This is a genomic window from Modestobacter marinus, from assembly GCF_011758655.1.
GTDB lineage: Bacteria > Actinomycetota > Actinomycetes > Mycobacteriales > Geodermatophilaceae > Modestobacter > Modestobacter marinus.
Genome location: NZ_JAAMPA010000001.1, coordinates 1,257,467 through 1,487,439, shown reverse-complemented (window position 1 = coordinate 1,487,439; position 229,973 = coordinate 1,257,467). Strand labels below are relative to the sequence as shown.

The following is a 229,973-nucleotide window of genomic DNA, read 5'->3' as shown; positions in this document are numbered from 1 at the left end:
CGCCCGCACCATCCCCGGCGTCGACCCCGAGCTCACCGACGACCCCCGCCAGCTGGCGATGGCCGCCCGCACCCACCTGCGCGAGCGGTTCCTCCGCGCCCGGGTGGCGGTCAGCGGCGCGAACTTCGCCGTCGCCGAGACCGGCACGCTCACCGTGGTGGAGAGCGAGGGCAACGGGCGGATGTGCCTGACCCTGCCGGAGACGCTGATCACCGTGATGGGCATCGAGAAGGTGGTGCCCACCTGGCGCGACCTCGAGGTGTTCCTGCAGCTGCTGCCGCGCTCCTCCACCGGCGAGCGGATGAACCCCTACACCTCGACCTGGGCCGGCGTGACCCCCGGCGACGGGCCGCAGGAGTTCCACCTGGTGCTGCTGGACAACGGCCGCACCGGGGTGCTGGCCGACGAGGTGGGCCGCGAGGCGCTGCACTGCATCCGCTGCTCGGCCTGCCTGAACGTCTGCCCGGTCTACGAGCGGGCCGGCGGGCACTCCTACGGCTCGGTCTACCCCGGGCCGATCGGCGCAGTGCTCTCCCCGATGCTGACCGGCGTCGAGGACAACGCCTCGCTGCCCTACGCCTCGTCGCTGTGCGGCGCCTGCTACGACGTCTGCCCGGTGGCCATCGACATCCCCTCGATCCTGGTGCACCTGCGCGCCGAGCACGTCGAGGCGCAGGAGCGGCCCACGGCCGAGGCGGTCGCCTTCCGGGGCCTGGCCAGGGTCATGTCGCACCCGCGGCTGTGGCACCTGGCCCAGCGGGCATCCCGGCTCGGCCGGCTGATCGCCCGCGGGAGGCCCACGCTGCCCAACGCGCTGCCCCCGCCGATCTCCGGCTGGACCCGCAGCCGCGACCTGCCCACCCCACCGAAGGAGACCTTCGTGGAGTCCTGGGTGCGGGAGCACGGGTCGTGACCGGGCGGGGCTCGTCCCGACGTTCCACGTGCAACACGACAGGAGGACGACGGTGAGCGCGCGCGAGGAGGTGCTGTCCCGGGTCCGCCAGGCGCTCGGGGAGGACCGGACGACGCCCGACGAGGTGGTCCGCGACTACCGGCTTGCCGACGGCCGCCCGGCCGGGGACCCGGCGCTGCTGGAGCTGCTGGTCGACCGGGTCGAGGACTACCGGGCCACGGTGCTGCGCTGCTCCCCGGCCGAGGTAGGCGCCACCGTGCGGGCCGCCCTCGACCAGGGGCTGGGCGACGGGTGGGCGGCCGGCGACGTCGTCGTCGCCCCCGGGCTGGCCGAGGACTGGCGGCCGGCCGGCTGCGACGTCGACGACGACCGGCCGGCGGTGCAGCTGGCCGACCGCGCCGCCTCGGTCACCGCGGTGGCGGTGGCGGTCGCCGAGACCGGCACCCTCGTCCTCGACGGGTCACCGGCCTGCGGACGACGGGCGCTCTCGCTGCTGCCGGACTGCCTGGTCTGCGTGGTGACCGCCGACCAGGTGGTCGGCAGCGTGCCCGAGGGGCTGGCCCGGCTGGACCCGCTGCGCCCGCTCACGATGGTCAGCGGCCCCTCGGCCACCAGCGACATCGAGCTGCAGCGGGTCGAGGGCGTACACGGCCCGCGGACCCTGCTGGTCGTGCTGGCCGGCTGACGGTGCCGGCCGGCTGAGGCCCGTCAGCCGTTGCGGGTCGGGGGCTCGCCCTCGGCCCGGGCGGCTGCCGCCTGCGCCGGGTCGTAGGCGCAGGCGTCGGTGACCTCGGCGACCGGGTCCACCGCCGCCGGGGTGGCACTGCCGGACGGCTCCGCGCTGCCGGACGGCTCGTCACCGGTGGACGGCGCGGCATCGGTGGACGGCGCGGCGCTGGTCGAGGGCGCGGCGGACGAGGGAGCCGCCGGGGAGTTGCCCAGCGCCTGCTGCACCAGCGCCCGGATCCGGTCGTAGTCCGGGTAGGCCGGGTCGATCACCGTGTCGTCGAAGACGACGCTGCGGATCTCGGCGTCCTTCACCTCGAACGCCAGGTCGACCAGGTCGTCCAGCCGGGACTGCGGCACGTCGGTGGACACGATGTCCTGGGTCGTCGCGGCCAGCTGCTGGAACCGGCTCAGCAGGGTCATCGGGTCGGCGGCCTCGACGATCTCGCTGATCACGCACCGCTGGCGGTCCATCCGCTGGTAGTCGGTGAGACCGAACCGGCCACGGGCGAAGTCGAGGGCACGGGCGCCGTCCATGTGCTGCTCCGGGCCGGGTTCGATGTAGTCGTCGGGCAGGATCCCGAGTGAGGGCTCACCACCGATGGGCACGTAGTAGTTGACGTTGACGTCGATGCCGCCGAGCGCGTCGACCAGCCGGCTGAACCCGTCCAGGTTGACCAGCACGAAGTAGTCGATCTCCAGGCCGAGGGCCTCGCCGACACCGAGCTTGAGGAAGTCGGCGCCGGGGTCGTCGGTCGGGCCGAGGACGTCGGGGTACCAGGCCGGCCCGTTGCGGTAGACGGCGTTGAGCAGGCTCTCGGACTCCGACCCGGCGTCGAAGCCGTCGGGGTAGACCTCGGCCAGCGGGCTGTCCTCGGGGAAGGGCAGCTCCTGCAGGTTGCGGGGCAGGCTGAAGAGCGTGGTCTCGCCGGTGTCGGTCTGCACGTTGGCCACGATCACCGTGTCGGTGCGCACCCCGTCGCGGCCCTCGCCGCCGTCCCCGCCCAGGAGCAGGAAGTTCACCTCGTCCTGGTCACCGAACGGGTGGGCGTCGTCGCCGGAGTCGGTGACCGTGGCGCTGTCCCGGTCGGCGAACACGTTGTCCAGCAGCTCGGCCTGGGCGTTGGCGATGCGCACCGCCCACGCGGCGGGCACGACGACCCCCGCGCAGAGGGCCAGGACGACGACCGCGCCGACCACGTGCTGCCAGCCCCGCGTCCGGCGTGGCAGCAACAGTGCGTAACCGATCAGGACGACGAGCAGCCAGGCCACCGCGAGGGCGATGATGCCGCCGACCACCCATCGCAGGGCCGAGGAGTCGACGGCCACCTGGATCACGTCGCGCAGGCCCGTGGTGGCCAGGTAGGCCACGGCGCCGAGCAGCACCATGAAGACGACGACGACGACCGCACCGAGCCGGCGCCGTCCGGTGGCCAGGAAGGCCGACCCGGGCACCAGGGCACCGAGCACGGTGAGCAGCAGGGCCGGCCCGAAGCCGCGGACGGTGCGCTGGATGCCGTGCCGCCGGCCCGGCTGGGTGGCTGGGTCGTCGCTCACGCAGCAGCCGCACGCGTCCGGGATCCGGTCATCGGGCCATGATCGCACCGTTTCGGCCGCATATCACGGGGTCGCGGGACGGTCTCACCCCTGGAAGCGCAGGTCGTGACGCCGGTCACGCCACCATGTCTGGGGCGGCACTCCCCGGGTACGGAAGGCTGAGGCGGAACCGCCGTGGCCGCCCGCCCGTCGTCACGGTCCCGCAGCTCACCAGCCGTTGGTACGGCCCGAGGAGGTCGATCGTGTCCCACACGTCGCGCGAGGCAGTTCTGCTCACCGAGCTCGAGCCGGTGGTCGAGGAGAACCTGAACCGCCACATCGGGCTCGCCCAGGAATGGCACCCGCACGACTACGTCCCGTGGTCGGAGGGGCGGGACTTCGCCTTCCTCGGCGGTGAGGACTGGTCGCCGGAGCAGTCCCGGCTGGACGAGACCGCAAAGGCGGCCATGTTCACCAACCTGCTCACCGAGGACAACCTGCCCAGCTACCACCGGGAGATCGCCACCCGCTTCGGCCGTGACGGCGCCTGGGGCACCTGGGTCGGCCGCTGGACGGCGGAGGAGAACCGGCACGGCATCGCGCTGCGTGACTACCTCGTCGTCACCCGCGGGGTCGACCCCGTCGAGCTCGAGCGGGCCCGGATGGACTACATGACCTCCGGCTACGACTCCGGCGACAAGACGCCGCTCGAGGCCGTCGCCTACGTCTCCTTCCAGGAGCTCGCCACCCGGGTGAGCCACCGCAACACCGGCAAGGCCACCGGCGACCCGATCGCCGACAAGCTGCTCGCCCGGATCGCCAAGGACGAGAACCTGCACATGGTCTTCTACCGGAACATCGTCTCCGCGGCGTTCGAGATCGAGCCGGACAAGACCATGCGGGCGGTCGCCGACGAGGTCATGCGCTTCGAGATGCCCGGCGCGACCATGGCCGGCTTCCGGAAGAACTCCGTGCTCATCGCCAAGGCCGGCATCTACGACCTGCGGCTGCACCACGACGAGGTCATCCAGCCCGTGCTGCGCGCATGGAAGGTGTTCGAGCGCACCAACCTCGGCCCCGAGGGCGAGCAGGCCCGCGAGGAGCTGGCCCAGTTCCTGGTCGGGCTCGACGCGCAGGCCACCAAGTTCGTGGAGAGCCGGGACCGGATGCGCACCCGCATGCAGGCGCGCCAGGACACCGAGCTCACCCCTCTCCCGCAAGCCTGAGCCGAGGAGCGGCCTAGGCTCGGGACCCGTGCGCCTGGCCACCTGGAACGTCAACTCCATCCGCAGCCGAGTCGACCGGGTGGAGGCCTGGCTGCAGCGCAGTGACGTCGACGTCCTGGCGCTGCAGGAGACCAAGTGCAAGGACGAGCAGTTCCCGGAGGACCGGTTCCGGGCGCTGGGCTACGACGTCGCGCACGTCGGCCACTCGCAGTGGAACGGCGTCGCGCTGCTGTCGCGGGTCGGGCTCAGCGACGTCCAGGTCGGCTTCCCGGGGATGCCGTCGTGGTCGTCGAAGGAGGGCGTCGAGCCCGCCCAGGAGGCCCGGGCGCTGGGCGCCACCTGCGGCGGCGTGCAGGTGTGGAGCCTGTACGTGCCGAACGGTCGGACGCTGACCGACCCGCACCTGCAGTACAAGCTCGAGTGGCTGGAGGCGCTGCGGGTGCACGCCGGCGGGTGGCTCAGCGAGGACACCGAGGCGCAGGTCGCGCTGGTCGGCGACTGGAACATCGCCCCGCAGGACGACGACGTCTGGGACATCTCGGTGTTCAGCTCCTCCACGCACGTCTCCGAGCCGGAGCGGGCGGCGTTCCGGGGCGTGGTCGAGGCCGGGTTCACCGACGTCGTCCGGCCGTACACGCCCGGACCCGGCGTCTACACGTACTGGGACTACACCCAGCTGCGCTTCCCCCGCCGCGAGGGCATGCGGATCGACTTCGTGCTCGGCTCGCCGGCGCTGACCCAGCGGGTCACCGGCGCCCGTATCGACCGCGAGGAGCGCAAGGGCAAGGGCGCGAGCGACCACGCGCCCGTCGTCGTCGACCTGGCCGACTGACCCACCCCACTCGCGATCCGGCGCCCGCACCGGCACGGGGCACCGGCTCTCCCACGAGGTGGCCAGGAGACACCGCAGCGACGAGCACGGGTGCAGAGTGCTGGCGCGACTGGGTGTGCAGCAGGCCGCCGTGCTGCCAGAGGCTCGGTCCCGCTACGGGGGGGGACACGGTTCTGACGCTGTCGTGAGTTCCGCGATGTTCCCGCCGGCACCACGCGCCTCGGGTGGACCGGTGCTGTCGTCCTGGCCGCCGGCGCCGCACTGAGCACTCGGCGCACGTCTCCGTCGGGCGGTGTCGGGACGGTTCCGCGGAACCGTCCGCCTCACTGACCTGCAGTTCTGTCAGTGGCTCCCGCTACGTTCGAACACATGATCGATGCGCTGATCGCTCCCCCGCCACTGTCCGTCGTCGCCCCGGCGGCCACCGAGCCGGCCGAGCCCCATGAGCCACTCGAGGTGGGGCAGCCACTCGAGCCGCTCGACGCGCTCGGTGATCGGATCTGCGCCGGTGCGGTGCAGCTGGCGGCGGCGACGGCGTCCTGGTTGCGACTGGTCGCCGAGTTCGACGAGCGGGAGGGCTGGGGAGGCGTCGGCATCACCTCGTGTGCGCACTGGCTGGCCTGGAAGTGCGCGCTGACGCCGGGGACGGCCCGTCAGCACGTCCGGGTGGCGCGGGCGCTACGCAACCTGCCCCTCACCAGCGCCGCCTTCTCCGCCGGAGAGCTCTCCTACTCGAAGGTGCGCGCGCTGACCCGGGTCGCCGAGCCGGGTACCGAGGCAGAGCTCGTCGAGTTCGCCCGGCACGCCACCGCATCCCAGGTGGAGCGCACCGTGCGGGCCTGGCGCCGGGCCGACGACGTCGACTCAGGCCGGGTCGCCGAGCGGCGGCGGTTCTCCTGGTGGATCGAGGACGACGGGATGGTCTCGGTGCAGATCCGGATGGAAGCCGAGCAGGGCGCCGAGTTCCTCGCCGCCATCGAGTCGCTCGCCGAACGGGACGCCCGCCGGGAACGGGCCGCCCGCCGCCGCGCCCAGGCCGCCCTGGCCGACGGCCCGGAACTGGCCGGCGTCCAGGAACCGGAGGGGAGCGTGGCCGGCGGCGGTTCACGACCGGCCGGGGACGGGGACGCAGCCCCAGCCGGCGGAGACTCGTCCAACGGCGGAGCCGCGGCCGGAGGGACCTTGTCTCCCCGCGTCCCCCGCCAGCACAGGGGTGTCGCCGGCGATCCGCCGGCCGAGGACCCGCCCGCCGAGGACGCGGTGGAGCCGCTGGCGGTGACGACCGAGCGCCGCTGCCGGGCGATGACCCAGCTGGCCGCGGCGGCGGCCGACGCTGATCGTCGCGCCGGGGACCCGCCCCGTCGCGAGGTGGTCGTCGTCGTGGACGCCGCGGTACTGGCCGACGACGAGGCCGCCGGGAGGGCTGCGCTGGAAGGCGGCCCGGCCCTCACACCGGCGCAGGCCCGGCGACTGGCCTGCGACGCGGCCGTCACCGCGATCGTCACCGACGGCCCCGAGGTGCTCGCCCAGGGCCGGTCGCGGCGGTACGCCACCCGCGCCCAGCGCCGCGCACTGCTGCTCCGCGACGGCGGCTGCGCGCGACCCGGCTGCGAGGAGACGCGGCCGGAACGCCTGCACGCCCACCACCTGCGGCACTGGCTGCACGGCGGCCGCACCGACGTCTCCAACCTCGTCCTGCTCTGCGACGTCGACCACGGGCTGGTCCACGACCACGACCTGGTGCTCAGCCGGCGCGAGGGCCGGCTGGTCGCCGTGGCCCCCGACGGCGGGCGGCCGTGGTCCGAGACCGCTGAGCGGTTCCGCGGAACCGCCGGCGACGGGCTGACGTCACTGCTCCCGCACCCAGACCTGCTGCCCGCAGCCCTCCCCTCCGACGGCGAGCGGATGGACCTGCAGCACGCCGTCTGGGCCCTCATGGCCCACCGCGACCTCGTCCGGCGACGCGCCGCCTGAACGGAAGGACGGCCGTCGGGTGGCCGTTGCACCAGGTGATGCCCACCGCGCGCACCGCTCCCGCCAGCACCCCGTTCCTCGCCGCCCCGAACACCGCCGCCCCGGACACCGCCGCCGCATCGGATGCCGCCCCGGTCGCCGCCCTCCGCTCCGTGTCGGATGCCTCCCCCGTCAACGGCGTTCGACCCGTCACGGCGCCCACGCCGTCCCGGCGCTGGACGCCGTCCCGGGTCCTCGTCACCCGTTCCGCGGCCGAGCGCCCGTACGGGCAGCGGGTGCTGGCCCGGCTGGAGGCAGCCGGGGTGAGTGACATCGAGCTGCTGCGCGGTGACCGGCTTCCGTCCTTGCGCGGCAACGGCGACCGGGCGGCGTTCATGGCCGCCAAGCAGACGCTGGCGCTGGTCGTCCCGCCGGCCTCGCTGCGCCGGCTCCAGCCGATCGCCCCCTCGGCCGACTGGCGGTTCGACCTCGCGCAGGGCTGCCCGGCGCACTGCCAGTACTGCTACCTGGCCGGCTCGCTGTCCGGGCCGCCGATCACCCGGGTGTACGCCGACCTCGACGAGGCGCTGACAGGCCTGGACGGCTACGTCGGGCACGGCACCGTCACCTCCGGGTCCGCCGCGCGCGCCGGCGAGGGGACGACGTTCGAGGCCTCCTGCTACACCGACCCGCTCGCCCTGGAGCACCTGACCGGCGGGCTGGCCACGGCGATCACCCACTTCGGCACCCACGACTGGGCCGGGCCGGTGCAGCTGCGAGCCACCACCAAGTTCGACGACGTCGCCGGCCTGCTCGACCTGCCGCACGGCGGCCGGACCCGGCTGCGCTTCTCGCTGAACGCCGCCTCGGTGGCCCGCCGCTTCGAGGGGGCCACCTCGCCCGTCGCCGGCCGCATCGCCGCCCTGGGCGCGGTGGCCGCCGCCGGCTATCCCGTCGGGCTGACCATCGCCCCGATCATGCCCGGGGAGGGCTGGCGGGAGGGGTACGGCCAGCTGCTGGACGACGTCGCCGCGGCGCTCCCCCGAGGCACCGACCTCACCGTCGAGTGCATCACCCACCGCTTCACGCCGGGCAGCAAGGCCACGCTGACCGACTGGTACCCGCGCACGAAGCTGGAGATGGACGAGACGACCAGGACCACCAAGCGCGGCAAGTTCGGGGCCGTGAAGCACGTCTACCCGCGCGACACCATGGCGGAGCTGCGGAGCTGGTTCCAGGGCGCGATCGCCGACCGGCTGCCCGACGCCCGGCTGCTCTACTGGACCTGAGCCGCGGCTCAGATCAGGGCTCAGAGCTCAGCGGGGGCGGTGCTGGACCAGGCCGACCGGCACCGGGCCGGGCCAGACGGCCTCCAGCGCCTCGGCGGTCTCCTCGCGGAGCTCGGTGGCCGCGCCGAACGTGCACACCCGCACCGGGCCGCCGTCCGGCACCTCCTCCAGCACGTCGGCGACGACGACGGTGATGTTGTCGGTGGGCGGCCCGGCCAGCGCGGCGTCCCGCAGGCGCGCAGCGGCCTCGAGGGGCGTGCCCTCGGCAGCCAGCAGGTCGCACAGCACCGCCGGCGGGACGACGTCGGACAGCCCGTCGGAGCAGACCATCACCCGGTCACCGGCGCGCGCCTCCAGCCGCAGCACGTCGACCGCGGCGACGTCGTCGTCCGCGCCGTGCAGGGCCGCGTAGACCGCCGACCGCTGGGGGTGCACCTTCGCCTCGGCCGGCGTGAGCGAGCCGGCGTCGATCAGCGCCTGGACCAGGGTGTGGTCGGTGCTGACCTGCTGCAGCTCGCCGTCCTGGAGCAGGTAGCCGCGGGAGTCGCCGATGTGCAGCAGCGCCAGCCCGTCGGCGTCGACGTACAGCACGGTCATCGTGGTCGCCATCGTCCGCAGCCGCGGGCGCTCGGTGTAGGCGGCCCGGATCCGTTCGTTCGCGCTGGCCACGATCCGCACCGGGTCGTCCGCACCCTCGCCGGTGCTGCCGGTGGCCAGCGGGGCCAGCCAGTTGACCACCAGCGAGGAGGCGACCGCGCCGCCGACGTTGCCGCCGACCCCGTCGGCGATGCCGATCAGCCGCGGGCCGGCGACCGCGGAGTCCTGGTTGTCCGGGCGGGGACCGCGGGTGGAGACGGCTGCACTGTCCAGCACGAGCACCTGCCGTCACCTCCTGTCCTCACCGGCCGACCACCCTGCACTGCGAACGCAGCGGTCGCCGAACGGTAGATCACGCGACCCGGGGGCGCGCACGAACACGGCGCGCGCGGTCACCTACCGTTCGTCCTCGTGCTCGTCCTGCTGCCGCCGTCGGAGACCAAGCACCCCGGTGGGGACGGCGCCCCACTGGACCTGGGTGCCCTCGGCACCCCGGAGCTGAACCCCCTCCGGGAGCAGTTGGTGGAGGCGGTGGTGACCCTCGCCGCCGACGTCCCGGCCGCCCGCGCGGCCCTCGGCCTCTCCCCCGCCCAGGACGGCGAGATCGCCCGCAACGCCGCGCTGCGCACCAGCCCGACCATGCCGGCGATCGAGCGCTACACCGGCGTGCTCTACGACGCGCTGGACGTCCGGTCCCTCACCCGCGCGCAGCGACGCCGGGCCGCCGGGCGGCTCGCGGTGGGGTCGGCGCTGTTCGGGCTGCTGCGGGCCGACGACCCCGTCCCCGCCTACCGGCTCTCCGCGGGCAGCTCCCTGCCCGGGCTGCCGACCCTGCGCTCGCTGTGGAAGCCGGTGCTCACCGACGTGCTGGCCGGCGTCGACGACCTGGTGGTCGACCTGCGGTCGGGCGCCTACGCCGAGCTGGCCCCGGTGCCGGGCGCGATCACCGTGCAGGTGCTCAGCGAGCGCCCCGACGGCACCCGGGCGGTCGTCTCCCACTTCAACAAGGCGCACAAGGGCCGGCTGGCACGGCTGCTGGCGACCACCACGGCCGAGCCGGACTCCGTCGTCCGGCTGCGGGCGCTGCTGCGCCGGGGCGGGTTGCACGTGGAACACGACGGCGGGACGGAGCTGACCCTCGTCGTCCCGGCCGCAGCGGTGACCCGCTGACGGCTGGCAGGGTTGAGACAGGGGTGACTCAACGAGGGACAGTCCGGTAAGGCGAGTCGCGTCTGTCCACCTGACGCACTAAATAGCATCGCTGCAATGGACATCGCAGATGTACTAGCCGCCGCCCAGACGCCCGTCTACCTGGAAGGCAGGAGCAACGGCGACCTCGAGGCGCGTGTTCACACGGCCTTGACGACTGCCGGCCACTCCACCGTCTTGGAGGCACACCCTGCACTCGACGCAGGACTCGAGACGAGCATCCTGGATGCATTGCTGAACCTGGCCAAGGCAACCAAGCCGAACCACCAGCAGGATTTCCTGGACCAGTACCGCTACTGGGCTCTGTTTCGCTACCTAGGCGCCCTAACTGCCGAGCCAGCGCTCCGCCTTTCCACCGCCGGCCGCCGCATCAGAGGAAATCAGCGACGCGTTCTGAGCGAGGAACTGGGCGTGGGCTTCTCCGTGCTCGTAGCCGAACACTGGATCAATCACCTGCTCGGAACTGCTGCAAGACACCACGTTGTCGACATCGACGTGGCGATCGGGAAGCGCACCCTGCAAAAGTGGGGTGCCAACAAGCGGGTCTCCCAATCCGGGGGGAAGCGAGCTGACTACGTCATGATCAGTCAGGACCCGCGAGACCTACAGCGACTCCGCATCTTGATGCTTGAGAGCAAAGGGACCCGGTCCGACAGCCACAGCGTCAGGCAACTCGCCACCGCTGGCCAGCAACTGCTAGGAGTGGAGTTGGACGAACGGATTCCTCGCGGCTTGGCAGTCAGCACCGTGATGGATGGCGAATACCTATACTACAACGCTCTGAAGCTGAAACGAGACGCTCGCAACCCAAGCAGGAACGCGGCTAGGTCCACACTCACCTACACCCCTCCCGAAGCTTTGCACGAAGGGGAGGCGGGACTAGAGATCACCATCGACGCCGAGAGGCTGGACAACCGAGCGGACGTGGAACTCGGCGCCGAAGATGGAGTGGCGGAAGACGCGGCTGCAAACGCAATACGGGCATCCTGGGCAAACCTTGCTGATTTTGGCAACAGTGCCGCAGCCTTTCGCCGCTGGGCCCCGGACGACCTACTAGCCAGGAAGACTCGTAGGGCCGACGACCTGCCCAGCCGTGAGACCCGCGAGATCGCCGGGGGCGTAGGACTCATCGGAGTAAGCACTGATATCTCCCTCCCGGGCGGACGAATAGAGATCTTCCTGGGTGTGACTGAGGAGTTGGACGAAGCCTTGCTTCACGGCAACGCGGCAGCGGTGTTGCATGCACAGGGTGAGTCACTCCGGATTGATCGAACTCAACGACCGCAAGACTCGCACCGGGCTTGGTCTGTATCGAGTGATGGAGCCGCCCTGCTGATCGCAGCTCGTTAGCTCCTGGTCTGCTGCCTGCGACACCTGATGCCTACCCTCACACACGCACGAGGTTCCTCAACGCTGAGATACCCAGTACGGTCGCCGGGGTGAGCGACCTCGACGAGCTGTGCACCCGTCCGGCGACCGAGCTGGCCGCGCTGGTCCGCGACCGGGAGGTCTCCGCCCGGGAGCTGATGGACGCCCACCTCGACCGGATCGAGCGGCTGAACCCGGAGCTCAACGCGATCGTCACCCTGGACGCCGAGGGTGCCCGGGCCGCGGCCGACGCCGCCGACGCCCGGCAGGCCGCGGGGGAGCCGATCGGCCCGCTGCACGGGCTGCCGGTCGCCCACAAGGACACCCACGTCACCGGCGGCATGCGGACCACCTGGGGCTCGCCGCTGCACGCCGAGAACGTGCCGGCCGAGGACGAGCTCGTGGTCGCCCGGCTCCGCGCCGCCGGGGCGATCCGGGTCGGCAAGACGAACGTGCCGGAGTTCGCGGCCGGGTCGCACACCTTCAACACCCTCTTCGGCGCCACCCACAACCCCTACCGGCACGGGCTGTCCGCCGGGGGCTCCTCCGGCGGTGCGGCCGCGGCCCTGGCCGCCGGGCTGGTGCCGCTCGCCGAGGGCAGCGACATGGGCGGCTCGCTGCGCAACCCGGCCGCGTTCTGCAACGTCGTCGGGCTGCGCCCCACGCCCGGCCGGGTGCCCAGCCACCCGACGGCGATCGGCTGGTCGCAGCTGTCGGTGCAGGGACCGATGGGCCGCACCGTCGCCGACGTCGCGCTGGCCATGTCCGCCCTGGCCGGCCCCGACCCGCGGGTGCCGATCTCGCTGAGCGAGCCCGGCGCGCCGCTGGCCGCACCGCTGCCGACCGAGCTGACCGGCCTGCGGGTGGCCTGGGCGCCCGACCTGGGCGGCCGGGTCCCGGTCGACCCGGCGATCACCGCGGTGCTGATGGCGCAGCTCGGGGTGTTCCGCGACCTCGGCGCGACCGTCGAGGAGGACTGCCCGGACCTCACCGGCGCCGACGAGGCGTTCGGCGTGCTGCGGGCCTGGCTGTTCGAGGCCAGCTACGGCGACCTGGTGCGCCGGCACCCGGACCAGGTCAAGGAGACGATCCGCTGGAACGCCGCCCGCGGCGCCGAGCTGACCGGCGCCGACGTCGGCCGCGCGGAGGTGGCGCACACGGCGCTGTACCAGCGGGTCGTCGAGTTCTTCGAGCGCTACGACGTGCTGCTGGCCCCGACCACCCAGGTGCTGCCGTTCCCGGTGGAGCAGGAGTACCCGACCGAGGTCGCCGGCGTCCCGCAGGAGGACTACCTGGGCTGGATGCGGTCGTGCACGCTCATCTCGGCGACCGGGTGCCCGGCGCTGTCGGTGCCCGGCGGGTTCACCCCCGACGGGCTGCCGGTGGGCCTGCAGGTCATCGGGGCGCCGCGGGCCGACCGGACGGTGCTGGAGGTCGGGCACGCGTTCGAGCAGGCCACCGGCCACGGGCTGCGGCGACCACCGCTGGGCTGAGAGGGTGGGGCGGTGACCGACACCCCGTGGTGGACCAGTGCCGTCGTCTACCAGGTCTACCCGCGGTCGTTCATGGACTCCGACGGCGACGGCATCGGTGACCTCGCCGGCATCCGGCACCGGCTGGACCACCTGGCCGACCTGGGCGTCGACGTCCTGTGGCTGTCACCGGTGTACGCCTCGCCCCAGGCGGACAACGGCTACGACATCAGCGACTACCAGGCCATCGACCCGACGTTCGGCACGCTGGAGCAGTTCGACGAGCTGCTCGCGGAGGTGCACGAGCGCGGGATGAAGCTGGTCATGGACCTGGTGGTCAACCACACCAGCGACCAGCACCCGTGGTTCCAGGAGAGCCGGGCGTCGCGCACCTCGCCCAAGCGCGACTGGTACTGGTGGCGGCCGGCGCGGGCAGGCCTGACCGCGGGTGCGCCCGGCGCCGAGCCGACCAACTGGCACTCCTTCTTCTCCGGCCCGACCTGGGAGCTGGACGAGGCCAGCGGGGAGTACTACCTGCACCTGTTCGACCGCACCCAGCCCGACCTGAACTGGGAGAACCCGCAGGTCCGCGAGGCGATCTACGCGATGATGCGGTGGTGGCTGGACCGCGGGGTCGACGGCTTCCGGATGGACGTCATCAACATGATCTCCAAGGACGTCGCCCCCGACGGCAGCCTGCACGACGGCCCACCCCTGCCGGGCGCGCCGTACGGCGACGGGTCGGCGTCCTACCTCTGCGGGCCGCGCATCCACGAGTTCCTGCAGGAGATGCACCGCGAGGTGTTCGCCGGGCGGCCCGAGCGGCTGCTGACCGTCGGCGAGATGCCCGGCGTGACCGTGGAGCAGGCGCGGCTGTTCACCGACCCGGCCCGGGCCGAGGTCGACATGGTGTTCCAGTTCGAGCACGTGGGGCTGGACTTCGACGGGGACAAGTGGCACGCCCGGCCGCTGCGACTGACCGACCTCAAGGCCTCCTTCGGGCGCTGGCAGGCCGGGCTGGCCGAGGTGGGGTGGAACTCCCTCTACTGGGACAACCACGACCAGCCGCGGGCGGTCTCCCGGTTCGGTGACGACAGCCCCGAGCACCGGCGGGACTCCGCCACCTGCCTGGCGACCCTGCTGCACCTGCACCGCGGGACGCCCTACGTCTACCAGGGCGAGGAGCTGGGCATGGCCAACGCCCCGTTCGCGACGCTGGCCGACTTCCGGGACGTCGAATCGCTCAACCACTTCGCCCAGGCGGTCGCCGCCGGGCACGACCCCGAGGCGGTGCTGGCCGCGATCCGGCCGGTCAGCCGGGACAACGCCCGCACCCCGGTGCAGTGGGACGCCACCGAACACGCCGGCTTCACCACCGGGACGCCGTGGATCGCGGTCAACCCCGACCACCGCGAGTGGAACGCCGCGGCGCAGCGCACGGACCCGCGGTCCGTCCTGGCCCACCACCGGGCACTGATCGCGCTGCGGCACGCCTCCCGGACGGTCCAGCTGGGCGACTTCACCATGCTGCTCCCCGGGCACGAGGAGGTCTACGCGTTCACCCGCTCACTGGACGGGGAGACGCTGCTCGTGGTGTGCAACGTCAGTGCGACGGCACACTCCCTGGCCGACCTGCTGCCGGCCGCGGTGGACGCCGAGCTGGTGCTGGGCAACCTCCCCGACCCGGACCCGTTGCGGCTGGCGGCCTGGGAAGCCCGGGTCGTGCGGCTGCCCTGAGGACTCACTCGGTGGTGGGCGCCACCCGGTAGGCGCCGTCCGTGCCGGCGACCCCGGCCGGGCGGTGGGCCCGGGCGACCATGACCTTCTCGTGCTTGCGGGCGAAGACCACCGTGCCCACCAGGAACAGGCCGGAGAGCACCAGGACGACGGCGCTCAGCGCGTTGACGAAGGGCAGTTCCACCCCGGAGAGCGCGAGCACGCCGACGGCGACCAGCGCGAGGGCGGCGACGACGGCCCCGGCCGCGCGCCACGGGCTTCGGCCGACCTCCTCGACGCCCGCCACCGCCTTGTCCTGGGCGTAGTCGAGTGGCTTGCGCGCCCAGGTGAAGCGGGTGGCCAGCACCGCCAGCCCGGCGGCGACGAGGACGAAGCCGGGGCCGGGCAGCACCAGCAGGCCGATCCCGGCGAGGGTCAGCAGGCCACCCAGGGTGGCGATCACGACGGTCTTCACGATTTCCGGTCGTGCCCCACCGGGTGGCTCCCTACTCCACCCACGTCGGCGTGTCGCGGACGTTGCCCTCAGCGGCGGCGGCGCAGCCCCCGGAGCGTGCGGACGGCGACCAGCAGCTCGGCCAGCTCGTGCCGGTCACCGGCGGCGAGGTCGGCGAGCTGGGCCGCGGCCCGTTGCTGGGCGACGTCCCAGGCGTCGACCCACCGCTCGACGAGCTCCGCCGCGGCCTCGCCGTCGGAGTTCCGCAGGCCCAGCACGTCAGCGGTGAGCGTCGCCTGCTCGCTCGCCAGGTCGTCGCGCAGGCTCGCCCGGGCCATCGACGGCCAGCGCCGGTCCCGGGGCAGCCCGATGACCAGCTCACGGAGTGGCACCAGGCCCAGCCGCTCGGCCAGGCACTGCGACACCTGGGCCGCCAGCGCGATGGGCGCGCCGGTGTCCTCGGCGACCACCGCCAGGTCCAGCGCGGTCGGCAGCAGCGGCGCCGCCGCGACCACGGCGGCCAGCTCCGGCGGGACGCCGGCGGCCCGCAGCTCCGCGGCCCGCTCGGCGTAGGCCTCGGCGTCGGCGCCCAGCAGCCAGCCGGGCAGGCCGGCGCGCACCTCGGCGACCGGCCCGGCGAACCGCTCGATCACCGGGGCCAGCGTCGCCGCCGGCTCCGCAGTCAGCTCGGGGATCCGCAGCAGCCAGCGGGTGCTCCGCTCGGCCAGCCGGGTCGCCTCGGTGCGCAGGTGCACCTGGGTGGCGGCCGGGACCCGGTTGTCCAGGTCCCGGGGGGCGTCCCACAGCCGGTCGACGTCGAACACCGCCCGGGCCACGGTGTGCGCCCGCACGACCGCGGCGACCGGGGCGCCGGTCTCCTCACCCAGCCGGAACAGCCCGGTGACGCCGGCGGTGTTCACCGCCCGGTTGCTCAGCACCGTGGCCACGATCTCGCGGTCCAGCGGGTGACCGGCCAGCGCGGTGGGGAAGCGGGCGCGCAGTGCGGTCGGGAAGTACTCCTGGAGCAGCTCGGCCAGCGCCGGGTCGTCGGGCAGGCCCGAGTCCAGCACCGCGTCGCCGGCCTCGATCTTGGCGTAGGCCAGCAGCACGGAGAGCTCGGGGCCGGTCAGGGCCTGGCCGTCGCGGCGGCGCTCGGTGATCGCGCGGTCGTCGGGCAGGTCCTCCACCACGCGGTCCAGCCGGCCGGAGCGCTCCAGCGCCCGCAGGTACCGCTGGTGTGCGTCGAGCAGACCGCGGGACGCGGCGCACTCGGTGGCCAGGGTGGCGTTCTGCGCGTAGTTGTCCCCGAGCACGGCCGCGGCGACCTCGTCGGTCATCTCCTCCAGCAGCCGCGCCCGGCCGGCCGGGTCCAACCGCCCGTCGTCCACCACCCGGTTCAGCGCGATCTTGATGTTGACCTCGTGGTCGGAGGTGTCGACGCCCGCGGAGTTGTCGATCGCGTCCGTGTTCACCCGGCCGCCGGCCAGGGCGTACTCGATCCGCCCCCGCTGGGTCAGGCCCAGGTTGCCGCCCTCGCCGACCACCCGGACCCGCAGCTGGCCGCCGTCGACCCGCACCGCGTCGTTGGCCTTGTCCCCCACGTCCAGCGCGCTCTCCCCGGCGGCCTTCACGTAGGTGCCGATCCCGCCGTTGAACAGCAGGTCGACCGGGGCGAGCAGCACCGCGCGCACCAGCTCCGGCGGGCTCAGCGCCTCCACGTCGTCGGCCAGCCCCAGCGCCTCGCGCATCGGCGCGGAGACCGGCACCGACTTCGCCGTCCGCGGCCACACCCCGCCGCCGGGGCTGATCAGCGAGCGGTCGTAGTCGGCCCACGAGGACCGCGGCAGCGCGAACAGCCGCCGGCGCTCGGCGAAGGAGGCGGCGGCGTCCGGGGTCGGGTCGACGAAGACGTGCCGGTGGTCGAAGGCCGCCACCAGCCGCAGGTGCTCCGACAGCAGCATCCCGTTGCCGAACACGTCACCGGACATGTCGCCGATGCCGACGACGGTGACCTCCTGGCTCTGCACGTCCACGCCCAGCTCACGGAAGTGCCGGGTGACCGACTCCCAGGCGCCGCGGGCGGTGATGCCCATCGCCTTGTGGTCGTAGCCCACCGAGCCGCCGGAGGCGAAGGCGTCACCCAGCCAGAACCCGCGCTCGAGGGCCACCGAGTTGGCCAGGTCGGAGAAGGTCGCCGTCCCCTTGTCGGCCGCGACCACCAGGTAGGTGTCGTCCCCGTCGTGCCGGACCACCCGCTCCGGCGGGACGACGGCGCCGTCCACCAGGTTGTCGGTGAGGGCCAGCAGGGCGCCGATGAACTGGGTGTAGCAGGCCTTGCCCTCGGCGACCACGTCGTCCCGGGACGCGCCTTCGCCCGGCCCGCGCAGCACGACGAAGCCGCCCTTGGCCCCGGTCGGCACGATCACGGTGTTCTTCACCGTCTGCGCCTTGACCAGGCCGAGCACCTCGGTGCGCAGGTCCTCCCGCCGGTCGCTCCAGCGCAGCCCGCCGCGGGCCACCGCACCGAAGCGCAGGTGGACGCCGAGCACCCTCGGCGAGCTGACCCACACCTCCCGCGCCGGGCGGGGCTCGGGCAGGTCGGGGACGGCGGAGGGGTCGAGCTTGAGCGCCAGCGGGGCTCCCTCGGTGAACACGCCGGCCGTGTACGCCGTCGTCCGCAGGGTCGCCCGGACGGCGGCCAGCAGCGAGGACAGCACCCGGTCGGCGTCCAGCGAGGCGACCTCGCCGATCGCGTCGGTGAGCGAGTCGACGAGGGCGGTGGTGCGCGCCTCCCGGCCCGCCGACCGGTCGGGGTGGAACCGCGTCTCGAACAGCGCCACCAGCCGGGCCACGATCCCCGGGTGCGCGGCGAGCGTCTCCTGCACGTAGCCCTCGCCGAAGGGCAGCCCGCCCTGCCGCAGCCACTGCGCGTAGGCGCGCAGCACGGCCACCTGGCGCCAGGTCAGCCCGGCCAGCAGCACCAGGGAGTTGAGGGCGTCGTCCTCCGCGCGGCCGGCCCACACGGCGGTGATCGTGTCGGTGAAGCGCTCGGGCAGCGTGCCGGCGAAGGGCACCTCGACGGTCGGCGACGCCAGGCCGAAGTCGTACACCCAGGCCAGCGGGGCGCCGATCCGGTCGATCTCGTAGGGCCGCTCGTCCAGCACCTCGACGCCCATGTGCTGCAGCACCGGCAGCACGTCGGACAGCAGCAGCCGCTCCCCCACCCGGTAGACGGTCAGCCGGCGCTCGCCCTCGGGGCCGGCCGGCGTCCGCAGCCGCAGGTCCAGCCCGCCGGGGGCCAGCCGGTCCAGCCGGGCGAGGTCCTCCACGGCCGCCTGCGCCGGGAACTCCTCCTGGTAGGCCGCGGGGAAGGCGTCGGCGACCCGGGCCAGCAGCCGGGGGCCGTCGTCGCCGTGCCGTGCCGCGAGGGCCTCGGCCAGGTCGTCGGTCCAGCTGCGGGCGGCCGCGGCCAGCGCCACCTCCAGCGCCGGGACGTCGACGTCGGGCAGCGACGGGCCGCCCCGCCGGCTCACCGGCACCCGGACGACGAAGTGCAGGCGGGTGAGCACCGACTCGCTGGAGCGGACGGTGAACTCGACGTGCGTGCCGCCCAGGTGCTCCAGCAGCAGCCGCTGCATGGTCAGCCGGACCTGCGTCGTGTACCGGTCGCGGGGGAGGTAGACCAGGGCGGAGAAGAACCGGCCGAACGGGTCGCGGCGGAGGAACAACCGGGTCTGCCGGCGTTCCCGCAGGTGCAGCACGGCCAGCGCCACCGGCAGCAGCTCGTCGACGTCGACCTGCAGCAGCTCGTCGCGCGGGTAGGTCTCCAGGACGTCGAGCAGCTGCTTGCCCGAGTGGCTGTCCGCGGGCACCCCCGAGCGCGCCAGGACGGCGTCCGCGGTCCGCCGGATCAGCGGCACGTCCCGGACGCTGCTGGTGTAGGCCTCGTTCGGGAACAGCCCCACCAGCAGGTGCTGGCGGCCCCGGCTGCCCGGCGAGTCGCTGGGCAGGTCGACGACGACCAGGTCCAGCCAGGCCGGGCGCTGGACGGTGGACCGGGCGTCGCCCTTGGTGACCCGGACCCGGCGGGCGGCGACCGCGCCCGGGGCGGCCAGCGCGGCCGGTGCCACCGAGGTGGCCCGCTGGGGGGAGCTGCGCAGCACGCCGAGCTCGGAGCCGGCGACCACGTCGACCGCCGGCTCGGCGGCGTCCCCGACCAGCTCGACGGTGCGGGCGCCGAGGAAGAGGAAGTTGCCGCGGGCCAGCCAGCGGAGCAGGGCCGCGGCCTCGGCCGGGTCGTCGGCGGGGTGCCCGGCGTCCTCGGGGGCCGGCAGGCGGTCCAGTGCGTCGGCGATCTCCTCGGCCCGCCCCGCCAGTGCAGCTGCGTCGGTGTGCGCGCGGCGGACGTCGTCGAGCACCGCCCCGATCCCGGCCAGCAGGTCGGTGGCCGCCTCGTCGTCGACCTGCCCGGAGAGCACGACGGACATCCAGGACTCGGCGATCGCGTCGGCACCGCAGGTGGCCGCGTCGGCGCTGTCGCAGAAGGTGACGAGCTCCCCGTCGGCGTCCCGGCGGACGACCACGACCGGGTGCACGACGTGCTCGGGGGCGATGCCCTGCCGGGTCACCTCGGCGGTCACCGAGTCGACGAGGAAGGGCATGTCGTCGACGACGACCCGGAGCACGGCCCGCCCGCCGTCGGTGCGGTGGACGTCGACGACCGGCGTGCCCGGCCGGCGGGAGGCCGCCAGCCGGAGGTGCCCCAGCGCCAGGGCGGCCAGTTCGGCGGGGTCGTGGCCGACCACCTCGGCGGCCGGCTCACCGGCGTAGAAGCGGTGCAGCAGGACGGGGGCGTCGGCCGCCTCGACGCCGGCCGGGAGAGCACCCTGACCGGTCAGCTGCCCGCGTGCCGCCGTCGCCGCCCGGTCCAGCAGCCGGCGCTTCTCCTCCTGCGCCGCCTCCAGCGAGGCCATGTCGACGAGGCTGTCCACGGAACTCTCGACAGGGCCGTCGACGGGCGCCTCACCGGCCGGGGTGCGGGTGGACGGATCGGACTCCGAACGCAGACGAGCCATGCCCACCGACGCTAGTGGCCGCGCACCTTCAAGGGCAGCACCAGCTCGGCGATCCAGCTGAAGAGGGCGATGAGGAAGCCCCCGAACACGGCGGCCACGAAGCCGTCGACGGTGAACCGGTCGGAGATCGCCGCGGTGAGGGCGAGCATCGCCGCGTTGATCACCAGCAGGAACAGGCCGAGGGTGAGGATGACGAACGGCAGCGCCAGCAACCGGACGATCGGCCCGACGATGGAGTTGACCAGCGCGAACAACAGGGCGACCCAGAGGTAGGTGCCGGTCTCGCCGAAGAAGCCGGTCGGGTTGCCGATCACCTCGATCCCGTCGACGAGCCGGGTCACGGCGTAGATGATCGCCGCGAGCACGACGACGCGGACGGCGAACTTGCCGATCGTTGCCACGGCGGCACCGTAGCGCGCACGGATCACCCGGAGCAGGACTCCGGCCGTCTAACCGGATCTCACGTTACCGCTAGACGCGGGTAGAGGACGCCACAGAGCCGCATGTCACACGACTGGGTGGGGAACAACAGACCCGGCCGCACGTTGACCTGGATGCCGGTCCGGTCTGCGCCCCGGGCTCCACCCCTCGTCGCCGCGAGCGACCACTCGCCGAGAGGCCGCCCGGACCGGTCATCGCGCGCCCCGCCGGGAGTCGGCCTCCTGGCGGGGCGCTGCGCTGGGAGACTGGTCCGGTGAGCAGTGCGCCGCCGCAGGACCCCGCTCCGGCGCGACTCCCCCGCTCCCGCACCGCCGCGCTGCGCCGCCTGCCGGCCCGCACCACGCGCCGCGCCGTCCTGCTGGTCGCCCTGGTCGTCGTGGGCTGCGCCGTCGCGCTCACCTCCGACGTCCCGGACGTCGCCACCCTGCGCGCCTGGCTGGCCGACGTCGGGCCCCTGGGATGGGCGGCCCTCGTCGCCGCCCTGGCCCTGGCCACGCTCGCGCCGGTGCCCCGCACGGCGCTGTCCGTGCTCGCCGGCGTCCTCGCCGGGTTCTGGGGCGGCCTCGCCCTGGCGCTGACCAGTGGCCTTCTCGGCGCCGCAGCCGGGTTCCTGCTGGCCCGCCGGCTCGGCCGGGAGGTGGTCACCCGACTGGCCGGGCCGCGGCTGGCCCGGGCCGACGCCCGGCTGTCCGAGCGCGGGTTCCTCGCCGTGCTGGTCGGCCGGCTGACGCCGATCGCGCCGTTCACCGCGGTGAGCTACGCCGGCGGGCTCTCCGGCATGCGCTGGCGCGACTACCTGGCCGGCACCGCCCTGGGGGTGGTGCCGGGCACCGTGCTGCACGTGGGCATCGGGGCCACCGCCGGGACGGTCGGCGCCGGTGGCGCCCCGCTGGCGCTGAGCCTCGTGCCGTTCACCGTGGCCCTGGTGGTGCTCGGTGCGGTCGCCCTCCGCCGGCGCCGGACCGGCCTCGCCGGTTGATCCATCGAACACACGTTCGAACGGCGTGGTAGCGTCAACGGCGCACCCAGATACCGGGTCTCGTCCGCTCTGACGCTGTATCCGGCTGTCTAGCGCTGGCCCTAGACGGCCACAGACGAACATCGAGACGGCGGTCGATGCTGCCGTCTAACCGTTTCTACCGTTGCGGCAAGACGACCGCATAGGGTGCTCGACATGGACCCCGTGCGGAACCCGTACGCCCCCGGCGCCGGGCAGCGCCCGCCCGAGCTGGCCGGCCGGGACACCGAGCTCTCCGCCTTCGACGTGGTCCTGGAGCGGATCGCGCGGGGGCGGCCGGAGCGCTCCCTGGTGCTCACCGGGCTCCGCGGGGTCGGCAAGACCGTGCTGCTCAACCAGCTGCGGTCGGCGGCGATCACCCGCGGCTGGGGCACCGGCAAGATCGAGGCCCGCCCGGACCAGTCGCTGCGCCGGCCGCTGTCGGCCGCACTCCACATGGCCCTGCGCGAGCTGCGGCACCCCGACCAGGAGTCCACCGACGCCGTCCTGGGCACCCTCAAGGCCTTCGCCCAGCGCCAGGCCCCCGCCGACGCGAAGGTGCGCGACCGCTGGCAGCCCGGGATCGACGTGCCGGCCAGCGCCGGGCGCGCCGACTCCGGGGACATGGAGATCGACCTGGTCGAGCTGCTCAGCGACGTGGCCGGCCTCGCCGCCGACGTCGGCAAGGGCGTCGCGCTGTTCATCGACGAGATGCAGGACGTGCAGACCGACGACGTCTCGGCCATCTGCGCCGCCTGCCACGAGCTGTCCCAGCAGGGCTCGCCGCTGATCGTCGTCGGCGCCGGGCTCCCCCACCTGCCCGCGGTGCTCAGCGCCTCCAAGAGCTACTCCGAACGGCTCTTCCGCTACCTGCGGATCGACCGGCTGGACCGGGACGCCGCCGACCGGGCGCTGCTGGCCCCGGCCGAGCGGGAGGACGTCGAGTTCGACACCGCCGCACTGGACGCCCTCTACGACGCCGCCGACGGCTACCCCTACTTCGTGCAGGCCTACGGCAAGGTCACCTGGGACGTCGCGGCGACCTCCCCCATCACCGCCGACGACGTGGCGATGGCCGCCCCGGCCGCGGAGGCCGAGCTCGCGGTCGGCTTCTTCGGCTCCCGCTACGACCGGGCCACCCCCGCCGAGCGGGAGTACATGCACGCGATGGCCGAGCTCGGTGGCCCGAGCGGCGCCGCGGTCGCCACCTCCGACGTCGCCGTCACGCTCGGGCGCAAGCCGGCCTCCCTCTCCCCCGCGCGGGACTCCCTGATCAAGAAGGGGCTGGTCTACTCCGCCGAGCGCGGTCAGATCGCCTTCACCGTGCCGCACTTCGGCCGCTACCTGCTCCGCCACGCCACCGACTGAGAGAGCACCCGGACGGGGGGGTGTTCCACGTGCAACCTCGTCGCGGGGACGGCAGGGTGGCCGGGGTGAGCACCCCTGCCGACGCCCGCTCCCCCGAGGAGATCACCGTCCCGGTCGAGGGCGGCGAGCTCGCTGCCCTGTACTGGGCGGCCGACGCCCCCGGGGCCCCCCTGGTCGTGCTGGTGCACGGGATCACCGGGAACGCCGCGGTCTGGGGCCCGGTCGCGGCCGCCCTGGCCGGCGAGTGCGAGGTGGTCGCCCCCGACCTGCGGGGACGGGCCGGCAGCGCCGGGCTCCCCGGCCCCTACGGCCTGTCCGCACACGCCGCGGACGTCGCGGCGCTGCTCGACCGCTTCGGCGCCGACGCCCAGGCCGGGGCCGACGCCACCGTGCTCGTCGGCCACTCGATGGGCGGGTTCGTCGCCGCGCTGGCCACCGCCGGGGAGGCCCGGGACATGGTGCACGGGCTGGTGCTGGTCGACGGCGGCCTGCCCTTCGCCGTCCCGCCGGCCGCGGACACCGACTCGATGCTGGCCGCCTTCCTCGGCGGCACCCTGGACCGGCTGGACCGCACGTTCCCCGACCTGCCCGCCGTCCGGGACTTCTGGTCCGGGCACCCGACGGTGGGCCCGTGGGTCGACGACCCGTCGGCCTCCGCGTTCTTCGTCCGCGACCTCACCGGTACGCCCCCCGAGCTGCGCAGCGCGGTGGTGCACGAGGCGGTCCGGGTCGACGGCGCGGACATGCTCCGCAACCAGCTGGTGCTCGAGGCCACCACCGACCTCCCGGTGCCGGCGACGCTGCTCTGGGCCACCCGGGGCATGCAGGGCGAGGTGCCCGGCCTCTACGACGAGGTGCGGCTGGAGCAGATGCAGCTCGCCCGCGCCCACGTCACCGCCCACGAGGTCCCCGGCACCGACCACGACTCGCTGGTGTGGAGCCCGGAGGGCATCCGGGCGATCGCCGACGCGGTGCGCGAGGCGGCTGCGCGCGGTCGTTGAACGCAGACGCCGGCCCCGCCGTTCGGCGGGGCCGGCGTCTGCGGCTGGTCGGTGACCTCGGGTCAGCGCAGGGAGCGCTCGGCGAGGTCGCGCAGGCCGGCGTCGGCGTCCCGCTGCCCGGGGCCGGCGTTGGTCGCCGTGTTCGGCTCGGGGGTGTCGCCGTGGTCGTCGAGCATCGTGGACTCGTCGAAGGGCCGCTCGCCGGCCAGCACGGCCCGCAGCTGGTCGGTGTCCAGCTCCTTGGTCCAGGTGGCGACCAGGATGGTGGCGATCGCGTTGCCGGCGAAGTTGGTCAGCGCCCGGGCCTCGGACATGAACCGGTCGATGCCGACGATGAACCCGACCCCGTCGAGCAGGTCGGGCCGGTGCGCGGCGAGCCCACCGGCCAGCGTGGCCAGCCCGGCGCCGGTGACGCCGGCCGCCCCCTTCGAGGCGATGATCATGAAGGTGAGCAGCCCGATCTGCTCCCCCAACGACAGCGGGTCGCCGAGGGCCTGGGCGATGAAGAGCGAGGCCATCGTCAGGTAGATCGCGGTGCCGTCGAGGTTGAAGGAGTACCCGGTCGGCACCACGATGCCGGCGACCGGCCGGCTCACCCCGGCGTGCTCCATCTTGGCGATCAGCCGGGGCAGCGCCGTCTCCGAGGAGGACGTCGAGACGATCAGCAGGAACTCCCGGCCGAGGTACTTCAGCAGCCGGAAGACGCTGGTCTGGGCGACCAGCCGCAGGAGCAGGCCGAGGACGACGAAGACGAAGAGCAGGCAGGTGGCGTAGAAGCCGAGCATGATCACCGCGAGGCTCTTCAGCGCGTCGATGCCGGTCTCGCCGACGACGGCGGCGATGGCACCGAAGGCACCGATCGGCGCGACCCACATGATCATCGCCAGCACCCGGAAGACCAGCTTCTGGAAGTGGCCGATGCCGCGCAGGATCGGCGCCCCGCTGTCCCCCATGGCCTGGATGGCGAAGCCGACCAGCAGCGCGACCAGCAGCGCCTGCAGCACCGAGCCGTCGGTGAGCGCGGAGACCAGGGTCGTGGGGATGAGCCCGAGCAGGAAGTCGACCGTGCCGCCGCTCTCCTCGGCGTTCGCGGCCAGCTGCGAGCCCTGCCCGCGGAGCTCCTCGGAGAGCTGCAGCCCGTCGCCGGGGTGCAGCAGGTTGCCCACGAGCAGCCCGATCGCCAGGGCGATGGTGGACATGGTCAGGAAGTAGCCCAGCGCCAGGCCGCCGACCCGCCCGACCTTGGCCGCCTGCCGGATCGACCCGATGCCCAGCACGATCGTGGCGAAGATGACCGGCGCGATCAGCATCTTGATCAACGCCACGAACGCGGTGCCCAGCCACTTGAGCTGGACGGCGAAGTCGGGGAAGACGAACCCGACGGCGATGCCGAGGACGACGGCGGCGATGACGGCGAGGTAGAGCCAGTGCGTGCGGTCCCGCCGCCGGGGCGGGGTCGCCTCGGTCGGGGACGCGGCAGCTGAGGCCATGACTGCTCCTGTGGAGTCGGGCGGCCGGGGCTGCTGGCCGCCGGATCAGGTCGCCCGCACTCGGGGCGACGTCAGCACCCTCACCCGCGTCGTGACGCCGGTCACCCATCTGTTCATAGCGTTCACCGGTTCCCGCCGCGGCGGTGGACACTCGGCTGGTGCACCCTCCAGCCGCGCCGGTCCGGCGCCGGGACCGCGGCAGCCTGGCCCGCGACCTGCTGGCCCTGCAGGCCACCGTCGTGGCGATCGTGGTGCTGGTGGCCAGCGTGGTCGCCTACGCCCGGGCCCGGGCCGCGGTCGAGGAGGCCGCCGAGGCGGAGGCGATCGGCATCGTCGAGAGCCTCACCAACTCACCGCTGGTGCTCGCCGCCGTCTCCGGGGCGGAGCCCACCGCGGTGCTCGAGCCCTACGTCGAGCGGATCCGGGCCGACACCGGCACCTCCTTCATCACCGTCCTGGCACCGGACCGCACGCGGTACACCCACCCGGACCCGGCGGAGATCGGGCGGCCGTTCCGCGGCACGATCGCCCCCGCGCTGGCCGGGCAGACGTTCACCGAGACCTACACCGGCACGCTCGGGCCCTCGGTGCGCGCCACCGGTCCCGTGCTGGACGCCGACGGCGACGTGGTCGCCCTCGTCTCGGCCGGCATCACCGTGGCCGCCATCGGCGACGACCTCACCGAGGCACTGCCCGGCATCGTGCTGACCGCCCTGGCCACCCTGGCGGTCGGCGGCCTGGGCAGCTGGGCGATCAGCCGCCGGCTGCGGCGACAGACGCACGGCCTGGGGGCCGCCCCGCTGGCCCGGATGCTGGAGTACCACGACGCCGTCCTGCACGCCGTCCGGGAGGGCCTGCTGCTGGTGGACGGCGGGGGCCGGGTGCAGCTGGCCAACGACGAGGCCCGCCGGCTGCTCGACCTCCCCGACGACCCGGCCGGCCGGCCGGTCACCGAGCTCGGCCTGCCGGCCGAGCTGACCGCCCTGCTCACCGGGCAGCAGCTGACCGTGGACGCCGTCCAGGTGACCGCCTCCCGGGTGCTGGTGGTGAACCAGGCGCCGGCCACGCAGGGCGGCCGGGCGGCGGGCACGGTGGTCACCCTGCGCGACCACACCGAGCTCCAGGCGCTGACCGGGGAGCTGGACAGCGTCCGTGCGTTCGCCCGGTCGCTCCGGGCGCAGTCCCACGAGGCGGCCAACCGGCTGCACACCACGGTGTCGCTGGTGGAGCTGGGGCGCACCCAGGAGGCGATCGACTTCGCCACCGCCGAGCTGGCCCTGGCCCAGCGGCTCACCGACGAGGTGGTCGCCGCCGTCGAGGAGCCGGTGCTGGCCGCCCTGCTGCTGGGCAAGGCGGCGATGGCCCACGAACGGGGCGTCGTCCTGGTCATCGACCCGGAGTCCACCGTCGGCGCGACCGGTCTCCCCGGCGGCGACCTGGTCACCATCGTCGGCAACCTGGTGGACAACGCCGTCGACGCCGCGCTGGAGGGGCCCCCGCCGCACGAGGTGCACCTGCTGCTGCGCGCGGCCGGGGACACGCTGGAGATCCGGGTCGAGGACACCGGGCCCGGCCTGACCGAGGAGCAGACGCACCGCGTCTTCGACCAGGGCTGGAGCACCAAGGCCGCCCCCGACGGTCACCACGACGGCCTCGGGCACGGGTTGGGGCGCGGCCTCGGGCTGGCCCTGGTGGCGCAGACGGTCCGGCGGCACGGCGGCCGGGTCGGCGTCCGGCCCGGCCCGGGGGCGGAGTTCACCGTCACCGTGCCGCTGCGGGCGCCGGCGCACCAGTCATGACGGTGCCGCCGGTCCGGGTGCTCGTGGTCGAGGACGAGCCGATCGCCGCCGAGGCCCACCGCAGCTACGTCGACCGCACCCCCGGGTTCACCACCGTGGCGGTCGCCGCCAGTGGCGCCCGGGCCCGGGAGGCGCTGGCCCGGCACCGGGTCGACCTGGTGCTGCTGGACATGAACCTGCCCGACACCCACGGCACCGACGTCGTCCGCTGGCTGCGGGCCGCCGGCCAGGACGTCGACGTCCTCGCCGTCACCTCGGCCCGGGAGCTGGCCACCGTGCGGGCCGCGGTGTCGGCCGGGGTGGTCGGCTACCTGCTCAAGCCGTTCACCTACCCGGCGCTGCGCGACCGGCTGAGCGCCTACGCCGGCTACCGGGCCCGGCTGGCCGGGACGGGCGACGTCCACGGCCAGGACGACGTGGACCGGGTGCTCGGGGCGGTCCGCCCGCCGGGCCCCGCGCCGCTGCCCAAGGGCATGGCGCCGGAGACTCTCGAGGCGGTGGTCACCGCGCTGCGCTCCCCCGACGGGCTGTCGGCCGCCGAGGGGCTGTCGGCCGCCGAGACCGCCGAGCGGATCGGCGCCTCCCGGATCACCGCGCGCCGGTACCTCGAGTACCTCGCCGACGCCGGGCTGGCGACCCGCAGCCCGCGGTACGGCTCGGCGGGGCGCCCGGAGGTCGGCTACCGCTGGCGCTGAACGCGGGAACGACCAGGGGAGCAGGCCCGGTGCACCGGCACCGGTCCTGCTCCCCTGGTCGCTGGGTCCTGCTGGTCGGACGTGGTGGTCAGTGCGCCATCACGATGGACATGGTGCCCGAGCCGTAGCCGGCCACGTCGACCTTGAGGTCGATCCGGTTGAACGCCGCGGCCAGGCCGGCGATGTCCCCCGGGATCGACTCCCCCGGAGCGTGCAGCTTGTGCAGCTTCGAGTGGTTGACGCCCCCGCCGTTGAACAGCGCGGCGGCGACGTTCACCACCTCGTAGACGACCTCCAGGTGCATCTCGGAGAGCTCGCCCTCGTCGATGGCGTCCTCGAGCCCGCCCTTGGGGAGCAGGGCCAGCGCCCCGGCGAGCCAGGCGGCGAGCCGGATGTCGACCAGGCAGAGGGCGGTGACGGCCATCGTCGGGTCGACGTAGACGGCGACGGCCGGCTTGTCGTTGAGCGACACCGGGTCGCCCGGGGCGACGCTGACGTCCTTGCCGAACAGGCCCTCGAGCAGGTCGCGGACGTCCTTGGGGTTGGGCAGCAGCGCCGGTGCCGGAGCGGTCATCGGGCCACCTCGCTGGCGCTCGGCGTCCCGATGCCCGACGGTGCTGCGCACATGCGTGCCCTCGCGAGCTCGGTCACGAGATCACCCCGTCCAGGGCGTCCTTGAAGGTGTCCTCGTTGAACGGCTTGGCGATGAGGAAGAGGGCGCCGGCGTTGGCCGCCTTCTCCCGCATCTCCGGCGAGCCCTCCGAGGTCACGAAGCCGAAGGGCACCTGCGACCCCGAGGCACGCAGCGCCTCCAGGCACTCGATGCCGGTCATCTCGGGCATGTTCCAGTCCGAGAGGACCAGGTCGGGCTTCTCGGAGCCGACCTTGTCGAACGCATCGCGTCCGTCGACGGCCTCGACGATGTCGTGGTCGTCGTAGCCCGCCTGGCGGAGCGTGCGGATCACGATCTGCCGCATGACACGGCTGTCGTCGGTCACCAGGATCTTCACTGCGGCACCTCAGTTCCGCTCGGGTGCAGCGCCTCGGTGGCGCCCTGCACGGTGATGGTCAGGGACTGTCCGCGCCACTGACCGTTGACGCGGCAGACGTCGTCCAGCCGCCCGGTGGTGGGGGCGGGACCGATCTGGGGAAGGCCGAGGCTGGAGGGCCCCGGCAGGACCGACTTGATGTTGCCGCCGAGCACGTTGGCGAGTTCGCCGAGCGCGTCGGCGACGTCCTCGTCGTCCACGACCGTGGGCGGCCGGGTCATCAGGACGCTCTCGGCGAGCGCCTCGGCGGTCGCCGGTGCGCAGGTGAGGACGACGGCGCCGTCCCACGGGCCGCTGATCGTCACCCACGCGCTGACCACCTCGGCCGGCGGTGCGACGGGGACGGGCACGAACGCCTCGCCGTCACCGACCAGGGCGGGCCAGATCTCGTCGGCGATGCTCTGCACCGTCGCCTGGTCCAGCAGCGCGGTGATCGGCTGGGCTTCCTGCAGGCTCACGCGGACACCTCCTCGGGGAGCAGGCCGAGCAGCGCCAGCTTGTCGCGGAGCGCGTCGGCGGTGAACGGCTTGATCAGGTACTCGTGCGCGCCGGCGGCCAGCGCCTTGACGATCTGGCCGGTCTCGCTCTCCGTGGTGACCATCATCAGCGTCACCTGGCGGAAGTCGGGGTTGGCGCGGGTGGCCATGACGAACTGCAGCCCGTCCATCACCGGCATGTTCCAGTCGATGCAGCACAGGTCGGGGACCCAGCCCTCGGCCTTCCCCTCCTGCAGCGCGTCGAGGGCCTGCCGGCCGTCCCCGGCCTCACGCACCTCGTATCCGAAGTCCTTGAGGATGCTGCCGACGATGCGCCGCATGGCGCGGGAATCGTCGATCACCAGAGCTCGCACGGTCAGGCTCCCTTTCGCGGGCGGTAGGCGGAGCCGCGGCCGAGGACGACCCGCTCCCAGTTCTCGTCGACCCCGAGGGTGGTCTCCGCAGCACCGAGGAACAGCCACCCGTCGGGGCGCATGAGCTGGCGGACTCGGGTCAGGATCGCCTGCTTGGTGGGCAGGTCGAAGTAGATGAGGACGTTCCGCAGGTAGACCACGTCGAAGGGGCCCATCCGCGGCAGCGGGGCGGCGAGGTTGCACTCGCTCGCGGTGATCATCCGGCGCAGCGCCGGGGCGATCTCCCACTCGTTGCCACTGCGGGTGAAGTGCCGCACCAGCATGGTGGCGGGCAGCCCCCGGTTGACCTCCAGCTGGCTGAACCGGCCGGCGCGGGTGCGCTCGACCATCTGCTGGGACAGGTCGGTCGCGGTGATCGACACCCGGGTGGTGGCGTTGGGCAGCGCGTCGGACAGCAGCATGGCGATCGTGTACGCCTCCTGCCCGCTGGAGCAGGCCGCCGACCAGATCTGCAGCCGCTCGTCGGGACGCCGGGCGGCCACCAGCTGCGGCAGCACCGTGCTGGTCAGCGCGGTGAACGGGTCGCCGTCGCGGAACCAGGACGTCTCGTTCGTGGTCAGCGCCTCGACGATCCGCCGGGTGGTCGCCGGGTCCGGGCGGTTGCGGACGGACTCGACGAGCTCGCTGACCCCGGACAGGCCGCGCTGCTGGGCCATCGGCAGCAGCCGGGCCTCGACCAGGTACTCCTTGCCGGGCTGGAGGACGATCGCGCTCTCCCGGTGCACCAGCTGGCGCACCCAGTCGAAGCTCGTGGTGGTGAGGGTCATCGCCGGCCTCCGATCGGGACAGCGGCACGGGCAGCGGCGAAGCCGGCGGCCGGGCGGGGGGTCGGGAGCAGCCGGACGATCGCCTCGGCGACCCGGCCCAGCGGCAACACCTCGTCGGCGAAGCCGGCCTGGGTGACCGCACCGGGCATGCCCCAGACCACGGAGGTGGCCTGGTCCTGGGCGACGACCGTGCCGCCGGCGTCCCGGATCTGCCCGGAGCCGATGCGACCGTCGGAGCCCATGCCGGTGAGCACGACCCCGAGCACGGCGCCGTCGTAGGCGGCCACGGCGGAGCGGAAGAGGACGTCGACGGCCGGCCGGCAGAAGTTCTCCGGCGGTGCCTGGTTCAGCGCGGTGCGCCTGCCGGCGCCGCTCGTGCCGACGGTCAGGTGGAAGTCACCGGGGGCGATGTGCACGGTGCCGGGCGCCAGCGGGGTGCCGTCGACGGCCTCCACCACGGTGAGCGGGCACAGCCGGTCCAGGCGCTGGGCGAACTGGCGGGTGAAGACGGGGGGCATGTGCTGCACCAGCAGCACCGGCACCGGCAGGGAGGCCGGCAGCAGCGGCAGCACCTTGGTCAGCGCCTCGGGGCCACCGGTGGAGGAGCCGATCACCAGCACCGCCGGCTCCTTGGCGGCGCGGGTGCGCGCCACCGGCGGGCGGACGGCGACCGGGGCCGCGACCGGGGCGGCCGCGGGGCCGCTGGTCTGCGGCCGGCCGGTGAGGGCCTTGATCTTGGGGATGAGCTGCTGGCGCACGCTCTCCATCGACTGGGCGACGCTGCCGACGTTGGCCGGCTTGGTCACGTACTCGTTGGCGCCGGCCGACAGCGCGTCCAGGGTCGCGGAGGCACCGCGCTCGGTCAGCGTGCTGAACATGATGATCGGCACGCGGCTGTGCATCTGACCACCGGCGCCGCCGCGGATGGCGCGCACCGCCTCGATGCCGTTCATCTCCGGCATCTCGATGTCCATGGTGACCAGGTCGGGCTTGAGCTGCTCGAGCTTGGCCACGGCCAGCCGGCCGTTCGGCGCCGTGCCGACGACGGTGATCATCGGGTCCTCGGACAGCACGTCCGTCACGATCTTGCGGACGACGACGGAGTCGTCGACGACCATCACCCTGATTTGTTCCACGCGTTCCCCCGCAGCCGATGTGCCGGCCGGTGGGCCGCTCCCGACCTGTATCGGCATCGCGTGCCGGGGCTTGAGCGGATTCAGACGTGTACTGCAGATCGAGCGTTATCTACCCCTCGAGGGGGAGGGACCGCCCGGTCACCATGGCCCACGGGCCGCCGAGCACGGCGAGGGACTCCTCGTCCAGCAGGTCGGCCATCGCCAGGCCCTGCACGCAACCGGCGAGCGCGTTCCAGACGCCCTCCGCGCCGTCCCGCGGGGAGAAGCCGGCCTCGGCGAAGAGCCCGACGGTCATCAGCTGGACGGCGGCCAGGGTGCGGGTGCGGCCGGAGACGTGCGCGGCCCACGCGGCGCCGTGCATCGCCGCGGCCCAGGGCCGGCGCTGCGCGCGCCCGGCGTCGACGGCCATCCGCCACCGCCGGCGGCCGGCCTCGTCCAGCCCGCGGAGCTCCGCGGCGAAGGCGTCGACACCGGCGGCCGCCGGACCCAGGTCGGGCCGCGGGCCGGGCTCCCAGGCGGTCGCGGTCGCGAACGGTCCGGTCAGCTCCTGCCGCGTCGGGGCGTCGAGTGCGTCGGAGGCCCACCAGCCGGTGGCGGCGTCGGCCAGCACGTCGGCGGCCTGGGCCGCCACGGCCGGGTCGAGGTCGGCCACGACCTGGTGCTCGGGGCCGAGGACGTCGTCCCGCACCAGCCGCTCCAGGGCCGGGGTGTTGCCGATCGTGCCCCGCTCGAGCAGGGCGACCAGCCGGGCGGACCGGTCGTCGCCGCCCGGGTCGGTCAGGTCGCGCAGCTGGGGGACGCCACCGGCGGCCAGTTCGTGGGCCCGGCGGGCGCGGACGGCCAGGGCCGCGCGCTCGTCGTCGGGGCGGCCGGCGGCGGGGTGCGCCGCGGCGATCCGGTGCAGGGTGGCGGCGTCGGCACCGAGGCCGGCCACCAGGACGTCGGCGACCTGGCCACCGGCGGGCAGTCGGACGAGGTCGAAGCCGAGCGTCGCAGCGCTGACCAGGGAGTAGGGCACGTCGCCTCCAGGGAAGTGGTCAGGCCATCGTGCGGGGAGCCCGGGCCGCAACGCCACGCGGAGGTCACCCGCTCGCAGGATGGCGAGCGGACGACCTCCGCGCGTTGCTGCCTGACGGTCAGTGCCCCATCACAGACCGTTCAAACACGTCACTCGGTAGGGACAGCGGGCTCAGTAGGTGAAGCGGGCCACGCTCCCCCGCAGGTCGCTGGCCATCCGGGACAGCTCGTCCACGGCCTGCCGGGTCTGCCCCAGCGCCTGCGTGGTCGAGGAGGCGGCGGTGGAGACCCCGGTGATGTTCGTGGCGATCTCCGTCGACCCGCCGGCGGCCTCCTGCACCGACCGCGACATCTCATTCGTCGTGGCCGTCTGCTCCTCCACCGCACTGGCGATGGTCAGCTGGAAGTCGTTGATCGACCCGATCACCTCGCTGATCCCACCGATCGCCTCGATCGCCTTCGCGGTGTCCCCCTGGATGGCCTCCACCCGACGGGCGATGTCCTCCGTCGCCCGCGCCGTCTCCTGCGCCAGCTCCTTCACCTCGTTGGCCACCACCGCGAAGCCCTTCCCCGCCTCACCGGCCCGCGCGGCCTCGATCGTGGCGTTCAGCGCCAGCAGGTTCGTCTGCTCGGCGATGCTCGTGATCGTCTTCACCACCGCGCCGATCTCCTTGGAGGAGATGCCGAGCTCCGTGATCGTCGCCGTCGTCGTCTTCGCCTCCGTCACGGCCGAGGCCGCCACCCGCGCCGCCTCGTTCGCGTTCTGGGAGATCTCCCGGATCGACGCCCCCATCTGCTCGGCACCCGCAGCCACCGTCGCCACGTTCCGGGACACCTCCTCAGCGGCCGCCGACACCACACCCGACTGGGCCGAGGTCTCCTCCGCCGAGGAGGAGATCTGCGCCGAGGACGCCGAGAGCTCCTCCGACGAGGCCGCCACCGCATCAGCGGACGCGACGATCTCGGCGACCGTGTCGGCCATCGTCTGCGCGGCCGTGTTCAGCGCCGCGGACATCTGCCCCATCTCGTCCCGACCGCGGACGGGCAGCCGCACGGTGAGGTCACGCCCGGCCAGCCGCTCCAGTGCGGTCTGGATCTCCCGGACGCCGCGGACGATGCCGCCGGACACCACGAAGGACAGGCCGGCCCCGAGCAGCACCGACGCGAGCGCCACCAGCACCATGTCGCGGACCATCGCCGACTCGGCCGCCTGCGCCTCGGCGCGCGTCTCCGCCACCCGGGCGTCCACGGAGCCGACCAGCTCGGTCATCGCCTGGTCGAGCACGTAGAAGACGTCCCACTTGTCCCCGGTCGAGACCGCGTCCCCCTCGTCGAGGCGCCCCTGCGCCCAGAGCGCGAAGATCTGGTCGTTGAAGGCGCTCATCGCCGTCCAGTTCTCCTGGATCGTGTCCAGGCTGACGCGGGCCTCGTCGTCCAGCAGGTCACGGTCGAGGGCGAAGAGCTCCTCGAACCCGGTGGCGCCGTCCTCGTAGTTGGGCACGTTGTCCCCGTCGGGGGCAGCAGCGACGGCGCCGCCGTCGACCCGGGCGCGCCAGGCGGTGATGTTCTGCCAGTTGGCCGCCCACAGGAGGTCGTACCGGGCGTCCTCGACGGCACGCTGGACGCCCACGGCGGCCGTCGCCCGGTCGTTGAGATCCCCCACCCGGGCCGATCCGGCGATCCCGGTGATCGCGACGGCCGCCAGGCCGATCAGCAGGACGGCGCTCAGGGTGAAGACGCGGGTCCTGATGCCCCGGTTGCGCAGCCAGCTGCGCGTGTTCGCAGGTGTCCTCGAGTGGGCGCTCATCGATCCGTACATCCGTTTCGTCCGGTGGTGCAGGAGGTGCTGGGACAGGTCGGCCGGCACGAGCGGCCCGGTCACGGGTGGGGGCCGTGGGGCGGGTGTGACTCGGTCTCGTCCGGGAGATCGTCGGGCAGCAGACCGGGGCGGCCGTCGAACCAGTGGGCGTGTCGCGACGCTGACCAGCAGAAAGACCGGTGACCGGTGCCGGCGGGCGACGAGTCGACATCCCGCGCGGGTGACCGGTGCCGGGAACGCGGCAGGGCCGCACGGACCCGAGGTCCGTGCGGCCCTGCTGTGCGGTGCCGGTGCCGCTCAGTAGGTGAAGCGGGCCACGCTCCCCCGCAGGTCGCTGGCCATCCGGGACAGCTCGTCCACGGCCTGCCGGGTCTGCCCCAGCGCCTGCGTGGTCGAGGAGGCGGCGGTGGAGACCCCGGTGATGTTCGTGGCGATCTCCGTGGAGCCGCCGGCGGCCTCCTGCACCGACCGCGACATCTCGTTCGTCGTCGCCGTCTGCTCCTCCACCGCAGAGGCGATGGTCAGCTGGAAGTCGTTGATCGACCCGATGATCTCGCTGATCCGACCGATCGCCGACACGGCACCCGAGGTGTCGCCCTGGATCGCCTCCACCCGACGGGCGATGTCCTCCGTCGCCCGGGCGGTCTCCTGCGCCAGCTCCTTCACCTCGTTGGCCACCACCGCGAAGCCCTTGCCCGCCTCACCAGCACGGGCGGCCTCGATCGTGGCGTTGAGCGCCAGCAGGTTCGTCTGCTCCGCGATCGAGGTGATCACCTTGATCACGTTGCCGATCTCCCGCGAGGAGTCACCCAGCTTCAGCACCGTGGCGTTCGTCGTCTCCGCCTCCGTCACCGCCTGCGCCGCCACCCGCGCAGCCTCGTTCGCGTTCTGGGAGATCTCCCGGATCGAGGCCCCCATCTGCTCCGCACCCGCAGCCACCGTCGCCACGTTCCGGCTGACCTCCTCCGCCGCCGCCGAGACCACCCCGGACTGCGCCGAGGTCTCCTCCGCCGACGACGAGATCTGCGCCGAGGACGCCGACAGCTCCTCCGACGCCGCCGCCACCGCGTCCGAGGACGCCACCACCGACGCCATCACCCCGCGCAGCTCGGTCACGGCCGCGTCGAGCGCCTGGCCCATCTGGCCCAGCTCGTCCTGGGTGGTCAGCCCGCTGGTCCGGGTCAGGTCCCCCTCGGCCAGGCCCTGGGCCACGTCCTTCACCCGTCCCGTGGCGCGGGCGATCCCCGAGGCCACGAACCAGCCCAGGGCGAGCGCGAGGCCGACGCCGGCGACGATCAGGACGATCGCGGTGGTCCGCTGGGACAGGTACTCCTCGTGGATCCCCGTCGCGGCGGCCTCCGCCTGCGCAGACTCCAGGTCCCGCAGCGTCGCGATGTCCTCCCGCACCTGCTCGACGACCGGCGCGACCTGGGCCGAGTTTGCCGCTCCCCACGCCGCGTAGTCGCGCTCACGGGCCAGCGGCCCGAGCACCGAGCGCTGGAGGTCGAGGTACTGCGCCATCCCCGCCTCGATCTCGTCGACGACGGCCAGCTTCGCCGGCTGGGCGGTGCCCGTGCGGTAGGCATCGAGGACGGTGCCGAACTCCTCGCCCAGGCCCTCGACGGCGGCGATGGCCTTGGTCGGATCGCTGCTGAGGATGACGTCCCGGGTGTTCACCCGCATGTCCGCCACCAGCGCGTCCAGGTCGGTGGCGGCGACGACGCCGATCAGGTTGTCCCCGTAGAGCGCCTGCGCCGATTCGTCGCTGACGCCCAGCGCGTCCAGCCCCATGACACCGATCCCGGCCGCGACGACGCCGGCCACCCCGACGGTGGCCAGGATCTTCGTCCTGACGGTGCGGTTGCCCCACCACGAACCGGAGCGGGCCAACGGGCTGACGGACATGTTCTCTCCTGGGGTGCTTGCAGGTGGGGTGGGGCCGCACTTCCTCAGCCGGCGGAATTCGTCCGCGATCGGCGAGTCAGGACCATGATGAACGAATCGGTAATGCGGAGTGTCACGAGTGCAGCGTGTCGCATGCCGCTGCGTGGACAAAGCACGATGACCGGCTCGTGGAATGGTCATGTCGACATTCTCGGAATGGTCAGGGAAGAGCAGGCCACGGACGGCGGACGTCCCCGCGTCGACGTCCTCGAGCGGTCATCGAGGTGCTCCCGGCGCCGGGGACGACGACGGCCGGCACCCCCGCTGGCGGGAGGTGCCGGCCGTGGGAGCGGATGACGTCACCAGGTGAAGCGGGCCACGCTCCCCCGCAGGTCGCTGGCCATCCGGGACAGCTCGTCCACGGCCTGCCGGGTCTGCCCCAGCGCCTGCGTGGTCGAGGACGCCGCGGTGGAGACCCCGGTGATGTTCGTGGCGATCTCCGTGGACCCGCCGGCGGCCTCCTGCACCGACCGCGACATCTCGTTCGTCGTGGCCGTCTGCTCCTCCACCGCAGAGGCGATGGTCAGCTGGAAGTCATTGATCGACCCGATGATCTCGCTGATCCGACCGATCGCCGACACCGCACCCGAGGTGTCGCCCTGGATCGCCTCCACCCGACGGGCGATGTCCTCCGTGGCCCGCGCGGTCTCCTGCGCCAGCTCCTTCACCTCGTTGGCCACCACCGCGAAGCCCTTCCCGGCCTCACCGGCCCGCGCGGCCTCGATCGTGGCGTTGAGCGCCAGCAGGTTCGTCTGCTCCGCGATCGAGGTGATCGCCTTCACCACCGCACCGATCTCCTGCGAGGAGGTGCCCAGCTGGGTGATGGTCCGCGTGGTGGCCTCCGCCTCGCTCACCGCCTGCGCGGCCACCCGCGCCGCCTCGTTCGCGTTCTGGCTGATCTCCCGGATCGAGGCACCCATCTGCTCCGCACCGGCCGCCACCGTGGCCACGTTCCGCGACACCTCCTCCGCCGCCGCCGACACCACACCCGACTGCGCCGAGGTCTCCTCCGCCGAGGAGGAGATCTGCGCCGACGACGCCGACAGCTCCTCCGACGCCGCCGCCACCGCGTCCGAGGAGGCCGCCACCGAGGCGATCACCGCGCGCAGGTGCTCCTGGGCGGTCCCCAGCGCGACCGCCATCTCACCGACCTCGTCCCGGGCCACGATCCCCGTCTCGACCGTCAGGTCACCGGTCGCCATCGCCTCCAGCGAGGCCTGCACCCGCCGCAACGGCCGGGTCAGCGCTCGCTGGGTGAGCAGGCAGATGACCAGGATGGCCACCACGCCGGCGGCCGCGACGATGCCGCTGGTCCAGTCCGCCTGGGTGATCGACGCGTCCAGCTCGGCCTCCGCGGCCTCCGACTCCGCCGCCAGCGCGTCCTTGGCCGCCCCGACCGCCCCGTCGGTGAGGTCGTTGGCAGCCTGGATCTCCTCGAACCGCGCCCGCATGCCGACCTGGTCGGCGACGGCTGCCTCCACGAAGGACGCCAGCGCCTGCTGGTAGTCGCCGAACGTGGTCTGCACCGCCTCCGCCGCCGCGGCGCTGTCGCCGGTGAGGGGGACCTCCCGGAGCTGGGCCAGCAGGGCCTCCGACGTCGCGATGTCGTCGGCCACGTCGACCAGCTGGTCGGTCGGGGTGGGGCTCACCAGCGCCTTGAGACCGTCGACCTTCAGCTCACTGGCCCGGGTGTCCAGCTGCAGCACCAGCTCGGCCGCCTCGTCGAGCTGGACCAGCCGGTGGTTGGCGTCCCGGACGGTGGCGTTCGAGGCCATCGTGGCCGTCAGCAGCCCGGCGAAGGCCAGGACGACGACGCCGATCATGATGCCGAACTTCACGGCGAGCCGGCGGTCGGCGAACCAGCCCGACGGGCCGGTGGAGGTGGGGGAGCGCATGGCGGGTCTCCTGGTCGGAACGGGCGGCGGCGCACGGGACTGCCGCAGCGGGGGACGAGTGCACCCGTTCCAGAGAGCGGCTGCGCTCTCCGGGCCGGCGAGGACCACGTCCCGGGAGCCCGGGACGTCGACGTCCTGGCATTTCCCGAGGGTGGTTCGCGGGCCATGGTGGGGGATCCGGTAATGGCTGGTACCGATGTGCCCTGCGTGTCGTGGACGGCGACGAGAATGGTCGGCCAGCACTGTCGGGGAGCACTTTGTCGACTCGCGCAGGAATGGCACACGAAAAGACCGCGGCCGCCGCCTCGCCCGGGGAAGGGGGCGAGACAGCGGCCGCGGGAGCCGTTCGGTTCTCTCAGTAGCTGAAGCGGGCCACCGAGGTGCGCAGGTCGCTGGCCATCCGGGACAGCTCGTCCACGGCCTGCCGGGTCTGCCCCAGCGCCTGCGTGGTCGAGGAGGCGGCGGTGGAGACCCCGGTGATGTTCGTGGCGATCTCCGTGGAGCCGCCGGCGGCCTCCTGCACCGACCGCGACATCTCGTTCGTCGTCGCCGTCTGCTCCTCCACCGCAGAAGCGATGGTCAGCTGGAAGTCGTTGATCGACCCGATGATCTCGCTGATCCGACCGATCGCCGACACCGCACCCGAGGTGTCGCCCTGGATCGCCTCCACCCGACGGGCGATGTCCTCCGTGGCCCGCGCGGTCTCCTGCGCCAGCTCCTTCACCTCGTTGGCCACCACCGCGAAGCCCTTGCCCGCCTCACCAGCACGGGCGGCCTCGATCGTGGCGTTGAGCGCCAGCAGGTTCGTCTGCTCCGCGATCGAGGTGATCACCTTGATCACGTTGCCGATCTCCCGCGAGGAGTCACCCAGCTTCAGCACCGTGGCGTTCGTCGTCTCCGCCTCCGTCACCGCCTGCGCCGCCACCCGCGCCGCCTCGTTCGCGTTCTGGCTGATCTCCCGGATCGAGGCCCCCATCTGCTCCGCACCCGCAGCCACCGTCGCCACGTTCCGGCTGACCTCCTCCGCCGCCGCCGAGACCACCCCGGACTGCGCCGAGGTCTCCTCCGCCGAGGAGGAGATCTGCGCCGAGGACGCCGACAGCTCCTCCGACGCCGCCGCCACCGCGTCGGAGGAGGCGACGACCGCAGCCATCACCGAGCGCAGGTTGTCCTGGGCGGCGGCCAGCGAGTCGGCCATCTGACCGATCTCGTCCCGGTCCCGGACCTCCGGGCGGACGGTCAGGTCACCCTCGGCCATCGCCTGGGCCGAGCGCTGCACGGAGCCGACCGTCGCGAGGATCCGGCGGACCACCAGGAACGCGAGGGCGGCGGCGACGACGATCGAGACGATCGAGACGGTGAGCAGCAGCGTGACCGAGTCGCTCGCCCGGTCGGCGGCGGCGGCGTTGCGCGCCGATGCCTGCTCGGACTGGGCGATGCCCTCCTCTTCCAGGCCGTCGGCGATGTCGTCGAAGTACGGCTGCATGGTCTCCCTGACCAGCTGCGCGTAGCCGGCGACGTCGCCCGAGGCGCCGAGCGGGAAGGCGGTCGTGGTCAGCAGCTGGAGCAGCGCGGCCCGGGCGTCCAGGTACTTGTCCATCGCGGCCTGGTCGACGACGTAGGGCTCGTACTCGGTGAGGCCGGCCTCGACGTCGGCCTGCTTCTCCTCCATCTGCCCGATCAGCTCCTGCTGGCGGGCCGGGTCGGAGAAGGCGTACTCGAGCACGCGGGCGCGGTGCGCCGCGGTGGCCCGCTGGACCGCGGAGAGGGAGTTGAGCGGCTTCAGGTTCTCGGTGTAGATGGCCTGCTGGCCGTCACGCATCTCGTTGATCCGGCCGATCGCCAGGGCGTTCGTGCCGAGGACGACGAGGGCGAGCAGGGCGATGACCGCCCCGATCTTGACGCCGATCGGTCGGTCGGCGAACCACCCGAGCCGCCGAGAGGGGAGAGCTGTGGTGCTCATGGTCTTTCTCCAAGGAAGGGAGTGGATCGGGTGGGAGGGGGTCGGGGTGGATCGGGGTCCCGCTCCTCCCCGCGCGCCTGCGGCGCGGGGGAGCAGCGGGGTCCTGCGTCAGCTGCCGACGGCGCGGTTCACGTCGAGGGCGAGGAGCAGCTGGCCGGAGAGCTTGTAGGCGCCGCGGATCAGCTCGCGGGCCGCGCCGTCGAGCGTGTCCGGCGGGGCCTCGAAGTCGCGGACGTCGACGTCCACGACGTCGGCGATGCTGTCGACCAGCAGGCTGACCGCCTCGCCGTGCAGCCGGACGACGATCACGACGGCCTCGGTGCCCTCGGGCCGGGCCGGGCGGCCGAGCCGCTCCCGCAGCTCGATCGCGGTGACGACCTGGCCGCGGAGGTTGATCAGCCCGGCCACGGCCGGCGGGGCCAGCGGCACCCGGGTGATGCTCTGGCTGCGCAGCACCTCCTGGACGTGCTCGACCTCCACGCCGTAGAGGTCGCCGTCCAGCCAGAAGGTGGCCAGCTGGCTGGTGGCCGGCACGCTGCGGGCCTCGGTGGCGGTGCTCATGTCAGACCTCCATCAGGGGGGCGGGGGAACCGGCGCCGTCGAGGTCGAAGGCGCCGGGGGAGGGGAACCCGGCAGGGGGCGTCGTGTAGAAGGCCGGGTCGGCGGCGAGGATGGCCGCCCGGACGTCGAGCAGCTCGGTCACGCGGTCACCGATGACGGCCGAGCCGAGCAGGCCGAGGTCGTCGATGTCGCTGTGCACCGAGGCCTCGCCGTCGACGATGTCGAGGATCTCCTCGACGACGATCGCCACGCTGCGCCCGTGGTCGGCGTAGACGATGACCTCGAGCGTCTCCCGCTCGGCGTCGCCGAAGGCGCCCAGGTGCCGGTCCAGCCGGACGATCGGCAGGATCGCGCCGCGGTACTGGACCACCTCCCGGGAACCCACCCGCTCGACGGTCTCGCTGCGCACCTGCTCCAGGCGGGTGACGGTGTCCAGCGGGATGGCGACCCGCCGGCCGCCCCCGATGGCGGCGAGCAGCATCCGCTGCCGCTCCTGGACGGCGGTGCTGACGCTGGCGGCCACCCGGGCCTCCTGGCGCTCCGCGGTCTCGGCGCGCAGCGCCCGGCGGGCGAGGGCCTGGACGTCGAGGATGAGCGCGACGGCGCCGTCCCCGAGGACGGTGGCCCCGGAGTACAGCCCGATCGCCTTCATCTGGCCACCGACCGCCTTGACGACGATCTCCTCGGTGTTGATGACCCGGTCGACGACCAGCCCGAACCGGCGGCCCTCCGAGCGGAGCACGGCGATGACGACGTGGCCGTCGTGCCGGTCCGAGGGCAGGCCCAGGACGTCGGCGAGGTGCACCAGGGGGAGCAGCTCGCCGCGGAGCCGGTAGACCGAGGCCCCACCGACCTCCTCGACGGCGGCCGCGGCCTTCTCGGCGTCCAGGGCGACGAGCTCCTGCAGGCTGATCTGCGGGATGGCGTAGCGGTCGCCGGCGCACTCGATGGTCAGCGCCGGGACGATCGCCAGGGTCAGCGGGATGCGGAGCCGGGTGCAGGTGCCCCGCCCGGGCACCGACTCGACCTCGATGGTGCCGCCGATGGACTCGATGTTGGTCTTGACCACGTCCATCCCGACCCCGCGGCCGGAGACGTTCGTGACCGCCGCGGCGGTGGAGAAGCCGGGCAGGAAGATCAGCTGAAGGACGTCGGCCGGGCTCATCCGGGCGAGCGCGTCCGGGGTGAGCAGCCCGCGCTCGACGGCCTTGGCCCCGACCTTGGCCGGGTCGATCCCGGCACCGTCGTCGGCGACCTCGACGACGACCTGGCCGCTCTCGTGCCGGGCCCGCAGGGTCAGCACGCCCTCGGTCGGCTTGCCGGCCGCCGCGCGGGCCGCCACCGGCTCGACGCCGTGGTCGACGGAGTTGCGGACCAGGTGGGTCAGCGGGTCCTTGACCGCCTCCAGCAGGGTCTTGTCCAGCTCGGTCTCCCGGCCCTCCATCTCCAGGCGGACCGACTTGCCGCACTGCAGCCCGAGGTCACGGACGACGCGGGGGAGCTTGCTCCAGATGTGGTCGATCGGCTGCATGCGCGTCTTCATGACGCCCTCCTGCAGCTCGCTGGCGATCAGGTTCAGCCGCTGGGAGGCCCGGACCAGGTCCTGGTCGGTCTGCCGGCCGACGTACTGGACGATCTGGTTGCGGGTGAGCACCAGCTCGCCGACCAGCAGCATCAGGGCGTCGAGCAGGTCGACGTCCACGCGGATGGTGCTGTCGGCGACGGCCCGGCGGCCCGGCTGGGCACCGGCGCGCTCCTCGCCGGGCTCCGGAGCGGGCTCGGCCGCGGGCGGGGGGAGGGTGGGGGACTCGGCCACCGGGACCTCCATGGGGACCTCCTGCGGGACGTCGACGGCCGGAGCCGGTGCGGGCGGGGCGGGCGGGAGCATCTCGGCGGCCGGCACCGGGGCCGGCTTCGGGACGGCCGGCGCCGCGGCCTTCGCGGCGCGGGGGGTCTTCGGAGCGACCTTCTTGGCCGGTGCCCGCTTGGCGGCGGCGCGCTTGACGGGAGCGGGAGCGGGCGCGGCGGGGGCCGCTGCGACCTCGGCCGGGACCTCGACCGGCGCCGCCACCTCGGCGGGGGCCGGCGCGGCGGCCGCCGGGGTGTCCTCCAGGACGGCGCTGAGCGTGGCGACGGTGTCGGCGACCACGACGGAGCCCTCGCCCCCGGAGGCCTCGATGGCGGCCAGCAGGGCGCGGATGGTGTCGACCATCTGCAGCAGGGCGTCGGTGCGGGTGGGGTTCAGCTCCAGCGCGCCGTCCCGCAGCCGGGACAGCAGGTTCTCCCCGACGTGCGCGACCTCCTCCAGCCGGTTGAAGGCGAGGAAGCCGCTGGTGCCCTTGATCGTGTGGATGGTCCGGAAGATGCTCGAGAGCCGGTCCCGTGAACGGGGGTCCTGCTCGAGGGCGACCAGATCCTGGTCCAGCTGGTCGAGGTTCTCGTGGCTCTCCACGAGGAACTCCTCGACGATGTCGTCCAGACCTTCCACGCCTGCCTCTTCCCCTTGGTGCGCCGTGGGGCCTGCCCCGCACAGCGATGGCTTCATCGGCGCCCGCCGGTCCACCTGAAGGTGAATCCCAGGCGGGCGCCCGCCTTTTCTGAATTGCCATTCCATGGGCCTGGAATGGTGTTTCATGCCCATGTCGACAATGGCCGCGGATCAGCGTCCGACCTGGTCAGGACGTGAGACCACGGCGTGATGTGACGAATCGGCAGCGGGGGAGACGACTGTGACCGCCGGCCCGGCGGGCCGACGGTCACAGTGGGGGAGCAGGGAACGGGGAGGGCCTGGTGAGGCCGGTGGGACTCCCCGGTTCAGGCGCGGAGGGCCCCGACCAGCCGCTCGAGGACGGCGCGCACACCGTCCAGGTCGGGCACCCGGTGGGCGGCGGCGGTGTCGCCGTCCCCGACCTTGATCGTCACGCCGTCCGGGGACAGGGCGCGGAAGCCGTCCTCGTCGGTGACGTCGTCGCCGAGGTACAGCGCCGCCCGGGCGCCCAGCTCGTCGCGCAGCCGCACCAGGGCCGACCCCTTGTCGGCGTCGGTGACCGCCAGCTCCAGCACGTCCTTGCCCGGCTTGGCGGTGAGCGCGGGGTCGGCTCCCGGGCCGGCAGCGACGTCGGCGAGCAGCCGGGCGGCCGCGGAACGGTCGGCGGCGGTGCGCACGTGCACCGCGGCACCGGCCGGCTTGTGCTCCAGCCGCGCACCGGGGACGGCCTCGACCATCGGGGCGAGCGCCGCCGCGAGCTCGTCCCGGCGGACGGCGAGGTCACCGGTGAGCGGCCCGTCGAACTCCGCGCCGTGGCTGCCCACCCAGCGGAACGGGCCGGTCAGGCCGCTGGTCGCCTGCAGGTCGGCGACCCCGCGGCCGCTCACGAGGGCGACGGTCACCCCGTCGACGGCCGCCAGCCGGGCCAGCAGGTCGCCGACGCCGGGCTCGGGCACCGCCGCGGCCGGGTCGTCCCGCAGCCGGGCCAGCACGCCGTCGTAGTCGCTGGCCAGCAGCAGCGGGCGGGCGAGGGCCAGCTGGTCCAGCGCCTGCGCCAGGGCGGGGTCCAGCGACGGGCTCACGCCTGCGCCTGCAGCGACTCGAAGAAGGAGCTGGCCCAGTGGTCGAGGTCGTGCTTCTTGATGTGGCGGCGCATCGCCCGCATCCGCTTGGCCGTCTCGGCCGGCTCCATCCGCAGCGCGCGCAGCAGCTGGGCCTTCACCCCGGCGATGTCGTGCGGGTTGACCAGCAGCGCCTGCTTGAGCTCGGCGGCGGCCCCGGCGAACTCGCTGAGGACCAGCACGCCGCCGTCGTCGCCGCGGGCGGCGACGTACTCCTTGGCGACCAGGTTCATGCCGTCCCGGTAGGGCGTGACCAGCATGACGTCGGCCGCCCGGTACATGGCGGCCAGCTCCTCGCGGGGCATCGACTGGTTGAAGTAGTGCACGGCCGGCCCGGCGATCGAGCCGTAGACGCCGTTGATGTGCCCGACCTGCTGCTCGATCGTCTCGCGCATCGTCACGTAGTGCTCGACCCGCTCGCGGCTGGGGGTCGCCACCTGCACCAGGACCGTCGAGGGGGCCTCCAGGGCGCCGTCCTCCAGGAGCTCCTCGAACGCCTCCAGGCGCACGCCGATGCCCTTGGTGTAGTCGAGCCGGTCGACCCCGAGGACGATCTTGTCCGGCTGGCCGAGCTCCTCGCGGATCTCCGCGGCCCGGGCGAGCACCTCGGGGGTGCGGGCGAGCTCGTCGAAGGAGGAGACGTCGATGGAGATCGGGAACGCCTTGGCGGTGACCGTGCGGCCCTCGTAGGCGATGGTGTTGCCCTTGTACGGCAGGTCGTGCAGCCGCCGGGCCAGGTTGATGAAGTTGCTGGCCGCCGACGGCTGCTGGAAGCCGATCAGGTCGGCGCCGAGCAGGCCCTCGATGATCGCCGAGCGCCACGGCAGCTGGGTGAACAGCTCGTAGGGCGGGAAGGGGATGTGCAGGAAGAAGCCGATGGTGAGGTCGGGGCGCTGCTGCCGCAGCATGGCCGGCACCAGCTGCAGCTGGTAGTCGTGCACCCAGACGATCGCGCCCTCGGCGGCCACCTCGGCGGCCCGGTCGGCGAATCGCTTGTTGACCTGGACGTAGGCGTCCCACCAGTTGCGGTGGTACTCCGGCTTCTCCACGACGTCGTGGTACAGCGGCCACAGCGAGGCGTTGGAGAACCCCTCGTAGTAGCGGTCCACCTCCTCCTCCGAGAGCCCCACCGGGACCAGCGACATGCCGCCGGACTCGAAGGGCTCGGGGGCCTCGCCCGCGGCGCCGGACCAGCCGACCCAGGCGCCGCCGCGGCCGGCGACGAAGGGCTCCAGAGCGGTGACCAGGCCGCCCGGGCTGCGCTGGTACCGCGTCGTCCCGTCCGGGTCGGTCACCTGGTCGACGGGCAGGCGGTTCGCGACCACCACCACCGGGCTGTCGGCCTCCACCTGGTCTCCTCCCGTGCGCCTTGATCCACTCATGCCGCCCCGACCCTAGGTGACAGGCGCCACCGGGCGCGCATCGCGGCTCAGCGGGAGAGCAGGAACCCGGCCGCCGCGGCGCCCAGCCCGAGCACCAGGGACGCCGTCACGTAGCCCAGGGCGCGCAGCACGGCGCGCTCCTCCACCAGCCGGACGACGTCCGTGCCGAAGGTGGAGAAGGTGGTCAGCGTGCCGCAGAACCCGGTGCCCACCAGGGCCAGGACGGCGGGGGAGACGTCGGAGCGGCCCAGCAGCACACCGAGGACGGCGCTGCCGACGACGTTGACGGTCAGCGTGCCCAGCACGCTGCCGGCGCCCCGGCGGGCGGTGGCGACCCGGTCGGCCAGCAGCCGCAGCGGGGCGCCGGCGAGCGCGCCGAGCACGACCAGCAGCGCGGTCACGCGAGCTCCTCCTCCCCACGCGTCTGCGCCGCCCGCCGCGCGGGCGCCCGGACCACCGCCACCCCGGCTGCGGCGGCGAGCACGCCGCCGAGGACGGACGCGCCCACGTAGGCCGCCGCCACCGGCCAGCGCCCGGCGTCGGCCAGGTGCACGGCGTCGACGCTGAACGTCGAGAACGTCGTGTAGCCGCCCAGGACGCCGGTGCCCAGGAACGGGCGGAGCCACGGGTGCTGCGGCCGCCGGGCGACGACCACCGCGAGCAGCAGCCCGAGCAGCAGGCAGCCGGTCAGGTTGACCAGCAGGGTCGCCCAGGGCCAGGTGCCGTGGGCGGCCGGCAGCGCCTCGGCCACGCCCCAGCGGGCGAGTGCGCCCAGCGCCCCGCCGAGCGCGGCGGCGAGGTAGCCGATCAGCGGTCCGCCCGGCGGGTCTCGGGGAACAGCAGGTCGACGAAACGGGCCACGGTGGGCTGCGGCTCGTGGTTGGCCAGCCCGGGGCGCTCGTTGGCCTCGATGAACACGTGCTCGGGCCCGGCGACGTCCGGGACCATGAAGTCCAGCCCGGTCACCGGGATGCCGATGGCCCGGCTGGCCCGCACCGCCGCCGCCGCGATGTCGGGGTGCAGCCGGTCGGTCACGTCGTCGATCGTGCCGCCGGTGTGCAGGTTCGCCGTCCGCCGCACCCGCAGCCGCTCGCCCCGGGGCAGGACGTCGTCCATCGTGTGCCCGGCGTCGGCCACGACCTCGGCGGTGGCGTCGTCCAGCGGGATGCTGGACTCCCCGCCGGTGGCCCGCTGCCGGCGCCGGCTGGTCTCCCGCACCAGCGCGGTGACGTCCTGCCGGCCGTCACCGACCACCTCGGCCGGCCGGCGGAGCGCGGCGGCGACCACCCGGTGGTCGATCACCACGACCCGCAGGTCGTCGCCGGCGACCAGCTCCTCGACCAGGACGTCGGGGCAGTACTGCACCGCCAGCGCGACGGCCCGCTCCAGGGCCGGCTCGTCGCGGACGCCGACGGTGATGCCCTTGCCCTGCTCGCCCCGGGCCGGCTTGACCACCACGGCGCCGCACTCGGCCAGCAGCTGCCGGGCACCGGCGTCGGAGCCATCGGCCACCACCGCGCCGCGGGGCACCCGGACCCCGGCGCGCTCCATGATCCGGCGGGTCACCCGCTTGTCGTCGCACCGGCTCATCGCCACCGCGGAGGTGAACTCCGACAGCGACTCGCGGGTCAGCACCGAGCGCCCGCCCAGCGCCAGCCGCAGCTCGCCGAACTCGGCGTCGGTGACCTCCACGCGGATGCCGCGGCGCAGCGCCTCGTCGGCGATGACCCGCGCGTAGGGGTTGAGCTCGTTGAGCCCGGGTGGGGGAGCGGCGAACAGCGGGGTGTTGATCGGGTTCTTCCGCTTGACGCACACCGCGGAGATCCGGGAGAACCCGAGCTTGCGGTACAGCGCGATCGCCGCGCGGTTGTCGTGCATGACCGACAGGTCCAGGTGCGCCCGGCCCCGGGCCGCGTACCGCTCGGCCAGCACCCGCACCAGCGCCTCACCGGCGCCCGCCGGGGCGTCCTGCGCGTCGACGGCCAGGCACCACAGGCTGGCCCCGCCGTCGGGGTCGCCGAACGCCAGCCGGTGGTCGACGCCGGTGACCGTGCCGATCACCTGGCCGGTCCGCCGGTCCTCGGCGACCAGGTAGGTGAACGTGCGGGTGCGGTGGTTGCGCCACATCGTCGCGGCGTCACCGGTGACCATGCCGGCGCGGGCGTAGAGCTCGTTGATCCGGTCCATCTCCGCCGCGGAGGTCACCGTGCGGACGAAGACGCCGCGGATGACCTCCTCCCGGGGCCGGTAGCGGTGCAGCGGCAGCCGGTAGACGAAGGAGGGGTCGATGAACAGCTCGTCGGGGGCCATCCCCACGAGCACCTGCGGGTCCCAGGGGTAGACGCAGATGTCCCGCCGCCCGGACTCCTCGGCCCGCAGGGCGGCCAGCACGCCGGAGAGGTCGGCGAAGGTCTGCCCGAACACCAGCCGGCCCCAGCCCATGTCCAGGACGGCGTCGTGCTCCATGCCCTCCAGCTCATGGGCGGCGGGCTGCTGCCAGGACCGGCTGGTGAGCGGGGCGCTCGGTGCCCGCCGCGTGCGGTGGCCGGCCAACCGTCGGGGTGCGCTGGTCACCGGTCCACCGTAGGCGACCACTGTGACGGCAGCGTTCCACGTGGAACCCGGCGGCGGGGAGTGCGCCCAGGTGCCGGTTGCGCCCCCCGGGCGGCGGGCAGGAGGGGGGCATGCAGACACGCGTGCTCCGCGACCTGACCGTCTCCGCCCAGGGCCTGGGCTGCATGGGCATGAGCGAGTTCTACGGCACCGGCGACCAGGCCGAGGCCGAGCGCACCGTCCAGCGGGCGCTGGACCTCGGCGTCACCTTCCTCGACACCGCCGACATGTACGGCCCCTTCACCAACGAGCGCCTGGTCGGCCAGGCCATCTCCGGCCGCCGGGACGAGGTCGTGCTGGCCACCAAGTTCGGCAACGAGCGCGGCGAGGACGGCTCGTTCATCCGGATCAACGGCCGCGCCGAGTACGTGCACCGCGCCTGCGACGCGTCCCTGCAGCGGCTGGGCGTCGACGTCATCGACCTCTACTACCAGCACCGGGTCGACACGACCGTGCCGATCGAGGAGACCTGGGGCGCGCTCGCCGAGCTGGTGGAGGCCGGGAAGATCCGGTACGCCGGCATCTCCGAGGCCGCACCGGACACCATCCGCCGGGCGCACGCCGTCCTGCCGGTCACGGCGCTGCAGACGGAGTACTCACTCTGGACCCGCGACCCGGAGGAGGACGGGGTGCTGGCGACCTGCGCCGAGCTGGGCATCGGGTTCGTCGCCTACTCGCCGATCGGCCGCGGCTTCCTCTCCGGCCAGATCCGCAGCGTCGACGACCTCGAGCCCGACGACTTCCGCCGTCGCAACCCCCGTTTCCAGGGGGCGGCGTTCGCCCGGAACCTGGAGCTCGTGGACCGGGTCCGCGAGCTGGCCGAGGCCAAGGGCGTCACCGCCACCCAGCTGGCGCTCGCCTGGGTGATGGCGCAGTCCGGGCGGGACGGCGCCCCGGCGGTCGTGCCGATCCCGGGCACGAAGCGGGTGCGGTACCTGGAGGAGAACGCCGCCGCCGCCGACGTCGTCCTCACCGACGAGGACCTGCGGGCGCTCGACGAGGCGGCACCCGCCGGGGCCACGGCCGGTGACCGGTACCCGGACATGTCCACCGTGCACCGCTGATCCGGCCGCCGGGCAGGATGGGGGCGTGCCACCCCTCCTGACCGGTCGCCGCCGGTGAGCACGCCGCTCGTCGTCGCCGGCACCGTCGTCGCCGTCGTGCTGGCCGCCCTCGGCGGCCTGAGCACCGCGCTGCGCCGCCGGATCGGCACCGCGCACCTCGCCGGGGCCGCGGTGCTCGAGCTCGTGCTGCTGGTGCAGCTCGGCCTGGCGGTCGCCGCCCTCGCCGGTGGCGACCGGCCCGATGAGCTCGCCACGTTCCTCGCCTACCTGTTCAGCGTCGTGCTGCTGCCGGTGGCCGGCGTGCTCTGGGCCCGCTCGGAGCCGACCCGCTGGGCGGGCACCGTGCTCGGGGTCGCCGCGCTGGCCGTCGCCGTGATGCTCTGGCGGTTGCTGGACCTGTGGGAGGTCACCGGTGGCTGAGGGCCGGGGAACCGACGGCGGTGCGCTGGGCCGCCCGGCGCGGGAGTCGACGGACGCCGACCCCGGGACGATCCGCGGCCCGGGGCGGGTGCTCGTCGCGCTCTACGGGGTGTTCGCGCTCGCCGCGGGCGCCCGGGCGGCGGTCCAGCTGTCGACGCAGTTCGACGAGGCGCCGCTGGCCTACCTGCTGTCCGCCGCCGCGGCGGTGGTCTACGTGATCGCCACGGTCGGGCTGGCCCGCGGTGGCCGTGGTGGCCGGCGCACCGCCGTCGTCGCCTGCTCGGTCGAGCTCGCCGGGGTCCTGGTGGTGGGCACGCTGTCCCTGCTGGATCCCGCGGCGTTCCCGGACGCCACCGTGTGGTCGGGGTACGGGCAGGGCTACGGGTACGTGCCCCTGCTGCTCCCGGTGCTCGGCCTGCTGTGGCTGCGGCGCCGCTCCCAGGTCGCCGACGGGCCGGCCTGGCGCGACGCGCCCGACCGCAGGGACTGACCCGACCGGGGTGCTCACGCCAGCTCCGTGGTGCACAACCGGAGCTGGTCTCGTAGCATCGCTCGGTGCCGTCAGAGAGACGACCCGGTCAGCTGCCGTCCGCGGGTCAGGTCCCGCCCGAGGCCGCCACCGTGCTCGCCGAGGGTCTGACCGCCACCGCCGAGCCGGGTGAGCGGCGCCAGCAGGCGTCCATCGTCGGGGCCGCCGAGGCGATGGTCTCCAGCTACGACGGCCACGCCCAGTACACGCTGCCCGGCGTCCTCTCCGACGTCCCCGTCGCCGTCCTGGTCATCGACCAGGACGCCGGCACGGTCACCTACGCCAACACCGCGGCGAACGAGCTGGCCGGCAACATCGGCCTGCCCGTCCCCGTCGACACCTGGGGCGCCGCCGCCGGGCTCACCGACCTCGGCGGGTCACCGCTGGCCAGCACCTCCGGCCCGCTGTCCCTGGTGGCGGCCGGCCGGCCGGTCGCCGGGGAGGCGGTGCGGCTGAACCCGCGGCGCAGCTCCGACGACGCGCGCGCCGCCGCCGGCGTCGGCGAGCCCGATCAGGTGCTGTGGGTGACCGGGTTCCCGCTGTCGGCCGACGCCAGCGCCCAGCGGCTGTCGCTGGTGGTCTTCCTCAAGCTCGACGACGCCGACGGCAGCATCGACCCCGAGGCCCAGCTCCAGGCACTGCGCGAGCGCGCCGTCGTCGCCACCGACATCGCGTTCACCATCACCGACCCGCGGCAGGACGACGACCCGCTGGTGTGGGTCAACCCCTCCTTCAGCCGGATCAGCGGGTACAGCTACGAGGAGAGCGTCGGGCGCAACTGCCGTTTCCTGCAGGGCCCGGCCACCGAGCGCAAGGCCGTCGACGACCTCCGGCAGGCCCTGCGCGACGAGCAGCCGGTCACCACCACGCTGCTGAACTACCGCAAGGACGGCACGGCCTTCTGGAACCAGCTGTCCATCACGCCGGTGTTCGACGGCGAGGGCACGCTGGTCAGCTTCGTCGGCGTGCAGACCGACGTGACCGAGCGGGTGCGGGTCGAGGACGACCGCAAGGCCGCGTTCGCCGCCGAGCGGGCCGCCCGGCGGGACGCCGAGGAGGCGCACGCGGCCGCCGACGCGGCCCGGGTCGAGGCCGAGCGGGCGCAGAGCCGGCTGGCACTGATGGCCGAGGCCACCAGCACCCTGAGCGCGACCCTGGACATGGACGACCTGCTGGACCGGCTGGCGTCGCTCTGCGTCCCGCTGCTGGCCGACTGGGTGTTCGTGACCCTGGTCGACGAGCACGGCGCGGTCAGCGGCACCTCCTCCGCCCACCGGCGGGGCATGACCGAGGAGCTGCGCCGGTTCGCCGCGCTGCGCATCGCCGACCTGCCCGAGGCCGCCCCCATCCGGCGGGTGCTGCGTTCCAGCGAGCCGGTCCTGCTCCCGGAGATCACCCCCGAGTTCCTGGCCGCGGCCGCCCCCGACCCCGCGCTGCGGGCGGTGATGGGCGAACTGGGCACCTCCTCCCAGCTCACCGTCCCCCTCGTCGCCCGCCGCCGCACGCTCGGCGCCCTCACCCTGGTCGCCGAGACCCAGGCCCGGCGGTTCGGCGCCGACGACGTCGACCTGGCCCGCGACCTCTCCCGCCGGGCCGCCATGGCGATGGACAACGTGCGGCTGTACCAGCAGGAGCACAGCGTCGCCGAGACGCTGCAGCGCTCGCTGCTGCCGGAGCTGCCGGAGATCCCCGGTGTGGTGGCCGCCGCCCACTACCTCAGCGCGTCGAGCTCCGCCGACGTCGGCGGCGACTTCTACGACCTGCTGCACCTGCCCGACGGCAGCGTGGGGCTGGCCGTCGGCGACGTCGTCGGGCACGACGTCGCCGCGGCCGCCGCGATGGGGCACTTGCGCGGTCTGCTGCGGGCGTGCGCCTGGGACGCCGGCGAGGGCGACCCGGGAGAGATCCTCGGCCGGGTCGACCGGCTGGTGCAGGGCCTGCACGTGGCCCCGATGGCGACGATGGTCTACGGCCGGGTCGAACGGCCCAGCGCGGAAGGCGAGCCCTGGCGGCTGCAACTGGCCAACGCCGGGCACCCGCCGCTGCTGCTGCGGCACGTCGACGGCACGGTCGAGATGCTCGACGGGATCACCGGGATGCTCATCGGCGTCGACGTCACGCACCGGCGGGCGTCCCGCGCGGTGGAGATCCCGCCCGGGGCGACGCTGGTGGCCTACACCGACGGGCTGATCGAACGCCCCGGGGAGGACCTGGACCAGGGGATCGCCGCCCTCGTGCAGCGGCTGCGCGACGCCCCGGTCGGCGACGACCCGGCCGCGCTGTGCGTGCACGCCGTCGGCCCCGACCCCGACCGCCGGGACGACGTCGCCGTGCTCGCCCTGCGCTTCGGCTGAGCGGGGCTCAGCGCTCCTCGGGCTCCAGCCGGGCCTGCTGGAGGCCGTAGGCGCCGCGGTGGAAGAGCAGCGGCGTGCGCGAGGCGTCGGCGCCGAGGTCCAGCACCCGGGCGACGACGATGGTGTGGTCACCGCCGTCGTACTCGGCCCACAGCTCGCTGTCGATCCAGGCGACGACGTCGGCGAGCACGGGGGAGCCGTGCGGGCTGGGCGACCACTGCACCCCGGCGTACTTGTCGGCGCCCGAGCGGGCGAACTGCCGGGACAGGCCGCTCTGGGAGTCGGCGAGCACGTTGACGCAGAACCGGCCGGCCTCCCGCAGCTGCGGCCAGGTGCGCGAGGTGCGGGCCGGGGCGAAGGCGACCAGCGGCGGGTCCAGGGACAGCGAGCTGAACGACTGGCAGGTGAAGCCCACCGGGCCGTCGGCGGCCATCGCCGTCACCACGGTGACGCCGGAGACGAAGTGCCCCAGCACGTCCCGCATCACCGCGGGGTCGACCACTGCCGGGGGGACGTCCGCTGCTGGGTTCACGCCGTCGATCCCATCACGCGCGACCCGATGAGGCACGGTGCGGCCGGTCACCCACCGGCCAGGACCGGGCCGCGGGGCTCGTTGCGACCGCCTGCCCGGTACAGCGAGCTGGGCAGCTCGTGGCCGACGGCGCGCTCGGTGACCGCGGCCGCGGCGAGGACGGCGTCCAGGTCGATGCCGGTCGCCACGTCGGCGTCGGCCAGCCAGTAGACGAGCTCCTCGGTGGCGATGTTGCCGCTGGCGCCGGGCGCGAACGGGCAGCCGCCCAGGCCGCCGACGGAGGCGTCGAGCTGGGTGACCCCGGCCTGCAGGGCGGCCAGGGCGTTGGCCTGGCCGGTGCCGCGGGTGTCGTGGAAGTGCACGCCCAGCGGCACCCCCGGGCAGGCCCGGCGCACCTCGTCGAGCAGCCGCACGACGCGGGCCGGGGTGGTGGTGCCGATCGTGTCGCCCAGGCAGAGCTGGTCGGCGCCGGCGGTGACCGCCGCCCGGGTGACGTCGACGGTGCGGGCCACCGGCGTCCGCCCGTCGAACGGGCAGTCCCAGGCGGTGGCGACGATGACCTCCAGGGAGCCGCCGGCGCCGTGGGCGAGCTCGGCGATCTCCCCGACCGCGGCGACGGCCTCGGCGGTGGAACGGCCGGCGTTCGCCCGGCTGTGCGAGTCGTCGGCGGAGACCACGTACTCCAGGTGCGCGATGCCGGCGTCGACCGCACGGACCGCCCCCCGGGGGTTGGCCACCAGGGCGGAGAAGTGCACCCCGTCGAAGCGGTGCAGCTCGGCGGCGACCTGGTCGGCGTCGGCGAGGGCCGGCACCGCCTTCGGCGAGACGAACGAGGTCACCTCGATCCGCCGCACCCCGGTGGCCACCAGGGCCTCGAGCATGGCCAGCTTGCCGGCCAGGGGGACCGGGTCCTCGAGCTGGAGACCGTCCCGCATCCCCACCTCGCGGACGTCGACCGCCGTCGGCAGCACCAGGTCGAACTCGTTCACGTCGGGCCTCCTCGCCGTCGGCCCCATCCTGCCCCCGGGTCCCGGTTCCACGTGGAACCGGGACCCGGCTCAGCCGTGGACGGCGTCGTGGAAGGCGATCTCCGCCTCCAGCACCGCGGCGTACCACCGGTCCAGGGCGGCGTCGTCGGCCAGCTCCGTCGGGAGGGCGTCGACGTCGGCGCGCAGCGCCGCCACCTGCCCCAGGAAGGCGGGCTCGGCGTGCAGGTCGATCCACGCCTGTAGGTCGGGGTCCCGGTCGGCCGGCTGCGCAGCCGCCGCGGTGCACCAGCGGGCGTACATCGTCTCGGCGGCCAGCATCCCGGTGAGCGCGGCCGGCCGGCCGGACTCGGTCACCTGCCGCAGCACCACCTCGGAGAGCACCTGGGCGCGCGCGAGCGTCGCCGGTGCGTCCTCGACCGGCCAGCGGTGGCGCAGTCCCGCGAAGTAGTCACGCTGCTCGGTGACGAGGTTGGTGAGCGACCGGGCCGACGGCAGGAGCTCCGCCCACCCGTCCGACTCCCACACGACCCGGCCGAGGACCCGGCTCGCGGTCAGCACGAACGCCTCCTCGACCAGCAGGTACCGGGCGAAGTCGCCGGCGGCGAGCGTGCCCGCCGTCGCCTCCCGGACGAACCGGACGTCGCAGGCCCGGTCCAGCAGCGCGGCGTGCCGCTCGACCAGCCGTGCCGAGCGGCCGCCGGTCACCCGCGGACCAGCCAGCGCACCAGGCCGTCGAAGAGGGCCGCGTAACCCGGCCACTCCTCGCAGAAGGCCGGCGGCGCCCAGTGCGGCGAGCAGTCGGAGGTGAAGACCCCGGCCCGGCCGGCGCCGAAGGGGGCCAGCGCGACCAGGGGGTCCTCCCCCACCAGGACCGGCACCTCGGCACCGCCCCTCGCGACCACCCGGTTGTAGCCGAGCAGCCCGGGCCACTCGGCGCCGGCTCCGCCCAGCGCGGCGTGGCCGGCGTCGACCACGGTGGGCACGACACCGGCCGGGCTCTCCACCCGGTCGTCCTCGGCCAGCATCGTCACCGGGAGGACGTCGGCGATCGCCGTCTGCCGGAACGCCGCCCGCGCCTGGAACCCGCTGAAGGACAGGTAGCCGCCGATCATCAGCAGCGCCCCGCCGTCGCCCACCCAGTCGCGCAGCGCCGCGAGGCGGTCCTCGCCGGGCTGGAACCGCTCGAAGACCTGGGGCGACAGCTGGATGGAGTTGGCGCCGATGTCGGAGAGCACCACGAGGTCGTAGGCGGCCAGCGCGGCGGCGTCCCCCGGGAACCGCGTCGGCACGAGGTGTGCCGGCAGGTGCTCCACCACGTGGCCACGGCCGGTGAGCGCGTCCCGCAGCGGTCCGACGCCCTCCACGTAGGAGTGCACGGAGAACTCGTCGACCCCCTTGACGTGCGTGGAGGTGGTCATCCAGCTCTCACCGGCGATCAGTATCCGGGCCATCGGTCAGCGTTCCTTCCGTGCGGCGCCGTCGAACAACGTCCGCGGGTTGTCGGTCATGAGTGCGGTCACCACGTCCTCGGCGAGGCCGGCTGCGCGCAGCCGGTCGGCGAAGACGACGGGGACGTAGGCCAGCCCGTTGCCGCCGAAGCGGCTGAGCATCGCCTTGAGGAACAGGTCGTGCGAGAGCAGGACCCGGGAGCCGTGCCCGGCCTGCACCAGGGCCACGACGGCGGCGGTGGTCTCCGCCGGGGACGGCGACCGGCCCTCCCCGGGGAAGTCGAAGGGCATGCCCACCATGTCGAACTCCAGGAACGTGCCCCGGGCGGCCACCGACCGTTGGTGGTCGGGGTCCCCGCCGGAGGGGTCCATGTGGCACAGGACGACGGCGGCCGGGTCGACCCCCTCCTCGTCCAGCACGACGTCGAGCACCTCGTGGGCGCGCCGCAGCCAGCCGGGGAGGTGCACGAACATCGGCACACCGACCTCGCGCTGCGCCCGGCAGGCGGCTCGCAGCGCGGTCCGCTCGTCGTCGGTGAAGGCGGGGGAGACCCCGATCTCGCCGATGACGCCGGGGCGGAGGCCGTGCGAGGGGTCGAACTCGGCCACCAGCTCGTCGGCCAGCTCGTCGGGCGTGGAGGTCGCCAGGTGCGCCGGGTGGCTGGCCTGCAGGTACCAGCCCGAGCCCATGACCACCTGCACACCGGTGCGCTCGGACAGCGCGCGCAGCCGCTGGGGGTCCCGGCCGATCCCCGGTGGGGTCAGGTCGACGACGGTCCGCCCGCCGACGGCGGCGAACGCATGGAGGTCCGCGGCGATCGCGTCGAGGTCGTCCAGCCGGCAGTTGTCGGCGTTCTCGTAGGGGTGGTCGGCCAGCAGCCAGGCCAGGTCCGCCGACACCGGCGCGTCCAGCAGCTGCCGCAGCCGGGGGTCGGCCGCCGGGCGGAAGGCGACGGTGTTGTCGTTGACCAGGTGCTCGTGGGGGAGCACCACGCCCAGGTCGGCCGAGTCGACGTCCCCGAGGACCGTGCGGACCGTGCTCACCGGCCGCCCACCAGGCCGCGCAGCGCGCCGCCGATGTCCTTGCCGCGCAGGTTCACCCAGATCACGGCCAGCAGCACCGTCCCGGTGATGATCGGCGTCAGGAACGGGCTGACCCCCATGAGCGTGAGCCCGTTGGCGATGACGCCGGTCAGGATCGCCCCGATCAGCGTCCCCACCACCGTCCCGCGCCCGCCGAAGAGGCTGGTCCCACCGATGACGACCGCGGCGATGACCGTGAGCTCGAAGCCCTGCGCGGAGTTCGCCGAGCCCGAGCCGAGCCGGGCGGCGATCAGGAGGCCGGCCACCCCGGCGGCGAGACCGCTCAGGCACAGCGCCAGCATCTTGATCCGCCGCACGTTCACCCCGGCCCGGCGGACGGACTCCTCGGCCGAGCCGATGCCGATGACGTACTGACCGAAGCGGGTCCGGTGCAGCACCACGATCCCGAGGACGACGCACGCCAGGGCGATCCAGGCGCTGCTGGAGAAGCCGAGCCAGCGCGCCGTCCCCAGCTGCGCGACGAACGTCGAGCGCTCGATCGGCACCGAGAAGCCCTCGGTGGTCAGCAGCGCGATGCCCCGGATCACCGACAGGGTCGCCAGCGTGACGATGAAGGCCGGGATCCCGGCGTAGGCGGTGAACCAGCCGTTCAGCAGGCCCCATCCGGCGCCCATGAGCACCCCGGCGATCAGCACGAGCGAGGAGTCCCAGCCGGTCGCCAGCAGCTGGGCGGAGACCGCGGACACGAAGGCGACGATCGAGCCGACCGACAGGTCGATCTGGCCGGCGGTGATCACGAACGTCATGGCCACCCCGATGATCACCACCGGCGCCACCTGGGTGGCCACGTTGGAGATGTTCGCGAAGGTCAGGAAGGCGTCCGAGGCGACGGCGAAGAAGACGCAGACGGCCAGGGTGACCCCGGCCATGACCAGCGTCGCCTTGTTCACCCGCTGCCACCAGGACTGCTGTCGGGCCAGGCGGGTGGCCGGGTCCCCGGGCGGTGCGGTGGTGGTCGTGAGGGTGGTCATGCGACTGCCTCCTGCCCGGGGGCGGAACGGGTGATGAGACCGACGAGCTTCTCGATGTCGAGGTCCTTGATGAGCGCGTCGTCGACGCTCTGCCCCTCGTACATGACGGTGATCCGGTCGCAGACGCGGAAGAGGTCCTGCAGGCGGTGGGTGATCAGGATGACCCCGACCCCGCGACGCGCGACGTCGGTGATCAGCCGCAGGACCGACTCGACCTCGGCGACGGCGAGCGCGGCGGTCGGCTCGTCGAGGATGAGCACGTCGGGGGCGAAGGACACCGCGCGGGCGATGGCGACCGTCTGCCGCTGGCCGCCGGAGAGGGTCCCGATCTCCTGGTGGGTGCTGGTCACCTTGACGTGCAGGTCGGCGAGGATCTGCGCGGCCCGCTCGTGCATCGCCTTCCGGTCGATGAACGGGCCCGTGCGGGGCTCCCGGCCGAGGAACAGGTTGCTGGCGACGTCGAGGGTGTCGCAGAGCGCCAGGTCCTGGTAGACGATGCCGATCTTCTCGTCCTGTGCGGCCGAGGGGTTGCTGAAGCGCACCGGCCGGCCGTGCACCCGGATCTCCCCGGCGTCGTGCTGCACGGCGCCGGCCAGCACCTTCATCAGCGTGGACTTGCCGGCACCGTTGTCGCCGACGAGGCCGAGGACCTCCCCGCGACGCAGGGTGAGGTCGACCCCGCGCAGTGACCTCACCGGTCCGTAGGACTTGGTGATGCCCTCGAGTTCGACGAGGAGGTCCCCGGTCTCGTCAGCCACGCGTCAGCCCTCCAGGTAGTACAGGTAGTCGGAGACGTTCTCCGGCGTGACGATCTGGATGTCGACCGGGTTCTCCTGCTCCACCGGGTTGCCGCAGGCCAGGTCGATCGCCGCGGCCATCGCCTGGTAGCCGAACTCGAAGGTGTTCTGCTGGACGACGCCGGCGATCCAGCCCTCCTCCAGACCCTCGACGGCAGGGTCGGAGAGGTCCCAGCCGACGGCGCTCACCCGGTCCTGCGCGCCCTGGCTGCGGACCGCGGCGGCCAGACCGATGAGCGCCGGCTCACCGGTGGCGTACACGTACTGCAGGTCCGGGTTGCCGGTGAGCAGGTTCTCGGCGGCGGCCTGGGCGTTCTCCTGGATGTTGCGGCCGTCGACCACGGTGCCGATGGTCATCCCGCCGGCGGTGACGGCGTCCTCGAAGCCCTGCTGGCGCTCCAGCTGGATGGTGCTGTTCAGCGCGCTGACGATGCCGACCTCACCCTCGCCGCCGGAGATCTCCAGCAGCTCCTCGCCGATCAGCGACCCGCCCTCGGCGTTCGCGGTGCCGACCTGGGCGTCCACCGCCGGGTCGTCGACGATGGCGTCCACCGCCACGACGGGGATGCCCGCCTCGTCCGCGGCCCGGATCGCGGGCTTGATGCCCTCGGTGTCGACCGCGGCCACGATCACCGCGTCCACCCCGTCGGCGACCAGCGTGTTGATGGCGTTCGCCTGGGTCACCGAGTCGTCGTTGCCGCTGATGATCTGCAGGTCGACGTCGTTCTCGTCGGCCATCGCCTGCGCGGCCTCGTTGATCTGGTTGAAGAACAGCGCCTGCAGGTTGATCGTCACCAGCCCGATCTCCAGCGGCTCGTCGGTCTCGCAGCCCACCGGCTGGACGCTGGGCTCCGGCAGCGAGCCGGCCGTCGAGCTGCCGCCGGTCTCCGCACCGGCGTCGGACGACGGCGCGGGTGCGCTGTCGCAGGCGGCGAGGGCGAGCAGGCAGGCGCCTGCGGCCAGGGCGAGGGGTCGCTTCATGGGGTCCTCCTGGGTGCGGTACCGGATGCTGCGGGTCGCGGTGCGGGGGAGCGGCGGTGCGGGAGCGGCGGAGCGGTGGTGCGGGCGGTGCGTCAGGTGGCAGGCGAGCCGGCCGGGGTCCCGGCCAGCGCTGCGTCGACGAGGTCGGGGGCCGGCGCGGCGCGGGCGCCCGGGACGGTGCAGGACAGGCTCGCGGCGACCCCGGCCCGGGTCGCCGCGGTGGACGGGGAGGCACCGGCCGCCAGCGCGGCCAGGTAGGTGCCGGTGAAGCAGTCGCCGGCCCCGGTGTCGTCGACGACCTCGACCTCGAGCGCCGGCCCGGCCACCGCCGGGCCGTCGGGCTGGTGCAGCGACCAGCCGCGCGCCCCGTCGGTGACCACGAGCGTGACCCCGGCGGTGCGGGAGAGTGCGGCCCACTGGTCAGCCGGCACCGCCAGCAGCTCGGTGAGCCGCCGGCGCCCGACGACGACGTGGTCGGCGGCGTGCATCGCAGCGAGCGCGACGCCTGGGTCGTCGCACCCGTCGAGGTCGACGGCCAGGCGGACCCCGGCCCGGGCGGCCCCCTCGAGCTCGGCCGCGCGGTAGCCGTCGAGGTAGAGCAGCCCGCCGTCGGCAGCCAGCCGGTCGGCGACCGCGGTCACGTGGGCAGAGCCCAGGGCGTCGTCCTCGCTCACCACCGACCGCCGGCCGGCGCCGTCCACCAGCACGATCGCGGTGGACAGGAAGCCGGTGCGGTCGGTCCACCCGGTGTCGATGCCCTCCGCGGCGAGCTCGGCGAGGAACCGGGCCGACAGCGGGTCGTCGCCGACCACGCCGGCGAAGGCGACCTGGGCACCGGCGCGGGCCGCGGCGACGGCGGCGTTGGCGGCCATCCCGCCCGGGAGGTGCTCCACGGTGACGGCGTGCACCCGCTCGTCGGGACGCGGCACGTGGGGCACCCGGCCGACCACGTCGAGGTTGGCGTACCCGCAGAAGACGATCACCGGCCGGCGGCCCGGGCGACGGCGCGCACCTTCTCCGGGTCGACCCGGCCCCACCAGCGGCTGTTCTCCTTGGCGGCGGAGGCGACGATCGCGCCGTCGCACTCGGCGAGCAGCGGACCGACGTTGGTCGGGTCGATGCCGCTGCCGATGACCACGGGGAGCTGGGTGTGGTCGCGGATGCCCACGACCTCGGCCACCGACGTCGGGTGCCCGGTGCGCGAGCCGGTGGCGATCAGGACGTCGGCGTCGAAGAACTCGGCGTCCTCGGTCTGCTCGGCCAGCGTGCGGTCGGCGACGATGGCGTGCGCCCCGTGCTTGACGTGCACGTCGGCGAAGACCCTCACCGGGTCGGCCCCGATCGCGTGCCGGTACCGGGTGGTGCTGGCCGCCTGGCCCTCGATGATCCCCTCGTTGGCCACGTAGGCGTTGGCCCACTGGTTGACCCGGACCCAGCCGGCCCCGGCGGCCCAGGCGGCGGCGACCGAGCACTGGCCCGCGTTGGACAGCACGCTGACCCCGACCTTCGCGCCGAGCTCGGCGACGACGGCGGCGGTGATCACGCCCATCGTCGCGGCCACCTCGTACCCGTGCTCCCCCGGCTTGAGGAACGGCAGGTCCCAGTGGTTCTCCACGATCACGGTGTCGAAGCCGTTGCCGACGTAGGCCTGCGCCTCCTCGACGGCGAACCGGCACAGCTCGGCCACCGACTGGCCGCGGTAGGAGGGGCTCCCGGGCAGCGGAGGCAGGTGCACTGCACCCACGAGCGTCTTCTCCGTGCCGAAGAGCTCGGCCATCGCCGAGGGCTTGCGGGGGTACACACCGAGCTGCGCTGCCATGTCCACACCCATCCAGGTAATCGATTGCACAACGAGGGGAACGCTAGTGGCGGACCCCGTGGTGCCGTCAATAGGCAATCGTTTACATTCGTGTTTCCGCTGGTCGGCCGGGCGTCATCCGTTCGACACGGGCGTGCGGCACGCTCCCGCACGCGCGGTCGGCGATGATGACCCGGTCAATCGAGGCGACAGAGGAGGGCGCGTGGCGAGGGTGACCATCCGCGACGTCGCCGAGCTGGCCCAGGTGTCGACCGCCACGGTCTCCCGCGCCCTGTCCGGGGCCAAGCCGGTCTCCCCGGCCGTCGTCGACCAGGTCCGGCGCGCCGCGGACGAACTCGGCTACGCCGGGAACGGCATCGCCAGCGCGCTGCGCCGCAGCCGCACCGACACGGTCGGCATGGTGGTGCCCAGCATCGCCAACCCCTTCTTCACCGGCCTCGTCGAGCACGTCGAGCACGCCCTGCAGGACGCCGGCCGTCAGCTGTTCCTGTGCTCCTCCCGGTCGGACCCGGAGCTGGAGGCGCAGCGACTGCGCAGCCTGGTCGCCCGCCAGGTCGACGGCATCATCATCAGCCCGGTGCACGGCAGCCTGAGCACGACGGCGGTGCGGCGGGCCGCGGACGAGTTGCCCCTGGTCCAGGTCGACCGCTACGTCACCGGGGTGGACAGCGACTGGGTCGGGGTCGACGACGACGCAGCGCTGGAGCTGGTCATGGAGCACCTGGCCGACCGCGGCGTCCGCTCCGCCGCGTTCGTCAGCTCGCAGCTCACCAACTCCTCGACCGAACTGCGGGTCGCGGGTTTCCACCGGCACGCCGAACGCCTGGGCATCGCGGTGCGCGAGGAGGACGTCCTGCTGGGCGAGTACTCGATCGAGTGGGGACGGCAGGCCGCCGTCACCCTGCTCGCCGCCGGACCACGACCGGACGCCGTCGTCTGCGCCGACGACCTGATCGCCCTGGGGATGCTGCAGGCGTGCGCGGCGGCCGGCGTCGACGTCCCCCGCGACCTGCTGGTCACCGGGTTCGACGACATCCCGTTCGCGGCGCTGAGCCATCCGCCGCTGACCACCGTCCGGCAGCCGCAGGCGGAGATCGCGGCGGAGGCGGTGCGCCTGCTGTCGCGGGTGCTGGGTGCGCAGGAGGCGCCGCCCTCACGGGTGGCGCTACGGCCCTCGCTCACCGTCCGGTCGAGCACCAGCCGCTGACCCGACGACCCGCCGCCGCGGGTTCCACGTGGAACCGGTCACCGCGGCCAGCGGGCGAGGACGGCGGCGAACGCGGCGGCGGCCTGCTCCGCCTCCACCACCTCGACGTGCTCGTCGACGGCGTGCATCACCGCGGGGGTGCCCGGCCCCCACACGACGACCGGTGCGCCGCCGGTGACCGCGGTGAGCACGGAGGCGTCGGTGAAGTAGGTGGCCGGTGCCGCCTGCGCCTCGACCGGCAGGCCGGCCACCCAGGGATCGTCGGCCGGCGTGCGCACTGCCGGGAGGTCGACCAGGACGTCGACCTCCGCCACCTCCGCCTGTGCTCGCCACCAGGCGGCGAGGTGCGCGCCGGTGCCCACGGTGCGCTGGTCGATCAGCACCTCCGCCCGGTCGGGGACGACGTTCGGCACCGTGCCGCCGCGCAGGACGCCGGGGTTCCAGGTCTCGGCACCCAGGAAGGGCTCACTGGTCAGCGGCAGCTCCCGGTCCGCCCGGCCGAGCACCGCGACCAGGTCCAGCAGGGCGTTGTGGCCGCGCTCGGGGGTGCTCCCGTGGGCGGCGACGCCCCGGGTCCGGACGGCGAGCCACAGCGCACCGCGGTGCCCCAGGACCACCCGGTTGCCCGTCGCCTCCGGGACGATGACGGCGCCCACCGACAGGTCGGCCACCGCCCCCGCCGCGGCGGCGGCACCCCGGGAGCCGATCTCCTCGTCGCTGGTGAGCAGCAGGGCGAGCGGCGTCTCCAGATCCGCCACGGCCAGCGCTGCGACCGCCGCCGCCACCCCCGCCTTCATGTCCGAGGCGCCCCGGCCCCAGATCCGGCCGCCGTCCAGGTCGGCCCCGAACGGGTCGCGTGACCACCCGCCGGGATCGCTCGCCGGGACCGTGTCGACATGGCAGGCGATGACCAGCCGCGGCCTCGCCGGGTCGGTCGCCGAGGTGAGCAGGGTCCACGGTTGCTCGCGGTCGGGGCCCTCGATGCGTCGCAGGTGCGGGGCCGCCTCCGTCGCCGCGTCGGTGACCAGGCCGAGCAGGCCCCGCTGCGCGGCCGCGTCGCCGGAGACGGTCGGAACCCGCACCAGCTCGCGGGTCAGCTCGGCGACGTCCGGGGCAGGGGCGCTCATGGACCGATCATGGCCCGCGCCCCTGCCCTCCGCTCAGCTGCCCACCGGCTCCGGGGTGCGCTCGGCCTCGACCGTCCGGCTCAGCTTCGCGCCCTCGACGTCCAGGTCGGGCAGCAGCCGGTCCAGCCAGCGCGGCAGCCACCAGGCCGAACGGCCCAGCAGCGCGAGCACGGCCGGCACCAGCGTCATCCGGACGATGAAGGCGTCCACCAGCACGCCGACGGCCAGGCCGAACGCGATCGCCTTGACGGTCACGTCCTCGATGGTCACGAAGCTGCCGAACACCGAGAACATGATCAGCGCGGCCGCGACGACCACCCGGGACGCGTGCCGCATGCCGGCGACCACCGCCGCCCGCGGCTCGGCCCCGTGCACGAACTCCTCGCGCATCCGGGAGACGAGGAAGACCTCGTAGTCCATGGCCAGGCCGAAGAGGACCGCCATCAGCAGGATCGGCATGAAGCTGATGACCGGGCCGGTGGCCGGCACCCCGAAGACGTCCATCAGCCAGCCCCACTGGAAGACCGCGACGACCGCACCGAACGAGGCGCCCACCGAGAGCAGGAAGCCCAGCGCGGCCTTCACCGGCACCAGGACGGACCGGAAGACCAGCAGCAGCAGGACCAGGGCGAGGCCCACGACGACCAGGGTGAACGGCAGCAGGGCGTTGCCGAGCCGGTCGGAGACGTCGATGGCGACGGCGGTCTGCCCGGTCACCGTCACGTCGGCGCCGGTGTCGCCGGCCAGGTCGTCGCCGAGGTCACGCAGGTCGGCCACGAGCGCGGTGGTCGCCTCGTCCTGCGGGCCGCTCTCCGGCACCACCTGCACGATCGCGGCGGTGCCGTCGGCCACCACCTGCGGGACGGCGTAGGCGACGTCGTCCAGCCCGCCGGTGAACTCACCGGGCTGCCCGGTCGGCGTGCCGCCGATCGCGGCGGCCGCCTGGCCGGCCGTCTGCTCGGCGGTCGCCGGCTCCAGGCCGTCGAGGAAGACGATGAGCGGGCCGTTGGCCCCGGGGCCGAAGTACTCGCTGACCGCGTCGTAGGCCTGCCGGGTGGTGCTCTCCTCGGGGGCGGTGCTGGCGTCGGGCAGGGCCAGCCGCAGCTGCAGCGCGGGGATCGCGACCACCAGCAGGCCGACGACGGTGACCAGCACGGTCAGCACCGGCCGGCGGGTGACGAAGGCGGCCCAGCGGGCGCCACCGGTGCGCGCCGGCGTCCCGGCGTGCTCGGCGAGCGCCTGCTCGCGGCGGGCGGCGCGGGAACCGGGCTTGGGCACGAGCCGGGCGCCGGCGAAGCCCAGCAGCGCGGGCAGCAGCGTCAGCGCGACCAGGACGGCGACCAGCACGGTGCCCGCGGCACCCAGGCCCATGACGGTGAGGAAGGGGATGCCGACGACGGCGAGCCCGGAGAGCGCGATGACCACGGTCAGGCCGGCGAAGACGACGGCGGAGCCGGCGGTGCCGGCGGCCCGCCCGGCGGACTCCTCGGGGTCCATGCCGGCGGCCAGCTGGGAGCGGTGCCGGGACAGGATGAACAGCGTGTAGTCGATGCCGACCGCCAGGCCGATCATCAGCGCCAGCGTCGGGGCGGTCGAGGAGAGCGTGATGACGCCGGACGTCGCCAGCAGCCCGGTGAGCCCGATGCCCACCCCGACCAGGGCGGTCAGCAGGTTCATGCCGGCGGCGAGCAGCGACCCGAAGGTGACGACGAGGACCAGCACGGCGACCACCACGCCGATGAGCTCCAGCGGACCGACGGTGACCGCACCGGTGTTGAAGGCGGCGCCGCCGACCTCGACCTGCAGACCCGCGTCCGCGGCCGGGGCCGTGGCCGCCTGCAGGTCCTCCAGCGCGTTCTCCCCGAGCTCGGGCGGCGGCACCGCGTACTGCACCGGGGCCAGGGCCGCCCGCCCGTCCGGGCTGATCGACTGGGTGGCGAAGGGGTCCTGCACGCCGGCGACCTGGTCGACCTGACCGGCTGCGGCCACGGTCTCGGCGATCGCGGCGGCGTACTGGGGATCGGCCACCGTGGCGCCCTCGGGGGCGACGAACACCAGCTGCGCGCCGGCGCCCGCCGCCGCGGGGGAGACCTCGTCGAGCCGGTCGAGCGCGGCCTGGGACTCCGAGCCGGGGATGGTGAACTCGTCGTCGAACTCCCCGCCGATGGTGAGGAAGAGGGTGACGACGAGCCCGAGCACGGCGAGCCAGGCCACGGAGAAGAGCCCGCGACGGCGGTAGGCCGCGCGGCCGATCCGGTAGAGCAGGGTGGACATCGGTTCTCCTGGGTTCAGCCGGTCAGGGGGTGGTCGGCGGGCGCGACACGGCACCACGGACGAGGGAGAGCAGGGCGGTGCGGCGCAGGGGCTCGAGGTCGCCCTGCGCGGTGAGGGACATGACGGTGAGGCCGCTGAGCAGCGCGGTGGCCGCCCCGATGAGGTCGGCGGCCGGGAGGGTGAAGGTCAGCCCCGCCTCCGCGGCCATCCGGTCGACGAGCTCGCCGAGCCGGCTCCCGACCTGCTCGTCGTGCCGGCGCAGCACCTCGGCGGCCTCGGGGTGCCGGGCGGCGTGCAGCGTGTACTCGGTGACCACCAGGGCCCAGGTGCGGTCGCAGCGGAAGGCGCTCAGCACCCGGTCGACCGCGGCGCTGAGCGGGTCCGGCTCGTCGGCGAGGCCGGCGAGCAGCTCGGCGACGCGCGCCAGGTCCCGCTCGACCTCGCGGGTCATCAAGGCCTCGAACAGCTCGTCCTTGGTGCGGAAGCTGGAGTAGAAGGCGCCGCGGGTGAACCCGCCGCGGCTGCAGATGTCCTCGACGCTGGCCGCGGCGAAGCCCTGCTCGGCGAAGGTCTGCAGGGCGGCGTCCAGCAGCCGCTCGACGGTCGCCTCACGGCGGCGCTTGGGCCGCTGCACGTCGACGTCCGTCACGATGCAGGACTGTATTGGATACATCCGTGCATCGACAGGCGAGGTGGGTCACAGTCCGCCCCGGACGCGACGAGGCCGCCGCCTCCCGAGGGGAGACGGCGGCCTCGTCGAGCTGCCCGGGCTCAGCCCAGGGCGCGGCCGACGGCGACGGCGCGGGTGTCCGGGGCGGCGATCCGTGCGGCGTCGGCCTCCTGGTCGCCGGTCGCCTCCTGCGACCGCCGCTCGGCCTCCACCCGGGCCGTGTAGCTCTCGACCTCGCTGGCGATCCGCTCCTCGTCCCAGCCCAGCACCCCGGCGACCGCCCGGGCGACCGGCTCGGCGCAGTCGACCCCGCGGTGCGGGGTCTCGATGGAGATCCGGGTGCGCCGGGCCAGCAGGTCGTCCAGGTGCAGGGCGGCCTCGTGCGCGGCCCCCCACACCATCTCCACCATCAGGTACTCCTCGGCGCCCGGCACCGGCTCGAGCAGCTCGGGGGCGTCGGCCGCGAGGTCGAGCACCTCGGGGGTCTGCGAGCCGAACCGGTTGAGCAGGTGCTCGGCGCGGAACCGCGGGATGCCCCAGCGGTCGGAGAGCCCGTCGAGCGAGTTGACCATCGCCGCGTAGCCCTCGGCGCCGACCAGCGGGATGTTCTCGGTGACGCTCGGCGGCACCCGCCGGGTGACGTCCTCGGCCACGGCGTCCACGGCGTCGGCGGCCATCGGCCGGTACGTCGTGTACTTGCCGCCGGCGACGGCGATGACGCCGGGCGTCGGCCGGGCCACGGCGTGCTCCCGGGAGAGCTGGCTGGTCGACTCCTGCTCCCCGGACAGCAGCGGGCGCAGGCCGGCGTAGACCCCGGTGATGTCGGCGTGCGTCAGCGGCACCGACAGCACCTCGTTGACGTGCTCGAGGATGTAGTCGATGTCGGCCTTGCTGGCGGCCGGGTGGGCCTTGTCCAGCTCCCAGTCGGTGTCGGTCGTCCCGACGATCCAGTGGCTGCCCCACGGGATCACGAAGAGCACCGACTTCTCGGTGCGCAGGATCAGGCCGGCCTCGCCGTTGATCCGGTCCCGCGGGACGACGATGTGCACGCCCTTGCTGGCGCGCACGTGGAACCGGCCGCGGCCACCGACCAGGGTCTGGACGTCGTCGGTCCACACCCCGGTGGCGTTGACGACCACCTCGCTGCAGACGTCGACCTCGTTGCCGGTCTCGACGTCGCGCACCTTCGCCCCGACCACCCGGCCACCGGCGTGCTCGAAGGAGACGACCTCGGCGGAGTTGAGCACGGTGGCCCCGTAGGCGGCGGCGGTGCGGGCCACCGTCAGGGTGTGCCGCGCGTCGTCGGCCTGGGCGTCGTAGTAGCGGACCGCACCGACGAAGGCGTCCGGCTTGAGCGCCGGGAACATCCGGCGGGCACCCGTGCGGGTCAGGTGCTTCTGCGCGGGCATCGGCTCGGACAGTGCGCCCAGGCGGGCCAGCCCGTCGTAGAGCGCGAGCCCGGCGGTGACATAGGGCCGCTCCCAGCCGCGGTGGGTCAGCGGGTAGAGGAACGGCACCGGCTTGACCAGGTGCGGGGCGATCCGGTTCACCGACAGGTCGCGCTCGTGCAGCGCCTCCCGGACCAGCCCGAAGTCGAACTGCTCCAGGTAGCGCAGACCCCCGTGGAAGAGCTTGGAGGAGCGCGAGGAGGTGCCGCTGGCGAAGTCGCGGGCCTCGACCAGCGCCGTCCGGAGCCCGCGGGTGGCCGCGTCCAGCGCGACACCTGCGCCGGTCACCCCGCCACCGATGACCAGGACCTCGAACTCGCCGGCCGCGAGGTCGGCCCAGGCCTGGGCGCGCTGCTCGGGACCGAGTGGGCGGACTGCCGTCATTGCGAACTCCTCGGTACGGGCCGTCGCCGACGACGGCTCACGATGCCCCCACGGTAGGTCGGTCCGCGAGGGGCCGTCGACGGCCGCTGTCTGACATCGTCGGACAACCCAGGTGCGCTGGGTCACCGTCCGGGCCCGCGATGGCCTAGCGTCGGGCGCCGTGCCGGGCACCGTGCAGTCGATCGAGCGGGCAGCGGCGATCCTGCGCGTGGTGGCCGGGTCCGGCGGCACCCTGGGCGTCACCGACATCGCCGCCGCGGTCGGGCTGGCCAAGACGACGGCGCACAGCCTGCTGCGCACCCTGCTGCACGTCGGCTTCGTGGAGCAGGACCCGGCCACCGGCCGGTACGCCCTGGGCCCGGGACTGCTCCGGCTCGGCAGCTCCCTGGACGTCAACGAGCTGCGGGCCCGCTCCTCGAACTGGGCCGACGCCCTGGCCGCCCGCAGCGGCCACGCGGTGCGGCTGGCCATCCTCACCGGCACGGACGCCGTCGTCGTCCACCACGTCTTCCGGCCCGACGACTCCGCGCAGGTGCTGGAGGTCGGCACCGCCCTGCCCGCGCGCAGCACGGCCCTGGGCAGGGTCCTGCTGGCGTACGCGCCCAGGCACCCCGCCGACCTCGCCGAGGTCCGCACGCAGGGCTGGGCGGCCGAGCGCGGCGAGCACGAGCGGGGGCTGGGCGGGATCGCCGCCCCGGTCCGCGACGCGGGCGGCCTGGTGGTGGCCGCGCTGGGCGTCAGCGGGCCGCTGACCTCGCTGTTCGACGGCCGCGGCACGCCGCGCAGCCTGCTGCTGGCCATGGTCGTCGACGCCGCGCACGCGGTGTCCCGGGAGCTGGGCCACGGCGGTGGCTGACCGCTACGTGCTGGCCGTGGACCAGGGGACGACGTCGACCCGGTCGCTGGTGTTCGACCGGGGCGGCCGGATGGTCGCCGTCCGCCAGCGCGAGCACCACCAGTACTTCCCCCGCCCCGGCTGGGTCGAGCACGACCCGATGGAGATCTGGGCGAACACCCAGCGGACCGCCGCGCAGGTGCTCGGCGACGTGCCCGACGCCGGGGACGTCGTGGCCCTGGGCATCGCCAACCAGCGGGAGACGACCGTGGTCTGGGACCGGGCGACCGGCCGGCCGGTCACCCGGGCGCTGGTCTGGCAGGACACCCGCACGGCCGACCTGGTGACCGAGCTGGCCGCCCGGCCCGACGCCGGCCTGGTGGCCGAGCGCAGCGGGATGGCGATCGCCGGCTACTTCTCCGGCCCGCGGCTGCGCTGGATCCTCGACCACGTGCCGCGTGCCCGGGAGCGTGCCGAACGCGGTGAGCTGCTGTTCGGCACGATGGAGACCTGGCTGATCTGGAACCTCACCGGCGGGCCGGACGGCGGCGTCCACGTCACCGACGTGACCAACGCCAGCCGCACCCTGCTGATGGACGTCCGCAGCTGCGAGTGGGACCCCGACCTGCTGGCCTTCTTCGACATCCCGGCGCAGATGCTGCCGGAGATCCGGCCCTCGGTCGGCGTCCTGGGCTCGGCCACCGCGCTGAACCGGGCCCTGCCGATCGCCGGTGCGCTGGGCGACCAGCAGGCGGCGCTGTTCGGCCAGGCCTGCTTCGCCCCCGGTGAGGCCAAGTGCACCTACGGCACGGGCAGCTTCCTGCTGCAGAACACCGGCACCGAGCTGGTGCGCACCCGCTCCGGGTCGATCAGCACGGTGGCCTACCAGCTGGCCGGGGAGCCGGTCCGGTACGCGCTGGAGGGGTCGGTCGCCGTCGCCGGGGCGCTGGTGCAGTGGCTGCGCGACGGACTGGGCCTGATCGGGTCGGCCGCGGAGGTGGAGACCCTGGCGCGCACAGTGGGCGACAACGGCGGCTGCTACGTCGTCCCGGCGTTCTCCGGCCTGCTGGCCCCGCACTGGCGGGGTGAGGCCCGCGGCCTGGTCGCCGGCCTCACCTCCTACGTCACCAAGGGGCACCTGGCCCGGGCGGTGCTGGAGGCCACCGGCTGGCAGACCCGGGACGTGGTGCAGGCGATGGCCGCCGACTCCGGGCTCTCACTGCCGGCCCTGCGGGTGGACGGCGGGATGACCACCAACAACCTGCTGATGCAGTTCGTCGCCGACGCGCTGGACACCCCGGTGGTGCGGCCGATGGTGGGGGAGACGGTGTCGCTGGGGGCGGCCTACGCGGCGGGGCTGGCGGTCGGGGTGTGGTCCGACGTCGAGGCGCTGCGCCGGAACTGGCACCGGTCCGCGCAGTGGACGCCCACTCCGGAGCGTGCCCGGGCGTTGACCGCGGAGTACCCCCGCTGGGAGCGGGCGGTGGAGCTCAGCATCGCTTGGGGAGCCCCCTGATCCGGTCGGTACGACCATGTCGGACTCCGACTGTTGTCCAGCTCACATGCCAACTCCTACGGTCCTGGCACGACGGGACGTGTGGTGATCACCGCCACACGCTCGCCCCCTGAACCGCACGGTCCGCGACGCCGCGGACCCGTCGTGAGGAGCGCCTGGTGGAGGAAACCATCGGTCTGTGGACCGTCTTCGGCAGTGAGGTGCTCGGCACCGGGATCCTGCTGCTGCTCGGCGTCGGTGTGGTGGCCAACGTCGTGCTGCCCAAGACGAACGGCAACGGCAGCGGCTGGATCGTCATCATCTTCGGCTGGGGGCTCGCCGTCTTCGCCGGCGTCTTCGCCGGGGCCAGCTCCGGTGCCCACATCAACCCCGCCGTCACCGTCGGCCTCTGGGTCAGCGGTGCCGACGAGTACGCCCCCGGCGTCGACGTGACCATCGGCAGCACGCTGGTGTACTTCGCCGGGCAGCTGGTCGGCGCCTTCCTCGGCGCGGTGGTGGCCTACTTCGCCTACTACGGGCACTACAACGACCCGGAGGCCGCCGGCACCCAGCTGGGCACCTTCGCGACCGGCCCGGCCATCGGCACGGTCAAGGACAACGTGGTGACCGAGGTCGTCGGCACCTTCGTCCTCGTCTACATCATCCTGCGGTTCGGGGACACCCCCACCGAGATCGGCCCGCTCGCCGTCGCCCTGCTGGTCGTCGGCATCGGCGCCTCGCTGGGTGGCCCGACCGGCTACGCCATCAACCCGGCTCGTGACCTCGGCCCGCGCATCGCCCACGCCATCCTGCCGATCCGTGGCAAGACCGACAGCAACTGGGGCTACGCCTGGGTGCCGATCGTCGGCCCGATCATCGGCGCCGTCCTCGCCGGCCTGCTCTCCCACGTCAGCATCTGATCCCATCCCGCTCAGGAGGAACCCCATGGCCCAGTACGTAGCCGCGATCGACCAGGGCACCACCAGCACCCGCTGCATGCTGTTCGACCACGACGGCGCCGTCGTCTCCGTCGGCCAGAAGGAGCACGAGCAGATCTTCCCGCGCGCCGGGTGGGTCGAGCACGACGCGAACGAGATCTGGACCAACACCCGCGAGGTCGTCGGCCAGGCCCTCGCCCGTGGCAACGCCAGCAACTCCGACATCGTCGCCGTCGGCATCACCAACCAGCGGGAGACCGCGGTGGTGTGGGACAAGAACACCGGCCAGCCGGTCTACAACGCCATCGTCTGGCAGGACACCCGGACGACGAAGATCATCGAGGAGCTCGGCGCGCTGGGCGGCGGCGCCGACCGGTACAAGGACAAGGTCGGCCTCCCGCTGGCCACCTACTTCGCCGGCCCCAAGGTCCGCTGGATCCTGGACAACGTCGACGGCGCCCGGGAGAAGGCCGAGCGCGGCGACCTGCTCATGGGCACCATCGACTCCTGGCTGATCTGGAACATGACCGGCGGAGCCGACGGCGGGCTGCACCTCACCGACGTCTCCAACGCCTCCCGCACGATGCTGATGGACTACCGGACGCTCGCCTGGGACGCCGGCATCGCCGAGGAGATGGGCATCCCGATGTCCATGCTCCCGGAGATCCGGTCCAACTCCGAGGAGTACGGCAAGGGCCGCAAGGCCGGCTTCCTCGCCGGGGTGCCGATCGCCGGCTCGCTCGGTGACCAGCAGGCGGCCACCTTCGGCCAGGTCTGCTTCACCAAGGGCATGGCCAAGAACACCTACGGCACCGGCAACTTCATGCTCCTCAACACCGGCGAGGAAGCCGTCCCGTCGCAGAACGGCCTGCTCACCACGCTGTGCTACCAGCTCGGCGACGCCAAGCCGGTGTACGCGCTGGAGGGGTCGATCGCGGTCACCGGCTCGCTGGTGCAGTGGGTCCGGGACAACCTGGGCATGATCAAGAACGCCCCGGAGATCGAGGACCTGGCCCGCTCGGTCGACGACAACGGCGGCGCCTACTTCGTGCCGGCGTTCTCCGGCCTCTTCGCCCCGCACTGGCGCTCCGACGCCCGCGGCGCCGTCGTCGGGCTCACCCGGTTCGTCAACAAGGGGCACCTGGCCCGCGCCGTCCTGGAGGCCACTGCCTACCAGACCCGCGAGGTGCTGGACGCGATGAACGCCGACTCCGGGGTCGACCTCACCGAGCTCCGGGTGGACGGCGGCATGGTCGGCAACGAGCTGCTCATGCAGTTCCAGGCCGACCTGCTCGGCGTCCCGGTGATCCGGCCGAAGATCGCCGAGACGACGGCGCTGGGCGCCGCCTACGCCGCCGGGCTCGCCGTCGGCTTCTGGTCCGACCTCGACGAGCTCACCGCCAAGTGGGCCGAGGACAAGCGCTGGGAGCCGCAGATGGCCGAGGAGGACCGCGAGCGCTACTACCGCAACTGGCAGAAGGCGGTCACCAAGTCGCTGGACTGGGTCGACGAGGACGTCAGCTGACGCCCGACCGCTGAGCACGACAGGCCCGCCGGGACCACCCGGCGGGCCTGTCCTGCGTCCGGCCCCCGACCCGCCCGGGAGCGCCCCCGGGCAGAAATGGCCATTTCTGCCCGGGGGGTCAGGTCGTGAGGGCGGCGTGGATCCGACGGACGACGCCGTCCAGGTCCCGCAGGTCGGTCGACGAGAGCCGGATGACCCGCCAGCCCGCTGCGATCATCGCGGCGTAGCGCTCGTCGTCCCGCACGATCTGCTCGGCGTCGAAGTGGTGGGCGCCCTCGTACTCGACAGCGAGCCTGACCTCCGGCCACCCGAGGTCGACCCTGCCCAGGAACACCCCGCCCTCGATGACCAGGAGCTGCGGCACGGGCGCCAGACCTGCGAGCACGGCGGCGACCCGCACCTTCGACTCAGGGGCGGACTCCGCGCGTGGATCCACCAGGGGCACTGCTCGCCGCACCCGGCTCACACCCCAGCGGTTGCCCCCGGCATCCACCATCTCGGTGAGTTGTCGCTCGGTCACCGCTCCCGACCGGACCATCGCATCGAGGGCAGCGACCGCCGTACCGAGGGGCTCGAGAGCCGCGACGTCCCACGCCGTCCGTGCAGCCGTGGTGATCGGAACGCCGTCGACGCGTTCGACGTCCATCGGGCCGAGCGGTCCGCGGTGGACGCGCACCTGGCGCGGCCCCTTCCACTCGACGCTCGCCGGTCGCACCACTGTCACCGGGTCGTTGGGTCCGGCGAACGGTGCGCCGTGCCAGGCAGCGGCTGAGTGCCCCCCGATGGCCGCGCCCGGCGGCAGCAGGAGCGCGACGCCTCGACACCGGAGCCGGTGGTCCAGGGGAAGCGCTGGGTCCGCGTAGACGCCCTGCACCAGTCGGCGGTAGCCCAACGAGCGCAGTTCCTTGGCCGTGACAGCACCCTGCGCGACGGCATGGCTGCCGACGAAGACGCCGGTCAGCCGGCTGACACGACTGGACACCAGGGCAGCCTGGCCGATCCGCCGCAGGCACCCTCGCCGCCGTCCACAGGCCCCCGGGCAGAAATGGCCATTTCTGCCCCGGGGGGTGTGGTCAGGGGGTGAGGGCGGCGGAGACGACGGCCTTGGCCTCCTCCTGGACCTGGGCGAGGTGGTCGGCGCCCTTGAAGGACTCGGCGTAGACCTTGTAGACGTCCTCGGTGCCCGAGGGGCGGGCGGCGAACCAGGCGTTCTCGGTGGTGACCTTCAGCCCGCCGATCGCGGCGTCGTTGCCCGGGGCGCGGGTGAGCTTGGCGGTGATCGGCTCGCCCGCCAGTTCGGTGGCGGTGACGGCGTCCGGGGAGAGCTTGCCGAGTGCGGCCTTCTCCTCCCGGGTGGCTGCTGCGTCGACCCGGGCGTAGGCCGACTCGCCGAACCGTTCCGTCAGTGACGCATGCAGCTCCGAGGGCGAGCTTCCGGTCACTGCCTGGATCTCCGAGGCCAGCAGGGCGAGCAGGATGCCGTCCTTGTCCGTCGTCCACACCCCGCCGTCGCGGCGGAGGAACGACGCCCCGGCCGACTCCTCGCCACCGAAGCCGACCGAGCCGTCGAGCAGCCCGGGCACGAACCACTTGAAGCCGACCGGCACCTCGACGAGCTGCCGGCCCAGGTCGGCCACCACCCGGTCGATGAGCGAGGAGGACACCAGGGTCTTGCCGACGGCGGTGCCCGCACCCCACTCCGGCCGGTGGCTGAACAGGTAGGAGATCGCCACGGCGAGGAAGTGGTTGGGGTTCATCAGCCCGCCGTCGGGGGTGACGATGCCGTGCCGGTCGGCGTCGGCGTCGTTGCCGGTGGCGATCTGGAAGGCGTCCTTCTGGGCGATCAGCGAGGCCATCGCGGACGGGGAGGAGCAGTCCATCCGGATCTTGCCGTCCCAGTCCAGCGTCATGAAGCGCCAGGTCGGGTCGACCAGCGGGTTGACCACGGTGAGGTCGAGGCGGTGCCGCTCGGCGATGGCCCCCCAGTAGTCGACGCTCGCGCCCCCGAGCGGATCGGCGCCGATGCGCACGCCGGCGCTGCGGATCGCGTCGAGGTCGAGCACGGTGGGCAGGTCGTCGACGTAGGTGCCGAGGAAGTCGTAGGACTGCGCGGCGGCGCGGGCCCGGGCGAACGGGATGCGCTTCACGCCGTCCAGCCCGGCCGCCAGCAGCTCGTTGGCCCGCTTCGCGATCCAGCCGGTGGCGTCGGTGTCGGCCGGGCCGCCGGACGGCGGGTTGTACTTGAAGCCGCCGTCCCGGGGCGGGTTGTGCGACGGTGTGACGACGATGCCGTCGGCCAGCCCGGAGGTCTTCCCGCGGTTGGCGGTGAGGATGGCGTGGCTGACCGCCGGGGTCGGGGTGTACCGGTCGGCGGCGTCGACCAGGACGGTGACGTCGTTGGCGGCCAGCACCTCCAGCGCGCTGACCCAGGCCGGCTCGGAGAGGCCGTGGGTGTCCCGGCCGACGAACAGCGGGCCGTCGAAGCCCTGCTGGGCGCGGTACTCGCAGATCGCCTGGGTGGTGGCCAGGATGTGCGGCTCGTTGAACGCACCGTCCAGCGAGGAGCCCCGGTGCCCGGAGGTGCCGAAGGTGACCTGCTGCGCGACGTCCTGCGGGTCCGGCTCGACCGTGTAGTACGCGGTGAGCAGGTGCGGGACGTCGACCAGGTCGGAGGGCTGGGCGGGCTGGCCGGCGCGGTCGGAGCTCATGCGCTGATCTTCGCGCCGTCGGCCGGTGCACCGCGACCCGGGCTCACCCGATGGGCCGACCCGATGGGCCGACCCGAGCCGCCGCCCACGCCGCGTCGACCGGATCGTCGGTGCCCGCCCGTAGCCTGGTCGGGTGCTCGGCGACTGGCGGGAGATGGTCACCGACGCCGCGTTGGCCGACGCCGTCGGCGCCGACGTGCTCGACCGGGCCCGCCCGTACCTGGCTCGTGCCGTGCTCGACGTGCGGGTCGCCGAGGACGCCCGCCGGCTGACCGGGCTGGTGCAGGGCAGCGCCGAGGTGCCGTACCGGACGACGGTGGTGCGCACCGACGGCGGCCGGATGGGCTGGGCCGCGGCCTGCACGTGCCCGGTGGGCGACGACTGCAAGCACGCGGTCGCCGTGCTGCTGCACCTGCGGCCGGACATCCAGCGTGCGCCCGGGGGCCCGGGACCGGCCCGCCCGGCACCCCCCACGTGGGAGCAGGAGCTCGCCGAGCTGGTCACCGCCGCCGGGCAGCCCGCACCGGCCACCGTGCCGATCGCGCTGCAGTTCGAGCTGGTCGAGCCCGAGCCCGGGCGGGGCCGGGCGTCGGTCGGCGCGCCCGGCAGTCGCCAGCGGCTGGTCCGGCTCCGACCGGTGGTGCCCGGCAAGCGGGGGCAGTGGGTGCGCACCGGCATCTCCTGGCGGCAGCTGCAGTACGACAACAGCCGCGCCGGCTGGGACCCGGCCCACGTGGCGGCGATGCGCGCGCTGCACGCCACCCACCAGGCGGCGCGCAACCAGTTCTACTCGTACGCCCCCGTCGACGTGTACCTGCACGAGTTCGGCCCCGGCCTCTGGCGGCTGCTGGGGGAGGCGGTGGCCGACGGCGTCCCGCTGGTGACCGCCGACCGGCCGCCCCGCCCGGTGGTGCTGGCCCGGGACGACGCCGACGTCGCCGTCGACCTCCGCGACGACGGCGACCGCACCGAGCTGCAGGCCGTGCTGCGGGTCGACGGCCGCACGGTCGACCCGGGCGCGCTCTCCTTCCTCGGCGTGCCCCCGCACGGGGTCACCGTCGACGGTCCGGCCCGCGACGAGGCACCCGAGGGCGCGCCGGGCCTGGTGCTGGCCCGGCTCGACTCCCCGGTGCCCCCGGTGCTGGCCGGCCTGGTGGCGCGGGGCGGGGTGATCGGCATCCCGGCCGACGACGTCGACCGCTTCCGGCGGGACTGGTACCCGGGGCTGCGCCGGGCGGTGCCGGTCATCTCCGCCGACGGTTCGGTCGAGCTGCCCGACGTGCTCCCGCCGCGGCTGGCCGCCGAGGTCCGCTATCCCGGTGACGCCACGGTCTGCGTCGCCTGGTCGGTGCGGTACGGCCCCGACCGGGAGTTCGCCCTGCACGCGCCGGCCGGTCCGGGCGACGGCCGCGATCCGGCCGCCGAGCAGCTGCTCGTCGAGGCGCTGCCCGGCCCGGTCGGCGGGGTGCCCGAGCTGTGGACGCCGGAGCGCCGGCTGGCCGAGAGCGTCGAGCTGGCCGGGATGGAGGCGCTGGAGTTCACCACCGAGGTGCTGCCCGCCCTGCGCGGCGACCCCGACGTCGACGTGACCGTGGTCGGCACGCCGACGGACTACCGGCAGACCACCTCGGCGCCGCAGATCAGCTTCACCGCCCGGGACAGCCGGGAGTCCGACTGGTTCGACCTCGGCATCACCGTGACCATGGACGGCCAGCACGTCCCGTTCGCCACCCTGTTCCAGGCGCTGGCCGCCGGGCGCACCCGGCTGGCGCTGATCAGCGGCACCTGGTTCTCCCTGCAGCGCCCCGAGTTCGAGCAGCTGCGGCTGCTGATCGAGGAGGCCCGCGAGCTGCGCGACGTGCCCGGCGACGAGGTGCAGGTCAGCCGGTTCGACGCCGGGCTGTGGGAGCAGCTGCTGGGGCTCGGCGTGGTCGAGGAGCAGAGCGAACGCTGGACCCGCGAGGTGCGCGGGCTGATCGACGTCGAGCACACCGAGCCGCCGCCGGTCCCGGCCGGGCTGGCCGCCGAGCTGCGGCCCTACCAGAGGGAGGGCTACGGCTGGCTGGCGTTCCTCTGGGACCACCGGCTGGGCGGGGTGCTCGCCGACGACATGGGGCTGGGCAAGACGCTGCAGACGCTGGCCCTGCTGGTCCGGGCGCACGAGGCCGGCGAGCTGGACGACGCACCGGTGCTGGTGGTGGCGCCGACCAGCGTGGTCTCCACGTGGTCGCGGGAGGCGGCCCGGTTCGCCCCCGGGCTGCGGGTGGTCACCGTCGCCGAGACCGAGGCCAAGCGCGGGGTGCCGCTGGCCGAGCAGCTGACCGGCGCGCACGTCGTCCTCACCTCGTACGCGCTGTTCCGGATCGACGAGGACGCCTGGACGTCGCTGCCGTGGCGCGCGCTGGTGCTGGACGAGGCGCAGTTCGTGAAGAACCACCAGGCCCGCACCTACCAGTGCGCCCGCCGGCTGCCGGCGCCGGTGAAGCTGGCGCTGACCGGGACGCCGCTGGAGAACAGCGTGATGGACCTGTGGGCGCTGATGTCGATCGTCGCCCCGGGGCTCTTCCCCGACCCGGAGCGGTTCACCGAGTTCTACCGGATCCCGATCGAGCGGGACGGCGACGCGGAGAAGCTGGCGACGCTGCGCCGGCGGATCCGCCCCCTGGTGCGGCGGCGGACCAAGGAGATGGTCGCCGCCGACCTGCCGCCCAAGCAGGAGCAGGTGCTCGAGGTGGTGCTCAACCCGCGGCACGAGAAGCTGTACCAGACCCACCTGCAGCGGGAGCGGAGCAAGGTGCTCGGCCTGGTCGAGGACATGTCGAAGAACCGGATGACGATCTTCCGGTCGCTGACCCTGCTCCGGCAGCTGAGCCTGGACCCCGCCCTGATCGACCCGGCCTACGCCGACGTGCGGGCCAGCAAGACCGACGCCTTCCTGGACCAGCTGCGCGAGGTGGTCGCCGAGGGCCACCGAGTGCTGGTGTTCAGCCAGTTCACCCGGTACCTGGGCGCCGTCCGGGAACGGCTGACCGCCGAGGGGGTCGACTGGGTGTACCTGGACGGCCGCACCCGCGACCGGGACGCCCGGATCGAGGAGTTCCGCACCGGGACGGCGCCGGTGTTCCTGATCAGCCTCAAGGCCGGTGGCTTCGGGCTGACGCTCACCGAGGCCGACTACGTGTTCGTGCTCGACCCGTGGTGGAACCCGGCCAGCGAGGCCCAGGCCGTCGACCGGGCACACCGGATCGGCCAGGACAAGACGGTGATCGTCTACCGGCTGGTGGCCGTGGGCACCATCGAGGAGAAGGTGATGGAGCTCAAGGCCCGCAAGCAGGCGCTGTTCTCCCGGGTCGTCGACGACGGCGCGCTCGCCTCCGGCGCGCTCACCGCCGACGACGTCCGGGGGTTGTTCGGGTAGCCCACCCGCTCGGCCCGGGCCGCCTGACGTGGAGCCGGGTCACGGCACGGCTCCACGTCAGGTCGCGCGGCTCAACCCGGTTCAGCGGGCCCGCCGCGGCTCGCCGCGGTAGGTGCCGACGCTCCACCGGTTGCCCTCGGGATCGCGGACGGCGAACTCCTGACCGCCGTAGCCGGTGTCGTGCAGCTGCTGGACGACCTCGGCACCGGCGGCGCGCGCCCGGGCGTGCACCGCCGCGATGTCGTCGGTGACCAGGTAGGCGGCCGCGGTGCCCGGGGTGGCCGGCCAGGGGTCGTCCGGGACGTCGCGCACCGAGCCCAGCATCACCCCGCCGCCGGGCGGCCAGTCCAGCTGGGCGTGTTGGACGACGTCGCCGTCGGCGTACACGGCGGTCTCCTCGAAGCCGAGGGCGTCGACGAGGAAGCGGATCACGGCTCGGGCGTCCCGGGCGCGGAAGGCGGGCCAGACGGTGGGTGGGGGAGCGGTATCGGTCATGGACTCAGGATGTCGACACGGGCGCGGGGCCGTCTTGGACGAATCGGAGCGGGTCGTCGGCGTCGGCGCGGAGCAGCTGGTGCTCGGCAGCCAGCCACCGGCGGGGCGGCAGCCCGGCGAGCTCCCGCCACTCCCGGGTCAGGTGGGCCTGGTCGGCGTACCCGGCGCCGGCGGCCAGTCCGGCCAGGTCGACATCCGATCCGCGGGCGACCGCGGAGCCCAGCCGGCGGCGGGCCACGTCGAAGCGCACCACGCGGGCGGCCTCCTTGGGGCTCAGCCCGAACTCGGCGGTGAACCGCTGACGGAGGTGCCGCTCGGACCAGCCGACGGTCGCGGCGACGGTGGCGACCGGCAGTCGCCCGGCCGACCCGGTGGTCAGCTGCCAGGCGTGGGTCACCTCGGGCGCGGCTCCGGGCGCGTCCCGGAGGGCGAGCCGGCCCAGGACGTCGTCCACCGCGGCGAACCGGGCGGGCCAGCTGCCCGCTCCGCGGACCCGGTCGAGCAGCTCCGCGGCGGGGCCGCCCAGCACGTCGGCGAGGGGCTCGTCCCGCGACCGGAGCGCTCCCGCGGGAACGCCGAGCAGGGCGCGGGCACCCGCCGGCGTCAGCGACACCTGGACGCCGGCCTGCCGGGTGCCGGTGGCGATCAGCGCGGGCCGGGTGTGCAGGCCGCCGACCAGTGCCGCACAGCTCCCGGGCGGCTGCCCCGGGTCGGGATGGGCCACCAACTCCAGCGGTTCGTCCAGGGTGAGGATCAGCGTGAGGTGCGGGGACGGCAGGCCCCGGTGCAGCGCGGGGGTGAGCCCCGTCTGCCGGTAGCCGACCATCATCGCGACCAGCCCGCGCAGGGCCGGGTGCGGCCGGTGGGCGAGGAACTCGCTGGTCACGGTCCGAGGATGGCAGCACCGCCCCGACACCTCCAGAGATCGCGACGCGCGGGTAGGCCGCCCTGCGCTCCGTCACCGCCACGCGGTCGACCACCAGCGGTTCGCGGCCCCGTCGCCCGGCCGCCACCCGTCTCCCGCACCGTGTCGATGAGCGTCGACCCCGGCGCCCCGTCCCCTCGGAGGTCCTCGTGCACCCCTCCCGTCCCGGCGCGACACGCGCCTCCACCGGCGCCCTGGCCCTCGCGGCCGCAGTCGCCGTCCCGCTGCTCACCGCGAGCCCGGCCGCCGCGGGCGGCCACGGGCACGGGCACGCCATCGAGCCGGTCCGCTTCGCCACGTACAACGTCTCGATGTTCCGCACCACCGAGGGAGAGCTGGCCGCCGACCTGGCCGACGCCGACGACGAGCCGCAGGACGCCGAGGTGCGAAACGTCGCCGAGGTCATCCAGCGGCAGCGGCAGCGACCCGACGTGCTGCTGCTCAACGAGTTCGACTTCGACGCCGAGGGGCTGGCCCTGGAACGGTTCCAGGAGAACTTCCTCGGCGTCGCCCAGGGACCCGTGGGGGAGGAGGCCGAGCCCATCGAGTACCCGTACGCGATGGTCTTCGCCTCCAACACCGGCGTGGCCAGCGGCTTCGACCTGAACGACGACGGCACGGTGGGCACGGAGGGGCAGGCCTACGGGGACGACTCGTTCGGCTTCGGCACGTTCCCCGGCCAGTACGCCTTCGCGGTGCTGTCGAAGCACCCGATCGACACCGACGAGGTGCGCACGTTCCAGGAGTTCCGGTGGGCGGACATGCCCGGCGCCCGGCTGCCCGACGACCCGGCCACCCCCGAGCCGGCCGACTTCTACTCCGCCGAGGAGCTGGAGGTCTTCCGGCTGTCCAGCAAGAACCACGTCGACGTCCCGGTGCAGATCGGCCGGCGCACGGTGCACGTGCTGGCCAGCCACCCCACCCCGCCGAGCTTCGACGGGCCGGAGGACCGCAACGGGCTGCGCAATGCGGACGAGATCCGGTTCTGGGCCGACTACGTCACCCCCGGCGCGGGCTCCTACATCTACGACGACGAGGGGACGACCGGTGGCCTGCCGTGGTGGGAGCCGTTCGTGATCATGGGTGACCTCAACGCCGACCCGGCCGACGACGGCAACGGCGTGCCCGGCGCGGCCGACCAGGTCGTCGAGCTGCGCCAGGTCCGGGACCCGCAGCCGGCCAGCGAGGGGGCCGTGGAGGCCACGGCGCTGCAGGGGGGCGCGAACCTCGAGCACGAGGGCGACCCGAGGTACGACACCGCCGACTTCGCGGACGGCGAGTTCGGCCCGGGCAACCTCCGGGTGGACTACGTGCTGCCGTCGCGGTTGCTGAAGGTCCTCGACGCCGGGGTGTTCTGGCCGCCGCTGGACGACCCCCTGTCCCGGCTGACCGGGGTCTACGACCCGCAGTTCACCAACGGCTTCCCCAGCTCCGACCACCGGATGGTGTGGGCCGACGTCGCACTGCGGGGCTGGCACCACCGCTGACCCACCCCGCCGGGAGGCCGCTCAGCGATCGACGCGGGCGGTCTCCCGGCGCATCCGCAGGCCCTGCAGCAGCAGCCCGCCGGCGAGCACCGCGCCGACCCCCTCGCCGGCGCGCAGCCGCAGGTCCAGCAGCGGTTCACAGCCGAGGGCCTGGAGGACGGCGTCGCAGCCGCGTTCCCGGCTGCGCTGCCCGGCCACCAGCGCCGATTGCGCCGCCGGCTCCAGCAGCACGGCGACCAGCGCGGCGACCGCGGTGGCGAACCCGTCCAGGACGACGACCGCCCCAGCCTCCGCCGCCCCCAGCACCACCCCGGCGAGCACCGCCAGCTCCGGGCCACCCAGCTCGGCGAGCGCGGTCACCGGGTCCAGGTCGGTGCCGGCCCGGGCGAGCGCCGCGGCCACGACGGCCCGCTTGCGCTCGACCATCGCCGCGTCCGCCCCGGACCCGAGCCCGGCGAGCTCGGCTGGTTCCACGTGCAACAGTGCGCCGGCCAGCGCGGCGGCGACCGTGGTGTTGCCGACCCCGACCTCGCCAAGGGCGACCAGCCCCGCCCGGCCGTGCTCGGCGCCCAGCGCCCGGCCGGACGCCAGCAGCGCCGCGGTGTCCGCCGCCGTCATCGCCGGCCCGGTCACCAGGTCGCCGCGGGCGTCGGCCGGCCGGGTCGCGACCGCACCGGGCACCGCCGGCCCGGTCACCCCGGCGTCCACCACGACCACGCCCAGCCCCGCCGCGCGGGCAGCCGTGGCACCCATCGCCACCCCGGCGACCGCGGCGATGACGACGTCCCGGGTGGCCGAGGGGGGGTAGGCCGAGACGCCGTGCACGGTGACCGGGTGGTCGGCGGCGGCGAGCAGCAGCACACCACCGGTCAGGTCACCCCGGCCCAACGCCACGGCTCGGGCGACCGCGCCGTCCAGCACCCCCAGCGACCCCGGCGGGGTCAGCAGCCGGTCGGCGCCGTCGCGGGCCGCGACCACCGCGGCCGGCTCGGGGGCGCGCAGGCGGGAGGGAGGAGGTGCGACGTCCTCGGCCGGCCACCGGTCGTGCAGGACGACGTCGGACAGCGGCTGCCGGCGCGACCACGCGGCCCGCTCCAGGCCGGGGGCCGGCGGGCGCTCGTCCGGCCAGCCCAGGCACAGCCAGCCGAGGGTGACGACGCCGTCGGGCAGGCCGAGCAGCGCAGCGAGCTCCTCGGGGCGGAACAGGGTCACCCAGCCGACGCCCAGGCCCTCCGCCCGGGCGGCCAGCCACAGGTTCTGGATCGCGGTGGCGCAGCTCCACAGGTCGGCGTCGGGGAAGGTGGCCCGGCCGAGCACCCCGGCCGCCGGCGCCCGCCGGTCGCAGCAGACGACGACGCCCAGCGGCGCCTCCCGCACGCCGGCCAGCTGCAGGTCCAGCAGCCGGGCCGCAGCGTCCGGGTCGAGCTGCGCGGCCTGGCGCAGCCGCTCCCGGTCGGTGAGGACGGCGGCAGTGTCCCGGGTGCCGGCGTCGCGGACGACGACGAACCGCCAGGGCTGACTGTGCCCCACCGACGGCGCCTGGTGCGCGGCGGTGAGCACCCGGGTGAGCACCTCGTCGGGCACCGGGTCCGGGCGGTAGCGCCGGACGTCGCGGCGGGCCTCGACCGCCCGGTACAGCCCCGCCCGGTCGGCCTCGGGGAGCGCCCAGCCGGTGGGGTCGGCGGCGCGCTCGGTGGCCGCGGTGCCGTCGCCGATCAGCGGCACCGGCCGGGGCCACGTCATCCCTCGACCTGGGCCAGGAACCGGCGCACGGTCTCCAGGAACACCTCGGGCTGCTCGGAGTGCACCCAGTGCCCGGCGTTCTTCACCCGCACCAGCCGGGTCGTCGGGAACAACTCGTCCATCCGCGGCCGGTCGTCGTCCAGCACGTAGGTGGAGTTCGCGCCGGCGATCCAGAGCACCGGCCCCTCGTAGCTGGCTCCCGGCGGGGGGTCGGGGAAGCGGCGCAGCTCGCCCAGGTCGCGGGCCAGGGTCTCCAGGTTCAGCCGCCAGCGCCAGCCGTCGCCCTCCCCGACGCCGTCCCGGACCAGGCTCTGCAGCAGGAACGACCGCACCATCGTGCTCGGGACGGCGGCGCGCAGCGCCTGGTCGGCGTCCTCCCGGGTCTCCAGCTCATCGAGGTCCATGCCCTGCATGGCGGTGATGAACGCGGCGAACGGGGAGGCCTCCTCGTCGGGGTCCTCGGTGCGACCGCCGGACTCGGGGTAGTCGGTCGGGGCGATGTCGACGACGACGAGGGCGCGCAGCAGCTCGGGGCGGCGCAGCGCCAGCTGCATCGCGACCTTGCCGCCCATCGAGTGCCCGACCAGCGTCACCGGCTCGCCCAGCAGGGCCAGCTCGGCGCCGACGTACTCGGCCATGTCGCCGTAGTCCACCCGGTCGGTCCACGGCGAGTGCCCGTGGTTGGGCAGGTCGAGCAGGGTGACCCGGTGGCCGTCGGCGGCCAGCGCCTTGGCGATCGTCGTCCAGTTGCGGCCCTGGCCGAACAGGCCGTGCACGAAGACGACGCGGGGCCCGGTGTCCCCGAGCGTGCGGGCCGACAGGCGGATGTCCTCGGTCATGCCCTGATCGCAGCACATGTCGCTGCGCCCGGCTGTCGGTGGGCGCACGTAGCGTCGGGTCACCGGTCGTCGACCCCCAGGAGTTCACCCGTGCCCGGACGCCGACGGCGCTCCTCCAGCTCGACCCGCAGCACCGCCCGCACGACCACGACGGCGACCCGCAAGGCTCCGGCGAAGGCAGCTCCGAAGAGGGCCACCGCCACGAAGGCCGCTCCGAAGCGGGCCGCGCCGAAGGCCGGCGCCGAGCTGCCGGTCGCCGGTCCGGGGGAACGGGTCTGGGTGCTCGCCGTCCCGTTCCGCGCGCCGGCGCCGGGGGCCAGCTGGCACGCCGGCCTGTCCGCCCACGTGTACGTGGGCGCCACCCTCCCCGCGGCGCTGGCGCCCTACGACCCACCGCCGTACAGCCTGGAGCGGTTCCTCGAGGACGAGCTGAACGCCGAGCCGCGCCCGGTGCCGGCGGGCCGGCCGATGTCACCGCGGCCGGAGCAGGTCACCGGGGCAGCGGTCATCGCGGCGCACGAGGCGGCCGGCGGGCGGATGTTCCTGCTCGGCGACGACCCGGGCGTGGGCAAGACGGGCACCGCCGTCCTGGCGGTCGGCCGGATCGCAGCCCGGCGACCGGTCCGCACCGTGCTCGTGGTCGCCGACCGGCCGGCGGCGATCACCGTGCCGCACTGGGCGAGGTCGATCGCGGCCTTCGGCGACAGCGGGCTGCGCTGGTGCGTGACCACCTGGGACCGGCTGGGCAAGGTCGCCGGGCTCACGAAGGCCACCGGGCAGCGGTTCGACGTCGTCGTCGCCGACGAGGCGCACATGGTCCGGCACACCACCACGCAGCGGTGGAAGCACTGGCGTTCGGTGTCCGGCGCCGGCCGGGTCAAGGACGCGCCCTACGTGCTGCTGGCCACCGCGACCCCGGCGCACACCCCACTGGAGCTGCCCTACCTCGCCCCGCACTTCGCCGCCGTGCACGGCGAGCCGCTCAAGGACTGGACCGACCTCCCCGGCCGGCTCGCGGCGCACGGGTTCCACGTGGAACGTGCCCGCTACGGCTGGAGCTGGACCGAGGACGCCGAGGAGCGCCGGGCCGACCTGGCCCGGCTGCGGAGCTGGCTGGCCGACACCGAGCCGCCGGCCACGCTGCACCGCCCCGCCCCCTGGGGGCCGGTGTCGGTCACCGGCACCCCGGTCGAGCTGACCCCGGCCGAGCGGGCCCAGTACGAGGCGGAGTGGTCGGAGTTCCGCGCGGAGATGCAGCTCGCCCGGCGGAAGCGCGAGACCGCCCGCGGCCGGGCCGCGCTGCTGCGGTTCCGGCAGAAGGCCGGGCTGATCCGGGCGCAGGCCACCGTCGACTGGGTGAAGGCCCAGGTCGAGGCCGACCGGCAAGTGGCGGTGTCGGTCGAGTTCGTCGAGACCGCGGCCGACCCGATCCGGGAGGCCCTGCTGGACGGCGGGGTGGCCGTCGCCTCGATCTACGGCCGGGACCGTTTCGACGTCGAGGCCGAGCGGCTGCGCTTCCAGACCGGGGAGGCGCCGGTGTGCGTCTTCACCGTGACCGCCTCGATCAGCCTGCACGCCGGGGAGGTGCTGCCCGGCGGGCGCACCGCGTCGACCACGCCCCGGGTCGGGCTGTTCCACCAGCCGCGGTTCTCCGGGATCGCCGCCCGGCAGGTCACGGGCCGCACGCACCGCGACCACCAGGTCTCGCCGTGGCGGGTCGCGTTCGCGTTCGCGCAGGAAACCGTGGAGGAGGACGTCGCGCGGGTGATGGTGGAGCGGCTGGCGGTCACCGGCTCGACCGCCGGTGGCGACACCGCCGGGCTGCAGCAGATCGCCGAGCTGCTCGACGCCGACTGGCTGCCCGCGATCTCCCTGACCGGTTCGGACTAGCCGGCGGCCCGTCGCATCGGCAGGTGCGGGATGCCGTCCTCGACGTAGTCCGGCCCCGAGCGCCGGAAGCCGAAGCGCTCGTACCAGGCCTCCAGGTAGGCCTGAGCGCCGATGTCGATCGTGCGCCCCGCGCACAGCTCGATGCCGCGCGCGATGAGCTGGGCCGACAGCCCGCGACCCCGGGCGTGCTCCGCGGTCGCGACCCGGCCGATCGACCGGTCCTCGCCGTTGGTCAGCACCCGGATCGTGGCGAGCACGGTGCCGTCGTCGGACTCGTGCCAGAGGTGCACGGTGGTCGGCTCGGCGTCCCGGCCGTCCAGCTCCGGGTACGGGCAGGCCTGCTCCACCACGAAGACGTCGACCCGCAGGCGCAGGATGCCGTAGAGCTCGGCCGGGGTCAGCTCGGCGAAGGCCGCCTCGCGCAGCGCAGGTGCATCGGTCACCCGTGCATCGTCGCAAGCCCTCAGGACGCCGTCCGCCGCAGGTGATCCCGGTGGGCCAGCAGTGCCCACACGACGTGCCCGAGGTCCATGCGTTCCCCACCGGCCGGCATGGCGTCCGGCAGCGACGCGTCAGGCACGAGGGTCAGGAGCGGCCGCGACGTCTCGCCGGTGGTCAGGCCGGTGGTGAAGGCCGGGTCGGCCGGACCCCAGACCCGCTGCCCGGACCGGTCGTGTGCGACCAGCTCCCGACCTCGATGGGCGAGCTCGATCCCCTCGTCGTGCACCAAGCCGTGGTCGGTGTCGCACAGCAGCACCATGGCCGACACGTCGGTGCGGCCACCCAGCCGCCAGGGGGTCAGGTGGTGGGCGTGCAGCCGCTCGACCCGGGTCTCGGTGCAGCCCGGTCGCACGCAGCCGCCGTCCCGGGCCAGCAACGCCCGCCGCTGCGCTGCGGTCGCCAGCCGCCGGCGCCGCCCCATCGCGAGCGGCCGGCCCTCCCGCTCCACGATGACCGTCAGCGACGCCTCGCACGCCATCCGCCGCACCTGTGCAGGGGAGAGCGCCGGGCCACCCTCCAGGTGTGCCCGCCCGGCGGCAGCGTCAGTGGCCAGGACGTCGGCGTCCACGTGCACCACCACCTCGCGGCGTGGCGGGTCGCCGGCTCGTCGTCCGGTGTCAGCGGCGACCTCGGCCAGCTGGGCCAACACCCGGCAGCGCCGGGCACTCATGCGTTCCCGCGGGGGCGTCCCGGGGTCCGCCGGGCAGTCGGCGGCGGCCGCCCGGGTCGCGGCGGCGCGTTCCCGGCGGGCGTCCCGTTCCGCCAGTGACTCGACCGCCGCCAGCAGCGCGGCGCCGGCCTCGCCGTCCATCCGCACCTGCAGCACGAGCATCCCGTCGGCGTCCCAGTGCCACTGGAAGGACCGCTTCTCCGCGACGAGCTCCTCATCGACGGCGTCCGACCGGCGCCAGGCCCGGACCACCCGCTCGACCTGGGACGCCGTGGCGTGCCTGGCCAGCTCGACCAACTCGACTTCGGTGCCTGCGTCGGCCACCCGGGTGATCGCCCGCACCTTCGAGTACGACAGCCTCCCGGCGGCGAACGCCTCCGCCGTCACCGGCAGCGCGCCCAGCGCCCTGGCGACCCGGACGTGCTCCCGGGCGGCTCCCGGACCCATCCCGCACTTCCAGGCCAGCCAGTGCGCACAGCTCTTGACGCCGACCTCGCCCCAGCCCTCCCGGGCGTCGAACTCCGCGACCAGCCGCAACCAGGCTGCGGTCGCCGCCGCCAGCCGCACCGCACCGGACCGGATCTCCCGGGCCAGCTCCTCGATCGACCGCCCGACCGACCCGCGCTCCGCCACGTCCGGCCCCGACACGTCCCGCACCGCCACGACTGCACCCATGACCCGACGCTAGGCAGGAGGTACGACAGAACCGCAGCTCACCGGCGTGGGGGCGTTCCCGCGGGAACGCTCACGGCTCGGTCAGCCGGCGGCGCGGTACTGCGCGGCGACGTCGGCGTCCGACAGCACGCTGGTGTAGACGCTGACGTGCGCCACCGACCCGGCGAAGAACGCGCTCCGCGGCGCCCCGGGCCACGCGCTGCTGATCGTGTCGTAGCCGACCCGCCAGTAGCCGGTGAACGGCTCGGCCGCGGTCGCGTCCCGGCGGCTCGCCACCAGGGCGCCGTCCACGTAGAGCCGCAGCCCGGTGCCCGGGGAGAACGTGGCCGTCATCTGGTGCCAGGCGCCGTCGTTGTAGCTGCCGGGCGACGTCGTCGTCACCGGCGACCCGTCGTAGACGCCGAAGGTGAGCGTGCCGGAGTCGGTCATGTAGACGTGCCGGTCGTACTGGGTGGAGGCGGCGCCCCGGGTGCCGTTGCCGAAGCCGATGAGCTTGCCGCCGTCCCGGGTGGTGGTGGCGAACCAGACCTGGACGCTGAAGGTCTGCGGGTTCGCCAGTGCGGTCGTCGAGTAGACGTGGCCGGACCCGCCGTCGAGCCGGACCCCCTTGCCGTCGCCCCCGCAGGCCGGGCCGGGGACCCGGTAGGTGATCCCGCTGCTGCTGTAGTACCCGTCGACCGCCCCGGCGTAGAGCCCGCTGTTCACCGCGACCGGCCCGGCGGTCTCCTGCAGTGCCAGGTACCCGGGCGCGCTCGCGCCGGCCGAGGTGCACGTGTAGTAGCGGACCGAGGCCCAGGAGTTGGCGTCGTTCGCGGTGGTCGCGGTGAAGACGGCGCCCACCGCCGAGGTGCCGGGCAGGGGGCCGAGCAGGGCGGCGAGGCCGACGGCCACGGCCGGGACGGCGAGACGCGCGCCCCACCACCCGCTGCCGGTCGCCGGCCCGTCGTCGTCCTCGGCCGTGCGGTGGGCGAGCGCGAGGGCGACGACCAGGGCGAGCAGGGCGGCACCGCCGGCGAGGGGGAGCGCCCGCCCCTCCGCCGCCCACAGCACGGGCAGGCCCAGCGCCGGCAGCCGGAGCGCGCCGACGCCGTGCACGGTGGACGGGTCGACGAGCTGGGGGTCCGGCGTGGGGTTGGCGTCACCCTGCAGCCGGAGTCCGCCGTCCTCGACGGCGACCAGCCGGTGCAGCCGCAGCCGGCCGGGTGCGTCGGGGTCGTCGACGAGGAGCACGTCCCCGACGGCGAGGTCGGCGATGGGGACCGGCCGGACGACGGCGACGTCCCCGGGGGAGACGCCGGGCTCCATCGAGCCGGAGAGGACGACGGTGGTCTCCCAGCCGACGACCGTGGGTGCGACCGAGACGGCGAGCAGCAGCGCCAGGGTGCCGAGCAGCGCCCGGGCGAGGCTGCTGAGCACCAGCGCGGACCTGCCGCGGCGCCAGGCGGCAGCTCGGGACACGGAACGGGTGGCGGTCATCGGGTGCGCGCCTCCCAGACGAAGCTGAGCCTGGCGGTGCCGTTCTGGGTGCTCGCCGGGGCACCGGCCCGCAGCGTCCAGTCGACCTTGTAGACGCGGGTGGTGGGCGCGGCGCCGGTGCTGGACCAGCTGCCGACGCCGGCGGCCCAGCGGTCGGTGGGGAAGCCGGCGAGGGTGCCGGTGTAGGCGGTGGCGGAGGACGTGAAGCCGGCGCAGTCGCCGCTCGAGCCGCCCGTCCCCACGGCGATGGCGAGGTCCAGCTGGGCGGCCAGCCCGTTGGTGCTGCTCCGGCCGGTGCCGTACAGCCGGACGGTGGCCGGTGACCCGGATGCGGTGACGGCGACGCACCGGGTGCCCGAGGCCCCCGGGCGCAGCCCCGTGGCGGTGAACATCCGGACGGCGGAGTCGTCGTCGGTCAGCGCGAGCGTGCCGGTGCTGACGGTGGGCAACGCAAGCGAGCCGGTGGTGGCACTGAACCCGGCGTAGGCCCCGTGCCAGACCAGCGCCGCGGCCAGCACCAGCGCGATGCCCGCGGCGGCGGCGCCGGCCAGGCGCACCGAGCGGGGCCGCGGACGGCGACCGGTGGCCGGGCGATCGGGACGGGACCTCACATCGCTCCATCGGCCGGGCCGGCCGGACGTGGAGCCCCCGTCACCCGCCCGGGTGAGCGGGGCGGTGTTAGCGTCGCGAGCTGACACGGGGTGTCCCACCGGGGACTGAGAGCACACCCGTCGAACCTGCTCCAGTTGGTACTGGCGAAGGGATGTCACCGCGATGGACGCCATCGACCTGCGCGCTGCCGGCACGGCGCTGCGCGACTCCGCACCCCTGGTGCACTGCCTGACCAACACGGTCGTGCAGACGATCACCGCCAACGCGCTGCTGGCGATCGGCGCCGCACCGGCCATGGTCGACGACCCGGCCGAGGCCGGTGAGTTCGCCGCCGTCGCCTCCGCGGTGCTGGTCAACGTGGGCACGGTGCAGCAGCGCACCGCCGAGGCGATGCGGCTCGCCGCCCGAACCGCCAGCGAGGTGGGCACGCCGTGGGTGCTGGACCCGGTGGCCGTCGGCGGGCTCACCTTCCGCACCGAGCTCGCCGCCGACCTGGTCGAGCTGCGCCCCGCCGTCGTCCGCGGCAACGCCTCCGAGGTGCTCGCCCTGGCCGGCGCCGGCAAGGGCGGCCGCGGCGTGGAGAGCACCGACACCCCGGAGGCCGCGCTCGAGGCGGCCGGGGAGCTGGCCCGCCGGACCGGCGGCATCGTCGCGGTCAGCGGTCCGGTCGACGTCGTCACCGACGGGGACCGGGTGGTCCGGGTGGGCGGCGGCTCCCCGCTGCTCACCCGGACCACCGGCGCCGGCTGCGCGCTGGGCGGCGTCGTCGCCGCCTACGTCGCCACCACCGGTGACCGGCTCACCGCCGTCGTCGCCGCGCACGCGCACGTGGCGCTGGCCGCCGAGGCCGCGGCCGGGCTCGCCGCCGGGCCGGGCACGTTCGCCGCGCTCTGGCTGGACGCGCTGGACGCGGTCGACGGCGACGCGCTCGCCTGCGCCGACGTCCGCAGCGCATGAGGGCCGGCTTCGACCCGCGGCTGTACCTGGTCACCGACACGCTGCTCTGCGCGCCCCGGTCGGTGCCCGAGGTGGTCGCCGCCGCCGTCTCCGGCGGGGTGACCGCGGTGCAGGTGCGGGACAAGACCGCCGGCCGCCGCGACCTGCTCGCCCTCACCCGCGCGGTGCAGGAGGTGCTCCGGCCGACCCCGCAGGTCCGGCTGTTCGTCAACGACGCCGTGGACGTCGCCCTGCTCACCGGCGCCGACGGCGTGCACGTGGGCCAGGACGACCTGCCGGCCGTCGACGTCCGCAGGCTGCTGGGCCCCGACGTCCTGGTCGGCGTCTCCGTCGGCAGCACCGCCGAGCTGGACGACGTCCTCGCGCTGCCGGCGGGCACCGCCGACCTGGTCGGTCTCAGCCCGGTCTGGTCCACCCCGACCAAGCCGGACGCCGGCGCCGCCCTGGAACTCGACGGCACCAGCGCGCTGGCAGCCCGGGCCCGCGCCGGGGGGCTGCTGTCGGTGGCCATCGGCGGCATCTCCGCGGCGACGGCCGCCGCCGTGGCCGGCACCGGGGTCGACGGCATCTGCGTGGTCTCCGACATCTGCGCCGCCGCCGACCCGGCGGCCGCCGCGCGGACCCTGCGCGCCGCGATGGCCGGGGAGCTGGTGGCCCGATGACCGCCGCCGTGGCCCTCACCGTGGCCGGCAGCGACCCCAGCGGTGGCGCCGGCATCCAGGCCGACCTCAAGACCTTCAGCGCGCTCGGCGTCTACGGCACCGCGGTGCTCACCGCGCTGACCGCGCAGAACACCCGCGGCGTCACCGGCGTGCACCCCGTGCCGGCCGGCTTCGTCGGTGAGCAGCTGGCCACCCTGCTGGACGACGTGACCGTGCACGCCACCAAGCTCGGGATGCTCGGCACCGCCGACGTGGTGCGGACGGTCGCCGCGGCGCTGGCCGACCGGCCCGGCGGCCCCGTGGTCTGCGACCCGGTGATGGTGGCGACCAGCGGCGACCGGCTGATCTCGGCGGAGGCGGTCGACGCCGTCCGCACCGACCTGCTGCCGGTGACCGACCTGCTCACCCCGAACGTGCCCGAGGCGGCGGCCCTGCTGGACGTGCCGCCGGCGACGACGGTCGAGGAGCTGGCCCCGCAGGCCCGCGCGCTGCTGGCGCTGGGGCCGGCGGCGGTGCTGCTCAAGGGCGGGCACCTGGGCGGGGAGGAGAGCGTCGACGTCCTCGCGACCGCGGGTGGGGTGCGGGAGACCCGGCGCCCCCGGGTGTCGACGTCGTCGACCCACGGCACCGGCTGCACGCTGTCCTCGGCGCTGGCGGCGCTGGCCGCCCGGGAACGGCTGGCCGGGCGGCAGCTGGACTGGGCGCCGCTGGTCGACCAGGCGCGGGACTACCTGCAGGCCGCGCTCGAGGCCGGGGAGTCGCTCGGGGTCGGCTCCGGGCACGGCCCGGTGCACCACTTCGCCGGCCGCTGGTGAGCCTGCGCCGCTGCTGACTCAGCTGTCGCCGAGGACCTCGCGCAGCACCCGGGCGGCCAGCTCGTCCCCGCCGGCGGCGGCGATGGAGAAGTGCTCGACGGCGGTGTCGACGTCGCCGGTCTCCAGCAGCAGCACGGCGAGGTCGTGGTGGGCGTGCAGGTCCCCGCCCTCGACCCCGGCCCGGTACGCGGCCTCGGCGGCGACGGCGTCGTCCAGCTCGTCGCGGTACAGGTTGCCCAGCGGCAGCCAGCTCGCGAGCTCGCCGCGGGCAGCGCCGCGCTCCAGCACCGCCCGGGCCTCCTCGACCCGCCCGGTGCTGCGCAGCAGGTCGGCCAGGCCGGTGCGGGCGTGCTGGTGGTGGTCGGCGCCGACCCGCAGCTCCGGCTCGAGGGCGAGGTCGTGGCTCTCCTGCCAGCGCCAGCAGGCCAGGGTGGCGCGGGCCACCGGGTTGCCGGCGTCCGCGGCGACCTGCGCCCAGTGCCAGGCCGCCAGCTGCCGCCCGGACGACCGCAGCAGGTAGGCCAGCTCCAGCGCGGCCGGGTGCTCGCCGCGTTCGGCGGCCACCCGGAACGTCCGTTCCGCCTCGGCCGCGCGGTCCTGGCCCTGCAGCGCCCCGCTCAGCGCGGCCCAGCCCCCCGGCTCCCCGCGGTCGACAGCGGTCCGGGCGGCGGTCTCCGCCTCCGACCAGCAGCCCAGCCGCAGCAGCGCCCGCGCCAGGTCCAGCCAGGCGGCGTCCTGGCCGGCGTCGGCGGCCCGGCGGTGCGCCACGGCGGCCTCCGCCCAGCGGCCGAGGACGCCCAGGCAGGCGCCCAGGTGCCGGAGGGCGACCGGGTCGCCGTGCGCTGCCGCCGTGCCGAGCAGCTCGACCGCCTGCTCGTGGTCCCCCCGGTCGGCGAGCGCGCAGCCCCGGTCGACGAGGACGTCGACGTCGGGGCTGTTCTCCGGGTCCAGGGGCACGTCGGCAGTCTGTCGTGGTCACCGGGTCCGGCGCATGCCCCGAAGGGGCGGACCCACCCGTTCAGGGGGCCCAGTCCGGCGGGTCGGCCGGCTGCAGGTCGGGGTCGTCGGCGGCCAGCGTGCGCACCGGACCCGGCGTCGTCCGCGGCCCCTCGAACCGGACGGTCACCCGGTTGAGCCCGCTGCCCCACACCCAGCCCGAGCCGAGGTCGGGGTGGACGACGTCCTGCCCGGGGTACCAGGCGACGACGGCGCGCCCCGGCTCCGGGTCGGCCGGCAGCTCCACCGGCTCGGCCGGCTCGACCACCTCCACCGGCTCGACCACCTCCGCCGGCCCGGCGGCCTCGGCGAAGAGGTCGCCCTGCGCGTAGGGCGACAGCCCCGAGACGCCGACGCCGAGCAGGCGCAGGCCGCCGCTGCGGTCGACGGCGCCGAGCAGCCGGTGGGCGACCTCGGCGATCTGCCGGGGGTCGTCGACGGCGTGGGCCAGGGTCTGGGACCGGGTGAGGGTGCTGAAGTCGTAGCGGCGGACCTTGAGCGTCACGGTCCGCCCCGAGGTGCCCGAGCGCTGCAGCCGGCTGCCCACCCGGGTCGCCAGCGCCTCGATCTCGGCGGCCAGCCGGGCCGGGTCGGTCAGGTCACGGGCGAAGGTCTCCTCGGCGCTGACCGACTTCGCCTCCCGGTCGGTCACCACCGGCCGGTCGTCGTCGGCGCGGGCGAGCCGGTAGAGCCCTGCGCCGTGCGCCTGGCCGACCAGGCTGGTCAGGTCGACCAGCGAGAGCCGGTGCAGGTCGCCGATGGTCTTGACGCCGATCTGGGCCAGCCGCTCGGCGGTCGCCGGACCGACCCCGCCCAGCGCGCGCACCGGCAGGGGGTGCAGGACGGCGAGCTCCTCCCCGGGCGGGACGACGGTCAGCCCGTCCGGCTTGTCCAGCTCCGAGCCGATCTTGGCCACCGCCTTGGAGGTGCCGATCCCCACCGAACCGGTGACGCCACCGGTGGCGACGGCGATCCGGGCCTTCAGCTCAGCGGCCAGCGCGGTGACGCCGGGGACCGACAGGTCGTGGTCACCGGCGGCCAGGTCGACGTAGGCCTCGTCGATGGACACCGGCTCGACCAGCGGGGAGAGCTCGCGCAGCAGCGCCATCACCACCTCCGACGTCCGCCGGTAGGCGGCGAAGCGGCCGCCCAGGAAGGCGGTGCCGGGCGGGCAGAGCCGCCGCGCCTCGGCGGTGGGCATCGCGCTGCGCGCGCCGAACGCCCGGGCCTCGTAGGAGGCGGTGGAGACGACGCCGCGGCCCCCGGTGCCCCCGACGACGACCGGCCGGCCGCGCAGCGAGGGCTTGTCCCGCTGCTCGACGGCGGCGAAGAAGGCGTCCAGGTCCAGGTGCAGGATGCTGGGCTCCCGACGCACGCCCCCCATGATGCCGCGCGATGATGGCCGCATGGTCGAGCTCAGCAACTGGAGCCGGATGTCCCAGGAGGACCCGGCGCACTCTCCCGCGTACGTCGAGCGGTTCCGCCGGCTGGCCGCCGAGGGCGTGGACCTGGCGGGGGAGGCCCGGCTCGTCGACGCACTGCTGCCCCGGGGTGCGCGGGTGCTGGACGCCGGCTGCGGTCCCGGCCGGGTCGGCGCCGTCCTGTTCGACGCCGGGCACGAGGTGGTCGGGGTGGACGCCGACCCGGTGCTCGTCGCCGCCGCCGAGGCCGACCACCCGGGGCCCCGCTGGCTCGTCGGCGACCTGGCCGAGCTCGACCTGCCGGAGGAGTTCGACGGGATCGTCTGCGCCGGCAACGTGATGGCCTTCCTGGCGCCGAGCACCCGCGGCGAGGTGCTCCGCCGGTTCCGCACCCACCTGCGCCCGGACGGCCGGGCGGCGGTCGGTTTCGGCGCGGGACGCGGGTACCCCTTCGAGGAGTTCCTGGCCGACGCCGAGGGCGCCGGGCTGACCCCGGACGTGCTGCTGTCCACCTGGGACCTGCGGCCGTACTCCCCGGACGCCGACTTCCTGGTCGCGGTGCTGCGCAGGAGGTGACGCCCGGGGAGCCGGTCAGGGCCGCAGGGCCGGCTGCGGGTAGTTCAGCGACAGGAGCAGGTCCGGGTCGCTGATCGGCACCTCCCACACCGGTCCGGCGCCGTCGGGGTCGATGACCTCCGCACGGCCCAGGAACGCAGCCACCTGCGCCTGCCCCTGCAACGCCGCCGGGAGGGGCAGCTGGAGCAGGAAGGCATGCGGGTTGTTGGCGGCGTTCGCCGTCTTGTCGTTGCGGTACAGGCTGGTCCGTGACCACAGGTCGCCGGCGTCGATGACCGTGTACGACGTGGGGTTCGGCACCGTCTGGTCACCGAAGGCGATCTGGAAGAGGACCCGCTCCGGCTCGATCAACGGGGAGAAGGTCTCCGGGCTGCCCGGGCGGGACAGCCAGGTCGATCGGGCCAGGTACTCCTGGATGGCCACGGCTCCCGGGACGGTGACGGTCACCGGCCCCTCACCGCGCAGGGGCAGCTGCTCCTGGAAGAAGGTCCGGGTCGGGTCGGTGCTGTTGAGCAGCCCGGCGGCCTGCAGTGCCGCGGCGGTCAGTGGCCGGAAGGCCGGGGACAGCCGGGAGATCTCGGTGATCGGGCCCCCGGGGACGTTGAGCACCGAGCGGGTCACCGCCGGGTCCGCGCCGGTCAGCATGGTGCCGTAGATGCCGCCGAAGCTCTGGCCGAAGTAGGTCACGTCCTCGCCGGACAGGTCGGGTGTGCCGTCGCCATCGACGTCCGTGCCGCCCACCGAGCGGATCAGCGTCATGACGTCCGCCGCGGTCTGCCGCAGTGCGTCCCGGGAGGACTGGGCGGCGGCAGCGCCGGTGGCCGAGGACCCCTCCGTGCTGGCGATGGCCCCGTTGCCGTCCTGGTCGACGCCGCGACCGTAGGAGGGCAGCGTGACCGTGGTGCCGCCGCTGGTGACCGTGTAGGAGCTGTCCGGGCCGTACCCGTGCCCGACGACGTTCGTGCCGATGGTGGCGATGCCGTTCCGGCTGTTGGCGACGGCGGCGAGGAACACGTTGGTGTCGTTGGCGGTGAAACCGTGGCCGAAGACGGCCACCGGCCAGCCACCCGGGGGCGGCGGACCGGCGGGCAGCACGGCGACGAAGGGCAGCCGCTGCTGGCCCACCGGCGCCGGGCCGGCGTCCCGGGTCGGCGTCTGGGGGATCGTGACGTCGGGCGTCAGCCAGGTGGGGGCCAGGTAGGACCCGAAGACGACGGTCCCGCCGGTCGCCGCCTGCGGGATCAGCACGGGCGCGGTCACGTCGGTGGCGCCCTGGTCCTGCGTCCAGGTCACCGTGGTGCCGGTCGCCGGGAAGGCGCCCTCCACCCGCAGGTCCGGCTCGGCGATCCCGGCGGACCGGAAGGCGGAGCCGCTGTCGATCTGCCGCCGGAGGTCGAGCAGGCCGTCGGGGGCGCTCATCGTGGTGAACGACTCCTGGGTGCCCTTGTTCGACGGGCCGCCCTGCACCCGCAGCCGGTAGGTGGTGCCCGGGGCGAGCTGCTCGGCCGGGTGCGCGTACAGCGTGTTGGTCGCCGGATCCCAGACGACGCGGTCGACGCCGGTGCGCCAGCCGCCGCGCGCCTCCTGCACGGTGATCCGCGCGGCGGCCTGGGCCGGGTCCACCGCAGCGTCGTACTGAACGGCGATCCGCGGGTCGAGGTCGAACCCGTCGAGCTGGTTCAGCTGCTGCACCAGGCCGCAGCTGATCGGGGCACCGCAGTCGGTGGTCGGCAGCGCGACCCGGCGGCCGGTCAGCTGGCCCCGGTCGGGGACGGTGAGGTCGTCGGTGGGGAAGACCGAGACCGGTGTGGCCTTGACCGGGTTCGCGAGGGCTGGTGAGGCAACGGCTGAGAAGCCGGTGGTGAGGGCGAGCGCGCCGACGAGGGCAGCGGACGTCCGTCGCCAGGACAGTGGGGTCACGAGATCTCCATTGATCGGGGACCTCTTCATAGCCTGCTGTGCAACCGGTCACAACAGTGGGTAAGGGTGGGGCGTGACCCTCCTCCCCGACCCGGCGACCTTCTCCTGGCGGGGCGACCAGCCGTCGGCGGGCCGCACCCGGTTCGTCGCCACCGGAGCGCAGACCCGCGGCGACTTCGGGCTGTTCGAGGTGACGATGGCCCCGGGCGGCAGCGGCCCCGGGCCGCACCTGCACCGCACGTTCAGCGAGTCGTTCCACGTGCTCGAGGGGTCGCTGGCGGTGCTCGCGAATGGGGAGTGGACGACGGCGCACGCCGGTGACCTGGTCTACGTCCCCCGGTCCGGGGTGCACGGGTTCCGCTCGGTCGGCCCGGACGTCGGGGCGCGGTTCCAGATCCTCTTCACACCCGACATCCCGCGGGAGGAGTACTTCACCGGGCTACTGGAGCTGCACGCCGGTGGGCGCACCCCGTCGGTCGAGGAGATCGACGCGTTCGCGCTCCGGCACGACCAGCTCAACCTGCGGGACTGAGCCCGACGGTGCCGCTGCTCACCGTCGGCCACGGCCCCGACGACCGGGCCCGTCTGCTCGCCCGGCTCTCCGGGGCCGGGGTGCAGCAGCTCGTCGACGTCCGGCGGTTCCCGGGCAGCCGGGTCAACCCCGACGTCCGCCGGGAGGCGCTCACCGAGTGGCTCCCCGCCTCGGGCGTCGGCTACCGCTGGGAGGAACGGCTGGGCGGACGGCGCCGGATCCTCGCCGGCGAGCCGGTGGCCGACGGCTGGTGGACGGTGGCGCAGTTCGCCGCGTACGCCGCGCACACCCGCACCGCCGAGTTCGCCGACGCCCTGGGCGACGTGCTCACCGCCGCGGCCGACCGCACCGTGGCGGTGATGTGCAGCGAGAGCGTGTGGTGGCGCTGCCACCGGCGGCTGATCGCCGACGTGGTCGTGTTGGCCCGCGGGCTGACGGTGGACCACGTGATGCCCGACGGCCGGCTGACCCCGCACCGGCCCGCCGAGGGCGCCGTCCTCGGTGCGGACGGAGAGGTGAGCTGGCCCGGGTGAACCGGCCCGGTCACTCGCAGGCGGTGCCGTCCCCGTCGCCGTCCATCCGGTCGGACCAGCCCGGGTCACCGCGGTGCAGCGGCGCGGCGCCGGCCGCGCGGGCCGCCTCGCAGTTCGGGAACGGGTCGGCGGCCGGCGGTTCCGCGGGACCGTCGGCGGGCGGTTCCGCGGAACCGTCCGGAGTGGGTGCGGCCGGTGACGGGACCGGCTCGCCGGGGCAGGTGTCGAGCACGCGGGCGATGGCGTCGTGCTCGGCCTGGGTGACCCACAGGCCGTAGCCGGCCTTCACCGCGACCTGGCGGGCGACGTAGGCGCAGCGGTACCCGCGGTCGTCCGGCAGCCAGGTCGCGGCGTCGCCGTCACCCTTCTGCCGGTTGGCGGCGTAGTCGACGGCCAGCAGGTTCAGCGGGTCGTTGGCGAACGCGGTGCGCCGGTCCTCGTCCCAGCCGAAGGCCCCGGTCTGCCAGCCGTTGCTCAGCGCGACGACGTGGTCGATGTCGACGCTGCTGGCGTCGCCCTTCTGGAACTCGATGGTCTGGCCGGTGTAGGGGTCGACCAGCGTGCCGCTGACCACCACGCAGTCCTGCGTGCCGGGCCGGAACTGCTCTCCGGTGAGGTCGCGGGCCAGCACGTCGTTGCGGGTGTCGCAGCCGTTGCGGTCGACGTCGGCCCAGGTGGCGCCGAACTCGTTCCGGTCGTAGCCGGTCTTCGGCGCGCGGCCCTTGACCGGCAGGGTGGCCAGCACGTCGGTGGCCGGCTGCCCAGCCGTGGGGGCGCCGGACGTCGACTGCTGGGCGGCTTCGGAGACGGCGTCCGCGCCCGGGGTGGCCGGTGGTGCGCCGGCCGGCGCGCAGGCTGCGGTGCCGACCAGGGCCAGCGCAGCGAGCGCGGTCATGCGGTGTTTCACGTGGAGCCCCCGGGAGTCGGTCAGCCCCGACGGTAGGTCCCGTGCCGCGGTGATCCGTGGACCTGCCGGGCGCGCCGGGCGACGTGTCGCCACCCGGCGCGGGAGACCGAGCCCGGAACGGGCTCAGGTCGGGCGGGGGATCAGCCCTGGCCACCCCGACCGTTGCCGCCGCCGTTGCCGTTGCTCTTGCCGTTGCCGGTTGCGTCAGCGGTACCGGTCACCTCGACGACGTCGGCACTGTCCGCCTCGGGGGCGGGCGCGGGGGCAGGGGCAGGCTCGCCCTTGCTCGCCTTGTTGCGCGCTGCGGAGGAGACGGCCTGGCCGTGCTCCCGGCCCGTGGCGAAGCTGGACCTGGCGACCGATGAGACGGCCTGCCCGTGGTTGGCCGGGGCCGACGGCTCGGCCGGCACCTCAGGGGCCGTAGGCTCCTCGGTCGGCGTCGGCTCGGGGGTCGGCTCGGGGGTCGGCTCGGTGGTCGGCTCGGCCGTCGGGTCGGTGGTCGGGTCGGCCGTGGGCTCCGGGGTCTCCGTCTCCTCGGGGACCGCGGTCGGCTCGGGGGCGTCCGAGGGCTCGTCTGCCACGTCCGTGGGCTCGGGAGCGGCGGTCGGCTCCTCGGTGCTGACCTCGGTGACCACCGGCTCGGCGGCCGCGGTGACCACCTGGGTGGTCACCGCAGCGCCGCCACCGGCCACGACGAGCGCCGTCGCGCCGACCGCCACCTTCCCAGCGAGTGAGGCGGAGAGGGCCTTGGCGAACAGGCCGGACAGGAGCGAGAGCACAGGGGACCTCCAGGTCGTGGATGCAGCGTTCCTGGAGCATCGGCAGCAGGGCACCGATGGTTGAGTCGCTGGGGTCTCGTATCCCCGATCGGGTGGACGCCGATCAGTTGGCCATGTCCACGAAGCGTGAGTAGTGGCCCTGGAAGGCGACGGTGACGTTGGCGGTGGGGCCGTTGCGGTGCTTGACCAGCATGATGTCGGCCTCGCCGGCCCGCGGGGACTCCTTCTCGTACATGTCCTCGCGGTGGATCATCATCACCATGTCGGCGTCCTGCTCGATCGAGCCGGACTCACGGAGGTCGGACAGCATCGGCTTCTTGTCCTGACGCTGCTCCGAGCCACGGTTCAGCTGCGACATGGCGATCACCGGCAGCTCGAGCTCCTTGGCCAGCAGCTTCAGTGCACGGGAGAACTCCGAGACCTCCTGCTGGCGGCTCTCCACCTTCTTGCCCGAGGTCATCAGCTGCAGGTAGTCGATGACGATGAGCTTGAGGTCGTTGCGCTGCTTGAGCCGCCGCGCCTTCGCCCGGATCTCCATCATCGTCATGTTCGGTGAGTCGTCGATGTAGAGCGGGGCATCGGCGATCTCGCCCATCCGGCGGGCCAGCTTCGACCAGTCCTCGTCGGACAGCGTGCCGGCGCGCATGTGGTGCAGCGGCACCTTCGCCTCGGCCGACAGCAGACGCATGGTGATCTCGTGCTTGCTCATCTCGAGCGAGAAGATCGCCGCCGGCATGTGGTGCTTGACCGTGGCCGACCGCGCGATGTCCAAGCCCAAGGTCGACTTGCCCACCCCAGGTCGGGCCGCGATGACCACCATCTGGCCGGACTGCAGGCCGTTGGTGAGCTCGTCGAGGTCACGGATCCCGGTGGGGACACCCCGCGCCGTGCCGCCCCGGGAGGCGATCGCGTCGAGCTCGTCCATCGTCGGCTGCAGGACGTCGGCGAGGCGGGAGTAGTCCTCGCTCATCCGCTTCTCGGTGACGTCGTAGATCTCCTGCTGGGCGCGGTCGACGATGTCGTCGACGTCGCCCTTCCCGCCGGCCGCGCCGTAGCCCAGCTGCACGACCCGGGTGCCGGCCTCGACCAGGCGTCGCAGCACCGCCTGCTCGGCGACGATCGCCGCGTAGTAGCCGGCGTTCGCCGCGGTCGGGGTGGAGGCGATGAGCGTGTGCAGGTAGACCGCGCCGCCCATCTTCGACAGCTGGTCGGTGCGGTTCAGCTCCGCGGCGACGGTGATCGCGTCGGCGGGCTCACCGCGGCCGTACAGGTCGAGGATGACGTCGAAGACGACCTGGTGTGCCGGCCGGTAGAAGTCGGGGCCCGCCAGGACCTCCACGACGTCGGCGATCGCGTCCTTGCTCATCAGCATGCCGCCGAGCACCGACTGCTCCGCAGCGACGTCCTGAGGGGGCTGCCGGTCGTACTCCGGAGCCGTGGCCCTCGGCCTGCTGATGTCGTCGACGACCGCCACGCTGATGTCCTCCTCGTCCCGCCGCCCACCGAGACCGGGAGGTCTCCTGCGGCGCGCCCTGCTCCCACTGCCGTTCGAACGTCCGTTCGGACAACAGCTACCACCGGGCGCCGACAGTTCGCGCCCGGCGGTAGCTGGGGTGACGTTAGGAACCGGGGAGGGGGCACGTCCAACACCGCTGTGCACGCCGATCTGCACAACTTGTGGACAAGTCGGTGGACAGGGACGGTCACCGTGTGGAGACCGTGGTGGACCCACGGACGTCGTGTCCCCGCCACCCCCTCGTCACCTGCGCCGGAGCCTGTCCCGGGGTGTGGACAGGAGAAATCCGGCAACTCCCGGCGAATCCGCAGGCCCGGGCGTGTCGCCGGATCCCCGCAGGTCACACGGGTAACGGCGCGGGAGCGGACCAACCGCTCCGGATGCGGGCGGCCTCCGGGTGCGCGCGACGCGCCGGCGGGCGTCGTTCACCCGCCGTCCACCCGGAGGCCCGGCCGTGTCGACACGGGAGGGCGCCCATCGGACCCCGGGAACGCCACGAGGGGCGCCGGACCGGAGTCCGACGCCCCTCGCGTGGGCGGTGCTGTTGTCAGCCGGCGACGACGTCCACGGTCACCGGCACGGAGACCTCGGGGTGGACCCGCACCGTGACGGTGTGGGTGCCGAGGCTCTTGATGCTGCTGGGCAGCTCGATCCGGCGCCGGTCGAGCTCCGGGCCACCGGACGCGGTCACCGCGGCGGCGACGTCGGCGGTGGTGATGCGGCCGAACAGGCGGCCGCCGTCACCGGAGCGGGCCGGCAGCGTGACGTTCAGCCCGGAGAGGCGCCCGGCGACTGCCTGGGCCTCCTCGAGGGAGCGCACGTCCCGGGCCGCCCGGGCCCGGCGCAGGCTGTCGACCTGCTTCTCGGCACCCCGGGTGGCCAGCATGGCCAGCCCGCGGGGCAGGAGGTAGTTGCGGGCGTACCCGCCCTTGACCTCGACGGTGTCGCCGGAGGACCCGAGACCGGTGACCTCCTGCGTGAGGATCAGCTTCATGGTGCTCATGATCAGCGCGCCGTGGAGGTGTAGGGCAGCAGTGCCATCTCGCGGCTGTTCTTCACGGCCACGGCGACGTCACGCTGGTGCTGGCTGCAGTTGCCGCTGACGCGGCGGGCACGGATCTTGCCGCGGTCGGAGATGAACTTCCGCAGCAGGGTCGTGTCCTTGTAGTCGATGTAGGTCGCCTTGTCCTTGCAGAACTGGCAGACCTTCTTCTTGATCTTGCGGGGGGGAGGCTTCGGCACTGGGTTCTCCAGAGTTCAGTACGGGGAGATCAGAAAGGGGGTTCGTCGGACGACGCCGGCGGGGTGGACCAGGGGTCGCTGGCTCCGCCACCGGAGAAGCCACCACCGCCACCGCCACCGCTGTTGCCGCCGCCGCCGAACCCACCGCCGCCGCCACCGTCGCTGCGTGCAGCGCGGGTGACCTTGGCGGTGGCGTACCGCAGGGAGGGGCCGATCTCGTCGACCTCCAGCTCGATGACGGTGCGCTTCTCGCCTTCCTTCGTGTCGAAGGAACGCTGCTTGAGCCGCCCCGACACGATGACCCGCGAACCGCGGGTGAGGGACTCGGCGACGTTCTCCGCGGCCTGACGCCAGACGTTGCAGCGGAGGAACAGCGCCTCGCCGTCCTTCCACTCCTGCGACTGGCGGTCGAAGGTGCGGGGAGTCGAGGCGACGGTGAAGTTGGCGACGGCGGCGCCGGACGGGGTGAACCGCAGCTCCGGGTCGGCCGTCAGGTTCCCGATGACGGTGATGACGGTCTCGCCGGCCATGGTCAGTGGACCTCGGGCCGCATCAGCTTGGTGCGCAGGATGGACTCGTTGAGGTTCAGCTGGCGGTCCAGCTCGGCGACGGCGGCCGGCTCGGCCTGGATGTCGACGATCGCGTAGATGCCCTCGGCGTTCTTGTCGATCTCGTAGGCCAGCCGGCGGCGGCCCCAGATCTCGGTCTTGACGGTGCCACCGGAGTTGGTGACGACGGTCAGGAAACGATCCAGGCTGGGAGCGATGGTGCGCTCCTCGAGCTCAGGGTCGAGGATGATCATCAGTTCGTAGTGACGCACGGAGAACCCCACCTCCTCTGGTCTCAGCGGCCGCAGAGTGTCTGCAGCAGGAGGGTCGTACACGCGTCGCGCGCCCGGACCTGCTGCGGAGCAGGAGAGGACGCGCACCGGACAGGCTACCAGCGGGCTCGGCAGGGCGTGTGCGTCGGACCGTCGCTCTACGCTCCCCGGGTGACCGAACAGCTGATCGGCGTGCACGTCGGACCGGGCCTGGCCGAGGAGAACGAGCTGCTCGACGGCGGCCCGCTGGCCCGCGCCGCCGAGCTGGACGCCGACGCGGTGCAGGTCTTCCTGGCCGACCCGCAGGGCTGGAAGGCCCCGAAGCCGCGCCCGGACGCCGAGGCGCTGCTCGGCTCGGACGTCGCCGTCTTCGTGCACGCCCCCTACGTGCTCAACGTCGCCTCGACCAACAACCGGATCCGCATCCCCAGCCGCAAGCTGCTCGGCCAGCACGCCCAGGCGTCGGCCGCCATCGGTGCCCGGGGCATGGTCGTGCACGGCGGGCACGTGCTGGCCAAGGACGACCCGGCGGCCGGGGTCGACAACTGGCGCAAGACCTTCGCCCGGCAGGCCGAGGAGGGAGGCTTCGGCGTCCCGGTGCTCATCGAGAACACCGCCGGCGGGGACAACGCCATGGCCCGTGAGCTCGGCGCCGTCGCCCGGCTGTGGGAGGCGGTGGGGGAGTTCGGCGCGGGTTTCGTGCTGGACACCTGCCACGCCTGGGCCGCGGGCTGGGACCTGGCCCGGGTGGTGGACGACGTGCGGGCGGTCACCGGCCGGATCGACCTGGTGCACCTGAACAACAGCCGGGACCCCGCCGGCTCCGGTCGTGACCGGCACGCGCCGCTGACCGCGGGGGAGATCCCGCTGGAGCTGCTGGTGGGCGTGGCCCGCGCCGCCGGCGCCCCCGTCGTCCTGGAGACCCCCGGTGACTCCGCGGGTCACGCCGAGGAGGTCGCCCTGCTGCGCGAGGCCCTCGCCGGCTGAGCCCGGCCCACCGGTCGCGGGAGCACCCACCGGTCGGGGGCGCCGTCGAGGACGCCGCCGGCGGGGTCGTCGGTGCCCGGCCAGCTGCGTCGCACCAGGTCCCGGTCCGGTGACCACACCTCCCGCACGACCAGCGCCATCAGGACGAGGACGGCGACGTCGCGGACCACCACGGCGAGGTAGAACCACTCGACGCCCACGCCGTTGGAGTCGGCGCCGAGGTAATAGAGCATGGTCATCATCCAGACCAGCACCTCGGTCGCCTGCCAGAGCAGCAGCGAGCGCCAGCGCGGGCGGGCCAGCACGGCCAGCGGCAGCAGCCACAGCGAGAACTGCGGGCTCCACACCTTGTTGAGCAGCAGGAACGCCGCGACCAGCAGGAACGCCAGCTGCGGCAGCCGCGGGCGCAGCGGGGCCGCCAGGGCCAGCCAGGCCACGGCCGCGGCCGACAGCAGCAGCAGCACCGCGACGGTCGCGTTGAGCACCGACGGCGTCTGCCCCTCGGCGAGCGGGCCGTCGAGGATCCGGTCACCGGTCAGGTCCAGGGCGATCGCCCAGACGCTCTCCGGGTTCGCCGGCCGGACGTCGCTGAAGGTGAAGAACCGGGCCCAGTTCTCCGGCGCGGCGAGGGCGACGGGCAGGTTCACCGCCAGCCAGGCCAGCCCGGCGGCCACGATCGTGGACAGCCACGCCCGCAGCCGGCCCGCGCGCAGGCACAGCACGAAGAGCACGCCGAGGACGATCACCGGGTAGAGCTTCGCCGCGATCCCCAGCCCGATCAGCACGCCGGCCGGCACCGGGTGCCGGCGGGCCCAGGCCCACATGCCGAGGGTGGTCAGGGCGACGGCCAGCAGGTCCCAGTTGGTGAAGGCGTGCACCAGCAGCAGCGGCGACAGCGCGACCATCGCGGCGTCCCAGGGCCGGCGGCCGGCCAGGCCGAGGACGCCGCGGGTGACCAGCAGCGCCAGTGCCGACAGCAGCAGGCAGGTGACGACGTAGAAGCTCTCCACCGGGACGGTGGACAGGCCCGTCGCGAGCCCGTCCCAGCCCCGCGCGACCACCGCGGCGAGCTGCATCAGCCCACCGGTGAGCACCGGGTACTCGACGGCGGAGTCCAGGTAGGGCACCTGCCCGTCGTCGATCCCATGGGTGAAGAACAGCGCGACGGCATCGGTGTAGCAGAAGTGGGTGTACTGCTTGCTGCCCGTCCAGTTGCCGGCGGCGCACGGCGCCTGCTTGGCCCAGGCCAGGCCGAGCACGACCACGGTGAACAGCAGGCACACCCGCAGTGGGGTCCAGAAGCGGGCCCGCCCGGTGACGGCGTGCCGCCCCCAGGGGCCGCCCACCGCCTCGCTGGCCTGCACCGCCACCGGGTCGGTCCAGGACGGCACGATGCGGTCCGGCCCCGGCGGCACGGACACCTCGGGCCCGCCCCCCAGCCGGTCGGCCGGGACGGACGGGCCCGTCGGTGTCGCACTCACGCGGTCAGTCTGCCTGCTGCCCCGGTCAGCCGTTCGTCCCTGTGGGGACCGGCGTCCCGGTGGGTGCCGGCGTCGTCGGGGCCGGGTTGGCCGGCGTCGTCGGGGTGACCGTCGCCGTCGGCTCCTCCGGCGCCGTCGTGGTGACGGGGGCCGGGGCGGGGCTCGACGTCCGGCTGGGGGCCGGGGCCTGGGTGGTGACCGGCGCCGGCTCCTCGCTCGGGGTCGGGGCCGGGGCCTCCGTGGTCGGCTCCGGGATGCTCCGGTCCGGGTCGCCCTGGATCAGCGCCTTCGTCGGGAGCGGCTCCTCGGGGGTGCCGGCGAGCACGGTGTCCATGAACTCCTGCCAGATCTCCCCCGGCAGGCCCGAGCCGTAGATGATGTTGCCCCGGGCGTTGACGATGGCCTCGGTGCCCTTCGACCCCACCCACACCGCGGTGGAGATCGACGGGGTGTACCCCACCATCCAGGCGTCGGAGTTGTCGGTCCGGTTCGCGCCCTGGGTCCCGGTCTTCGCCGCGACCGGCCGGTCGCCGGCCAGCGGCAGCTTGGAGCTCTCGGCCACGTCGGTCAGGGCGAAGGTGACGTCGCTGGCGACCTCGGCCGAGACCGCCTGGGTGGAGGCGGTCGTCCCGGTGCCCAGCACCGTGCCGGCGCTGTCGGCGACCGTGGCCACGAAGTGCGTGGCGTGGTGCACGCCGCCGGCGGCGAAGGTGGCGAAGCCGGCGGCCTGCTGGATCGGCCGGACCGGGTACTCCCCGATGCCGATCGAGCCACCGGTGGTGTCGGTCTTCGGGATGCTGAGCGTCTCGTACCCGGTCAGGTCCTCGGGCACCGTGGGGTCGTCCCGGTTCGGGTCCCACGTCGCCGGCAGGCCGGCGATCTCCCGCGCCGTCTCGGCGACCACCTCGGGGCCGACGTCGTAGGCCAGGCCGTAGAACGTGGTGTTCAGCGACCGGGTCATCGCCTCCTTGAGCGTGCAGTTGCCGCACTGCGCGTTGCTGGAGTTGACCACCGGCAGCCCGGGCCGGTCGGGGAACTCCTGCGGGGAGCTGCCGTCGCGGCGGGTGTTGACGCTGTACCCGTTCTCCAGCGCGGCAGCGAGGGTGTACGGCTTGAACGACGAGCCCGGCTGCTTGAGCGCCTGCGCGTAGTCGGTGGTGTCGGCCTCCGGGTCCTCGCTGCTGCTCGCCGCGTTGCCGTAGTAGGCCAGCACGCCCCCGGTGTCCGGGTCGACCGCGACCAGCGCCTCCCGCAGGTTCTCCGGCTCACCGGCCATCACGCCGTCCACGGCGGCGACCGCGGCGTCCTGCTTGGCCTTGTCGACGGTGGTGGTGATCCGGAGACCGGCGGAGTAGATGTCGTCGCGGGTGTAGCTGAACGGCTGGCGCTCCAGCTCGTCGAGGACCTGGCGCACGATCAGCCCCTCGGGGCCGGTCGGGATGCCGGAGCTGCTGCCGGTGTTGGGCAGCACCGCCGGGTAGACCGCGGCCTCGCGTGCCGCCGCATCCAGCCAGCCCTGCTCGACCATCGCGTCCAGCACCAGGCCCCAGCGCTGCTGGGCACCCTCCGGGTTGGTCTCCGGGTCGTTGGCGCTGGGGTTGCGGATCAGGACGGCGAGCACCGCGCCCTGCTCGGGGGTGAGCTGAGCGGCGGGGACGCCGAAGTAGGTCGTGGCCGCCGCCTCGATGCCGTAGGCGCCGCGGCCGAAGTAGATGGTGTTGAGGTAGTTCTCGAGGATCTGCTCCTTCGAGTACTCGTTGTCCAGCTTGACCGCGAGGAAGAGCTCCTTGAACTTCCGGCTGAAGGTCTGGTCGGAGGTCAGGAAGGCGTTCTTCACGTACTGCTGGGTGATGGTGGAGCCACCCTGGGTGGAACCACCGGTCAGGTTGTTCCACGCCGCCCGGACGATGCCGGTGAAGGAGATGCCCGGGTCGGTGTAGAAGGCCCGGTTCTCCGCGGCGAGCACGGCGTTCTGGGCCGGCTCGGAGACCTGGTCGAGGGTGACGTTCGTCCGGTTCTCGTTGCCCAGCCGGGCCATCTCGGTGACGCCGTCGGCGTAGTAGACGACCGTCGTCTGGTCGTTCTGCACCGACTCGGCCGTGGGCACCTCGGTCGTGGCGTAGACGACACCGACGAAGACGCCCAGCAGAACCAGCATGCTCAGGAAGGCGCCGGCGAGCACCTTCGGCCAGCGCCGGCGCCTCTGCTTCGCGCCCTTCTTCTTCCCGCCACCGGGCGGCCGGCTGCTGCCCCCGGGCCGCCGGCCGCCCGTCGGCGGCTTCACCGGGGGACGTCCACCGCCGCCGCCCCCACCGGACCGGGCCGCCGGGCGCGCACCACCGTCACGGGACGCCGTCGTCCGGGCCCGGGCCGCCGGTGGACGGCGGACACCGGCGCCACCACTGCCCCCGGAGCCGGCGCGGGCCCGGGCCGGCGGTGGACGGCGGACCGATCCGGCACCGGGGGTGACGCGGGCGGTCTCGTCGTGGGGAGGCACGCGGTGGGCCCCTTCCTGCAGGTCGGAGGGTGCTCAGGCGCCGGAGTGCTCGCGGCGCCTGCGCCCCCAGGGTGGCGTCTTCAGCTGTGCGTCGGCTGGGAGCGCGTCAGCCCGGCCGAGGCGGGACGCCGCCGGGCGGCGGTCCTCGCGTGGTGCACGTCCCGGCGACCCAGCGCGTGGTCCAGCACCGGACGACGACGTCCGGGCGCGTCGCCAATGTACGCACCGACCAGCGGTCCACGACCTCCTCCACAGGTCGACACGGGGCGGGTGGGACGCCGGTGACCTCGTCGTCCGACTTGCGTGCGGTGCTGCGGTCGGATGTATCGTGCCGATACATCGATCCGGTGAACGCCGGCAGACCAGGAGGTGGCGCCGTGCTCGAGTTCGCCATCCTGGGGCTGCTGCAGCAGTCGCCGATGCACGGTTACGAGCTGCGCAAGGAGCTGGCCGCCGTCCTCGGGGGGCTCCGGTCGATCTCCTACGGCTCGCTCTACCCGGCCCTCAAGCGCCTGCAGGCCGCCGGCCTGATCGCCAGCGACGACCCGACCCCGCGGTCGCTGCTGCCCGCCGACGCCCCCGCGCTCACCGGCCGGCGCGGCAAGGTCGTCTACGCGATCACCGCCGAGGGCAAGGAGCGCTTCGCCGACCTGGTCAGCCAGACCGGCCCCGAGGCCTACGACGACGAGGGCCGCTTCGGCGTCCACCTCGCCTTCTTCCGGCACACCGCCGCCGACGTGCGGCTGCGCATCCTGGAGGGCCGCCGGCGCACCGTCGAGCGCCAGCGCGACCGGCTCATGGACTCGCTGCGCCGCACCCAGGAGAAGCTCGACCGCTACACCCTCGAGCTGCAGCGGCACGGCCTGGACTCCGTCGACCGCGAGGTCCGCTGGCTCACCGAGCTCATCGACAGCGAGCGCGACGACAACGCGCGAGCCGAGGCCGCCCGGAACCCCCCGGACGACGCCACCAGCTGAGCGTCGCCCCCCTGAACTGCACCACCGGAACCACTGCACCGCACGAACCGCACACAGTCCGGACCCGGGTCGGGTCCGTCGGAGGGAGTCAGTCCATGGCATCGGTCAAGGTCGCCATCGTCGGCGTCGGCAACTGCGCCGCGTCGCTCGTCCAGGGCGTCGAGTACTACCGGGACGCCGACGAGACCGCGTCGGTCCCCGGCCTCATGCACGTCCGGTTCGGCGATTACCACGTCTCCGACGTCCAGTTCGTCGCCGCGTTCGACGTCGACGCCAAGAAGGTCGGCCGCGACCTCTCCGAGGCGATCGTCGCCAGCGAGAACAACACCATCAAGATCGCCGACGTGCCGCCGCTGGGCGTCACCGTGCAGCGCGGCACCACCCTCGACGGGCTGGGCAAGTACTACCGCGAGATCGTCGAGGAGTCCGACGAGCAGCCGGTGGACATGGTCGCGGCGCTCCGCGAGTCCGGCGCCGACGTGCTGGTCTGCTACCTCCCGGTCGGCTCCCAGCAGGCCGCCGAGCACTACGCCCAGGCCGCGATCGACGCCGGCGTCGCCTTCGTCAACGCGCTGCCGGTCTTCATCGCCGGCACCAAGAGGTGGGCCGACAAGTTCAACGCCGCGGGCGTGCCGATCGTCGGTGACGACATCAAGAGCCAGGTCGGCGCCACCATCACCCACCGGGTGCTGGCCAAGCTGTTCGAGGACCGCGGCGTGCAGCTGGACCGCACGATGCAGCTCAACGTCGGCGGCAACATGGACTTCAAGAACATGCTCGAGCGCGAGCGCCTGGAGTCCAAGAAGATCTCCAAGACCCAGTCGGTCACCAGCCAGGTCGACCGGGACATGGGCAAGGGCAACGTGCACATCGGCCCCTCGGACCACGTGCCGTGGCTGTCGGACCGCAAGTGGGCCTACGTCCGCCTGGAGGGCCGCGCGTTCGGCGACGTCCCGCTGAACCTGGAGTACAAGCTCGAGGTCTGGGACTCCCCGAACTCGGCCGGCATCATCATCGACGCCGTCCGGGCCGCGAAGATCGCCAAGGACCGGGGCATCGGCGGACCGATCCTGTCCGCGTCGTCCTACTTCATGAAGAGCCCGCCGGAGCAGTACAGCGACAGCGAGGCCCGGGACGCCGTCGAGGCCTTCATCCGCGGCGACGTCGAGCGCTGAACTCAGCAGCACCGGACGGCCCGCACCCCCCTCGGGGTGCGGGCCGTTCCGCATCCCGGGCCCGCACCGGCTCCTAGTGTTGGGGCATGCCACCGCGTCGCCCGCCACTGCTCGTGCCGTCCCTGCTGGTGGCGCTGACCCTGCTGGCCGGGTGCGGGGACGACGAGACCGCCCCGCGCGTCCCCGGCGACCCGGTGAGCTCGGCGGAGGCCGAGGTCCTCGGCCAGGTCCTCCGGGCCGACCACGAGGAGGGCGGCGCCGACTTCGAGGTGACCGCCCCCTACGCCGAGGGCGCCGTCCTCACCCTCACCGGCGAGATCGACTTCGCCGAGGGGATCGGTCGGGCGCAGGCGGTCACCAGCTACGCCGACGGGCGCCCCGAGGACACCCGCACCCTCTTCTTCACCGCCGAGGACCTGTGGCAGGGCGACGTCCCCGGGCTGACCGAGGCGCTCGAGCAGGCCGGGCTCCCGGACGCCACCTACGTGCGCCGGCCGATCGCCACCACGCAGGCCGGCGGCACCGCCTCGCTGCTGGACGTGCTGGTCCAGATGGTGCCCAAGCTCGCCGCACCGACGGCGGACGACCCGGCGTCCTTCGCCGGCTACACCTGGGCGGGCAGCCGGTCGATCAACGGGGAGCTGTCCTCGGTCTTCCAGAACCCCACCGGGACGACGATCGCCGTGGCCGCGGACAGCCAGCTGCTGGTGCAGTACGCGACCACGCTGCAGGACGTCCCCATCACCATCACCCTGGCCGACCACGGCGAGCGGGACATCACGCTCCCGGCCGACAGCGACACGGTGAGCCTCACGGAGCACCCGGAGATCGCCGCCGCCCTGGGCCTGTGACCGGCGGGCTGGGGACAGGGGCTGGAGACAGAGCAGGAGGGGGCGGCCTCTTCCCCAGGTCGCCCCCTCCTGCGGGGTCATTCCTACCAGGTCGTGACCGCCACCGGGAGTCGACACGCGGGCACGCCGGCCCGGTGCCGCCTCAGTTCGCGGAGGGGTCCGCCGTGGCGGTGGAGAGCACCGCCAGCCGGCCGGACTGGCGGCGCAGCACCGACCGCCACAGCTCCGGCCCGGAGGCGCCGGTCAGCACGTCAGCCGGGATGCCGGCGACGCAGGCCCAGGCGCCCTCGGCGACCTCACCGGCCAGCTGCCCCGCCGACCAGCCGGCGTAGCCGGCGAACACCCGCAGGCCGCCGATCTCGCCCTCCAGCTCGGCCGGGTCGCTGTCCAGGTCGACCAGGTGGACCGCCCCGGCGACCTCGCGGAGGCCGCTGTCCTCCGGCAGGGGCTCGCTGCCCCGACGGGTGGCCAGGCACAGGGCGGTGTCGGCCTCGCACGGCCCGCCCACGTGGAAGACGCCCGGTTCGACGGCCAGCTCCGACCAGCCCGGCAGGACGTCGCCGATCCGGACCTCGCTGGGCCGCCCGAGCACGACGCCGATGGTGCCGGTGTCGGAGTGGTCCAGGACATAGACGACCGCGCCGGCGAAGGTCGGGTCGGTCAGGGACGGCATGGCGACCAGCAGGCAACCCGGCCGGACGTCGTCCAGCGAGCCGACCGACAGCGCCGGGATGCCGGTACGCCTGCCCCGCCCCGCAGCCTGGCCGGCTGTGGGGCGACGCTCGGGATCGGGTGACGACGGCACCGGGTTCATCGCCTCCAGTGTGCATCAGGGACCGGCCGGAGGGGCGGCTCGTCCGCCCGCCTCCTGACCTCCCGCCGTCGGCTGCCTGTGGACCGCGGGCGACGTAGTGTGGCTGGGATGCAGCAGGCGCCCACGACCGTGCGTCACCTCCTGCTGCGCGGTGACTTCCGCCGGTTGCTGGCCACCCGGCTGTCCTCGCAGTTCGGCGACGGCGTCTTCCAGGCCGCCCTGGCCGGCACCGTGCTGTTCAACCCCCAGCAGGCGGCGGACCCGATCGACGTCGCCGCCGGGTTCGCCGTCCTGCTGCTGCCGTACTCGCTGGTCGGCCCGTTCGCCGGCGTCTGGCTGGACCGCTGGAGCCGCCGGCAGGTGCTGCTGGTCGCCAACGTCGTCCGCGCGGTCCTCGTCGTGGTGGTCGCGGCCCTGGTCCTGGCCGGGATCCAGGGGACGGCGTTCTACGTCGCCGGCCTGCTGGTCTTCTCGGTCAACCGCTTCGTCCTGTCCGCGCTCTCCGCAGCGCTGCCGCACACCACGGACGCGCCCTCGCTGGTCTCGGCGAACGCGCTGTCCACGACGTCCGGTGCGGTGGCCGCCGTGCTGGGCGGCGGGGTCGCCATCGGCGCGACGGCGCTGTTCGGCTCCGGGAGCGGCGGGTACGCGGGCCTGGCCCTGGGCTCGGCGGTGCCCTACCTGGTGGCCTCCGCGGTCGTCTCCCGCTTCCCGCGCGGTCACCTCGGCCCCGACCACCTGACCCTGGCCGCCACGGTCAGCGCCCGTGACGTGCTGCACGGGATGGTGGCCGGCGCCCGGCACATGCTGGCGCACCCGCCGGCGACGGCCATCCTGTCGGTGATGGCGGTGCACCGGCTGATGTACGGCCTGCTGACGCTGATGACGCTGCTGCTGTACCGCAACACCTTCACCGACGTGACCGGGCTCTTCCGCGGCGGGCTGGCCGGGCTGGGCGAGGTCCTCGCCGCCGGCGCGGCCGGCACCCTGCTCGCGGCGGCGGTGACGCCGTGGGCGGTGCGCCGGTGGGGCAAGGCGGCCTGGATCGTCGGGCTGCTGGTGCTCGGCGGCACCGGCCAGCTGGTGCTGGGCGGGATGTTCCGGCCGCCGTCGATCGTGGCCGCCGTCCTCACCCTGGGGTTCGTCGCCCAGGGCATCAAGATCTGTGTCGACACCACGCTGCAGGAGGCGGTGGACGACGACTTCCGCGGCCGGGTCTTCTCCGTCTACGACACCCTGTTCAACGTGACCTTCGTGGTGGCGTTGCTGGCCGGGGCGTTCCTGATGCCGGCGTCGGGGGTGAGCTGGCCGCTGCTGGTCGGGGTCGCAGCCGGCTACCTGGTCACCGCCGTGCTGTTCTCCCGCTGGGCCCGCGCCGAGGCCCGGCGCACCGACGACGCCCCGCTCGCCCTGCGGGTGTCGCTGACCTGAGGGGTGCCGGCCGGCCTCAGCCGCGGGCGCGCCACCAGGCGAGCAGCTCGGCCTCGGCCTCGTCCGGCTCCAGCGGCCCCCGCTCCAGCCGCAGGTCCTTGAGGAACCGCCAGGCCTCGCCCACCTCGCGGCCCGGCGGGATCTCCAGCAGCTCCATGATCCGGTTCCCGTCCAGGTCCGGCCGCACCCGGGCGAGGTCCTCCCGCTCCGACAGCTCGCTGATCCGCTGCTCCAGCGAGTCGTATGTCGCCGACAGGGCCGCCGCCCGCTTGCGGTTGCGGGTGGTGCAGTCGGAGCGGACCAGCTTGTGCAGCCGGGGCAGCAGGTCACCGGCGTCGGTGACGTACCGGCGGACGGCGGAGTCGGTCCACTCCCCGCGGCCGTACCCGTGGAAGCGCAGGTGCAGGAAGGTCAGCCGGGAGACCGCCTCGACGACGTCCTTGGGGTACTTCAGCGCCAGCAGCCGCTTGCGCACCAGCTTGGCGCCGACCACCTCGTGGTGGTGGAAGGAGACCCGGCCGCGCGGCTCGTGCCGGCGGGTGGCCGGCTTGCCGACGTCGTGCAGCAGCGCCGCCAGTCGCAGCACCAGGTCCGGCGACGGCGCCTCCGGGTCGGCCTGCTCCAGCGCGATCGCCTGGTCCAGCACGGTCAGCGAGTGGACGTAGACGTCCTTGTGCTGGTGGTGCTCGTCGATCTCCATCCGCAGCGCCGACAGCTCCGGGAGGACGACGTCGGCCAGCCCGGTGGAGACGAACAGGTCCAGCGCCTCGCTGGGGGAGTCGTTGAGCAACGTGCGGGAGAACTCGTGCTGCACCCGCTCCGGGGTGATCCGGCCCAGCTCGGTGGCCAGCGACGTCATCGCCTCGACGACCTCGGGGTCCGGGACGAGCTGCAGCTGGGCGACGAAGCGGACGGCGCGCAGCATCCGCAGCGGGTCGTCGGCGAAGGAGTCCACCGCCCGGCCGGGGGTGCGCAGCCGCCGCGCCAGCAGGTCGCCCAGCCCACCGAAGGGGTCGGTGACCGTGCGGTCGGGGCCCAGCGAGACCGCCATCGCGTTGACGGTGAAGTCGCGCCGGGCCAGGTCCTCGGCCAGCGAGGTGCCCCAGGCGACCTCCGGGTTGCGGGACTCCCGGTCGTAGCGGTCGGCGCGGAACGTGGTGATCTCCACCCGCTCGCCGCGCACCTCGGCGCCGACGGTGCCGAAGGCGATGCCGGTGTTCCACGTGGAACTGGCCCAGCCCCGGAGCACCTCGAGGGTCTGCTCGGGTCGGGCGTCGGTGGTCAGGTCCAGGTCCCCGGTGGGCAGCGGCCGGTCCGTCCCGGCGGCCAGGAGCGCGTCGCGGACGGAGCCACCCACGAGGTGCACCTCGTGGCCGGCGGCGGAGAACCGCTCGCCGAGGGCGACCAGCACGGGGGAGACCTCGACGAGCTCGCGCACCGTCTGCTGCACCGCCGCGGGGACGGGCGGGGAGGGTGGGGTCGGGCCGGAGGGGGCGCGACGCGACGGCTCGGTTGACACGACGGTCGAGGGTAGTGCCGTGTCGCGCGCTACCCTGCTGACATGGCGGGGACGGGCGGGCGGCAGCGCCCCGGCCGCCGGCTGCGCCGGGTCGACGAGACCTCGGCGGGCGGGCTGGTGGTCGCAGACGACGAGGTCACCGGGCCGCGCGCCGCCCTGATCGGCCGCACCGACCGCCGCGGCCGCCTGCTCTGGTCGCTGCCCAAGGGGCACATCGAGCAGGGCGAGACGCCGGAGGACACCGCCGTCCGCGAGGTCGCCGAGGAGACCGGCATCATCGGCCAGGTCGTCGCCCCGCTGGGCATCATCGACTTCTGGTTCGTCGCCGACGGCCGTCGCGTGCACAAGACGGTCCACCACTTCCTGCTCCGGGCCACCGGCGGCGCCCTGTCCGACGCCGACGTCGAGGTGACCGAGGTCGCCTGGGTGCCCCTGACCGAGCTCGGTGGGCGCCTGGCCTACGCCGACGAGCGTGCGCTGGTCGAGCGCGCGCCCGGCCTGCTGGCCGACAGCGCGTGACCCGGCGGGCCGCCGGCCGCGCCGGCGGCCGGCAGGTGCTGCTCGCCGCCCTCGTGGCCGTGGTGAGCGGGCTGGTGGGCGCCCCGGCCGCCGCCGCGGCCCCGGGCGACCCGGCCGCGCCCGGCGACTCGGCCACCCCCGACCGGGCGACCGGCTCCTCGGCCGACCGGCCGCTGGAGCTGACCCTGGACCGGCTGGAGCCGCGCACCGTCACCCCCGGCGCCGCGGTCGAGGTGACCGCCACCCTGCGCAACGACGGCACCGAGACCTACGAGGACCTGGAGGTGCGGCTGCAGCGGGGCGAGGTGCTCACCTCGCGCAGCCGGCTCGCCGCCGACCGCGACCGACCCGGTGACCACACCGCGGCGACCACGCCCTTCCTCGAGGTGTCCCCGGACGAGCTCGAGCCGGGGGAGACGGTGACGTTCACCTACGCGACCCCGGCCGACGCGCTGCAGCTCACCGCCGACGGGGTGTACCCGCTCCTGGTCAACGTCAACGGCACCCGCTCCGACGGGGTCACCGAGCGGGCCGCCGAGCTGTCGACGTACCTCGTGGTGGCGCCGGCGGCCCCGGACACCCGGACCGGGGTGGCCTGGCTCTGGCCGGTCACCGACCGGCCGCACCGGGACGCCACCGGTGCCTTCACCGACGACGCGCTCGCCGCCCAGGTGGCCGACGGTGGCCGCCTGGACCGGGTCGTGGACACCGTCGAGCAGCTGCCGCGCACCCCCGGGGCGACGCCGGAGGAGACCCGACCGGCCGTGCCGGTCACCCTCGCCGTCGACCCAGCACTGCTCGAGGAGCTGGCGGCCATGGCCGCCGGCCCCTACCTGGTGGACGGCGAGGAGGGCCGGGGCACCGCCGACGCCGCGCAGCTGCTCGAGCGGCTGCGCCGGCTGGCCGCCGACCACGACGTGGTGGCCCTCCCGTACGCCGACCTCGACGCCGACGCGCTCGTGGCGGCCGGTGAGTCCGCCGCCCTCCTGCGCGCCCTGCCCGGCGACGGCACCGCCCGCCAGCCCGGCACCGCCGACGGCGCCCTCGTCCCGGCGTCCGCGGCCGGCTCGTCCAATGACACCGGCGCCGGGACGGCGATCGTCGAGCGGGTGCTCGGGGTGGAGCCGCGCACCGACCTGGCCTGGCCGGCCGGGGGCACCGTCGACGAGGCCACCCTGGACACCCTGGTCAGCGGCGGGGTCGGCACCGTGGTGCTGGCCGAGGACGGCCTGACCGACGGCAGCCGGGCGGTGGGGGACGACGGCGACCCGGCCACCGCCCGGGGTGAGCTGGAGACCGCCGGCGGGCCGGTCACCGCGCTCGTGGCCGACGGGGGACTGGCCGAGGCCGTCGCGACCGCCTCCCTGCAGCCGGAGGCCGGTCGGCTGGTCGAGCAGCGCTACCTGGCCGAGCTCGCCGCGCTGCACGCCCAGCAGGGGGCCGGCACGCCGCAGAGCGTCCTGGTCGCCCCGCCCCGCTGGGTCGACCCCGACCCCGGCACCGTGGCCGCGATGATGACCGACACCCTGACCCAGTCGTGGCTGGCGCCGGTGCCGGTCGCCGCGCTCGTCGACGGCCCGACCGCCGACGTCGGCGAGCTGACCGGCACCGACCCGGACGTCCGGCTGCCGTCCGCGACGATGGCCGGGATCGTGGAGACCTCGCGGGTGCGCGACGACTTCGCCGCCGCCGTGGTCGGGGACGCCGACGAGGCGCTCGCCGGGTACGACGCGGCGATCGCCCGGGCGGCGTCCGCGCAGCTGCGGGGCGAGCCGGAGGTGTTCCAGGGCGTGGTCACCGACCTCCGGGACACCGTCGCGGGGCTCCGGGAGCACGTCACCCTGGTCTCCCCGGCGGACGGCACCTACACCCTGGCCTCCAGTGACGCCCCGCTGGTGCTCACCGTGCGCAACGACCTGCCGTTCGCCGTCGACGTCCGGCTGGACCTGCAGAGCCGCCGCAACGTCGGGCTCACCACCGAGGACATCGGCGTGCAGACGCTCGCGCCGGAGTCGCTGACCACGATCGAGGTGCCGGCCGACGTCCAGCAGTCCGGCGGATTCGCCGTCGACGCCCAGCTGACCACCCCCGCCGGTGGCCCCCTGGGCGAGCCGGTGCAGCTGCAGGTGCGGAGCACCGCCTACGGCCCGATCACCCTGGCCATCACCCTCGGTGCCGCCGCGCTGCTGGCCCTGCTGTTCCTCCGCCGGGCGGTGCGCTTCGTGCTGCGCCGCCGGCGGGGTGAGCCGGCGCCGACGGCGGACCAGGCGGCCGGCCTGCCGCCGGCCCGGAGCCCGGTGTGAGCGGCCCGCCGGCCGGCTCGGAGGACCAGCGCGCCGGCTCCTCCGAGGCCAGGCCGCGGACCCCCGCACCGCTGCCCCCACCGCCGTACCGGGGAGCCCAGCCGGGTGCCGGTGCCGGTGCGGGTGCGCAGCCCGGTTCGGCGGCCACGCCACCCGCCCCGGTCCCGGCCCCGGTGGTCGGCAACCGGCCCGATGCCCTGGCACCGCCGGTCCCCCCGCGGTCCCCACGCCCCCTGCCCCCGCCACCGGCGGGCTACCCGGCGGCACGGCCGGTGGGGGACCGCCCGGCCGACGCCGCCCGCCGGCGTGCCGCCCTGCCCCCGGTGCCCCCGCCGGCGCGGCCGCGGCGCTTCGTGCCCGGCCCGGACGACACCCAGCTCATCCCGGTCATCCCGGCGGTGCCCCGCTACCTCGAGGACGAGCCGGAGGACGCCGGGTCCCGCCAGGGGCGCTCCGGTGGCAGCGGCGGCATCCTGCGCGCGGCCGGGACGATGGCCGTGGCCAGCCTGGTCTCCCGGCTCACCGGCTTCCTGCGCACCGTGGTGCTCACCGCGGCGCTGGGCTTCGGCCTGGTCGGCGACGCCTACTCCGTCGCCAACACGCTGCCCAACATCGTCTACGAGCTGCTGCTCGGCGGGGTGCTGACCTCGGTCGTCGTCCCGCTGCTGGTCAGCGCCCAGGAGCGGGACGCCGACGGCGGTGTGCGGTACACCCAGCGGCTGCTCACCCTGGCCACCGTCGGCCTCGCCGCGCTCACCGTCGTGGCCGTGCTCGCCGCCCCGGCGCTGACCTGGCTGATGAACATCCGGGAGGACCCCGCCCAGGTGGAGCTGGCCAACTGGCTGGCCCGGATCCTGCTGGTCGAGATCGTGTTCTACGGGGTCGGGGCGCTGGCCACGGCGGTGCTCAACGCCCGGCAGGTATTCGGGCCGCCGGCCTGGGCGCCGGTGCTGAACAACGTCGTGGTCATCGCCACCGGTGCGTTGTTCCTCCTCGCGGCCGGGCCGGGGGACCTGACCCCGCTCACCATCACCCCCTTCCAGGTGTGGCTGCTGGGCATCGGCACCACCCTGGGCATCGCCGTCCAGGCGCTCGTGCTGCTGCCGCTGCTCGGTCGCAACGGGGTGCCGCTGCGCCCCCGGTGGGAGCTGCGCGGCACGGGTCTGGGCGAGGTCGGGACGCTCGGGCTCTGGGTGATCGGCTACGTGCTGGTCAGCCAGATCGGCGTCGTCGTCGCCATCAACGTGGCCAACGAGGCCGCCGACGCCGGCGGCCTGGGCCCCCTGGCGTTCAGCAACGCCAGCCTGCTCTTCCAGATGCCCTACGGGATCATCGGCGTCGCGCTGCTCACCGCCCTCCTGCCCCGGATGAGCCGGGCGGCCGCCCGGCACGACATGGACGGCGTCGTCGCCGACCTCTCGCTGGGCACCCGCCTGTCGGCGACCGGCCTGCTGCCGGTGACCGCCCTGCTGGTCGTCCTGGGCCCGGCCGTGGGCATCGTGGCCTTCGCCCGCGGCAACGCCGACGTCAGCGACGCCCGCGGGGTGGGGGTCGCACTTGCGCTGGGCGCCTTCGGCCTGCTGCCGATGGCGGTGACCCTGCTCCAGCTGCGGGTGTTCTACGCCATGAAGGACGCCCGCACCCCCACGCTCATCCAGGTGGCGATGGTCGCCGTCCGGGTGCCGTTGCTGCTGCTGGTGCCGGTGCTGGTCGAGCCGGAGCACGTCGTGGCCGGGTTGATGATCGCCACGAGCGCCACCTACGTGGCCGGCTGGGTCGTGGGCGCCATCGCCCTGGACCGCAAGCTCGGGGTGCGGGCCAGCGCCGAGGCGGGCACGACCGTGCTCCGGATGGGGGCGGTCTCGGCGGTCGCCGGGGCCCTCGGCTGGGCCGCCGTGTCGCTCGCGGGCCGGTCGCTGGGCACGTCGGTACCGGGCTCGCTCGGGACGGTGCTCCTCGGTACCGTGGTCATCGGCAGCGCGGTCGTCGCGGGTGCCGTGGTGGCTGGTGTCCCGGAGCTCCGGGGCGCACTGGCCGGGGTCCGGGCTCGTCTCGGGCGCTCACGGTGACCGGCGGCCGAGCGACCGGAACCGGGGGCGCCGTCCCCGGCGGTGAGTGAGCAGGGGGTCGGCAGCGTCCGTGACGTCGACGACAACCGGCCTGCCCGATCGCTACCGCCCGCTGGACCAGGTGGCGCCCGACGAGGAGACGCCCACCGGCGTCATCCGTTCCTGGCGCGCCCGTGACCGGGTGCTCAACCGCGACGTGGCGCTGCGGGTGCACACCCCCGGCGGCCCGGCCGCGCGCGAGTGGATCAACCGCGCACTGACCGCCGGCGGGCTGGCCACCCCCGCGCTGGCGATGGTCTACGACGCCGCCGAGGGCACCGGACGCAGCGAGCCCGGTGGGGCCGCCTACGTCGTCAACGAGTGGATCGAGGGCATCCGGCTCTCCGACCGGCTGGCCGCCGAGGGCCCGCTGTCCGAGCGCGAGGCGCGCGCGGTGGTCCGCCGGCTGGCCGAGGGGGTCGCGGAGGCCCACCGGGTGGGCCTCGCCGTCGGCGGCCTCACGCCCGAGCACGTCGTGCTGCGTCCGGGCGGCCTGGTCGGCCTGCTGTCGGTGCCGGCGGCCAGCGGCACCGAGAAGGGCGACATCACCGCGCTCGGGGCGCTGCTGGAGCTGTGCCTGACCGGCCTGCCCGGCAGCCAGCCCGCCGAGATCTCCTCACCCGACCTCGCCGCCCTGGTGCGGCGGGCACGCTCCAGCGACCCGGCCACCGGGCTGTCGAGCGTGACCACGATGGTCTCGCTGCTCGTCGAGCGTCCGCGTACCGGCCCGCAGGAGAGCGCCCGGCCCGACGGGATCACCGACAGCGGCTGGGTGCGCCGGCTGCGGGACCGGCGCGACCTGACCGACGTCGAGGACGACGGCGACGAGGACCAGCCGGTCCGGCTGGTGCGCAGCACCCTGCCGCCGGTCCCCGGAGCGGCGCCGTCCCGCCCGCTGTCCGCCGGGTCCACGGGGTACCGGGACGACGCCGAGGACGACCTCGTCCTCGGCGAGACCTTCGTGGCCGAGGACGACGACGACGGCGTCGTCGAGCGCGAGCCGGAGCCGTCGGCCCGGCGGCGGCTGGCCGTGATCGGTCTGCCGGTGCTGGCGCTGGCGCTGGTCGTGGTCATCGGCTGGTGGTTCGGCACGAACGTGCTCTCGGTGGCCGGCAGCGTCGAGAGCGGCCCGACCCGGCTGACCCCCGACACGAGCGTCTCCGCCGATCCCGCCCCCGACCCCGCCGCACCGGCCCCGCCGGCCGCCGGTGCACCGCTGCCGATCACCGGCGCCACGGTCTTCGACCCGTTCGGCGACGGCGAACCCGAGAACGACGGCGACGTCCCGCTGACCTTCGACGGCGACCCGGGCACGGCGTGGTCGACGCTGAACTACCGGGGCACGCCCGACTTCGGCAACCTGAAGCCCGGGGTCGGCGTCCTGTACGACCTGGGCAGCGAGCAGGCGGTGAGCGGTGTCTCCCTGCGGACGACCCGGCCCGGGGAGACCGTCGAGGTGCGCACCGGGGGGTCACCGGAGGCCGGTCTGGAGTCCTTCGACGTCGCCGCCTCCGCGGAGCTGACCGGCGAGGACCTGCTGTCCTTCGCCGAGCCGGCGACCAGCCGCTACGTGCTGGTGTGGCTGACCTCCCTGGTCCCCGTCGACGAGGGCTACAGCGGCGACCTGGCCGAGGTGGCCGTCCTCCCTGCCGGCTGAGGACGCCCCCCGGGGGGAGGGACGGCACCGGTCCGCCGGGAATGCGCGTCCTAGGCTGGCCGTTGTGCGCCCCGTGACGACGAACCAGCCGACGCCCGGTCCCGCGGTCTCGACCGACGGCCCGCCCGCCATCCCCCCGGCGGAGCACGACGGGATCCGCGACCTGATCATCATCGGGTCCGGCCCCGCCGGGTACACCGCTGCCACGTACGCCGCCCGCGCGAACCTGCACCCCCTGGTGTTCGAGGGGTCGCAGTTCGGCGGTGCGCTGATGACGACCACCGAGGTCGAGAACTTCCCCGGCTTCCCCGAGGGCATCCAGGGCCCCCAGCTCATGGACGACATGCGCACCCAGGCCGAGCGCTTCGGCGCCGAGCTGGTCGCCCGGGACGTCAGCGAGGTCGACCTCACCGTCGACCCGAAGATCGTCAAGGTCGGCGATGAGGTGCACCGCGCCCACGCGGTGATCGTCGCCACCGGCTCCAAGTACCGCTACCTCGGGCTGGACAACGAGCAGCGGCTCCTCGGCCGCGGCGTCTCCGCCTGCGCCACCTGCGACGGCTTCTTCTTCCGCGACCAGGACATCGTGGTCGTCGGCGGCGGCGACTCGGCGATGGAGGAGGCCACCTTCCTCACCCGCTTCGCCAAGTCGGTGACCGTGGTGCACCGCCGCGAGGAGCTCCGCGCGTCGAAGATCATGCAGAAGCGCGCGCAGGACAACGCCAAGATCCGCTGGGCGCTGGGCAAGCAGGTCACCGACGTGCACGGCGACAGCACGGTGGAGGCCGTCGAGCTGACCGACGTCGCGACCGGGTCGACCGAGAAGATGCCGGTCAGCGGCCTGTTCGTGGCCATCGGCCACGACCCGCGCACCGAGCTCTTCGTCGGGCAGTTGAAGCTGGACGACGAGGGGTACGTGGTCGTCGACCACCCGACCACCCGCACCTCCATCGACGGCGTGTTCGCCTGCGGCGACGTCGTCGACCACATCTACCGGCAGGCGATCACCTCGGCCGGCACCGGCGCCGCCGCGGCCATCGACGCCGAGCGCTGGCTCGCCGAGACCTTCGACGAGCGCTGAACCACAGACTGCACAGTCCCCTCAGAGCAAGGAGCAGCACCATGGCAGGCAAGAACACCGTGACCGTCACCGACGCCAGCTTCGCCAGTGACGTCCTGGGCAGCGACAAGCCCGTGCTGGTCGACTTCTGGGCCGAGTGGTGCGGGCCGTGCAAGATGGTCGCCCCCGTGCTGGAGGAGATCGCGGCCGAGCACGCCGACAAGCTCACGATCGCGAAGCTCAACATCGACGAGAACCCGCAGATCGCCCGCGACTACCAGGTCATGTCGATCCCGACCATGACCGTGTTCCAGGGCGGCAAGCCGGTCAAGAGCATCATCGGCGCCAAGCCCAAGGGCGCCATCCTGTCGGACCTGTCCGACTACCTCTGATCCCGTCGGGCCGGCCACCGGCCGACGGGACGTCGCAGCCGCTGCGCTGAGACGCGGATCGCATGGTGAGGCCCGCCCGTCCCCCCGGACCGGCGGGCCTCGCCCGTTCCCACGACCGTCACCCGGACAGGGGTGCCGGGTCACCCGGTGCACCGTCCGGTCGTGCACACCCGCCACAATCGTCTGCAACGGTCCCCACCGGCCGTCCCGACCCGAGCGAGGAGCGACGACCTGCGCATGGACGTCCTGCGACCCGGCAGCACCGGTCCCGCCGTGGCGGAGGTGCAGGCCGTGCTCCGTTCCCTCGGCCTGCTGACCGACGAGCCGGAGCGACCCGAGGGTCCGGACGACGCCGGCTACGACGCGGCCACCGAGCTCGCCGTCCGGCACTTCCAGCAGGTCCGCGGCCTCTCCGTCGACGGCCGGGTGGGTGACGAGACCTACCGGGCACTGCACGAGGCGCGCTGGTCCCTCGGCGACCGGCTGCTGCGGTTCGACCCCGAACGGCCGACCCGCGGTGACGACGTCCGCCGGCTCCAGGAGCTGCTGCTGGAGCTCGGTTACGACGCCGGCCGGGCCGACGGCATGCTGGGTGCCGACACGGAGCTGGGTCTGCGGGCCTTCCAGCGCGACTACGGGCTCACCGCCGACGGAACGTGCGGTCCGGCCACGCTGCGCGCGCTCAAGCAGCTGGGCCGCCGGGTCACCGGTGGCCGGCCGCAGCTGCTGCGGCAGAGCGCCTCGCTGGTCGACTCCGGGCCCCACCTCATCGGCCGGGTCATCGTCATCGACCCGGGCCACGGGGGAGCGGACAGCGGGTACACCGCCGGGGAGACCACCGAGGCCGACCTGGTCTTCGACCTCGCCTCCCGGATCGAGGGGCGGCTGGCCGCCGCGGGCGCCACGGTCTACCTGACCCGCGGCCGTACGGTGGACGCGACCGCGGCCGACCGCACCGCCTTCGCCAACCAGGCGCGCGCCGACCTCTTCCTCTCCCTGCACATGGAGGCCCACGGGTCGGCGCACGCCCGCGGGGTCGCCAGCTACTACTACGGGACCGGGTCCGGGGCGAGCTCCACGGTCGGCGAGGAGTTCGCCAACCTGGTGCGCCGCGAGGTCATCGCCCGCACCGGCATGCTCGACTGCGGTTCCCACCCCAAGACCTGGGACATCCTGCGGATGACGCGGATGCCCGCCGTCCGGGTCGACTGCGGCTACCTCTCCCACCCGGTCGACCGGCTGCTGCTGCTGGACGCCCGGCTGCGCAGCACCGTCGCCCAGGCGGTCGTCGCCGCCGTCCAGCGGCTGTTCCTGCCCGCCGACGCCGACCCGGCCACCGGCACGTTCCTGCTGCCCGCCCGCAGCAGCTGAGGACGTCGGGTAAGCCCCTTTCGCCCCCACTCCTCGCACGCGCCGGTCGGGCGCGCGCGGGAGAGTCGACACGGCTCGCTCGGACGGACCGGTCCGACTGCGGGGTGGGCCGCCTAGACTCCGACAGGTGACCCCTCCTGTGCCCGACCCCTCGGTCGGAACCGGTCAGGGCGGGGCGCACTCCAGCGGTGCGTCCCCGCACGTCTCCCCGCGGCACCCGCGGCTGGACCCCCTGGCCGACCGGTACGCAGCACGCACCCACGGCATGAAGAGCTCGGAGATCCGGGCACTGTTCTCCGTGGTCAGCCGGCCCGAGGTCGTCTCGCTCGCCGGTGGCATGCCCGCGGTCACCGCGCTGCCGCTGGACGCGGTCGGGTCGATGATCGGCGAGCTGGTGTCGGGCATGGGCGCCCAGACGCTGCAGTACGGCTCCGGCCAGGGCGATCCCCGGCTGCGGGAGCGGATCTGCGACGTCATGGCCCTGGAGGGCATCACCGACGCCTCGCCCAGCGAGGTGGTCGTCACCGTCGGCTCGCAGCAGGGCCTCGACCTCGTCACCCGGGTGTTCGTCGACCCCGGTGACGTCATCCTCGCCGAGGCGCCGTCCTACGTCGGGGCCCTCGGCGTCTTCCAGGCCGCCCAGGCCCGGGTCCGGCACGTCGCGATGGACGACGACGGGCTGATCCCCGAGGCGCTGGAGGAGGCCCTGCTGGAGTGCAGGGCCCGCGGTGACCGGGTGAAGTTCCTCTACACGGTGCCCAACTTCCACAACCCCGCCGGCGTCACGCTGACCGAGGCCCGCCGCGAGGCGATCGTCGCGATCGCCGAGCAGTACGACCTGCTGGTCATCGAGGACAACCCCTACGGCCTGCTCGGCTTCGACAAGGAGCCGATGCGCGCCCTGCGCGCCCGCAACGCCGACCGGGTCGTCTACCTCGGCTCGTTCTCCAAGACCTTCTCCCCGGGCCTGCGCGTGGGCTGGGTGCTCGCCCCGCTGGCCGTGCGGGAGAAGCTGGTGCTGGCCACCGAGGCGCAGGTGCTCTGCCCGCCCTCGCTCACCCAGTACGCGGTCGCCCGGTACCTGGACACCCAGCCCTGGCGCGAGCAGATCAAGGTCTTCACCGAGCTCTACCGCGAGCGCCGCGACGCCACCCTGGAGTCGCTCACCGCACTCATGCCGCCGGGCACCACCTGGACCAAGCCCGAGGGCGGGTTCTACGTCTGGCTGAAGCTCCCGCACGGCCTGGACGCCAAGCTCATGCAGCCACGCGCCGTCGCCGCCCACGTCGCCTACGTGCCCGGGATCGGCTTCTACGCCGACGGTGGCGGCCGGGAGCACATGCGGCTGTCCTACTGCTACCCCGAGCCCCACCAGATCCGGGAGGGGGTGCGCCGGCTCGCCCGGGTCATCGAGGCCGAGCTGGACCTGCACTCCACCTTCGACGCCGTCGACACCGGGACCTTCCGCGCGGTGAGCGCGGCCACGGCCCGGCCGGAGAGCAGCCGGCCGGCCCCGCCGCCGGTCATCGGGCCGGCGAACAGCGACCAGAGCGAGGACCGTCAGCCATGACCGACCAGGCGGCCGCCCCGGTGGCGGCATCCGGCACCTCCACCACGCCGCTGCGGGCCCTGGTGCTCGCCGGTGGGCTCACCTTCGAGCGTGAGGTCAGCATCAACTCCGGCGGGCAGGTGGTCGCGGCGCTGACCCGGGCCGGCGTGGAGGCGGAGATGCACGACGCCGACGCCGAGCTGCTGCCCGGCCTGGCGGCCTCGCCGGCCGACGCGGTGTTCATCGCGCTGCACGGCGCCACCGGCGAGGACGGCGCGCTGCGGGCGGTGCTGGACCTGGCCGGCGTGCCCTACGTCGGCTCCCCGGCCGCGGCCTGCCGGCTCGCATGGGACAAGCCGGCCGCCAAGTCGGTCGTCCGCACCGCCGGGATCTCCACGCCGGACTGGGTCGCGCTGCCGCACAGCACCTTCCGGGAGCTGGGCGCCGGCGCCGTGCTGGACCTGATCGTGGCCCGGCTCGGGCTGCCGCTCATGGTGAAGCCCGCGTCGGGTGGCTCCTCGCTCGGTGTGCAGAAGGTCAGCCGGGTCGAGGACCTGCCGGCCGCGATGGTCAGCTGCTTCGCCTACGGCGACACGGTGATGGTGGAGCGGTTCGTCGACGGGGTGGAGCTGGCCCTGTCGGTGATCGACCTCGGGAACGGCCCGGAGGCACTGCCGGCGGTGGAGATCGCCCCGGAGTCCGGCGTCTTCGACTACACCTCCCGGTACACCCCCGGGATGACCGAGTACCACTCGCCGGCGCGGGTCTCCGACGAGGTCGCCGCCCGTGCGGCGGAGGTGGCGCTGCGGGTGCACGAGGTGCTCGGCCTGGCGGGCCTGTCCCGCACGGACGCGATCGTCACCCCTGACGGCACCGTGCAGTTCCTCGAGGTGAACGTCTCCCCGGGCCTGACGGAGACGTCGATGTTCCCGATGGCGGTCGAGGCCGCCGGGTACGGCCTCGGCGACGTCCTCGGCCGGTTGCTCGCCCGCGCCGCGGCCGAGGGGCCGATCACCAGCTGAGGGGCGTCGCCCGTGCGGACGACGCCCCCACGGTCATTACGTCTGTGACGTATTGACCGTGATCACTCCGACTGGCTGCGCCCGGTGATGTCCGGCGCCATCATGCCGACGATCCGCTGCAGGTCGTCGACCGAGCCGAACTCCACCACGATCCGGCCCTTGGCCCGGCCGATCTGCACCTTCACCTTGGTCTCGAAGACGTCGGACAGCCGACCGGCGAGGTCCTCGACCCCCGGGGCGCTGATCTTCCGTGCCGAGCGGCGCGCCGCGGTGGGGGAGTCGGCGACCGCCATCGCGACGGCCTCCTCGGTCGCCCGGACCGACATGCCCTCGGCGACGATCCGGGTGGCCAGGGCGTCCTGGGCCTCGGCCTCGGGCAGGCCGAGCAGGGCCCGGGCGTGCCCGGCCGAGATGACCCCGGCGGCCACCCGCGTCTGCACCTTCACCGGCAGCTTCATCAGCCGGATGGTGTTGGTGACCTGGGAGCGGCTGCGCCCGATCTTGCTGGCCAGCTCCTCGTGGGTGGCGCCGAACTCCTCCAGCAGCTGCTGGTAGGCGGCCGCCTCCTCCAGCGGGTTGAGCTGGACCCGGTGGATGTTCTCCAGCAGCGCGTCGCGCAGCATCGCGTCGTCGGTGGTGTCCCGGACGATCGCGGGCACGGCCTCCAGGCCGGCCGCCCGGGAGGCGCGCAGCCGGCGCTCGCCCATGATGAGCTCGTAGCGGCCGTCGCCGGCCTCCCGGACGACGATCGGCTGGAGCAGGCCGAACTCGCGCACCGAGTGGGTGAGCTCCTCCAGCGCCTCGTCGTCGAAGACCTGCCGCGGCTGCTTGGGGTTCGGGACGACGTCGCCGACCGGGACCTCGCGCAGCTGCGCGCCGGGAACGCCGGCGACCTCCTCGAGCGCGCGGCTCGGGAGCTCGTGCACCGACGCCGTGCGGGTCGACTCGTCCGGAGGGGTGGCCCCGGCCTGGTCGACCGCGGTGGCGGCGACCTCGGCTGCCTCGGCGGCGCGCGCCGCCGGGGTCGCCGTGGGAGCCGGTGCACTCGTGGGGATCAGAGCCGCCAGGCCCCGCCCCAGACCGCCGCGCTTGGTCACTGGTCCTCCTCGCAGATGCCCGGTGTCCGCAGACGCGGCTCGGGGGTGGGAATGGGGCGCACCGGGCTCACGTCGCGTGCCGTCCGCGCGGGGCCGTCGCCGGCTCACCGAGCACCAATGCCGCCACCGACGGCGGCCCGGCCACTGGCGGTGGCCCGGCGCTCGCCGTGGACGGCGCGTTGACCGGGGGCGGGTAGACCGGTGGGGCGACCGGCGGCGGGGGAGGAGGAGGCTGGCTGACCGGCTGGACGGTCGACGCGGGCAGCGCGACTCCCCGGCGGGCGAACTCCCGGGCGGCCTCCACGTAGCTGGTCGAGCCCCGGGACCCCGGGTCGTAGGTGAGCACCGACTGCCCGTAGCCCGGCGCCTCGCTGACCCGGACGTTCCGCGGGATGACCGCCGTGAGGACGACGTCGCCGAAGTGGTTGCGCACCTCGTCGGCCACCTGGTCGGCGAGCTTGGTGCGCCCGTCGTACATGGTGAGCAGGATCGTGCTCACCGAGATGCCCGGGTTCAGGTGGGCCCGCACCAGGTCGATGTTCGAGAGCAGCTGACCCAGGCCCTCCAGGGCGTAGTACTCGCACTGGATGGGGATGAGCACCTCGTCCCCGGCCACCAGCGCGTTCAGCGTCAGCAGGCCCAGGGACGGCGGGCAGTCGATCAGGACGTAGTGCGGGCGCTCCTCGGCGGGGAGCTCGTGCAGGTAGGTCTCGATCGAGCGACGCAGCCGGTGCTCGCGGGCCACCACGGAGACCAGCTCGATCTCCGCACCGGCGAGGTCGATCGTCGCCGGCACGCAGAAGAGGTTCGGGCTGGCGGTCGTCGGGTGGATGACCTCGGCGAGCGTGCTGTCGCCGACCAGGGCGTCGTAGATCGAGGGCGTGCCCACCGTGTGCTCCACCCCGAGGGCGGTGCTGGCGTTCCCCTGGGGATCGAGGTCGATGACCAGTGTCCGGAGCCCGTACATGGCCAGGGCGACACCCAGGTTCACCGTCGAGGTGGTCTTCCCGACGCCGCCCTTCTGGTTCGCCACGGTGACCACCCGGATCCGCCCCGGGGCCGGGAAGGGGTCCTGGTCGGCGGCGTGCAGGACGCGCGTGGCCCGCATCGCCTCCATGGCGATCGGGCTGTCGAAGTCGGGACCGACCGGCAGATCGGCGGCGAGGCTGTTGCGCAGGCGCTCGCCCGGGTCCGTCATCGGTGCTGCCTCCCCACCACCCTGTTCCACGTGGAACAGGGTGCGATCGCTTCGGCGAGTTCCACGTGAAACGGGCTCACCCTGCCGAGCGCCCGGACCGTGAGGTGTGCGCGCGGGTCATGAGCACCACGGTAGTGGCTGCAGCACCGAGCTCGACACCGACTGCCCGCGTGTGCACATCCCGCATCCCCGCCGCTTCGAGCTCCGGCACGAGATCCGGCACCTCGGCTGCCGCCCGGGCACCGACCAGGGCGATCAGCTGGGCGCCCGGGGCGAGCAGTCCGCGGCACCAGCCCACCAGTCGTGGCAGCGGGGCCACCGCCCGCGCCGTCACCACGTCGACCGGGCCGACCGCCCGCACGACGGACCGCTCCTCGGCGCGCCCCCGGACCACCCGCCAGGGAGCGCCGAGCTCCGTCACGACGTCCTGGAGGAACTCGACCCGGCGGGCCATCGGCTCGACCAGCGTCAGGGTGAGGTCGGGGCGGGCGAGCGCCAGCGGCACCCCGGGGAGGCCGGCACCGCTGCCCACGTCCACCACCCGGGCACCCTGCGGCACCACCTCGGCCAGCGCGGCGCTGTTGAGCACGTGCCGGTCCCACAACCGGGGCACCTCACGCGGCCCGATCAGCCCACGCACCACACCGTCACCAGCGAGCATCGCGACGTAGCGGGCGGCCTGGTCGACGGCCGGCCCGAACACGGCGACGGCGGCCGCCGAGGGCTCCGGAACGGCAACGGACGGATCGACCGGGGCCCCGTCTGACTGCCCCTCCGCGCCGGTCACCGGTCGGGCAGGACCACGACGCGGCGGTTCGGCTCCTCGCCCTCCGACTCGCTGCGCACCCCGGCCGCTGCCGCGATGACGTCGTGGACGACCTTGCGCTCGAACGGGTTCATCGGCGACAGGCGCTCGGGGGCCCCGCTCTGCGCGACCCGCTCGGCCGCCTCGGACGCCAGGCTGGTCAGGTCGGCCCGGCGCTTGGCCCGGAAGCCGCCGATGTCGAGCATCAGCCGGCTGCGGACGCCGGTGGACTGGGCCACCGCGAGCCGGGTCAGCTCCTGCAGGGCCTCCAGGGTCGCCCCGTCGGGCCCGATGAGGGTCTTCAGCTGGCCGCCCACGACCGCGACCGAGGCCCGGTCTCCCTCGACGTCCAGGTCGATGTCGCCGTCGACGTCGAGGATGTCGAGCAGCCGCTCGAGGTAGTCGCCGGCCACGTCGCCCTCGCGGACGAGCAGGCCGTCGCCGCCCTCCTCGGCCTCGTCGTCGTCAGCGTCGTCGTCGGACTCGTCGTCCACGTCGACCGGCTCGACGACGGCGTCGGAGGACGCCGGGTCGGCGTCGGGCAGCGCGGGGTCACCGCTCCCGCCGGCCGGGGTCAGCAGTGCGTCCGAGGTGGCCTCGGACGTCGCCACGGTGTCGTTGTCGGATGCACTCACGGAGTCCTCCAGGGTCGTGCAGGCGGCCGGGCGAGCCCGGTGGTCGGGGGCGGGCACGCCGCGGGCGCAGGCCCGGGTGCCGCAGCCGGTCAGCGGCGCTTGCGTTTGCCTCGGTTGGCGGGCCCGGCCGAGGACCGGTTGCCCGAGGAGCCCGTCCGGGGGCGGGCACCTCCGCCACCGGGGGGCCGCCCGTTCGCCGAGCCGCCGTCCGTGGACCCGTGCCCCTGGGCGGGGGTCGCGCCGGCCGGCGGGGCGTCGGGGGTGGCGGCGTCGCCGTCCACCGTGGAGGCGGGGGCGGCCGTCGCGCCCCGGCTGCCCGACTTGGGGCGCACCGGCTTCGCGCCCGGCTTGGGGGCGAGGGCCTTGGGGTCGATCTGCGGCTTGTCGGCGGCGGCCTTGGCCAGCGCGGCCGGCGACCCGGGCGGGGGCAGCTTCTTGAGGATGTAGAACTGCTGGCCCAGGGTCCACAGGTTGTTGGTGAACCAGTAGAGGAGCACGCCGATCGGGAAGAAGAAGCCGGAGACGAAGAGGCTCAGCGGCATGCCGTAGAGCAGCAGCTTCTGCACCATCGCGGCCTGACCCTCGACCGGGCCGGAGCGCTTCATGATCTGCTTCTGGGTGAAGAAGGTCGTGAAGCACATGATCACGATCAGCAGGAAGGCGACGATCCGGATGTTGGTGTAGTCGACCCCCGGCAGACCGAGGATCAGCCGCTCCTTCTCCCCGACCATGTTGAACGAGGAGGAGATCGGTGCGCCGAACAGCTGCGCCGAGGCAGCCTGGTCGGTGAGGGTGTCGTCCCAGCTGTAGAGGCCGTCCTTGCCGGGCGCGATCCGGCGCAGCACGTGGAAGAGCGCGAGGAAGATCGGGATCTGCGGCAGGATCGGCAGGCAGCCGGCGAGCGGGTTGACCCCGCGCTCCTTGTTCAGCGCCATCATCGCCTGGCTGAAGCCCTGCTTGTCGCTGCCGTACTGCTTGCGGAGCTTCTGGATCTCCGGCTGGATCTCCTGCATCGCCCGCTGGCTCTTCACCTGCTTGACGAACAGCCGGAAGAGCAGCACGCGGATGGTGACGACCAGGAAGACGATCGACAGCGCCCACGCGATGCCGCTCGCCGGGTCCAGGAACGTGGAGAACAGTGCATGCCACTGCTTCATCACCCACGCGATCGCGGTGTACAGCCAGTCAAGCAACGCCAGCCTCCTGCTGCGCAGACCGGCGCGGAGCCGGCGGGGTGGCACGGTCGGGACGACGTGTGCCGTCGGCCGTCGACGCGGTGGCCGCGGACGGTTCCGGCGGCTGCGCCGCTGTGCACGACGAGTGGGTGGGCCCAGCGGTTCCTGGGTCGGGGTCGGGACCTGCGTCGCCGGGCGTCGCGGGGTCCTCGCGCCGGGGCGGGACCAGGTCGACGCCGCCGGGGTGCCAGGGCGCGCACTTCGCCAGCCGGCGCACGGCCAGCCAGCTGCCCCGCCCGGCGCCGTGGACCTCGATCGCCTCGGCCGCGTAGGCACTGCAGCTGGGCTCGAAGCGGCAGCGCGGCGGGAACGCCGGGCTGATCGCGCGCTGGTAGAAGCGGACGGCGGCCAGCAGCCCGCGCGCGGGCGCGTTCATCACGGCCGCCGGGCCCGGGGGTCGCGTACGCCGAGGACCCGGTCGAGGCCGGCGTCCAGGTCGCGGCTCAGCACGGCCGAGCCGGCGTCGGCCGCCTCCGGGCGGGCCCGGATGACCAGGTCCGCGGTCGGCGGGAGCCGGTCCAGCCGGGCACCCACCAGGTGGCGGAGCTGACGGGTGACCCGGTGCCGGCACACGGAGTTGCCGACGGCCTTGCCGACCACGAAACCGGCCCGTGGCCCGGTCGCGGGGCCCGAGGGACCCCCGACCCGGGCGACGGGCCGTTCGGAGAGGTAGTGCACCACCAGGGTCGGCCGCCCGGCACGCCGGCCGGACCGCACGACCGCGGTGAACTCCGGCCGCCGGCGCAGGCGTGCCTGCGCAGGCAGCACCTCAGGCGGAGAGCTTGGTGCGACCCTTGCCACGGCGAGCGGCGAGGATCGCCCGCCCGGCCCGGGTGCGCATCCGCAGCCGGAAGCCGTGGGTCTTGGCCCGACGACGGGTGTTCGGCTGGAACGTGCGCTTGCTCACGAGGGACTCCCACTGCTGACGACGTCGATGCGGCGCGCACCCGGTCGGGCAGCGCACGCGCGGGGCCGGGCTGGTCATCGACCCCGGTGTCCCTGGGCCTGCGACCGTCCCGGACTCCCGAGGCTGGTCTGCTGTGCGACGGACCCGGTGGTCACACCCCACGAGCTCAGGGCGTGCGCCGTCCTCCGTGCACAGACTCCGACCAGCATAGCCGAGACCCGGCGGGTCCCGGTCTGCTGGCCGGACCGGTCATGGTGCACCGTTGATCGGGTCACCCGGAACCGGACACGCCGGGGCCGTCCAGCGTGCCGGGTGGCGTCGTCGTTGCCTGCCTGTGGACGGGGCTGTTAGCGTCGCCGTCGCTCCGGGTCGGACGACCGGGCGCCGGTTCTCCTGCCGACCCCGTCGGCCGATTGCTCGCCGGACCCTCTTCCGATCGCCCCTGCCGGGGCGCTCACCAGCCATGACGTCGTGCCCGGCAGCGCGGACGCCGGTCGCCCGGACCACGTGTCGCCGAGCGTGCACAGACTGTGGACACTCGTGTGGACACAGCACCGCCGGACGTCCACAGCTGGGGACCCGACGGGGGATCCAGCGAGTCTCCGACACCGTCCCACCTGTGGACGACGGCTCCGGGGCCGCACCGACGCTCCGGGGACACACCGGAGGCAGAGCACTGAAGGCACGGGAAGGGACACAGTCGATGGCCGACGATCCGGTCGACCTGGCGACGGTCTGGGACCAGGCCCGCGAGAGGCTCGCCAGCAGTCTCACCCCGCAGCAGAAGGCGGTGCTCAACCTCACCCGCCCGCTCGGACTGTTCGAGGACACCGCGGTGCTCGCCGCGCCCAACGAGTTCACCCAGACGGTGCTCGAGTCCCGCATGCGCATGGTGCTGGCCGAGGCGCTGTCGGCCGAGATCGGCCGGGACATCCGGGTGGCGGTGCAGCTGGAGGACATGCCGGTGCCGCCCCCGGCCCCCGAGGCACCGCGGCTCGGCGCCGAGTCCGAGGCCCGCCGCTGGCCCGGCGCCGAACGGGACCGTCCGGCCGACGGGCCGCTGCCGGACTGGACGTCGGAGGACCGGCTCGGCCAGGACCGGCACGCGCAGGACCGGCACGCGCAGGACCGGCTGGCCCAGGACCGCCTCGCCCAGGACCGGCTCGCCCACGACCGGGCCTCGGAGGAGCTCGCGGCCCGCGAGCGGGCGGCGCACGACCGCGCCGCCGAGGACCGCGCCGACCGGGACCGGGTGGACGACGGGCGGAGCGCCTTCGGGGTGCGCACCGACGCCGTGCGGGCCGAGGCGTGGCTGCCGGAGTCCGGCGACGGGCGCGACTGGTCGCGCGGGTCGGCCTCCGACGACCAGGCCGACGGCGGCCCCCGCCGGCTCGCCCCCTGGGACCGCGACCCGGGCGACGCCGGCCGCGACCAGGCGCCGGGGGAGGAGCGCACCGGTGACCGTCCGGCCGAGCGCGCCGGCCGCGGAGGCGGCGCCGTCCCGCTGTTCGCCGACCGGCGCCCCGCCGGCCTGGACCCGGGGCTGAACGCCAAGTACGTCTTCGACAGCTTCGTCATCGGCAACAGCAACCGGTTCGCGCACGCGGCCGCCGTCGCCGTCGCCGAGGCCCCGGCCCGGGCCTACAACCCGCTGTTCATCTACGGCGACTCGGGGCTGGGCAAGACCCACCTGTTGCACGCGATCGGGCACTACGCGGCGCGGATGTTCCCCAACGTGCGGGTGCGGTACGTCAGCACCGAGGAGTTCACCAACGAGTTCATCAACCTGGTGCACTCCGGCCGGGCCGAGGACTTCCGCCGTCGCTACCGGGACATCGACTTCCTGCTGATCGACGACATCCAGTTCCTGGAGCGCGCCGAGCGCACCCAGGAGGAGTTCTTCCACACCTTCAACACGCTGCACAACGCCAGCAAGCAGATCGTCATCACCTCCGACCGCGCGCCGAAGAAGCTGACGACGCTGGAGGACCGGCTGCGGACGCGGTTCGAGTGGGGCCTCATCACCGACGTCCAGGCGCCGGACCTGGAGACCCGCATCGCGATCCTGCGGAAGAAGGCCTGGGGCGAGCGGCTGCAGGCCCCCGACGCGGTGCTGGAGTTCATCGCCAGCAAGGTGCAGACCAACATCCGCGAGCTCGAGGGCGCGCTGATCCGGGTCACCGCCTTCGCCAGCCTGAACAAGCAGCCGGTCGACCTCGCGCTGGCCGAGCTCGTGCTGAAGGACCTGATCAGCGACGAGCAGGGCCCGCAGATCACCGCGGCGATCATCATGGCCGCCACGGCGGAGTACTTCTCCGTGACGATGGAGGAGCTGCAGGGCGCCAACCGCAGCCGCACGCTGGTCAACGCCCGGCAGATCGCGATGTACCTGTGCCGCGAGCTAACCGAGCTCTCCCTGCCCCGGATCGGTGCCTCGTTCGGCGGCAAGGACCACACCACGGTCATGCACGCGGTCAAGAAGATCACCGGCCTGATGAGCGAGCGCCGGGCCACCTACACCCAGGTCACCGAGCTCACCGCCCGGATCAAGAGCCGCGCCCGCTCCTGACCTGCCCGGCCGAGCCCAGCCCCGAACCGGGCCGGGCTCGGCCGCCGCACGTCCTCCCACCGCCCGGTCACCGGTCCGGTGGTCCTCCCGCACGCCCCGGTGTCGACCGGTGACGGTGCTCTCGCAACGGTCCGGATGCGGCCCGTGTCTCCTTGTCCCCAGATCTGTACACAGCCTGGGGAGAGCGGGTGTGCACTGGCCGTGGCCGGGTGGATCCCGCGGCCGGCCGCATCTGTGCAGGTCCAGCGGGTGTGCCCAGACGCCGACGTCCCCCGGGTGTCCACAAGTCGCCCACCGGCGCCGGTGGACAGCCCCGTGCACCCACATCGGGTGGGGACGGACCTGCGGGTGGTGGGGGGACACGGGGTGGAGAGCGGACGACGACGGTGCACGGCGGTCGAGTTGTCCACGTGTCGACACAGACCGACGCTCACCGGCCCACAGCGGGCCAACAGGCCCATTCCCGGGGTGACCTGCAGGAAGGGGTCCCATCCCCAGGATCCACACCCGTGATGACGAGGATGAGCTATCTCTCCCAGGTCTTCTCGAACAGCACTCTCGGTGGGGACGGGCCGTTCCGGGGGCTGCGCCCACCGGCCGGCGAGCACCTGCGGAGGGAGTCCGGTGACCTCCCAGCGCAGCTGTCACCAGGGGACTGGTCACGCAGGGGGGCGGGCAGGAGAGGATGGGCGCCGCACACCGCGCAGGAGCAGCCGGCGCAGACGAGCTTGGGGTGGGTAACGCATGAAGTTCCGGGTGGCACGTGAGGTGCTCGCCGAGGCCGTGGCGTGGACGGCGCGCAGCCTGCCGCCGCGGCCGTCGGTGCCGGTGCTCGCCGGGATCCTGCTGGAGGTCGAGGGCGGCCAGCTGGCGGTCTCCGGCTTCGACTACGAGGTCTCGGCCCGGGCCGAGGTCGACGTGCAGTCCACCGAGGCCGGCCGCGCGCTGGTCCCCGGCCGGCTGCTCGCCGAGATCACCCGGGCCCTGCCACCGCACCCGGTCGACGTGGTCGCCGAGGGAGCCCGGCTGGCCATCACCTGTGGCAACGCGAAGTTCAGCCTGCCCACGCTCCCGGTCGAGGACTACCCGTCCCTGCCGTCGATGCCCTCCACCGCGGGGGTCGTGGACAGCGACGCGTTCGCCGAGGCCGTCGGCCAGGTCGCCGTCGCCGCCGGCCGCGACGACACCCTGCCGATGCTGACCGGCGTGCGACTGGAGATCGAGGACGACCTGGTCACCCTCGCCGCCACCGACCGCTACCGGCTCGCCGTCCGGGAGTTCGCCTGGCGTCCGGAGACCCCGGGCCTGTCCGCCGCCGTCCTGGTGCCGGCCCGCACGCTGGCCGACGCGGCGAAGACGCTGACCAGCGGCCCCGAGGTGGTGCTCTCGCTGGCGTCCGGCGGCTCCGGGGAGGGCATCCTCGGCATGTCCGGCAAGGACCGCCGGACCACGACCCGGCTGCTGGACGCGGAGTTCGTGAAGTACCGCGCGATCATGCCCAGCGAGTCGTCGTCCTTCGCCACCCTGCCGGTCGGGCTGTTCACCGACGCCGCCAAGCGCGTGGCCCTGGTCGCCGAGCGCGGCACGCCGCTGCGCTGCGAGTTCACCCCCGGCCAGGTGACCCTGCGCGCCGGGGGCACCGACGACGAGGGGCAGGCCGAGGAGCGCTGCGACGTCGAGTTCGACGGTGAGCCGCTGACGATCGGGTTCAACCCGACGTTCCTGCTCGACGGCCTGGCCGCGGTGCACACCGACCGCGCCCGGATGGACTTCACGACGGCGCTCAAGCCGGCCGTGCTGTCCGGGGTCGACGAGCCCTCCGCCGACGACGCGGACAACGGCAGGCCCGCCGAGCGGGCCGGCTCCTACCGGTACCTGATCATGCCGGTGCGGCTGCCCGGCTGACAGCGGGCCCGGGCGCGCGTGCACCCGGGAGGGCGAGCACGATGGACGTCGGCGCGCGCCCGGGCCCGGCTTGGGCGCGACGGGTGCGCCGCGACGACGCGGCTGCCCACCGAGACCTGCCGCGGGAGGACCGCGGACCACGAGCGAGACACCGAGACTGAGGAGCAGACGTGCAGCTGGGGATGGTCGGGCTGGGCAAGATGGGCGGCAACATGGCCGAGCGGCTCCGCCGCGCAGGCCACGAGGTGGTCGGTTACGACCAGTTCTCGGAGAAGCGGGACGTCGAGAACCTCGAGGCGCTGGTCGAGGCCCTTGAGGCGCCCCGCGTGGTCTGGGTGATGGTGCCCAGCGGTGAGCCGACCCGCTCGACGGTGCGCGCGCTGGGTGACCTGCTCAGCCCCGGCGACGTGGTCATCGACGGCGGCAACTCCCGCTTCACCGACGACAAGGAGCACGCCGCGGCGCTGGGCGCCAAGGGCCTGGGCTACCTCGACGCCGGGGTCTCCGGTGGCGTGTGGGGGCTGGAGAACGGCTACGCCCTCATGGTCGGTGGCTCGGTGGAGGACGTCGCCAAGGCCCAGCCGATCTTTGACGCGCTCAAGCCGCCGGCACCCAAGGACGAGGCCGGTCAGCCGATCCACGGTGCCGGCTTCGTGCACGCCGGCCCGTGCGGCGCCGGCCACTTCGCCAAGATGGTCCACAACGGCATCGAGTACGCGATGATGCAGGCCTACGGCGAGGGCTACGAGCTGCTGGAGGCCGTCGACCTCATCGAGGACGTGCCCGGCGTCGTGGCGTCCTGGACCCAGGGCACCGTCATCCGCTCCTGGCTGCTGGACCTGCTGGTCCGCGCGCTGCAGGAGGACCCGGCACTGGAGAAGATCTCCGGCTACGCCGAGGACTCCGGCGAGGGCCGCTGGACCGTGGAGCAGGCGATCGAGCACGCCGTCCCGATGCCGGCGATCTCGGCCTCGCTGTTCGCCCGCTTCGCCTCCCGCCAGGGCGACTCCCCGACGATGAAGGCGGTGGCCGCGCTGCGCAACCAGTTCGGTGGGCACGCCGTCCAGGCCGTCGAGGCGGCCGAGCCGGCGGAGGCCGAGAACCCCGCGTGATCACCGGGTCGACGTCCGTCCTCCACCAAAATGGCCATTTTGGTGGAGGACGGGAGCGGGGCTGAGCCGTGTACCTCCGGCACCTGCAGGTCGGGCAGTTCCGCAGCTGGGAGTCAGCCGACCTGGCGCTGACCCCGGGCCCGACCGTGCTGGTGGGCCGCAACGGCCAGGGCAAGACCAACCTGGTCGAGGCGGTCGGCTACCTGGCCACGCTGGGCAGCCACCGGGTCTCGGCCGACGCCCCTCTGGTCCGGCACGGCGCCACCCAGGCGGTGGTGCGGGCGGCGCTGCGCAAGGACGAGCGCGAGCTGCTGGTCGAGGTGGAGATCAACCCCGGCCGGGCCAACCGGGTGCGGGTCAACCGCGCCCCGTTGCCCCGGCCGAGGGAGCTGCTCGGCCTGGTCCGGACGGTGCTCTTCGCACCCGAGGACCTCGCTCTGGTGCGTGGTGACCCGGCCGAACGCCGGCGCTTCCTCGACGACCTGCTGGTCAGCCGGACACCGCGGCTGGCCGGGGTGCGCAGCGACTACGACCGGGTGCTCAAGCAGCGCAACGCCCTGCTGAAGACGGCGAAGCTCGCCCGGGGCGACGCGCTGGCCACCCTGGACGTCTGGGACGGTCACCTGACCGAGCTCGGCGGGCAGCTGCTGGCCGCCCGGCTGCAGCTCGTCGCCGACCTGGCCCCCTACGTGGCCGAGTCCTACGCCGGGGTGGCCGGCCCGGGCGCCGACCGCGCGGCGCTGGGCTACAGCAGCTCGGTGCCGCTGGCCGGGGACGGGACGCCGGTCGACCCGGCGCGGGTGCTGCCCGGTGCCGAGGAGCTCGCCGCCGCGCTGCGCGAGCGGGTCGGCGAGCGGCGCAAGGAGGAGGTCGACCGTGGGGTGACCCTGGTCGGCCCGCACCGGGACGACCTGGTGCTGCACCTGGGCCCGGCGCCGGCCAAGGGCTACGCCAGCCACGGTGAGTCGTGGTCGTTCGCCCTCGCGGTGAAGCTGGCCTGCTTCGCGCTGCTGCGGGCCGAGGGCGACGACCCGATCCTGGTGCTGGACGACGTCTTCGCCGAGCTGGACTCCGGCCGGCGGGCCGCGCTGGCCGAGGTCGCCCGCAGCGCCGAGCAGACGCTGATCACCGCGGCGGTCGCCGAGGACGTCCCGGCGGTGCTGCTGGGCACCAGGGTGCAGGTCGCCGACGGGCAGGCCCGGGTCCTGCCCGGGGAACCGGCCGACGCGAGCGCGCCGGCGGAGGAGGCAGGGGTGGACCGTGGCTGAGGAACGTCCGGCACGACCCTCCGACATCGCCCGCGCGGCACTCGAGGCCGCCCGCGCGGCCTCGGCCTCCCGCCCGCAGCCGACCCGGCGCCGGGTGGCCGGCCCGCGCCGCCGCTGGACCGGCCCCGGACCCGGCGCCGACGACCCCCAGCCGCTCGGCTCCCTGGTCGACTCGCTGGTCACCCAGCAGGACTGGACCGCCCGGACGAAGGTCGGTGCGGTGTTCGGCCGCTGGGACACCCTGGTCGGTCCGGAGATCGCCGCGCACTGCCGGCCGGAGTCGCTGAACGAGGGCGAGCTGCTGGTGGTGGCGGAGTCCACGGCCTGGGCGACGCAGCTGCGCCTGCTCGCCCCGTCCATCCTGGGCAAGCTGCGCGCCGGGGTCGGCGGGGACGTCGTGACCAAGCTGCGCGTTGTCGGTCCGACGGCGCCGAGCTGGAAGAAGGGCCCGCGCACCGTCCGTGGCCGTGGGCCACGTGACACGTACGGATGACCAGCGAGACGAGGAGTCAGCGATGAGCAGCCCGCGCGACCGCGACCGGGACGGGTTCGACGACGGCGCCGGCGGCCAGTGGCAGGAGCCCGCGCACCTCGGCGGGGACCCGGCCGGCGACGGTGGGCCCGGCCCCGCCGCTCCCCGCCCCGACCACGACGGCCCTGACCAGCCCGGCCCCGACCAGACCGGAGGTGAGCGGTCCGGTTCCCAGGCGTGGCAGCCACCGGGCTGGGACCTGCCCTCGGTGGAGCCGGAGCGCCCGGCCGCGGCGTCCCCGCCCCCGCCGGCCACCCGGGACCAGGCCACCCGGGACCAGGCCGCCTGGCCGCCGCCGGGTGACCAGCGGTACCCCGACGCGCCGCCGACCGAGCAGTCCGACCGTCCCCGGCGGGGCCTGGGCGGCCTGTTCGGCGGTGGGCGCTCCCGCCCCGCGGACGACATCGGCGCCGGGCGCCCCGACGTCCCGCCGGACCCGGCCCTCGCCGCCGACCCGTTCGGCACCCAGGCGTGGGCCCAGCAGTACGGCTGGGTGCTGTCCGACGGCACCGCCCCCGAGGACGAGCCGCTCGGCGCGCTGGTCCGGTCGGCGCCGGTCCGGCCCGGGAAGGAGGACCAGGCGAGCCGGGTGGTGCGCGGCCGGGGCAACGGCCTGGACCTGGTCGCCTTCGACATCGTCTCCCCGGTCGGTCGCGGCTTCGTGAGCACCCACGCGATCACGGCGGCGCCGGTGCTGGGCGGGGTGCCTGCCTTCCGGCTCTCCCCGGCCCGGATGTGGCGGCACGGCACCGGCGGGATGTTGCAGATCCCCAGCACCGACCCCGAGTTCGACCGCCGCTGGGTGCTGCTCGCCGCCGAGGACGGCCCACAGGTCCGCCGGATCGCCGAGGACCCCGTCGTCCGGCAGTCGCTGCTGGGCAGTGACGACGGCGACGAGGTCTGGTCGGCGGCCGGCTTCGTCGCCGCCATCCGCCCCGACGCCAACCGGCCGCAGCTGATCGAGCACCACGCCCGGTTGCTGGCCGCGGTGGTCGGCGCCCTCGCCGCCGCGGCCTGAGCGGCACCCCCGCGATGACGCCGGGCGGGACGGCGGAGGAGTCACCGACGCCGTCCGCCGGCCTCCGCGAGCTGCTGCCGCTGCTGCGCCCGCACCGCCGGGCGCTGGGTGCGGCCGCGGTGCTCTCGCTGTTCTCGGCCGCGGCCGCGCTGGCCCAGCCGGCGCTGGTGGGGCAGGTGATCAGCGCGGTCGGCTCGGGTGGTGCGGTGCTGCCCGGGGTGGTCGCGCTGGTCGTCGTCCTGGTGGCGGCCGCGGTGCTCGGGGCCGGGCAGCAGTACCTGCTGCAGCGCACCGCCGAGGGCGTCGTGCTCAGCACCCGGCGGCTGCTGGTCGACCGGCTGCTCCGGCTGCCGATCGCCGAGTACGACCGGCGGCGGACCGGCGACCTCATGTCGCGGGTCGGCTCGGACACCACGCTGCTACGGGCCGCGGTCACCAGCGGCGTGGTGGAGATCGTCGGGTCGGTGGTCGTCGGCGTCGGCGCGCTGGTGGCGATGGCGCTGGTCGACGTCTGGCTGCTGCTGGTCACCGTGGTCGCGGTGGGCGTCGGGGTGACCACCGCCGTGCTGGCCTCCCGCCGGGTCCGGGAGCTGTCCCGGCAGGCGCAGGAGCAGGTCGGTGCGATGAGCGCCGCGGTCGAGCGGGCGCTGTCGGCGGTGCGCACGATCCGGGCGAGCGGGGCCACCGCCCGCGAGGTGGACACCGTGGGCGCCAGCGCCGAGCGGGCGTTCACCGCCGGGGTGCAGGTCGCCCGGCTCGAGGCGCTGGTCTCGCCGGCCGGTTCGATCGCCGTGCAGGGGGCCTTCCTGGCGGTGCTGGGGCTGGGCGGCTACCGGGTGGCGACCGGTTCGATCGCCGTCGCCGACCTGGTCGCCTTCATCCTCTACCTGTTCCTGCTGGTCATGCCGCTGGGGCAGCTGATCGGCTCCTACACCCAGCTGCAGACCGGCCTCGGGGCGCTCGCCCGGGTCCAGGAGGTGCTCGCGCTGGAGCCCGAGCACGACGAGGTGCCCGAGCGACCGGTCGCCGGCCGGTCGCCGGTGGTGCTCCGCACCCCGACGGGCGCGGACCCGGTGCCACTGCTCCAGCTGGACGGCGTGGGCTTCGGCTACCCGGACGGCACGGCGGTGCTGCACGACGTCTCCTTCGCCGTGCCGGCCGGCAGCCGGGTGGCCCTGGTCGGGCCGTCGGGGGCGGGGAAGTCCACGGTGCTGGCGCTGGTGGAGGGCTTCTACCCGCTGTCGGCCGGGGCGGTCCGGTGGGCCGGCACCGACGTGCGCGAGCTGCCCCGCGCCGCGCTGCGGGCCCGGATGGGCTACGTCGAGCAGGAGGCGCCGGTGCTGGCCGGCACGGTGCGGGAGAACCTGCTGCTCGCCGCGCCGGACGCCGGCGAGGAGCAGCTGTGGCAGGCGCTGTCGGACGTGGGCCTCACCGGCGTCGTGCAGCGCTCCGCCCGCGGGCTGGACGTCGCGGTCGGGGACGACGGGGTGCTGCTGTCCGGCGGGGAGCGGCAGCGGCTGGCGATCGCCCGGTCCCTGCTGGCCCGCCCGGCGCTGCTGCTGCTCGACGAACCCACCGCCAGTCTCGACGCCCGCAACGAGGGCCTGCTGCGGGACACCCTCGCCGCGGCGGCGGCCGACCGGGCGCTGCTCGTCGTGGCGCACCGGTTGTCCACGGTCATCGACAGCGACCAGATCGTCGTCCTGGACGCCGGCCGGGTGGTGGCGGTCGGCACGCACGCCGACCTGGTCGACACCAGCCCGCTCTACCGGGAGCTCGCCACCGCCCAGCTGCTGGTCTGAAGGAGGACCCCCCTCTCCCCGCGCCACTCGTCCCTCGTGGCGGGCCCCGGAGAGCGGGCCGTCAGGCGGCGTTCCACGTGGAACGCCGGCACCGGCGGCGCGCCGACGTGGACTCGACGGGACTGCGTGCGCGGAGCACGATGCCTGCCAACCCAGGAGGCACCAGATGGCCGAGATCGTGCGCACCGAGGACGACGCCAGCGGGGACGGTGCCCCCGGGGGGCAGCCGAGCCTGAAACGGGTGATGGGCCCGGGCCTGTTGCTGCTGTTCATCGTCGGCGACGTCCTCGGCACCGGCATCTACGCCCTGACCGGCCAGGTGGCCGCGCAGGTGGGCGGGGTCGTCTGGCTGCCGTTCCTGGTCGCCTTCCTGGTCGCCCTGGTGACCGCGTTCAGCTACCTGGAGCTGGTGACCAAGTACCCGCAGGCGGCGGGCGCGGCGCTGTACACGCACAAGGCCTTCGGCATCCACTTCGTCACGTTCCTGGTCGCCTTCGCGGTGATGAGCTCCGGCATCACCTCCGCCTCGACCGCGGCCCGGGCGTTCAGCGCGAACGCCGCCAGCGTCTTCGACCTGGGCTTCTCCGACGGCATCGGCATCACCCTGATCGGGCTGGGCTTCATGGCCCTGGTCGCCCTGGTCAACCACCGCGGGGTGGGCGAGAGCGTCAAGGCCAACGTGGTGCTGACCTGCGTCGAGCTGACCGGGCTGCTCATCATCATCGGGATCGGCGTCTGGGCGCTGGGCGGCGGCGAGGGCGACTTCTCCCGGGTCGTCGAGTTCGACACCGGCGAGCGTTCGGTGGTGGGCGGGGTGATCGCCGCGACCGGCCTGGCCTTCTTCGCGATGGTGGGCTTCGAGGACTCGGTGAACATGGCCGAGGAGTGCAAGGAGCCCCGGCGGATCTTCCCGAAGGTGCTGCTCGGCGGCCTGCTGGCGACCGGGCTCATCTACGTGCTGGTGTCGATCTCGGCGATCGCCCTGGTGCCGTCCGACGCGCTCAGCGAGGGGGACACCCCGCTGCTCCAGGTGGTCGCGGCCGGCGCCCCCGCCTTCCCGCTCGGCCTCTTCGGGGTCATCACGATGTTCGCCGTCGCCAACTCGGCCCTGATCAACATGCTGATGGCCAGCCGGCTGGTCTACGGCATGAGCACGCAGGGCGTGCTGCCGCCGCTGCTGGGCCGGGTGCACGTCGTCCGCCGCACGCCGACCACGGCGATCCTGTTCACCACGGCCCTGGCGTTCGGCCTGATCACCTTCGTCGGGGCGGTGCCCGCCCTCGGGGGGACGACGGCCCTGCTGCTGCTCATCGTCTTCACCGTCGTGAACGTCGCCGTCCTGGTGCTGCGCCGCGACCCGGTGGACGCCGACCACTTCCGCACGCCCACGGTGCTGCCGGTCGTCGGGGCCCTGGCCTGCGCGTTCCTCGCCACCCCCTGGGCCGGGCGGCCCACCGAGCAGTACCGGATCGCCGGGGTGCTGCTGGTGATCGGCGTCGTCCTGTGGGCGGTGACGGTGCTGGTGAACCGGCGCAGCGGCCGGCCCGCGGGGCGGCTGGACCCGACGCAGCTGACCGGCGAGGGCCCGGTCAACTGACGAAGGACCCCCTCGCTCCCCGCCACGCGCTCCGCACGCGGCGGGGCCCTGCGAGGGGGCCGTGCCCCCCGCCACGCGCTCCGCACGCGGCGGGGCCCTGCGAGGGGGCCGTGCCTCCCACCACGCGCTCCGCACGCGGCGGGGCCCTGCGAGGGGGCCGCGTCCTCCCCACCCCTCCGCCAACTCGTGGCGGTACCCCGGGCAGGGCCCGGCCCAGCCGTCGTAGGACGGCGTGTCGCCCCGGGGGGCAACACGGGTGGTGGCGCGTGAGTCGGGAGAGGCTCTCGCGCCACGTCAGGCCGTGGACGGGCGGTCTGGGGTGTACGCACCCGGTACTCTGGGGAGGACACACCCCCAGCAGCCCGCTGAGAGCCGTCCTGCGCGCCTCGACACCGTCGTCGACGTGGCGCCGCGGCCGCGAGGTTGCGCAAGAGAAGGGCCCCACGTGGTCGCTCAGCCGCAGACCGAGAACGCCTACTCCGGCAGCTCCATCACCGTCCTGGAGGGGCTGGACGCGGTCCGGAAGCGCCCCGGCATGTACATCGGCTCGACCGGTGAGCGCGGCCTGCACCACATGGTGTGGGAGGTGGTGGACAACGCCGTCGACGAGGCGCTGGCCGGCTACTGCGACACCGTCCGGGTGACCCTGCTCGCCGACGGTGGCGTCCGGGTCGAGGACAACGGCCGTGGCATCCCGGTCGACATGCACCCGGTGGAGAAGCGGCCCACGGTCGAGGTCGTCATGACCATCCTGCACGCCGGCGGCAAGTTCGACGGCAAGAGCTACGGCGTCTCCGGTGGCCTGCACGGCGTCGGCGTGACCGTGGTGAACGCGCTGTCCACCGCGCTCGACGTGCGCATCTGGCGCAACGGCACCGAGTGGACCCAGCACTACGACGTCGCCAAGCCCGGTGCGCTGACGGAGGTCGGCACGACGGACAAGCGGGGCACGGCCATCACCTTCTGGGCCGACCCGTCGATCTTCGAGACGACCGACTACTCCTTCGACACGATCAACCGCCGGCTCCAGGAGATGGCCTTCCTCAACAAGGGCCTGACCATGGTGCTGCGCGACGAGCGCCCCGGGCACAGCAAGGCCGAGACGGGCGTCGCCGACGAGGCCTCGCTGGCCGAGGCCGCGCCGACGGTGGGCGAGGAGGAGGCGGCCTTCGAGCCGACCGAGGTCACCTACCGCTACGACGGCGGCCTGGTCGACTACGTGACCTACATCAACCGTCGCAAGACCGCGATCCACCGCTCGGTCATCGGCTTCTCCGCCGACGGCGTGGGCAAGAACGACACCGCGATGTCCGTGGACGTCGCCATGCAATGGTCCGACGCCTACTCCGAGTCGGTGCACACCTTCGCGAACATCATCAACACCCACGAGGGCGGCACCCACGAGGAGGGCTTCCGGGCGGCGCTGACCTCGATCGTGAACAAGTACGCGATCGAGAAGAAGCTGCTCAAGGAGAAGGACGACAAGCTCACCGGTGACGACATCCGGGAGGGCCTGGCCGCGATCGTCTCGGTGAAGCTCGGCGACCCGCAGTTCGAGGGCCAGACGAAGACCAAGCTCGGCAACACCGAGGTCAAGGGCTTCGTGCAGAAGGTCTGCAACGACCAGATCGGCCACTGGTTCGAGGCCAACCCGACCGAGGCGAAGACGATCATCACCAAGGCCGCCTCGGCCGCCCGGGCCCGCCGCGCCGCCCAGGACGCCCGCAAGCTCGCCCGCAAGAGCCTGCTCACCGTCAGCGGCCTGCCGGGCAAGCTCGCCGACTGCCGCTCGACCGACCCGCGCAACTCCGAGGTCTACATCGTCGAGGGCGACTCGGCCGGTGGTTCGGCCAAGTCCGGCCGCGACTCGATGTACCAGGCGATCCTGCCGATCCGCGGGAAGATCATCAACGTCGAGAAGGCGCGCATCGACCGGGTGCTGAAGAACGCCGAGGTCCAGTCGATGATCACCGCCTTCGGCACCGGCATCCACGACGAGTTCGACCTGGCGAAGCTGCGCTATCACAAGATCATCCTGATGGCCGACGCCGACGTCGACGGCCAGCACATCACCACGCTGCTGCTGACCCTGCTGTTCCGCTTCATGCGGCCGCTGGTCGAGGCCGGCCACGTCTACCTGGCGCAGCCGCCGCTGTACAAGATCAAGTGGGGCAACAAGCACCCCGACGACTACGTCTATACCGATCGGGAGCGGGACGAGCTGCTCAAGGCCCGCGCTGCCGAGGGCCGCAAGCTGCCCAAGGACGACGCGATCCAGCGGTTCAAGGGGCTCGGTGAGATGGACGCCAAGGAGCTGTGGGAGACCACGATGAACCCGGAGAGCCGGATCCTGCGCCAGGTGACCCTCGATGACGCCGCCGCCGCGGACGAGCTGTTCAGCGTGCTCATGGGCGAGGACGTGGTCGCCCGCCGCAGCTTCATCACCCGCAACGCCAAGGACGTCCGCTTCCTCGACGTCTGAGGAAGGACCCCCTCGCCCCCCACGCCTCGCTCCGCTCGGCGTGGGCCCCTGCGAGGGGGCCGGGGGCAGGGCCTGAGGGCACCTGTACTGCGCATTCATCCACCGCTGTGTATCGACTTGTGGAGAACCAGACGTGACAGAGACACCCAGCCGCGACCGCGTCGAGCCGGTCGACCTCCAGCAGGAGATGCAGCGCAGCTACATCGACTACGCGATGTCGGTCATCGTCGGCCGGGCCCTGCCCGACGTGCGGGACGGCCTCAAGCCGGTGCACCGCCGCGTGCTGTACGCGATGTTCGACCAGGGCTTCCGCCCCGACCGGGCCACCGTCAAGTGCGCCCGCGTCGTCGGCGAGGTCATGGGCAACTACCACCCACACGGTGACTCGTCGATCTACGACGCCCTCGTGCGGCTGGCCCAGCCGTGGTCCATGCGCTACCCGCTGATCGACGGCCAGGGCAACTTCGGCTCGCCGGGCAACGACCCGGCCGCGGCCATGCGCTACACCGAGGCCCGGCTCACCCCGCTGGCCATGGAGATGCTCCGGGACATCGACGAGGAGACCGTCGACTTCCAGCCCAACTACGACGGCAAGAACCTCGAACCGCTGGTGCTGCCGGGGCGTATCCCCAACCTGCTGGTCAACGGCTCGGCCGGGATCGCCGTCGGCATGGCGACCAACATGCCGCCGCACAACCTGCGCGAGGTCGCCGCCGCGGTCTTCTGGATGCTGGAGCACCCCGAGGCCGAGGCCGAGGAGGCGCTCACCGCCTGCATGGAGCGGGTCAAGGGCCCGGACTTCCCCACCCACGGGCTGATCGTCGGCCGCGAGGGCATCGAGGACGCCTACCGGACCGGCCGCGGCTCGGTGCGGATGCGCGCCGTCGTCACCGTCGAGGAGGACAGCCGGGGCCGGGTGCAGCTCGTCGTCACCGAGCTGCCCTACCAGGTGAACCCGGACAACCTGGCCGAGTCGATCGCCGAGGGCGTCCGCGACGGCCGGCTGCAGGGCATCTCCGAGATCGCCGACGAGTCCAGCGACCGCGTCGGCCGCCGCCTGGTGATCACGCTGCGCCGGGACGCCGTCGCCAAGGTCGTGCTGAACAACCTCTACAAGCACACCCAGCTGCAGACCACCTTCGGCTGCAACATGCTCTCCATCGTCGACGGCGTGCCCCGCACGCTGCGGCTGGACGAGCTCATCCGCCTCTGGGTCACCCACCAGATCGAGGTCATCGTCCGGCGCACCCGCTACCGGCTGCGCAAGGCCGAGGAGCGGGCGCACATCCTGCGCGGCTACGCCAAGGCCCTGGACCACCTGGACGAGGTCATCGCCCTCATCCGCCGCAGCGAGTCGGCCGAGGCCGCCCGCACCGGGCTGATGGAGCTGCTCGACGTCGACGAGATCCAGGCCGTCGCGATCCTGGACCTGCAGCTGCGCCGGCTCGCCGCCCTGGAGCGCCAGCGCATCCTGGACGAGCTGGCCGAGATCGAGGCCCGGATCGCCGAACTGCAGGCGATCCTGGACTCCCCCGAGCGGCAGCGGCAGATCGTCCACGACGAGCTGGCCGAGATCGTGGAGAAGTACGGCGACGACCGGCGCACCCAGTTCGTGGCCAACGACGGTGACGTCTCGATGGAGGACCTCATCGCCGAGGAGCAGGTGGTCGTCACGATCACCCGCACCGGCTACGCCAAGCGCACCAAGGCCGACCTGTACCGCTCGCAGCGGCGCGGCGGCAAGGGCGTCATGGGCGCGCAGCTCAAGCAGGACGACCTGGTCCAGCAGTTCTTCGTGGGCTCCACCCACGACTGGATCCTGTTCTTCACCAACAAGGGCCGGGTCTACCGGGCCAAGGCCTACGAGCTGCCCGAGGCCGCCCGGACCGCCCGCGGCGCGCACGTGGCCAACATCCTGGCCTTCCAGCCGGACGAGAAGATCGCCCAGGTCATCCAGATCAAGGACTACACAGTCGCCCCGTACCTGGTGCTGGCCACCGCCCGGGGCCAGGTGAAGAAGACCCGGCTCACGGACTTCGACTCCCCCCGCTCCGGCGGCGTCATCGCGATCAACCTGCGCGACAACGACGAGCTGGTGGGCGCGGCGCTGATCAGCCCGGACCAGAACCTGCTGCTGGTCACCCGCAAGGCGATGTCGATCTGCTTCAAGGCCAACGACGACCAGCTGCGCCCGATGGGCCGGGCCACCGAGGGCGTCCGCGGCATCTCCCTGGCACCGGACGACACGCTGCTGTCGATGATCGTCGTGCAGGAGGGCGTCGACGTCCTGGTCGCCACCGAGGGCGGCTACGCCAAGCGGACCGGGATCGAGCACTACCCGGAGCAGGGCCGGGGCGGCAAGGGCGTGCTCACCGCCGACCCCAAGGCCCGCAAGGGAGCGCTCGTGGGCGCCCTGGCCGTGGTGCTCGGCGACGAGCTGTACGCCATCACCTCCGGCGGCGGGGTCATCCGCACCCCGGTCAACGGCGTGCGGCACACCCGCGACCGGGCCACCATGGGTGTCAAGCTCATGAACTTGCCCGAGGACGTGTCGATCGTGGCTATCGCGCGTACGACGGACAACGACGAGCCCGAAGCCTAGGGTGGGGCGGATGCCAGACCGGTGTCGCGGACGACGGCGTCCGCAACCCGGGCTGTGCGACGACCACGGCAGTGACCGGCCCACCTCCCCGCGCACCACGGCGGACCCGGTGGGTGCACCGACGCGGCGAGGGCCGCAGGGCGACAGGAGACTGGGATGAGCGACCGGGCACGCAGTTCGGTGCGTACCGACTCCCGTGAGGGGGACGGCAGCGCCGACGCGGTACCGGAGGGCGCCACCCCGGTCGCCGGCCGGTCCGGGTCGGGCACCGCACCCTCGTCGTCGTCGTCGTCGTCGAAGGACGGGAGCCGGTCCTCGTCCGGCTCGCCGGCAGAGGCCCCCGCCAAGGCGACGCAGGCCGCTCCCGCGAAGGCCGCCCCGGCGAAGGCCGCCGGCGACCCGGCCGAGGGCAACGGTGCCTCGTCGGCCGGCGGTGCAGCCCGGGCTGCAGCGGCCGGCACCTCTGCGGCCGCCACCCCGGCGGCCGGGAGCCCTGCGGCCGGCACGGCAGCAGCGGGCAGGCCCCCGGCGGACGAGCCCTCCCCGGCCGGTGGCCGGGGTCGGGGCGGTGCCCCCGCGGCGGGCACGCCGTCCGCTCCGGGGAACCGGCCGGCGGGCGCGGCCCGTGGCGCCGCGCCGCGCAGCGGGGTGCCCGCGGCTGGCTCGGTCCCGATCGACTCGACCCAGGCGGTCGGCCTGCCCCCGGCGGCTGCCCGGCCGATCGACACCGCAGCCCGGCCCGAGCCCGCACGCGCCACGCCCAGGCCGGCGGCGTCCCGGCCGGCCGGTCAGGGTGCCGGCCGGACGGCCCCCGCGGCCAAGGGCCGCAGCACCGCCAACCGGGGCCCGCGCCGGGCCCGGCTGCAGCTGCGCCACATCGACACCTGGTCGGCGCTGAAGATCTCGCTCGTCCTCTCGATCGCCCTCTTCTTCGTGTGGATGGTCGCGGTCGGCATCCTGTACGGGGTGCTCAGCAGCCTGGGCGTCTTCGACACGGTCAACGACCTGGTCGGGCAGCTGGCCACCACCACCGACGCCACGGACGGCGGCGGAGAGGTGATCACCGCCGGCGTCGTCTTCGGTGGCGCCGCGGTGATCGGGGCGATCAACATCGTGCTGCTCACGGCGCTGTGCACCGTGGGGACGTTCGTCTACAACCTCTGCTCCGACCTGGTCGGCGGCCTCGAGGTCACCCTCGCCGAGCGCGACTGAGGCGACTCGCTCTGCTGAGGCCCCCCGCGTCGGGGGGCCTCAGCGGGGCAGGTAAGCTGTTCACCGGTCCACGGGCCTGTAGCTCAGACGGTTAGAGCGCATCCCTGATAAGGATGAGGCCGGAGGTTCAAGTCCTCCCAGGCCCACCCGTGCACCGACGGCGGGCGGCAGTGATCCCCACGGGGGTCGCGGTCGCCCGCCGCTGGGTCCCGGCAGCGGTCACCGGCACCGCGGTGGCCCACACCGTTCGAGGAGGTCCCGCGTGCTGAAGAAGCTGGCGATGGCAGCGCTCGCGGCCAGTGCCCTGGCGGCCGTGCGCAAGCGCAGCTCCGGCAAGGGCGAGGCCGACCTGTGGGCCGAGGCCACCCGCGGTCCCGGTTCGGTGAGCACGCCCGGGGCCTGATCCCGCCGCTGCGGTCGATCGACCGCAGTCCCCGGGGACGTTGTAGAAATGCCCTTCGGGGACGTAGCTCAATTGGCAGAGCACCGCCTTTGCAAGGCGGGGGTTAGGGGTTCGATTCCCCTCGTCTCCACTCCGGCCCCTCGGGGCCTTCGCCGGACGCCGGCACAGCTCCTGCGCACCGGGCGCTCAGCAGCCACCCGGGCGGCAGTGGGAGAGTGGTCGTCGTGACTGAACAGACCTCCGCCGCACGGCGCGCCGTCCTGCACACCAACCACGGCGACATCACCGTCGACCTGTTCCCCGACCACGCCCCCAAGACGGTCGCGAACTTCGCCGAGCTCGCCGAGGGCAGCCGCGAGTGGACCGACCCGCGCACCCGCGAGAAGACCACCGCGAAGCTCTACGACGGCACGGTGTTCCACCGGGTCATCCAGGGCTTCATGATCCAGGGCGGCGACCCGCTCGGTCAGGGCACCGGCGGCCCCGGCTACCGCTTCGGCGACGAGTTCCACCCCGACCTGTCGTTCAACCGCCCCTACCTGCTGGCCATGGCCAACGCCGGTCCCGGCACGAACGGCTCCCAGTTCTTCATCACCGTCACCAACACCCCGCACCTGAACAACAAGCACACGATCTTCGGTGAGGTGGCCGACGACGCCAGCCGCCAGGTCGTCGACGCGATCGCCACCGCTCCGACCGCCCGCGGCGACCGCCCGGTCGAGGACATCGTGATCACCTCCGTCGAGGTGCAGCGCAGCTGAGCACGCCCGAGGGCAACGGGGGCGCCGGCGCGGAGGACGCGCGGCCGGCGCCCCCAGCCACCTGCTACCGGCACCCGGACCGGCCGACCGGGGTCCGCTGCACCCGCTGCGGCCGGCCCATCTGCCCGGAGTGCATGAACCCGGCCGCGGTCGGCTTCCAGTGCCCGGACGACGTGCGGGCCGGCAACGCCGGCGTCCGCCGTCCCCGGCGCACCACCGGGCTGCGCACCGCGGCCCGGCGCTGGGGTGCGGTCACCCTCTCCCTCATCGCGCTGAACGTGCTGGTCGCACTGGCGACCGCCGGCTCGGCGATCAGCGTGGGCGTCAACCCGCTGCGCAGCTTCCGCTCGCCGCTGCAGGACGACTTCGCGATCGTCCCGTACCTCGTCGACGCCGGTGAGTGGTGGCGGGTGGTCACCAGCGCCTTCACCCACGTCGGGCCGGTGCACCTGGCGCTGAACATGCTCGCCCTGCTGCTGTTCGGCTCCGAGCTCGAACGCCAGCTGGGCCGCGGCCGGTTCCTGACCGTCTACCTGGTGTCCGCCCTGGGTGGGGCCGCGGCCCTGCAGCTCTTCGGCGCCTACCTGGGCGGCGTGGTCGGCGCCTCCGCGGCGATCTACGGCCTGCTGGGCGCCTTCGGCGTCGTCCTCTTGAAGCAGAAGCAGGACCTCCGCGGGCTGCTCACCCTGCTGGTGATCAACCTGGCAATCAGCTTCCTCCCCGGGGTCTCCCTGCTCGGGCACCTCGGTGGCCTCGTCGTCGGTGCGCTGACGGCCGGCATCCTCGTCCTGGGCGGCCGCCGGCGGCCGGTGGTGGTCGGCGGGGTCGCCGTCCTGGTGGCCGTGCTGCTGGTGCTCGTGTTCGGCGGGCTGCGCTAGCTCCCTGCGCCGGCCGCGTGCAGCGCCCGGGCGACCGCGTCCGGGTCCTGGCCCAGCTCCCGGCGGCCCAGCACGACCAGGACCGCGTCGTCCGTGCCGTCCTCGAGCTCCAGGGTCCGGGCGCGCAGCCCCCACCGCCGTGACGTCCGCACCCGGGCGCGCAGGACGGGCCAGGCGATCGTCGTGCCGCCGCGGAGCGCCCGCACGGTCACCCCGGAGGCGTCCGCCCGCAGCCGGGGGCGCAGCAGGAGGTCGCGGGCGGCCAGGCCCAGCAGCAGGGCGGCGCCGCCCCCGACGAGGACCCGGCCCACCGGGTCGACCAGCAGGGTGGCCAGCGCGAGGGCCACCCCGGCGGCGGCCATCGCCACCGCCTCGCCGATCCGGGGCGACCAGTCCACGGGACCAGCTTGTCAGGACCGTTCGCGGAGGAGGCGGCGGCGCCTAGCATCGGGTGATCAGACGTCTGGGACGTCACCGTCTGCGCCGAGGAGTGGTCCATGCGCGATGCCGTCATCTGTGCCGCCGTCCGCACGCCGGTGGGGAAGCGGGGCGGCGGGCTGTCCGGCGTGCACGCCGCCGACCTGTCCGCCACCGTGCTGCGGGCCCTGGTGGACCGCACCGGCCTGGACCCCGCCGTCGTCGACGACGTCCTCTGGGGCTGCGTGAGCCAGGTCGGTGAGCAGACCAGCAACATCGGCCGGGTCGCGGCGCTGGCGGCCGGCTGGCCGGAGACGGTGCCCGGCACGACCATCGACCGGCAGTGCGGCTCCTCCCAGCAGGCGGTCGCCTTCGCCGCCGCCACCGTCGTCAGCGGTCAGGCGGACGTCGTGGTCGCCGGCGGGGTCGAGTCGATGAGCCGGGTGCCGATGGGCTCCTCGGCCGGCGACGGGTCGGCCGGCCGCCCGCTCGGCCCGCGGTACCTGGCCCGCTACGGCGGCGTCGCACCCAACCAGGGGGTCGGCGCGGAGATGATCGCCGCGCGGTGGGGCCTGTCCCGGACCGAGCTGGACGAGTACGCGCTGCGCTCGCACGAGCGGGCCGCCAAGGCGCAGGCCGACGGGGCCTTCGACGCGCAGCTCGTCCCGGTGCACACCCCGGAGGGTGCGGTGGTCACCGCCGACGAGGGCATCCGCACCGGGGGCACGCTCGAGGCGCTCGGGGCGCTCAAGACCCCGTTCCAGGCCGACGGTGTGATCAGCGCCGGCAACGCCAGCCAGATCTCCGACGGGTCCGCCGCGCTCCTGGTCACCACCTCCGAGCGGGCCCGCGAGCTCGGGCTGACCCCCGTGGTCCGGGTGCACACCACCGTCGTCGCCGGGGACGACCCCGTGATCATGCTGACCGCCCCCATCCCGGCCACCCGCAAGGTGCTGGACCGTTCCGGGCTGGCGCTGACCGACATCGGCGTCTTCGAGGTGAACGAGGCGTTCGCCCCGGTGCCGCTCGCCTGGTGCCGGGACATCGGGGTCGGAGCCGACGCGGTCAACCCCCTGGGCGGCGCGATCGCGCTCGGGCACCCACTGGGCGCCTCGGGGGCCCGGATCATGACCACGCTGGTGCACCACATGCAGGCCACCGGCACCCGGTACGGGCTGCAGACGATGTGCGAGGGCGGTGGCATGGCCAACGCCACGATCCTGGAGCTCCTCGACCACTGAGCCGGTGCCGGCCGTCCACAGCCCCCGTCCCCACGGACGGGGGCTGTGGCGTTCCTGCGGTCGTCCCCCGGGGTGGGGATGTCGACAACTCGCCCGGACACGCGCGGGAACGGCCCGTCACGCTGCTGGTTTGCGCTTCCGGGTGGCGGGTAGTAAGCGCTCGGCGAGCCGCTGTGGCGTGCGCTTTTCCCACAGCTGTGTACACAGCTGGGGACGGAGTTCCACGGGTGTAGTTACCCCTGTGCCGTTTCCGTCCCAGTGGTCACATCGCAGGCATTCCTGCAGGTCAGCGTCGGGTGAGGGCGTGCCGGTAACCCACAGAACGTGGACAACCCGGTGGATGGTGGAACGGCCTGCCTGTGGACGACGGAGCCCGCTGTGCACAGTCGATCTTCGCGCGAGCCCCTGACCTGCACGTTGACCGTTTGTCGACCCAGCGGGGCGGTCACGGCTCGCTGTGCACCGGTCACCGAACGGAGTACCGACCGGTCAGGGCCGCCCGAGCCGACCCGGTCCGCACGACCGGGTCCTCGCCCCCGAGGTCGTCGGGACGGCGGTCCCCGCGCCCTGGGTCCACAGGAGGCGCGCCTGCGTACCCGGCGTCCACAGGCCACGGGCGCCGGTGCTGGCGGTCCGCGGGACGAGGACCGCGTCTCGACGTCCGCAGGCGGAGGGCCCCCGCGCAGGACGGAGGCCTCGTCCCGGGGCCCGCACGACGAAGGCCCCCGTCCCGGAGGGACGAGGGCCTGTCGGTCGGACCGGGCGCGGGTGTCAGCGCCAGCGCATCGACATGATCAACCCGGCGACCATGGCGCCGAAGCCGATGGCGAAGTTCCACGGGCCCAGCGTCGTCATGAGCGGGATCCGGTCGCCGGCGACGTAGTAGACGACGATCCACAGCAGGCCGATGAGCATCAGCGCGACCATCACCGGGGCGTACCACCGCGGGCTCGGCTGCGCGGACTGGGCCCGGGCCGCGCTGGTGGGCAGCACGCCCTCCGGCGGCGTGTAGACCGACTTCTTGCGCACCTTCGACTTGGGCACCTGGCGGACTCCCTCCCGGGCCGGTGGCCTGACGCCCCGGCGTGAACGCCCACCAGCCTAAGCTGAGAGGCCAGCCATCCCGCCCCGTGCCGCGGCGGCGTCACCCCTGTTCGCCCCTCCGGGGTGGGCGCCGACACCAGGAGGTGTGCATGACCCGCAGCGGGGCCCCCCGTCGGTTCGACCCGTGGGTCGGGCTCGTGCCCGTCGTCGCCCTGGCCGCCGGTCTGCTGTTCGCCACCTCCGGCAAGACCGCGCAGGGCACCGACCTGCGGGGCGGGGAGGTCACCGAGCTGTCGGCGCTGATCGAGGAGCGTGACTCCACCGTCGCCGGCCAGCAGGCCGAGCTGGCCGCCCTGCAGCTGCAGGTGCAGGCGCTCACCGACCTGGCCGCCTCGCGGAACGGCGAGGTCGCCGCCGTGCAGCAGGGTGCTGCCCCCGGGATCGGGTCCGCCGGCCTCGCCGAGCTCACCGGGCCGGGGCTGTCCATCGAGCTGGACGACGCCCCGCGCCAGTCCTCCGGGACGACCCCGACCGAGGAGAACCCGGACAACCTGGTGATCCACCAGTCCGACGTCCAGGGGGTCGTGAACGCGCTGTGGGCCGCCGGCGCCGACGGGGTGGCCATCATGGGGCAGCGGCTGGTCGCCACCAGCGCCGTCATCTGCGTCGGCCCCACCCTGCTCCTGCACGGCCGGACGTACTCCCCGCCCTACGTGATCACCGCCGTCGGGGAAGGCGACGCGATGCGGGAGGAGCTCGCCGCCTCCCCGGGCGTCCAGGTCTTCCAGGAGGCGGCCGACGCCTACGGGCTGACCTTCGACGTCGAGGACCAGGACCAGCTGACGCTGCCGGCCTACGACGGCGCCCTGGACATGCAGTACGCCAGCGCCGGCTGAGCCGTCCTGAGGCGGCCGTCCCCGGTCAGGGTGACGGCGCACGGCCCTCCGTGTACACCTGAGCCCGCGGGGACCCACCCGGGTCGCCGCCCACCGCCCTCTGGAGATCGAGCCCTCGTGCCCCGCACCGACGTGAGTGTCCAGCGATGAGCCTGCCCGCCGTGCGGCCGGTGCTCGTCGTCGACAACTTCGACAGCTTCGTCTACAACCTCGTCCAGTACCTGGGGCAGCTCGGGGTGCCCAGCGTGGTGCGCCGCAACGACGCGGTCACCGTCGACGAGCTCCCCGACCTGGACGTCGCCGGGGTGCTGCTCTCCCCGGGCCCCGGCACACCGGTCGACGCCGGCGTGACCGTGCCGATGGTGCAGGCCGCCGCGGACGCCGGACTGCCGGCGCTCGGGGTCTGCCTGGGGCACCAGGCCATCGCCGAGGCCTTCGGTGGCGTCGTGAGCCGGGCTCCGGAGCTGCTGCACGGCAAGACCAGCCAGGTGGTGCACGAGGGCGTGGGCGTGCTGGCCGGGCTGGGCAGCCCGTTCAATGCCACGCGGTACCACTCGCTCGCGGTGGAGTCCGACAGCGTCCCGGCCGAGCTGGAGGTCACCGGACGCACGCCGTCGGGCATCGTGATGGCGCTGCGGCACCGCGAGCTGCCGATCGAGGGGGTGCAGTTCCACCCCGAGTCGGTGCTCACCGAGGGCGGGCACCAACTGCTGGCCAACTGGCTGTCCGGCTGTGGGCTGGCCCCGGACCCGGCGCGGGTCGAGGCCGCGGCAGCCACCGCCCGCCGGCTCAGCACCGTCACGGTCTGAGCCGACCCCGGCTCAGCACCATCAGGAGCTGAGCCGACCCCGGCTCAGCACCATCAGGAGCTGAGCCGGCCCCGCGAGCGGCTCAGCTCAGCTGGTGGGCTGCGCCGGCGGGGTGACCTGGCCCGTCGGCGCAGCCGGGGTCGACGAAGTCGCCGTCGGGGTCGCCGCCGCTGTCGGCGTCGGCGTCGGCGTCGGCGTGGGGGTCGGCTCCGCCGGGGTCGGGACGGCGATCAGCAGGGTGACCGTCTCGCCCGCCGACACCGAGGCCCGCGGGCCCGGGTCGGTGTCGACGACGGTGCCCGGCGTGGCGTCGTCCCGCTCGACGTTGTTCGGGACGATGACGCCGTTGTCGATCCCGGCGTCCACGAGGGCCTCCCGGGCGGCCGGCTCGGTGAGCCGGCGCACATCGGGCAGGGTGATCGAGCCCGTGGAGATGCTCAGCCGGAACGACACGTCCGGGGCGGCTTGGCTGCCCGGCGCGGGGTCGAGCGCCACGACCGTGCCGGCGGGCTGCAGGCTGTCGACCTGGTCGGTGCTCGTGCTGCCGGTGAAGCCGGCGCCCTCGAGCCGGTCGATCGCCTCGTCCTGGTCGTCGCCCAGCACGTTCGGCACGGCGATGGTGTTGGGGCCACCCCCCACGACCAGGTCCACCGGCTCCTCCGGGTCGACCTCGGTGCCCGCGCCCGGGTTGGAGCTGAGGACCGTGTCCTCCTCGGCCTGGGTGCTCGGCTCGCGGGTGACCGTGCCGACCGTCAGGCCGGCGGCCAGGATCTCGGCCTCGGCGTCGGCCTGCGGGTCACCGACCAGGTCCGGCACCGGGACCTGCTGCACCACCGGGGCGTCGGGCTCGCCGGACCCGGAGTTCAGGGCCAGCGCCAGGCCCACGCCGGCGGCGACCAGCAGGACGACGGCGACGACGACGGCGATGACCCGGTTGCGCCGGCGGTTGTCCTCGGTCCGTCCGTCGTCCCACTCGTCGTTGCCGTACCCGCCGGGGGTGACGCCGATGATCGTGGTCTTCTCGGCGTCGCTCATCACCGGCGTGGCCTCGACCCGCTGGCCGGCCACGGCCCGCAGCAGGTCCGCGCGCATGTCGGCGGCGGACTGGTAGCGGTTGGCCGGGTTCTTGCTCATCGCCTTGAGCAGGATGGCGTCGAGCTCCGGGGTGATCTCCGGGTTGATCGACGACGGCGTCCGGGGGTCCTCCCGCACGTGCTGGTAGGCGACGGCGACGGGGGAGTCGCCGGTGAAAGGCGGGGTGCCGGTGACCAGCTCGTACAGCAGGCACCCGGCGGAGTAGACGTCGGAGCGGGCGTCGACGCCCTCGCCGCGGGCCTGCTCGGGGGAGAGGTACTGGGCGGTGCCGATCACGGCGGCCGTGGAGGTCATCGTCGCGGCGGAGTCGGAGACCGCCCGGGCGATGCCGAAGTCCATGACCTTGACGGTGCCCTGGGGCGTGATCATGACGTTGCCGGGCTTCACGTCCCGGTGCACGATGCCGTTCCGGTGGCTGAAGTCCAGCGCCGCGCAGATGTCGGCGGTGAGCGACATGGCCCGCTCGGGGGGCAGGCGCCGCTCGCGGCGGAGGACGTCGCGCAGGGTGTCGCCCTCCACGTACTCCATGACGATGTAGGGGGTCGCGCCGGTGGCGGTGCGGTCCTCCCCCGTGTCGTAGACCGCGACGATCGCCGGGTGGTTCAGCGATGCGCTGGCCTGGGCCTCACGCCGGAACCGGACCTGCGACGACGGGTCGCGGGCGAGGTCCTGGCGCAGCACCTTGACCGCGACCTCCCGGCCCAGCCGGAGGTCGCGCCCCCGGTGCACCTCCGCCATGCCGCCGCGGCCGAGCACCCCGCCGATCTCGTAGCGCTCGCCGAGCACCTGGGGGGTGGTCATCGGTGGTCCTCTCGGGTGGTGCGGTGCGGCGGTCGCGGCTCCGGGACGGCTGGACCGGGGAGCGGTACGCCGTCGCGGAGCCTAATCGCTGGCCGGCTCGCGGCAGGCGCGACGCGAGCGCCGGGGGACGCGTGTGTCACTGGGTGCTCGCGATGCTCGCCGACGTCGACACCGGTGCGTCCGCGTTCGGGGAGACGGTGGGCTCCGGAGCCGGCTCGACCGAACTGGTTGCGGGGGTGCTGGTGGGGGCGGTGCTCGTCGGCGGTGCCGACGAACTCGTGTTGCTCGCGCTGGTCGGGCTGCGCGTGACCGTCGCGGTCACCGTGGCGGTCGTCGGGGTGGTGCCGCTGCCGTCCTCGCCCTCGTCCTCGGCCTCCGACGTGGGGGCCGCCGACGTCGGCGGACTGCTCGGCTCGGCGTCCTCCCCGGCCTGGGGGTCGTAGGCCGCGGCCGCGACGGCGAGCGTGACCCGCTCGCCCGGTGCGAGGGTGGCGCGCGCCGGGTCAGCGGTCACGACGGCGTCCTCCGCCAGCGCGACGCCGGCTGTCGCCAGCTCCTCCGCGGTGGCCTCCCGCTGCCGCACCTCGAGGTCCAGCGCCTCGAGCTCCTCCGCGACGTCGTCGGCGTCCTCCCCGACGTAGCCGGCCACGTCGAAGGCGATGGTGCCGGCGGCACTGGTGGTGGCCGGTGCGGAGGTCGCGGGGGAGGTGGTGCCACTCGGCGCGGCCGAGCCACCCGGCTCCTCGGACCGGCTGAGGACCAGGAACACCGCGGCGGCGACCAGCCCGACGAGGGCCAGCGCCGTGGCGGCCCACAGCAGGCGGGTGCGCCGGGCGTCGTGCGGGTCGGCGTCGCCGTCGGTCCAGGTGCCCGTCCCGTCGCCGTCGACCGGGGGCCCGTGCAGCGGTGGCATGGTGCGGGGTGCGGTGGAGGGGCTCACGGTGGTGCCCGGGCCGGTCGCCGGCAACATCGTGGTCGCCGTGCCGTCGTCCCCGACCACCTGGGTCATGGCGGTGGCTGCGGGCACGGGGCCACCGGCCGCCACCTGCCGCACCGCTGAGGCAAAGGCCGCGCCGTCGGGAAAGCGTGCCGCGGGGTCCTTGGCCAGGGCGCGCTCGATCAGGGCCCGCACCTGCCACGGCACGTCCGCGGGCATCGGGGGCGGGGGGCGGTTGATCTGCGCCAGCGCGATCGCCACCTGCGACTCGCCGTCGAACGGACGCACGCCCGCGATGCACTCATACCCGAGCACGCCGAGCGAGTAGACGTCGGAGGCGGCGGTCACCACGTGCCCCTGGGCCTGCTCGGGGGAGAGGTACTGCGCGGTGCCGACGACCATGCCGGTGCGGGTGAGGGGCGCGGCGTCACGGGCGTAGGCGATGCCGAAGTCGGTCAGCTTGACCACGCCGTCGGGTCGCACGAGCAGGTTCCCGGGCTTGATGTCCCGGTGCACCATGCCGGCGGCGTGCGCCGCGGACAGGCCGTCACCGGCCTGGCCGAGGACGTCGAGGGTCTGTTCGGCGGTGAGCCGCCCGCGCTCGGCCAGGATGGTGACCAGCGGCTTGCCCTCGACGAACTCCATGATCAGGTAGGCCAGCCGCTGGCCGTCCTCCGTGGTCTCGCCGTAGTCGTAGACCGAGGCGATGTTCGGGTGGGACAGGGCGGCGGTGTGCCGGGCCTCGTTGCGGAAGCGGATGAGGAAGCTCGAGTCGCCGGTGTACTCGCTGCGCAGCACCTTGACGGCCACGATCCGGCCGAGGGTGCGGTCGCGGGCCTGCCATACCTCGCCCATCCCGCCGGTGGCGATGGGGGCGGTGATCTCGTAGCGGCCGGCCAGCAGGCTGCCGAGGCGCACGGCCATCAGCCGCGGCCCTGCAGGTGGGCCTCGATGACCGAGCGGGCGATCGGGGCGGAGATGTCCCCGCCGGTGCCGCCACCGTTGCGGATGAAGACCGCCACCGCGATGCTCGGGTCCTCGGCGGGGGCGAAGCCGATGAACCAGTTGTGGTCCGGGCCGGCGTTCTCCGCCGTGCCGGTCTTGCCGGCCACCTCGACGCCACTGATCTGCGCGCGCCGGCCGGTGCCCTCGTCGACGACGTTGGTCATCATCGCGGTGAGCTGGTCGGCGACCTCCTCGGAGAACGGCTCCGACAGCGGCTCGGGCTCGGTCTGGTCGAGGACCGACAGGTCCGGGGCCTGGACCGACTCCACCAGGTAGGGGTTCATCAGCACGCCGTCGTTGGCCACCGCGGCGGCGATCATCGCGGCCTGCATCGGGGTCAGGGCCACGTCCAGCTGGCCGATCGAGGTCTGCCCGAGGGCGGCGTCGCCGTCGATCTCGCCGATCGTGCTGCCTGCCACGTCCAGGGGGATCTGGCGCTCCTCGCCGTCGATGCCGAACGCCTCGGCCATCTCCCGGAGGGCGTCCTCGCCGAGCTCGATGCCGAGCTGGGCGAAGGCGGTGTTGCAGGAGATGGTGAGCGCCTCGATCAGCGGTTGCTCGCCGGTCGGGCTGCACGGCTCGTTGCCGAAGTTCTGCAGGTCGGTGTCGGTGCCCGGCAGGACGTAGTCCTGCGGCGCGGGGATCACGGTGTCCGGCGTGTAGTCGCCGGTGGCCAGCGCCGCGGCGGCGACGACCACCTTGAAGATGGACCCGGCCGCGTAGCGCTCGGAGATGGCCTGGTTGACCCGGGGGTCGGTCTCCAGCGCGTCCAGCTGCTCGTCGTAGGCGCGGATCGCGGCGGGGTCGTGGCTGGAGAGCAGGTTCGGGTCGTAGGTCGGCGTGCTGGCCAGGCCGAGCACGGCCCCGGTGGACGGGTCGAGGGCGACGACCGCACCCACCCGCCCCTCGAGGCCGGCCATCGCCGCCTCCTGCACGGCGGGGTCGAGGGTCAGCTCGACGTTGCCGCCGGAGGGGTCGCGGCCGGTGAACAGGTCGGCCAGCCGCCGGCCGAAGAGCCGGTCGTCCGTGCCGCTGAGGACGTCGTCCTCGGCCCGCTCGATGCCCCGGTTGCCGAACAGCACCGAGTAGAACCCGGTGACCGGGGCGTACAGCGGCCCGTTCGCGTAGGTGCGCAGGTACCGCAGCGTGTCGGTGGTCTCGACGGAGGAGGCGATCTCGTTGCCGCCGACGACGATCGCGCCGCGCTCCCGGCCGTACTCGTCGGTGAGCACCCGGGTGTTGCGCGGGTTCTCCCGCAGGCTCTCCGCGCGGATCACCTGGATCACGTTCACGTTGACGATCAGCAGGGTGAACAGCACCAGCACGCTGATCGCGACCTTGCGCAGCGGGGCGTTCACGGCTGCACCACCTCGGTCGGTGCGTCGGTGAGCTTCGGCGGCGTGGCCGCCGCGGTGGCCGCCGGGCGGCGGGCGGCGTCGCTGATCCGCACCAGCAGCGCGACGAGCCCGAAGTTGGCGACCAGGGACGAGCCGCCGTAGGCCAGGAAGGGCGTGGTCAGCCCGGTGAGCGGCAGCAGGCCGGTGACACCGCCCAGGACGACGAAGACCTGCCAGGCGAGGGAGAAGGCCAGCCCGGCGGCCAGCAGCTTGCCGAAGCCGTCCCGGACGACCAGCGAGGTGCGCAGCCCCCGCTCGACCAGCACCAGGTAGATCACGATCATCGCGACCAGGCCGAAGAGACCGAGCTCCTCACCGATCGCGGCGGCGATGAAGTCGCTCTTGGCCACCGGCACCTGGTCCGGCCGCCCGCCGCCCAGCCCGGCGCCGAACAGGCCGCCGGTGCCGAGGCTGAACAGCGACTGGACGACCTGGTAGCCGCCGGTGTCGGCGTAGGCGAACGGGTCCAGCCAGGTGTCCACCCGGACCCGGACGTGGCTGAAGAGCTGGTAGGCCACGAACGCCCCGCCGGCGAACAGCAGCAGGCCGATGACCAGCCAGCTGGCCCGTTCGGTGGCCACGTAGAGCATCACCACGAAGATGCCGAACAGCAGCAGCGAGCTGCCCAGGTCGCGCTCGAAGACCAGCACCAGGATCGAGGCGACCCAGGCCAGCAGCACCGGGCCGAGGTCGCGGCCGCGCGGCAGCTCCAGGCGGAGCACCCGGCGGCTGGCCAGCGCGAGCACGTCGCGCTTGTCGACCAGGTAGGCGGCGAAGAAGACGATCAGGCAGATCTTGGCGAACTCGCCGGGCTGGATGGAGAACCCGGCGACCCGGATCCACAGCTTCGCGCCGTTGATCTCGGAGTTGGGCAGCACCGCGGGGATCGCCAGCAGCACCAGCCCGACAAGGGCCAGGGTGTAGGCGAAGCGGGCCAGGGTCCGGTGGTCGCGCACGATCACCAGCACGGCGATGAACAGCACCAGCCCGACCGTGGCCCACACCAGCTGGACCGGGGCGTCCACGCTCGTGGTGTCCGCGCCGCCGGGCTGGCCGCCGGCGATGTCCAGCCGGTGGATCATCGACAGGCCCAGGCCGGACAGCACCGCGACGCAGGGCAGCAGCAGCGGGTCGGCGTACGGCGCGAACCGCCGGACGACGACGTGCGCGACGACCCACAGCCCGGAGAACCAGAGGCCGAAGGTGGCCAGCTCCGTGCCCGGCGAGCCGGTGACGGTGATGTCGATGATCAGGTGCGCGGCCATCGTGATGAGCACCGCGAAGCCGAGCAGGAGCAGTTCGGTGCCCCGCCGGGTGGGGATGGCCGTGCCGGGGGCGATGGCAGCGCGCGGGTCGGTGCCGGGGCCGTTGACCGGCGAAGCCACTAGTCGGCCTCCCGGCAGTCCACTCCCGGCTCACCGGTGCGGGACAGCCCGGTGGTCGGGGTCGCCAGCTCCGTGGCGTCCGCGCTGGGCGCGGTGGTCGGGGCGGCGGCCTCCGGCTGCCCCTCGACGGGAGCGGGGGCGGGCTCCGCCGGCGGGGTCGGTGCGGCGGACGGGGTGCTGGTGCTCAGCGCCGACGTCGTCCGGCACAGCGGCAACTGCTGGCCGCGGAGGTTGGACAGTATCCGCGCGGCGTCGTCCGGGTCGTCGGCCGGGATGCCGTCGGCGACCCGGTTGCGGGCGGCCTGGGTGAGGTCCGTGGTGTCCAGCGCCGTCGCCTCGTCCAGGCGGTAGAGGTCCAGCCCGACGACGGAGGCGTTGAGCCCGCGGAACACCCCGACCCGGTCGCCCTCGGCGGTCTCGGCGACCCCCACGAACCAGTGGCCCATCACGAACAGGTAGGCGCCGATCGTCGCGGCGCCGAGCACCACGACGGCGGCCAGCGCGAACAGCGCGGTCCGCAACGGCCGGCGGCGGCGCGGTGGTGGGGAGCTCGTGGTCAGCGCGGTGGGCTGCCCGGTGGCCTGCGGGTCGGCGAGTGCGGCCCGGCCGGCGGCCGACCGGGGGTCGACCTCCCGCTGGCCCACGTGGTCGCCGGCCGCGCCGTCGACGACCGGCTCGACGAGCACGCCCCGGCCGTCGTCCTCGACGACGTCGGCCACGATGCAGGTGATGTTGTCCGGGCCACCGCTGCGCAGCGCCAGCTCGATCAGCCGGTCGGCGGTCGCCTGGGCGTCCGGCTCGCGCAGCGCGCCGGCGAGCGTCTCGTGGCTGACCACGCCGGAGAGGCCGTCGGAGCACAGCAGGTAGCGGTCGCCGGCGCGGGCGTCGCGCATCGAGAGGTCCGGCTCGACGTCCTGGCCGTTGAGGGCGCGCAGCAGCAGCGAGCGCTGCGGGTGGCTGTTGGCCTCCTCCTCGGTGATCCGGCCGTCGTCGATCAGCGTCTGGACGAACGTGTCGTCGTGGGTGATCTGGTGCAGCTCGCCGTCGCGCATCAGGTAGGCGCGGGAGTCGCCGACGTGGCACAGCCCCAGCCGGCCGCCGGCGAAGAGGACGGCGGTGAGCGTCGTCCCCATGCCCTCCAGCTGCGGGGACTCCCGGATCACCTCGCGCAGGTGCTCGCTGCCCTCGAAGACCGCGTGCCGCAGCGCCTGGAGCAGGTCGCCGGAGGGGGCGTCCTCGTCGAGGTGCTCCAGGGCGGCGATGACGACCTTGCTGGCGACGTCGCCCGCCGCGTGCCCGCCCATGCCGTCGGCGACGGCCAGCAACCGGGGCCCGGCGTACACCGAGTCCTGGTTGGTGCCGCGGATGAGACCGCGGTCGGAACGAGCCGCATAGCGGAGGACCAAGCTCATGAACGCAGCTCCAGGACGGTCTGCCCGATCCGGATCGGCTGACCGGGGGCGACCAGCAGCGGGCCCTGCACGCGCTGCTGGTCGAGGTAGGTGCCGTTGGTGGAACCGAGGTCCTCCACGTACCACTGGCCGCCGCGGTTGGTCAGCCGGGCGTGCCGGGAGGAGGCGAAGTCGTCGGTGAGCACGAGGGTCGAGTCGTCGGCGCGGCCGATCAGGATGGCCTGTTCCCCCAAGGTGATCCGGGTGCCCGACAGCGGGCCGGCGGTGACGACGAGGTGCCGGGGCCCGCGACCGGCGCGCTTGCGGACGGCGGCTGCGCGGGGCGGCACCGAGGCCACCCGGCCGGCCCGGCCACCGAAGAGGTCGGCGCGGACCACCCGGAAGGCGGCGAAGACGAACAGCCAGAGCAGGATCAGGAAGCCGAAGCGGAAGGCCTGCAGCACGATCTCAGCGGGCACGGCGACCCCCGGGGACCACGCTCACGCGCCGTCCTGCCGGTAGACCAGCACCGAGTGACCGATGCGCAGCACGTCGCCGTCGGCCAGCTCCTGCCGCCCCACCCGGCGGCCGTTGACCAGGGTGCCGTTGGTGGAGCCGAGGTCCTCGACGACGACCGCGCTGCCGACGAGCTGGACGTCGGCGTGCTTGCGGCTCACCCCGGTGTCGGGCAGCCGGACGTCGGCCTCGGTGCCGCGGCCCAGGACGTTGCTGCCCTGCTGGAGCACGTGCTTGGTGCCGGGGCCGTCGACGACCAGGACGTGGCTGACCCGCTGCCCGGGGCGGCCCACGACCGAGGGCTCCTGTGCGCCGGTGTCGGTGGCCCCCATCCCGGCGCCGGGGAGCCGGGGGAGCGGGGGCAGGCCGGGCGGGGGTGGCGGTGGCGGGGCCGGAGAACGCTGCGAGGCCCCGCCGGTGACGTGCGAGGCGACCTCGAAGACCCCGGTGCGCAGCTCCTCGTCGAGCTCCAGCCGGACCTCGATGTCGCCGAAGGTCTGGTAGCCCTCGCGCTCGATGTGCTCGGCGACCATGTCGGCGAGCTCGGCGGCCAGCTGCTCGGACCACTCGACCAGGTTCTCGTGGTCGGTGGGGCCGAGGGTGACGACGTAGACGTTCGGGGCGAGCACCCGGTCACCGCTGAGCACCGAGCGCTGCTCGTCGGCCTCGCGCTGGAGGGCGTGGGCGATCTCGGCGGGGTGGACCTTGCCCTTGAACACCCGGGCGAAGGCCAGCCCGACCATGCCCTCGAGGCGTCGTTCGAAGCGCTGCAGCGCACCCACAGTCGCTCCCTTGCGCTCGGTCGACCTCCCACTGCCTTGAGCGCCGATCGTAACCGGGGGAGGGTCGCCGGACCGGTCGGGAAGCGCGGGACGCCCCGGACGATCTCGTCCGTGCCGCGTCGGCACACCGTTCTACCAGCGCGCCGCCGGGGGCGGTCGGTGCCGCCCCGGTGGGGGGCTGCGGGAGGCCGTGCGGAGGGCTGCTACTGTCCTTCCTCGCCAGGGCAAGTGGCGGAATGGCAGACGCGCACGGTTCAGGTCCGTGTGTCCGAGAGGACGTGGGGGTTCAACTCCCCCCTTGCCCACCAGCTCCCGAGTCCCAGGGGCTCGGGACAGAGACCGGCAGCGCCGCCCCAGGGCGGGGCTGCCGGTCTTCTTCGTCCGTGGCCGGTGCGGCGCGAGTGCGCCTGGCAGCCACCCGGCGGTACGTACCAGGCCTCCCGGACCGGACGCCGCTCACCGCGCTGCCGACTGCCTGCTGCTCCCCCGACGCCGGGGGGCGGGCCTACCCGAGCAGGCCGGCGCCGACCTGGACGAGGATGAGAGCCGCCACGGCGAACACCAGGTAGGCGAACCACCGGCGGAGCCGGCCGGTGTCGACCCGGGTGGCGAGCCGGCCGGCGGCCAGCGCGGTGACGACGGCCGAGGCGGTGAACGCGACGGTGATCGGCACGTCGAGTGGCGCCTCGCCGGCGTGCGCGGCGAAGCCGGCCGCGGAGTTGACCGCGATGACGACCAGGGACGTGCCGATCGCGGTGGTCATCGGCAGGCCGAGCACGATGACCAGCACGGGGATGATCAGGAAGCCGCCGCCGACGCCGAGCAGACCGGTGAGGAACCCGACCACCAGCCCGCCGGCCAGGGTGCGCGGCAGGCAGCGGCGCCAGTCGACCCGGCCGCCGTCGACCGCGCAGGCCGCACCGGTGGTGGGCTTCTCCGCCAGCATCCGCACCCCGGCGCCGATCATGAGGGCGGCGAACAGGCCGAGGACGACGTCGTCGGGCAGCAGCCGGTTGACCGCGGCGCCGGCGAAGGCGGTGGCCGCGCCGGCCGCCCCGAACAGGACAGCGATCCGCCAGGCGACCTGGCCGGCCCGTAGCCGGGGCAGCACCGCGACCAGCGAGGTGATGCCCACGACCAGCAGGGAGGTGGCGACGGCCTGGGGCAGGTCCTGCCCCGCGGCGTAGACCAGCGCCGGGACGGCGAGGATCGAGCCGCCGCCGCCGAGCAGGCCGACGAGCGCGCCGATGACCAGCCCGGCGACGACGGCGACGATCACGACCGGAGCGCTTCCCGGGCGTCGTCGACGGTGACCGGACGGCCACCGCGGTTGTAGGGCAGCTTGGCCAGCGCGGCGCCCATCGCGCACGTGTCGGTGAGCGCGGCGGTGGCCAGGCCGGCGCCGACGCCGCCGGCGAGGAACCGGGCGCGGGGGAACCGCAGGCTGGTCAGGACGCTGCCGGCGACCAGGCTGCCGGCGACCAGCCGGACCTGGCGCTCCAGCGCCCAGCGAGGGCGGCCGCGGCGGACCGGCTGCCCGGCCGCGGTGTGCGCGGCGATGCCGCCGTCGAGGACGGTCAGCTGCTGCGCGCCGGCCGCGGTCAGTGCGGCGTGCGCGGTGCGGGCCCGGCCGCCGGCCTGGCAGACGAGCACGACCGGCCCGTCCAGGTCGCCGGCCAGCTGCTCGGCGTGCGCCTGGACCAGCGGCAGCGGGATGTTGATCGAGCCGGCGATGTGCGCGGTCTCGTACTCGGCCGGCGTGCGCACGTCGATGAGGGTGGGGGCGGTGGCGTCGGTGGACCGGGCGGTCAGCTCGGTGGGGGTGACCAGGTCGGTGGTGCGGGAGTTCACGGGGAGGTCGTCCTCTGGGTCGGTCGTCGAGGTGCTGCGGGCAGCCGGGAGCCGGCAGCCACCGGGCGGGGAGTGCCTGGTGGCCACCGGGGCCGGCGGGGGTCAGACGGTGGCGGGCTGGGCGTGCAGGCCGGCGGCGGCCGCGCCGGTGTCGGGATCGCCGTAGCCGCCGTCGACCAGCACCGGGCGGCGGCCGGCGCGCGCGAGCAGCGAGGCGGCGATCGAGGCGCGGTAGCCCGAGCCGCAGTACACCCACACCTCGCCGCCCGGGACCTCGTCGATCCGGTCGGTCAGCTCGTGGATCGGGATGTGGACCGATCCGCGGACCCCGCCGCCGGCGCGCTCGTCGTCGCGGCGGGCGTCGACGACCACCAGGTCGGGATCGGCGGCCATCGCCGCGGCGAGGCCGGGGAAGTCGCTGACCGGGTAGGAGTCCAGCTGCCGACCGGCGGCGAGCTGCTCGGGACTGCCGATCGCGGCACCGGCGAGCCGGTCGATGCCGATGCGGACCAGTTCGCGGCGGGCGTCGGCGACCTGCTGTCCCGTCTCCCCGATCAGGGTCAGCGGTGCACCCCACGGGACCAGCCAGCCGACGTAGGTGACGAAGTTGGCGATGGCCAGCTCGAAGTTCAGCGCGCCGGGCAGGTGACCTGCGGCGAACGCGGTGCGGCTGCGCAGGTCGATCACCCACTCGCCGGCGGCCAGCCGGTCGGCGAGCTCGGCGGGGTCGACCGGCTTCGGCATCGAGAGGTCCACCGGTGCCGGGCCGGCGGCGTTGCCCGGGCCCATGTGGGCGTACCAGGCGGGGATCGCGGTGAGCCCGGCGATGAGCTCGTCGACGAACGTCTGCTCGTCCTGGGTCAGTGCCGGGTTCACCCGCGCCTGCTCGCCGACGGTGGAGGAGTCACCGCTGGTCGGGGTGGCCGCGCAGAACGAGCCGAAGCCGTGGCTGGGGAACACCGGCGTGCCGGCGGGCAGCTCGTCGACCAGCCGGCGCACCGAGTGGTACTGGGCGTGGGTGAGCTCGTCGGTGTGGTCGGGGCCGACCAGGTCGGTGCGGCCGGTGGAGCCGTAGAGCATGGACCCGCCGGTGAACACCGCCTGCACCGCGCCGTCAGCGTCGGTGAGCACGTAGCTGACGTGGTGGTGGGTGTGCCCGGGGGTGTGCAGCACGCGCAGCCGCATCGGACCGGCGGCGAGCACGTCGCCATCGGTGGCCGGGGTCCGCTCGAAGGCGACCGTGTCCCCGGCGGGGACGGCGTAGTCCGCGCCGACGGTGCGGGCCAGCTCCAGCCCGCCCGTCAGGTAGTCGTTGTGGAGGTGGGTCTCGAGGACGAGGGCGATCTGGACGCCGCGCTTCTCGGTGAGGGCCAGCACCCTGTCGATGTCGCGCTGCGGGTCGACGACCACGCCGACGCCGCCGGCGCTGATCAGGTAGCTGCGGTCGCCGAGGCCGGTGGTCTCGATGATGTCGATCTGCACGGGGAAACTCCCGGATACGGTACGGGGCAGGGGTATCTGCCGGTGAAATGGAAGACGGTTCAGCGGGTGGTGACCGGCCGTCCCGCGGCGGTCCAGGCGGTCATGCCGCCGGCGAGATCGGCCACGTCGTGGCCCTGAGCGGCGAGGAACCGGGCGGCCTGCGAGCTGCGTCCGCCACTGCGGCAGACGGTGATGACCGGCCGGCCGCGGTCGAGCTCGACAGTGCGGGCGGCCAGCTGCCCCAACGGGATGTGCGTGCTCCCGGCGATCCGGCCCTCGGCGACCTCGGACGCCTCGCGGACGTCGAGCAGGACGGCCTCGGTGCGGTCGGCAGCCTGGGCGGGGGTGAGCTGGGGGATCTGCGGGTCCATGACTGCTCCTGTGGTCGGTGGTCAGGCCAGGGACAGGAAGAGGCGCTCGAGCTCCCGGAGGTCGACCTCGCGCTCCTCGCCGTCCTCGTTGGTCGAGCAGTGGCGCATCCCGGTGGAGACCACGGCGAACCCGGCCTTGCTCAGCGCCTTCGAGGCCGCCGCCAGCTGGGTGACCACGGCCGAGCAGTCCCGGCCGTCCTCGATCATCTTCACGATGCCGCCGATCTGACCCTCGATCCGGCGGAGGCGCTTGACGACGTCGGCGAGTTCGCCCTGGGGGATGTCCACGCCGTCCATCATGCATACCCCGGGGGGTATGTGCAAGTGACGGACGGCGATGCTGCGCTGCAGTGGTGCGGAGGTCAGGCGGACCGGGGAGGGAGGCGGCCGGGTCGTGGGACGTCCGGACGCCGCTCAGCTGCTCCTCGTCCGCCCGATCACGGTGACGCCGCGGTCGGTGGACGGCTCCCCGCTGCGCACCCGGGACACGCCCGGCTCAGTTCCCGGCGCCGTGCGGGAGCTGCGGCTGCCGGTCGGTTCCCCGCCGCGCGCCGGCCGTCTGGGCGAGCAGGACGAGCCCCCAGGGCCCGATGACCCAGATCGGCCACGGGTAGAGCCACCCGTCGCTGGCCAGCGAGGTGATCAGCCAGATGCCCACCACGATGACGGCGGTGCTCAGCCAGCTCGCCCAGGCCGCCCGCATGCTCGCGCCGCCGGCCCAGGGGCCGAAGCTGCCGTACCAGCCGTGCGCCGCCCAGGCGCCGCCACCGGCCGGGCCGGCCGGCGGGCCGGCGACGGCGGGGGTCGCGGTGGAGTGGCTCCCGACCGGCTCGGCGGTGGGGAGGTCGCTGGTCAGCTCGGCGAGCTCGCCGTAGGTCCGCGCCGCGTAGGCCCGGGCCAGCCGCTCGTCGTACTCGGCGACGGTGAGCCGGCCGGCGGACATGTGCCGGCCGAGGACCTCGGCCACCGCGGTGCGGTCGGAGTCGGCGGCGCGCAGGTGGGGCTCGGGCATCGGGGGCTCCTCGTCGTCGGTGCCCGTCCAGTCTGTCGCCGCACGACGCCCCAGGGCCACTGACGTCTGTCACGACCCGGCGGTGACCGGGGTCAGGCGACCGGTTCCACGTGGAACCGGTGGACCGCCGCTGTGGTGAGGTGTCCTGCGAACCGTCTCCCCGGGAGGACCACATGCCGCTCGAGCCCTCGTCCACCGACCTCCGCTGGCCGGCCACCGGACCGCGGGACGCCGAGGTGGCCGCCGGCCCCGCCCGGCTGGCCGTCGACCTGCGCGGCGGAGCCCTGCGCGAGCTCGTCGTCGGCGACTGGCACGTGCTGGACGGCTACGTGTCGGGCACCGTCCCGGCCGGCCGGCGAGGCGGCGTCCTGCTGCCCTGGCCCAACCGGCTGCGCGGCGGGCGCTGGTCCTGGCGGGGCCGGGACCTCCAGCTCGACGTGGTCAGCGAGGCCTCCCCGAACGCGGTGCACGGGCTGGTCACCGCCCAGCCGTGGCAGGTGCTGGACCAGCGCCCGGACGCCGTCACGGTCGGGACGGCGATCGAGCCGCGCACCGGCTACCCCTTCCGGCTGGCCGCCGCGGTCGACCACACGCTGACGCCCGACCGGCTCACCGTGACCGTGCGGGTGCGCAACGACGGGGACGAGGACGCGCCGTTCGGGGCGGGCATGCACCCCTACTTCTCGGTCGGCGCGCCGGCCCCGGGTGACGTGGCCGCGGCCGAGCTGACCGTGCCGGCCCGCACCGCCCTCGTGCTCGACGGCGGCCTGCCCACCGGCGAGCGGCGGCCCTACGACGGTGCGGTCGGCCGGGTCGGGGACCAGGCGATCGACACCGCGGTGACCGACCTGGTCCGGGACGACGACGGCTGGGCGCGGACCCGGCTCAGCGGGCCGGCCGGTGCGCTCGAGGTGGCCGTGGACCAGGCCTGGACCTGGCTGCAGGTCTACACCGGCGACACCCTGCCCCCGGACCAGCGGCGGCGGAGCGTCGCGGTGGAGCCGATGACCTGCCCGCCGAACGCGCTGGCCGACGACGTCGACGTGCTGGTCCTCGCGCCGGGGGAGACCTGGTCGGGCACCTGGACCGTGAGCTGGACGCCGGCGTGAGCGGTGGCCTCCGGGTCACCGAGGTCTGGCGGTTCCCGGTGAAGTCGCTGCAGGGCGAGCGGCTGGCCCGGGCCGAGGTCGGCGCGGAGGGCGTCGCCGGTGACCGCGGCTGGGCGCTGTTCGACCTGACCACGGGGCTCGGGCTGACCGCCCGCCGGGTGCCCGAGCTGCTGTTCGCGGCCGGTCGGCTGCGCGCCGACGGCGCGGCCGAGGTCGTGCTGCCCGACGGCACGGTGACCGCCCAGGACGGGGTCCTCTCCGACTGGGCCGGGCGCCGGGTCGGCCTGCGCCCGTCGTCGGCGGTCGCCGGTGCCCGGCGGTACGAGAACCCGGCCGACGCCGACGACGAGGACACCGGCCGGTGGAACCCGTTCTCCGGGGCCGACGGCGCCTTCCACGACAACGCCGACGCCCGGGTGACGTTGGTGTCCCTCGGCACCCTGGACGGCTGGGACCGCCGCCGCTTCCGGACCAACCTGGTGCTGGCCGGCGCCGGCGAGGACGAGCTGGTGGGCCGGCGGGTGCGGGTGGGCGACGTCGAGCTGGACGTCGTCCGCCGGGTGCCCCGGTGCGTGATGACCACCCGGCCGCAGTCCGGGGGCATCGGACGGGACACGGCCGTGCTGAAGACGATCCACCGCGACCGTGGGGGCGCCCTCGCGGTGGGGGCGCTCGTGGCCCGCTCCGGAGAGCTCGCGGTGGGCGATGTGCTGACCCCGGTGTGACGCGGGGAGGATCGGTGCCGTGCGCACCATCGAACTCCGCTCCGGCGAGGACACCATCCGGCTGGGTCAGCTGCTCAAGCTCGTCGACGCCGTTCCCACCGGCGCCCAGGTCAAGGACGTGCTGCTCGCCGGGGACGTGCAGGTGAACGGCGAGCCGGAGGAGCGTCGCGGCCGCCAGCTGCACCGTGGCGACGTCGTCTCGGTGGCCGGTCAGGACGACGTGCGCATCGGCTGACCTGCCGGTCCGGTGCGTGACCGTGCGCGTGGCGTCACCCCGCGCGCGCAGGGTGGGACGAGTTCACACAGAGTTCACACGACTCAGGTGCACGCCGCCGGACTGCGGGCATGAGATGCACAGCCCGGGCGGCGGTGCCGCGAACCCGCCGCCCGGGACACTCCTCTCCCGACCGTCAGCCGACCGCCGGGAGCCGCAGGTCGGCGACGAGGGCCCGGTGGTCGGTCCCGGGCACGTGCACCACCGTCAGGCCGTGCACGGCGATCCGCGGGTCGACCAGGACGTGGTCCAGGGTGAGGCGCGGGTGCGGCATCCGCATCGGCCACCAGGTGGCCCGGCGGGGCGCGCCGACCGCCGTGGCCGCGTCCACCCAGCCCCGGCGCAGCAGCCGGCGGAAGGCGGCGTGGTCGGGGGTGGCGTTGAAGTCCCCGGCCAGCACCCGCAGCACCTCCGGCTCCGGGTCGGGCAGCAGGCGCAGGTCCGCCGTCCAGCTGGCGACCTGGGCGGGGGAGCTGGTCGGCGGGTGCGTGTGCACGGCGGTCAGCTCGACGTCGGGCGCGCCGGGCACGGCCAGCCGGGCCGCGGGCTGCCCGAAGCGCCCCGGCACGACCGTGCGCCCCCGGATCTCCAGCCGGGTCCACAGCGCCCCGCCGGCGCCGGCGGGCTGGCCCTCCCCGGCGGGCACCACGTGCGCCGACGGCAGCAGGTCGGCGACCCCGGCGTCCAGCAGGGCGGACACCGCCTCGGGCGTGACCTCCATCAGGGCCAGCACGTCGGCGTCCTGGTCGGCGGCGAGGGCGACCAGGGCGGCCGCGTCGGCCCGGCCGTGCAGCATGTTCGCCGAGACGACCCGCAGCCGCGGCCCCTCCGGTCGCGCCGCCGGGGGCGGGGGCGTCGTCGGCCGGGAGACCGCCGCCGCCAGTGCCGCGGCGGAGGCGGCCGCCAGCCAGGCCGCGCCGCGGGAACGGGAGACCAGCGCGGTGGCCAGCGGGAGGACGCTGGTGGCCGCGACGTAGGGCGTGAAGGCCAGTGCGGGCACGAGCGGGAAGCCCCGTTCGGTGCCGGTCAGCCGCAGCGCGGCCGCCACGGCCCACGGGACGGCGACGACGGTGGGGGTCCAGCGGCGGCGGGGCAGGGGTCGGCGGGACACGGCGTCCATGGTGCCCAGCGCCGTCCGGTGATCACCGCCGGGTGCGCCGTTCACCTCCGTGCGGTAGGACGGGGGGTTCACAGCGGGGCGCTCAGCAGGGGCGGCCCGGCGGAGGAGGAGCGGTACTGGTGGCTGTCGAGCAGCTGGAGATCGAGCGGAAGTTCGACGTCGACGAGGCGTTCGAACTGCCCGACCTCAGCGGTGCCCCGGGCGTGGTGGAGGTCCGCGAGCCGGTCGAGCACGCGCTGGAGGCCGCCTACCACGACACCGCCGACCTCCGGCTGGCCCGGGCCCGGGTCACGATGCGCCGCCGCACCGGCGGGCCGGACGCCGGCTGGCACGTGAAGCTGCCGGCCGTCGCGGGCGCCCGCCGGGAGCTGCACTCCCCCCTCGGCCGGGCCACCAAGACCCCGCCGAAGGCCGTGCTGGAGCCGGTGCTGGGCATCGTCCGCCGCGCCCCGGCGCCGCAGGTGGCGTCCCTGCGCACCCGCCGGGTGGTCCGCGAGCTCGTCGACGCCGACGGCCGGGTGCTGGCCGAGGTCGCCGACGACCACGTCACGGGCACCGCGCTGCCGGCCGCGCCCGGGGAGGCCGCCGTCGTCACCACCTGGCGGGAGGTGGAGGTGGAGCTGGTCGACGGCGACGAGCAGCTGCTCGCGGACGTCGCCGGGCTGCTCGTCGCCGCCGGCGCCCGGCCGGCGTCGTCCCCGGCCAAGCTGACCCGCGTGCTCGCCCACCGGCTGCCGGACGCCGACGGTGCTCTGCAGCCGCCGGCCGCGGCACCGGAGAAGGGCGGGAAGAAGAAGGGCGGGAAGAAGAAGGGCGGGAAGAAGCACCGGCACGCCCCGGGCACGCCGGCCGGTGACGTCGTCCGTGCCTCGCTGGCCGCACAGGTCCTGGCGCTGCAGGACGCCGACCTGATGGTCCGGACCGGGCAGCCGGACGGCGTCCACCAGGTCCGGGTGGCCTGTCGCCGGCTGCGCAGCACGCTCGCCGCGTTCCGCCCGGTGCTCGACCGCACGCAGACCGACCCGCTGCGCGAGGAGCTCGCCCGGGTCGGGTCGGCCCTGTCGCCCAGCCGGGACGGCGAGGTCGCGGTCGCGCACCTGCGCGACCTCGTCGACGCCCAGCCCGACGAGCTGGTCGTCGGCCCGGTGGTCGCCCGGCTGCAGCAGGAGGCGGTCCGGGACGAGCAGGCCGGCGACGCCCAGGCCCGCAAGGCGCTGAACACGCCCGCCTACCTGCAGCTGCGCGACGACCTCGACGCCCTGGTCGAGGAGCCGCCGCTGACCGAGGCGGCCGGCCGGCCGGCGGAGGAGGTGCTCCGCGAGGTCGTCGCCCGCGCCGGCCGCCGGCTGCGGCGCAGCGTCGAGGCCGCCCAGGACAGCCACGAGGCCGAGGCCCTGCACGACGTGCGCAAGGCCGCCAAGCGGCTGCGGTACACCTCGGAGGCGGCGGTGCCGGTGCTGGGCGCACCGGTGGCCGACCTGGTCTCGGTGCTCAAGGGCGTCCAGGAGGTGCTCGGCGACCGGCAGGACACCTTCGTCACCCGGCCGCTGTGCGTCCAGCTCGGCCGGGCGGCGTTCGCCGCCGGGGAGAACACCTTCACCTGGGGCCGGCTGCACGCGCTGGAGGAGGCCCGCTGCCAGCAGGCGGAGCGGGACTTCTGGCTGCGCTGGCCGGAGCTGCGCTCGGTGCTGAAGACCCAGCCGAAGTAGCCTCGGGGCCCCACCCCGACCTCCAGGAGCGCGCCGGTGTCCCTGATCGGCCTGCTCGGTTTCGGCCTGACCGTGCTGCTCGTCGTGGTCCTGCTGCACGGCTACCTGTGGTGGCGGCTGGTCCGCAGCACCACCCGGCCGGGGCGTGTCCGGCGCCGGCTGACGGTCCTCCTGGTCGTGCTGGCAGTGCTGCCGGTGCTCGTCGTGCTGCTGCGCGGCCGGCTGCCGGTCGGTGCCGGCGTGCTGGACTGGGCCGGCTACACCTGGCTGGGCCTGGCCTTCTACCTGTTCCTCGCGACGCTCGCGACCGAGCCGGTACGGGTGCTGGTCCGGCTGGTGCAGCGCCGGCGCCGGCCCGAGCCGGTCGACGTGCCGCTCCCGGCGAGCGCCGCGGTGGAGCCGGTGAGCGCCCGGAGCGGTCCGGGCCGGCTCGACGAGCCGGCTCCGCCGGGGCCCGGCGCGGCACCCGCCGGCGGTGCGGTCCGGCTGGACCACCAGGTGCCCGACCCCTCCCGCCGGCTGTTCCTGGCGCGCACGCTGGCCGTCGGGGCGGGTGCGATCGCGGTCGGGACGGCGGGCACCGGCGTCGTCCTGGCCAACTCGGCCCCGGTCGTCCGGCGCGTGCCGATCCGGATCCCGCGGCTGGACCCGGCGCTGGCCGGGCTGCGGATCGTCACCTTCTCCGACGGGCACCTGTCCAGCACCTACGGCGGGCGGCGGTTCGAGCGGGTGGTGGAGACGGTCAACGCCCAGCGCCCCGACGTGGTGGCGATCGTCGGTGACCTGGTCGACGGCGAGGTGAGCGAGCTGCGGGAGGACGTCGCCCCGCTGGCCGACCTGGTCAGCGACCAGGGCGTCTACTTCGTGACCGGCAACCACGAGTACTTCGTCGACACCGGGCAGTGGCTGCGGCACCTGTCCACGCTCGGCGTCGACGTGCTCCGCAACGAGCGGGTCCCGATCGGCCGCGGGGGCGCCACGGTGGACCTGGCCGGCATCGACGACCGGACGGCGGCCGCGTCCGGGTTGCCCGGCCACGGCGCCGACCTCGACGCGGCCCTGGACGGCCGGGACGACGCCGTCCCTGTGGTGCTGATGGCGCACCAGCCGGTGCAGGTGGAGCAGGCCCGCGCCGCCGGGGTCGACCTGCAGCTGTCCGGGCACACCCACGGCGGTCAGCTGTGGCCCTTCGACTACGCCGTCCTGCTGGACCAGCCGGTCGTCGAGGGCTGGTCGACCCAGGGCGACACCCAGCTGTACGTGACCGCCGGCGCCGGCTACTGGGGTCCGCCGATGCGGGTGGGCGCCCGCCCGGAGGTGACCGTGATCGAGCTGCAGCCCGGGCCGGTCACCGCTCCGCCGCGGTGACCTGCGGTCCGCACCCCGCGGGGACAGGGCGGTGTGCGGACCCGACCGGTGCCTGCTGACGAGCCGGTCGGCGGCTGCCGTGGGTCCCCCCGCGCCTCGCGGACGCCGCTCCGCGTTGGTACACATCGGACGTGGCCGTGACGTGTCCGCCGCGGACGCCCGGCCCGGCAGGTGGACGGGGGTGGGCGCGGTGGTGGACCCGGCGTGGGGCCTGCGGCTGGCGGCCCGGCGGCTGACCGACCTGCTGGGGGAGCCGCGGTACCGGCGGCGCTGGCAGGTGCACAGCGTGGTGCGGCGTGCCGAGCTGTCCCGGGCGGCGGTGGCCGCCGTCCTGGCCGAGCACCTGTTCGACGCCGGCGAGGTCGACGACGGGCACCGGTCGCGCAGCCTGGAGAACCGGGTCGGCCGGGCGCTGAACGGTGACCGGCTCTCCGACGCGACCCTCGAGCTGTTCATCCGGGCGTTCGAGTTCACCGACGAGGACGCCGACGAGCTGCGCAACCTGCGCAGCGGCCGGAGCACCGCCCGTCAGCTGGTGGTCGCCGACGCGCTCGGGCCGGAGGAGCCCATGCCGCCGCGGCCGTGGCGCACCCTGCAGCTGGCCGAGGAGCACCACGTCGGCCCGGACCGGTCTCCCCGGCTGCACCACACCCGGCAGCTGCTGGAGGCGGTCGAGGCGACCGACCGGTACACCTACGCCTTCGACACCGCGTACGCCGCGGTGTCGGTGCTGCACGGCGGGGACCCGGTCCGGGCGTTCCGGGTGGCCGGCACGCCGATCCACGTGGTGGAGGTGCTGCTGTCCCGGCCGCTGCTGGCCGGGCAGACCACCCACCTGGAGTACCAGACGGTGTTCGCCTACCCCGAGCCCCCGGCACCGGAGTTCCGGCGCGGGGTCACCGCCTCGGTCCGGCACCTGGCGATCACCGTGCACTTCGACCCGGCCGCCCGGCCGCGGCGGTTGCTGCGCGGGTGCTGGGCGTCGGTGGAGTCGGAGACCGCCGAGCGGGTCGAGCCCGTGGAACTGGTCGACGGGCAGGCGTCCTTCGAGCTGGTGCCGCCGGGCCGGTGCGTGCTGGGCTACCGCTGGGAGTGGTGAGGGCCCGGCACGCACCGGCCCGGGCGGACGGCGGGGCGGGAGCCGCTCAGCCGGTGAAGGCCGTCGTCTCGCCCAGGCGCGACGGGGGCACGGTCTTCAGCCGGGCCACGGCGTCCGCCAGCGGGACGAGCGCGATCTCGGTGCCGTGCAGGGCGACCATCTGCCCGACGTGCCCCTCGTGGGCGGCGATCGTGGCGTGCAGCCCGAAGCGGGTGGCCAGCACCCGGTCGAAGGACGTCGGGGTCCCGCCGCGCTGCACGTGGCCGAGCACCGTCGTCCGCACCTCCTTGCCGGTGCGCCGTTCCAGCTCCTCGCCCAGCTGCTGGGCGACGCCGGTGAACCGGCGGTGGCCGAACTCGTCGAGCCCGCCGTCGCGCAGCGGCATCGTGCCCGGCTTCGGCGTCGCCCCCTCGCTGATGACCCCGATGACGTGCCGGTGGCCCCGCTCGAACCGGGCGGTGACCAGCTCGCAGACCTCCTCGATGTCGAAGGGCTCCTCGGGGGTGATCATCAGGTGCGCCCCGGCGGCCATCCCGGAGTTCAGCGCGATCCAGCCGGCGTGCCGGCCCATCACCTCGACCAGCAGCACCCGCTGGTGGGACTCGGCGGTGGTGTGCAGCCGGTCGATCATGTCGGTGGCGATGCTGACCGCGGTGTCGAAGCCGAACGTCAGGTCGGTGCCGTCGATGTCGTTGTCGATCGTCTTCGGGACGCCGACCACCGGCACGCCCTCCGAGGAGAGCCAGGCGGCGGCGGTGAGGGTGCCCTCGCCGCCGATGGGCACCAGCACGTCGACCCCGTGGGCGTCGAGCACCTCGCGCATCCGGCCCAGCCCGTCGCGGATCTTCTCCGGTGCGACCCGGGCCGAGCCGAGGATCGTGCCGCCCCGGGTCAGCAGGTTGTGGACCATGGGGCGGTCCAGCGGCATCGCGTCGTCGTCGAGCAGGCCGCGCCAGCCGTTGCGGAACCCCACGACGTCGCTGCCGTACTGCTTCTCCGCGGTGCGGACCACCGCTCGTAGGACGGCGTTGAGACCGGGGCAGTCTCCGCCGCCGGTCAGGACTCCGATGCGCACGTGCTCTCCTCCGGACGAGGGGGTCGGGCGGGGCAACCGTACGTCATGACGTCTAGACGTCTCATGGTGCAGTACCTTTCTGGGCGTGGCGAGTTCGGAGGCGGGGCCCAAGTACCTCGCCGTGCGCGAGGCGTTGCGGCGACGCGCCTCCGCGCTGCCGGAACACACCCTCCTCCCTCCCGAGCCGGTGTTGTGCGCCGAGTACGGCGTCAGCCGGATCACCCTGCGCCGCGCGGTCGACGGGCTGGTCGCCGACGGGCACCTGGTCCGCGAGCAGGGCCGGGGCACGTTCGTCAGCCGGCCGGGGATCCGGCACGAGTACCGCGAGAGCTTCGTGCACCGGATCGCCGGCTTCCACTCGGTGATGACCGAGCAGGGCGCCCAGGTGGGCACCTCGGTGCTCACCCAGCGCGTCGTGCCGGCCGCCCCGCCGATCGCCGCCGAGCTGGCCGTGGCCACCGCCGACGACGTCGTGGAGCTGGTCCGGCTGCGCAGCGTCGACGGGCTGCCCAACCACGTCGTCCGCAGCTTCCTGCCCGCCGCCCGCTACCCCAAGGCGGCCACCGAGGACTTCAGCCACGGCTCCCTCTACGAGTTCCTCCGCCGGGAGTACTCCGCCGACCTGGCGCACGCCCGGCTCGTCGTCGACGTCGGGACGGCGGCGGCGGACGAGGCCGACGTGCTCCAGGTGACCGCGGGCTCCCCGCTGCTCGTCGTGCGCACCACCGTCCGGGACACCTCGGGGCACCCGCTGGTGCACTCGTTCAGCCGGCTGCGGCCCGACGTGAGCCAGGTCGAGTTCGAGGTCTCCGTCGGCGGTCGCTGAGCCTGGTCCGTCGGGACGGGTCAGCTCCGGGCCGGCCCCGGCGGCAGATCGGCCAGCCGCAGCCGCTGGTCGCGCAGCAGCACCCGGTCCAGGGCGTGGCCGACCGGCCGGGCCAGGTCGGTGACGACGGCCCGCACCGGTGCGTCCAGTCCCCGGGGCTGCCGCCAGCCGACCAGCAGCGCCGCGTCGGAGTGGTGCTGTCCGAGCGGCAGGTGGACGGCGAGGACCGGTCCCGGGCCGGGCAGCGCGACCAGCCCGGGGAAGGCGTCCGCCTCCTCCGGCGTGGCGACCGCCACCAGGTCCCGTTCACGCATCGCCACCGCCAGCGGGTGCGCGTCCGTCACCCGGAGACCCGCGACCGGGTCCGGGCCGGCCGCTGCCCGGACGGCGGACCAGACCCGCAGCTCCGGGCAGCCCGCCTCGGCCACCCCGAGCAGCACGGTGGTGGCACCGAGGGGGGACCGGACCAGCCGGTCGACCGTGTGCAGCAGGTCGGGGAGCGTCTCCGCCGTCAGCAGGGCGGTGCTGAGCCGGGCGACCACCCGGGCCCGGTCGGCGTCGGCCTCGGCCAGCACGAACGCCGCGCGCGCCGCCTCGGCGGCGCTCTGGGCGGCGCTGTCGTCGCGGACGGCGACCGCGTGCGCCTCCTGCTCGGCCAGCTCGATCACCCGGAACCGCAGCTGCCGCGAGGTCTCGTCGGCCATCCGGTGCAGCGTCGAGAGCTCGGCGTCGGTCCAGTCCCGGGGCGCGGTGTCGATGACGCTCAGCACGCCGATGGGCTCCCCGTGCACGCCCCACAGCGGCACCCCGGCGTAGGCGACGGCGTGCAGCTCCTGGACGGAGGGGCCGGTGGCGAACTCCGTGTGCTCCCGGGCGTCGCGCAGCGCCAGGGGGCTGCCGCTGGTGGCCACCGACTTGCTGATCGAGTGGCTCAGCGGCATCGAGCGGCGGCTGGCCCACGGTTCGGGCAACCCGTGGGCGCCCGGGAAGACCTGCCCGCCCTTGGAGACCAGGACCACCAGCGCCCGGGGGGTGCGCAGCGCCTCGGCCGCCGACCGGGCGAGCCGGTCGAAGGCCGCGTCGGCCCGGGCCGGCAGGACGGCCCAGGTCGGCAGTTCGTACGCGGCACTCACCGTTCCCCCTGTTCGCCTGCAGCCTGCCCGGCGACCCCACCGGTGTGCTCGCCCGTCCCGGGCACGACGATGCTGTCAGACTCGGGGGGTCGATGCCCGGCTCCGATGGGGGACGACGTGCAGCAGTTCCAGGAGCAGCGGACGACCGGTGCCCGGGCGGTGATCGCGGACCGTGCCGTGCGCAGCGTGTTCCAGCCGATCGTCGAGCTGGACAGCGGGCGGGTCGTCGCCTACGAGGCGCTCGCCCGCGGCCCGCAGGGGCCGCTGGAGGCGCCGGACGCACTCTTCGCCGCGGCGCGCGCCGAGGGCTGCCTCACCGAGCTGGACCAGGCGTGCCGGGCCGCCGCGCTGCGCGGCGCGGTGGCGCGCGGCCTGCTGGCCCCCTCCACCGTCTTCGTCAACGTCGAGCCCGAGGTGCTGGACGACACCCCCGTGGCGGGGCTGTTCGACCCCGAGGTGCCGGTGCCGGGGGACCTGCGGGTGGTCCTGGAGATCACCGAGCGTGCGCTGGCCGCCCGCCCCGCGGAACTGCTCCGGACCGTCGCGCGGGTGCGGGAGTTCGGCTGGGCGATCGCCCTGGACGACGTCGGCGCCGAGTCGCTCTCGCTGGCCTTCATGCCGTTGCTGCGCCCCGACGTCGTCAAGCTCGACCTGCGCCTGGTGCAGGGACGCCCCGGCCCGGCCATCGCCGAGATCATGAACGCGGTCAACGCCTACGCCGAGTCGACCGGTGCCCTGGTGCTCGCCGAGGGCATCGAGACCGGCCCGCACCTGGCGATGGCGCGGGGCCTGGGCGCCACGCTCGGGCAGGGCTGGCTGTTCGGCCGCCCGGGGCCCGGCGCCGCCCCGGGCGCACGACCCGGAGCGCTCCGGCTGCCCGCCGTCCCGCCCCCTGACCCGCAGGGTCGGCTGCTCTCCCCGTTCGAGTGCCTGCCGGCGCACGTGCCGGTCCGGGAGGCGCCCAAGGCGCTGCTGATCGAGCTCAGCAAGCAGCTGGAACGGCAGGCCATGCGGCTGGGGGAGACCTGCGTGGTCGCGACGACGTTCCAGGAGGCGCGGCACGTCACCCCGGCGACCCGGCTGCGGTACCGGGACCTGGTCGAGCGGGTGGGCTTCGTCGCTGCCCTCGGCGAGGACCTGCCGGCGGAGCCGCTGCCGGGGCTGCGCGGGGCCGACCTGGCACCCGGTGACCCGGTGCGCGGCGAGTGGGACGTCGTGGTGCTCAGCCCGCACTTCAGCGCCGCGCTGCTGGCCCGCGACCTCGGGGACGACGGGTCGGACCTGGCCCGCCGGTTCGCGTTCTCCCTCACCTACGAGCGCGACACGGTGGTCCGGGCCGCCCGGGCGCTGCTCTCCCGGGTCGCGCCGAGCACCACGCGGCGCGGGCCCGCGGCGGACGGTCAGGCGGTGGCGGACGTGCCGGCCGGCGTGGCCTCGCTGCTCACCGGGCGGTCGGCCGGCGACCCGGGCGAGGCGCTCCTGCACCGGGCGCTGGCCGCGGTCGGCACCGGCGTCACCATCGTCGACCTGCGGCTGCCCGACCAGCCGCTGGTCTACGTCAACCCCGCGTTCGAGCGGCTGGCCGGGCAGCCCGCCGCCGAGCTGCTGGGCCGCAACTGCCGCTTCCTGCAGCACCCGGACACCGACCCCGCGGCCGTGGGCCGGATCCGCGCGGCGATCGAGGTGGGCGACGAGTGCCGGGAGGTGCTGCTCAACCGGCGTTCCGACGGCAGCACCTGGTGGAACGAGTGCACGCTCACCCCGGTGACCGACGGGACCGGCGCCGTCGTCCAGTACATCGGCATCCAGGCCGACGTCACCGAGCAGGTGGAGACCGAACGGGCGCTGCGCACCGAGCGGGACCGGGTGCGGCGGTACGCGGCCCGGATCGCCGAGCTGGACGCGCGGGTCGGGGTCCCGTTGTCCCTCGCGACGCCGGGCGAAGGACCTCAGACCTCGACGGACTCCCCGGGGGCCAGGCGCGCGTAGGGCACCGGCTGGCCGGGGCCACGCTCACCGAGCAGCCCGGCCACGAGGCCCAGGCCCGTGTCGTTGAGCAGGCCGTCGTGCACGGCCAGCGCCCGGTCGGCGCGCACCTCGCGCAGGTAGTCGATCAGCTCGCTGGTCTTCGACCACGGGGCGTGCGCCGGCAGCAGCAGGGTGGGGACGGCCACCTCGGGCACGGTCAGCGCGTCGCCGGGGTGGAAGACGCGCTCCTCGACGAGGAACCCGACGTTGCGCACCCGGGGGACGTCCGGGTGGATCACGGCGTGCCACTCCCCGTGCACCGTGACGTCGAAGCCGGCGGCGGTGAACGCGTCACCGGCGCCGACCACGTGCACCCGCGGGCCGGCGCCGGCCAGCTGCTCGGCCACCGCCGCGTTGGTCCACACCTCCAGCGCGGGGTCGCCGTCCAGTGCGGCGCGGACCCGGTCGGGCAGGAAGTGGTCGGGGTGCTGGTGGGTGACGAGCAGGGCCGAGGCGCCGTGCCAGGCGTCGTCGGCGGTGTACGCCCCCGGGTCGACGACCAGCCGTCGGTCGCCGTCGGACAGGACCACACAGGCGTGTCCGTGCTTGGTCAGCTGCACCAGGGTCTCCTCGTGGGACTCGTGATCGGGTGGGACGACGGTGTCACGGCGGGGGCAGACCCGGGTGCGGGGAGAGGTCACCCGATGGGGTGGTCCGGCGGTGGGGTGCTGTGCCGGGGGGCCGGGGCTGCCGACAACCCAGGGGTGACCTCGCCGACGCTGACCTTCGCCGCCGCCCGCAGCCGTGCCCACGGGCCGACCGCCGCGCTCTGGCACGCCGTGGAGGTGCACCGGGCCCCCGCCGACCTGGACGGCGCCTGCGAGCTCACCGTCTGCGGCACCCTGGCCCGGGTGACCACCGAGGAGCACTGGCCGGTGCCCGCGATCGACGTCTGCCCGGCCTGCACCACCCACGCCTGACAGCTCCGCGCAGCGGTTCCACGTGGAACTCCGGCCCGCCGCGGGGCGGGGCCTCGCTCAGCGGCCGGTGAAGACCGGTGGTCGCTTGGCCAGGAAGGCCTCGACGGCCTCGCGGTGGTCGGCGGTCGCCCCCAGGTCGGTCTGCAGGCTCGCCTCCAGCGCCAGGGTGTCCTCGAGGCCGTCGGTCGCCGCCGTCGCGAGCACGGTCTTGATCGCCCGGTAGGCCAGGGTCGGCCCGGCGGCGAGCCGGGTGGCGAGCGCGGTCGCCTCGGCGAGCACGTCCGCGGCCGGGACGACGCGGTGCACCAGGCCCCACTCGGCGGCGGTCTCGGCGAGGAACGGCTCGGGCAGCAGCAGCAGCTCCGCCGCCCGGGACCCGCCGACGCAGTGCACCAGCCGCGAGGCCAGCGCGGAGTCGCTGGACAGCCCGATGCCGGCGAACGCGGTGGTCAGCTTCGCGCCGGCCGCGGCGACCCGCAGGTCGCCGGCGAGCGCGATCCCCAGGCCCGCGCCGGCGCACGCCCCGTTGATCCCCACCACGAGAGGCACCCGCAGGGCGGCCAGCGCCAGCATCAGCGGGTTGTACTCGGCCTCCACCACCGACAGCGACGGTGCGCCGTCCGGTCGCTCGGAGCGCAGCTCGTCGACGTGCTCGGCGAGGTCCTGACCGACGCAGAACGCCCGGCCGCTCCCGGTGAGCAGCACGGCGCGCACCGACTCGTCGGCGGCGACCTCCCGCACGGCGGCGAGCAGCTCGGTGCGCAGCCGGTGGGACAGCGCCGGGCGCTGCAGGGTCAGGGTGGCGACGCCGTCGGCGTCGGTGCGGGTGACGGTGGGCTCGGCGCCGGGTGCGGACATCGTCGTCCTCTCAGTTCTCTGCGTAGTCGTGGAAGCCGCGGCCGGTCTTGCGGCCCAGCTCGCCGGCGGCCACCTTGTCACGCAGCAACTGCGGTGGGGTGAAGCGCTCGCCCAATGTGCCGGCGAGGTACTCGGCGATCGCCAGCCGCACGTCCAGGCCGACGAGGTCGGTCGAGCGCAGCGGGCCCATCGGGTGCCGGTAGCCCAGCTCCATCGCCGCGTCGATCGCCTCGGCGTCGGCGACGCCCTCCTCCAGCATCCGGATCGCCTCCAGCCCGAGCAGCACGCCCAGCCGGGACGACGCGAAGCCGGGGGAGTCCCGCACCACCACGTCGGTCTTGCCCAGGGCGCGCACCCAGTCGCGGGAGGCCGCGACGACGTCGTCGCCGGTCTCCGGGGCGACGACCACCTCGACCAGCTTCGAGGCGGGCACCGGGTTGAAGAAGTGCAGGCCCAGGAAGCGCGCCGGACGCTGCAGTGCGGCGGCCAGCTCGGTGACCGAGAGGGAGGAGGTGTTGGTCGCCAGCACGGCGTCGGGCCCCAGCACGGACTCCGCGACGGTGAGCACGGCGACCTTGAGGTCCGCGCGCTCGGGCACCGCCTCCACCACCAGGCCGGCGTGGGGGGTCAGCTGGGCGGGGGAGTCGACCAGGGTGAGCCGGCCGAGCACCTCGCCGACCGCGTCGCTGAGCTTGCCGCGCCGAGCGGCCTCCTCGAGCCCGGCCGACACCCGGCCGCGGGCGGCCTCGGCGGCCTCGTCCCCGGCTTCGACCACCTCGACCCGCGCGCCGGCGACCAGGAACGCCTGGGCGATACCGGCGCCCATCCGGCCCCCGCCGATCACCCCGACCTGGTCCGGGAGAGGCGCGCCGGTGGGTTCAGGGCCGGTCATGGCAGGTCCTGGGGGTGCGTCTCCTGGGCGTGCATCGACAGCTCCTCTGCTGACGGTGGTCCGGGCGCGGCCCATTCTGCTGGTAGGTGGTCGGCCGGCGCGTGCTGCACCGGAGGGTCACGGCCGTCCGAGGTCGGACTGCCTCGATCCCCGGACGCAGGACCCCGTCGCGTTCGGGGGTCGCCGTGGCACAGGGCTTCGCCGCGAGCCATCTCATCGGACTGCGTGAGGTGCGGACGCGGCCTCCTCGGCTCCGCCTGTCCGTGGGCTGAGCCGGTCCGTGAGCTCCGCCGGTCTGTGAGCTCCGCCGGTCTGTGAGCTCGGTCGGTTCGTGAGCTCCGCCGGTCCGTGAGCCGAGCTGGTTCGTGGGCCGAGCTGGTTCGTGGGCCGAGCTGGTTCGTGGGCCGAGCTGGTTCGTGGGCCGAGCTGGTCCGTGAGCCGAGGCGGTCCGTGAGCGAAGGCGGTCTGTCAGCTCCGCCAATCTGTGGGCCGTGCCGGTTCGTGGGCCCAGCCGGTTCGCGAGCTGCGCACGCCGTAGCGAGGTGGCCGGCGAGCCCGAGGGCATGCCGACGCCGGCAGCATCCAGGGTCTGGCGTGCTAGTGCTCTGGCTGTACTGGTGCACCAGAGCACTAGCACCCGGAGGTCGACCTGGTGGGCAGTGCAGGTGGCGGCGGCTGAGGCGTGGGTCAGCCGGGCAGGGGGTCAGCCGGGCAGGGGGTCAGCCGGGCGTGGGGGTCAGGCGGGCGTGGGGGTCAGGCGGGCGTGGGTCAGGCGGGCGTGGGTCAGGCGGGCGTGGGTCAGGCGGGCGTGGGTCAGGCGGGCGTGGGTCAGGCGGGCGTGGGTCAGGCGGGCGTGGGTCAGGCGGGCGTGGGTCAGGCGGGCGTGGGTCAGGCGGGCTGGGCCAGCGCCTGCAGCGCGTCTCGGCGGGCCAGCACGTCCAGCAGCGCGGTGATGTCCCGGATGGTCGCCGCCGAGCCCGCACCGAGGGGCAGCGCGGCCCACAGCTGTTCGAGGTAGGTGCGCGTGACCGGCCGGCCGGTGGGCAGCCGCCCGGTCAGGCGGTCCCGTGCCACGGCGGAGGCGACCGCGGGGACGAGCTCACGTCCGTCAGCCCGCTCGCCGTCCGCGGTCAGCAGCACGCCGGTCGCCTCGGCGAGCAGCGCGCGGTCCTCGGCGGTGAGGGCAGCGAGTGCATTCCGCCGCCAGCGAGCCGGGGTGGTGGCGCGCACGGAGATGGGTCGCAGGCCCCGGGTCGGGGTGGCGGACGTGGACATGGCACCGATCATCGGACCTGCACTCCTGGTCGTGGGCTTGCGCGAGCGGCCGTCGGGGTCCTCCTCGGCACCTCGCGAGCGGATCGGTACCTGCTGGCGACACATTCCTCACCCGTCCGCCTCACCCGTCCGCCTCGTTCGGCCGTCCTGTCGAGGCCGGCTCGCCCAGCCCCCCTCGTTCTGACCGGTCCGCCCAGCCCGCCTCGTTCTGACCCGCCTGCCAGCCCGCCCCGTTCTGAACGGCTCGCTCATCCCGCCCCGTTCTGACCGGGCCGCTCGGTCCGCCTTGTTCTGATCGGTCCACTCATCCCGTCTCGTTCTGACCGGCCCGCCCGGCCCGCCGTGCCCTGTCCGGCCCACCCGGCTTGCCGTGCGGCCCCGGCACCGGCGAGGCTGCCGGTCATGTGCGGCGACGACGGCGACGGTGACCGAGGGTGACCCGGGTGGCGATCGCGCCCGACTCCTTCAAGGGGACGCTCGGTGCGGCGGCGGCCGCCGAGGCGCTGGCCGCCGGCTGGCGCTCGGTGCGACCGGACGACGAACTGCTCACCGTCCCCCTGGCCGACGGTGGTGAGGGCACCCTCGAGGCGCTCGGGCACGACCTCCCGGCCACCTGCTGGCGCAGTGCACAGGTGACCGGGCCGGACGGGCGTCCGGTGGACGCCGCCTGGCTGCTGCTCCCCGACGGGACGGCGGTGGTGGAGATGGCCCGGGCGGCCGGGCTGCCCCTCATGGAGCGGCCCGATCCGCTCGGGGCGACCACCCGGGGGCTGGGGCAGCTGCTCGCCGCCGTCGTCGCCGACCCGGCCGTGCACCGGGTGATGCTCACCCTGGGCGGCTCGGCCACGACCGACGGCGGCACCGGTGCGCTCGCGGCCCTGGGCGCCCGGTTCCTGGACGCCGACGGCGCGCCACTGCCCCCCGGCGGCGGCGCCCTCTCCCGGCTGGACCGGGTGGACCTCGCCGGGCTGGTGCCGCCGCCGGCCGGTGGCGTGCAGTGCCTGGTCGACGTCACCGCACCCCTGCTGGGGCCGCTGGGCGCCGCCGTCCAGTTCGGGCCCCAGAAGGGTGCGGACCCCGCCCAGGTGGCCGAGCTCGACGCGGCGCTGTCCCGGCTGGCCGACCTGCTCGGCGGCGACCGGGAGGCGCCGGGGGCCGGGGCGGCCGGCGGGACCGCCTACGGCTTCGCGGTCTGCTGGGGGGCAGAGTTCGTCAGCGGCGCGCAGGCGGTGGCCGCCGCGGCGGGTCTGGACGAGGCCCTGCGGGGCGCGGCCCTGGTGGTGACCGGCGAGGGGCAGTTCGACGCCCAGTCACTGCGGGGCAAGGTGGTGGGCGACCTGGTCGAGCGGGCGCACCGTGCGGCGGTTCCGGTGGCGGTGGTCGCCGGCCGGGTCGTGGCGGCGGAGGGGCTGCCGGTGACCCGGGCGCTCTCGCTCACCGACCTCGCTGGTTCGGTCGACGGTGCCATGGGCGACCCAGCTCACTGGTTGGCGGTGGCAGGTGAACACCTCGCGCGGGAATGGTCCGTCACGACCTGACGCTGGCAGAATCGGGCGACGAGCCGGGCGTCGGCATGTGTAGGCACGCTCGGACGGGGCACCCACCCGCTCGGTGCGTCCAGCCCGCCAGCGCCGGCCGGCTGGGGGTCGCACCGCGGACGAGGCAGGACGAGGGGACGGCGCACGGTGGTGGAGCCCACGAGGAAGAGCCTCGGGAACCGCTACGAGTTGGCGACCCTGCTGGCCTCCGGTGGCATGGGCCAGGTCTGGCGCGGGCACGACCGGCTGCTCGACCGGGCTGTCGCGGTCAAGGTGCTGCGCAGCGAGTACACCGGCGACGAGCTCTTCCTCGCCCGCTTCCGCGCTGAGGCCCACCACGCGGCCGCGCTGAGCCACCCGAACATCGCCGCCGTCTACGACTACGGCGAGGAGCCGGCCGTCGACGGGTCGGGCGAGCACCTGGCCTACCTGGTCATGGAGCTGGTCGAGGGCCAGTCGCTGTCGACCGTGCTCGCCCGCGAGGGGAGCCTGACGCCGGACCGGACGCTCGACGTGCTCCGGCAGACCGCGTCCGCGCTGGCCGCCGCCCACGCGGCCGGGGTGGTGCACCGGGACGTCAAGCCGGGCAACGTGCTCGTCCGCTGGGACGGCACCGTCAAGATCACCGACTTCGGCATCGCCTGGTCGGCCGGGAGCGTCCCCCTCACCCAGACCGGCCAGGTGGTCGGCACCGCGTCCTACCTCTCCCCGGAGCAGGCCGCCGGTGCCCACGCCACGGCGGCCAGCGACGTCTACGCCCTCGGCATGGTCGGCTACGAGTGCCTGACCGGCGAGCGCGCCTTCGACGGCGACAACTCCGTGACCATCGCGCTGCGGCACCTGCGCGACCAGCCCGCCCCGCTCCCCGCCGAGCTGCCCGAGGGCGTGCGGCGGCTGGTCGAGCGGGCCATCGTCAAGGACCCCGCCCAGCGGTACGCCGACGGCGAGGCCGTCGTCGCGGCGATCGACGAGGTGCTCGCCGGCCGGGAGCTCCCCGCGGTCCAGCGCACCGACACCCAGAGCTTCTGGCTGCTGCCCGACGCGGCTGCGCTCGCCGGGGCGTCGCCGGCCACCGACCCCGCCTCGCGCCGGCCGGCTCCGCAGGGTGGCCTGGGCCGGTTGCTGGTCCCGCTCGTCGCGCTGCTGGTCGGGGCGGGGATGGCAGCCGTCGTCCTGCAGGCGTTCGGCCCGACCGCGACGACGCCGACCGCAGCCGCCGTGGAGGTCCCGGGGGAGGTGGTGGCCTCCCCGGCCACCGTGACCCTGGACGCCGCTGACTACCTGGGCCGTCCGGTGGACGCCGTCCGTGCCCAGCTGGAGGCCCTCGACCTGGTCGTCGAGGTCCAGCCGACGGAGACCGACTCCGCCGATCCGGGCACGGTCGTCGACGTCGCGCCGCTGGCGACGGAGCTCCGGGCGGGTGAGACGGTCCTGGTCAGCTACGCCGTCGCACCCAGCGACACCCCGGAGCCTGTCGCGCCGAGCAGGGAGCGGACGGTCGACACCGTCGTCCAGCAGCCGGCTCCCGCCCCGGTGACCACCGCCGCCCCGGAACCGACCCGCGTGCCTGCCCCGAGGCCCACCGCGACGACCGGCGGGCGCCCGACCGACGGGGTGGTCGAGGAGCAGCCGGCCGAGACCGGCGAGCCGACCCAGCCGGTCGCGGACGACGAGGGCGCCAGTGCCGAGGCGCCGGACCCGGCCGAGCCCACGGGTACCGAGGAGCAGCCCGACGACGGCGAGACCCCTCCCGCCACGGAGACCCCCGCCCCGTCCACCGGCAACGGCAACGGCAACGGTGCGGGCAACGGGAACGGGAACGGCACGGGGAACGGCAACGGCCCGGGCAACGGGAACGGCAAGCCCAGCCGGGGCTGAGCGCGGCGTCACCCGGCGAGGCATGGCGCCGGTATGTTCCCCGCCACAGGCCCGGTCCGACGAGGCGGTGGCCGTGGGGGGCATCTGGGGTCGTGGGCGCGCGGGCGAACGGGTCGGACGAGCCGACCGGCACCCGGCATCCTGGCGCGGGCCCGCCACCGTCGTCCCCGGCCCACCCGGAGCCGGGCCACGCCCCTCCCGACAACGCCCCTCCTGACCACACCCCTCGGGACCCCACCCGTCCTGACCACGCGGACCTCTTCGCCGCGATGCCCACCCCGTACCTGGTCCTGACGCCTCAGCTGGTCATCGTCGACGCCAACCCGGCCTACCTCGCCAACACCGGCCGGACCCGGGAGGACCTGGTCGGCCGGCCGGTCTTCGAGGCGTTCCCCGGCAACCCCCACTCGACCGCCCCCGACGCCAGCGGCAGCCGGATCCGGGCGTCCCTCGAGCGGGCCCGGGACACCTGCCGCCCGCACACCCTGCCCGTCCAGGAGTTCGACATCCCCGACGGCTCGGGCGGCTTCACCAAGCACTTCTGGAGCCTGATCAGCGTCCCGGTGCTGGACGGCGAGGGGCGCTGCCGGCACCTGATGCAGCGGGTCGAGGACATCACCGACTACGTGCGCCAGCAGGCCATGTCCGACCACCCCAGCGGACGGGGGAGGCGCTGGCACCGCCGGGTGCTGGAGGTGGAGAGCGACCTGTTCGCCCGTGGCGCCGAGCTCCGCGCCGCCCGCCAGGCCGAGGCGGACACCGCACGCCGGCTCGCCGCCCTCTCCGGCGTGGCCCTGGCGCTGGGGCGCGCGGAGACGCTCGACGACCTGGCCCGGGTGGTCAACGAGCGCGGTCTGGTGGCGCTGGGCGCGCACGGCGGCGGGATCGGGGTGTGCGACGGCGCCCACCAGCTGCGGCTGGTGCTCACCGACGGGATCGCCCCGGTCGGCGTCGGGCCGGACACGGTGCTGTCGCTGGACGCTCCCTATCCCAGCTGCGTCGCCGCCCGCACGGGGGCGCGGGTGCTGCTGCCCGACCGGGCGGCCACCGAGGCGTTCTCCCCCCAGCTGGCCCGGCTGGCGGCCGCGACGGGTGTCCACGCCTGGGCGGCGGTGCCGCTGGAGAGCGGCTCCGGGCGGATCGGGTCGCTCAGCGTGGGCTGGATGCACTCCCCGGGACTGGAGGAGAGCGACCTGGAGCTGCTGCAGGCGCTGGCCGGTCAGTCCGCCCTGGCGCTGGAGCGCATCCGCGCCCGGGCCGACGAGCGCGCCCAGCACGCGGTCGTGGAGGGCATGGCCGAGGCGCTGCAGCGCAGCCTGCTCACCGAACCGCCCGAGGCCGAGGACCTGCAGATCGTCGTCCGGTACCTGCCGGCGGCGTCGCTGGCCCAGGTCGGCGGTGACTGGTACGACGCCTTCCTGCTGGGCGACGGCCGGATCGCCCTGGTGATCGGCGACGTCACCGGGCACGACCGGCACGCGGCGGCGGCGATGGCGCAGGTCCGCAACGTGCTCCGGGGGGTCGCGCACAGCGGGCGCGGCTCCCCGGGTGCGGTGCTCGGCGCGCTGGACCGGGCGCTGCTGGACCTGCAGGTGGACACCCTCGCCACCGCCGCGCTGGCCACGGTCGAGGAGGTGGGGGCCGGTGACCGGCTGCTGCGCTGGAGCAACGCGGGGCACCCTCCACCGCTGCTGCTCGACCCCGACGGCACGGTGACCGTGCTCGAGCGCGAGCCGGACCTGCTGCTGGGCGTCGACCCGTCCGTCCCGCGGAGCGACCACACCCAGCTGCTCGCGCCCGGCTCGACGGTCCTGCTCTACACCGACGGGCTGGTGGAGCGCCGGGGTGCGGTGCTGGACGAGGGCACGGCCTGGCTGGCCGGGGCGCTCGCCCGGTGGGCGCACCTCCCGCTGGAGGCGCTGTGCGACCGGCTGCTGGCCGAGCTCGAGGGGTCCGTGGACGACGACGTCGCCCTGCTGGCGGTGCGGGTGCGCGGGTAGCGCCCCCTGCTCAGCTCGCCGCGCCCCGGGCCCGCCGGGCCGGGACCAGGCGGTGCCCCGCAGCCCGGCAGCCGAGGACCAGGCAGGTCGCGGCGGCGGCCAGCGCCACCCGGCCGGGCGACGCGTCCACCCCACCGAGCAGCACCCCGACGCCGGCGGCGGCCAGCGCCGCGGTGAGCCACCGGTCCTGCCGCCGGCGCAGCCCCACCACCGCCAGGGCCAGGGCGGCGAGGACGGCGACCCTCGCCGGGTGCCCGGTGCCGGAGAGCTGACCGGTCCACGGCAGCCCCAGCGAGGCGACGGCGAGCACCCCGGCGCCGAGGAACCAGCCGTGGCCCCGGGTCACTCGGGGCGGCCCGGGGCCAGTGCCACCGCGGCACCCGTGGCGGCCAGGGCGACGGTGAGCCAGAAGCCCCGGTCGCTGGCGACGAGCGGGAGGGCGACCAGCACCCAGAAGGCGGCCAGGGCGACCAGTCCACCGGCCCCGATCCGCCACGCCGTCCGGACCGAGCCCCGCCGCCCGGCCAGTGCCGCGACGGGGGACGCCAGCGCGACCAGGGCGGCGACGGTGGCGAACGCCGACCAGGTCGGGACGACGTCCCACAGCGACTGGTCGATGAAGTCCAGGCTCAACCCCAGCTCCAGCAGGGCGAGCCCGAGCACGCCGAGCAGGAGGGCCACCAGCTCCGTCGCGGGCCGGCCCGACGGCCGGGCGGCGGCGAGGCGGGAGCGGACCGAGGACGACGAGGAGCGGCCGGCAGGCCCGTCCCCGGAGGAGGTGCCGGGCGCGGTGCCGGGGGTGGTGGTCGGCCCCGGGACCGGTGGCGGGGTGGGCGCGAACCCGGGGACGACGTCGACCGGGCCGGTGCCGGGGCCGTCCCGCGGCGGGTCGTAGGACGGCTGGTACGGCTGGTGGCTGCCGTGCCGCCCGGCGTCCGGCTGCTCCGGCTCGACCGTCTGGCGCTGGCTGGGCGGCAGCAGGATCGACTGGGTGCGGGGGTCCTCGGCCGTCCCGGTCACCGCGGGCTCGGTGGCGGGGTGCTCCGTGGCGGGGTGCTCGGTGGCGGGCTGCACGGTGGTGGGGTGGTCGCTGATGGGGTGCTGGTCCCCGGCGCGCTCGTCGGCGGGGTACCGGGTCGCGCCGGCGGGTGCCGAGCCCGGCTGCTGCTGGGGCTCGGGGATCGGCGGGTGCGGCTGGCTCACGTGTCCTCCTCGTGGGGTGCGCCGAGGCGCCGGCGGCCTGGTCGCGGGCGGCCGGACGGCGGGGCAGGGCGCTGGTCACCGTAGCCGCGGGGAGCCGTGCTGATCCCGTCCCCGCGCCGTGCTCCGGTCGCGCACCTAGGGTCGGGGCCGTGGCAGCACGCGCGGGCATCGTCGTCACCGGCACCGAGGTGCTCACCGGCCGGGTGGCCGACCGCAACGGGCCGTGGCTGGCCGAGGCGCTGCGCGCCCGGGGGGTCGACGTCGGGTCGGTGGTCGTCGTCGGCGACCGGCCCGAGGACCTGCGGGCCGCCCTGGCCTTCCTGGCCGGCGGGGGCACCGACCTGGTGATCACCACCGGCGGGCTGGGTCCCACGGCCGACGACCTGACCGCTGCCCTGGTCGCTGACTTCCAGGGCCGGCCCTCGGCGCTCGACCCGGACCTGGAGCAGCGGATCGCCGCGGTGGTGGCCCGGCTCAGCGCGCGCCGTGGCTGGCGGATGGACCCGGCGGCGACCGCGGCCGGCGTCGCCAAGCAGGCGCAGGTCCCGGCGGGGGCCACGGTGCTGGAGCCGGTCGGCACGGCGCCGGGCCTCGTCGTCCCGGTGGCCGAGGGCCGGAGCGGGCCCCCGGTGCTGGTGCTGCCCGGGCCGCCGTCGGAGCTGCAGGGCATGTGGCCGGCCGCGCTGGCGGCCGAGCCGGTGCACCGGGCGCTGGCCGGGGCCACCGAGCTGCGGCAGTCGACGCTGCGGCTGTGGGGCACGCCGGAGTCCGAGCTGGCCGCCAGCCTGCGCCGGGTCGACGACGAGGTGGGCGGCCTGGAGATCACCACCTGCCTGCGGGACGGCGAGCTGGAGATCGTCACCCGCTACGGCCCGGACGCCGAGCCGGCGCACCAGCGGCTGGTGCAGGCGGTCACCGCCGACTTCGGCGACACGCTGTTCAGCGACGGGCCGACGGTCGACGAGCTGGTCGCCGCCGCGCTGGACGAGCGGGGCTGGACGGTCGGCATCGGTGAGTCGTGCACCGGCGGGCTGCTCACCGCCCGGCTCACCGCACCGGCGGGGTCGTCGGCCCGGGTGCTCGGCGGGGTCGCGGCCTACGCCGACAGCGCCAAGACGCAGCTGCTCGACGTGCCGGTGAGCACCCTGGCCGCCGGCGGTGCGGTCAGCGCGGAGGTCGCCGCCGCACTCGCCCAGGGGGCCCGGCAGCGGTTCGCCGCCGACGTCGGGGTGGGCGTCACCGGGATCGCCGGCCCGGGCGGCGGCACGGCGGAGAAGCCGGTCGGCTCCGTCCACCTCGCCGCGGTCGGTCCGGACGGCGCGGTCGCCCGCTCGCTGAGCCTGCTCGGCTCGCGGGAGGCGGTGCGCCAGCGGACGACGACCCTGGCCCTGCACCTGCTGCGCCAGCTGCTGGTCGGCGGCCCGCCGGCCTGACCGTGGGTCGGGCCAGGTCGCGATCCTGACCACCACGTGGCTGCGGATCCGTCGCCCCGGGCTGACGCCGGTCAGGCCGGGCCGCCGTCCCGGCCCGCCGCGCGGCTGCTGGTCGGCGGCCCGCCGGCCTGACGGCGGATCAGGCCGGGTCGCCGTCCCGGCCGACCACCCGGCTGCGTCGCTCGAGGAACAGCACGTCGTGCCAGGTCGCCCGACCGTCGACGACCCGGCGGCCGACCCCGCTCGCGGCGGCCGACCACCCGGAACCCGAGCCGCTCGTGCAGCGCGAGGCTCGCGGTGTTGGCCGGGAGGACGGCCGCCCGGATGGTCCAGATGCCGTCGGCCTCGGTCGAGTCGATGAGCGCCTGCAGCAGCAGCCGCCCGACGCCCCGCCCGGCCGCGTGCGCGGCGACGTAGACCGAGTGGTCCACCACGCCGGCATACGCCGCCCGCGGCGACTCGCGGGTGCACGCCACCCAGCCGAGCACGGTGCCGGTGTCGTCGGTGGCGACGTGCCGGTGACCGGCCAGGCGTGAGGCGTCGAAGGCCGCCCAGCTCGGTGGCTCGGTCTCGAAGGTGGCGAGGCCGGTGGCGATGCCGGCGGCGAGGATCTCGCGGACGGCGGGCCAGTCGGCCGCCGTCATCGGGCGGAGGACGGTCGAGGGGGAGCCGGGCACGGCGTCATCCTCGCGCCCGGGTCGCGGGGCGCGGCCGGGGGTTCCACGTGGAACCGGACCTGCGAGGTCGGCGGGTGGGGCGCATCCTGGTCCGGCGCGGATGGACCGGTCGGGGTCACTCTCGGGGGCGGATCCCGGCCGTCAGCCCGCCCGGGTGTCAGTCGGCAGCTGGGCGGGCAACCGTCCCGGGTGACCACACTGACCCTGCACGCCACCGGCCCGATCGAGCCCGGCGAGGTGTGGGACCGCTTCGTGCACCCCGCCCGCTGGCCGGAGTGGTCCCCGCAGATCAGCCGGGTGCAGGCCAGTGCCCCGCGGATCGCCCAGGGCGTCACCGGGCGGGTGTTCGACCCGCTGCGCACCTCCGTCCCGTTCGTGATCGACGAGGTGTCCGACGCCACGCGGGAGTGGAGCTGGCAGGTCACCGTCGGCCCGACCCGGCTGGGGCTGGCGCACTGGGTGAGCCCCGGCCCGGACGGCGGGACGACCACCGGCCTGCGGATCAGCGGGTTCGCCCCGCTGGTGCTGGGCTACGCGCCGCTGGCCCTGCTGGCGCTCAAGCGGCTGGTGGCCCTCACGACCTGAGCGTCTCGTACGGTGCCGGCGTGAGTTGGTCGAGGCGCCGTCGTCCTGGCGTGGGAGCTGCCCGGTGACCGGTCGGCGTCGGCGTCGGGCGACCGCTCCGGGCGGCGCGCCCACTGCCGTTCCGCGCCCACCGGACCCGCAGCCGGAGCGCGACCGGCAGACTGAGCCGATGACCGAGACCCTCGACGACGCGACCGGAGCGGTGGACGGGCACGACGAGTTCTCGGCCGAGGGGCCGCGTCCGTCGCTGGACCTGCTGGTGTGGGACGCGCCGAACATCGACATGACCCTGGCGAACGTGATCGGCGCCCGCCCCACCGCGGCGTCCCGGCCACGGTTCGACGCGATCGCCGCGTGGTTCGTCGAGGGTGCCGAGGAGTTCGGGGCACCGCAGCAGCCGGAGGTCGAGGCGTGCGTCTTCGCCAACGTGCCGCCGCAGCACGCCACCTCGCTGCAGCGCTGGGTGGAGGCCCTGCGCAGCTTCGGTTACGCCGTCTTCGCCCGGCCCAAGCTGCAGCCCGACGACGACATCGACCAGTCGATGCTGGACCACATCAGCGTCCGGGCGCACAGTCACCAGCTGCGTCGTCTCGTCGTCTTCTCCGGTGACGGCCGGAACTTCGCCGAGCCGCTGGAGGACCTGGCGCGCGCGGGCACCGAGGTGGTCGTCGTCGCGTTCAGCGAGGTCGCCGGGTACGCGATCAGCTCCGAGCTGCTGCAGTTCGTCGACATCGAGGACGTCCCCGGCGCGTTCGTCGAGCCGCTGGACCGCGTGCGGCTGGACGCGCTGCCGGCGGACGGCGCCTGGCTGCGCCCGACCAAGAGCCTGCGCGACGCCGCCGGTCTCTTCGCCGCCCGCCGAGGCTGACGCCCCGGCAGCCCGGAGCCCCGGAAGCCTGGAGCCCCGGCAGCCCTGGAGCCCTGGCAGCCGGGCGGTCGCCACCTGATGGTGGCGGCCTGACGGAGGGCGGCCGTCCGGTCAGGCGGTGGTGGCCCGGTCAGGCCGCGCGCGAGCTGCCGAGGTCGGAGTCCACCGCGCCCGGGGCCGTGCCCGCACCGGCAGCGGCACGGCCGCGACCCCGGCCGGCACGGTCGGGAGCCTGGACGGGCAGCGCGGCGGCGGGCGCGACGGGGACGTCGACGACGGTCATCCGGGAGTTCGCGTAGGTGGTGACGGCGTAGAGGAAGACGACCACGCCGAGCATCTCGAACACCTCCTCCGCCGTGGTGGCCAGGACGTAGGGGGTGGACAGCAGCGTCCCCCGGTCGTCGGCCAGCCAGCTGCCCACCATCTCCATGCCGATGGCGCCGCCGACGTAGAGGGTCCCGGCCACCACCATGAGCAGGCCGATCCGTCCGGGCAGCCCGCGGAGGAAGCGGACGTAGGCGGCGGCGAACAGCAGGACCAGCGGTGCGGCCAGCAGCCACCAGCCGAAGGTGAAGACCCCGGTCGGCTCCACCACCTTGCCGACCTGGTGGTTGGCCCGCTCGTGCAACCGCACGAGCTCGTCGACCGAGAGGTAGCCGAACACCGCGGCGAGGACCGTCCAGTGCCACCGCCAGCGGTCGCGGACCCGATGCGCCCACGCACCGACTCCCGCCACCGCGGCCGCCGCCGACAGCAGCAGCGCCGAGGAGAACCACGTCGGGAGGTTCCCCTCCCGGTTGACGCTGAGCAGGTCGAGCAGCCCTGCCGCCGGCGAGTCGGCCGCCTGCAGCACGAGGAGGTTCAGGGTGAGGCTGACCGCGCCCAGCAGGACGACCGCCCCGGTCAGGACGGCGACCAGCCGGCGCGGTCGGATGACGGTGAGCACGGTGGACCCCTGGGATCGACGCCCCAGGACCAGCTGACCCAGGTGCCCGAGCACCGTAGGTCGGTTGATGAACAGTTGACAACTCGGCGAACTGACGGTGAACGGCAGGTGACCAGCCGTCGCCCGACCCGGCACCGGCTCGACAGCACGACGTGGCGGTCGGTCCGGGCGCCGGCGCCTACGGCGAGGGCCCGCTGGTCACCCTCTCGGTGGAGGGGGACCAGCGGGCCCGCCGGACGCGGCGGCTGCTGCGCCCGGTCGGTACGACTAGCGGCGGGCCAGCCGGCGGACGCCGCCGGTGTAGGGCATCGAGTAGTGCGCGAAGACGTCCGGCTCCTGCTCGACGGTCAGCTCGCCGTCGGTGTCGATGGACGGCGCGCTCTTGGTGAGGTCCTTGGAGACGGTGACCCGGATGTGGTCGGGGGCCACGGTGGCGCCGGTCAGCGGCACGAACGTCAGCTTGTGCCGGCCGATCATGCCGGTGGTGACCGCAGCGAAGAACGGCTGGTCGGTGGTGGTGTCCACGTACACCGACTCCAACGTGCCGATCTTGCTCCCGTCCGGGTCGACGACGTTCAGGGTGCGCCAGTCACGGATGTTCTCGGCCGGGAACACGGGTCCTCCTCGGTCTGGGGGCAGTTGACCCTCCATGCCCGCAGGTGCGGCCCGGCAACCCCCGGGTGATCACCGAGCGGGTCAGCGGGTACCGGGGAGGACGTGACCCCCCAGGACGACGCGGCGCCCCAGGAGCTCGTGGTCATGGTCGGGCTGCAGGGGTCGGGCAAGTCCAGCTGGGTCGCCGCGCACCTGGCCGGCACCCACGTGGTCGTCAGCAAGGACCACTGGCCGAACGCCCGGCACCGCGAGGCCCGGCAGCAGCGGGTGGTGGCCGCCCTGCTCGCCGAGGGCGCCAGCGTCGTCGTCGACAACACCTCGCCCTCGCCGGCCGAGCGGGCACCGCTGATCGCGACGGCGGCAGCGGCCGGCGTCCCGGTCCGCGCGGTGTTCCTCGACGTCCCGCTGGAGACCTGCCGGGCCCGCAACGAGGCGCGCGAGGGCCGGGACCGGGTGCCGCTGGTGGGGTTGTACAGCGCCGCCGGCCAGCTCACCCCGCCGAGCACCGCCGAGGGGTTCGGCGAGGTGCAGGTGGTCCGGGGTTGAGCAGTCGGTCAGGCCCCGGGGCCGGAGGAGCGCGGCCGCGGGACGGCGGCGGTCGCCAGCCCGGAGGGCAGCCGGGCCCACACGTGCTTGCGCTCGGTGTCGCTGCACCAGCCGTAGTCGAGCGACAACTGGGCCACCATCGGCAGCCCCATCCCGCCGTACGCCGGGTCGCGGTCGACCGCGGGGCGCGGTGGGGCGTCGGGCGAGCCGTCGGTGAGCACGATCAGCCAGCCGGCCGGGGCGGCGACGATCAGCGCCACCACCGCACCGCCACCGTGCCGCAGCGCGTTGGAGCTCAGCTCCTCGAACACCAGCAGCAGGCCCTCACGGGCGTCCTCGGTGGACCGGGCGGCCAGGGACGGGTGGGCGAGGCGGGCCCGCAGGTCCATGCGCACCCGGGACGCGTCGTGCACCGTCGGGAGCTCCCACCGCCACACGTCGCCGTCCTCGTGGGGCACGTCGGCCGATGGCCAGACCAGTGCGCTCACTCTTCGGGCCTCCCGCCGGCCGGTGTCTCCGCCGGGACCATGGTGGCGGACGCAGCGCCCGGGTGCAGCACGGGGGGTCACGTGTCGGCTCGGTGCGGTCAGCGCCGCGCCCGCTCCTCGCCCCCGTCGGGGCCGGCGGCGACGCCGGGCATGCCGTGGACGTCCAGCCGCTGGAGCAGCCCGGTCAGCTCCAGCGGCCCGGTGACGATGCGGCTGGTCGCGATGACGCCGACGTGCTTGCCGTCGGCCTCCGGGTGCTGGCTGACCCACACCAGCGCCGTGACCCCGGCGGACCCGAAGAAGGTCACCCCGGACAGGTCGATGGTGAGCAGGCGCTCCGCCTCGCGCAGCGCCGCGAGCAGGGTCTGCTGCAGGAGCGGGTTGCTGGCCGCGTCCAGCTCACCGGACACGGAGGCGACGAGCTGCCCCGGTTCCGGGCCGTCGGCGAGCCGCACCTGGAACGGCGCCTCGCCGGCTGCCGACCTGACCGTCTTGATGGGTCCTCCTCCAGACCGGGACACCTCCGCCGTGTCCGTCACCGATCGTCTCCCGTCGGCCCCTGTCCGCAGATCGGGACAGGGCGGGTCCCTACCCCGATCGGGGCACGCCAGTCGCTGGACCCGGTCAGGAACGTCATCACTTCGTCATCCGGTTCCACTCGCGGTCCGGGTGACGGGTGTGACACGGTGTCACACGGCCGACATGAGGCCGCCGGTGCGGTAGGGCCCGTGCCCGGCGGTGGAGCCCTCGCAGCAGCGCATGGCGCGCCGGGGCCGCTTGCCCGCCGAGGCCGCCCAGTCCCCCTGGACCGAGTGCGGCGCCGTGAGGACGACGAACGCCCGGCCCAGCGTGGTCTGGTGCGGAGAGGGGGTGGGCCGATGTGGGACTACCTGGTCGATCGGCGCGGACTGATCGCCTTCCAGGCCTTCCAGCACGTCAGCCTGGTCGTGCAGTGCGTGCTGCTGGCCACCGTGATCGCCATCGGACTGGCGGTGCTGGCCTACCGCAGCCCGCGGCTCACCGGGCTGGCCAACGGCCTCTCGGCCATCGGGCTGACCATCCCGTCGTTCGCGCTGCTGGGCATCCTGCTCGCGCCCTTCGGGTTCGGGATCACCCCGGCCGTGATCGCGGTGACCTTCTACGCCGCCCTGCCGATCCTGCGCAACGCCGTCGTCGGCCTGGCCGGCGTCGACCGGTCGCTGGTGGAGTCGGCGCGCGGCATCGGGATGAGCCGGCTGAGCACGCTGGTGCGGATCGAGCTCCCGCTCGCCTGGCCGGTGATCCTGGCCGGCATCCGGGTCTCCACCCAGATGGTCATGGGCATCGCCGCGATCGCCGCCTACGTGCTCGGCCCCGGCCTGGGCAGCTTCATCTTCTCCGGACTCTCCCGGCTGGGCGGTGCGAACGCGCTGAACGCCACGCTCGTCGGGACCATCGCGATCGTCCTGCTGGCCCTCGTCCTGGACGTGGTGCTCGTGCTGGTCGGTCGCCTGACCACCTCGAGGGGCATCCGTGTCTGAGACCACCGCCGAGCGCGGCGGCGCCACCGCAGCAGCCGCACCGACCCGCACCGACCGCCAGGTCAGCGGTGTGTCGATCCGGCTCGAGGGCGTCACCAAGAACTATCCCGGCCAGGCGAAGCCGGCGGTCGACGCCGTCGACCTGGACATCCCGGCCGGGCAGATGGTCATGTTCGTCGGTCCTTCCGGCTGCGGGAAGACCACGCTGCTGAAGATGCTCAACCGGCTGGTGGAGCCCACCAGCGGCAAGATCTTCCTGGGCGACGAGGACGTCACCGGGCAGGACGCCGACCAGCTGCGCCGCCGGATCGGGTACGTCATCCAGGCCGGTGGGCTCTTCCCGCACATGACCGTGGGCACCAACGTCGGCCTGGTCCCCGGGATGCTCAAGTGGGACCGCAAGCGGATCGACGCCCGGGTCGACGAGCTGCTGGAGCTCGTGGGCCTCGACCCCGAGGTCTACCGCGACCGCTACCCCCGCGAGCTCTCCGGTGGCCAGCAGCAGCGCGTCGGCGTGGCCCGGGCGCTCGCCGCCGACCCGCCGGTGCTGCTGATGGACGAGCCGTTCGGGGCGGTCGACCCGATCACCCGCCAGCGCCTGCAGGACGAGCTGCTGCGCATCCAGGAGGAGCTGGGCAAGACGATCGTGTTCGTCACCCACGACTTCGACGAGGCGGTCAAGCTCGGTGACCGGATCGTCGTCTTCGACGTCGGCGCGCGGGTCGTGCAGTACGACACCCCGGAGGCGATCCTCGCCGACCCGGCGGAGGAGTACGTGGCCGACTTCGTCGGCGCCGGCGCGACGCTGAAGCAGCTGACCCTCACCCGGGTCGGGGACGTCGAGCTGCTCCACCCCCAGCAGGCCCGGGTCGGTGAGGACGCCGCCGAGGTCGTCCGCCGCGCGTCGGCCGCCGGGGAGAAGTACGTCGTCGTGGTCGACCGGCGTGACCGGCCGATCAGCTGGCCGTCGCTGGCGGAGCTGTCCCGGGCGACCACCGTGCCCGACACCGTGGACGAGAAGCTCCCGGTGGTGGGGCTCCGCTCCACCCTCAACGACGCGCTGGACACCATGCTCGCCGCCAGCCAGGGCGGCGTCGTGGTGACCGGCCGGGACGGCGTCGCCGGCGTCATGGTGGTGGAGACGGTGATGGCCGCGATCCAGCGCACCCGCGACGAGGTGGAGGGATGACGGCCCCCCGCCCCGCGGCGACCGAGGCCTACCCCGACACCGAGGTCGACGACGCGCTGGCCCAGACCCAGACGCCGGCGGCCGGCGGCTCGGAGGAGGCCCGCGGTGCGTGGCGCGGGCTGCTCGTGCAGCCGGTCCTCGTGCTGGCCGGGGTGCTGGCCTTCGTCGTCTGGCGGTCGACTGCCGAGCTGGCCGACACCGAGCAGCGCCAGCTCGGCTGGAGCGTGCTGGGCCGCAGCATCGTCGAGCACCTGCAGCTCACCCTGCTGGCCGCCGTCGTCGTGCTGCTGATCGGCATCCCGCTGGGCGTCCTGCTCACCCGCGGGCCGTTCCGCCGGGCCACGCCGCTGGTGCTCGGCGTGGCCAACACCGGCCAGGCCGCCCCGGCGATCGGGCTGTTCGTGCTGCTGGCCACCTGGCTGGGGTTCGGCTTCCGGTCCGCGGTGGTGGCCCTGGTGCTCTACACGGTGCTGCCGGTGCTGCGGAACACCATGGTGGGGCTGCAGGGCGTCGACCCGCGGCTGGTCGAGGCCGGCCGGGGGATGGGCATGAGCTCCCTCGCCGTCCTGCTGCGGGTGGAGCTGCCGCTGGCCGTGCCGGTCATCCTGGCCGGCGTCCGGACCGCCCTGGTGCTGCTCGTCGGCACCGCCACGCTGGCGACCTTCATCAGCGGCGGCGGCCTGGGCCAGCTGATCACCACCGGGATCAACCTCTCGCTGGACAGCCTGCTGTTCAGCGGTGCTGTCCTCGTCGCCCTGCTCGCGCTGGCCATCGACTGGCTCGGCCGCGTCGTGGAGCACGTCGCCCGACCGAAGGGACTCTGATGCGCACCCGCGCCGCCACCGCGTGCTCGCTCGCGGCCGCCACGCTGCTCACCGGGTGCGGTCTGCAGGCCGCCACGCAGTACACCCCGGCGTCCGAGCCGGCCGACATCCAGCCGATCGAGGGGGTGGCCGGCGAGGAGATCGTGGTGGGGTCGAAGAACTTCACCGAGCAGCTGATCCTCGGCAAGATCGCGGTGATCGCGCTGCAGACCGCCGGGTTCGACGTGGTCGACCGGACCAACATCCCCGGCTCGGTGCCGGCCCGTCAGGGCATGGTCAACGGGGAGATCGACATGGAGTGGGAGTACACCGGCACCGCGTGGCTCTCCTACCTCGGTGAGACCGCGCCGATCGTGGACCCGCTGGAGCAGTACGAGGCCGTCCGGGACGCCGAGCTGGCCAACGGCCTGACCTGGCTGCCGCCGGCGGAGGCCAACAACACCTACGCCTTCGCCGTCCGCAGCGAGGCGGTCGACGACCTCGGTGGGATCAGCAGCCTCTCGGAGGTCGCCGAGCTGCCCGTGGAGGAGCGGACCTTCTGCGTGGAGAGCGAGTTCGCCAGCCGGAACGACGGGTTCGTCCCGATGCTGGAGACCTACGGCCTGGAGCTCGGCGACGCCCAGGGCGTGCCGCGGGACAACGTCAGCACGCTGGACACCGGTGCGGTCTACGAGGCCACCGACCAGGGCGCGTGCAACTTCGGCGAGGTCTTCACCACCGACGGCCGGATCCAGGCGCTGGACCTCACGGTGCTCGAGGACGACCGGGCGTTCTTCCCCAACTACAACATCTCGCCGGTGCTGCTCACCGAGACCTTCACCGAGCACCCCGAGCTGGCCGACCTGTTCGGGCAGATCACCCCGCTGCTGACCAACGACGTGCTGCAGGAGCTCAACGCCCGGGTCGACGTGGCCGGCGAGCAGCCGGGGGACGTGGCGCTGGAGTGGATGGTCTCCGAGGGGCTCGTCGAGCCGGCCTGACCCGGCCCGACCTGCTCAGCTGCGGGCGGCCAGCTCGCACAGCCGGCTGACCAGGAACTCCACGGCCGCCTCGCTGTCGACGTCCTCGGCCACCGCCACCGCGGTGGCCGAGGCCGACGGCGTCCGGCGGTCCACCAGGGTCTGCCCGCGCCCGGCCCCGTGGCCGGTGTCCACGACGACGTCCCGGCGCACCGACGTCAGCGTGCCCGGCACGATCGCCTCGGTCAGCGCGAGGGCGTCGTGCACCACCACGCCGTCGACGCCGTAGCTGCTGCGGGCGTGGTCGACGTACTGCTGCAGGATCGCCGCCGCCCGGTCGCCGACCGGGCCGGCCGCGGCGAACCGGGCGATCCCCTCCGCCGTCAGGACGGTGGGCAGCGTGACGTCCAGGCCCACCAGCACGGTCGGCAGGCCCGCGCCGAACACCGCCGCGGCGGCCTCCGGGTCGGCCCACACGTTGAACTCCGCGGCCGCGGTCACGTTGCCGCCGCGGGTGGCCGAGCCGCCCATGACCACCAGCCGGCCGATCCGTGCCGCCGCCTCGGGGTACACGCCGATCAGCAGGGCGATGTTGGTCAGCGGGCCGATCGCCGCCACGGTCACCGGCTGCTCGCTGGCCAGCAGGAGCTCCGCCAGCGCCACCACCGCGGGCCGGGGGTCGACGGCGGCCGGGGACGGCGGCAGCACGACGCCGCCGAGGCCCGCCGTCCCGTGCACGTGCCCGGCCCGCTCCGGCTGCGGGAACACCAGCGACGTGCGGGCGCCCGCGGCCACCGGGACGTCGGACCGCCCGGCCAGGTGCAGCACCCGCAGCGCGTTCTCGGTGGTCTCGGGGAGGCCGACGTTGCCGTGCACCGTCGTCACCAGCTGCAGGTCGACCTCGAGGCTGGCCAGCGCGAGCAGCACGGCCAGGGCGTCGTCGATGCCCGGGTCGGTGTCGATCACCAGGGGGGTGCGCATCGGCCCATCCCACCAGACCGGCCCGACACGCCGGCGCGCCGGATCGGGGGTCGAGGTCATCGGTCGGCCAGGACGGTGCTGACCTGGCCTTTCGTCCGGTGGTGTCGACTAGTGCCCGGGTCCGGAGGCGGGTCATCGACCGCTGCGGAGGGGTCCGGCAACGGTTGGGTCACGCGGTCGTGCGGGGGTGTCCGGAACAGGGGTCCGCGGGCTCCGTCGTCCGTAACTTCTCCCTTGCCCGCGGCCCCTTCCCCGGCCGCGGCGACTACTTCCCGGGAGGGCAGCACATGGCGATCCAGCTGGCACCGGTCCGGTCGGCCGAGCTGCCCGTCGCCCGGGACACCGGCCGGCTCGGGCTGTTCGGCACCGACACCCCGGCGCCGAACACCACCGACCTGGCGTTCGGGCTGGCGGTCGGCCTGGCGTGCGGCGTGCTGGGCATGTCGCCCACCCCGACCGCGGACGACGACGTCGCGGTGCGCCCGCCGCGCTCCCGGCGCCGTCAGCTCGCCCGTCGTGCCGCCGCCTGGGGCGCCGGCGGGGACGGTGCGCACCTGGCCTGGCGGGCGGCGCCGCTGCGGGTCCACCGGCTGACCGACGGCCCGGACCGGTCCGCGACCCGGCCGGCGCCGCTCCGGCCGGCCGCCCCGGTCGCCCCGGTCGCGGGGCGGGCACCGGCCCCCGCCGTGCCGCCGGCCGTGGACCACGAGCTGGAGGCGGCGATCGAGTTCGCCACCGACCTCTCCGTCGACCTGCTCACCACCCCCGCCCGGCTGGCCGCGCGCCCGTCCCGGCTGACCGCCCCGGTGCGGCTGCTGCTCGGCCGGCTGCGCGGCGTGCACCGGCGGGCGGCGGCCTGGGGCAGCGGCCCGGACGGCGCCTCGCTCAGCTGGGGTCGCCCGGTCCCGCCCCCGGTGCACCGGCTGACGCTGACGGCGCTCCCGGAGCCCGCCCCGCGGCCGTCCCGGGTGGTCGTGCCCGAGCCCCGGCAGCCGGTCGACCTCCGGCCCGCCGGCGTCGGCGGCCGGCCCTCCGGCCCGGACCTCCGGCCCTTCGACCCAGACCTCCGGCATCGAGCGCCGGACCTCCGGCACCGTGCACCGGACGACGACGAGGTCCCGCCGATGCGGGAGCTGCCCAGCACCCCCACCGCACCGCCGGAGCCGCGCAGCGCGGCGACGGCGCAACCGCGAGGCAGCGGGAACCGGCCACACTTCTTTAGGGTGGCTACATGTTCACCACGCGGCCGGAGCTCGCCGGCACCTTCGGGATGGTCGCCTCGACGCACTGGCTCGCCAGCGCCGCGGGCATGGCGACCCTCGAGGCCGGTGGGAACGCGTTCGATGCCGCGGTCGCTGCGGGACTCACCCTGCAGGTGGTCGAGCCGCACCTCAACGGCCCGGGGGGCGAGGTCCCGATCCTCTTCGCCCGGAGCCCGCGGGCAGCCACCGGCGCGGGGGTCCCCGTGGTCCTGTCCGGTCAGGGGGTCGCCCCCGCCGGCGCGACGATCGACGCCTTCGGGGACCTCGGTCTCGACCTGATCCCAGGCACCGGTCTCCTCGCCGCCACCGTGCCCGGCGCCCTCGGCGCCTGGCTGACCCTCCTGCGCGACCACGGCACCCTGCCGCTGGGCGCCGTCCTCCGCTTCGCCATCGAGTACGCCGAGCACGGCCACCCGGTCCACCCCCGGGTCGCCGCGACCGTCGCCTCGGTCTCCGAGCACTTCCGCACCCACTGGCCGACCTCGGCCGCCACCTGGCTCGCCCCCGACGGAGCACCCCCCACCGCCGGCCGCCTGTTCCGCAACCCGGTCCTCGCCTCGACCTACCGCCGACTGCTCGACGCAGCGCGCGGACCCTCCCGAGAGGCGCAGATCGACGCGGCACTGGCGTCCTGGTACACGGGGTTCGTCGCCGAGGCGATCGACGAGTTCTCCCGGTCCCCGGTGATGGACGACTCCGGTCGTCCCCACCGCGGCTTCCTCACCGGTGAGGACCTGGCCAGCTGGGCCCCGAGGTACGAGCCGCCGGTCACCCTCGACTGGCAGGGGTGGACGCTCGCGAAGGCCGGGCCGTGGTCCCAGGGCCCGGCGCTGCTCCAGGCGCTCGCGATGCTGGACGGCCACCCGGCAGCAGGGGCCGGGGCCGGGTACGCATCGGGCACCGCCGATGCCGACCTGGTCCACGCCAGCGTGGAGGCGGTGAAGCTGGCGATGGCCGACCGTGAGGCCTGGTACGGCGACATGGCCGAGGTCCCCGTGGACGACCTGCTGTCCACGAGCTACACCGAGCAACGGCGGGCGCTGATCAGCGACCGGGCCAGCACCGAGCTGCGCCCCGGCTCGCCAGGGGGGCGCCCGCCGCGGCTCCCCCGGTTCGTCACCGAGGGCGGCCGCGCCTCCGCCGGTCCGGTCGCCGGGGTCGGGGAGCCCACCGTCGACACGCGGGGCACGACCCGGGGCGACACCTGCCACGTCGACGTCGTCGACCGCTGGGGCAACCTGGTCTCGGCCACCCCCTCGGGGGGCTGGCTGCAGAGCTCGCCGGTCATCCCCTCGCTCGGCTTCGCGCTGGGCACCCGGGCACAGATGTTCTGGCTGGAGCCCGGGCTCCCCAACTCGCTGCAGCCGGGCAAGCGCCCGCGCACCACGCTCACCCCGTCCCTGGCGCTGCGCGGTGGGGTGCCGACCCTGGCCTTCGGCACCCCCGGCGGTGACCAGCAGGAGCAGTGGCAGCTGTGCTTCTGGCTGGCCCACGTGCTGGGCGGGCTGGACCTCCAGGCGGCCATCGACGCGCCGGCCTGGCACACGACCGCCTTCCCGTCGTCGTTCGTCCCGCGGGAGATGACGCCGGACGAGGTCGTGGTCGAGTCCCGGATCGGGGAGGAGACCATCGCCGAGCTGCGCCGCCGCGGCCACGCGGTCACCGTCTCCGACCCGTGGTCGCTGGGCCGGCTCTCCGCGGTCTCGGTCGACCCGGAGACGGGCCTGCTGCGGGCCGGGGCCAACCCGCGCGGGATGCAGGGCTACGCCGTCGGTCGCTGAGCCGTCAGCAGCCCGGCCGTCGTCGGCCGGGCTGTGGTCGGCCCGGTCGGTCAGTCCGGCGCCTCCTCCTCGGCCAGCTCCACCGGCACCACCGCGGCCAGGCAGCGCCGGATCGCCACCACCACGCTGCTCGCCGCGAACAGGTCGTCGTCGGTGCCGGAGCGGGCGCGCCGCAGCTCCACCTCCAGGCCGTGCAGGTCGCGGTAGGCGGTGCGGGTGGTGTCGGGATCGGCCGTCGCGCCCTCGACGGAGCGCAGCACCTGCGCCAGCCCGGTCAGGGCACCGGCCGCCGCCGGCCGCAGGGCCGGGCCGAGCGCCACCTGCGAGAGGTCCGCGGTCTCGGTCTCGGCGATCAGCTGGGTGAGGTCCTCCACCAGCAGGGTGAGGCGTTCCAGCGCCCGGGCCTGGGCGTACTGCCGCTCGGCGTCCTGCTGGTGCCGCCGGGCCCGGCGGTTCCCCCGCCGGGCCTCGTCGGTCTGCTGCACCGCCGCACGCATCTGAGCCAGCACCGGGTCGATGGTGTGGATGCGCTCCCGCCACTCGTCCTCGGTGGGAGGGTGCTCCTGCTGGAGCCCGTCGGCGAGGTCCTCCAGCTGGTCGGCCAGCAGGTCGCGCAGCCGGGCCAGCTCGGTCTGCGAGGGAGCCAACGGCAGCGGCGGGAAGACGGCGAGCACGGCCGTCCCGATCAGGGCGCCGAAGAAGGTGAGCCCGGCGTAGCCCAGCACGTAGTCCAGGGGGTCGCCGCCGCCGATGATCAGCACGAACAGCGCCGAGGTGGGCACCCAGCTCCCGGAGCCGCCCAGCCGGTGCCAGCCGGCCAGGAGCACCCCCACGGTCACCACGATGCCGACCCGCACCACGACCGGGACGGGCAGCGCGTCGACGGCCAGGGCGACGGCGGCCCCGAGCGCGATGGCGGCCACCGACTGGGCGGCGGACCGGGCCGAGCCGGCCAGCGTGGTCGAGGTGGCGATGACCGCCCCGAACGGCGCGTAGTAGGGGTACTCCTGCGCCGGCCCCGGGAGCACCCGGGCGAGTGCCCAGGCGATCGTCGCCGCGATGGCGGCCCGCACGGCCAGGCCGAGCTGCGGGTGCCGGGCCCAGGTGCGCTCCAGCGCGCTCGACCAGGACCGGGGGTCCCGTCTGCTCGGCCGGTGCTCCGGCGACCGGGAGGCGGCTGTCTCCTGCACCGGTCCATCGTCCCCCGCCGATGGGGGAGCCGCCCGGCACGCCCTGCGACCGGTCCGGGGCGTCACCAGGCATGATCGGTTCCGGTACGCGGCCGTGAGGGCCCCGTCGGCGGCGCACGGGAGCGAGGGCGGGGGCGGATGTCGGGGTACGACCCAGCCCACGGGGCGGCTGCCCGGGCTGCGGCGGTGGCCGCCGGGCCGGTCCTCCAGCGGCTGGCCGACCTGGCCGCCCGGCTGCTGGGGCCCGACGTCGCCCAGCTCTCGCTGATCGGTGAGATGCAGACGGCTGCCGTCCTCAGCGGCCCGGCGGCCGCGCGGCAGGCGCTCGAGCTGCCGCTGGCCGAGTCGCTGTGCGCCGTGACCGTCGAGACCGGGGAGCCCCTCGTCGTCCGGGACGCCGCGAACGACCCCCGGGTCGCGGACCGGGCACTGGTCACCTCCGGTGAGATCGGCGCCTACCTGGGTGTGCCGCTGCAGGGCTGGCACGCCGCCCTGTGCGTCTTCGGGGCCGCGCCCCGGGACTGGACCGACCAGGACGTCGCCGTGCTCCACCTGCTCGCCGAGTGCGTCGCGACGGAGCTCCGGCTGGCCGCGGTCGGTGCGGAGTCGGAGGCCAACCGGTGGCGCTGGGGCCTGGCCATCGACGCGGCCGAGCTCGGCAGCTTCGACTGGGACGCCGTCGCCGACCAGCTGATCTGGGACGACCGGTTGCTCGACCTCTACGGCTGGGACCGCGCGGCCTTCCCCGGCACGCTGAGCGCGCTGATCGAGCGGCTGCACCCGGAGGACGCGGACGGCGTCACCGCCACGATCCGCACGGCGCTGGTGACCGGCGAGGGCTTCGACCAGCAGCACCGGGTCCAGCTGCCCAGCGGGGAGCTCCGCTGGGTGCGCGCCCGGGGCCGCGCCGTCCTGGACGGGACGGGGACGGCGGTCCGGGTCGTCGGGGTGGCCCACGACGCCACCGCGCAGCGGCGGGTCGAGGCGCAGGTCGCCGAGGTCCTGGAGTCGATGCCGGCGGCGTTCTTCTCGCTGGACCGGGACTGGACCTTCCGCTACGTCAACGGTGGCGCCGAGGAGCTGCTCGGCGCGACCCGGGCGCAGCTGCTCGGCGGCGACCTGTGGGAGCTGTTCCCCGATGCGGTCGGCAGCGGGTTCGAGACCAACTACCGGCAGGCGATGACGTCCGGCGAACCGGCCGCCTTCGACGCCTATTACCCGCCGCCCCTGGACGCCTGGTACGAGGTGCGCGCCTGGCCGACCCTCGAGGGGCTGTCGGTCTACTTCAGCGAGGTCACCGAGCGCTACCGGACCGAGCAGGCGGCGCGGCGACGGGCCGAGGGGCTGGCCCTGGTCACCCGGGTCTCCGACACCGTCGCCGCCGCCCTGGTCGACGGCCGGGGGGCGGCGGAGGCCATGCGCGAGCTGGCGCTCGGCGTCGTCCCCGCCCTCGGGGACTGGGTGATCGTCAGCCTGACGGACGAGGGCGGCCGGCTGCAGGACGTCGCCACCTGGCACCGGGACCCCGGTCTCCGGCCGGTCGCGGAGCGCTACGCCGAGCTGCGGCTGGCCGCCCTCACCTCGACCGCCCCCCTCGTCGCCGCGCTGGCCAGCGGCAAGGTGATCGAGGTCCCCGACGTGACCGAGGCGGTCGGGCGGACGCTGCCGCCCGGGCCCGTGCGCGAGGCGTTCGAGACGCTGGCCCCGGCGACGGCGGTCGCCCTCGGCCTGACCGCGCACGGCCGGACGGTGGGCGCCATGAGCGTCTACCGCTCGGCCGACCGCGACCCCATGGACCCCGAGGACGTCGAGGTCGTCCACCAGCTCGCCGGTCGGGTGGCCCTGGCGCTGGACAGCGCGGCGCTGCAGGAGCAGCACCGCCGGATGGCCGAGGACCTGCAGCGCAGCCTGCTCACCGACCCGCCGCAGCCGGACCACGCCGACATCGCCGTCCGGTACTCCCCGGCCGTGCAGGCCGCCCAGGTGGGCGGCGACTGGTACGACGCGTTCCTCCAGTCGGACGGGACGACGGTCCTCGCGATCGGTGACGTCGTCGGGCACGACACGAAGGCGGCTGCGGCGATGGGGCAGCTGCGCGGCCTGCTGCGCGGGATCGCCTGGCGCAACGCGGCCGGCCCGGTGCAGGTGCTCCGCGACCTGGACGGCGCCATCGAGGGGCTCCAGCTGCACACCCTGGCGACCGCGGCCGTGGCCCGGCTGGAACGGACCGGCGGGGAGCCGGGGCGGGGGGAGACGCGGCTGCGCTGGTCCAACGCCGGCCACCCGCCGCTGATGGTGCGGCACGCCGACGGTGGGGTCGTGGTGCTGGACACCCAGCGGGCCGACCTGATGCTCGGCGTGGCCGCCGACGCCCCCCGCCGGGAGCACGAGGTGCTGCTGCAGCCCGGTGCGACGGTCGTCCTCTACACCGACGGCCTCGTCGAGGGACGCGACCTCCCGCTCGACGACGGGGTGGCCCGGCTGGCCGGCCTGCTCGCCGAGCTGGGGGACCTGCCGCTGGGGGAGCTGCTGGACCAGATCGTCGACCGGTTGCGCCCGCAGGGGTCGGAGGACGACGTCGCGCTGGTCGCCGTCCGGCTGCACCCCGACGAGGTGCTGCCCCCGGCGCGCTGAGCCGGGCTCAGCGCCGGGGCAGCAGCGCCCAGACGCTCTTCTGGCCGTCGGTGGAGTGCCAGCCGTGGGCGTCGGCCATCTCCGCGATCAGGTAGAGGCCCAGCCCGCCCTGGCTGGGGTCGCGCCCGACCGCCGGCTGCGGGGGGCGCTGGACCGCGGAGTCGCGCACCTCGACCAGCCAGGCGCGCGGCGTCCGCCGCACCTGGGCGTGCACCCCGCCGCCGCCGTGCCGCAGGGCGTTGGAGGCCATCTCGTCGAAGGCCAGGACGACGGCCTCGTCGAGCTCGGCCGCCTGAGGACTGCCGTCGGACTCCTCGGCCAGCCCGCGGCGCAGCTGCGCCCGGACCCGGGGGAGCTCCGCCACGCCGTTCAGCGCCCACTGCCAGCCGGCCTCGGCCGGCGGAGGAGGGGACGACGGCCACGCAAGGCTGGCCCCCTCGCCCGTCACCCGGTCTCCTCGCTGTCGGGCCGCGGACAGTCACGCGGCAGTTTCGGTCCGCGAACGGTCGCACGCCGAACCCCTGTCTTGTCTCGGCAGGGGCAGGTCCAATCATGAAGTCGATGTGATCTACACCTCACCGGTCCGGGGTGGGTCACGCCAGTCGAGCGGCGCGGCGCCCGCTCAGCCGGTGAGCGCGGCCAGGTGGTCGCGCACGGAGGACGGGTCGCGCATCACGCCGCCCATCACCGCGACCCCCCGGGCACCGGCGGCGAGGCAGCCGGGGACGTCGTCCGGGCCGATGCCGCCGAGCGCGAAGACCGGCGGGCCGTGCGGGACCAGCTCGGCCAGGCCGGCGAGCCCGAGGGCCGGGCCGTGGCCGGGCTTGGACGCGGTCAGGAACACCGGGGACAGGAAGGCCGCGTCGCAGCCCTCCGCGCGTGCCCGGGCCAGTTCGGCGGCGGAGTGGCAGGACCGACCCAGCCAGCCGGGACGCGGCGTCGGCAGGGGGTCGGCCGCGGACAGGTGGACGGCGGCGCGTCCCGTGCTCCCGGCGGCACCCGCCCACACCAGGACGCCGTCCACCGGGTCCAGCAGCGCCTGCAGCCGCGCGGCCAGCCGGGCCCGCTCGGCGAGCGGCAGGTCCTTCTCCCGCAGCACGACCGCCCGGGCACCCGCGTCGACGGCGGCGGCCACGGTGGCGGTCAGCCTGCCCCGGCACTGCGTGCGGTCGGTGAGCACGAGCAGCCGCGGCAGGTTCACAGCTCGGGCAGCCCCTGCATCGACGTGGAGGCCTCGGCCAGCCAGCGGCGCGGGATCCGGCCCGCCCCCCGGGCCAGCCGGCCGCCCTCGACGGCCTGCCGCATGGCGAGCGCCATCCGCACCGGCTCCCGGGCGCGGGTCACCGCCGACGCCAGCAGCACGGCGTCACAGCCGAGCTCCATCGCCAGGGCGGCGTCCGAGGCGGTGCCGATGCCGGCGTCCAGCACCACCGGCACGCTGACCTCCTCCCGGAGCAGCGCGATGTTGTACGGGTTGCGGATGCCCAGCCCGCTGCCGATCGGGGAGCCCAGCGGCATGACCGCGGCGCAGCCCACGTCGGCCAGCCGCCGGCCCAGCACCGGGTCGTCGGTGGTGTAGGCGAACACGGTGAAGCCGTCGGCGACGAGCTGCTCGGCGGCGTCCAGCAGCTCGACGGCGTCGGGCAGCAGGGTGCGGTCGTCGCCGATGACCTCCAGCTTGACCCAGTCGGTCCCGAAGGCCTCGCGGGAGAGCCGGGCGGTCAGCACCGCCTCCCGGGCGGTCTGGCACCCGGCGGTGTTGGGCAGCAGCCGGACCTCGCACCGGTCGAGCACCTCGACCATCGAGCTGCCCGCGGCCGCCTCGACCCGGCGCAGCGCCACGGTCACCAGCTGGGTGCCCGAGGAGCGCACCACCTGCTCCAGCACGTCCAGGCTGGGCAGGCCGCCGGTGCCCAGGATCAGCCGGGAGGTGAACGTCTGCCCGGCGATGGTGAAGGGGTCGCCGGCCTCCTCCTGCTCCAGTGCGGGAGCCAGTTCCTCGGTCAGGTCGCGGTCATCGGGCATGTCAGCCTCCTGCGGTGGGGGCGAGCACCTCGAGGCGGTCGCCGGGGGAGAGCTCGGTCGTCGGCCAGCTGCTGCGCGGGACGACGTCCCCGTTGCGGGCGACCGCCACCCGGTCGTGCCCGCTGGTGCGCTGCGCGACGAGCGCGGCGACGGTCGTGCCGTCGGCCAGCTCGACCGGGCTGCCGTTGACGGTCAGCGAGATGGTCATCGGTGCGGGAACCTCTCGACGGTGAACGGGGCGGCGAGCCCGGGCAGCTCGCCGGTGGCCAGCAGCTCGGCGACGAGGTCACCGGTCACCGGGGTGAGCAGGACGCCGTTGCGGTGGTGACCGGTGGCCAGCACCAGCCCGGGCAGCGTGCTGGGCCCCAGCAGCGGGGCGTTGTCGTCGGTGCCGGGCCGCCAGCGGGCGAGGGTCTCCACCAGCTCCAGCTCGGTCACCCCGGGCACGACCTCGATCGCGTCGTGCAGCAGCTCGTGCACCCCACCGGCGGTGACGGTGGCGTCGAAGCCGCGGTCCTCGGTGGTCGCCCCCACGATCAGGCCGTCCTCGCCGTAGGGCACCAGGTACACGTGCCGGCTGCGGACCAGGGCGCGCACGGTGCCGGTCAGCAGCCCCGCCGCACCGGCCATCCGCAGGATCTGCCCCTTGACCGGCCGCACCGGCAGCGGCGGCACCCCGGGGAGCGTGTTGCTGTGCGCGCCCAGCGCCAGGACGACGGTGCCGGCGGCCAGCTCCCCGCCGCCGGCCAGCGCCAGCCCGGTCGCCCGCCCGCCGGAGACCTGCACCCCGGCCACCCGGTCCCGGACCAGGCGCACGCCCGCGGCCTCGACGGCGCCGGTCAGCGCCCGGTGCAGCGCCCTGCCGTCGACCGAGTGGTCGCCCTCGACGGCCAGCCCGCCGCGCAGCCGCGGGGTCAGCCCGGGCTCCCGGCGGCGGGTCTCCCGCGGGGTCAGCCGCTCGACGGCCAGGCCCAGCTCCTGCTGGTAGTCGTGCAGCGCGTCCAGTGCCCGGACGTCGTCGGCGTCGAAGCCGACCACCAGGGTGCCGGCGGTACGCAGCCCCACCGGCAGGCCGCTGGCCGCCTCCACCTCGGCGGCGAACGCCGGGTAGCGCTGCAGGGAGGCCAGGCACAGCCGCAGCAGCGCCTCCTCCCCGTAGGCGGCCTCGGTGACCGGGGCGAGCATCCCGGCGGCGGCGGCCGAGGCCCCGGTGCCGGGGGCGTCGTCGACGACGGCGACCGACAGGCCGCGCTGCGCCGCCCGCCAGGCCACCGACAGCCCGATCAGCCCACCACCGGCCACCGCGACGTCGATCACCGGGAGTCCTCCAGGGCACGCAGCAGCTCGGCGGTCGCGGCACCCGGGTCGGCGGCGCCGGTGACCGCGCCGACCACGGCCACCCCGGTGGCGCCGGCGGCGATCAGCTCCCCGACCCGTGCGGCGGTGACCCCGCTGATGGCGATCACCGGCACCGGCACCGCGGCCGCCACCGCACCGACCCCGGCGACCCCGATCGGGTCGGGGAGCCCGGTCTTGGTGGTGGTGGCGAAGGCCGGGCCGACCCCCAGGTAGTCCGCGCCCTCGGCCACCAGCTGCCGGGCCTGCTGCGGGTCGCGGGCCGTGCCGCCGAGCAGGTGCCCCGGCCCGGCGACCCGCCGGGCCGCGGCGAGCGGGAGGTCGTCGGCGCCAAGGTGCGTCCCGTCGGCGCCGACGGCCAGCGCCACGTCGACCCGGTCGTTGACCAGGACGGTGGTGCCCGCGGGCCGGCAGAGCTCCACCACCGCGCGGGCGAAGTCGTGCAGCACCCGGTCGCTGCAGCCCTTCGCCCGCACCTGCACCACCGGCGCCCCGGCGGCCACCGCGGCGGCGACGACGGCGAGCGCGCGCGGCCCGCCGTCGGCGTCGGTGAGCACGTGCAGCCGGCCCAGCGCGGAGGTCATGCCGGCTGCCGCCCGCGGCGGGCGTCGAGCAGCGCGATCACCGCGGTGAGCACCGCGGCGACGGCCAGGCTGACCAGGGAGGCCGACCAGCCGTTGGCCGGGTCGATGCCCAGGTCGCTCTGCCGGGCGGTCCACCAGGAGGTCCAGCCGGCGCCGACGCCGGCGAAGAAGGTCGGCAGGGTCAGCTGGTAGGCGACGAAGCCGGCCAGCCACGGCAGCAGGTAGACCAGCCGGGCCGGGGCGGTGTCCGAGGTGTCCCACCGGCCGGGGGTGCGCAGCGCGTAGGCGACCAGGAAGACGCCGATCAGCGGCACGAAGACCGCACCGATCAGGAAGAGGAACGGCTCGTAGGCGACGATGTCGAAGCTCAGCGCGAGCACGGTGGCGGTCGCGCCGACGCCCAGCGCGAGCAGCCGGCGGTCCAGCCGGGCCACCACGTTCTGCGCGGACACCGCCGTGGAGTAGACGTTGGCGAACGCCTCGTCGAGCTCGACCGTGACGAGCACCAGCACGGCCAGCGCCCCCAGCGGCACGGCCAGCAGCGCGTCGATGACGTCCAGCCCGGAGCTCCCGTAGGCCGCCAGCGCCAGCACGCCGAGGGTGAACATCGCGACGGTGGCCAGCCCGTAGCCCAGCGCGGTGCTGGTGCCGGCGACCCGGCCGCTGCGCACGTGCCGGGTGTAGTCGGCGGCGAGCGGGAACCAGGAGATCGGCAGGGCGATCACGATGTCGGTCGCCGTCCAGAACGAGGCGGCGCCGCCGCTGTCCAGCGGGGCGAGCGGCTCGGAGAGCACCTCGACGAACAGGTAGACGATCGCGGCCAGCGCCGCCCACACCGCGTAGCGGGACAGCACCCGGACCACGCCGAGGGGCCGCAGCGCCATCGCGGTGGCGAGCACCCCGGCGATCAGCACGAACGGCCAGCGCGGCGCGTCCAGCACCCGGGACGCCGCCTCGGCGATGATCACGATCTCGAAGGTGGCCCAGCCGATGCACTGCACCAGGTTCAGCGCGGTGGGCAGGTAGGAGGCCCGCCGGCCGAGGAGGCCGCGGAGCAGCACCATCGCCGGCACCCCCTCGCGGGCGCCGGCCGCGGCGGCCAGCCCCAGCAGCGAGGCACCGATCACCGCGCCGACGACGATCGCGCCGAGCGTGACCGACAGCGGCCGCCCCGGCAGGACGACGTACACGGCGGCGACCGGCAGCAGCAGGCTGATGCCGAGGTTGCCCCACAGGCCCGCGGACTCGCGGAAGCCCAGCGTGCGGGCGGCTGGTTCGGTGAGGGTCAGCGGTGCGTCTGCACCGGACGTGGTCGTGCCGACGGTTCCGGACGTGCTCATCACGGGCTCCCTACGCCGGCATTACCCGGTCAGGTTCCAGCGGTCGGCGGCGCGTCAGCCGCCCTCTCAGCCCGGTCCTCCGAGCTCCCGCACATGGCTCGACGCCATGACGTGGCCCACCCTAACGACCTCGTAGAGTCCGCGCCGTGCCGGTCGCCGAGCTGCTCCGACGTCATCCCGAGATCTGGCGCGCGGCCACCGCGCACCCCTTCCTGACCGCGGTGCGTGACGGGTCGCTGCCCGCGGGCGCGTTCGACACCTGGCTGGTCCAGGACGCGCGCTTCGTCGCCGACCTGCTGCGCTTCCAGGCCCGGCTGCTCGCCCGGGCGCCGCGGCCGGCCCAGGCGGTGCTCGCCGGCGGTCTGGTCGCCCTGGTCGAGGAGCTGGCCTGGTTCGAGGAGCAGGCGGCCACCCGCGGTCTGGACCTCACCGCCCCCGCGCTGCCGGCCACCGCGGCCTACGCCGAGCTGCTGGACCGGCTGGACACCGCCGACGTCCCGGTCGCGCTGACCGCGCTGTGGACCATCGAGCGCACCTACCTCGACGCATGGACGACGGCGCTGCCCGGTGCCCCGGCCTACCGGGAGTTCGTCGAGCACTGGACCGTGCCGGGCTTCGCCGGCTACGTCGCCGGCCTGGAGACGGCGGCCGACGCGGTGGGCGGTGGTCAGGACGACGTCTTCGCCGAGGTGGTCGCCGCCGAGGTGGCCTTCTGGGACATGGCCCTGGAGCAGGCGGCATGAGCCTGGCCGCCGACCTCTGGGCCGAGAACGCCGACCTCGCCGCCGTCGCGCGGGCGCACCCGTTCGTGCAGGGCATCGGCGACGGCAGCCTGCCGCCGGAGCTGTTCGCCGGCTACGTCGCCCAGGACGCGTTCTTCCTGGAGTCCTTCGCCCGCGGCTACGCCCTCGGCGCCGCGCACAGCCCCGACCGGGCCGCGCTGGACGTCTTCGCCGACCTGCTCGCCGGCGTCCGCGAGGAGCTGCGGCTGCACGAGGGCTACGCCGCCCGCTGGGGCATCGACCTGGCCGCGGTCGAGCCGCTGCCGGCCACGCTGGCCTACACCGACTTCCTGCTCGCCACGGCGGCCCTGGGCGGCAGCGGGCTGACCTGCGCGGCGATGACGCCGTGCATGCGGCTGTACGCCCACCTCGGGCAGTCGCTGGCCGGCCGAGCGGCGCCCGCCTACGCCGAGTGGGTCACCACCTACACCGACCCGGGCTTCGAGGAGCTGGCGGCCACGCTGGAGCGGCTGCTGGACGGCACGGCCGCCGACACGCCCGCGGTCCGGCGCGCCTACCGGCGGGCCATGGAGCTGGAGGTCGGCTTCTTCGACGCCGCCTGGCGCGGTGGTGCGGAGTCCGGCTGATGGCCCTGCTGGCCGCCGAGGAGCTCTCGGTCGGCTACGGCGACGAGCCGGTGTGCGCCCCCGTGACGGTGTCGGTCGAACCCGGGACGGCGGTCGCGCTGGTCGGCCCGAACGGTGCCGGCAAGTCCACCGTGCTGCAGACGATGGTCGGTCTGCTGCCGCCGCTGGCCGGGACGGTCCGCTTCGCCGGTGGGCCGGTCGACGAGCGGGACGCCGGTTTCCGCCGCGCGGTCGCCGGGGTGCTGGACGACGATGCGTTCTTCCCGTCGCTGACCGGCGCGGAGCACCTGCTGCTCACCGCCCGCGCCCACGGGGTCACCGGCGCCGAGCAGGTGGTCGACGCCGAGCTGGCCGCCTTCGGGCTGACCGACCGGGCCGGCGCGCTGCCCTCGGCGCTCTCCTCCGGCCAGCGCCGGCGGCTGGCGCTGGCCGGGGCGCTGGTGCGCCCGGCCGACCTGCTGGTGCTCGACGAGCCGGAACGCCGGCTGGACACCGCGATGCGCCGGGCGCTGGCCGACCGGCTCGCGGCGCTGGTGGACGCCGGCGGTGCGGTGCTGTTCGCCAGCCACGACCCGACGTTCGTCGGCACCCTCGCCGACCGGGTGCTGGTGGTCGGCGAGGACGAGTGCCCGGTGGTCGCGCCCGAGGACGCCGTCGCGGCGTTGCAGGAGGGCTGAGCCACGACCACGGCGGCTCCGCCACGGGCGCGTCGGCAGGAGGAGTGGAGCGGCACCGCCGTTCGCCGGTACACCCGCCGGGCGACGGCCGCCCGGGCCGACACCAGCTGGCTGACCCGGGTGGGGGACACGCTGTCCGGGCTCACCTCCGCCGGGGTCCTCGTGGCGCTGTGCGGAGGCGCCGTCTCCAGCCTCCGCGAGCAGATCGCCGCCCGGCCGGCCGTCGATGCGGCGGTGCTCCCCGGCGGGCTGACCGCGGCGGCCGTCGCGCTCTCCCTGGCCGCGGGGCTGACCGCACTGTTCGCCCGGCTGGGGCCGGTCAGCGCCACACCGGCGGCCGCGGCGTGGTGGCTGCCCCTGCCCGCGGGGCGGCGCGGGCTGCTGCGCGGGGAGCTGCGCCGGGCGGTCGGCCTGGCGGTGGCGGCGGCGCTGGCCGTCGGCGTCCCGGTGGTGCTGGCCTGGAGCCGGACACCGGCCGGCGTCCTGGCCGGGCTGGCGGCCGGTGCGCTGCTGCCGGGTGCCGCCGTCGGGGTGCTCGTCGTCCGGCAGGCCGGTGGTGGCGGCCGGTGGGTGCCCCCGGTCGCCGGTGCGGTGACCGCGCTGGCCCTGGTGGGCCCGGCCGTCGCCGGGTGCGTGGTCGCCGGGCTGGGCGTGGACCTGCCCGACGTCGCGGGCGGGTGGTTGCCGGCGCCGGTGGCGACGGGGCTGCTGGGTGGGCTGCTGGTGGTCGCCGTCCTCTGCCTGGCCCTGGCCGACCGGCGGCTGGCGGACCTGTCCGCCGGCGCGCTCCGCGCGTCGGGGGAGACCGCGCAGTACGCCACGGCGTCGGTCTTCTCGCTGGACACCCGTGAGCTCGGCCGGGCGCTGGGGACGACGGTGCGCCGGCCGCGGCGCCCGCTGGCCTGGCGCTGGGTGCGGCGGCCGTGGCAGGCGGTCGTCGCCGGCGACCTGGCGGTGCTGGCCCGGTCCCCGTGGCGGTGGGGGCAGCTGGCGGCCGGGGCGGCGCTGCCGGTGCTGGCCGCCCGCACCGAGGGGCTGGCCGAGCTGCCCGCCCTGGTGGCGGTGACCGTCGCCCTCGGCTGGGGGACCGCCGCGACGTCACTGGGGGAGCCGAGCCGGCGGGCGGTCGCGGCGCCGGCCGCCGACCGGGCGTTGCCGCTGGGCGGTGCGGCGGTCGTCTGGGCCCGGGCGGTCGTGCCGGTCGCGGTGCTCGCGGGGGTCTGCGGGGTCTCGGCGCTGCTCGTCGGCCAGGGCGCCGGCGCACCGGCCGCGTGGCTGGCGCTGGGCGCGGCCACCGCCCCGGCGTGGGCGGGAGCCGCCGTGCGCGCCGGCTACCGCCCCGACCTGGACTGGTCCGGCCCCGTGCTCGCCTCGCCGATGGGCGCCGTCCCCGTGGGGGTGAGCAGCACCCTGGTGCGCGGGCCGGACGTCGGCCTGCTGGGGACCGCCCCGGTCGCGCTGGCCCTGCTGCTCGGCGCGGTCCCGTGGTGGCTCGTCGGTGCGGCGCTGCTGTGGTCGCTGGCGCTCGGCGCGCTCGCCGTCGGTACGGCCCGGCCCCCGGACTGACCCGGCCGGGTGCAGGCGCCGCGCGGGCCTGGTGCTATGCACTGGGGCAGGACGGCGGGCCGGACGACCGTGGCCCGCCGACGTACTCGACGAGGAGATGCAGTGGCTCAGCAGCGGACGGCGATCATCACAGGTGCGGCGCGCGGGATCGGCGCGGCCATCGCGCGGCGGTTCGCGCAGGACGGGATGGCGGTCGCCGTCCTCGACCTGGACGAGGCGGCCTGCGCCGACACGGTCGGGGAGATCCAGAAGGCCGGCGGCGAGGCGCTCGCGGTCGGTGCGAACGTCGCCGAGGAGGAGTCGGTCAACGCCGCGGTCGAGCGGATCGCCGCCGAGCTGGGCGCCCCGACGGTGCTGGTGAACAACGCCGGGATCACCCGGGACAACCTGCTGTTCAAGATGAGCGTCGCCGACTGGGACGCCGTCATGGGCGTGCACCTGCGGGGCGCCTTCCTGATGAGCAAGGCGGCGCAGAAGCACATGGTCGAGGCCGAGTACGGCCGGATCGTGAACCTGTCCAGCGTCTCGGCGCTGGGCAACCGCGGCCAGGTCAACTACTCCGCGGCCAAGGCCGGCATGCAGGGCTTCACCAAGACCCTCGCCATCGAGCTGGGCCGGTACAACGTGACCGCCAACGCGATCGCCCCCGGCTTCATCGAGACCGAGATGACCGCGCAGACCGCCGAGCGGGTGGGCGTGCCGTTCGAGCAGTTCAAGGAGATGGCCGCCAAGCAGATCCCGGTCGCCCGGGTCGGCCAGCCCGAGGACATCGCGCACACCGCGTCGTTCCTGTGCAGCGAGGGCGCGGGCTTCGTCTCCGGCCAGGTCATCTACGTCGCCGGCGGCCCCCGCGCCTGACCCGCGCCCCCAGCACTGATCAGGTCCCCTGATCACCCGCTGTCCCCCTGCGCCAGCGTTGGTGCAGGGGGACAGTTTTCGATCAGGGGACCTGATCACCGCTGAGCGGACGGCGGCGGCTCGGCGCTGGGTGCCCTGGTCACGCCGCGGCGGGCCAGCTCGGCGGTGAGCCGGGTCCACAGCCGGACTGGGAGCAGCCTAGCCAGCTTCATCCCGATCATCATCGGCACCGGGAAGACGACCTCGGCCTTGTCCGCGGCGATGCCGTCGGCGATCGTGCGTGCGGCGACGTCCGCGGGGACCTTGAACGGCATGGGGAAGGTGTTCCGGTCGGTCATCCGGGTGGTCACGAACCCCGGGTTCACGATCTGGACGACGACACCGCGCGGGGCCAGCGAGCCGCGCAGGCTCTCCAGCAGGTTGATCAGCGCCGCCTTGCCGGCGTTGTAGGCCTCCGACCCGGGCAGGCCGCGGTACCCGGCGACCGAGGCGACACCGACGATGCGGCCCCGGCCGGCGGCCAGCATCTGCGGGACGACGGCCTCCATGGTGTGCACCGCGCCCATGACGTTGACCTGCAGGTGGTCGGCGAAGAGCTGGGAGTCCCACGGTTCCACGTGGAACGACGACCAGGTGCCGGCGTTGAGCACGGCGACGTCCAGTCCGCCCAGGGCCTGCCGCACCCGCTCACCGGCCGCCACGGTCGCCGCCCGGTCGGTGACGTCCAGCGGGACGACGACCATCCGGCTCCCGGCCACCTCAGCGAGCTGCTCGGCGTTGCGGGCGCTGATCGCCACCTGGGCGCCCCGGTCGGCCAGTTCGGCCGCCAGCGCCGCGCCGATGCCGGTCGAGGCGCCGGTGACCCAGATCCGTGCACCGGAGATCTCCATGCGGGCCAGCCTGGATGATGGCGGGCATGGCAGCACGCAAGAAGTCGTCCGCCGGGCCGGCGCCGCGCCTGGGGCATGGTGAGTTCGTGGCCTACCCGGGTGGTCCGACCGCGATCTACGACCTGCTGGAGCGGCTGAGCGCGGTGGCCGGGGACTCCCCGGACTTCGGCACCCCGGGCATCAGCCTGGACCGCAAGCGGCTCACCGTGCGCTGGTACGGCGATCTCCCGGCGCCGGCGCAGGCCGTGCTCGCCGACCCCGGGTGCGAGGTCACGGTCCAGCAGACCGAGTTCCGTCCCGGTGACCTGCGGACGGAGGCCGAGCGGCTGCTCCGGGAGCACCCGGACGTGCTGGCCGCCGCCACCGCCCGGCCGGAGGGCGACGGCGTCGAGGTGCTCGTGCCGCCGGCGGTCGCCGACCCGGCCGGCGGCGCCCAGCAGGCGGTGGCCGCGATCGACAGCGCCGTCCCGCTCTTCGCCGACGTCGGCGACACCCCACCGGCCTGACGCCGCACCTCCGCTCGCCGCCGGCGTGGCCCTTCTTCCGGTTACGGTCGCGTCGTGGAGGACGCTGTCGAGGAGACGCTGGCCAGCGGGGGCGTCACGCACGTCGTCCGAATCGGGCCGAGTGTCCGACGTCCGGCCCGGCCGTTCACCGCGACCATCCAGGCCTACCTCGCGCACGTGCGCAGCCAGGGCTTCACCGACTGCCCCGAACCGCTCGGCTACGACGCCGAAGGGCGGGAGGTCCTGTCGTTCGTGGCAGGGGAGGTCCCGGTGGACCCGCTGCCCGCCCATGCCACCGCGAGTGAATCGATGGAGACCCTGGCGGTCCTCATCCGTCGTCTGCACGAAGCAGCAGACGGGTGGACACCACCGGCCGACGCCGTATGGGGTGGGGTTCCCGGCGTCCGACCCGCGGGCGTGATCCCGCTGTTCGACCGACCCGAGCTCGTGTCGCACATGGACTACTGCCCCGGCAACATCGTCTTCTCCGACGAACGCCCCACCGCCCTGATCGACTTCGATCTGGCGCGGCCGACCACGCGGGTGGCCGACCTTGCGAACGCCCTCTACTGGTGGGCTCCGCTGCTCGACCCGGTGGACCGAGCTCCTTCGCTGGTCGAGGCGGACGTGCCCGCCCGGGTGCGTGCCTTCGCCGATGCCTACGGCATGACAGCCGAGCAACGCGCCCAGCTGATCCCGGTGGCGAACCGCATGGTGGCCAACTTCGCCCTGACGTCACGAGCGGCCGCTGAGGTCGACCCGGTCTTCCGCCGGTGGTGGGACGAGGGCCTCGACGATCAGATGCCCCGAGCCGTTGCGTGGCTGACCGCCGAGTCCAGCGCGCTCCAGGGCGCCCTCTGATTCGATCCGGCTCGGTGGAGAAGGCGACCGTGTAGTCACCGGGCGGCCCGGAGGGGCCAGCGTCGCGACTTCGGCCCCTCCGGTCGGGTCAGGCGGCGGTCGGCCCGTAAGTCAGGTGGGCGACGCCGTTGGACAGGCTCTCGGCGCCGGCCAGGGACAGCAGCCGGGACGTGCCCTCCGGGAACAGCCGGATGCCCGTCCCGACGGCCAGGGGGTAGACGTAGAGGTGCAGCTCGTCGACCAGGCCGTCGGCGAGCATCGCCCGCACCAGCGTGGCGCTGCCACTGACGTAGAGGTCGCCGTCCTGCTCGTCCTTCAGCGCCCGGATCCGCTCGGCGGAGTACCCGCCGACCACGGTCGAGTTCCGCCAGACCGACTCGGCGTCGGTCAGCGTCGAGCTGACCACGTACTTGGTCGTGTCGTTGAAGAACGGCGCGCCCGGGTCGTCCTCGACGGTCCGGGTCGACCAGGCCGGGGCGAACATCTCGAAGGTGGTCCGGCCGAGCAGGATCCCCGAGGACGAGCCGGTCAGCTGCCCGATCGAGGCGGCCAGGTCGTCGGGGAAGCCGTAGTCCATCGTCCACATCGGGACGTCGACGACCCCGTCGACGGTGGTGAACTCGTGGACCTTGATCGCGCCCATCTGTGGTGCTCCTCGGCTGTGGACCGGCGGTGCCGGTGCTGGTGGTGTCGTACCAGAGACGGCGCCGGACGCCGTTCCTCATCGGCGGTCCGTGCTCAGCCGTAGCTGGGGTCCAGCGGGGTGGAGGGGTCCACGGCCACGGCGTCGAGGTCCGGAGCGGTGAGGACGGCGTCGATCGCCGCCCGGTCCCCGCCGACGTAGGTGAGGTAGCCGTCGATCTCGGTGGCGACCAGCCAGGCCCGGTCGGCCGGCCACCACAGGCTCGCGCAGCGCCACGGCACCCCGGTGGGCAGCACCGGCGCGGCAGCGACCGGGCCGGTGAGCAGGTGGTACGCCCGGTACGGGACCTCCACGCGCATCGGCCGCTCGGCCCAGGCCTCGGTCTCCTCGAGCCCGAAGCCCTCCCAGAGACAGAAGTAGGCCTCCGCCGGCGTCCCCGTGAACGCGCTGAGCACGCGGGCGAGGGCCGCGGTCTCCCGGGCGTCCAGCCCGCCGTCACAGGGCCGGCCCCAGCGGCGGGAGCCGGCCACCAGGTCGTCGAACCGGGTCGCGGCGGTCAGCGGCACCCCGGTGGCAGCGGCGATCTCCGGCCACCGGTGGCGCGGCTCGCCCTCCTCGTCCCCGTAACTGGGCGGCAGGACGCGGGCGTAGGCGTCGAAGACGGGCGGGACGAGCCCGGCGACCGTCCAGGACGAAGGCGCCGGGGTGAGGGCGGCCTCGACCCACGCCGCCGGGCTGGTGTCGGCCAGCACCGACATCCCCGGCGCCCAGTCGACCGGCTCCCTCGGCTGCATCTCCGCATCCTGCCGGGCAGGCCGTGGGCCAGGCCAGCGACCTGGTCCCGCCGTCAGGCCGCAGCGCGACCGTCGGCGCCCGGTCACCGTTCGGTCACGAGATCGTCTGGTCTCTGCGGCGGCGAGCGGTCGACCTGCACGATCCCCGCCATGGACGTTCGGGAGCGGTGGCGGTGCGGCCTCGTGCTGACGGTCCTCCTGGCGTTGACGGCGTGCGCGGACCAGGCACCGCAGCAGCCGGGCGGGCCCGGGACGCCGCCGTCGGGGTACGTCGAGCTGCAGCCGATGCCCGATGTGCCGCCGCTCCCCGAGGAGCTGGAGCACGTGGTGCCGCCCGACGAGCTGCTGGAGGACCTCGCCTTGCCGCTGGTCAGCGCCGAGATGCTGGACGCGATCGACCAGGTGCGGGTCGCGGCCGGGAACAGCCCCGACTTCGGCGACCCGGAGATCAGCCGCGACCGGACCCTGGTCACCGTGCGCTGGCACGGGCCCGTCCCGGCCGCCGTCCAGCAGGTGGTGGACGCCCACGCGGGCGCGGACTTCGCGATGGTCGTCGAGCAGACCCCGTTCCGCCCCGGTGACCTGCAGGCGGAGGCCAGCCGGCTGATCACCGAGCACTCCGGCGTCGTCTCGGCCGTCGGGGCCCGGGCGGCCGGCGACGGCATCGACGTGATGATCACCGAGCAGGCGGTCGAGGAGGCCGGCGGGCTGGACGAGGCGCTGGCCCAGCACGGCATCGACAGCCGATTCCCGCTGTTCCCGAGCGCCGGCTCCGTCGTCCCTGCCTGACCGTCGGGCCGGTCAGCCGAGGAAGGTGCTCACCAGCAGGTAGCCGTTCAGGGCGATGATCAGCGCGGCGACGACCGAGCCGGTGAGCGTGGTGACCCGCCGGTTGACCCAGCCGCCCATCAGGTCGCGGCGGCTGGTGAGCCAGAGCAGTGGCACCAGGGCGAACGGGATGCCGAAGCAGAGCACGACCTGCGACCAGACCAGCGCCGTCGTCGGGTCGCCGCCCAGGCCCAGCACCAGCAGGGCCGGGGCCAGGGTGATCAGCCGGCGGACCAGCACCGGGATGTGCTTGCGCAGGAAGCCGGCCATGACGACCTGGCCGGCGTGGGTGCCGACCGAGGAGCTGGCGAACCCGGCCGCGAGCAGGGCGACGGCGAAGGCCAGGGCCGCGCCGCTGCCGAGCTGGTCGCCCAGGCCGGCGTGCACGCTCTCCAGCGACTCGATGCCGTCGCCGGCGGTGAACAGCTGCGCGGCGATGACCAGCATCGCGGCGTTGACCAGCCCGGCCAGGCCCATGGCGATGAAGACGTCGATCCGCTGGGCGCGCAGCAGGCCCCGCCGTCCGGTGTGCGTCCTGCCCGCGGTGACGGTGTCGCCGTAGCGGCCCGGGGTGAGCGCGGAGTGCACGTAGATGACGTGCGGCATGACCGTGGCGCCCAGGATGCCGGTGGCCAGCAGCAGGCTGTCGGTGCCGGCGAAGCTGGGCACCATGCCCGAGGCGACGCCGCCGGGGTCGACCCCGGCGCCGATCAACGTGTAGACGAACCCGCCGCCGATGACCAGCAGCAGCCCGGTGATCACCCGCTCGAACGGCCGGAAGCCCCGCGACTGGGCGGCCAGCAGGATGAACGCGACGACCGCGGTGATGATCCCGCCCATCCACAGCGGCACCCCGAACAGCAGGTTCAGCGCGACCGCCCCGCCGACGATCTCGGCCAGGTCGGTGGCGATCGCGACCGCCTCGGCCTGCGCCCACAGCCCCCAGGTGACCGGCCGGGGGAGCCGCTCGCGGCAGCAGGTGGCCAGGTCCCGCCCGGTCGCCAGCCCCAGCTTGGCGGTGAGCGTCTGGATGAGCATCGCCATCAGGTTGGCCGCGACGATCACCCACAGCAGGGTGTAGCCGAACGAGGCACCGCCGGAGAAGTTCGTCGCGAAGTTCCCCGGGTCGACGTAGGC

The 229,973-nt window shown here is 74.6% G+C and carries 207 protein-coding genes, 3 tRNA genes and 2 riboswitches (2 of these 212 running past the window's edge); of the genes, 97 read left to right on the top strand and 113 right to left on the bottom strand.

Translation table 11 applies throughout. The features are described from left to right. Nucleotides 1-913, top strand: partial view of a LutB/LldF family L-lactate oxidation iron-sulfur protein gene (locus FB380_RS06975; protein WP_166754439.1) — the 3' portion only. It extends 569 nt beyond the left edge of the window; the window shows 913 of its 1,482 coding nt (coding positions 570-1,482); its start codon lies beyond the left edge, outside the window; it ends in the stop codon at nucleotides 911-913. A gap of 52 nt (nucleotides 914-965) precedes the next feature. Further along, the gene (locus FB380_RS06970; protein WP_166754438.1) at nucleotides 966-1,598 is read left to right on the top strand and encodes a LutC/YkgG family protein; all 633 of its coding nucleotides are present in this window, start codon (nucleotides 966-968) and stop codon (nucleotides 1,596-1,598) included. A 23-nt stretch (nucleotides 1,599-1,621) separates the two neighbouring features. Here the strand turns inward: FB380_RS06970 and FB380_RS06965 are convergent, their stop codons facing one another. Continuing rightward, complete coding sequence (locus tag FB380_RS06965; protein WP_166754437.1) at nucleotides 1,622-3,196, bottom strand: LCP family protein; 1,575 nt, start codon at nucleotides 3,194-3,196, stop codon at nucleotides 1,622-1,624. 242 nt (nucleotides 3,197-3,438) lie between these two features. On the opposite strand from FB380_RS06965, the gene FB380_RS06960 reads away from it, so the two are divergent. From FB380_RS06960 to FB380_RS06945, 4 genes are all read left to right on the top strand, one after another. After that, entirely contained in the window at nucleotides 3,439-4,401 is a 963-nt protein-coding gene (locus tag FB380_RS06960) for an acyl-ACP desaturase (RefSeq protein WP_166754436.1), read from the top strand. Between the two features lie 28 nt (nucleotides 4,402-4,429). Then, on the top strand, nucleotides 4,430-5,233 hold the full coding sequence (locus FB380_RS06955) for an exodeoxyribonuclease III (RefSeq protein WP_166754435.1): 804 nt from the start codon (nucleotides 4,430-4,432) through the stop codon (nucleotides 5,231-5,233). Nucleotides 5,234-5,602: 369 nt separating this feature from the next. Continuing rightward, complete coding sequence (locus tag FB380_RS06950) at nucleotides 5,603-7,207, top strand: HNH endonuclease signature motif containing protein (protein WP_166754434.1); 1,605 nt, start codon at nucleotides 5,603-5,605, stop codon at nucleotides 7,205-7,207. 38 nt (nucleotides 7,208-7,245) lie between these two features. Then, nucleotides 7,246-8,475 carry an SPL family radical SAM protein gene (locus FB380_RS06945; RefSeq protein ID WP_229681778.1) on the top strand — a complete coding sequence of 410 codons (1,230 nt, stop codon included), beginning with the start codon at nucleotides 7,246-7,248 and terminating at the stop codon, nucleotides 8,473-8,475. A 27-nt stretch (nucleotides 8,476-8,502) separates the two neighbouring features. Here the strand turns inward: FB380_RS06945 and FB380_RS06940 are convergent, their stop codons facing one another. Then, nucleotides 8,503-9,354 (bottom strand): PP2C family protein-serine/threonine phosphatase, encoded by an 852-nt coding sequence (locus FB380_RS06940; RefSeq protein ID WP_166754433.1) that lies wholly within the window; start codon nucleotides 9,352-9,354, stop codon nucleotides 8,503-8,505. A gap of 129 nt (nucleotides 9,355-9,483) precedes the next feature. Between FB380_RS06940 and yaaA the strand changes: the two genes are divergently transcribed. From yaaA to FB380_RS06920, 4 genes are all read left to right on the top strand, one after another. After that, on the top strand, nucleotides 9,484-10,242 hold the full coding sequence (gene yaaA, locus FB380_RS06935) for a peroxide stress protein YaaA (RefSeq protein ID WP_166754432.1): 759 nt from the start codon (nucleotides 9,484-9,486) through the stop codon (nucleotides 10,240-10,242). A gap of 96 nt (nucleotides 10,243-10,338) precedes the next feature. Continuing rightward, entirely contained in the window at nucleotides 10,339-11,631 is a 1,293-nt protein-coding gene (locus tag FB380_RS06930; RefSeq protein ID WP_166754431.1) for a hypothetical protein, read from the top strand. A gap of 89 nt (nucleotides 11,632-11,720) precedes the next feature. Next, on the top strand, nucleotides 11,721-13,142 hold the full coding sequence (locus tag FB380_RS06925) for an amidase (RefSeq protein WP_166754430.1): 1,422 nt from the start codon (nucleotides 11,721-11,723) through the stop codon (nucleotides 13,140-13,142). A 12-nt stretch (nucleotides 13,143-13,154) separates the two neighbouring features. Then, complete coding sequence (locus FB380_RS06920; RefSeq protein WP_166754429.1) at nucleotides 13,155-14,858, top strand: glycoside hydrolase family 13 protein; 1,704 nt, start codon at nucleotides 13,155-13,157, stop codon at nucleotides 14,856-14,858. Between the two features lie 4 nt (nucleotides 14,859-14,862). Here the strand turns inward: FB380_RS06920 and FB380_RS06915 are convergent, their stop codons facing one another. The 3 genes from FB380_RS06915 to FB380_RS06905 all read right to left on the bottom strand — a co-directional run bounded on the left by FB380_RS06915 (nucleotide 14,863) and on the right by FB380_RS06905 (nucleotide 20,767). Next, nucleotides 14,863-15,312 carry a PGPGW domain-containing protein gene (locus tag FB380_RS06915; protein WP_166754428.1) on the bottom strand — a complete coding sequence of 150 codons (450 nt, stop codon included), beginning with the start codon at nucleotides 15,310-15,312 and terminating at the stop codon, nucleotides 14,863-14,865. Between the two features lie 68 nt (nucleotides 15,313-15,380). Continuing rightward, nucleotides 15,381-20,282, bottom strand: coding sequence for an NAD-glutamate dehydrogenase (locus tag FB380_RS06910; protein WP_229681777.1), 4,902 nt, complete (start codon nucleotides 20,280-20,282; stop codon nucleotides 15,381-15,383). Between the two features lie 95 nt (nucleotides 20,283-20,377). Beyond that, nucleotides 20,378-20,767 (bottom strand): phage holin family protein, encoded by a 390-nt coding sequence (locus FB380_RS06905; protein WP_229681776.1) that lies wholly within the window; start codon nucleotides 20,765-20,767, stop codon nucleotides 20,378-20,380. A gap of 293 nt (nucleotides 20,768-21,060) precedes the next feature. Here FB380_RS06905 and FB380_RS06900 point away from each other — a divergent pair, with 293 nt between their 5' ends. From FB380_RS06900 to FB380_RS06890, 3 genes are all read left to right on the top strand, one after another. Beyond that, nucleotides 21,061-21,786, top strand: a complete 726-nt coding sequence (locus FB380_RS06900; RefSeq protein WP_229681775.1) for a TVP38/TMEM64 family protein — start codon at nucleotides 21,061-21,063, stop codon at nucleotides 21,784-21,786. A 195-nt stretch (nucleotides 21,787-21,981) separates the two neighbouring features. Then, nucleotides 21,982-23,172 carry an ATP-binding protein gene (locus tag FB380_RS06895; protein ID WP_166754426.1) on the top strand — a complete coding sequence of 397 codons (1,191 nt, stop codon included), beginning with the start codon at nucleotides 21,982-21,984 and terminating at the stop codon, nucleotides 23,170-23,172. Between the two features lie 65 nt (nucleotides 23,173-23,237). After that, on the top strand, nucleotides 23,238-24,173 hold the full coding sequence (locus tag FB380_RS06890; RefSeq protein WP_166754425.1) for an alpha/beta fold hydrolase: 936 nt from the start codon (nucleotides 23,238-23,240) through the stop codon (nucleotides 24,171-24,173). A 62-nt stretch (nucleotides 24,174-24,235) separates the two neighbouring features. Here the strand turns inward: FB380_RS06890 and FB380_RS06885 are convergent, their stop codons facing one another. Further along, the gene (locus FB380_RS06885) at nucleotides 24,236-25,663 is read right to left on the bottom strand and encodes a cation:dicarboxylate symporter family transporter (RefSeq protein ID WP_166754424.1); all 1,428 of its coding nucleotides are present in this window, start codon (nucleotides 25,661-25,663) and stop codon (nucleotides 24,236-24,238) included. A gap of 158 nt (nucleotides 25,664-25,821) precedes the next feature. Between FB380_RS06885 and FB380_RS06880 the strand changes: the two genes are divergently transcribed. Then, the gene (locus FB380_RS06880) at nucleotides 25,822-27,462 is read left to right on the top strand and encodes a sensor histidine kinase (protein WP_229681774.1); all 1,641 of its coding nucleotides are present in this window, start codon (nucleotides 25,822-25,824) and stop codon (nucleotides 27,460-27,462) included. After that, nucleotides 27,459-28,157, top strand: coding sequence for a response regulator (locus tag FB380_RS06875; protein WP_166754423.1), 699 nt, complete (start codon nucleotides 27,459-27,461; stop codon nucleotides 28,155-28,157). Before FB380_RS06880 ends, FB380_RS06875 begins: the two co-directional genes overlap by 4 nt. Nucleotides 28,158-28,245: 88 nt before the next feature. Here the strand turns inward: FB380_RS06875 and FB380_RS06870 are convergent, their stop codons facing one another. From FB380_RS06870 to ngg, 18 genes are all read right to left on the bottom strand, one after another. Beyond that, nucleotides 28,246-28,731 (bottom strand): hypothetical protein, encoded by a 486-nt coding sequence (locus FB380_RS06870; RefSeq protein ID WP_166754422.1) that lies wholly within the window; start codon nucleotides 28,729-28,731, stop codon nucleotides 28,246-28,248. A gap of 73 nt (nucleotides 28,732-28,804) precedes the next feature. Continuing rightward, nucleotides 28,805-29,167, bottom strand: coding sequence for a response regulator (locus FB380_RS06865; RefSeq protein WP_166754421.1), 363 nt, complete (start codon nucleotides 29,165-29,167; stop codon nucleotides 28,805-28,807). Next, nucleotides 29,164-29,664 carry a chemotaxis protein CheX gene (locus tag FB380_RS06860; protein ID WP_166754420.1) on the bottom strand — a complete coding sequence of 167 codons (501 nt, stop codon included), beginning with the start codon at nucleotides 29,662-29,664 and terminating at the stop codon, nucleotides 29,164-29,166. Before FB380_RS06860 ends, FB380_RS06865 begins: the two co-directional genes overlap by 4 nt. Next, entirely contained in the window at nucleotides 29,661-30,056 is a 396-nt protein-coding gene (locus FB380_RS06855) for a response regulator (RefSeq protein WP_166754419.1), read from the bottom strand. Before FB380_RS06855 ends, FB380_RS06860 begins: the two co-directional genes overlap by 4 nt. Before the next feature lie 2 nt (nucleotides 30,057-30,058). After that, nucleotides 30,059-30,883 (bottom strand): CheR family methyltransferase, encoded by an 825-nt coding sequence (locus FB380_RS06850; protein ID WP_166754418.1) that lies wholly within the window; start codon nucleotides 30,881-30,883, stop codon nucleotides 30,059-30,061. Further along, nucleotides 30,880-32,019 carry a protein-glutamate methylesterase/protein-glutamine glutaminase gene (locus FB380_RS06845; protein WP_166754417.1) on the bottom strand — a complete coding sequence of 380 codons (1,140 nt, stop codon included), beginning with the start codon at nucleotides 32,017-32,019 and terminating at the stop codon, nucleotides 30,880-30,882. The genes FB380_RS06850 and FB380_RS06845 overlap by 4 nt, the downstream gene beginning before the upstream one ends. A 109-nt stretch (nucleotides 32,020-32,128) precedes the next feature. Continuing rightward, a complete protein-coding gene (locus FB380_RS06840; RefSeq protein WP_166754416.1) occupies nucleotides 32,129-33,037 on the bottom strand; it encodes a hypothetical protein in 909 nt (302 codons plus the stop codon). A 171-nt stretch (nucleotides 33,038-33,208) separates the two neighbouring features. Beyond that, the gene (locus FB380_RS06835; RefSeq protein WP_166754415.1) at nucleotides 33,209-34,843 is read right to left on the bottom strand and encodes a methyl-accepting chemotaxis protein; all 1,635 of its coding nucleotides are present in this window, start codon (nucleotides 34,841-34,843) and stop codon (nucleotides 33,209-33,211) included. A gap of 309 nt (nucleotides 34,844-35,152) precedes the next feature. Continuing rightward, nucleotides 35,153-36,760: a methyl-accepting chemotaxis protein gene (locus FB380_RS06830; RefSeq protein WP_166754414.1), complete on the bottom strand. Its 1,608-nt coding sequence runs from the start codon at nucleotides 36,758-36,760 to the stop codon at nucleotides 35,153-35,155. 338 nt (nucleotides 36,761-37,098) lie between these two features. Next, the gene (locus tag FB380_RS06825) at nucleotides 37,099-38,694 is read right to left on the bottom strand and encodes a methyl-accepting chemotaxis protein (RefSeq protein ID WP_166754413.1); all 1,596 of its coding nucleotides are present in this window, start codon (nucleotides 38,692-38,694) and stop codon (nucleotides 37,099-37,101) included. A 355-nt stretch (nucleotides 38,695-39,049) separates the two neighbouring features. Next, nucleotides 39,050-40,657 (bottom strand): methyl-accepting chemotaxis protein, encoded by a 1,608-nt coding sequence (locus FB380_RS06820; RefSeq protein ID WP_166754412.1) that lies wholly within the window; start codon nucleotides 40,655-40,657, stop codon nucleotides 39,050-39,052. A 108-nt stretch (nucleotides 40,658-40,765) separates the two neighbouring features. Then, nucleotides 40,766-41,218 (bottom strand): chemotaxis protein CheW, encoded by a 453-nt coding sequence (locus FB380_RS06815; protein WP_166754411.1) that lies wholly within the window; start codon nucleotides 41,216-41,218, stop codon nucleotides 40,766-40,768. A gap of 1 nt (nucleotide 41,219) precedes the next feature. Beyond that, the gene (locus FB380_RS06810) at nucleotides 41,220-43,706 is read right to left on the bottom strand and encodes a chemotaxis protein CheA (RefSeq protein ID WP_229681773.1); all 2,487 of its coding nucleotides are present in this window, start codon (nucleotides 43,704-43,706) and stop codon (nucleotides 41,220-41,222) included. A gap of 326 nt (nucleotides 43,707-44,032) precedes the next feature. Beyond that, nucleotides 44,033-44,788, bottom strand: a complete 756-nt coding sequence (gene otsB, locus FB380_RS06805) for a trehalose-phosphatase (RefSeq protein ID WP_229681772.1) — start codon at nucleotides 44,786-44,788, stop codon at nucleotides 44,033-44,035. Further along, nucleotides 44,785-46,176, bottom strand: a complete 1,392-nt coding sequence (locus FB380_RS06800) for an alpha,alpha-trehalose-phosphate synthase (UDP-forming) (protein WP_308422987.1) — start codon at nucleotides 46,174-46,176, stop codon at nucleotides 44,785-44,787. The genes otsB and FB380_RS06800 overlap by 4 nt, the downstream gene beginning before the upstream one ends. Before the next feature lie 80 nt (nucleotides 46,177-46,256). Then, entirely contained in the window at nucleotides 46,257-46,610 is a 354-nt protein-coding gene (locus tag FB380_RS06795; RefSeq protein WP_166754409.1) for a fluoride efflux transporter FluC, read from the bottom strand. Further along, a complete protein-coding gene (gene crcB / locus FB380_RS06790) occupies nucleotides 46,607-47,017 on the bottom strand; it encodes a fluoride efflux transporter CrcB (RefSeq protein WP_166756098.1) in 411 nt (136 codons plus the stop codon). The genes FB380_RS06795 and crcB overlap by 4 nt, the downstream gene beginning before the upstream one ends. Then, a complete protein-coding gene (ngg, locus tag FB380_RS06785; RefSeq protein ID WP_229681770.1) occupies nucleotides 47,017-48,783 on the bottom strand; it encodes an N-acetylglutaminylglutamine synthetase in 1,767 nt (588 codons plus the stop codon). Before ngg ends, crcB begins: the two co-directional genes overlap by 1 nt. 110 nt (nucleotides 48,784-48,893) lie before the next feature. Between ngg and FB380_RS06780 the strand changes: the two genes are divergently transcribed. The 4 genes from FB380_RS06780 to FB380_RS06765 all read left to right on the top strand — a co-directional run bounded on the left by FB380_RS06780 (nucleotide 48,894) and on the right by FB380_RS06765 (nucleotide 53,189). Continuing rightward, nucleotides 48,894-49,886 carry an aldo/keto reductase gene (locus FB380_RS06780; RefSeq protein WP_166754408.1) on the top strand — a complete coding sequence of 331 codons (993 nt, stop codon included), beginning with the start codon at nucleotides 48,894-48,896 and terminating at the stop codon, nucleotides 49,884-49,886. A 54-nt stretch (nucleotides 49,887-49,940) separates the two neighbouring features. After that, entirely contained in the window at nucleotides 49,941-50,306 is a 366-nt protein-coding gene (locus FB380_RS06775; RefSeq protein WP_166754407.1) for a hypothetical protein, read from the top strand. Further along, on the top strand, nucleotides 50,299-50,796 hold the full coding sequence (locus FB380_RS06770; RefSeq protein WP_229681769.1) for a hypothetical protein: 498 nt from the start codon (nucleotides 50,299-50,301) through the stop codon (nucleotides 50,794-50,796). Before FB380_RS06775 ends, FB380_RS06770 begins: the two co-directional genes overlap by 8 nt. Before the next feature lie 65 nt (nucleotides 50,797-50,861). After that, complete coding sequence (locus FB380_RS06765; RefSeq protein ID WP_229681768.1) at nucleotides 50,862-53,189, top strand: PP2C family protein-serine/threonine phosphatase; 2,328 nt, start codon at nucleotides 50,862-50,864, stop codon at nucleotides 53,187-53,189. A gap of 7 nt (nucleotides 53,190-53,196) precedes the next feature. On the opposite strand, the gene FB380_RS06760 is transcribed toward FB380_RS06765, so the two are convergent. The 10 genes from FB380_RS06760 to FB380_RS06715 form a co-directional block, all read right to left on the bottom strand. Next, complete coding sequence (locus tag FB380_RS06760) at nucleotides 53,197-53,721, bottom strand: flavin reductase family protein (protein WP_229681767.1); 525 nt, start codon at nucleotides 53,719-53,721, stop codon at nucleotides 53,197-53,199. Between the two features lie 47 nt (nucleotides 53,722-53,768). After that, the gene (locus tag FB380_RS06755; protein WP_229681766.1) at nucleotides 53,769-54,710 is read right to left on the bottom strand and encodes a hydroxymethylglutaryl-CoA lyase; all 942 of its coding nucleotides are present in this window, start codon (nucleotides 54,708-54,710) and stop codon (nucleotides 53,769-53,771) included. A gap of 69 nt (nucleotides 54,711-54,779) precedes the next feature. Continuing rightward, nucleotides 54,780-55,415, bottom strand: coding sequence for a TenA family protein (locus tag FB380_RS06750; protein WP_166754406.1), 636 nt, complete (start codon nucleotides 55,413-55,415; stop codon nucleotides 54,780-54,782). Beyond that, a complete protein-coding gene (locus FB380_RS06745) occupies nucleotides 55,412-56,161 on the bottom strand; it encodes a glutamine amidotransferase (RefSeq protein ID WP_166754405.1) in 750 nt (249 codons plus the stop codon). Before FB380_RS06745 ends, FB380_RS06750 begins: the two co-directional genes overlap by 4 nt. Before the next feature lie 3 nt (nucleotides 56,162-56,164). Continuing rightward, complete coding sequence (locus FB380_RS06740) at nucleotides 56,165-57,202, bottom strand: phosphotriesterase family protein (RefSeq protein WP_166754404.1); 1,038 nt, start codon at nucleotides 57,200-57,202, stop codon at nucleotides 56,165-56,167. Beyond that, nucleotides 57,199-58,233: an ABC transporter permease gene (locus FB380_RS06735; RefSeq protein ID WP_166754403.1), complete on the bottom strand. Its 1,035-nt coding sequence runs from the start codon at nucleotides 58,231-58,233 to the stop codon at nucleotides 57,199-57,201. The genes FB380_RS06740 and FB380_RS06735 overlap by 4 nt, the downstream gene beginning before the upstream one ends. Then, complete coding sequence (locus FB380_RS06730) at nucleotides 58,230-58,991, bottom strand: ATP-binding cassette domain-containing protein (protein WP_166754402.1); 762 nt, start codon at nucleotides 58,989-58,991, stop codon at nucleotides 58,230-58,232. The genes FB380_RS06735 and FB380_RS06730 overlap by 4 nt, the downstream gene beginning before the upstream one ends. A gap of 3 nt (nucleotides 58,992-58,994) precedes the next feature. Further along, nucleotides 58,995-60,011: a substrate-binding domain-containing protein gene (locus FB380_RS06725; protein WP_166754401.1), complete on the bottom strand. Its 1,017-nt coding sequence runs from the start codon at nucleotides 60,009-60,011 to the stop codon at nucleotides 58,995-58,997. Between the two features lie 92 nt (nucleotides 60,012-60,103). Next, entirely contained in the window at nucleotides 60,104-61,048 is a 945-nt protein-coding gene (locus tag FB380_RS06720; protein ID WP_166754400.1) for a carbohydrate kinase family protein, read from the bottom strand. Further along, on the bottom strand, nucleotides 60,991-61,830 hold the full coding sequence (locus tag FB380_RS06715) for a BtpA/SgcQ family protein (protein ID WP_166754399.1): 840 nt from the start codon (nucleotides 61,828-61,830) through the stop codon (nucleotides 60,991-60,993). Before FB380_RS06715 ends, FB380_RS06720 begins: the two co-directional genes overlap by 58 nt. 202 nt (nucleotides 61,831-62,032) lie before the next feature. Here FB380_RS06715 and FB380_RS06710 point away from each other — a divergent pair, with 202 nt between their 5' ends. Beyond that, the gene (locus tag FB380_RS06710) at nucleotides 62,033-63,037 is read left to right on the top strand and encodes a LacI family DNA-binding transcriptional regulator (RefSeq protein ID WP_166754398.1); all 1,005 of its coding nucleotides are present in this window, start codon (nucleotides 62,033-62,035) and stop codon (nucleotides 63,035-63,037) included. A 38-nt stretch (nucleotides 63,038-63,075) separates the two neighbouring features. Here FB380_RS06710 and FB380_RS06705 read toward each other — a convergent pair whose 3' ends face one another. From FB380_RS06705 to FB380_RS06690, 4 genes are all read right to left on the bottom strand, one after another. Beyond that, nucleotides 63,076-64,164, bottom strand: a complete 1,089-nt coding sequence (locus FB380_RS06705; RefSeq protein WP_166754397.1) for a M20 family metallopeptidase — start codon at nucleotides 64,162-64,164, stop codon at nucleotides 63,076-63,078. A gap of 33 nt (nucleotides 64,165-64,197) precedes the next feature. Next, nucleotides 64,198-66,438 carry an MMPL family transporter gene (locus FB380_RS06700; protein ID WP_166754396.1) on the bottom strand — a complete coding sequence of 747 codons (2,241 nt, stop codon included), beginning with the start codon at nucleotides 66,436-66,438 and terminating at the stop codon, nucleotides 64,198-64,200. Between the two features lie 22 nt (nucleotides 66,439-66,460). Then, the gene (locus FB380_RS06695; protein WP_166754395.1) at nucleotides 66,461-67,087 is read right to left on the bottom strand and encodes a TetR/AcrR family transcriptional regulator; all 627 of its coding nucleotides are present in this window, start codon (nucleotides 67,085-67,087) and stop codon (nucleotides 66,461-66,463) included. Nucleotides 67,088-67,209: 122 nt separating this feature from the next. Continuing rightward, nucleotides 67,210-68,940, bottom strand: coding sequence for a glycerol-3-phosphate dehydrogenase/oxidase (locus FB380_RS06690; protein ID WP_166754394.1), 1,731 nt, complete (start codon nucleotides 68,938-68,940; stop codon nucleotides 67,210-67,212). Between the two features lie 160 nt (nucleotides 68,941-69,100). Here FB380_RS06690 and FB380_RS25865 point away from each other — a divergent pair, with 160 nt between their 5' ends. The 4 genes from FB380_RS25865 (at nucleotide 69,101) to glpK (FB380_RS06670) (ending at nucleotide 73,733) form a co-directional block, all read left to right on the top strand. Beyond that, nucleotides 69,101-69,796, top strand: coding sequence for an IclR family transcriptional regulator (locus FB380_RS25865; RefSeq protein ID WP_166754393.1), 696 nt, complete (start codon nucleotides 69,101-69,103; stop codon nucleotides 69,794-69,796). Next, complete coding sequence (glpK, locus tag FB380_RS06680) at nucleotides 69,789-71,291, top strand: glycerol kinase GlpK (protein ID WP_166754392.1); 1,503 nt, start codon at nucleotides 69,789-69,791, stop codon at nucleotides 71,289-71,291. The genes FB380_RS25865 and glpK (FB380_RS06680) overlap by 8 nt, the downstream gene beginning before the upstream one ends. Before the next feature lie 158 nt (nucleotides 71,292-71,449). Continuing rightward, complete coding sequence (locus FB380_RS06675; protein WP_229681765.1) at nucleotides 71,450-72,190, top strand: MIP/aquaporin family protein; 741 nt, start codon at nucleotides 71,450-71,452, stop codon at nucleotides 72,188-72,190. A gap of 25 nt (nucleotides 72,191-72,215) precedes the next feature. Continuing rightward, complete coding sequence (gene glpK / locus FB380_RS06670; RefSeq protein WP_166754391.1) at nucleotides 72,216-73,733, top strand: glycerol kinase GlpK; 1,518 nt, start codon at nucleotides 72,216-72,218, stop codon at nucleotides 73,731-73,733. Between the two features lie 118 nt (nucleotides 73,734-73,851). Here the strand turns inward: glpK (FB380_RS06670) and FB380_RS25860 are convergent, their stop codons facing one another. Together FB380_RS25860 and pgm are read right to left on the bottom strand one after the other, a co-directional pair. Beyond that, nucleotides 73,852-74,715 (bottom strand): DUF559 domain-containing protein, encoded by an 864-nt coding sequence (locus tag FB380_RS25860; protein ID WP_166754390.1) that lies wholly within the window; start codon nucleotides 74,713-74,715, stop codon nucleotides 73,852-73,854. A 91-nt stretch (nucleotides 74,716-74,806) separates the two neighbouring features. After that, nucleotides 74,807-76,441, bottom strand: a complete 1,635-nt coding sequence (gene pgm / locus FB380_RS06660; protein ID WP_166754389.1) for a phosphoglucomutase (alpha-D-glucose-1,6-bisphosphate-dependent) — start codon at nucleotides 76,439-76,441, stop codon at nucleotides 74,807-74,809. Between the two features lie 133 nt (nucleotides 76,442-76,574). On the opposite strand from pgm, the gene FB380_RS06655 reads away from it, so the two are divergent. Next, a complete protein-coding gene (locus tag FB380_RS06655; RefSeq protein ID WP_166754388.1) occupies nucleotides 76,575-79,859 on the top strand; it encodes a DEAD/DEAH box helicase in 3,285 nt (1,094 codons plus the stop codon). 81 nt (nucleotides 79,860-79,940) lie between these two features. Here the strand turns inward: FB380_RS06655 and FB380_RS06650 are convergent, their stop codons facing one another. Continuing rightward, a complete protein-coding gene (locus FB380_RS06650) occupies nucleotides 79,941-80,354 on the bottom strand; it encodes a VOC family protein (protein WP_166754387.1) in 414 nt (137 codons plus the stop codon). Nucleotides 80,355-80,358: 4 nt separating this feature from the next. Next, nucleotides 80,359-81,240, bottom strand: a complete 882-nt coding sequence (locus FB380_RS06645) for an AraC family transcriptional regulator (protein ID WP_188959486.1) — start codon at nucleotides 81,238-81,240, stop codon at nucleotides 80,359-80,361. A gap of 188 nt (nucleotides 81,241-81,428) precedes the next feature. On the opposite strand from FB380_RS06645, the gene FB380_RS06640 reads away from it, so the two are divergent. Next, a complete protein-coding gene (locus FB380_RS06640) occupies nucleotides 81,429-82,766 on the top strand; it encodes an endonuclease/exonuclease/phosphatase family protein (RefSeq protein ID WP_166754386.1) in 1,338 nt (445 codons plus the stop codon). A gap of 21 nt (nucleotides 82,767-82,787) precedes the next feature. On the opposite strand, the gene bluB is transcribed toward FB380_RS06640, so the two are convergent. After that, the gene (gene bluB / locus FB380_RS06635; protein WP_166754385.1) at nucleotides 82,788-84,509 is read right to left on the bottom strand and encodes a 5,6-dimethylbenzimidazole synthase; all 1,722 of its coding nucleotides are present in this window, start codon (nucleotides 84,507-84,509) and stop codon (nucleotides 82,788-82,790) included. Then, nucleotides 84,506-85,348 carry an alpha/beta fold hydrolase gene (locus FB380_RS06630; protein ID WP_166754384.1) on the bottom strand — a complete coding sequence of 281 codons (843 nt, stop codon included), beginning with the start codon at nucleotides 85,346-85,348 and terminating at the stop codon, nucleotides 84,506-84,508. Before FB380_RS06630 ends, bluB begins: the two co-directional genes overlap by 4 nt. Nucleotides 85,349-85,438: 90 nt before the next feature. Between FB380_RS06630 and FB380_RS06625 the strand changes: the two genes are divergently transcribed. After that, complete coding sequence (locus tag FB380_RS06625; protein ID WP_166754383.1) at nucleotides 85,439-87,238, top strand: helicase; 1,800 nt, start codon at nucleotides 85,439-85,441, stop codon at nucleotides 87,236-87,238. Here FB380_RS06625 and FB380_RS06620 read toward each other — a convergent pair. The 4 genes from FB380_RS06620 to FB380_RS06605 all read right to left on the bottom strand — a co-directional run bounded on the left by FB380_RS06620 (nucleotide 87,235) and on the right by FB380_RS06605 (nucleotide 91,171). After that, nucleotides 87,235-87,681, bottom strand: a complete 447-nt coding sequence (locus tag FB380_RS06620) for a GNAT family N-acetyltransferase (RefSeq protein WP_166754382.1) — start codon at nucleotides 87,679-87,681, stop codon at nucleotides 87,235-87,237. The two genes, FB380_RS06625 and FB380_RS06620, sit on opposite strands and share 4 nt — an antisense overlap. A 20-nt stretch (nucleotides 87,682-87,701) precedes the next feature. Further along, on the bottom strand, nucleotides 87,702-89,084 hold the full coding sequence (locus FB380_RS06615) for an HNH endonuclease signature motif containing protein (protein WP_166754381.1): 1,383 nt from the start codon (nucleotides 89,082-89,084) through the stop codon (nucleotides 87,702-87,704). Between the two features lie 81 nt (nucleotides 89,085-89,165). After that, on the bottom strand, nucleotides 89,166-90,560 hold the full coding sequence (locus tag FB380_RS06610; protein WP_166754380.1) for a LamG-like jellyroll fold domain-containing protein: 1,395 nt from the start codon (nucleotides 90,558-90,560) through the stop codon (nucleotides 89,166-89,168). After that, nucleotides 90,557-91,171 carry a hypothetical protein gene (locus FB380_RS06605; protein WP_166754379.1) on the bottom strand — a complete coding sequence of 205 codons (615 nt, stop codon included), beginning with the start codon at nucleotides 91,169-91,171 and terminating at the stop codon, nucleotides 90,557-90,559. Before FB380_RS06605 ends, FB380_RS06610 begins: the two co-directional genes overlap by 4 nt. 76 nt (nucleotides 91,172-91,247) lie before the next feature. Further along, nucleotides 91,248-91,341: riboswitch (TPP riboswitch) on the top strand. Between FB380_RS06605 and thiM the strand changes: the two genes are divergently transcribed. From thiM to thiD, 3 genes are all read left to right on the top strand, one after another. Beyond that, entirely contained in the window at nucleotides 91,335-92,129 is a 795-nt protein-coding gene (gene thiM / locus FB380_RS06600; RefSeq protein WP_166754378.1) for a hydroxyethylthiazole kinase, read from the top strand. (Overlaps the previous riboswitch by 7 nt.) Further along, a complete protein-coding gene (gene thiE / locus FB380_RS06595) occupies nucleotides 92,126-92,791 on the top strand; it encodes a thiamine phosphate synthase (protein ID WP_166754377.1) in 666 nt (221 codons plus the stop codon). The genes thiM and thiE (FB380_RS06595) overlap by 4 nt, the downstream gene beginning before the upstream one ends. Further along, complete coding sequence (gene thiD, locus FB380_RS06590) at nucleotides 92,788-93,606, top strand: bifunctional hydroxymethylpyrimidine kinase/phosphomethylpyrimidine kinase (protein WP_166754376.1); 819 nt, start codon at nucleotides 92,788-92,790, stop codon at nucleotides 93,604-93,606. The genes thiE (FB380_RS06595) and thiD overlap by 4 nt, the downstream gene beginning before the upstream one ends. A gap of 18 nt (nucleotides 93,607-93,624) precedes the next feature. Here the strand turns inward: thiD and FB380_RS06585 are convergent, their stop codons facing one another. Together FB380_RS06585 and FB380_RS06580 are read right to left on the bottom strand one after the other, a co-directional pair. Beyond that, the gene (locus tag FB380_RS06585) at nucleotides 93,625-94,563 is read right to left on the bottom strand and encodes a tetratricopeptide repeat protein (RefSeq protein WP_166754375.1); all 939 of its coding nucleotides are present in this window, start codon (nucleotides 94,561-94,563) and stop codon (nucleotides 93,625-93,627) included. A gap of 61 nt (nucleotides 94,564-94,624) precedes the next feature. Next, nucleotides 94,625-95,977 carry a DNA polymerase IV gene (locus FB380_RS06580; RefSeq protein ID WP_188959485.1) on the bottom strand — a complete coding sequence of 451 codons (1,353 nt, stop codon included), beginning with the start codon at nucleotides 95,975-95,977 and terminating at the stop codon, nucleotides 94,625-94,627. Nucleotides 95,978-96,008: 31 nt separating this feature from the next. Between FB380_RS06580 and FB380_RS06575 the strand changes: the two genes are divergently transcribed. Beyond that, nucleotides 96,009-96,599, top strand: coding sequence for a class I SAM-dependent methyltransferase (locus FB380_RS06575; protein WP_166754373.1), 591 nt, complete (start codon nucleotides 96,009-96,011; stop codon nucleotides 96,597-96,599). 15 nt (nucleotides 96,600-96,614) lie between these two features. Here FB380_RS06575 and FB380_RS06570 read toward each other — a convergent pair whose 3' ends face one another. After that, nucleotides 96,615-98,519, bottom strand: a complete 1,905-nt coding sequence (locus FB380_RS06570) for a hypothetical protein (protein ID WP_166754372.1) — start codon at nucleotides 98,517-98,519, stop codon at nucleotides 96,615-96,617. Between the two features lie 73 nt (nucleotides 98,520-98,592). Here FB380_RS06570 and FB380_RS06565 point away from each other — a divergent pair, with 73 nt between their 5' ends. Together FB380_RS06565 and FB380_RS06560 are read left to right on the top strand one after the other, a co-directional pair. Further along, nucleotides 98,593-99,051 (top strand): cupin domain-containing protein, encoded by a 459-nt coding sequence (locus FB380_RS06565; protein WP_166754371.1) that lies wholly within the window; start codon nucleotides 98,593-98,595, stop codon nucleotides 99,049-99,051. A gap of 8 nt (nucleotides 99,052-99,059) precedes the next feature. Continuing rightward, nucleotides 99,060-99,584 (top strand): DUF488 domain-containing protein, encoded by a 525-nt coding sequence (locus FB380_RS06560; RefSeq protein ID WP_166754370.1) that lies wholly within the window; start codon nucleotides 99,060-99,062, stop codon nucleotides 99,582-99,584. 10 nt (nucleotides 99,585-99,594) lie between these two features. Here the strand turns inward: FB380_RS06560 and FB380_RS06555 are convergent, their stop codons facing one another. The 7 genes from FB380_RS06555 to rpsF form a co-directional block, all read right to left on the bottom strand. Then, entirely contained in the window at nucleotides 99,595-100,479 is an 885-nt protein-coding gene (locus tag FB380_RS06555; RefSeq protein WP_166754369.1) for a GmrSD restriction endonuclease domain-containing protein, read from the bottom strand. A gap of 152 nt (nucleotides 100,480-100,631) precedes the next feature. Next, the gene (locus tag FB380_RS24105; protein ID WP_188959484.1) at nucleotides 100,632-101,270 is read right to left on the bottom strand and encodes a hypothetical protein; all 639 of its coding nucleotides are present in this window, start codon (nucleotides 101,268-101,270) and stop codon (nucleotides 100,632-100,634) included. Between the two features lie 103 nt (nucleotides 101,271-101,373). Next, nucleotides 101,374-102,744 (bottom strand): replicative DNA helicase, encoded by a 1,371-nt coding sequence (gene dnaB / locus FB380_RS06545; protein WP_166754368.1) that lies wholly within the window; start codon nucleotides 102,742-102,744, stop codon nucleotides 101,374-101,376. 589 nt (nucleotides 102,745-103,333) lie between these two features. Further along, on the bottom strand, nucleotides 103,334-103,780 hold the full coding sequence (rplI, locus tag FB380_RS06540) for a 50S ribosomal protein L9 (protein WP_166754367.1): 447 nt from the start codon (nucleotides 103,778-103,780) through the stop codon (nucleotides 103,334-103,336). A gap of 11 nt (nucleotides 103,781-103,791) precedes the next feature. Next, nucleotides 103,792-104,028, bottom strand: a complete 237-nt coding sequence (gene rpsR / locus FB380_RS06535; protein WP_036333041.1) for a 30S ribosomal protein S18 — start codon at nucleotides 104,026-104,028, stop codon at nucleotides 103,792-103,794. Nucleotides 104,029-104,057: 29 nt separating this feature from the next. After that, a complete protein-coding gene (locus FB380_RS06530; RefSeq protein WP_166754366.1) occupies nucleotides 104,058-104,558 on the bottom strand; it encodes a single-stranded DNA-binding protein in 501 nt (166 codons plus the stop codon). 2 nt (nucleotides 104,559-104,560) lie between these two features. Then, nucleotides 104,561-104,848, bottom strand: coding sequence for a 30S ribosomal protein S6 (rpsF, locus tag FB380_RS06525; RefSeq protein WP_166754365.1), 288 nt, complete (start codon nucleotides 104,846-104,848; stop codon nucleotides 104,561-104,563). A gap of 171 nt (nucleotides 104,849-105,019) precedes the next feature. Between rpsF and FB380_RS06520 the strand changes: the two genes are divergently transcribed. Further along, on the top strand, nucleotides 105,020-105,835 hold the full coding sequence (locus FB380_RS06520) for a deoxyribonuclease IV (protein ID WP_229681764.1): 816 nt from the start codon (nucleotides 105,020-105,022) through the stop codon (nucleotides 105,833-105,835). On the opposite strand, the gene FB380_RS06515 is transcribed toward FB380_RS06520, so the two are convergent. Together FB380_RS06515 and FB380_RS06510 are read right to left on the bottom strand one after the other, a co-directional pair. Further along, nucleotides 105,790-107,316: a glycosyltransferase family 87 protein gene (locus tag FB380_RS06515; protein WP_229681763.1), complete on the bottom strand. Its 1,527-nt coding sequence runs from the start codon at nucleotides 107,314-107,316 to the stop codon at nucleotides 105,790-105,792. The two genes, FB380_RS06520 and FB380_RS06515, sit on opposite strands and share 46 nt — an antisense overlap. Nucleotides 107,317-107,341: 25 nt before the next feature. Continuing rightward, nucleotides 107,342-109,600: a transglycosylase domain-containing protein gene (locus FB380_RS06510; RefSeq protein WP_229681762.1), complete on the bottom strand. Its 2,259-nt coding sequence runs from the start codon at nucleotides 109,598-109,600 to the stop codon at nucleotides 107,342-107,344. 590 nt (nucleotides 109,601-110,190) lie between these two features. On the opposite strand from FB380_RS06510, the gene FB380_RS06505 reads away from it, so the two are divergent. From FB380_RS06505 to FB380_RS06495, 3 genes are all read left to right on the top strand, one after another. Then, a complete protein-coding gene (locus tag FB380_RS06505) occupies nucleotides 110,191-110,790 on the top strand; it encodes a PadR family transcriptional regulator (RefSeq protein WP_166754363.1) in 600 nt (199 codons plus the stop codon). A gap of 95 nt (nucleotides 110,791-110,885) precedes the next feature. Next, complete coding sequence (locus tag FB380_RS06500) at nucleotides 110,886-111,965, top strand: inositol-3-phosphate synthase (protein WP_166754362.1); 1,080 nt, start codon at nucleotides 110,886-110,888, stop codon at nucleotides 111,963-111,965. A gap of 86 nt (nucleotides 111,966-112,051) precedes the next feature. Further along, the gene (locus tag FB380_RS06495) at nucleotides 112,052-112,816 is read left to right on the top strand and encodes a hypothetical protein (RefSeq protein ID WP_166754361.1); all 765 of its coding nucleotides are present in this window, start codon (nucleotides 112,052-112,054) and stop codon (nucleotides 112,814-112,816) included. Nucleotides 112,817-112,958: 142 nt separating this feature from the next. Here FB380_RS06495 and FB380_RS06490 read toward each other — a convergent pair whose 3' ends face one another. Then, on the bottom strand, nucleotides 112,959-113,630 hold the full coding sequence (locus FB380_RS06490; protein ID WP_166754360.1) for a YqgE/AlgH family protein: 672 nt from the start codon (nucleotides 113,628-113,630) through the stop codon (nucleotides 112,959-112,961). 108 nt (nucleotides 113,631-113,738) lie between these two features. On the opposite strand from FB380_RS06490, the gene FB380_RS06485 reads away from it, so the two are divergent. Next, complete coding sequence (locus tag FB380_RS06485) at nucleotides 113,739-115,061, top strand: MFS transporter (RefSeq protein WP_166754359.1); 1,323 nt, start codon at nucleotides 113,739-113,741, stop codon at nucleotides 115,059-115,061. A gap of 16 nt (nucleotides 115,062-115,077) precedes the next feature. On the opposite strand, the gene FB380_RS06480 is transcribed toward FB380_RS06485, so the two are convergent. Next, the gene (locus FB380_RS06480) at nucleotides 115,078-116,580 is read right to left on the bottom strand and encodes a CCA tRNA nucleotidyltransferase (RefSeq protein ID WP_229681761.1); all 1,503 of its coding nucleotides are present in this window, start codon (nucleotides 116,578-116,580) and stop codon (nucleotides 115,078-115,080) included. 42 nt (nucleotides 116,581-116,622) lie between these two features. On the opposite strand from FB380_RS06480, the gene FB380_RS06475 reads away from it, so the two are divergent. The 9 genes from FB380_RS06475 (at nucleotide 116,623) to FB380_RS06435 (ending at nucleotide 128,561) form a co-directional block, all read left to right on the top strand. Continuing rightward, on the top strand, nucleotides 116,623-117,099 hold the full coding sequence (locus FB380_RS06475) for an NUDIX hydrolase (protein WP_036333049.1): 477 nt from the start codon (nucleotides 116,623-116,625) through the stop codon (nucleotides 117,097-117,099). Then, nucleotides 117,096-119,402, top strand: a complete 2,307-nt coding sequence (locus FB380_RS06470) for a DUF6049 family protein (RefSeq protein WP_166754358.1) — start codon at nucleotides 117,096-117,098, stop codon at nucleotides 119,400-119,402. Before FB380_RS06475 ends, FB380_RS06470 begins: the two co-directional genes overlap by 4 nt. A gap of 272 nt (nucleotides 119,403-119,674) precedes the next feature. Continuing rightward, nucleotides 119,675-121,471: a murein biosynthesis integral membrane protein MurJ gene (gene murJ / locus FB380_RS06465; protein WP_229681760.1), complete on the top strand. Its 1,797-nt coding sequence runs from the start codon at nucleotides 119,675-119,677 to the stop codon at nucleotides 121,469-121,471. Between the two features lie 70 nt (nucleotides 121,472-121,541). Further along, a complete protein-coding gene (locus FB380_RS06460) occupies nucleotides 121,542-123,167 on the top strand; it encodes a protein kinase family protein (protein WP_166754356.1) in 1,626 nt (541 codons plus the stop codon). A 64-nt stretch (nucleotides 123,168-123,231) separates the two neighbouring features. Further along, complete coding sequence (gene trxB / locus FB380_RS06455; RefSeq protein ID WP_229681759.1) at nucleotides 123,232-124,248, top strand: thioredoxin-disulfide reductase; 1,017 nt, start codon at nucleotides 123,232-123,234, stop codon at nucleotides 124,246-124,248. A gap of 41 nt (nucleotides 124,249-124,289) precedes the next feature. After that, nucleotides 124,290-124,619, top strand: coding sequence for a thioredoxin (gene trxA, locus FB380_RS06450; RefSeq protein ID WP_014743508.1), 330 nt, complete (start codon nucleotides 124,290-124,292; stop codon nucleotides 124,617-124,619). Nucleotides 124,620-124,856: 237 nt separating this feature from the next. Beyond that, nucleotides 124,857-125,990 (top strand): N-acetylmuramoyl-L-alanine amidase, encoded by a 1,134-nt coding sequence (locus tag FB380_RS06445; RefSeq protein WP_166754355.1) that lies wholly within the window; start codon nucleotides 124,857-124,859, stop codon nucleotides 125,988-125,990. A 127-nt stretch (nucleotides 125,991-126,117) separates the two neighbouring features. Next, nucleotides 126,118-127,560, top strand: coding sequence for an aminotransferase-like domain-containing protein (locus tag FB380_RS06440; RefSeq protein WP_166754354.1), 1,443 nt, complete (start codon nucleotides 126,118-126,120; stop codon nucleotides 127,558-127,560). Further along, nucleotides 127,557-128,561 (top strand): D-alanine--D-alanine ligase family protein, encoded by a 1,005-nt coding sequence (locus tag FB380_RS06435; RefSeq protein WP_166754353.1) that lies wholly within the window; start codon nucleotides 127,557-127,559, stop codon nucleotides 128,559-128,561. The genes FB380_RS06440 and FB380_RS06435 overlap by 4 nt, the downstream gene beginning before the upstream one ends. 62 nt (nucleotides 128,562-128,623) lie before the next feature. Here the strand turns inward: FB380_RS06435 and FB380_RS06430 are convergent, their stop codons facing one another. From FB380_RS06430 to rpmH, 8 genes are all read right to left on the bottom strand, one after another. Continuing rightward, complete coding sequence (locus FB380_RS06430; protein WP_166754352.1) at nucleotides 128,624-129,658, bottom strand: ParB/RepB/Spo0J family partition protein; 1,035 nt, start codon at nucleotides 129,656-129,658, stop codon at nucleotides 128,624-128,626. 67 nt (nucleotides 129,659-129,725) lie between these two features. Continuing rightward, the gene (locus FB380_RS06425) at nucleotides 129,726-130,856 is read right to left on the bottom strand and encodes a ParA family protein (protein WP_166754351.1); all 1,131 of its coding nucleotides are present in this window, start codon (nucleotides 130,854-130,856) and stop codon (nucleotides 129,726-129,728) included. 76 nt (nucleotides 130,857-130,932) lie between these two features. Next, entirely contained in the window at nucleotides 130,933-131,559 is a 627-nt protein-coding gene (rsmG, locus tag FB380_RS06420) for a 16S rRNA (guanine(527)-N(7))-methyltransferase RsmG (RefSeq protein ID WP_229681758.1), read from the bottom strand. Nucleotides 131,560-131,639: 80 nt separating this feature from the next. Then, nucleotides 131,640-132,296, bottom strand: a complete 657-nt coding sequence (locus tag FB380_RS06415; RefSeq protein WP_188959483.1) for a Jag family protein — start codon at nucleotides 132,294-132,296, stop codon at nucleotides 131,640-131,642. A gap of 89 nt (nucleotides 132,297-132,385) precedes the next feature. Beyond that, nucleotides 132,386-133,489, bottom strand: coding sequence for a membrane protein insertase YidC (gene yidC / locus FB380_RS06410; protein ID WP_166754349.1), 1,104 nt, complete (start codon nucleotides 133,487-133,489; stop codon nucleotides 132,386-132,388). After that, on the bottom strand, nucleotides 133,482-133,907 hold the full coding sequence (yidD, locus tag FB380_RS26205) for a membrane protein insertion efficiency factor YidD (RefSeq protein WP_166754348.1): 426 nt from the start codon (nucleotides 133,905-133,907) through the stop codon (nucleotides 133,482-133,484). Before yidD ends, yidC begins: the two co-directional genes overlap by 8 nt. Then, nucleotides 133,907-134,299, bottom strand: a complete 393-nt coding sequence (rnpA, locus tag FB380_RS06400; protein ID WP_166754347.1) for a ribonuclease P protein component — start codon at nucleotides 134,297-134,299, stop codon at nucleotides 133,907-133,909. Before rnpA ends, yidD begins: the two co-directional genes overlap by 1 nt. A 1-nt stretch (nucleotide 134,300) precedes the next feature. Beyond that, nucleotides 134,301-134,438, bottom strand: a complete 138-nt coding sequence (gene rpmH / locus FB380_RS24540) for a 50S ribosomal protein L34 (RefSeq protein ID WP_166754346.1) — start codon at nucleotides 134,436-134,438, stop codon at nucleotides 134,301-134,303. Nucleotides 134,439-135,141: 703 nt separating this feature from the next. Between rpmH and dnaA the strand changes: the two genes are divergently transcribed. The 16 genes from dnaA (at nucleotide 135,142) to FB380_RS06315 (ending at nucleotide 154,579) form a co-directional block, all read left to right on the top strand. Beyond that, the gene (gene dnaA / locus FB380_RS06390) at nucleotides 135,142-137,007 is read left to right on the top strand and encodes a chromosomal replication initiator protein DnaA (protein ID WP_166754345.1); all 1,866 of its coding nucleotides are present in this window, start codon (nucleotides 135,142-135,144) and stop codon (nucleotides 137,005-137,007) included. 744 nt (nucleotides 137,008-137,751) lie between these two features. Then, the gene (dnaN, locus tag FB380_RS06385; RefSeq protein WP_166754344.1) at nucleotides 137,752-138,912 is read left to right on the top strand and encodes a DNA polymerase III subunit beta; all 1,161 of its coding nucleotides are present in this window, start codon (nucleotides 137,752-137,754) and stop codon (nucleotides 138,910-138,912) included. 170 nt (nucleotides 138,913-139,082) lie between these two features. Continuing rightward, a complete protein-coding gene (gene gnd, locus FB380_RS06380; RefSeq protein WP_166754343.1) occupies nucleotides 139,083-140,024 on the top strand; it encodes a phosphogluconate dehydrogenase (NAD(+)-dependent, decarboxylating) in 942 nt (313 codons plus the stop codon). A gap of 68 nt (nucleotides 140,025-140,092) precedes the next feature. Continuing rightward, on the top strand, nucleotides 140,093-141,292 hold the full coding sequence (gene recF / locus FB380_RS06375) for a DNA replication/repair protein RecF (RefSeq protein ID WP_166754342.1): 1,200 nt from the start codon (nucleotides 140,093-140,095) through the stop codon (nucleotides 141,290-141,292). Beyond that, entirely contained in the window at nucleotides 141,285-141,785 is a 501-nt protein-coding gene (locus FB380_RS24535; protein WP_166754341.1) for a DciA family protein, read from the top strand. Before recF ends, FB380_RS24535 begins: the two co-directional genes overlap by 8 nt. 22 nt (nucleotides 141,786-141,807) lie before the next feature. Then, nucleotides 141,808-142,842: a hypothetical protein gene (locus FB380_RS06365; protein ID WP_166754340.1), complete on the top strand. Its 1,035-nt coding sequence runs from the start codon at nucleotides 141,808-141,810 to the stop codon at nucleotides 142,840-142,842. A 14-nt stretch (nucleotides 142,843-142,856) separates the two neighbouring features. After that, entirely contained in the window at nucleotides 142,857-144,644 is a 1,788-nt protein-coding gene (locus FB380_RS06360; RefSeq protein ID WP_166754339.1) for an ABC transporter ATP-binding protein, read from the top strand. A gap of 166 nt (nucleotides 144,645-144,810) precedes the next feature. Continuing rightward, entirely contained in the window at nucleotides 144,811-146,241 is a 1,431-nt protein-coding gene (locus FB380_RS06355; RefSeq protein WP_166754338.1) for an APC family permease, read from the top strand. A gap of 445 nt (nucleotides 146,242-146,686) precedes the next feature. Beyond that, the gene (gene gyrB / locus FB380_RS06350; protein ID WP_166754337.1) at nucleotides 146,687-148,723 is read left to right on the top strand and encodes a DNA topoisomerase (ATP-hydrolyzing) subunit B; all 2,037 of its coding nucleotides are present in this window, start codon (nucleotides 146,687-146,689) and stop codon (nucleotides 148,721-148,723) included. Nucleotides 148,724-148,856: 133 nt separating this feature from the next. After that, nucleotides 148,857-151,325, top strand: coding sequence for a DNA gyrase subunit A (gene gyrA / locus FB380_RS06345; RefSeq protein WP_166754336.1), 2,469 nt, complete (start codon nucleotides 148,857-148,859; stop codon nucleotides 151,323-151,325). 156 nt (nucleotides 151,326-151,481) lie between these two features. Beyond that, nucleotides 151,482-152,537, top strand: coding sequence for a DUF3566 domain-containing protein (locus FB380_RS24095; protein ID WP_208382777.1), 1,056 nt, complete (start codon nucleotides 151,482-151,484; stop codon nucleotides 152,535-152,537). Between the two features lie 72 nt (nucleotides 152,538-152,609). Then, nucleotides 152,610-152,683: transfer RNA gene (locus FB380_RS06335), tRNA-Ile, on the top strand. A 116-nt stretch (nucleotides 152,684-152,799) separates the two neighbouring features. Next, nucleotides 152,800-152,940 (top strand): DLW-39 family protein, encoded by a 141-nt coding sequence (locus FB380_RS06330; RefSeq protein WP_166754335.1) that lies wholly within the window; start codon nucleotides 152,800-152,802, stop codon nucleotides 152,938-152,940. A gap of 57 nt (nucleotides 152,941-152,997) precedes the next feature. Beyond that, nucleotides 152,998-153,070: transfer RNA gene (locus tag FB380_RS06325), tRNA-Ala, on the top strand. Between the two features lie 94 nt (nucleotides 153,071-153,164). Continuing rightward, nucleotides 153,165-153,701 (top strand): peptidylprolyl isomerase, encoded by a 537-nt coding sequence (locus FB380_RS06320; RefSeq protein WP_166754334.1) that lies wholly within the window; start codon nucleotides 153,165-153,167, stop codon nucleotides 153,699-153,701. A 134-nt stretch (nucleotides 153,702-153,835) separates the two neighbouring features. Then, nucleotides 153,836-154,579 carry a rhomboid family intramembrane serine protease gene (locus FB380_RS06315; protein ID WP_166754333.1) on the top strand — a complete coding sequence of 248 codons (744 nt, stop codon included), beginning with the start codon at nucleotides 153,836-153,838 and terminating at the stop codon, nucleotides 154,577-154,579. Here the strand turns inward: FB380_RS06315 and FB380_RS06310 are convergent. Next, nucleotides 154,576-154,977: a PH domain-containing protein gene (locus FB380_RS06310; RefSeq protein ID WP_166754332.1), complete on the bottom strand. Its 402-nt coding sequence runs from the start codon at nucleotides 154,975-154,977 to the stop codon at nucleotides 154,576-154,578. The genes FB380_RS06315 and FB380_RS06310 overlap by 4 nt on opposite strands. Nucleotides 154,978-155,076: 99 nt before the next feature. Between FB380_RS06310 and FB380_RS06305 the strand changes: the two genes are divergently transcribed. Beyond that, nucleotides 155,077-156,237 carry a thiolase family protein gene (locus tag FB380_RS06305; RefSeq protein ID WP_166754331.1) on the top strand — a complete coding sequence of 387 codons (1,161 nt, stop codon included), beginning with the start codon at nucleotides 155,077-155,079 and terminating at the stop codon, nucleotides 156,235-156,237. Between the two features lie 771 nt (nucleotides 156,238-157,008). Here the strand turns inward: FB380_RS06305 and crgA are convergent. Beyond that, a complete protein-coding gene (gene crgA, locus FB380_RS06300; RefSeq protein WP_166754330.1) occupies nucleotides 157,009-157,281 on the bottom strand; it encodes a cell division protein CrgA in 273 nt (90 codons plus the stop codon). 149 nt (nucleotides 157,282-157,430) lie between these two features. Here crgA and FB380_RS06295 point away from each other — a divergent pair, with 149 nt between their 5' ends. Then, the gene (locus FB380_RS06295) at nucleotides 157,431-158,177 is read left to right on the top strand and encodes a DUF881 domain-containing protein (RefSeq protein ID WP_166754329.1); all 747 of its coding nucleotides are present in this window, start codon (nucleotides 157,431-157,433) and stop codon (nucleotides 158,175-158,177) included. A gap of 146 nt (nucleotides 158,178-158,323) precedes the next feature. After that, complete coding sequence (locus FB380_RS06290) at nucleotides 158,324-158,986, top strand: aminodeoxychorismate/anthranilate synthase component II (protein ID WP_166754328.1); 663 nt, start codon at nucleotides 158,324-158,326, stop codon at nucleotides 158,984-158,986. A gap of 87 nt (nucleotides 158,987-159,073) precedes the next feature. On the opposite strand, the gene pknB is transcribed toward FB380_RS06290, so the two are convergent. From pknB to FB380_RS06255, 7 genes are all read right to left on the bottom strand, one after another. Beyond that, nucleotides 159,074-160,882, bottom strand: coding sequence for a Stk1 family PASTA domain-containing Ser/Thr kinase (pknB, locus tag FB380_RS06285; protein WP_166754327.1), 1,809 nt, complete (start codon nucleotides 160,880-160,882; stop codon nucleotides 159,074-159,076). A 136-nt stretch (nucleotides 160,883-161,018) separates the two neighbouring features. Next, a complete protein-coding gene (locus FB380_RS06280) occupies nucleotides 161,019-162,743 on the bottom strand; it encodes a serine/threonine-protein kinase (protein ID WP_166754326.1) in 1,725 nt (574 codons plus the stop codon). Continuing rightward, nucleotides 162,743-164,182: a peptidoglycan D,D-transpeptidase FtsI family protein gene (locus FB380_RS06275; RefSeq protein WP_166754325.1), complete on the bottom strand. Its 1,440-nt coding sequence runs from the start codon at nucleotides 164,180-164,182 to the stop codon at nucleotides 162,743-162,745. The genes FB380_RS06280 and FB380_RS06275 overlap by 1 nt, the downstream gene beginning before the upstream one ends. Continuing rightward, complete coding sequence (locus FB380_RS06270; protein ID WP_229681757.1) at nucleotides 164,179-165,606, bottom strand: FtsW/RodA/SpoVE family cell cycle protein; 1,428 nt, start codon at nucleotides 165,604-165,606, stop codon at nucleotides 164,179-164,181. Before FB380_RS06270 ends, FB380_RS06275 begins: the two co-directional genes overlap by 4 nt. Then, nucleotides 165,606-167,018: a PP2C family protein-serine/threonine phosphatase gene (locus tag FB380_RS06265; protein WP_166754324.1), complete on the bottom strand. Its 1,413-nt coding sequence runs from the start codon at nucleotides 167,016-167,018 to the stop codon at nucleotides 165,606-165,608. Before FB380_RS06265 ends, FB380_RS06270 begins: the two co-directional genes overlap by 1 nt. After that, entirely contained in the window at nucleotides 167,015-167,476 is a 462-nt protein-coding gene (locus FB380_RS06260) for an FHA domain-containing protein FhaB/FipA (protein WP_166754323.1), read from the bottom strand. The genes FB380_RS06265 and FB380_RS06260 overlap by 4 nt, the downstream gene beginning before the upstream one ends. A 21-nt stretch (nucleotides 167,477-167,497) precedes the next feature. After that, nucleotides 167,498-168,295 (bottom strand): FhaA domain-containing protein, encoded by a 798-nt coding sequence (locus FB380_RS06255; protein ID WP_166754322.1) that lies wholly within the window; start codon nucleotides 168,293-168,295, stop codon nucleotides 167,498-167,500. Nucleotides 168,296-168,517: 222 nt separating this feature from the next. Here FB380_RS06255 and FB380_RS06250 point away from each other — a divergent pair. After that, nucleotides 168,518-168,603: transfer RNA gene (locus tag FB380_RS06250), tRNA-Leu, on the top strand. A gap of 197 nt (nucleotides 168,604-168,800) precedes the next feature. Here FB380_RS06250 and FB380_RS06245 read toward each other — a convergent pair. From FB380_RS06245 to FB380_RS06220, 6 genes are all read right to left on the bottom strand, one after another. Then, nucleotides 168,801-169,574, bottom strand: a complete 774-nt coding sequence (locus FB380_RS06245) for a sulfite exporter TauE/SafE family protein (RefSeq protein ID WP_166754321.1) — start codon at nucleotides 169,572-169,574, stop codon at nucleotides 168,801-168,803. Then, on the bottom strand, nucleotides 169,571-170,146 hold the full coding sequence (locus tag FB380_RS06240) for a rhodanese-like domain-containing protein (RefSeq protein WP_208382776.1): 576 nt from the start codon (nucleotides 170,144-170,146) through the stop codon (nucleotides 169,571-169,573). Before FB380_RS06240 ends, FB380_RS06245 begins: the two co-directional genes overlap by 4 nt. A gap of 102 nt (nucleotides 170,147-170,248) precedes the next feature. After that, the gene (locus tag FB380_RS06235; RefSeq protein ID WP_166754320.1) at nucleotides 170,249-171,628 is read right to left on the bottom strand and encodes an MBL fold metallo-hydrolase; all 1,380 of its coding nucleotides are present in this window, start codon (nucleotides 171,626-171,628) and stop codon (nucleotides 170,249-170,251) included. A gap of 59 nt (nucleotides 171,629-171,687) precedes the next feature. After that, nucleotides 171,688-171,999 (bottom strand): rhodanese-like domain-containing protein, encoded by a 312-nt coding sequence (locus FB380_RS06230; RefSeq protein WP_166754319.1) that lies wholly within the window; start codon nucleotides 171,997-171,999, stop codon nucleotides 171,688-171,690. A gap of 21 nt (nucleotides 172,000-172,020) precedes the next feature. Further along, entirely contained in the window at nucleotides 172,021-172,296 is a 276-nt protein-coding gene (locus FB380_RS06225) for a metal-sensitive transcriptional regulator (RefSeq protein ID WP_166754318.1), read from the bottom strand. A gap of 199 nt (nucleotides 172,297-172,495) precedes the next feature. Beyond that, the gene (locus FB380_RS06220) at nucleotides 172,496-173,011 is read right to left on the bottom strand and encodes a DUF1707 SHOCT-like domain-containing protein (protein ID WP_166754317.1); all 516 of its coding nucleotides are present in this window, start codon (nucleotides 173,009-173,011) and stop codon (nucleotides 172,496-172,498) included. 173 nt (nucleotides 173,012-173,184) lie between these two features. On the opposite strand from FB380_RS06220, the gene FB380_RS06215 reads away from it, so the two are divergent. Genes FB380_RS06215 through FB380_RS06205 form a run of 3 tightly spaced genes read left to right on the top strand, consistent with a single transcriptional unit; the run spans nucleotide 173,185 to nucleotide 175,080 of the window. After that, nucleotides 173,185-174,120 carry an aldose epimerase family protein gene (locus FB380_RS06215; protein ID WP_166754316.1) on the top strand — a complete coding sequence of 312 codons (936 nt, stop codon included), beginning with the start codon at nucleotides 173,185-173,187 and terminating at the stop codon, nucleotides 174,118-174,120. Then, nucleotides 174,117-174,845, top strand: coding sequence for an MOSC domain-containing protein (locus FB380_RS06210; RefSeq protein WP_166754315.1), 729 nt, complete (start codon nucleotides 174,117-174,119; stop codon nucleotides 174,843-174,845). Before FB380_RS06215 ends, FB380_RS06210 begins: the two co-directional genes overlap by 4 nt. 19 nt (nucleotides 174,846-174,864) lie before the next feature. Continuing rightward, nucleotides 174,865-175,080: an RNA-binding S4 domain-containing protein gene (locus FB380_RS06205; RefSeq protein ID WP_166754314.1), complete on the top strand. Its 216-nt coding sequence runs from the start codon at nucleotides 174,865-174,867 to the stop codon at nucleotides 175,078-175,080. Nucleotides 175,081-175,255: 175 nt separating this feature from the next. Here FB380_RS06205 and FB380_RS06200 read toward each other — a convergent pair whose 3' ends face one another. Beyond that, the gene (locus FB380_RS06200) at nucleotides 175,256-176,230 is read right to left on the bottom strand and encodes an endonuclease/exonuclease/phosphatase family protein (RefSeq protein ID WP_229681756.1); all 975 of its coding nucleotides are present in this window, start codon (nucleotides 176,228-176,230) and stop codon (nucleotides 175,256-175,258) included. Between the two features lie 128 nt (nucleotides 176,231-176,358). Between FB380_RS06200 and FB380_RS06195 the strand changes: the two genes are divergently transcribed. From FB380_RS06195 to FB380_RS06185, 3 genes are all read left to right on the top strand, one after another. Further along, on the top strand, nucleotides 176,359-177,948 hold the full coding sequence (locus tag FB380_RS06195) for a CYTH and CHAD domain-containing protein (RefSeq protein ID WP_166754313.1): 1,590 nt from the start codon (nucleotides 176,359-176,361) through the stop codon (nucleotides 177,946-177,948). Between the two features lie 36 nt (nucleotides 177,949-177,984). Beyond that, the gene (locus tag FB380_RS06190; protein WP_229681755.1) at nucleotides 177,985-179,316 is read left to right on the top strand and encodes a metallophosphoesterase; all 1,332 of its coding nucleotides are present in this window, start codon (nucleotides 177,985-177,987) and stop codon (nucleotides 179,314-179,316) included. Nucleotides 179,317-179,497: 181 nt separating this feature from the next. Beyond that, entirely contained in the window at nucleotides 179,498-180,415 is a 918-nt protein-coding gene (locus FB380_RS06185; RefSeq protein WP_166754312.1) for a hypothetical protein, read from the top strand. A gap of 46 nt (nucleotides 180,416-180,461) precedes the next feature. On the opposite strand, the gene FB380_RS06180 is transcribed toward FB380_RS06185, so the two are convergent. Then, nucleotides 180,462-181,490 carry an ATP-dependent 6-phosphofructokinase gene (locus FB380_RS06180; RefSeq protein ID WP_166754311.1) on the bottom strand — a complete coding sequence of 343 codons (1,029 nt, stop codon included), beginning with the start codon at nucleotides 181,488-181,490 and terminating at the stop codon, nucleotides 180,462-180,464. Between the two features lie 85 nt (nucleotides 181,491-181,575). Between FB380_RS06180 and FB380_RS06175 the strand changes: the two genes are divergently transcribed. Next, on the top strand, nucleotides 181,576-182,316 hold the full coding sequence (locus tag FB380_RS06175) for a GntR family transcriptional regulator (protein ID WP_166754310.1): 741 nt from the start codon (nucleotides 181,576-181,578) through the stop codon (nucleotides 182,314-182,316). 20 nt (nucleotides 182,317-182,336) lie between these two features. Here FB380_RS06175 and FB380_RS25330 read toward each other — a convergent pair whose 3' ends face one another. Further along, nucleotides 182,337-183,449 carry a GAF domain-containing protein gene (locus FB380_RS25330; RefSeq protein ID WP_166754309.1) on the bottom strand — a complete coding sequence of 371 codons (1,113 nt, stop codon included), beginning with the start codon at nucleotides 183,447-183,449 and terminating at the stop codon, nucleotides 182,337-182,339. Nucleotides 183,450-183,554: 105 nt separating this feature from the next. On the opposite strand from FB380_RS25330, the gene FB380_RS06165 reads away from it, so the two are divergent. Beyond that, nucleotides 183,555-185,438: an EAL domain-containing protein gene (locus tag FB380_RS06165; protein WP_166754308.1), complete on the top strand. Its 1,884-nt coding sequence runs from the start codon at nucleotides 183,555-183,557 to the stop codon at nucleotides 185,436-185,438. On the opposite strand, the gene FB380_RS06160 is transcribed toward FB380_RS06165, so the two are convergent. Further along, nucleotides 185,399-186,037, bottom strand: a complete 639-nt coding sequence (locus FB380_RS06160) for an MBL fold metallo-hydrolase (protein WP_166754307.1) — start codon at nucleotides 186,035-186,037, stop codon at nucleotides 185,399-185,401. The genes FB380_RS06165 and FB380_RS06160 overlap by 40 nt on opposite strands. A 144-nt stretch (nucleotides 186,038-186,181) precedes the next feature. Between FB380_RS06160 and FB380_RS06155 the strand changes: the two genes are divergently transcribed. Next, nucleotides 186,182-186,397, top strand: a complete 216-nt coding sequence (locus FB380_RS06155) for a hypothetical protein (protein ID WP_166754306.1) — start codon at nucleotides 186,182-186,184, stop codon at nucleotides 186,395-186,397. A 57-nt stretch (nucleotides 186,398-186,454) separates the two neighbouring features. On the opposite strand, the gene FB380_RS06150 is transcribed toward FB380_RS06155, so the two are convergent. From FB380_RS06150 to FB380_RS06135, 4 genes are all read right to left on the bottom strand, one after another. Beyond that, nucleotides 186,455-187,255 (bottom strand): enoyl-CoA hydratase-related protein, encoded by an 801-nt coding sequence (locus FB380_RS06150; RefSeq protein ID WP_166754305.1) that lies wholly within the window; start codon nucleotides 187,253-187,255, stop codon nucleotides 186,455-186,457. A gap of 10 nt (nucleotides 187,256-187,265) precedes the next feature. After that, on the bottom strand, nucleotides 187,266-188,147 hold the full coding sequence (locus FB380_RS06145; RefSeq protein WP_166754304.1) for a 3-hydroxyacyl-CoA dehydrogenase family protein: 882 nt from the start codon (nucleotides 188,145-188,147) through the stop codon (nucleotides 187,266-187,268). Nucleotides 188,148-188,883: 736 nt separating this feature from the next. Next, the gene (locus FB380_RS26200; RefSeq protein ID WP_166754303.1) at nucleotides 188,884-189,150 is read right to left on the bottom strand and encodes a pentapeptide repeat-containing protein; all 267 of its coding nucleotides are present in this window, start codon (nucleotides 189,148-189,150) and stop codon (nucleotides 188,884-188,886) included. Then, entirely contained in the window at nucleotides 189,036-189,422 is a 387-nt protein-coding gene (locus FB380_RS06135; RefSeq protein WP_166753290.1) for a hypothetical protein, read from the bottom strand. The genes FB380_RS26200 and FB380_RS06135 overlap by 115 nt, the downstream gene beginning before the upstream one ends. A 443-nt stretch (nucleotides 189,423-189,865) precedes the next feature. Here FB380_RS06135 and FB380_RS06130 point away from each other — a divergent pair, with 443 nt between their 5' ends. The 3 genes from FB380_RS06130 (at nucleotide 189,866) to FB380_RS06120 (ending at nucleotide 194,838) form a co-directional block, all read left to right on the top strand. Continuing rightward, on the top strand, nucleotides 189,866-190,960 hold the full coding sequence (locus tag FB380_RS06130; protein WP_229681754.1) for a glycerate kinase family protein: 1,095 nt from the start codon (nucleotides 189,866-189,868) through the stop codon (nucleotides 190,958-190,960). 147 nt (nucleotides 190,961-191,107) lie between these two features. Continuing rightward, on the top strand, nucleotides 191,108-192,838 hold the full coding sequence (locus FB380_RS06125; RefSeq protein WP_166754301.1) for a protein kinase domain-containing protein: 1,731 nt from the start codon (nucleotides 191,108-191,110) through the stop codon (nucleotides 192,836-192,838). Between the two features lie 269 nt (nucleotides 192,839-193,107). Then, on the top strand, nucleotides 193,108-194,838 hold the full coding sequence (locus FB380_RS06120) for a SpoIIE family protein phosphatase (RefSeq protein WP_166754300.1): 1,731 nt from the start codon (nucleotides 193,108-193,110) through the stop codon (nucleotides 194,836-194,838). A 10-nt stretch (nucleotides 194,839-194,848) separates the two neighbouring features. On the opposite strand, the gene FB380_RS06115 is transcribed toward FB380_RS06120, so the two are convergent. Beyond that, nucleotides 194,849-195,184 (bottom strand): hypothetical protein, encoded by a 336-nt coding sequence (locus FB380_RS06115; RefSeq protein WP_166754299.1) that lies wholly within the window; start codon nucleotides 195,182-195,184, stop codon nucleotides 194,849-194,851. Then, nucleotides 195,181-196,041, bottom strand: a complete 861-nt coding sequence (locus FB380_RS06110) for a hypothetical protein (protein ID WP_166754298.1) — start codon at nucleotides 196,039-196,041, stop codon at nucleotides 195,181-195,183. The genes FB380_RS06115 and FB380_RS06110 overlap by 4 nt, the downstream gene beginning before the upstream one ends. A 149-nt stretch (nucleotides 196,042-196,190) precedes the next feature. Between FB380_RS06110 and FB380_RS06105 the strand changes: the two genes are divergently transcribed. Next, nucleotides 196,191-197,474 (top strand): competence/damage-inducible protein A, encoded by a 1,284-nt coding sequence (locus FB380_RS06105; RefSeq protein ID WP_166754297.1) that lies wholly within the window; start codon nucleotides 196,191-196,193, stop codon nucleotides 197,472-197,474. 71 nt (nucleotides 197,475-197,545) lie between these two features. On the opposite strand, the gene FB380_RS06100 is transcribed toward FB380_RS06105, so the two are convergent. Continuing rightward, nucleotides 197,546-198,151: a GNAT family N-acetyltransferase gene (locus tag FB380_RS06100; RefSeq protein WP_229681753.1), complete on the bottom strand. Its 606-nt coding sequence runs from the start codon at nucleotides 198,149-198,151 to the stop codon at nucleotides 197,546-197,548. A 189-nt stretch (nucleotides 198,152-198,340) separates the two neighbouring features. Here FB380_RS06100 and FB380_RS06095 point away from each other — a divergent pair, with 189 nt between their 5' ends. Together FB380_RS06095 and FB380_RS06090 are read left to right on the top strand one after the other, a co-directional pair. Then, nucleotides 198,341-198,736 carry an SRPBCC family protein gene (locus FB380_RS06095; RefSeq protein WP_166754296.1) on the top strand — a complete coding sequence of 132 codons (396 nt, stop codon included), beginning with the start codon at nucleotides 198,341-198,343 and terminating at the stop codon, nucleotides 198,734-198,736. A gap of 169 nt (nucleotides 198,737-198,905) precedes the next feature. Then, a complete protein-coding gene (locus FB380_RS06090) occupies nucleotides 198,906-199,604 on the top strand; it encodes an NYN domain-containing protein (protein WP_166754295.1) in 699 nt (232 codons plus the stop codon). A gap of 130 nt (nucleotides 199,605-199,734) precedes the next feature. Here the strand turns inward: FB380_RS06090 and FB380_RS06085 are convergent, their stop codons facing one another. Both FB380_RS06085 and FB380_RS06080 read right to left on the bottom strand, forming a co-directional pair. Then, the gene (locus tag FB380_RS06085; protein WP_166754294.1) at nucleotides 199,735-200,550 is read right to left on the bottom strand and encodes a hypothetical protein; all 816 of its coding nucleotides are present in this window, start codon (nucleotides 200,548-200,550) and stop codon (nucleotides 199,735-199,737) included. Nucleotides 200,551-200,817: 267 nt separating this feature from the next. After that, nucleotides 200,818-201,165 (bottom strand): PRC-barrel domain-containing protein, encoded by a 348-nt coding sequence (locus FB380_RS06080; protein WP_166754293.1) that lies wholly within the window; start codon nucleotides 201,163-201,165, stop codon nucleotides 200,818-200,820. 102 nt (nucleotides 201,166-201,267) lie between these two features. Here FB380_RS06080 and FB380_RS06075 point away from each other — a divergent pair, with 102 nt between their 5' ends. Beyond that, on the top strand, nucleotides 201,268-201,711 hold the full coding sequence (locus tag FB380_RS06075; RefSeq protein ID WP_229681752.1) for an ATP-binding protein: 444 nt from the start codon (nucleotides 201,268-201,270) through the stop codon (nucleotides 201,709-201,711). 8 nt (nucleotides 201,712-201,719) lie between these two features. Here FB380_RS06075 and FB380_RS06070 read toward each other — a convergent pair whose 3' ends face one another. Both FB380_RS06070 and FB380_RS25325 read right to left on the bottom strand, forming a co-directional pair. Next, nucleotides 201,720-202,199, bottom strand: coding sequence for an ATP-binding protein (locus FB380_RS06070; RefSeq protein ID WP_166754292.1), 480 nt, complete (start codon nucleotides 202,197-202,199; stop codon nucleotides 201,720-201,722). Between the two features lie 98 nt (nucleotides 202,200-202,297). Next, nucleotides 202,298-202,738 carry an STAS domain-containing protein gene (locus tag FB380_RS25325; protein WP_166754291.1) on the bottom strand — a complete coding sequence of 147 codons (441 nt, stop codon included), beginning with the start codon at nucleotides 202,736-202,738 and terminating at the stop codon, nucleotides 202,298-202,300. Nucleotides 202,739-203,077: 339 nt separating this feature from the next. Between FB380_RS25325 and FB380_RS06060 the strand changes: the two genes are divergently transcribed. The 4 genes from FB380_RS06060 to FB380_RS06045 are packed head-to-tail and all read left to right on the top strand — an operon-like array spanning nucleotide 203,078 to nucleotide 206,712. After that, entirely contained in the window at nucleotides 203,078-203,719 is a 642-nt protein-coding gene (locus FB380_RS06060; RefSeq protein ID WP_166754290.1) for an ABC transporter permease, read from the top strand. After that, the gene (locus FB380_RS06055; RefSeq protein WP_166754289.1) at nucleotides 203,712-204,908 is read left to right on the top strand and encodes an ABC transporter ATP-binding protein; all 1,197 of its coding nucleotides are present in this window, start codon (nucleotides 203,712-203,714) and stop codon (nucleotides 204,906-204,908) included. Before FB380_RS06060 ends, FB380_RS06055 begins: the two co-directional genes overlap by 8 nt. Next, complete coding sequence (locus FB380_RS06050) at nucleotides 204,905-205,732, top strand: ABC transporter permease (RefSeq protein WP_166754288.1); 828 nt, start codon at nucleotides 204,905-204,907, stop codon at nucleotides 205,730-205,732. Before FB380_RS06055 ends, FB380_RS06050 begins: the two co-directional genes overlap by 4 nt. Next, the gene (locus tag FB380_RS06045; RefSeq protein WP_166754287.1) at nucleotides 205,732-206,712 is read left to right on the top strand and encodes a glycine betaine ABC transporter substrate-binding protein; all 981 of its coding nucleotides are present in this window, start codon (nucleotides 205,732-205,734) and stop codon (nucleotides 206,710-206,712) included. Before FB380_RS06050 ends, FB380_RS06045 begins: the two co-directional genes overlap by 1 nt. Before the next feature lie 15 nt (nucleotides 206,713-206,727). Here FB380_RS06045 and FB380_RS06040 read toward each other — a convergent pair whose 3' ends face one another. Next, nucleotides 206,728-207,672 (bottom strand): nucleoside hydrolase, encoded by a 945-nt coding sequence (locus FB380_RS06040; protein ID WP_166754286.1) that lies wholly within the window; start codon nucleotides 207,670-207,672, stop codon nucleotides 206,728-206,730. A 1,231-nt stretch (nucleotides 207,673-208,903) separates the two neighbouring features. Between FB380_RS06040 and FB380_RS06035 the strand changes: the two genes are divergently transcribed. Continuing rightward, nucleotides 208,904-210,715 (top strand): gamma-glutamyltransferase family protein, encoded by a 1,812-nt coding sequence (locus tag FB380_RS06035; protein ID WP_166754285.1) that lies wholly within the window; start codon nucleotides 208,904-208,906, stop codon nucleotides 210,713-210,715. Nucleotides 210,716-210,765: 50 nt separating this feature from the next. Here the strand turns inward: FB380_RS06035 and FB380_RS06030 are convergent, their stop codons facing one another. Further along, nucleotides 210,766-211,905, bottom strand: a complete 1,140-nt coding sequence (locus FB380_RS06030) for an aromatic acid exporter family protein (protein ID WP_166754284.1) — start codon at nucleotides 211,903-211,905, stop codon at nucleotides 210,766-210,768. Between the two features lie 186 nt (nucleotides 211,906-212,091). On the opposite strand from FB380_RS06030, the gene FB380_RS06025 reads away from it, so the two are divergent. Continuing rightward, a complete protein-coding gene (locus FB380_RS06025) occupies nucleotides 212,092-214,539 on the top strand; it encodes a SpoIIE family protein phosphatase (RefSeq protein ID WP_229681751.1) in 2,448 nt (815 codons plus the stop codon). A 7-nt stretch (nucleotides 214,540-214,546) separates the two neighbouring features. Here the strand turns inward: FB380_RS06025 and FB380_RS06020 are convergent, their stop codons facing one another. From FB380_RS06020 to FB380_RS05990, 7 genes are all read right to left on the bottom strand, one after another. Continuing rightward, nucleotides 214,547-214,987: an ATP-binding protein gene (locus tag FB380_RS06020; protein ID WP_166754282.1), complete on the bottom strand. Its 441-nt coding sequence runs from the start codon at nucleotides 214,985-214,987 to the stop codon at nucleotides 214,547-214,549. A 174-nt stretch (nucleotides 214,988-215,161) separates the two neighbouring features. After that, nucleotides 215,162-215,740, bottom strand: coding sequence for a thiamine phosphate synthase (locus FB380_RS06015; RefSeq protein ID WP_166754281.1), 579 nt, complete (start codon nucleotides 215,738-215,740; stop codon nucleotides 215,162-215,164). Beyond that, nucleotides 215,737-216,564, bottom strand: coding sequence for a thiazole synthase (locus FB380_RS06010; RefSeq protein ID WP_166754280.1), 828 nt, complete (start codon nucleotides 216,562-216,564; stop codon nucleotides 215,737-215,739). Before FB380_RS06010 ends, FB380_RS06015 begins: the two co-directional genes overlap by 4 nt. Before the next feature lies 1 nt (nucleotide 216,565). Continuing rightward, entirely contained in the window at nucleotides 216,566-216,772 is a 207-nt protein-coding gene (gene thiS, locus FB380_RS06005) for a sulfur carrier protein ThiS (RefSeq protein ID WP_166754279.1), read from the bottom strand. Further along, nucleotides 216,769-217,881 (bottom strand): glycine oxidase ThiO, encoded by a 1,113-nt coding sequence (gene thiO / locus FB380_RS06000; protein ID WP_166754278.1) that lies wholly within the window; start codon nucleotides 217,879-217,881, stop codon nucleotides 216,769-216,771. The genes thiS and thiO overlap by 4 nt, the downstream gene beginning before the upstream one ends. Beyond that, complete coding sequence (gene thiE, locus FB380_RS05995) at nucleotides 217,878-218,504, bottom strand: thiamine phosphate synthase (RefSeq protein ID WP_166754277.1); 627 nt, start codon at nucleotides 218,502-218,504, stop codon at nucleotides 217,878-217,880. The genes thiO and thiE (FB380_RS05995) overlap by 4 nt, the downstream gene beginning before the upstream one ends. After that, nucleotides 218,501-219,844, bottom strand: coding sequence for a purine-cytosine permease family protein (locus tag FB380_RS05990; RefSeq protein ID WP_166754276.1), 1,344 nt, complete (start codon nucleotides 219,842-219,844; stop codon nucleotides 218,501-218,503). Before FB380_RS05990 ends, thiE (FB380_RS05995) begins: the two co-directional genes overlap by 4 nt. Then, a riboswitch (TPP riboswitch) is annotated at nucleotides 219,835-219,945 on the bottom strand. It overlaps the preceding gene by 10 nt. Nucleotides 219,946-219,990: 45 nt before the next feature. On the opposite strand from FB380_RS05990, the gene FB380_RS05985 reads away from it, so the two are divergent. From FB380_RS05985 to fabG, 5 genes are all read left to right on the top strand, one after another. Further along, nucleotides 219,991-220,587: a TenA family protein gene (locus tag FB380_RS05985; protein ID WP_166754275.1), complete on the top strand. Its 597-nt coding sequence runs from the start codon at nucleotides 219,991-219,993 to the stop codon at nucleotides 220,585-220,587. Then, complete coding sequence (locus tag FB380_RS05980; protein ID WP_166754274.1) at nucleotides 220,584-221,213, top strand: TenA family protein; 630 nt, start codon at nucleotides 220,584-220,586, stop codon at nucleotides 221,211-221,213. Before FB380_RS05985 ends, FB380_RS05980 begins: the two co-directional genes overlap by 4 nt. After that, nucleotides 221,213-221,890: an ABC transporter ATP-binding protein gene (locus FB380_RS05975; protein WP_166754273.1), complete on the top strand. Its 678-nt coding sequence runs from the start codon at nucleotides 221,213-221,215 to the stop codon at nucleotides 221,888-221,890. The genes FB380_RS05980 and FB380_RS05975 overlap by 1 nt, the downstream gene beginning before the upstream one ends. 120 nt (nucleotides 221,891-222,010) lie before the next feature. Next, nucleotides 222,011-223,456: a DUF6297 family protein gene (locus FB380_RS05970; RefSeq protein ID WP_166754272.1), complete on the top strand. Its 1,446-nt coding sequence runs from the start codon at nucleotides 222,011-222,013 to the stop codon at nucleotides 223,454-223,456. A gap of 102 nt (nucleotides 223,457-223,558) precedes the next feature. Beyond that, complete coding sequence (gene fabG, locus FB380_RS05965) at nucleotides 223,559-224,314, top strand: 3-oxoacyl-ACP reductase FabG (protein ID WP_166754271.1); 756 nt, start codon at nucleotides 223,559-223,561, stop codon at nucleotides 224,312-224,314. Nucleotides 224,315-224,409: 95 nt separating this feature from the next. On the opposite strand, the gene FB380_RS05960 is transcribed toward fabG, so the two are convergent. Continuing rightward, nucleotides 224,410-225,204: an SDR family NAD(P)-dependent oxidoreductase gene (locus FB380_RS05960; protein ID WP_166754270.1), complete on the bottom strand. Its 795-nt coding sequence runs from the start codon at nucleotides 225,202-225,204 to the stop codon at nucleotides 224,410-224,412. 26 nt (nucleotides 225,205-225,230) lie between these two features. Here FB380_RS05960 and FB380_RS05955 point away from each other — a divergent pair, with 26 nt between their 5' ends. Together FB380_RS05955 and FB380_RS24515 are read left to right on the top strand one after the other, a co-directional pair. Then, nucleotides 225,231-225,710, top strand: coding sequence for a hypothetical protein (locus FB380_RS05955; RefSeq protein WP_166754269.1), 480 nt, complete (start codon nucleotides 225,231-225,233; stop codon nucleotides 225,708-225,710). 177 nt (nucleotides 225,711-225,887) lie between these two features. Further along, nucleotides 225,888-226,571 (top strand): phosphotransferase enzyme family protein, encoded by a 684-nt coding sequence (locus tag FB380_RS24515; RefSeq protein WP_208382772.1) that lies wholly within the window; start codon nucleotides 225,888-225,890, stop codon nucleotides 226,569-226,571. 88 nt (nucleotides 226,572-226,659) lie between these two features. On the opposite strand, the gene FB380_RS05945 is transcribed toward FB380_RS24515, so the two are convergent. Both FB380_RS05945 and FB380_RS05940 read right to left on the bottom strand, forming a co-directional pair. Next, on the bottom strand, nucleotides 226,660-227,214 hold the full coding sequence (locus FB380_RS05945) for a dihydrofolate reductase family protein (protein ID WP_166754268.1): 555 nt from the start codon (nucleotides 227,212-227,214) through the stop codon (nucleotides 226,660-226,662). A 95-nt stretch (nucleotides 227,215-227,309) separates the two neighbouring features. Then, complete coding sequence (locus tag FB380_RS05940) at nucleotides 227,310-228,008, bottom strand: hypothetical protein (protein WP_208382771.1); 699 nt, start codon at nucleotides 228,006-228,008, stop codon at nucleotides 227,310-227,312. A gap of 150 nt (nucleotides 228,009-228,158) precedes the next feature. Here FB380_RS05940 and FB380_RS05935 point away from each other — a divergent pair, with 150 nt between their 5' ends. Continuing rightward, entirely contained in the window at nucleotides 228,159-228,797 is a 639-nt protein-coding gene (locus FB380_RS05935; protein ID WP_166754267.1) for a hypothetical protein, read from the top strand. A 12-nt stretch (nucleotides 228,798-228,809) separates the two neighbouring features. On the opposite strand, the gene FB380_RS05930 is transcribed toward FB380_RS05935, so the two are convergent. Next, nucleotides 228,810-229,973, bottom strand: partial view of an Nramp family divalent metal transporter gene (locus FB380_RS05930; RefSeq protein ID WP_229681750.1) — the 3' portion only. 135 nt of this gene lie beyond the right edge of the window; the window shows 1,164 of its 1,299 coding nt (coding positions 136-1,299); its start codon lies beyond the right edge, outside the window; it ends in the stop codon at nucleotides 228,810-228,812.

Excerpts from the sequence above, each read along its gene's own strand:
- FB380_RS06950 (WP_166754434.1), top strand. The coding sequence starts at position 5,603 with ATGATCGATGCGCTGATCGCTCCCCCGCCACTGTCCGTCGTCGCCCCG.
- FB380_RS06945 (WP_229681778.1), top strand. The coding sequence starts at position 7,246 with ATGCCCACCGCGCGCACCGCTCCCGCCAGCACCCCGTTCCTCGCCGCC.
- FB380_RS06930 (WP_166754431.1), top strand. The coding sequence starts at position 10,339 with ATGGACATCGCAGATGTACTAGCCGCCGCCCAGACGCCCGTCTACCTG.
- FB380_RS06895 (WP_166754426.1), top strand. The coding sequence starts at position 21,982 with ATGGACCCCGTGCGGAACCCGTACGCCCCCGGCGCCGGGCAGCGCCCG.
- FB380_RS06885 (WP_166754424.1), bottom strand. The coding sequence starts at position 25,663 with ATGGCCTCAGCTGCCGCGTCCCCGACCGAGGCGACCCCGCCCCGGCGG.
- FB380_RS06875 (WP_166754423.1), top strand. The coding sequence starts at position 27,459 with ATGACGGTGCCGCCGGTCCGGGTGCTCGTGGTCGAGGACGAGCCGATC.
- FB380_RS06870 (WP_166754422.1), bottom strand. The coding sequence starts at position 28,731 with ATGACCGCTCCGGCACCGGCGCTGCTGCCCAACCCCAAGGACGTCCGC.
- FB380_RS06850 (WP_166754418.1), bottom strand. The coding sequence starts at position 30,883 with ATGACCCTCACCACCACGAGCTTCGACTGGGTGCGCCAGCTGGTGCAC.
- FB380_RS06835 (WP_166754415.1), bottom strand. The coding sequence starts at position 34,843 with ATGAGCGCCCACTCGAGGACACCTGCGAACACGCGCAGCTGGCTGCGC.
- FB380_RS06830 (WP_166754414.1), bottom strand. The coding sequence starts at position 36,760 with ATGTCCGTCAGCCCGTTGGCCCGCTCCGGTTCGTGGTGGGGCAACCGC.
- FB380_RS06825 (WP_166754413.1), bottom strand. The coding sequence starts at position 38,694 with ATGCGCTCCCCCACCTCCACCGGCCCGTCGGGCTGGTTCGCCGACCGC.
- FB380_RS06820 (WP_166754412.1), bottom strand. The coding sequence starts at position 40,657 with ATGAGCACCACAGCTCTCCCCTCTCGGCGGCTCGGGTGGTTCGCCGAC.
- FB380_RS06815 (WP_166754411.1), bottom strand. The coding sequence starts at position 41,218 with ATGAGCACCGCCACCGAGGCCCGCAGCGTGCCGGCCACCAGCCAGCTG.
- FB380_RS06780 (WP_166754408.1), top strand. The coding sequence starts at position 48,894 with ATGCAGACACGCGTGCTCCGCGACCTGACCGTCTCCGCCCAGGGCCTG.
- FB380_RS06745 (WP_166754405.1), bottom strand. The coding sequence starts at position 56,161 with ATGGCCCGGATACTGATCGCCGGTGAGAGCTGGATGACCACCTCCACG.
- FB380_RS06735 (WP_166754403.1), bottom strand. The coding sequence starts at position 58,233 with ATGACCACCCTCACGACCACCACCGCACCGCCCGGGGACCCGGCCACC.
- FB380_RS06725 (WP_166754401.1), bottom strand. The coding sequence starts at position 60,011 with ATGAAGCGACCCCTCGCCCTGGCCGCAGGCGCCTGCCTGCTCGCCCTC.
- FB380_RS06715 (WP_166754399.1), bottom strand. The coding sequence starts at position 61,830 with ATGGCAGCGCAGCTCGGTGTGTACCCCCGCAAGCCCTCGGCGATGGCC.
- FB380_RS06705 (WP_166754397.1), bottom strand. The coding sequence starts at position 64,164 with ATGAGCGCCCCTGCCCCGGACGTCGCCGAGCTGACCCGCGAGCTGGTG.
- FB380_RS06700 (WP_166754396.1), bottom strand. The coding sequence starts at position 66,438 with ATGTCCACCCTGCTCTACCGGATCGGCCGCGCGGCCTACCGCCGTCGC.
- FB380_RS06690 (WP_166754394.1), bottom strand. The coding sequence starts at position 68,940 with ATGACGGCAGTCCGCCCACTCGGTCCCGAGCAGCGCGCCCAGGCCTGG.
- glpK (WP_166754391.1), top strand. The coding sequence starts at position 72,216 with ATGGCCCAGTACGTAGCCGCGATCGACCAGGGCACCACCAGCACCCGC.
- pgm (WP_166754389.1), bottom strand. The coding sequence starts at position 76,441 with ATGAGCTCCGACCGCGCCGGCCAGCCCGCCCAGCCCTCCGACCTGGTC.
- FB380_RS06650 (WP_166754387.1), bottom strand. The coding sequence starts at position 80,354 with ATGACCGATACCGCTCCCCCACCCACCGTCTGGCCCGCCTTCCGCGCC.
- bluB (WP_166754385.1), bottom strand. The coding sequence starts at position 84,509 with ATGACGTGGCCCCGGCCGGTGCCGCTGATCGGCGACGGCACCGCGGCC.
- FB380_RS06630 (WP_166754384.1), bottom strand. The coding sequence starts at position 85,348 with ATGACCGAGGACATCCGCCTGTCGGCCCGCACGCTCGGGGACACCGGG.
- FB380_RS06615 (WP_166754381.1), bottom strand. The coding sequence starts at position 89,084 with ATGGGTGCAGTCGTGGCGGTGCGGGACGTGTCGGGGCCGGACGTGGCG.
- FB380_RS06610 (WP_166754380.1), bottom strand. The coding sequence starts at position 90,560 with ATGACCGCCACCCGTTCCGTGTCCCGAGCTGCCGCCTGGCGCCGCGGC.
- thiM (WP_166754378.1), top strand. The coding sequence starts at position 91,335 with ATGGACGCCATCGACCTGCGCGCTGCCGGCACGGCGCTGCGCGACTCC.
- thiE (WP_166754377.1), top strand. The coding sequence starts at position 92,126 with ATGAGGGCCGGCTTCGACCCGCGGCTGTACCTGGTCACCGACACGCTG.
- thiD (WP_166754376.1), top strand. The coding sequence starts at position 92,788 with ATGACCGCCGCCGTGGCCCTCACCGTGGCCGGCAGCGACCCCAGCGGT.
- FB380_RS06575 (WP_166754373.1), top strand. The coding sequence starts at position 96,009 with ATGGTCGAGCTCAGCAACTGGAGCCGGATGTCCCAGGAGGACCCGGCG.
- FB380_RS06555 (WP_166754369.1), bottom strand. The coding sequence starts at position 100,479 with ATGACCGCGCTCGCTGCGCTGGCCCTGGTCGGCACCGCAGCCTGCGCG.
- rplI (WP_166754367.1), bottom strand. The coding sequence starts at position 103,780 with ATGAAGCTGATCCTCACGCAGGAGGTCACCGGTCTCGGGTCCTCCGGC.
- FB380_RS06530 (WP_166754366.1), bottom strand. The coding sequence starts at position 104,558 with ATGGCCGGCGAGACCGTCATCACCGTCATCGGGAACCTGACGGCCGAC.
- FB380_RS06500 (WP_166754362.1), top strand. The coding sequence starts at position 110,886 with ATGGCATCGGTCAAGGTCGCCATCGTCGGCGTCGGCAACTGCGCCGCG.
- FB380_RS06495 (WP_166754361.1), top strand. The coding sequence starts at position 112,052 with ATGCCACCGCGTCGCCCGCCACTGCTCGTGCCGTCCCTGCTGGTGGCG.
- FB380_RS06490 (WP_166754360.1), bottom strand. The coding sequence starts at position 113,630 with ATGAACCCGGTGCCGTCGTCACCCGATCCCGAGCGTCGCCCCACAGCC.
- FB380_RS06485 (WP_166754359.1), top strand. The coding sequence starts at position 113,739 with ATGCAGCAGGCGCCCACGACCGTGCGTCACCTCCTGCTGCGCGGTGAC.
- FB380_RS06475 (WP_036333049.1), top strand. The coding sequence starts at position 116,623 with ATGGCGGGGACGGGCGGGCGGCAGCGCCCCGGCCGCCGGCTGCGCCGG.
- trxA (WP_014743508.1), top strand. The coding sequence starts at position 124,290 with ATGGCAGGCAAGAACACCGTGACCGTCACCGACGCCAGCTTCGCCAGT.
- FB380_RS06445 (WP_166754355.1), top strand. The coding sequence starts at position 124,857 with ATGGACGTCCTGCGACCCGGCAGCACCGGTCCCGCCGTGGCGGAGGTG.
- FB380_RS06435 (WP_166754353.1), top strand. The coding sequence starts at position 127,557 with ATGACCGACCAGGCGGCCGCCCCGGTGGCGGCATCCGGCACCTCCACC.
- FB380_RS06425 (WP_166754351.1), bottom strand. The coding sequence starts at position 130,856 with ATGACGGACCCGGGCGAGCGCCTGCGCAACAGCCTCGCCGCCGATCTG.
- yidD (WP_166754348.1), bottom strand. The coding sequence starts at position 133,907 with ATGAACGCGCCCGCGCGCGGGCTGCTGGCCGCCGTCCGCTTCTACCAG.
- dnaA (WP_166754345.1), top strand. The coding sequence starts at position 135,142 with ATGGCCGACGATCCGGTCGACCTGGCGACGGTCTGGGACCAGGCCCGC.
- dnaN (WP_166754344.1), top strand. The coding sequence starts at position 137,752 with ATGAAGTTCCGGGTGGCACGTGAGGTGCTCGCCGAGGCCGTGGCGTGG.
- FB380_RS06365 (WP_166754340.1), top strand. The coding sequence starts at position 141,808 with ATGAGCAGCCCGCGCGACCGCGACCGGGACGGGTTCGACGACGGCGCC.
- FB380_RS06360 (WP_166754339.1), top strand. The coding sequence starts at position 142,857 with ATGACGCCGGGCGGGACGGCGGAGGAGTCACCGACGCCGTCCGCCGGC.
- FB380_RS06355 (WP_166754338.1), top strand. The coding sequence starts at position 144,811 with ATGGCCGAGATCGTGCGCACCGAGGACGACGCCAGCGGGGACGGTGCC.
- FB380_RS24095 (WP_208382777.1), top strand. The coding sequence starts at position 151,482 with ATGAGCGACCGGGCACGCAGTTCGGTGCGTACCGACTCCCGTGAGGGG.
- FB380_RS06315 (WP_166754333.1), top strand. The coding sequence starts at position 153,836 with ATGAACCCGGCCGCGGTCGGCTTCCAGTGCCCGGACGACGTGCGGGCC.
- FB380_RS06305 (WP_166754331.1), top strand. The coding sequence starts at position 155,077 with ATGCGCGATGCCGTCATCTGTGCCGCCGTCCGCACGCCGGTGGGGAAG.
- FB380_RS06295 (WP_166754329.1), top strand. The coding sequence starts at position 157,431 with ATGACCCGCAGCGGGGCCCCCCGTCGGTTCGACCCGTGGGTCGGGCTC.
- FB380_RS06290 (WP_166754328.1), top strand. The coding sequence starts at position 158,324 with ATGAGCCTGCCCGCCGTGCGGCCGGTGCTCGTCGTCGACAACTTCGAC.
- pknB (WP_166754327.1), bottom strand. The coding sequence starts at position 160,882 with ATGACCACCCCCCAGGTGCTCGGCGAGCGCTACGAGATCGGCGGGGTG.
- FB380_RS06280 (WP_166754326.1), bottom strand. The coding sequence starts at position 162,743 with ATGGCCGTGCGCCTCGGCAGCCTGCTGGCCGGCCGCTACGAGATCACC.
- FB380_RS06265 (WP_166754324.1), bottom strand. The coding sequence starts at position 167,018 with ATGAGCTTGGTCCTCCGCTATGCGGCTCGTTCCGACCGCGGTCTCATC.
- FB380_RS06230 (WP_166754319.1), bottom strand. The coding sequence starts at position 171,999 with ATGGACCCGCAGATCCCCCAGCTCACCCCCGCCCAGGCTGCCGACCGC.
- FB380_RS06225 (WP_166754318.1), bottom strand. The coding sequence starts at position 172,296 with ATGGACGGCGTGGACATCCCCCAGGGCGAACTCGCCGACGTCGTCAAG.
- FB380_RS06220 (WP_166754317.1), bottom strand. The coding sequence starts at position 173,011 with ATGCCCGAGCCCCACCTGCGCGCCGCCGACTCCGACCGCACCGCGGTG.
- FB380_RS06215 (WP_166754316.1), top strand. The coding sequence starts at position 173,185 with ATGCCGCTCGAGCCCTCGTCCACCGACCTCCGCTGGCCGGCCACCGGA.
- FB380_RS06165 (WP_166754308.1), top strand. The coding sequence starts at position 183,555 with ATGGGGGACGACGTGCAGCAGTTCCAGGAGCAGCGGACGACCGGTGCC.
- FB380_RS06150 (WP_166754305.1), bottom strand. The coding sequence starts at position 187,255 with ATGTCCGCACCCGGCGCCGAGCCCACCGTCACCCGCACCGACGCCGAC.
- FB380_RS06145 (WP_166754304.1), bottom strand. The coding sequence starts at position 188,147 with ATGACCGGCCCTGAACCCACCGGCGCGCCTCTCCCGGACCAGGTCGGG.
- FB380_RS06135 (WP_166753290.1), bottom strand. The coding sequence starts at position 189,422 with ATGTCCACGTCCGCCACCCCGACCCGGGGCCTGCGACCCATCTCCGTG.
- FB380_RS06120 (WP_166754300.1), top strand. The coding sequence starts at position 193,108 with ATGCCCACCCCGTACCTGGTCCTGACGCCTCAGCTGGTCATCGTCGAC.
- FB380_RS06090 (WP_166754295.1), top strand. The coding sequence starts at position 198,906 with ATGACCGAGACCCTCGACGACGCGACCGGAGCGGTGGACGGGCACGAC.
- FB380_RS06060 (WP_166754290.1), top strand. The coding sequence starts at position 203,078 with ATGTGGGACTACCTGGTCGATCGGCGCGGACTGATCGCCTTCCAGGCC.
- FB380_RS06050 (WP_166754288.1), top strand. The coding sequence starts at position 204,905 with ATGACGGCCCCCCGCCCCGCGGCGACCGAGGCCTACCCCGACACCGAG.
- FB380_RS06045 (WP_166754287.1), top strand. The coding sequence starts at position 205,732 with ATGCGCACCCGCGCCGCCACCGCGTGCTCGCTCGCGGCCGCCACGCTG.
- FB380_RS06040 (WP_166754286.1), bottom strand. The coding sequence starts at position 207,672 with ATGCGCACCCCCCTGGTGATCGACACCGACCCGGGCATCGACGACGCC.
- FB380_RS06035 (WP_166754285.1), top strand. The coding sequence starts at position 208,904 with ATGTTCACCACGCGGCCGGAGCTCGCCGGCACCTTCGGGATGGTCGCC.
- FB380_RS06010 (WP_166754280.1), bottom strand. The coding sequence starts at position 216,564 with ATGCCCGATGACCGCGACCTGACCGAGGAACTGGCTCCCGCACTGGAG.
- thiS (WP_166754279.1), bottom strand. The coding sequence starts at position 216,772 with ATGACCATCTCGCTGACCGTCAACGGCAGCCCGGTCGAGCTGGCCGAC.
- thiE (WP_166754277.1), bottom strand. The coding sequence starts at position 218,504 with ATGACCTCCGCGCTGGGCCGGCTGCACGTGCTCACCGACGCCGACGGC.
- FB380_RS05990 (WP_166754276.1), bottom strand. The coding sequence starts at position 219,844 with ATGAGCACGTCCGGAACCGTCGGCACGACCACGTCCGGTGCAGACGCA.
- FB380_RS05980 (WP_166754274.1), top strand. The coding sequence starts at position 220,584 with ATGAGCCTGGCCGCCGACCTCTGGGCCGAGAACGCCGACCTCGCCGCC.
- FB380_RS05975 (WP_166754273.1), top strand. The coding sequence starts at position 221,213 with ATGGCCCTGCTGGCCGCCGAGGAGCTCTCGGTCGGCTACGGCGACGAG.
- FB380_RS05960 (WP_166754270.1), bottom strand. The coding sequence starts at position 225,204 with ATGGAGATCTCCGGTGCACGGATCTGGGTCACCGGCGCCTCGACCGGC.
- FB380_RS05955 (WP_166754269.1), top strand. The coding sequence starts at position 225,231 with ATGGCAGCACGCAAGAAGTCGTCCGCCGGGCCGGCGCCGCGCCTGGGG.
- FB380_RS05945 (WP_166754268.1), bottom strand. The coding sequence starts at position 227,214 with ATGGGCGCGATCAAGGTCCACGAGTTCACCACCGTCGACGGGGTCGTC.
- FB380_RS05940 (WP_208382771.1), bottom strand. The coding sequence starts at position 228,008 with ATGCAGCCGAGGGAGCCGGTCGACTGGGCGCCGGGGATGTCGGTGCTG.
- FB380_RS05935 (WP_166754267.1), top strand. The coding sequence starts at position 228,159 with ATGGACGTTCGGGAGCGGTGGCGGTGCGGCCTCGTGCTGACGGTCCTC.